We start from the raw sequence: 230,686 nt of genomic DNA on the forward strand, positions 1-230,686 counted from the left end.
AGTACCCCGCTCGCCCCGGTGACCGCTATTCTCAACGACTTCCCTTACTGATCTCATCTCGGCACTTTGCGTCGTCGCTGGGACTCATGGCTACTCGTCGTCGTTCAGCAACGCGGCGTTGACCAAGTCATCGAGGTCCATGTCCGCGATGTCCTTCCCGGCGGGGAGCTCGCCGGCTACCGGCTGCCCGTCAACACCGCTGTCGCCGGCCTCGTTCGCCAACGCCAGTAACAGCTCCAGCACACCCGCCTGGCGCAGACGCTTGACCGGGATCGAGCCCACCACACGCTGGATTTCGGCTTCTCCAGGTACCGCGGCCGCAGCGACCGGCTCGGACATGCCGGCGAGTTCGCGTTGGATGTAACCCGCCAGTGCGGTGGCATTGGGGTAGTCGAAGATCAGCGTCGGCGAAAGCGCTAGTCCGGTTGCGGTTTTGAGGCGGTTGCGCATTTCGACTGCCGTCAACGAGTCGAAGCCCAGTTCCTGGAACGCCTGGTCGGGATCGATCGACTCGGGGGTGGCGCTTCCCAGCACGGTAGCGATGCTGGAACGCACCAGGTCCAAGAGTAGCGCCTGTTGCTCGTCCTCGGGCAGGCCTTCGAGGCGTTGCAGCAGAGCAGATTTCGATCGCGCCGCCGCCAGCGAGTCGTCGACTTGACGCCGGGTCGGCGCGTTGATCAGTTCAACGAACATCGGCGGCAATGTGCCTCCGTCGAACTTAGCCTGCAGTGCCGCGAGGTCGATGTGGGCCGGCATTACGAACGGTTCGTCGACGATGAGTGCGGTATCGAACAACTGCAGCGCCTCGTCCGACGACATCGCCAGCACCCCGTCACGGGCGAAGCGGGCGAAGCCGACCGTCGCCAATCTTCCGGTCATGGCGCTGGCCTGCTCCCACAGGCCCCAGCCCAACGAGATCGCGGGCAGGCCATGGGCCCGCCGGTGCACGGCGAGTCCGTCCAAGAAGGAGTTGGCCGCCCCGTAATTGCCCTGCCCAGTGGAACCTACCAACCCGGCCATCGACGAGAACATCACGAACGCCGACACATCCAGGTCGCGGGTCAACTCGTGCAGGTTCCATGCCGCGTCCACCTTGGCGCGCATCACCACACCCATCCGCTCGGGTGTCAGGGAAGTCACGAGCGCGTCGTCAAGCACCCCGGCAGCATGAATGACCCCCGACAGCGGATACTGCGGCGGGATATCGGCGATTACCTTGGCCAGCGCCGCACGATCAGCGACGTCACAGGCCACCACCTGCACCTTGGCCCCCGAGACGCTCAACTCGGCCACCAACTCCGATGCCCCCGGCGCCTCGGGCCCACGCCGGCTGACCAACACCAGGTTGCGCGCTCCGTGCCGCGACACCACGTGCCGTGCCAGCGCCGACCCCGCCATGCCGGTACCACCGGTGATCAGCACCGTGCCGGCGGTCCAGGCGTCGGGCATATCCATTACGACCTTGCCGACGTGGCGCGCCTGGCTCAGATAGCGCAGCGCGGCGGGCGCGCGCCGCACGTCAAACCTGGTGACCGGCAACGGTCGTAGTACGGCGTCGCCGAATAACGCGACCAATTCATCGAGCATCTGCTGAAGCCGCTCCGGACCCGCTTCGAAGAGGTCGAAGGCGCGGTAGCGCACCCCGGGATACTCGTCGGCAATCGCCCCTGGATCGCGGATGTCGGTCTTGCCCATCTCCAGGAAAGTCCCGCCCGGCGCCACCAGTCTTAAGGACGCGTCCACGAACTCACCAGCCAGCGAGTCGAGCACCACATCAAAACCGCGCCCAGCGGTGACCGCGCGGAACTTGTCCTCGAAATCGAGGCTACGCGAATCCGAGATATGATCCTCGTCAAAACCCATGGACCGCAACGTGTCCCACTTGCCCTTGCTGGCCGTTGCGAACACCTCCAAACCCAGATGCCGGCCCAATTGCACCGCAGCCATCCCCACTCCACCCGCGGCGGAATGCACGAGTATGCGTTGCCCCGGCCTGACGGCGGCCAGATCCGTCAGCGCGAAGTAGGCGGTGGCGAAAACGACCGAGACGGTGGCCGCGGCGGTGTGCGACCAGCCCGCCGGCACCTTTACCAGCAGCCGCTGATCGGTCACCGCGATCGTTCCGGTGCCCTGGGGGAACAGCCCCATGACTCGGTCTCCCACCGCGAAACGTCCATCTTCCGTGGCGGTCTCGACCACGACGCCGGATGCTTCGACGCCCATCACCGCATCGGGATCGGGATAGAGGCCCAGCGCGATCATGACGTCGCGGAAGTTGGCGGCTATGGCCGACAACGCGACACGAACCCCCCCGGGCGGCAACGGTGCGTCGGCGTCGGGGATCGGCTCCAGCCGAACATCGTCGAACGTGCCGTGAGTGCCCATCGCCAGGCGCCACGGGCCATCAGCGGGCGGCACCAGTAGAGCCCCGACCGTGGGGCTGCCGTGGACACGCGCGGTGTAGACCGTTCCGCCGCGAAGCACCACCTGCGGCTCGCCCACCGCCAAAACGGCTGCCACCGCCGAATCATCCAGCGGCGCATCACAATCAACAAGTACCACTCGGCCGGGATGCTCGGTCTGCGCGGCTCGGACCAAACCCCACACCGCCGCGCCCGCCAGATCGGTGACGTCCTCCCCTGCCAACGCCACCGCTCCCCGGGTCGCCATCACCAGCGTCGCCGACCGCTCGCGGGACAGACAGGTTTGCAGCACAGCCAATGCCGCACGGGTGGCCCCGTACACGTGTCCCAAAAAATCACCCACCACCGGCGCCGATTCAAATCGATACGCGGTGGGCTCAACTTCAAGGGTATCCGACACTGCTGTGTCCCAGTCGAATACCGATACGGGCTGTACGTCGCGTGACGGCTGCGCAGACCAGACGACCTCGAAGAGCCGGTCCGGTGCCGAGTTTGAAGCCGCGGCGAGCAGTTGCTGGTCGCTGACCGGGCGCGCCACCATCGACGAGACCGTCAGCACCGGCAGCCCCAGGCCGTCGGCAAGTTCGATCGACATCGACGTCGGACCCAGCCGCAGGATTCGCGCCCGCACCGCGGTCGCGCCCGCGGCGTGCAACGACACGCGCTGCCAGGAGAACGGCACCAACACCGAACCCTCGGCAATTTCGCCGTCTTCCGACGCCAGCACCACTGCGTGCAATGCTGCGTCCAGCAAGACTGGGTTGATCCCGAATCCGGCCGCCGACACCCCGGCATCCGCCGGCAGAGCCACCTCCGCGAACACTTCGTCGCCACGGCGCCACATCGAGGTCAAGCCGCGGAATGCGGGCCCGTAGCCGTAGCCACGCTGGGCTAGCCGCTCGTACGCGTCGCCGACGTCGATCGCGGCCGCACCTACCGGCGGCCACGCCGACAGGTCCGCGCTGGGCTGCACCGACCCCGCGGTCAGCACACCCTCGGCATGCAAGAGCCAGGACGAACTCGCATCGGCCCGCGAAAACACCGATACCGTCCGAGTGCCAGACTCGTCGGGACCACCGACCACCACCTGAACGGCGACCGACCCACCGGCCGGCAACACCAGCGGCGCGGCCAGATTCAGCTCGTCGACGACTCCGCAGCCCACCTCGTCGCCGGCACGGATCGCCAACTCCACGAATCCCGCAGCGGGTAACAACACGACTCCGCCCACGGCGTGATCGTTCAACCAGCCCTGCACGGCGGGCGACAATCGTCCGGTCAGCACCACCCCGCCCGAGGCCGGCAGTTCGACCACTGCGCCCAGCAACGCATGCTCACCGGCGGCCTGCCCCAGACCGGCGGCGTCGGTGGACCCACCGCCACCGGACAGCCAAAACCGCCGCCGGTCAAAGGCATAGGTGGGCAATTCGACGAAATTCGCTGCTCCGATCGCCCCGCGCCAGTCCACGTCCATGCCGGCGACAAACTGTTGCGCGACCCCGTTGGCCAGCATCTCGGGCTCGGAGCGATCCCTATGAATCAGTGACGTGGTCACGACGAGCGCGTCGGGCAGCGATTCTTCGATCGCTGCGGTCAGGCCGCCGCTGGGCCCGACTTCGAGGAAGTGGGTCGCGCCGACGGAGTGCGCGAAGCGGATGCTGTCGGCGAATCGCACCGCCTCGCGGATGTGACGCTTCCAGTAGGGTGCCGACGCGAAGTCGTCATCGGCCAGCTGGCCGGTCACGTTAGAAATGATCGGGATGGTGGGCCTCGCGGTGGCAAAGCCCCCTGCGACGGTTGCGAATTCGTCGATCATCGGGTCCATCAACGGGGAGTGGAAAGCGTGCGAGACGGCGAGTCGATGCACGCGGCGGCCGTCGGCGCGGAGCCGGTCCGCAATGGCGGTCACCGAGGCTTCGGCACCCGAAATCACCACCGAGTCGGGCCCGTTGATGGCGGCGATGCCGGCATCGGGGCCCAGCAGCGGTCGCACCTCGGATTCGGTGGCCGCAACCGCGACCATCCCGCCGCCCGCCGGCAGCGCCTGCATGAAACGGCCCCGCGCGGCCACCAGCACCGCGGCGTTCTCCAGCGGCAGGACGCCGGCGACGTGCGCGGCCGACAACTCGCCGATCGAGTGGCCCATCACGAAATCGGGCCGCACCCCCCAGGACTCGAGCAGCCGGAACAACGCCACCTCCACCGCGAACAACGCGGGCTGAGCGAATTCGGTGCTGTTCAGCAAGTCCTGCTCGTCGCCCCACATCACCTCGCACAAGGGGCGCAGCAGATGACGATCCAGTTCGGCCACCACAGCGTCAAACGCTTCGGCGAAGGCCGGGTATCCGGCGTGTAGCTCACGCCCCATGCCGAGCAGCTGAGAGCCTTGGCCGGGAAAGACGAAGACAGTCTTGCCCCTTGCCGTGGCCGTAGCGCGGATGACCGAGCCGGCCAGATCCTCACCGGCCAATTCATCGAGCCCGGCCAGCAACCGATCCCGATCGGCACCGACCACCACCGCACGGTGCTCGAACACCGACCGGCCCGCCAACGACCACCCCACGTCGGCAACATCAAGGTCGCTGTGGTTCCGCACATGAGCCGCCAAACGCTGGGCTTGCGCCCGCAACGCCGTCGCCGATTTCGCCGACACCACCCATGGCAGCACCGGCTGCCTGGGGCCCGGCACGGCCTCCACCGGAGGCGCAGGCGGCGCGGATTCAACGATCACATGTGCATTGGTGCCGCTGATCCCGAACGACGAGATGCCCGCGCGGCGTGGATGATCCGTCGGCCACGGTCGCGCCTCAGTGAGCAGCGACACCGACCCCGCCGTCCAATCCACATGCGGGCTGGGCTCATTGACATGCAACGTCGCCGGCAACATCTCATGGCGCATCGCCTGCACCATCTTGATCACCCCGGCCACACCCGCAGCGGCCTGCGTGTGACCCATATTCGACTTGATCGACCCCAACCACAACGGCTCACCGCGGCCTTGCCCATAGATGGCCAATAACGCCTGGGCCTCGATCGGGTCACCCAACATCGTGCCGGTGCCATGGCCCTCAACGACATCCACCTCGGCCGCGCTCAATCCCGCATTGGCCAGCGCGGCCCGCAGTACGCGCTGCTGCGACGGGCCGTTGGGTGCGGTCAACCCGTTGGACGCCCCGTCCTGATTGACCGCCGAACCCCGCACCACCGCCAACACCGGATGCCCCAACCGCTGCGCGTCGGAGAGCCGCTCCACCACGAGCATGCCGCCACCCTCAGCAAACCCGGTGCCATCAGCCGCACCCGCATACGCCTTGCACCGACCATCCGGAGACAACCCACGCATCCGGCTGAACTCCACAAAGATGTCTGGCGTGGCATTAACCGTGACACCGCCGACCAGCGCCAGATCACACTCCCCCGAACCCAGCGACTGCACCGCCATGTGCAACGCCACCAGCGACGACGAACACGCCGTATCCACCGACACCGCTGGGCCCTCCAGCCCCAACACATAAGAAACCCGACCCGAGGCGACACTCGCCGACTGCCCGGTCAGCCGGAAGCCCTCGACCGCATCCGATGAGCCCATGCCGTAGGCCTGGGCGTAGACCCCGGCGAACACCCCGGTGGCGCTGCCCCTCAGCCTGCCGGGCTCAATTCCCGCTCTTTCCAACGCTTCCCACGAAAGCTCGAGGAACATGCGTTGCTGGGGGTCCATCGCCAGCGCCTCGCTGGGTGACACCCCGAAGAACGCCGGATCGAAGCCCGCGACACCGTCGACGAAGCCACCGGCCTGGGTGACGCAGGTGCCCGGGACATCGGGATCCGGGTTGTAGAGATCGGCGAGGTTCCAGCCGCGATCGCGCGGGAATTCCGACACCAGGTCTCGACCTTCGATCAGCATGTCCCACAGGTCGTCCGGGTTATTCACTCCGCCCGGGAAACGACACGACATGCCGACGATCACGATCGGATCGTCACCGGTGACCCGAACGGTCGGGGTGTGAGCGACCTCCTGCGGCATGCCGGCAAGCTCGGTGCGGATGTAGGAGGTCAGAGCATTGGGCGTCGGATAGTCGAAGATGAGCGTGGGCGAAAGCGCCAGTCCCGTAGCGGTTTTAAGTCGGTTGCGCATCTCGACCGCGGTCAGCGAGTCGAAACCCAACTCCTGGAAGGCCTTGTCCGGGCCGATCGCTTCTGCACTGGTGTTACCGAGCACGGTCGCGATATGCGAGCGCACCAGATCGAGCAGCACAGCATGCTGCTCGGCTTCGGGGAGACCGTGCAGGCGCTGCGCCAGAGCTGATTTAGACTTCGCGGCAGCCAGCGAGTCGTCGACACGGCGCCGCGTCGGCGCGTTGAGCAGCTCGGCGAACATCGGGGGAACCGCGCCCGCGTGCGCACGCAGCGCGGTCAGGTCGATGCGGGCGGGCGCGATGAACGGCTCGTCGATGATCAGCGCGGCGTCGAACAGTTCCATCGCCTCGCCCGACGAGAGCGCGAGGATACCGTCGCGGCTCAGCCGCGCCAGCTCGGCGCTTCCCAGTCCGCCAGTCATGGTGCTGGCCTGCTCCCACAACCCCCAGCCCAGCGAAACGGCCGGCAGGCCGTACGCACGTCGGTGCGCCGCCAACGCGTCGAGGAACGAGTTGGCCGCCCCGTAATTGCCCTGCCCGGACGACCCCACCAACCCGGCCATCGAGGAGAACAACACGAACGCAGACAGATCCAGATCACGCGTCAACTCGTGCAAGTTCCACGCCGCATCGACCTTGGCTCGCAGCACCGCGTCCACACGCTCTGGGGTCAGCGACGTCACCACTGCGTCGTCCAGCACGCCGGCGGCGTGCACGACACCCGACAGTGGCCATTCCGGCGGCATATTAGCGATCACCCGGGCCAGTGCCGAACGGTCCGATGCATCACAAGCGACCACACGCACCCGGGCACCGGCGGCATCCAGCGCAGCAACCAATTCGTCGCAGCCCGGCGCGTCCGGGCCGCGGCGGCTGACCAAGACCAGGCTCCGAACGCCATGATGCGCCACTAGGTGTCGGGCCAGCACCGACCCTGCCATGCCGGTCCCTCCGGTGATCAGCACGGTGCCAGAGGCGAGCCCGCCTGGGCCGCCCGGCAGGGTCATCACGACCTTGCCGGTGTGACGCGCCTGGCTCAGGTACCGCAGCGCAGCGGGTGCCCGCCGCATGTCGAAGGTGGTGACCGGCAACGGATGCAGGACACCGGCGTCAAACATCGCGGCGAGAGCCAGCATGTACTGCTGCATCCGGGGCCGTCCCGGCTCGAAAAGGTCGAACGCGCGGTAGCGCACGCCCGGGTAGTCCCGTGCGACCAGACCTGGGTCGCGGATGTCGGTCTTGCCCATCTCCAGGAACACACCATCGGGAGCAACCAACCGCAGTGAGGCATCGACGAATTCGCCGGCTAGCGAGTCCAGAACGACATCCATGCCCGCACCGCCGGTGACTGCTCGGAACTTCTCCTCGAACTCCAGGCTGCGCGAATCCGAGATATGGTCGTCGTCGAAACCCATGGCCCGCAACGTGTCCCACTTACCGCGACTGGCGGTGGCGAACACCTCCAGCCCCAAATGCCTGCCCAGCTGTACCGCAGCCATCCCGACCCCACCCGCGGCGGCGTGCACCAGCACCCGCTGGCCGGGCTTGACCTGGGCCAGGTCCACGAACGCCATATAGGCGGTGGCGAAAACGACTGAAATGGCGGCGGCTTCGGTGTAGGACCAGTCCGCGGGCTTCGGCACCAGCAGACGCACATCGGCCGCAACCAAGGTTCCGCTGCCCTCGGGGAAGAACCCGTACACCGAGTCACCCACCGAGAACTCCGTAACTCCCGGCCCGACCTCGACCACCAACCCGGAACCCTCGCCACCGAGCAGCGCATCATGGGTGAACATGCCGAGCGCGACCATGACATCGCGGAAGTTCGCCGCGACAGCACGCAGGGCCACCCGAACTTGACCAGGCTCCAGTGGAGCGTCCGCATTGGGAACCGGCTCCAACCGCAGGTTCTCAAACGTGCCAGCGCTGCCGATGCCAAGCCGCCACGGCCCGTCCGCCGGAGGCGTCATGATGCCGTCGACAGCGCGGCTACCCCGCACCCGGGGGGCGTACACGGTTTCGCCCCTCACCAAGGCCTGCGGCTCGCCCGTAGCCAGCACGGTCGCGATCGCACTATCGTCAAGCGGCACATCGGAATCCACCAGCACGATGCGGCCTGGATGCTCGGTCTGCGCCGACCGCACCAGCCCCCACACCGCCGCACCCGCCAGATCCGTGGCACCCTCTCGGGCCAGCCCCATCGCGCCCCTGGTCGCGACCACCAACACACCGGAGTCGCGCTCGGTCAACCACGACTGCACGGCCACCAGCGCAAGGCGTGTGCGCTCATAACTGTCCGCTACCGGATCACTCACGCCCACAACGGATTCGAACACCTCGTAAGGCGAATCGGGTGCGGCCGCGGAACCGCCGGATACCCGTATCCAGGCCAACTCGAAGAGGCGGTCGGCGCCGTGGCCAGCGCGGGACATTACTGAGGTCCGCAGCTGTTCCTCGCTCACCGGGCGTACCATCATCGCGCGCACCGACAGCACCGGCAATCCCAGCCCATCGGCAAGCTCGATCGCGAGGGCGGAATCACCCGCGGGGGCAATCCGCACCCGCACTGCCGAAGCGCCCGCGGCGTGCAACGACACACCTTGCCACGAGAACGGCACCGCCAGCTGCGACACGTCCGAGTCATGTGCCACCACCACCAGGGCATGCATCGCGGCGTCCAAAAGCGCCGGGTGAATCCCGAAGCCGCCGGCGCCGCCGGCCGCGTCCGGCAGGGTCACTTCGGCGAAAACCTCGTCACCGCGGACCCAGGCCGCGGTCAATCCCTGGAATGCCGGCCCATAACCGTACCCGCGCGCGGCGAGCCGTTCGTATCCGTCGGCCGCGTCCACCGCGACCGAGCCCGCCGGCGGCCACACCGACAGATCTGCCGCGGGATCAACTGGCTCGGAGCTCAGTGTGCCGTCGGCATGGCAGACCCAAGCGGAGCCGGCGTCCGCCCGTGAGTACACCGAGACATCACGCTGACCCGATTCGTTCGCGGCGCCCACGACCACTTGCACCGCAACCGATCCCGAATCCGGCAGCAACAACGGCGCCTGCAACGTCAACTCATCCACCACTGGACAGCCGACCTCGTCACCCGCGCGAATCGCCAACTCCACCAGGCCCGCGCCCGGGAAGATCGCCATACCCGACACCGCGTGATCGCGCAGCCAGCTTTGGGTGCTAGGCGATAGTCGGCCCGTCATGGCCAACGCGCCCGATGCCGGCATATCGACCACCGCGCCTAACAAGGGGTGGTCGCTGGTCACCTGTCCCAAACTGGCGGCATCGACCACTACGGCTTCGGACAGCCAGAAGCGGTGCCGCTCAAAGGCGTACGTCGGGAGATCGACGAATCCGGCACCGTCCAGCAATGCGCGCCAGTCCACTCCCACACCTGCGACGAACGCGGTGGCGGCCGAAGTCAGGAACCTGTCAAGACCGCCGTCATCGCGGCCCAGCGTGGGTACGACAATGGGCGCGACCTCACTCCCGTCGCTGCCTTTGGCGCAATCGCTGGCAGTGTCCTCGATCCCGGCTATCAACGCCGGATGCGGACTGGATTCGATGAACGTGCGATACCCCTGGTCGCAGGCGCTGCGCACGGCCTGGTCGAACTGCACAGTCTGACGAATGTTGCGATACCAGTAACGCGGATCCAAACCTGCTGTGTCCAAACGATTTCCGGTCACGGTCGAGAAGAACACGGTACGTGAGGACTGCGGCGCGATGTCGGCCAGTCCTTCGACGAGCTCACGTTGTATCGCCTCGACCTCGATCGAGTGCGAGGCATAGTCGACATCGACCCGCCGGGCGCGCAGGTCCAGATCGGCGCAAAAGGCGATGAGTTCCTCCAGCGCGGCGACCTCACCCGACACCACGACCGCCGAGCGGCCGTTGACGGCGGCGATGCCAAGCCGATTTCCGTAGGCCGCCAACAGCTCCCGCACCCGGTCGACGCCGCATGCGATCGACACCATGCCGCCCGGAGCGGCCAAGGAGCGCAACAACTTGCTGCGCAGCGTCACCACCTTCGCGGCGTCCCGCAATGACAGGGCGCCTGCAACGTAGGCGGCGGCGATCTCACCCTGCGAGTGACCGATCACGGCGTCGGGACGCACACCGACCGACTTCCACAGCTCGGCCAGCGACACCATGACCGCGAACAACACCGGCTGCACCACATCGACGCGATCTACACGCGGGGCGCCGGGCTCCCCCCGTAGGACGTCGGTCAGCGACCAGTCGACCAATCCTGCGAATGCCTGAGCGCATGACTCGATATGCTGAGCGAAAACCGGTGCGGTATCTAGCAATTCAATGGCCATACCCAGCCATTGCGAGCCTTGCCCGGGGAACACGAAGACGGTCTTGCCGGCTGGTGTGGCGGTACCGCGGATGACCGAGCCGACCAGATCGTCACCGGCCAATTCATCGAGCCCGGCCAGCAACCGATCCCGATCGGCACCGACCACCACCGCACGATGCTTCAACACCGCCCGGCCCGCCAACGACCACCCCACGTCGGCAACATCAAGGTCGCTGTGGTTCCGCACATGAGCCGCCAAACGCTGGGCTTGCGCCCGCAACGCCGTCGCCGATTTCGCCGAAATCACCCACGGCACCATGGCAGGCCGGGGACTCGTCTCGCGCGGTGGCGGTGCCGGGGCGGATTCGACGACCACGTGTACGTTGGTGCCGCTGATCCCGAACGACGAAATCCCCGCGCGGCGTGCGCGATTCGCCGGCCAGGGCCGCGCCTCGGTCAACAACGACACCGAACCCGCCGACCAATCCACGTGCGGGCTGGGCTGATCGACGTGCAGCGTCGCCGGCAGCATCTCGTGGCGCATCGCCTGCACCATCTTGATCACCCCGGCCACTCCGGCGGCCGTCTGGGTGTGGCCCATGTTGGACTTGATCGACCCCAACCAGAGCGGCTCGCTGCGATCCTGCCCGTAGGTTGCCAACAATGCCTGGGCCTCGATGGGATCGCCCAAGGTGGTGCCGGTGCCGTGGCCCTCGACCGCGTCGACTTCGGCCGGTGACAGCCCGGCATTGGCCAGCGCCGCGCGCATTACTCGTTGTTGCGACGGTCCATTGGGAGCGGTCAACCCGTTGGAAGCCCCATCCTGATTGACCGCCGAACCCCGCACCACGGCCAACACCGGATGCCCCAACCGCTGCGCATCCGACAAACGCTCCACCACCAGCATCCCGCCGCCCTCGGACCAGCCGACCCCGTCGGCCGCCCCGGCGTACGGCTTGCACCGCCCGTCCGGTGCCAGGCCGCGATGCCTGCTGAATTCGATGAAAATCGTCGGCGTCGCGTTGACGGTGGCACCGCCGGCCAGGGCCAGGTCGCACTCACCGGATCGCAGCGACTGCACCGCCATGTGCAATGTCACCAACGACGACGAACACGCCGTGTCCACCGACACCGCCGGGCCCTCCAGCCCCAACACATACGACACTCGCCCCGACGCAACACTCGTCGTCATGCCGGTCAGGCGATATCCCTCGATCTCCTCGGCCAACATGCCGTAGCCCTGAACGATCAGCCCAGCGAACACCCCGGTGGCGCTGCCCCGCAACCCGGTGGGATCGATGCCTGCCCGCTCCAGTGCCTCCCAGGACAGCTCCAACAACATCCGCTGCTGGGGGTCCATGGCGAGCGCCTCCGTGGGCGCGATGCCGAAGAACGCGGGGTCGAAGTCCGCGACGTTGTCAACGAAGCCGCCGGCGCGGGTGTACGTCTTGTGGCGCACGTCGGGATCGGCGTCGAACAGCCCGGCCAGATCCCAGCCACGATCGGTTGGGAACCCCGAAATCACGTCGCGGCCGTCGGCCACCATTTCCCACAGCGCCTCCGGGCTGTCGACGCCACCCGGGAAGCGACAGGACATACCGACAATTGCGATCGGTTCGTTGGATCGCTCTAGCAACGCACGGTTAGTGCGCTTCAGGCGCTCAACCTGGACCAGCGACTTACGCAGCGCCTCGGTCGCATGCTGGAGTTGATCCACCTCAATACCCTTCGCCTACCATTGGCCGTTGCGCACCGCCGGATGCGGTTTCCCCGATTCACGAAAATTTGCTGAACACCGCGACACCGTGATTCTTCGGTCCGCGTCGTATTGCCCTGCAACCCAAGAATGTCGCTAGTGAGTATGCCAATTCCGAGAGGAATTCAAAACGCCGGATCCCCCGGTTGCCAAAGGAGGAGCGGGTCGGCGTATCGAATGCCGCGTCGATCCAGATGCGACGCTGCGCTCCCAACCCGACTGCTACACACCGGTTTCGCACGCACGTAGATACGCCCGGCCTGTCGTCCATGCGGCGACCCTACACGACCGGTCATCGATGTCAGGGTCGTTTGCCTATCGGGGCGAAGGTCGTGGGGGAAGGGGCGTGTCGCCCCGTGTTATTGATGTTTTTGGCGCACACAACGAGCCATTGGTCGGTGACACTTTTACGTCGGCCGATTTAGCGCACGCCCGTTTACACCTGCTATGAGTTCGTCACCGACGGCCCAGGTCCGACGGCGCAAGAACCACCTGGCCGGCAAGTTCTGGTTACTTTCTCGCGCAACCGCATTCGCGGCATATCGCGACGTGCATGAGCAATTTACGTGGCTCGCTACTTCGAGTCGTTACGAGAATTCGCCTCCGCACGTAGGCTGGAGGACGGCCAATGAACCGACCGAACAGCTTTCTCCGACGAAGGGCGACGCGTAGTTTTCGTGACCGCCGCGAAGCCGGTCGTGCGCTGGCACGGGAGTTGGCGGCCTACCGCGGCCGGGACGATGTGTTGGTGTTCGGGCTGGCCCGCGGCGGAGTGCCGGTGGCCCGGGAGATCGCCGCGGCCCTAGGGGCGCCACTCGACGTCTTCCTGGTACGCAAGCTGGGCGTGCCGCAACAGCCGGAACTGGCGATGGGCGCACTGGCAAGCGGCGGCTGGGTAGTGATGAACGACGACGTAGTGGCGCACCTGCACATCAGCGACGAGCAGGTGCGCGCGGTCATCGACGCCGAGTCGGCCGAACTGAAGCGGCGCGAAATCGCTTATCGGGCCGGGCGGCCGGTCGCCGATCTGCGCGGCAGGATCGTGATCCTGGTCGACGACGGCATCGCCACCGGCGCCAGCATGTCGGTCGCGGTCCGGGCGGTGCGCGCCAGCGGGGCACAACAGGTAGTGGTCGCGGTGCCCGTCGGACCGCTATCGGCCTGCCGAGTCCTCGCACGTGAGGCAGACGACATGGTGTGCGTCACTATGCCGGCCGATTTCGACGCGGTCGGTCAGGTCTACGCCGACTTTCATCAGGTCGGCGATGATGAATTACGCGATCTGCTGACCGCGCCACGCTGATCTGCGTTACTTAGCGGTCTCGTCGGCGCCGCTGTCCTTGACGGCCTGAGCCTCACGAGTTTCTGGTGCCTCGTCGGCTTCTTCGGCCACTTCGGCCTCTTCGGCCTCTTCGGGATAGTCGACCGGCTCGTCGTCGATCTCTTCGGCATCGTCGTCGGCATCGTCGGCCTCAGCTTGGGCACCCGAATCACGCTGCTGACGTTCCCGGATGGCGTCGACGATGAGCAATATCACGCCCAGCACGCTGGCACCGATGCACACCCACGCGACCAGCTGGTTGCTGGTCACCACCGCGAACACCAACGCGACGAGCCCGATCAGGGCCAAGACAAGCGCAATGATCAGCATGGGTCATCCCTCCAGGCGGCGAGGTGCGACTGCCCAACCTACCAGGACCGATAGCACCTGACGGCAAGCCGTGCGCGTGTCCCGAACGCTATCGCCGCGGGGATCCGTGTCTTGCGGGTCAGTTACCGCGGTTGAACTGGTCGAACCCGCCGGAATCGGCGCTGGAGTCAACCGGCGCGGCCGACCCGCGCTGGCCCAGCTCCTCGAGCTGGGATTCCAGATAGGTCTTCAGACGGGTGCGGTACTCACGTTCGAATGTCCGTAGCTGCTCGAGGCGGCCTTCCAGCACGGTGCGCTGCTGGTTGATCGTGCCCATGATCTCGGAATGCTTACGCTCAGCGTCGGCCTGCAGAGCATCGGCCTTCTCCTGCGCCTGGCGCAACTGGGTCTCGGAACGGGACGTGGCGTCAGCGAGCATTGCGTCGGCACGCTGACGGGCCTCGGCGACCGTGGTCTCGGCGGTGTGCCGAGCCTCGCTGAGGATTTGGTCGGCGTTGGCGCGGGCGTCGGCCAGCATCTTGTCCGACTCGGCCTTGGCCGTGCTGGTCAGCCGGTCGGCGGTGTCCTGGGCCAGGCTGAGCACCCGGGCCGCCTTCATGGCCTGTTCCTCGTTGGACGCCGATGACGGCGCCGCGACGGGAGCAGCCTTGACTGGCTCGGGTTCAGGTTCGAAAGCCGGAATCGGCTGAGCAACGGTCGGAGCAGCGGCACCGGCGCCGCCCCCCGCGGCCAGTTCCTCGTCCAACTCCGCGATCCGCTGCCGCAGATCCGCGTTCTCCTCGATCAGCCGGGTCAGCTCGTTCTCCACCAGGTCAAGGAAGGCGTCAACCTCATCTTCGTTGTACCCGCGTTTGCCGATAGGCGGCTTACTGAACGCCACATTGTGGACGTCGGCAGGTGTAAGCGGCATTCTTTGTCCCCTCGAGTTCCTGGACGGTCAAACGATCTGGAAAGTGTAGAACGGAGTGCTAGCCGTCGCGCAACTGCCGTCCATCCTGTCACACCAGACTCGGCGGTTGCCGATTGGACTAATAAAAAGGGCTGGATATATTTCCCTTTCGAGCTCTGCAGCCAAATTAATCACATTCTGAGATTTTTAAAGAATACGTGCGTCAAACCTGACGCCTAATCGTGGCCGAATCGTCGCTTAGCTACATTGCTGCTAAGGCAAAGCGGCGTTAGCCGCGGCACCCAGCGCCAGTTGCATGCCGATGAACGCGACCAGCAGCAGCACCAGGATCGACAGGTCGAGGCGGACGGCGCCGATGGCGATCGGCGGGATGAGCCGGCGCAGCAGCTTCACCGGTGGGTCGGTGATCGACATGATGCCCTCGAGGATCACCACGGTGACGCCCGTCGGGCGCCAGTCGCGGCTGAAGGCGCGGATCCACTCGATGACGACCCGGAACACCAGCAGCAACCAGAAGGCGAGGAGCGCGTACCCGACGATCTGAAGCAACACAACCAACGAAAGCCCGACCTTAACGATGTCAAAGAATCAACGACTATGTCCGCGCCGCTGCGGCGGCGGCAAGGCAAGCCTACCGACCCGACCCAACGGCACACATCTGCCGTTGGCCCAACATTGCGCGCAGCCCGGCTGGCCTGATGCTGGCCGTCCGGGCTGTGCGGCGATGCGGTTTGGGCGACTGCGGCCTATTGGTAAGCGTAGAAGCCGGTTTCGGCGATCCGGCGACGCTCCTCCGGGGACACGTCGACGTCGGCGGGTGAGAGTAGGAACACCTTGGTGGCGACCTTGTCGAAGGAGCCACGCAACGCAAATGCCAGGCCTGCGGCGAAGTCGACCAACCGCTTGGCGTCGGCGTTGTCCATCGACACCAGATCCATGATGACCGGAGTGCCGTCGCGGAAGCGTTCGCCGATGGTGCGCGCCTCGCTGTAGTCCTTGGGCCGCAGCGTGGTGATCTTCGACAGCGGGTGGCCTTCTTCGAACATCATCGCCATCCGGCGCGGATCCATCGCGAGCGCGCCGCGCGTGCCGCCACCGCGTCCTAGCCAGGACCCCAGTCGCGGCCGACCCAGGTCGGGACGGTCGAACCCGCCGGTTGCAAAGCGGCCCTCGTCGGGGTAGCCGCCGCGGTAGCTGCTTGGCGGCGGATAGTCGGCGGGCTCACCACGCATCTCCACGCGCGGGTCGCGGCGGAGATCGTCGTATTCGCGCCCTTCGTAACGCCCATATTCGTCCTCGAAACGAGGCCGCGAATATCCGCGGGACGGCGCGCGGTCGTCGTAATACTCGTCGTCGTATTCCTCCATCGGAGCCATACCGAAGTAGGCCTTGACCTTGTGCAGTGTGCTCATCGTGCGACCCCTTCTAGCCTGGGATATCTGTTGTCTGTGATGAAGGTGTGACTCGAGTGACTATTCACGGTGACCGTAACCGCCGTTGACCCAATAGCGCGGTACCGACACGCACACACGTCGAACCATGTTTGACGGCGATTTCCAGGTCGCCGGACATACCGGCGGACAACCCAACCGCTTCGGGGAAACCCTCAAGCACCCGGCGGTGTTCGGATTGCAGCCGGTCAAAGGCCTGTTCGGGCTCCCAGCCCAGCGGCGGGATACCCATCAAACCGACCAGTTCCAAGCCCTGGGCGTCCTGCACCTGGGCGCAAATCCGATCCACCGCGCCGGGATCGCCGACGTCCACACCTCCGCGCGAAGGGTCGCCGTCCAAACTCACCTGGACATAGACCCGCAGCGGACGATCACGCCGACATTCGGCCAGGGCGCCGGTCGCTGCTCGGTCGAGCGCGGTCACCAGCTGTGACCCGTCGATCGAGTGGGCGGTGTGCGCCCAGCGCGCCACCGATCGGGCTTTCTTACGCTGGATCTGGCCAACCATGTGCCACTGCAGGTCCCGCGGGCGGCCGTCGTGCGCGGCCGCGGCCAGTAACCGCGTCACTTCGGTGATCTTCGCCACGGCTTCCTGATCCCGCGACTCCCCCACGGCCCGACAACCCAGCCGGGACAGAATCGCCACATCGCTGGCTGGGAAGAATTTGGTGATCGGCAGCAGCTCGATTTCTCCCACATTGCGGCCGGCTGCCGCGGCCGCCGCCGCGAGCCGCGACCGCACGGCGGCTAATGCCCGCGTCAACTCGGTCTGCCGGTCGCCGCTATCTCCCCACCCGGGGGCATCCACTGCCATCGCGGTCATTCCATCCACACCAACGAGGCCAGCCGACCGGTAGGCGCGCCGCGCCGGTGGCTGAACAGCGTTTGATCGGCAATGGTGCATCGGGGATCGACCTCGATAGAGGTGACGCCCAATTCGCGAAGCTGGCAAGCAATTCCGGCCCGCAGGTCGAGTCCGGGAGTACCCGCGGCGGTGGTTGTGCGGCTGCCGGGCAGCGTCGCTTCCACCTCGTCGGCCATCGCGGCCGGCACTTCGTAGCGAGCACCGCTAGCAGCCGGGCCCAACAGCGCGGAAACGTCACCGGGGTGTGCGCCCAGGCCCTGCATCGCCTCGACAGCGCGCGCCACCACCCCGTGCTGGGCACCGACCCGACCGGCGTGGACCGCGCCGACCACGCCGGCCCGTGCGTCGGCCAGCAACACTGGCACGCAGTCGGCGGTCAGCACCACCAGCGCCAGGCCCGGCATAGCGGTCACCACGCCGTCGGCGTCTTCGACAGCGGTGTCCCGCGGCCCGTCGACCGCCTCGACGCGGACACCGTGCACCTGGTTCATCCAAACCAGCCGCTGGTCTGGCAAGCCGATGGCCGCGGCCAGCCGGGCACGGTTGGCCGCAACCGCAGCCGCGTCGTCCCCGACGTGGTCGCCGAGATTGAAGCTGTCGAACGGCGGTTTGGACACACCGCCCGCCCGGGTGGTGGTCACCCTGCGGATGCGAACACTCACCCCGCCAGTATCCGGACGTGCATGCCGGCCCGTGGGCAGTGACGTCCGGCCGCGGCCGGTTTGTCGCGGACTGGCAAGCAAATCGAGACCCTCAGCGGCGCATGAATGGCGGCACGTCGACGTCATCGTCATCGCCGCCGATACTCAAGGTCGCCCCATTGGTGTGCACCGGGACGCTGACGGCGTCGACCGGCTCGAACAACGTGGAGGTGAGCTTGCCGGCCTTGGCCGTCTCGATGCGGTGAGCGCCACCAGTTTCGGTGCCGGTGACCGGTTTTCGGCCGGGGCCGGCGTCGAATCCGGCCGCGATCACAGTGACCCTCACCTCGTCCCCGAGTGAGTCGTCGATCACGGTACCGAAGATGATGTTGGCGTCTTGATGGGCGGCGTCCTGCACCAGCGAGGCTGCCTCGTTGATCTCGAACAGACCCAGGTCACTGCCGCCCGCGATAGACATCAGCACACCCTGCGCGCCCTCCATCGAGGCTTCCAGCAGCGGGGAGTTGATGGCGATCTCGGCCGCCTTGAGCGAACGACCCTCGCCGCGCGCCGAGCCAATGCCCATCAGCGCGGTACCCGCGCCCGACATGATGCCCTTGACGTCGGCAAAGTCGACGTTGATCAGGCCCGGGGTGGTGATCAGGTCGGTGATGCCCTGGACACCGTTGAGCAGCACCTCGTCCGCGCTGCGGAATGCATCCATCAGCGACACCGCGGCGTCGCCCATCTGCAGCAGCCGGTCGTTGGGGATCACGATCAGCGTGTCGCAGCTTTCCCGCAGTGCCGCGATACCGTTCTCGGCCTGGTTGCTGCGCCGCTTGCCTTCGAAGGAGAACGGACGCGTGACGACGCCGACGGTCAACGCGCCGAGTTTGCGTGCGATGTTGGCCACGACAGGAGCGCCGCCGGTGCCGGTGCCGCCGCCCTCGCCGGCGGTGACGAACACCATGTCGGCGCCGCGCAGCAGCTCCTCGATCTCCTCCTTGGCATCCTCGGCGGCCTTCTTGCCGACCTCGGGGTCGGCGCCGGCACCCAGTCCGCGCGTGGAGTCGCGGCCGACGTCGAGCTTGACGTCGGCGTCGCTCATCAGCAAAGCCTGCGCATCGGTGTTGATCGCGATGAACTCCACGCCCTTGAGGCCCTGTTCGATCATCCGGTTGACGGCGTTGACGCCGCCACCACCAATGCCCACGACCTTGATGACGGCCAGATAGTTATGTGGGGGGGTCATCATTCGTCTTCCTCCCTGATGGGCTCAAGTTCCCCTGGGTCTCTTTGCGGTGTGTCTGCTTGCAAAACCCTCAACCTCAACCATAGAGTTAGAGTTATGTCAAGTAGTTCCGCGTAACCAGAACGGTATGGGTACGAGGGGCACTAACCGTGCAGGCGCGCCGACGCGCCGCGCGTGAATTTTCTCGTCGGCCAACCGTTTCTGCCGTCAGGCGGCGAACTGACGTGACGCTCGACACCGGCCGCCACCCTAACGCTAAGTTCGGCGAAAAGCATGGTGTCACTTGACCGTCGGCAGGTCCGGACTGGACACGTCGTAGGTGCGCCCGGGTTGGGTGAGCAGCGCACCCAACTTCTCGGCTTTCTCGTCGGCGCGGTCGGTGGTCCCCCAGATCACCACCCGCCCGTCGGACAGCGTGAGCGTGATCGAGGACACCGAAGGCGCCGCGATGCGCCCCACCTGGCTGGCAACCTCGGGCCGCAGCGCCAGCAACACCTTGAGTGCGGCCAGCGTGGCCGGATCGGTCGGCCCGGGATTGTCGACCTCTATATACGGCAGCGCCGGCGGCGGCGGGCCCGTCGCGAAATCGACGCCGTCCCGGTCGAACAGGTGCGGGCCGTCCGGAAAATCCTTCACCACCACGGGAACCCGTTCGACGATGGTGATGCGCAGGGCAGACGGATACTCGCGCTGCACCCGAGCGCTGGCAACCCGGCGGATAGCGGCCACCCGGTCAGCGACCTGGTTGGTGTTGATCTGCAGCAGCGGCGTCCCAATCCGCACCTGCGCGGCGTCCAGAACGTCCTCCCGGGTCACCGAACCGGTCCCGGTGACCACGATGGTGCGGGCAGACATCGCCGGCGTGAAGTACAGGACCAGCCCCAGACCGATTCCGATCACCACCAGCGCCACGGTGGCAAGCAGCATCTTGAGGCCCCGAACCACGCCTCGCCCAACAGGTTTGGGCTCGGGCAGCACAGCGCCGCGGGCCTGGCGTTTGGCTTCGCGGCGGGCATGCTCGATCGCCATGGCGCGAGCCTGAGCCGCGCGGCGCTCGGCGCGTTCCCGACGGGCGCGCCGGCGGGGGCCCTCGAAATCCTCTTCTTCGGGCTCTGGCGGCGCGCCTTCGGTGGGTGCAGTGGCGATCGGTTCGGTGGCCGCCGCGGCCGGATCGGCGGATTCTGCGTGGTCCGCCGGCTCGGCGGGGTGGCCCTCGTCGGGCTCGCTCACTGCAACACCTCGGGATGGCCGGGCGCGCTGCGGTTGGATCGCGCCCGCAGCGCGGTGACGATCTCGGGTCCGAGCATGGTCACGTCGCCGGCGCCCATGGTGACGATGACGTCGCCGGGGCCTGCCGCGGCGGCCACCTGCTGGGCGACAGCCGAGAAATCCGGCAGGTAGTGCACCGGCACGCTGACGTGCTCGGCGACGCTGGCGCCGCTCACACCGGCCAGCGGTTGCTCCCGCGCCCCATAGACATCGAGCACGAATACCTGGTCCGCGCCATCCAGCGCGCGCCCGAATTCACGAGCAAAAGCCTTTGTGCGCGAATACAAATGGGGCTGAAACACGACTACTGAACGCCCGCTCCCACTTTGTTTGACCACTGACCGCACCGCCGCCAGCGTCGCCGAGATCTCCGTCGGATGGTGGGCATAGTCGTCATACACCCGCACCGAATCGGCACTGCCAACCAGCTCGAACCGGCGGCGCACACCCTCGAAACCGGCCAGCCCGTCGAGCACCTCGTCGACCGACGCGCCCACCTCGACCGCGGCGAGCAACGCACCCAGCGCATTGAGTGCCATGTGGCGGCCCGGCACCGACAACCGCATCACGCGCTGCTGGGCCGCTGGGTCCAGGTCGGGCGACAATTGGATGTGCGCGACAGCCTCGGTGCCCGATTGCTCCCACGACACCAACGCCGCGGCCAGGTCGGGACCGGCCGAGCCGAACCGCAGCACCCGGATGCCCAGCTCGGCACTGCGCTCGGCCAGGGCCGCCGCCCCCGGGTCGTCGGTGCAGACCACCAGCGCTCCGCCGGGCGCCAGCCGCTCCACGAAGGAGTCGAACACCCCGACATACGCCTCGGTGCTGCCGTAGAAGTCCAAATGATCAGATTCGATGTTGGTGACCACGGCGACGTTAGGCGTGTACTCCAGCAGGGTGCCATCGCTTTCGTCGGCTTCCGCTACGAAGAAATCCCCGCTGCCGTGGTGCGCGTTGGTGCCGGCCTCGCCCAGCTCGCCGCCGACCGCGAAGGACGGGTCACGGCCGCAGTGCTGCAGCACCACGATCAACATCGACGTGGTCGTCGTTTTGCCGTGGGTGCCGGTGACCATCAACGTGGTGCGTCCGGTCATCAGCTTGGCCAGTACCACCGGGCGCAAGAGCACCGGGATGCCGCGGCGCCGGGCTTCGACCAGCTCGGGGTTGGTCTTCGGGATCGCCGCGTGGGTGGTGATGACGGCCGTCACGCCACCATCCAGCAGATCCAGCGACGACGCATCGTGACCGATCCGGATCTTCGCGCCGCGGGCCCGCAGCGCATGCAGGCCGCGCGACTCCTTAGCGTCCGAGCCCGACACCTGCCCGCCGCGGTCCAGCAGGATGCGCGCGATGCCCGACATCCCGGCACCGCCGATGCCGACCATGTGCACCCGCGCCAGCTCGGGCGGCAGCTGCCCGGCGGTCATCGTCGGCCCGCCCGAAGTGCGAGGTCGACCGCTGCCTGCGCCACCTGACGGGCCGCGTCGCGGTGTCCGACCTGCGCGGCTGCCGCGGTCATCGCCGCCAACCGGGCAGGGTCGGTAAGCAACCCGGCAACCTCCCGGGCCACCAGTTCCGGTGTCAGGGCAGCGTCGGTGACGATCAGGCCGCCGCCGGCGTCGACCACCGGCAGCGCGTTGAGCCGCTGCTCACCGTTGCCGATCGGCAGTGGTACATAGATGGCCGGCAGGCCCACGGCCGACACTTCGGCGACTGTCATCGCCCCCGAACGGCAGATCGCCAGATCGGCGGCGGCGTACGCCAGATCCATCCGATCCAGGTAGGGCACCGCGACGTAGGGCGGATCGCCGGGGTTGGGCGCGCGCAGGTCCAGGCTGTTCTTCGGGCCGTGCGCGTGCAGCACCGAGATTCCAGCGGCGGCCAACTCGGCGGCAGCCGCCGACACCGCGCGGTTGAGCGACACCGCGCCCTGCGAGCCGCCGAACACCAGCAGCACGCGCGCGTTGTCGGCGAATCCGAAGTGCGCCCGCGCTTGGGCGCGCAACGCGGTGCGGTCCAGCGCGGTAATCGCCGCCCGCACTGGCACTCCCACCACCTCGGCGCGCCGCAGACCGGAGTGCGGTACCGCGGACAGGATGCGATCGGCCGAGCGCGCACCCACCCGGTTGGCCAGCCCTGCCCTGGCGTTGGCTTCGTGGATCACCACCGGTATCCGGCGACGTCCCGGCCGCCCGCGGGCGGCGAGGTAGGCCGGAAGCGCGACATAGCCGCCGAAGCCGATCACCACGTCGGCGCGGACGGCCTCGAGTACGGCCCGGGTCTCGCGCACTGCGCGCCAAACGCGCGGTGGCAGCCGGGCCAGGTCGCCGCTCGGTTTGCGCGGTAGCGGGACTGGGGTGATCAGCTCGAGGTGATAGCCGCGCTCGGGCACCAACCGGGTCTCTAAGCCGCGCGCGGTGCCTAGCGCCGTGATCCGGATCGACGCGTCCAGGGCGATCAGTGCGTCAGCAACGGCCATCGCGGGTTCCACGTGCCCGGCGGTGCCACCACCGGCCAGAACTACCGACAACGTCCCCGAGGACCCGGAAACCCCAAAGGACGACGACGCGGGACCGGCGGGCGAGGGATGTGCCCCCAACCCGCCGGCTGACTCATTGACCTTGTCGTTCACCCGTAACGCTGACCTTCCAATGCGCGAGCGCGCCGTGTCTGACGCTGGCCGGCGTACCGCTGGCCAGATCCATGATGCCTGGCCCGTGCGTGGCCGGTGCCCGCAGATCGGCGAGCGGACCGTTCCGCGGTGCGGGGTTGCGCCTCGGGCGCCGGGCGGGGGGCACGCCGCGGCGCCGGGCGGGCGGGCTGCTTGGCCGGTTTGGCCCGTTGCGCCCCCTTGCGGTCGCGGAACGACTCGAGGCGGGGCGGGACGTAGGGTTCGGGCACCGGTAACCGCAGGAAACGATTGACCTTGTCGTCGCGCCCCGCGCGCAGCGCGGCGACGGCCTCGGGCTCGTTGCGCGCCGCGTTGGCCATAATCCCGATCATGAAAAGGGTTGCAGCCGTTGATGTTCCACCAGCAGATATCAATGGTAGCTGCAATCCGGTGACCGGCAGCAGGCCGATCACGTAGCCGATATTGATGAACGCCTGACCCAGCACCCACAGTGTCGTAGTGGCAGTCAGCAGCCGCAGGAACGGATCGGCCGAGCGGCGGGCTATCCGCATCCCGGTGTAAGCGAAGAGCCCGAACAGCCCGAGCAGGCCAACCGCCCCGATCAGGCCGAGTTCCTCACCGACGATTGCGAAGATGAAGTCGTTGTGGGCGTTAGGCAGATAGTTCCACTTGGCTACGCCCTGGCCCAACCCGTCGCCAAAGATGCCGCCGTGCGCCAGGGCATATTTCGCCTGGCGGGCCTGGTAACCGGTGTCCATCGGGTCGTTCTCGGGGTCTAGCCAGGATCGCACCCGGTCGGAGCGATACCCGGCCGACATGGCCAAGACCGCGCCGGCCGCCACCACCATGCCCAGGGAGCTGACAAACAACCGCAGGTCCAGGCCCGAGTACCACAGCAGGCCCAGCAAGATGATGCCGAACGACACGGTCTGCCCGAGGTCGGGCTGCGCCATGATCAGGCCCAGTGAGATCAGCGCGGCCGGCACGAGCGGAACGAGCATCTCGCGCAGCGAGGCCCGCTCGCCGCGCCGGGCCGCCAGCAGGTGTGCCCCCCAGATGGCGAAGGCGATCTTGGACAGCTCCGAGGGCTGCATCGAGAATCCTGCGACCACAAACCATTTACGGGATCCGTTAGCCAAGTTGCCGATTCCGGGAATGAGGACCAGCACCAGTAGCACGCAGGTAACCGCGTAACTCATGAACGCGATCCGCCGGATGAACCGCACCGACATCCGCAGTCCGGCATAGCAGGCGATGAGCCCCACGATGGTCCACAGCACCTGCTTGCCGAAGATCACCCACGCCGATCCGTCGTTGCCGTATGAGTGCACGCCCGACGCCGAGAGAACCATGATGAGACCGAGCGACGTGAGTAGCGCGGTGACCGCGATGATCAGGTGAAACGAGGTCATCGGCCGGCCCAGCCAGGCGCCGAAGCGGCTGCGCGGACCGGACGGATCGGTTTTGGGTCTGCCCGCTGCGCTCGCCCTAGGTGCCTTGGAGGGGTCGGTTTCCGGTGCTGTCGCGTCGGCGTCGTCGGTGTCTTGGGGGTCGTCGAGGCTGGCGGTCTCCGCGGAGCCCCTGCCCCGACCCCACAGCCGGGTCAGCGCGATTCCCATCCCGCCTACCGGACCGAGGCGTGAACGGCGGCAGCGAAGGCGTCGCCGCGCGCCGCGTAGCCGGAGAATTGGTCGAACGACGCGCCGGCCGGGGCCAGCAGCACAGTATCGCCAGGTTTGGCGAGATCGCGGGCCGAGGTCACCGCCGCGGTCATTACGCGCGCACCGATGGCGTCGTCGGAGTGCTCCACAAGTTTCACTCTGGTAACAGAAACCCCAGTAGTCTCATGCATCACAACATCCTCGCCTGTAACGACGTGTACGACGGGGACATTGGGCGCGTGTCGCGATAACGCCTCGGCAACCTCGGCACGATCACGACCGAACAGCACCGCGCCGACCAGTCGTGACGCGATGCGAGCCACTTCGGCATCCACAGAGGCGCCTTTGAGCAGGCCGCCGGCCAGCCACACCACCCGCGGGTATGCCAGCACGGACGCTTCCGCCGCGTGCGGGTTCGTGGCCTTGGAGTCGTCCACGTAGGTGATGCCGTCGGCGACGGCGACAACTTCGGAGCGATGCCGGCCCGGACGGAAAGATTCGATCGCCGCCGCGATCGCCGCCGCGGGCACATCGACGGCGCGCGCCAGCGCGGCAGCCGCTAACGCGTCGAGCATGCCCACCGGCCCGGGCACCCGTATCGAGGACACCGGCAGCAGCGGCAAATCATCGGCGAACGCGCGGTCTACCAGCAATCCGTCCCGCACGCCGAGTTCCCCAGCTGCCGGTTCGCCGAGCCGAAAGCCGACCCGAACCGGCGCGGGCACGCTGTTACGCAGCGCCGCCGCGCGGGCGTCGTCGAGCCCGACGACGGCCACCCGCCCGGTGAGCACCCGCGCCTTGGCCGCGGTGTAGTCGGCCATCGTGCCGTGCCAGTCCAGGTGGTCTTCGGCGATGTTGATCACCGCACCGGCCTCGGGCCGCAATGACGGTGCCCAGAACAGCTGGAAACTGGACAATTCCACAGCCAGCACGTCGGACGGCGTCTCGAGCACATCGAGCACGGGATCGCCGATGTTGCCGCACAGCGCGCTGCGCAGCCCCCCGGCGATCAACATGTCGTGCAGCATCGAGGTGGTGGTCGTTTTGCCGTTGGTGCCGGTCACCACCAGCCAGCGCCGCGGCGGCCCGTAGTGGCCGGCCGCGTCCAGGCGCCAGGCCAGCTCCACGTCGCCCCAGATGGGCACGCCCGCGGCCGCCGCGGCGGCCAGCACCGGCGTGCTCGGCTGAAACCCCGGACTGGTCACCACCAGCGCAAATTGCCCGATTCGCTGGATCGCAGTCGACGGGTCCACTGTCGAAACACCCGGGAACCCGGCCAGCATCGCGGGGTCGTCGTCACACAGGGTGGAGATGGCGCCGAACCGGGTCAACGCGGCCAGGACGGCACGGCCAGTCACCCGCGCACCGGCAATCAGAACGGGCGCACCGGGTGTCAGTGGGTCCAGCACCTCAGGCGCCGATCGTGGACAGCCACTCACCGTAGAACAGGGCCACGCCCAGGCCGCAGGTAATCGCGGTGAGCAGCCAGAACCGGATGATCACCGTGGTCTCGGCCCAACCCACCAGCTCGAAGTGATGATGGAACGGCGCCATCCGGAACACCCGTCGCCCGGTGGTCCGGAATGCCAGGATCTGCAGCACCACCGAGGTGACCTCGGCGACGAACAGCGACCCCAGGACGACCGCCAGCACCTCGGTGCGGCTGGTGACAGACAGTCCCGCGATGATGCCGCCCAGCGCCAGCGACCCGGTGTCGCCCATGAAGATCTTGGCCGGCGCGGCATTCCACCAGAGGAACCCGATACAGGCCCCGGCAGTAGCGGCGGCGATGATCGCAAGGTCCAGTGGGTCGCGCACGTTGTAGCAGCCCAGCCCCGGCGCGGTGACACAGGCATTGCGGTACTGCCAGAAGGTAATCAACACGTAGGCACCGGTGACCATCGCCATGCAGCCGGCCGCCAGCCCGTCCAGCCCGTCGGTGAAGTTGACGGCGTTGGACCAGGCGCTGACCACCACCACGCAGAACAGCACAAATAGGGCCGGGGCGAAAGTGACGGTGGCGATCTCCCGCACGTAGGACAGGTCCGCGCTGGCCGGGGTCAACCCGGCGGGATTGCGGAATTGCAGCACCAGCACCGCGAACAGCACGGCGCTGGTGATCTGCCCGACCGTCTTCGCTGTCTTGTTCAGCCCCAGGTTGCGCGACCGGCGGATTTTGATCAGGTCGTCGAGGAACCCGACACCGCCCAGCGCGGTGGCCAGACCCAGGACCAGCAATCCGGACGCGGTTATGCCCTCGCCGTCGAAGAACAAGCCGAGCAGATGAGTGCCCAGATAGCCGGCCCAGATGCCGGCCAGTATCGCCACTCCACCCATCGACGGCGTGCCGCGCTTGGTGTGGTGGCTCGGTGGGCCGTCCTCGCGGATCTGGTGACCGAATCCCTGCCTGGTGAACAGGCGGATCAGCGCCGGGGTCAGCAGGATGGATACGGCCACCGCGATCGCGACGGCGATCAGGATCTGCCTCACCGGGGTGCGCTCCCGCCCTCGGCGACAAGCGTGTCGGCCAACACACCCAGTCCGGCCGAATTGGACGCCTTGACCAGCACCACATCCCCGGGTTGCAGCTCGGCACGCAAGAGTTCCAGGGCGTCCTCCCGGTTAGCCACGCTGATTACCTCCGACCCCCATGAGCCCTCCATGACCGCTCCGTGGTGCATGGCGCTCATCGACCTCCCAGTTCCCACGACAACGAGTCGAGACACATCTAATCGCACCGCGAGCCGGCCGATGCGATCATGCTCGGTTATCGCGTCCGCGCCGAGTTCGGCCATCTCTCCCAGCACCGCCCAACTGCGGCGTGAAGTGCCGCGGCGATCCTCCCCGCCATGCGCCATCCAAGCCAGCGCCTGCAGGCCGGCGCGCATCGAATCGGGATTCGCGTTGTAGGCGTCGTCGATCACCGTCACCCCGTCGGCGCGACTGCTCACCTGCATCCGGTGCCGCGACACCGGCCCGGCCGCGGCGAGCGCGGTCGCCACCTGCTGGACGTCGGCGCCGCACTCCAGCGCGACGGCCGCGGCGCACAGCGCGTTGCTCACCTGGTGGTCGCCGGACACGGCCAGCTGAACCTCGGCCTGCACAGCCCCGGCGTACAGGGTAAATTTCGGCCGCGCCCGGTCGTCCAGGGTTACCGGGCCGGCCCAGACGTCGGCGGCGTCGCCGCGGCCGACCCGGACCACGCGGGCGGCGGTAACCTCCGCCATCGCGGCGACCAGCGGGTCGTCGGCGTTGAGGATGACCACCCCGGATGACGGAACCGCTTGCGGCAATTCGGATTTGGTCTGCGCTATTACTTGTTGGGAACCGAACTCGCCAAGGTGCGCGGTGCCGACGTTAAGGACGACCCCGATCGAGGGCGGCGCAATGCGAGCCAGCGCCGCGATATTGCCGGGATGGCGCGCCGACATCTCCAGCACCAGGAAATCAGTGTCGCGGGTTGCGCGCAGCACGGTCCAGGGGTGGCCGAGTTCATTGTTGAACGAGCCGGGCGGAGCGACCACCTCCCCCAGCGGCGTCAAGACCGCGGCCACCAGGTCCTTGGTAGACGTCTTGCCCGAAGATCCGGTGATCCCGATGATCCGCAGGCCGCCCGACACCAATTCGGCTGCCACCGTACCGGCCAGTTTGGCCAGCGCGGCCAGCACCGCGGCACCGGAACCGTCGGTGTCGTGCTCGAGCACCCCAGCCCGGCCGTCTTGCGCGGTGACCGGTTCGACGACGATGGCGGGCACCCCAACCGGGCGGGCGGCCAGCACTACCGCCGCGCCCGCGGCCACGGCCGCCGCGGCGTGGTCGTGCCCGTCCGCGTGCGCACCCGGCAGCGCGAGGAACAATCCACCCGGCCCGACGGCGCGCGAGTCGAATTCGACGGTGCCGGTCACGCGTGTGGTCGCGGCTTGTTCCGCCGAGATGTCGGCCAGCGTGCCGCCGACGATCTCGGCGATCGCGGCGACGGTCAGGTCGATCACGCCCGGTCCTCCAGCGCGCGGGCGAGTTCGACCCGGTCGTCGAAGGGGCGGATTTCGGTGGCCCCGCGCTGGCCGGTCTCGTGGCCCTTCCCGGCAATCAGCACCACGTCGCCCGGGCCGGCCCAGGCCACCGCACGCCGGATGGCCTCGCGCCGATCGGCGATCTCGACCACCTCGGCGTGCCTGCCGACTTGAACTGCACCGGAAAGGATCTCGTGCCGGATGACCGCGGGATCTTCGCTACGCGGGTTGTCGTCGGTGATGACAACAAGGTCGGCCAGTTCGGCAGCGATACCGCCCATCGGGGCACGCTTGCCCGGGTCGCGGTCGCCACCGGCGCCGAACACCACCGCCAGCCGGCGATCCGGGCGCAGCAGCGTGCTCAGCACCGCGCGCAGCGCGCCGGGTTTGTGGGCATAGTCGACCAGCGCCAGAAAGTCCTGGCCGCGGTCGACTCGTTCCAGCCGACCCGGCACCCGGATCTCCCGCAGCCCCGGCGAAGCCTGCTCCGGGGAAACCCCTACTAGATCCAGAATCGCCAGCGCAAGAAGGCAATTCGAGATGTTGTAGTGACCCGGCAGATCGATCCCCACCCGGTGGTGCACACCGGCGGGGTCAATGGCGGTGAATTCCTGTCCGGCCGGCCCGTGCGGGGAGATGTCGATGGCGCGCCAGTGCGCCGGCTGGTCAGCGACGCTCACGGTGATCGCGTCGCCAGCCAGTGCGGCCATGGTGCGGCCGGCGTCGTCGTCGACGCACACAACGACGCGGCGGGCGCGCAACGCGGAGGCCGGATCGAACAGCAACGCCTTAGCCTCGAAGTAGTCCTGCATAGTCGGATGGAAGTCGAGGTGGTCGCGCGAGAGGTTGGTGAAGGCACCGACGGAGAATTCGGTGCCGTCCACCCGACCCAGGGTCAGCGCGTGACTAGACACCTCCATCACCACGGTGTCGACACCGCCTTCGGCCATGGCGGCAAACAGCGCCTGCAGTGCCGGCGCCTCCGGCGTGGTCAGCGCACTGGGGACGTCGACGCCGTCGATGCGGATACCGATGGTGCCGATCAGCCCGGCGACCCGGCCGGCGGCCCGCAGACCGGCCTCAACCAGGTAGGTGGTGGTCGTCTTGCCCGACGTGCCGGTGATGCCGATGACCGTCACCTGGTCGGACGGTCGTCCGTACACGGTGGCGGCGAGGTCGCCGAGCACGCTGCGCGGCACGGGATGCACCAGTATCGGCACGGTGGCGTTAGCCAGTTCGGCGGCCCCGGCGGCATCGGTGAGCACCGCGGCGGCACCACGCTCGAGTGCCTGGCCTGCGTATCGGGCACCGTGCGTAGTGGAGCCGGGCAGCGCTGCGAACAGGTCGCCCGGGCACACGTCCTGGGCGCGCAGGGTCACGCCGGCAATCGGCACATCCGGGACGACGGCCGCGCCATCGGCCAATACCGCCCCGATCTGCGTCGCCAGCGCCGGCAACCGCGCTCCGGCGACGGCGCTGGGACGCCGCGCAGTAGGCACCTGTGTTCACCTCCGTAAGCCACGACCAGCGATGACACCCTACCTACTACCAATCCGGCGGTTCAGCGACGCGAAGCTGGGACCGCTCCATAAAGCCGTTGGTTTGGTCTTCGCTCTGCAGGTCGGTCGAAGAAGGGGGCGGCGTGGATCGCTACATCGCCTGCAGAGTGAGCGGCGGCCCGGGGTCGGGCGACAGCGGCACGTTCTCCCGTTGCATGAGCCAGCCGGCGATGTTGTGGAACAGCGGCGCGGCCGAGTGTCCCGGTGTGCCGTCGGCGTTGCTGTGGGGGTTGTCCATCATGATGCCGATGACGTAGCGCGGGTTGTCGACGGTGGCCATGCCGGCGAAGGTGATCCAATAAACGTCCTCGAAGTAGCACCCACAGCCCGGGTTGATCTGCTGCGCGGTGCCGGTCTTCCCGGCCATCTGGTAGCCGGGTACCGCGGCGGCCGGCCCGGTGCCCTGCTGGTAGCCCATCGGATCGTGCTGGACGACGGCGCGCAGCATCTGCCGCACGGTCTGGGCCGTCTGCGCCGAGACCACCCGCACCCCCTCCGGACGCGGCTCCTCAGTGCGGGTGCCGTCGGGTGCGATGGTGGCCTTCAGGATGCGCGGTGGGATTCGCACGCCGTCGTTGGCGATCGCCTGGTACATCCCGGTCATCTGCAGCAGCGTCATCGAAAGGCCTTGGCCGATCGGCAGGTTGGAGAACGTGCTGCCCGACCACTGATCGATGGGCGGCACCAGCCCAGCGCTCTCACCGGGAAGCCCTACGCCGGTGCGCTGCCCCAGCCCGAACTTGCGGACCATGTCGTAGAAACGTTCGGGCCCGACCCGCTGGGCGAGCATCAGGGTGCCGACGTTGGACGACTTCCCGAACACACCGGTCGTGGTGTAGGGCATCACGCCGTGATCCCAGGCGTCGTGCACGTTGACCCCGCCCATGTTGATCGAACCGGGTACCTGTAGCACCTCGTCGGGGTTGGACAGGCCGTATTCGATGACCGAGGACGCAGTGATGATCTTGTTCACCGAGCCTGGCTCGAAGGGCGAGGACACCGGCAGGTTGCCGAGTTGCCGGTCGGCTTGACGTCCGATGTCCTGCGACGGGTCGAAGGTGTTGTCGTTGGCCATGGCCAGCACCTCGCCGGTGTGGGCGTCGAGCACGACGGCCGAGACGGTGTGGGCGCCGGACAGGTCTTTAGCCTGCTGCACCTGCTGCTGGACGTAGAACTGGATATCGTCGTCGAGGGTCAGCTGGACGGTCGACCCGTAGACCGCCCGGTGTCGGTTGCGGTAGCTGCCGGGGATGACGACGCCGTCGGAGCCGCGGTCGTAGGTGACCGAGCCGTCGGTTCCGGCGAGCATGGCGTCCAGGGCGTCTTCCAGGCCGAGCAGACCGTGTCCGTCCCAGTCGATGCCGCCGACGATGTTGGCCGCCAGCGAGCCACCGGGGTATTGACGCAGGTCTTGGCGCTCGGAGCCGACCTCCGGGTACTTGGCGGAGATTGCGTTCGCAATGGCGGGGTCGACGGCCCGGGCCAGGTATACGAACGACTCGTTGCTCTGCAGCTTCTTAAGCAGGGTCGGTGCGTCCGGCTTGTTGTTCAGCTTGCCGGCGATTTCCTTGGCGATGGCGTTGAGCCGCTCCTGCGGGTCGGGTGCCTGCGACGCCTTCTTCTTCGCCTCCTCCAGCTGCTGACGGACCCGCTTGGGCTGGAAAGTCAGTGCACGCGCCTCGATGGTGAAGGCGAGGCGGTCGTTGTGGCGGTCGATGATGGAGCCGCGGACCGCGCGTTCGATGTCGGTTACCTTGAGCTGACCTGCCGCCTGGGCGTTGAGCTGGGAGGCGTTGGACACCTGCAGGTAGAACAGCTGGCTGATGGCGACCACCATCAACACGGCGATGATGATGTTGCCGGTCCGGTGCCGGAAGACGAACGAACCGCCCCGGTTAGCCACCTGGACCGCCTGGCGGGTACGCCGCAACTTCGTCGAGCGGCCTCCGCCCGGAGGCGGTATGGGCCTGGCTTCCTTAGCTTTTTTGGCTTTCCGGAAGCGTCGGGGTTCCCTGATCTCTGCGCGGTCACCCTGTCGGGCCCGGGAGGTTTGGCGGGCCTTCTTTGCCTCGTGCGGCTGCCGCGAACCCCGTTCCGCGCGTCGGGGGTCGCCGCGGCTCATCGTGCTGCTCCGGGCGCGACCGGAGCGGGTTGTTCAGGGTTGGCGGGTGTGGGTGCTGGCAGCGCCGGGGCGGGCGGCGTCAGCACCAACAGGGGCGGCGAAGGGGCTGGGGTCGGCGCCGGTGCAGGGACCGGGGCGGGTGCTATCGGCTGTGCTGGAACCGGGGCCGTGGCCACGGGGGCCGGCAGCAGCCCAGCATGCACCGAGTTGGGCGCCGGGGTCTGGGCGGGCAGCGCGCCAGGTGTCTGTCCGGGCACGGTGGGTAGCGTGCCAGGCGTCTGTTCCGGCGCCTGGGCACTAGGCATCTGTCCCGGCACGGTAGGCAGCGCGCCAGGCGTCTGTCCCGGCACCTGGGCGCCAGGCGTCTGTCCCGGCGGCGCCGGCACCTGGCCGGGAACTGCGGGCACCTGACCCGGCACCGCGGGCGCCTGGCCCGGAACTACGGGAAGCTGGCCTTGCAGTGTCGACGCGCCGTCCGGCCCGCGCAGCAGCACCTGCGGCCCCATCCGGGGCGGGGCGGCCGGATCGTTGCCACCCGGCACCCGCACCGCAACCTCCGGCGGCGGGGCCTGCGGCTTCGGCGGCTGCGGCGTCTCCTCCGGCAGCTTGACGTTCAGCGGGGGCGGCGGCACCCCCTCCGCCGGCTTGGGCGTACCGACCACCACCCAGTTGCCGTCGGGGGCCTGAACCAGATGTGCGGTGTCGCGGCTGGGAATCATGCCCTGCTTGCGCGCCGCCTCCGACAGCGCCGGCGCCGACTCCGCGTCTCGCACGTCACGCTCCAGCGATTCCTTCTGCTGTTGCAGCATCCGGGTTCGCTCGCGAGCGTCGCTGAGCTGATAGGAGCGCTCCGCGGCGTCGGTGGACAGCCAGAGCGTCAGACCAAGGCCCATGCCCAGCGAACCGATGATCAAGACGACGAACGGGACTCTGCTGATCAGGGCGTGCGGCCGCAGGTCGACCTCGGCCAGCCGCGCGGCCAGCCGTTCGGTCAACTTGGGCCGAACAACCTTTGGCGCCTTGGCTTTCCGCGCCTTCGCCCGCGCCTTGGCCTGGCTGGTGTTCTTCGGCCGGGCCGGCCGGTCCACCGGCCGGGTGATCGGCGAGGTCTGGGGTCCCGACCTGGGCATCCGAGGCTCACGGTTGGGCGCCGCCGGGGTGCGGGACCGACCGCGCCGCGCAGACGGGTCCGCCGCGGTGGAACTGCCGGCACGCCGGCCGCGACGCTCGCTGTCGCGGCGCTTGGTCGCCTCGCGCTGTCTGCTCATGGCCGTGCCTTCCCCCTCGCGTGGTCCACTCGTTGCAGTGCCCGCAGCCGCACCGGGGTGCTGCGCGGATTGTGTTCCATTTCGGTCGCGTCGGGCCGTTCTGCGCCGTGCGTCAACGATCGGAACCGCGGTTCGTGGCCGGGAAGCTCGACGGGGAGTCCCGGAGGTGTGCGGGAGGCGGTCGCGTCGGCGAACGTGCGCTTGACGATCCGGTCCTCCAGCGATTGGTAGGCCAGCACGACGATGCGTCCGTCCACCCTCAGCGCGTCCAGCGCCGCCGGAACCGCACTGCGCAACGAGTCGAGCTCGTCGTTGACCGCGATGCGCAGCGCCTGGAAGGTGCGCTTGGCCGGGTGACCGCCGGTGCGCCGCGCCGGCGCCGGAATCGCCTCGTAGAGCAGGGCAACCAGCTCGGCTGTTGTGGTGAACGGGGCGCGGGCGCGTCGACGCACGATTTGCGCGGCGATACGACGGGCGAACCGTTCCTCGCCGTAGCGATGCAGGATGCGGGCCAGCTCGGCCTCGTCGTACGTGTTGAGGATGTCGGCAGCGGTCAGCGGCGATGTGGGATCCATCCGCATGTCCAGCGGTGCGTCCTTGGCGTAGGCGAAACCCCGCTCGGCACGGTCGAGTTGCATCGACGAGACGCCCAGGTCGAACAGCACTCCGTCAACCGATTCCGCTGCGCTGTAACCGGATTCGGCCAGAGCCTCGGAGATGCCGTCGTAGCGGGTGTGCACCAGCGTGATCCGGTCGGCGAATGGGGCCAACCGGCCAGCGGCGATGTCGAGGGCCGTCGAGTCGCGGTCGAGTCCGATCAGGCGCACGCCCGGCAATTCGGTGAGGAACCGTTCGGCGTGCCCGCCGGCGCCGAGCGTGGCGTCGACCAGGACAGCGCCGGAACCGTCGGAGTGGTGGCGGGTCAGCGCCGGGGCGAGCAGCTCGAAGCAGCGTTGCGCCAGCACCGGGACATGCCCGAAATCGCTTGCGCCGGAGGCCGGCTGGTCAACCACAGCGAGTCCTCCCAGGCTGCGTCGGCCTACTTGCAGTGCCGCCCGTGCACCGAGGCCTCTGTCCGAAAGCACGCACCTGGCGTTGGGGAAGTACGCCAGGGTCGGTTCGGGCAGAGACCACGGTGCACAGGCATGCACCTCAGAAGATGTCGCCGAGTGCTTCATCGCTGGCCGCGGAGAAGTTCTCTTCATGGATTTGCTGATAGTTGTGCCAGGCCTGTGCATCCCAGATCTCGAGATACTCGATTGCCCCGATCACCACACAGTCCTTGGACAGTCCGGCGTAACGCCGATGGTCCGCCGACAGCGTGATCCGCCCTTGCCCGTCGGGGTGCTGTTCGTCGGTACCGGCGGCCAGGTTGCGCATGAACGCTCGAGCTTCCGGGTTGTTGCGCGGCGCCTTGCTCGCCTTGCGGGCCATCTGCTCGAACTCTGCCCGCGGGTAGACGGCAAGGCTGTGATCTTGACTCTTGGTGACCATCAACCCCCCTGCCAGTGCGTCGCGGAACTTGGCCGGCAGCGTGAGCCGCCCCTTGTCGTCGAGCTTGGGCGTGTAGGTGCCGAGAAACATTGGGGCACCTCCAACTTGCTTCTCACCCAAACACTTCGGCCACCATACCCCACAACTCCCCACTTCTCCCCATAAATCTCCCCTCCGCGCGTCCCGGAGTGGCATTTCACCCACTCGATCCGCGTTCACCGTGAATTCGAGACCGCTAAGCACCCCGGAAATCGGTGCAAATGCCCAGTTCAGAGGCACCAACCCGGTGCCCTGGGGCAGGGTGGGGCGTGGTGGGGCGAGAAGGGCACAAGTGCGCTACGAACCAGACACGAGACGGATTCGCACGGCCTGTCGGACCGATGCGGCACACCTTGATCTGGGATCGTGGCTGCCGACCGCGCACCAACAGAAAAGCGGGGCAGCCGATCGGCTACCCCGTCATCTGTTGCCCCGCTTGACTACTCGTCGAACCGGCGGCGGAAACGCTCCTCCATGCGGTTGGTGAACGAGCTGCCCGCGCCCTTGGAACGACGCGGACGTGAAATGGGCGTAACGCCCCCCCGCTCCGGCTTCCCGGCCAACCGCCGGCCCGTGACGGCGTACACCACACCGCCGAACATGACGACGAATCCCACCACGCTCAGGATCGGGAAGGTTCCGATCATCGTGGCCTTGAACGCCACCCCGGACACCAGCATCGCCAAACCGACGACGAACAGCGCGGTACCCTGCAGCCGCCGGCGCGCGGTCGGGGCGCGGAAACCACCGCCGCGAACACTGGATGCGAACTTCGGATCCTCGGCATAGAGAGCGCTCTCGATCTGGTCGAGCATTCGCTGCTCATGATCGGAGAGTGGCATTCGTCCCTCCTTGCCGAAACACTTTTACATAGCAACCGATAGCACACGCACGCCCGTTGCGGGGCAATTAACTCCGATGATACGAGGTCAATCTGCGTGGTACCACTGATTCGCTGGCGATTCTATCCCCCGACGCCCACTGCCACGACATGGCCCGGCTGGGTCATGTCAACGCAACGAGTCACAATCGACCACTCGCCGACGCCTGAACACCGCGTCCGATACTGGAACCACTGAGCGAACCGGTTTACTGCCGATCGACCGACAGACTGAGGAGGGCACCGCGAATTGGCGACATTCCTCATCGATCTGCCGCCGCAAGCCATGGAACGCCGCCTCGGCGACGCGCTGCGCGTCTACGTCGACGCGATGCGTTATCCCAAGGGAACCGAAAGTCAGCGCGCCGCCATGTGGCTCGAACACACCCGACGCAGCGGCTGGCAGGCAGCCGCCGCCGTCGAGCTGCCCAACACCGACGCCATCGGTGAACCCTCGGCGGCCGAGCTGAGCAAGGCGCCGCTGGTCGGTATCGCCTACGGCTACCCCGGGGCGCCCGGCCAGTGGTGGCAACAGCAGGTCATCCTGGGCTTGCAGCACAGCGGTTTCTCACCGCAGGCGATCGAACGGCTGATGAACAGCTATTTCGAGCTGACCGAGCTGCACATCCATCCGCGCGCCCAGGGCCGCGGCGTCGGCGAGGCGCTGGCCCGCCGGTTGCTAGCCGGGCGCTGCGAAGCCAACGTCTTGCTGTCCACTCCGGAGACCAACGGGGAGGCCAACCGGGCTTGGCGGTTGTATCGCCGGCTGGGTTTCACCGACGTCATCCGCAGCTACCACTTCGTCGGTGATCCACGGGCCTTCGCGATCCTCGGCCGCCCGCTGCCGCTGTAACGGCGGTCTAACCGGGCGGCTCACCGAACCGGCGCACCGGGTCTGGCACGATGACCTGGTGCGCGTCAGCTCTCCCTCGCCATTCACCCGACCCTTGCGGGTGCCCCGAGTGCTTCACGACCGGCGCCGCGCGGTGGCCATCTTGATGCTGCTGATGCTGGTACCGCTGGCCACCGGGTGCCTGCGGGTCCGCGCCTCGATAACCATCTCACCCGACGACCTGGTGTCCGGGGAGATCATTGCCGCCGCCAAGCCCAAGAACAATAAGGACACCGGCCCACAGCTGGACACGAACCTGCCGTTCAGCCAAAAGGTCGCCGTGTCCAACTACGACAGCGACGGCTACGTCGGGTCGCAGGCGGTGTTCTCGGACCTGACCTTCGCCGAGTTGCCACAGCTGGCCCACCTCAACTCCGATGCCGCCGGCGTGAACCTGTCGCTGCGCCGCAACGGCAACCTGGTGATGCTGGAAGGCCGCGCCGACCTGACCTCACTGACCGACCCCGAGGCCGACGTCCAGTTGACCGTCGCATTCCCGGGAACCATCACCTCCACCAACGGCGACCGGATCGAGCCCGAGGTGGTGCAGTGGAAGCTCAAGCCGGGAGTGGTGAGCACCATGACTGCGACTGCCCGCTACACCGACCCCAACACCCGCTCCTTCACCGGGGCCGGGATCTGGCTGGGCATCGCCTCGTTCGCCGCCGCGGGCGTGGTCGCGCTGCTGGCCTGGGTCAGCCGGGACCGTTCCCCCCGGTTCAGCACACCGGGCGACCAGTCCTCAAGCTAACCGTGCGTTAATCGCCCGGCGCCCAGTACGCCAACATCTCGGCGAATGTGTCAAAGGCGGGCCCGGAAACTCCGTACGTCGCCTCAAGATGGATACTCAGCGGAAATCCGAGACCGGCCGGGCCACTCAGCACACCATCGATGACCCGCTTGTACAGGTCGATCAGCAGCGTGCGCTTGCGCGCCGGCTCGCTGGCTGCCAGCGTCTGGACGAACTCCTGCTCGCGGGCCACCGCCGCGTTGCCGGGGTCCTGGATCAGCCAGTTGATCAGGCCGACGCGTGACTCCACCTTGGGGACGAAGCCGAACGACAGCAGAATCTCGGGCCGATGGTCCGTCTCTTTGGCAAAATCGGTCAGGAAACCCACGATGGCGTCGGAGTACAGCAGCTGCGTCATGCCGTACGTCGCACCCTGGTTGCACTTGAAATTGAGCCGGCCGTGTTCGCCCTCGCGGGTGGGGATCACGATCACACCGCGATTGGGCACCGCGTCTCGGTAGATCGACAGCGCGTCGGTGGGGGCCACGCCGGAGCCTTCGCCGTCGTTCATGGTGCGGGGCACGCCGACGAACACCACGCCCTCCATGCCGGCATCGGTCAGCGCGCGCAGCCGCTCCCCCAGGTCCGACTCGTCCATGAACGCGGTGACCTGCGTGCATAAGCCGCGCAGGCCGGGAAGCTCCGGCTTGATAATCGACCAGAAGTCCAGCACGTCCAGCTTGGGCTTCATCGGCACCGGGCGATCGTCGTCCTCGGCGATCATCCCCGGGATCATGACGTGCCGGATACGTCCGTCCAGACCAGACTGCCCCGAATACCGCACCACTTTGCGCGCGTCTTCCAAGGCCCGCTCGCGGCCGTCTTCGACGTTGGGCGGCACCAACTCCAGCGCGATGGTGTTGAGCGTCACACGGCTCCTCATTCTCGATCGATGACTCATACTCGCGCTGCGCCGCGCAAACCGTTCCAGACCCCACGACAGCATAGGGGCGTGCGCTTACCGCTGTTGAGGCACGCCGCCAGCATCGGCGCGGCATACACTGTCGGGCCATAGGCATGCCGAGTGAGAAAGGGGCGCGCGCTGAGCCTGAAAGCATCGGAAGCATCGACAACCGACCAGGTGGCCGACGCCGTGACCGACCAATTGCGGCAGTACTTGCGCGGCCGTCGCAGCCAATCCAGTTATCTCGGCGCCGACTACAACGAATTGACCGGCTGGCTCGAAGAATTCGCGCTCACCGGCGGTAAACGGTTGCGTCCGGTGTTCGCTTACTGGGGCTGGGAGGCCGCGAGCAGTTCGCCGCCGGGTCCTGATGTGCTGCTGCTGTTTTCCGCATTGGAATTACTGCATGCCTTCGCTCTGGTGCACGACGACGTCATCGACGGATCCGCCACCCGCCGCGGCAGGCCGACCACCCATGTGCATTTCGCGAACCTGCACCGGGAACGCCGGTGGCGCGGACCGGCGGACCAGTTCGGCATCTCGGCGGCGATCCTGCTCGGCGACATCGCACATGCCTGGGCCAACGACATCGTGGCCGGCACACGTCTGCACCCCGACGCCCGGGACCGCGTCGAACGGGTGTGGTCGCACATCCGCACCGAGGTACTGGGCGGTCAGTACCTTGACATCATTGCCGAGACGTCGCCGCGGGCGTCAGCCGAGGAGTCGGTCGCCGCCGCTATGAAGGTAGCCACCTATAAGACCGCCTGCTACACCGTCACGCGGCCACTGCAGCTCGGCGCGGCCGCCGCCGCCGATCGGCCCGACATCGCCGCTGCCTTCCAGCAATTCGGCAGTGACCTCGGGGTGGCCTTTCAGCTGCGCGACGACGTCCTCGGCGTGTTCGGTGACCCCGCGGTAACGGGCAAGCCGTCCGGGGACGACCTGCGGTCCGGCAAACGCACCGTGCTGCTGGCCGAGGCAACCCGGCTCGCCGAGAAGTCGGATCCGTTGGCGGCCAACCTGTTACGTTCCTCGATCGGCACCGACCTGACCGATGCGCAGGTGCGCGAACTGCGCGAGGTGATCGACGCGGTGGGCGCGCTGGCCGCGGCCGAGGACCGGATCGCCGAGCTGACCGAGCGTGCGCTGACCACACTGGCGTCGGCGCCGATCAACCTCACCGCCAAGGCCGGATTGTCCGAACTGGCTCAGCTGGCCACAGACCGGTCGGCCTGATCCGAATGACCATCGCGGCCGCGACCGACGAGCCCCACCGCCTTTCGGAGTTCCGCAGCTTCGCGACGAGCCCGGAGGCCGGGCCGGCGAGACTGGGCTTCCTGGCCGCGGTGCTGATCACGCTGGGCGGGCTGGGAGCGGGCAGCACCCGCCAACACGACCCGCTGCTGGAGTCGCTCCACCTGTCCTGGCTGCGCTTCGGGCACGGCCTGGTGCTGTCGTCGGTCCTGCTGTGGGCGGGTGTGGTGTTGATGCTCGTCGCGTGGTTGCGCCTGGGCCGCCAGGCGCTCGCCGGCGCGGCCACAGAGTTCACGATGCGGGCAACGACCGCGTTCTGGCTGTTGCCATTGCTGATCTCGGTGCCGGTGTTCAGCCGGGACACCTACTCGTATCTGGCCCAGGGCGCACTTTTGCGCGACGGTCTGGACCCCTATGCGGTGGGCCCGGTCGGTAATCCGAATTCGCTGCTGGACGACGTGAGCCCGATCTGGTCGATCACCACCGCGCCCTACGGGCCGGCGTTCATCCTGGTCGCCAAGATGGTCACGATACTCGTCGGCAACAACGTGGTGGCCGGGACGATGTTGCTGCGACTGTGCATGCTGCCCGGGTTGGCCCTGCTGATCTGGGCCGCGCCCCGGCTGGCCCATCACGTCGGCAGCGACGGCGCCAAGGCCCTGTGGATCTGTGTGCTCAACCCCCTGGTGCTCATCCACCTGATGGGTGGGGTGCACAACGAGATGCTGATGGTCGGCCTGATGGCCGCCGGTATCGCCCTGACCCTGCAGCGGCGCCACGTTGCTGGCATCACGCTGCTCACGGTGGCGATCGCGGTCAAAGCCACCGCCGGGCTGGCGTTGCCGTTCCTGTGCTGGGTGTGGATGCGGCATCTGCGCGAAGACCGGGGCTGGCGGGCATGCAAGGCATTCGGCGTTGCCGCGCTGGCTTCGCTGCTGATCTGTGTTGTGGTGTTCGGGGCGCTGTCCGCGATGGCCGGGGTAGGTCTGGGGTGGATGACGGCGCTGGCCGGGTCGGTGAAGATCATCAACTGGCTGACGGTTCCGACCGCGGCGGCGAACGTGATCCACGCCTTCAGCAGCAGTTTCTTCCCGGTGCAGTTCTACGCTGTGCTGCGCATCGCCCGGCTTGTCGGCATCGTCGTCATCGCGGTCTCGCTACCCATCTTGTGGTGGCGGTTCCGGCGTGACGACCGCGCCGCGCTCACCGGGATCTTCGGCGTGATGCTGATCGTGGTGCTGTTCGTGCCGGCCGCACTGCCCTGGTACTACTCCTGGCCGCTGGCGGTGCTCGCCCCGCTGGCGCAGTCGCGCCGGGCGATGGCGGCCATCGCGGGCTTTTCGACGTGGGTGATGGTGATATTCAAGCCCGACGGGTCGCACGGCATGTATTCCTGGCTGCATGTCGGGCTGGCGACAGCGTTCGCGCTGGCGGCCTGGTATTGGCTGTACCGCGAGCCGCAGTCTGCCGAGGATCCGGAGCCGGCTGAGGTCAGTACGCCATAGCCTGGGCGCGCCGCACCACTTCGCGGGCCTGATGCGCGTGCAGCGCATCCACCGGGCGCGCGTTGTTCAGGGCGTCCCGCGAGCCGTCGCGGGTGACGGTGAGCGATGGGTCCGGGGTGAACAGCCAGCGCACGATCTCGGTGTCGCGGTAGCCGCCGTCGTGCAGGATCGTCAGCAGGCCCGGCAGGCTCTTGACGACCTGGCCGGTGGTAGTGAAGAAGACCTGCGGCACCACCAGGCTGCCGTCGCGGCGCACCGCCACCAGGTGGCCTTCCCTGAGCTGCTGCTGGACCTTGCTCACTGGGATGCCGAGCAGTTCGGCGACCCGGGACAGGTCGTAGGTTGGCTCGTCGGGATCCAGGACATCGTCGCCGGCCGGAATGCTGCCCACGAACGTCAGTCTAGAACCTGCCGACCCGGCAAGTGTGCGCGTTAGACACAGGTTCTGCGACCGGATTCCGCGTCCACCCTACGATCGGGTGCGTGGCTGGACCTGCGGACCCGTTGACCGGAGCGTTGCTCGACGGCCGCTACCTAGTGCAGGAGACGATCGCCAGCGGTGGGACATCCACGGTGTACCGAGGGGTGGACACCCGTCTGGACCGCCCGGTAGCGCTGAAGGTGATGGACCCGCGCTACGCCGCTGACCGGCAGTTTTTGACCCGCTTCCAGCTAGAGGCCCGGACCGTGGCGCGGTTGAAGAACCCGGGCCTGGTCGCGGTGTACGACCAAGGCCAGGACGGCAGGCATCCGTTTCTGGTGATGGAGCTGATCGAGGGCGGCACCCTGCGCGAGCTACTCAACGAGCGCGGCCCGATGCCGCCGCACGCCGTGGTGGCGGTGTTGCGGCCGGTGCTGGGCGGGCTATCGGCGGCGCACCGGGCCGGGCTGGTGCATCGCGACATCAAACCCGAGAACGTCCTGATCTCTGACGACGGCGAGGTGAAGATCGCCGATTTCGGGTTGGTCCGTGCCGTCGCCGCCGCGGGCATCACCTCCACCAGCGTCATCCTGGGCACCGCGGCATACCTGTCGCCGGAGCAGGTGCGCGACGGCAACGCTGGCCCCCGCAGCGACGTCTACTCGGTGGGGATCCTGACCTACGAGCTGCTGACCGGGCGCACTCCGTTCGCCGGCGACACCGCGCTGTCGGTTGCCTACCAGCGGCTGGAACAAGACGTACCGTCGCCCAGCACCGTGATCGACGGGGTGCCGACGCAGTTCGACGATTTCGTGGCGTGCGCGACTGCCCGCGACCCCGCCCAGCGCTATGCCGACTCGATCGAGATGGCCGCCGACGTGGACGCGATCGCCGAGGAGCTGGGGCTACCGGACTTCCAGGTGCCCGCGCCACGCAACTCCGCCCAACACCGTTCCGCCGCACTGCATCACAGCCGTATGGCGCAGCGCGCGACGGCGGCGCCCCCGGTGCACCACTCGACGCGTCAGTTGCCCCGGGAATCCGGCGCCGAACCCGAAGCGGCACCTGCCGCCGCTGCGGAGATCGACGAATACCCGGCCGACTCAACGCAGTTCGCCGGCATCCCAATCGATGAGTTCACCTATGCCCGACAACACAACCGCCGCATGGTGCTGGTCTGGCTGGCTGTGGTGATCACGCTCACCGGCCTGGTTGCCAGCGCCTGCTGGCGGCTCGGAATCCACCTCGCTAGCCTGCTTTGACCCGCCGCGGCAGCTCTAGGGCCGAGCGCAACCCCAACCGCGAAGCAGCGTGGAATTTCGCAACGCGGTTACCCTCGCCAGCCCGCTAGGTCAGTCGCGCAGCATCTCCGCGACCAGGAAGGCCAACTCCAGCGACTGCTGGGTGTTCAGCCGGGGGTCGCACGCTGTCTCATAGCGGCCGGCCAGGTCGCTGTCGGAGATGTCCTGCGCCCCGCCAAGACACTCGGTGACGTTCTCCCCGGTGATCTCCACGTGGATGCCGCCGGGGTGGGTGCCTAGCGCCCGGTGCACCTCGAAGAAGCCCTGCACCTCGTCGACGATCCGGTCGAAGTGCCGCGTCTTGTACCCGGTCGAGGACTCGTGGGTGTTGCCGTGCATCGGGTCGCACTGCCAGATCACCTGATGACCGGCGGCCTGCACCTTCTCGATGATCGGCGGCAGCACGTCGCGCACCTTGTGGTTGCCCAGCCGGCTCACCAAGGTCAGCCGGCCCGGTTTGTTGTGCGGGTCGAGTCGCTCGACGTATTCGACGGCCAGCTCCGGTGTCATCGTCGGACCGATCTTGACGCCGATCGGATTGGCGATCACCTCGGCGAACGCGACATGCGCGCCGTCGAGTTGGCGGGTACGTTCGCCGATCCACACGGTGTGCGCCGACAGGTCGTAGAGTTGCGGCTCACCGTCTTCCACATCGGACAACCTCAGCATGGAACGCTCGTAATCCAGCACCAGCGCCTCGTGGCTGGCGTAGATCTCGGCTGTCTGCAGATTACGGTCGGCTACCCCGCAGGCGCTCATGAACCGCAGTGCCCGGTCGATCTCAGCAGCCAGCGCCTCGTAGCGGGCGCCGGCCGGGGAGGTGCGGACGAACTCGCGGTTCCAGTCGTGCGCCAGGTGCAGCGAGGAGAAGCCCGACGATGTCAGCGCACGCACCAGGTTCATCGCCGCACTGGCGTTGGCGTAGGCCCGCACCAATCGCGACGGGTCGTGTGCGCGCACCGCGGCGTCGGGGGCGAAACCGTTGATCATGTCGCCGCGGTAGGACTTCAGCCCGAGCGCGTCGATGTCGGCCGACCGCGGTTTGGCGTACTGCCCGGCGATGCGGGCCACTTTGACCACCGGCATGCTGGCGCCGTAGGTCAACACCACCGCCATCTGCAGCAGGGTGCGGATGTTGCCCCGGATGTGCGGTTCGGTGTTGTCGGTGAATGTCTCGGCGCAGTCGCCGCCCTGCAGCAGGAAGGCCTCGCCGCGAGCGACCTGCGCAAGCTGTTCGTGCAGCCGGACGATCTCGGAAGCCACCGTCACCGGTGGGACGCTCTCGAGCACCGTGCGCATCGCCGCCGCCTGGTCGGCGTCCCAACTGGGCTGCTGGGCGGCCGGCTTGGCCAGTGCCGTGTCCAGCTGGGCTCGCAGGTCAGCAGGCAACGGCGGCAGCGCCGGTAGCTGGTCGATCGGAATGTCGACGGTCCAGTTCATCGGTCTATCGTAGCGGTGGCCGCTCGCACCGGCTGATCAGGAGGAACGCCGCTCCGCGGTGATTATCTGGAAGCGGCGCAAGTGATCCCGCGCGTCGACCAGCGCGTCGTGCGCATCGCGCGACCGTGGGGGCAGTCGCGGGCTGCCCCGGTCCTCCCAGAGTTGCCGAAGCTCCCGGGTGAATCGGGGGATGGCGCGGGGCAACGCGGGCATCGCGCCCCACAGCTGACACAGCGCCACGTGGTCGTAGGCGGCTATCCAGGCCCACAGCTCGATGGGGTCCGAGCCGTCGACCCGAAAGAAGTCTTCCAGGTCGGCGCGGATCCGGCTGCGGGATCGCCACAGCGTCGAGGCCGGCGGCGGCAGCTTGGGCAACACGTTGGCCCGTACCCAGTTGCCGGCCCGCTCGGGATCGAATTCGGTGGACACTGCGTAGTATTCGCGGCCGTCCTCGGCGGCTACGCCAATGGAGATCAGCTCGATGGTGCGGCCGTCCTCGATGAACTCGGTGTCGTAGAAATACCGCACGTCGCAGCTTATCGAGTTCTCGAAAGCCGCGGGTCTCGGGGCTGCTCAGCTGGACCCGGCGATCAGGACGGGTTCGGTGCCGTCGGGCGCCGCAGCGGGATGCACATCCAGGTCGAGCTGGGCGTCGACCTCCCGCTCGTTGGGCAGATGCGGCGTACCGGCGATGGCGCCCTGCAGCAGCAGCTTGACCCGCACCACTGGGCGGCGTAGTCGACGTTCGCGCTGCAGCGCGCGGCGCATCTTGTTGGGTCGGCTGGTGTAACGCCAGCGCGCCCACGGCGCATGCGGCCGCGACAACCGGACCGCACCAACCACCAGCAGGATCACCAGGAACATGCCGAGCAGACCCGTCCACACCTTGCCTTTGAGCACCACCACCACCGCCAACGGCAGAGTGAATACCAAGGCGCCGGCCAGCGTGCTACGCAACACCACCCATTCGCCGTCGTAGCGGATTGGCAGCAGGAACATCAAGGGATGCAGCCCGAGGATCAGCAGTCCGGCGACCGCTACGGCGGCGAACACCGCGTCCACGGACGTACGCCCATCCTCTTCCCAGTACACGTCGGACAGGTGCAGGATCAGCGCGTACTCGTCAAGCACCAGCGCAGCGCCGATCCCGAACAGGATCGCCGCCAAACTGACTTCGGGTTCCTGACCGTTGACGGCGAGGGTCACCAGCGTCAGACCGGACAACATCACCAGCACTACCCCGAAGGTCACGTGGTGGATGTGCACCGATCCGACGTAAATGTTGCGCGGCTGCCACCACCGCACCGGGCCGCCGCGGTCGGCGCGATGGCGGATGACCCGCACGAAGGTCCGGGTGACGAAGAAGGTCAGGATGAATGCGACCAGGCAGCAGAGCAAGGGCAGGTGGCCGCGGTCGATGATGTCGTGCTGCAGCCAACGATGCACCCTAAAAAGCTACGCCCGCCGACACGCCCGACGTCGAAGGCCGCGCTGAGCGGGAAAAGCACCACACGGTAACGATTAGGCTGACATGGACATGACAAGATCGCGGTCGCCCGAGCTGGGCAGTCGACTCGGGCAGGTCGCATTGTGGTGCCTGCTCTGGCTGATTGCCGCCTCGGCGCTGGGCTACACGTGCTGGGAACTGTTCGGGCACATTCCCTACCGGATCGATATCGACGTCTACCAGATGGGCGGCCAAGCCTGGCTGGACGGGCGCCCGCTGTACCACGGCAATGTGTTGTTCCACACACCCATCGTCGATCTGCCGTTCACCTATCCCCCGCTGGCGGCCGTGGTGTTCAGCCCGTTCGCGTGGCTGGGGATGCCGACCGCCAGCGTTGTGATCACCGCGCTGACACTGGTGATGCTGCTGGTGTCGACGACGATCGTGCTGGCCCGCCTCGACGTATGGGACACCTCGGCGCTGCTGCCCGGCCCGGCGTCGCTACGGCGCGCTTGGTTGGCGGTGATGGTGGTCGCGCCCGCCGCAATCTGGGCGGAGCCGATCAGCTCGAACTTCGCGTTCGGTCAGATCAACGCCGTGCTGATGACTCTCGTGGTCGCCGACTGTTTTCCCCGCCGCACCCCGTGGCCGCGCGGGCTGCTGCTGGGACTGGGCATCGCCCTCAAACTCACTCCGGCGGTGTTCTTGCTGTACTTCCTGCTGCGCCGGGACAACCGGGCCGCGTGCGTGGCGTTGGCGAGCTTCGCAGGCGCGACATTGATCGGGTTCACGCTGGCGTGGCGCGACTCGCTGGAGTACTGGACGCATACGCTGCGCCACACCGATCGCATCGGCGAGGCGGCGCTGAACACCGACCAGAACATCGCCGGGGCACTGGCCCGGCTCGGGCTCGACGAACACGCCCGCATGCCGTTGTGGATGCTGGCGTGCCTGGCCGTGCTGGCGGTGACCGTGTGGACGATGCGTCGCGTACTGCGAGCCGACGAGCCGACGCTGGCGATCGTCTGCGTCGCACTGTTCGGGCTGGTGGTGTCGCCGGTTTCGTGGTCGCATCACTGGGTTTGGATGCTGCCGACGGTGCTGGTGACGGGTTTGCTGGCCTGGCGCCGCCGCAACGTCGCGCTGGCCGTGGTCACGGTGGCGGGCGTGGCGCTGATGAGGTGGACACCGATCGACCTGCTGCCCAAGCATCACGAGACCACCGCCTCCTGGTGGCGGCAGTTACTAGGGATGTCCTACGTGTGGTGGGCGCTGGCGGTGATCGTGGTCGCCGGTGTCACCGTCACGGCCCGGCTGGGCGCGGCACGTACGCCGGAAGAACAGCAGCCCATGCCCGTCCCGGCTGCCTGACGAGGCGGCCGCGACTACGACTAAGGGGCGGGACCCGGTTAGCCGGCCCGGCTAGCCGGCCTGGGTCTCGGGGATCCGCGTGGCATCCGAGGACTTCGATTCGGAAGCGTCTGCATCGTCATCGGCGGCACTGCCGTCTTTGACGCTGGCGGCGTAGATATCGACATACTCCTGCTCGGAGAGCCCCATCAACTCGTACATCACCTCGTCGATGACCGCACGCTCGATGAAGTGGTTGCCGGCCAGCCCGTCGAACCGGGAAAAGTCCATCGGCTTGCCAAACCGGACGGTGACCCGGCCGAAGCGCAGCATCGAGGTGCCTGGCGGGTTGACGACGTTAGTACCGATCATCGCGACCGGGATCACCGGGACGCCAGTCTGCAGCGCCAGCCGGGCCAGCCCGGTCTTGCCCTTGTAGAGCCGACCATCGGGCGAGCGGGTGCCCTCGGGGTACATGCCCAGCAGCTTGCCCTGCGCCAGCACCTGCTTGGCGGTCTCCAGTGCGGCCTGCGCCGCCTCTGAGTCGGCACGGTCGATGGGCACCTGCCCTACAGCCGTGTAGAACCACCGGTTGAACCAGCCTTTGAGGCCGGTACCGGTGAAGTATTCGGACTTGGCCAGGAAAGTGATTCGCCGACGCACCACCAGCGGCAAGAAGAAGCTGTCCATCACTGCCAGATGGTTGCTGGCTAGGATCACCGGACCCGAACTCGGAACGTGTTCCAGCCCTTCAACTTTGGGACGACCGAGTACGGTCAGCAAGGGCCCCAGAAGTACATACTTAAACAGGTAGTACCACATGGCCCTCCCTCTCACCCCGCACCGAACGGTGTCTGCGCCAACTGTACCCACCGACGATGTGTGGGACCACCTCGCAACCGGCGGGTTAGTCCTGCAACGCCACCGGGATGGCCTGGTAGCGGGTCTTCGCGGCGCCGCCGCCATTTCCGTCAGAGTGCCCGGTGACCGGGCCGGTGGCCGCCTGGGCGCCCTCACCGCCGCCGGGGGAAGCGTCGTCCGGCGCTGCCGAAGCCGCGGCGTCGCCGATGTCATCGACGATGGCGCGGACCACCTCCAGCAGTGCGACGCTGTGGCTGGCGATGACCGTCACCAGCGGATGCTGCTCGCCGCTGACCACCGCGGCCAGCGCGCACACCGGACACCACACCTGCTGACACTTTCCGGGTCCAGTACTAGAGGCCAGCGTTGCCGCGGCCCGTACCCCGGGGTCGATGCCGTCCAGAATGGCCTGTGCCAGCCGACGCAGTTCGGAGCCGACGTCGGCATGCGACCTGCTCACTTCGGCCACACCTCCGGATCTGGTCTGAATCGCACGGTCAGCTCGCTGCCCCGTAACTGTGCGTCCAGCACCGTACACCGCCGCAGCACCGAGGCCAACCGAACCCGACGCCGCACACCACCTGCGCTGATGATCAGGTCATCGTCCGACCGGCCCAGCGTCAGCGAGGCGGGCTCGAGCTGGGGCAACGCTAGCCGCAGCCGGTACACCGATTCCAGTCCCGACCCCGATTCCAGGTCGACGACGGGGCGCAGGGGGCCGGGTGGGTCCCCGCCGCGACGACGACGTGCACCGTCGAGCAGCCCGGCGAGCGCTTTGGGTCCGATCGGCTCGCCCGCCTGGTGCGGCACCAGGACCAGGGCCACGTCGCCGATGGTGGCGTCGAGTTCCTCCAGCACGGCACGCTGCTCGGAAATGCGTTCGGCGTACCAGTAAAACGCGGGATGGTCGGGCAGGCTGCGATATTCGTATGTCTCGTCCCGAACCAGAACCTGGTTGACGAGCAGTTCTTCCACCCGGACGCCCATCAGTGCCAGCGAGCCCAGGGTGCGGGCGGCCTCCGCGGCGACCACGCGTTCGGGGGTGAGGACCAGGTGCGCGCTGACCGAATTACCGTCGCCCAACAACGAATTGAGCTGGTCGACGCTGGCGCTGATGCGTTCCAGTAGGTCCACCACCGCGCCGGAGCGGCCGTCGTCGGAGCCGGCGGACAGCCGGCGATGCCGCGGCCACGCACGTTCGACGTACAACCCGAACGTTGCGGGCAGGGTCAGCATGCGCAGCGCATCAGCGGTCGAGGCGCAGTCGACCACCACGCGGTCCCACCGACCGGACGCGGCGAGTTCGCCGACAGCGTGCAAGCCCAGAACTTCCTGAATACCGGGCAATGCCGACAGCTCTTCGGGGGCAATGCTGCTTAACTCGGAGTTGGGAAACTGCGCGTCGACCGCGTCGACGACCTCACGCCACCTGTTCTCCAGCAGCGCCAGGGTGTCCAGGGCCAGGGCGTCGAGAATTCCGCCACTGGCCTGTTCCTCGCCGGTTTCCAGATCAGTCAGCACCCGCACCGGTTCGCCGCAACCGGTGGGCGGGACGGGAACTCCGAGTACATCGCCAAGCGAATGCGCCTGGTCGGTTGATACGACGAGCACGCGCTGTCCAGCGCTGGCATCGCCTACCGCGGTGGCCGACGCCAGGGTGGATTTTCCCACCCCGCCCTTGCCGACGAAAAGACTGATCCGGGCCGGGGTGGGCGCGGCGGAATCGCTCAGCCCTCGACTCGTTTCTTGAGATCCTTCAGCGCGCCGTCGATAATCCTGCGCTCGGCCTTGCGCTTGAGCATCCCGATCATCGGGACGGCCAGGTCCACTGCGAGCTGATAGGTCACGTCAGTGCCAGAACCCTTGGGCGCCAAGATATATGAGCCCTCCAACGACTTGAGCAGCGAGCTGGACTCCAGGGTCCAGCTCAGCGACTTGCGGTCGGCCGGCCACTCGTAGTTCATGATCAACGTGTCTCTGAAGATGGTCGCGTCCATCAGCATGCGGGCCTTCTTCGCGTAGCCGTCGGAGTCGGCCTCGAGGACCTCGACCTCCTTGTACTCGTTGATCCATTCCGGGTAGGACTCGAGGTCGGCGATCGCCTTCATCACCTCCGCCGGATCCGCGTCGATGTGGATCGTCTGCTCCGTCTTGTCCGCCACCTGGCTATTTCCCTTTCCCCGTACCCGGGTCGACCCCAATCAAGCGCGGGAGTGCCCCGGGCTCCCGGCAAAAACGGTACTCTGCAACGCCGGATATTGACCCGGTTAAACTACCGGAGATACCCCGACCGGACGTGACTGTTCCAGGGTCGTCTTCACCTCGAACGCCATTTTTTTGCCCGCTACCCGACGGCGGTGCGTCATCTTGGCCAGATTCAGCTTGGCCAACTCCGCAGCCGAGACGCCAGTCGGCTCGGCGTGCAAGAAATAGTGCAGCACCACGCCGTCCAGCGACGGTTCCAGCCATATTTCCATTGTGCCGGTCAAGGCACCGGCAACCGACCATCGGATGCCTTTCTCGGCGCGGTCCTCGGTGACCTGCAGCCGCAGGTCGGGCCACCAGCGGCGCCACTTCAATTCATCCGCAATCGCGGACCCGACCAGTGCGCCGTCGGCGGCGACGTACGTTTCGTCGGCGATCTGGATACTGTTCACTGCCTCAGCTTCACATACCCGGCTACGGGATGGCCCCGGGGCCCGTTCGGCAATCAGCCAAACTGCCCGACCTTGGTCGGACTTAGCCACGCTGCGACAATGACCGCATTAGGCTGGTTGACAGCAAGAGGCGCCGCCCTAGGTCAAGCGAGGTAATGAGAGTGCGTCAGTACAGTATCCCGGCCCGCTTTTCTGTCGGCGAGCGCGACAACGTCGCCGCCGTGGTGTTCGAACACGAACGCAACGATCCCGACTACGTGATCTACCAACGTCAGATTGACGGCGAGTGGACCGACGTCACATGCGCTGAGGCTGCTAGCCAAATCCGGGCCGTGGCACTGGGTTTGATCGGGCTGGGCGTGCAGGCGGGCGACCGGGTCTGCATATTTTCGGCGACGCGCTACGAGTGGACGATCCTGGATCTGGCGATCCTGGCCATCGGCGCGGTCACCGTACCGATCTACGAAACCTCGTCGGCCGAGCAGGTGCGCTGGGTGCTGGAGAACTCCGAGGCGGTGCTGGCCTTCGCCGAGACCGACGCGCACGCAGCGATCGTCACCCAACTCACCGGCGAGTTGCCGGCGCTGCGCCGGTTGCTGCACATCGACGGGTCGGGACCCAAGGCGATCGACGTGGTCGTAGAGGCCGGCGAATCGGTCGATGCCAGCGAACTCGCCGCGCGCCAGGAGGCGCTGCGGTCCGATCACCCCGCGACGATGATCTACACCTCGGGGACCACCGGGCGACCCAAGGGATGCCAGCTGACCCATTCGAACCTGCTGCACGAGATCCGCGGCACCCATGAGTGCCTGCCGACGCTGCTGTGCGAGGGACAAAAGCTGCTGGTCTTCTTACCGCTGGCCCACGTGCTCGCCCGAGCGTTGACCTTGTCGGCGTTCACCAGCAAAGTGACAGTTGGATTCACTAGCGATATCAAGAACCTGCTGCCGATTTTGGCGGTGTTCAAACCGACTGTGGTGGTGTCGGTTCCACGTGTCTTCGAGAAGGTGTACAACACCGCCGCGCAAAACGCCTCCAACGATGGCAAAGGCCCGATCTTCAAAGCCGCGGCCAAGACCGCAGTCGACTGGAGTCGGGCGCACGACGACGGCAAACCCGGTCCGGTGTTGCGGGCCAAGCACGCCCTGTTCGACCGGCTCGTCTACCACAAGCTGCGGTCGGCGCTGGGCGGCGAATGCAGCGCCGCGGTGTCCGGTGGGGCGCCACTGGGCGCGCGGCTGGGCCACTTCTACCGCGGCGTGGGGCTGACCATCTACGAGGGCTACGGCCTGACCGAGACCAGTGCCGCGATCACCGTGAACCAGATCAACGGTCTCAAGATCGGGACCGTGGGAAAGCTGGTGCCCGGCAACAGCCTCAAAATCGCCGAAGACAAAGAACTACTGGTGCGCGGCGGCGTGGTGTTCGACGGCTACTGGAAGAACGAGAAGGCCACCGACGAAGCGTTCACCGACGGCTGGTTCCACACCGGCGACTTGGGCTCGGTCGATGAGGACGGCTTTGTCAGCATCGTCGGCCGCAAAAAGGAACTGATCGTGACCGCGGGCGGCAAGAACGTCGCACCCGCGGTGCTCGAGGACCAGCTTCGCGCGCACCCGCTGATCAGCCAGGCGATGGTGGTCGGGGACAACAAACCGTTCATCGGCGCGTTGATCACCATCGACCCGGAGGCGTTCGACGGCTGGAAGAGCCGGCACGGCAAGGCCGACGGCGCCTCGGTGGGAGAGTTAGCCACCGACCCCGACCTGGTCGCCGAGGTGGACCTGGCCGTCAAGCAGGCCAACCAGCAGGTGTCCAATGCCGAGTCGATCCGCAAGTTCCGGATTCTGCCCGTCGACTTCACCGAGGAGTCCGGCGAGCTGACCCCGACGATGAAGGTCAAGCGCAACGTGGTGGCCGAGAAGTTCGCCTCCGACATCGAGGCGATCTACCAGAAGGACTGAGCGACTACAGCAGTTCGGCGAGCCGGGCCGCCAAGGTGTCCCAGCGCCACTGCGTCCGCACCCAGTCCCGGCCGGCGACACCCATCGCTGCCGCACGGTCGCGATCGGTCAGCAACTCGGTGACCGCGTCAGCGACCTGATCGACCGAGTTGCCGTTCACCACCAAACCAGTCTTGTTGTGCTGCACCGCTTCCGGAGCCCCGCCGGAGTCGCCGGCGATCACCGGTACGCCGGTAGCCGACGCCTCTAGAAAGACGATTCCCAGGCCCTCGACATCCATGCCGGCGCCGCGAGTGCGGCACGGCATGGCGAACACGTCGGCCATCGCGTGGTGGGCGGGCAGCTCGTCTCCGGGCACGCCGCCGGTGAACGTCACGTGGTCGGCGACCCCGCTGGTGTGGGCCAGCTTCCGCAGCGTGTCGAGGTAGGGTCCACCGCCGACGATCACCAGCGCGGCGCCGTCAACCCGGCGCCTAATCGACGGGAGCGCCTTGATCAGCATGTCTTGACCCTTGCGCGGCACCAGACGCGATAGACACACCACCGTCGGCCGTTCACCGAGCCCATACCGGGCGCGCAGCTCGGCACGCGCGGCGGGGTCGGGCCGGAACCGGTCGCTGTCTACGCCGGGCGGAAGGTATTCCAGCGACGCGCCCGGACCGAATGCGGGCGCGAACCGGGACCGGGTGTAGCGGCTCACGAACGTCACCACATCGGTTCCGTCGCCAATTCGGCGCAGTACCGACCGTGCGACCGGCAGCATCGACCAGCCCACTTCGTGCCCATGGGTACTGGCCAGCACCCTAGTCGCACCGGCTTGCCGGGCACGCGGCGCCAGCAGAGCGAGCGGCGCGGCAGCCCCGAACCAGACCGTATCGATGCGGTGCTCTTCGATCAGCCTGCGCATCCGGACATCGACCGACGGGACCGGCAACATCAGCGTGCTGGGATGGCGTACCACCCGGTAGCCCGATTCCTGCGCTGATTCGTCGAAAGCCCCGTCGCCCTTCCACTTTGGCGCGTACACGGTGAGGGCGTGCGCCCCGGACCCGATGAGTCGGCCGACGAACTCTCCCAGATAGGACTGGATGCCGCCACGCCGCGGGGGAAAGTCGTTGGTTACCAGCAGGACCCGGCTCACCCGGCTACGTTAGCGCGCAATCAGTCCCGCTCTGGACACCTAGGCGCGCTCGGCGGCCCACTGCTGCCAGCGGGTCAGCAGTCTGGCCGAGTCGATGCCCAGCACGTCGCGGACCGCGGTGGCCACTTCGGCGTGCCGGACGCCGCAGGCGCTCACATAGAGTTCGTGCAGTTTGGCGGCCCCGTAGGTATCCGCGACAAAACGCGCGAACCACCACGCCCGGTCGTACGCCAGCGACAGCTCTGGCTCGTCACTGTCCAACTCGGCGTCCGAGGGTAAAAACAGCAGCGTTGACCGCGCCGCTGCAGGCACCGCGCGCTGCGGCCGCGCAACGAAGTCGGCCACCCCTTCGGTCAGCCAGCGTGGAGCGTCGGCCGCGGTGTCCGCGCGAGCCGCATAATGAAAAAGCTCATGCGTCAACACAATTCGTAATGCGCCTGGGCTCATTGCGTCCGCGCCGGGCGCCAACACGATGCGGGCACCGACCACCGTCCGCCGCCCGAAGTCGACCCGCTGGGCCACTGTCACGGCCGCGATGTCGGCCCGCTGCGAGGCGGGGTCGTCGGCGGCCGCAGCCCGAAACTGCTCGTCGGAGTCGGTGGCCGCGATGATGACCTCGCGTGACCAGTCGGTCCCCCAGAACCCGACGACCGCGCTGATCGCCGCGGGCAGGTTTGCCGCCACCCGTGACAGCAGTCCGTCGGTGCTTGACCCGCCCCGGTTGATCAGCCGCACGGCGCGATCGCCGACGATCAACATGGTCTCCGCGCCGCGAGTCTGGGCAGCAGTTTCCCCTCGTCGCTGCGGCGCCGGATGGGCCGAGATCGCGAGTGCCGTGATCAACTCAGCGATCAGTACACACGCCAGCAGATGTGAAGGCCGGCGCCTCGAACTGCAGCGGTGCGAGGAGTCCGTCAGTAGCGGCGGGCGTCGTAGATTGGCCCGGACGAGTCCATCGGTACCACGCGAACCGGCTGGCCGTAGGTCGAGGAGTGGATCATCATTCCGTCACCGACGTAGATACCGGCGTGCGACGCGTCGGAGTAGAAGGTCAGCACGTCGCCGGGCTGCAGGTCGCCGAGGGACACCGGTTGACCGCCGTGGGCCAGCGCCTGGCTGGAGTGTGGCAGCGAGATGCCGGCCTGCTGGAACGCCCACATCACCAATCCGGAGCAGTCGAAGCCGCCGGGTGCGGCGCCACCCCACACGTAGGGCGAGCCAATTTGCGTCAACGCGGCCTGCACCACCATCGCACGATCACCGCCGCCGCCCTCGGGTGCGGTGAACGGAGCTCCGCTCACTCCGCCGGCGCCACCAGGTACAGGAGCCTCGGGTGCCGGTGCGCCTTCCGGTGCGGGCGGCGCGCCTGGGGGCAGCGCCTCGGGAGCCCCGGGAGCCCCTTGCGGAACCGGCCCGGGCTGGGCCATGGCGGTGCGCTGGTCTGGCGTGAGCGCCGCGTACTGAGACTTGACCACGGCGATCTGCACCTGCAGCTGGCTTTGCTTGTGCTGCAGGTTGGCACGCACCGCCGCGGCTTGTTCAGCGGCGGCCTTGGCGTCCGCGGCCGACTTGGCAGCGGCCTGCTCGGCCTTAGTAGCTTCAGCGTCCGCAGCCTTGAAACTGGCCATTTGCGCCGACATCTGACCTGCCATCACCCGCTGCACGGCCAGCCCGTCGATCAGCAGCTGCGGCGACTCCGCGGTCAGCATGGCGTCCAAACCATTGGTACGGCCACCCATGTAGACCGCGGCGGCAACCTTGTTGACCGTGTTCTGCAAGGTGGCCAACCGGGCCTTCGACGCTTGCACGGCGGCCTGGGCTTCGTTCAGTTTGTTCTCCGCGGCCCGCTGGGCGGCCAGCTTCTCGTTCAGGTCGAGCTGCGCGCTGTGCATCGCCTCGGTGGTTTGCTCGGCCTGCCGGGACAGCTCGTTCAGCTTCGCCACGGCGTCCTGGGCGGGATCGGCCATCGCAGTTGCCGTAGTGATGCCGCACAACACGACGAAGCTCGCTAACGAACCGACGGCGGACCGCTTGATTGCGCGCGCGATCGAATGCCTACAGTCGAGCCTCAAGATTGCATCCTTAAACTGCCATCGACGTTTATCCGCCGAGCTGGTTTAGGTCTCAAACAGGTTACGAAACGATATCGACGTTTGTCCAAAGCGGGGCGTTAAGAAAATAGGAAGATTTCTGTCATTTCTATGTGATTCAGGGATCTTGCCGTCGTCGACCCTACACGATCCATCACGCGACGCCCTTAGGTGACACCGGGCGGTCGCGTCGGATCGGTACCAGCCGCAACCGCGGGGCCAAGCCCGCCTCGGCCAGCACTTCCAGCGCGACTTGCTCGTCGTACGAAAGGGTTTCGGGCACGCCGAGCAAAACGCTCACCACGCACTCACGGCATCCAGGCCCGCGCACGGCGCAATCGTCACAGTCGATGACCACCGGCTCCCCCGGCTTGGGCGCCGCACTACCGTCACTTCCGGCTCCATTGCTGAGTGCCATCTGAGTCGGTCCTCTCCGTAGGGCTATCCATCACAAAATCAAGCTGCACCGCACGGTAACGGTGTGCACCGACATCCCCTTTCGTCGGACAATTCTGGGCTTCGTCGAAGCTTCCGGCGCGGGAGCCCAGGGTTGTCGGTGCGGATGCCTAACGTCACCGCCATGGGTGCGACCGGTGCGACTCAGCTCAGCTTCACCGGCCTCTTCGACGAACTCGAGCCATCGCAGCAGCCCCACGAGCAGTCACTGCGCGAAACCACCTTCGTTGTGGTCGATCTGGAGACCACCGGCGGGCGCGCCGTCTCCAATAGCGGAGCCGCCCCGGACGCCATCACCGAGATCGGTGCGGTCAAAGTGTGCGGCGGCGCCGTCCTGGGCGAATTCGCCACCCTGGTCGACCCTGGACGCAGCATCCCACCCCAAATAGTCCAACTGACCGGAATCACTACGGCAATGGTCTGCGACGCCCCCACCATCGATGCCGTACTACCGATGTTCTTCGAGTTCGCCGGTGACGCGGTGCTGGTCGCCCACAACGCGGGCTTCGATATTGGCTTCCTGCGCGCCGCGGCCGAACGTTGCCAGCTGCACTGGCCGCGCCCGAAGGTGCTGTGCACCGTCCGGCTTGCAAGGCGGGTGCTCAGCCGGGAAGAAGCGCCCAGCGTGCGACTGGCCGAGTTAGCACGGCTGTTCGCCGTGACGACGCAACCGACGCACCGCGCTCTCGACGACGCCCGGGCCACCGTTGACGTGCTGCACGCACTGATCGAGCGGGTGGGCAACCAGGGCATTCATACCTACACCGACCTGCGGTCCTATCTGCCGGACGTCACCCCCGCCCAGCGCCGCAAACGGGTGCTGGCCGACGGCCTGCCCCACCGGCCGGGTGTCTACCTGTTCCGTGGTCCCTCGGGCGAGGTGCTCTATATCGGTACCGGTGTCGACCTGCGGCGCCGCGTCAGCCAGTACTTCACCGGCGCCGATCCGCGCGGCCGGATGAAAGAGATGGTCGGCCTCGCCGAAAGCGTCGACCACGTCGAATGCGCGCACTCCCTCGAGGCGGGGGTTCGGGAATTGCGACTGCTGGCCTCCCACGCCCCGCCGTATAACCGCCGGTCGCGGTTTCCGCACCGGTGGTGGTGGGTGGCGCTCACCGACGAGGCGTTCCCGCGACTCTCGGTGGTGCGCAACCCGCGTCACGACCGTGCCATCGGCCCGTTCCGGTCCCGCACGGACGCCGCGGACACCGCGGCCCTGCTCGCTCGATTCGCCGGCGTGCGAACCTGCACCAGGCGGCTGGCCCGATCAGCGCGGCACGGACCGGCCTGTCCCGAACTCGAGGTGTCACCCTGTCCGGCGGCCCGGGACGTGACGCCCCAGCAGTACGCGGCGGTGGCGGTCCGGGTCGAAGCGCTGATCGACGGCACCGACAACGCCGCGCTCGCCGCAGCCGCCGACCAGGTTTCAGCACTGGCTGAGCGCCATCACTACGAGAGCGCGGCTAGGCTGCGCGACCACCTCTGCACCACGGTCGAGGTGTTGTGGCGCGGCCAGCGGCTGCGGGCCCTGACCGCGCTGCCCGAGCTGATCGCCGCGGCGCCGGACGGCGACAAAGGGTACGAACTCGTCGTCATCCGCCACGGCCAACTCGCCGCCGCGGGCGTGGCCCGGCGCGGGGTACCGCCGATGCCGGTGATCGAGTCCATCGCCGCCGGCGCCCAGACGATCCTGCCGTCTGCGGCCCCGCTCGGCGGGGCGCTGGTTGAGGAGACCGCGCTGATCGCCCGCTGGCTAACGGCGCCAGGGGTACGGATCGTGCGTGTCACCTCCGAGAACACCGGTTGGGCGTCACCGCTGCGGTCGGCCGGCGCGTGGGCGGGCTGGGCGGCCGCGGCCCGTTCGGCGAAACTGGCCGCGGAGCAGTTGGATTCACACCCGCTGACTGAACCGCACCCAACGCGCGAGCAGCTGTTCGGCCGCCCCGCTGTCGATCGCGGCGACGGCGCGGCACAACCCGTCTTCCCAAGCCGGCAACCATTCAGCGCGACTGGATAACCCGGCATGCGCCACCAGCGCACCGGCGGCGTTGAGCACCACGGCGTCGCGCACCGGACCTTGGCCCCCGGCGAGCACCGCGCGCACTTCGGCGGCGTTGGCCTCAGCGTCACCGCCGCGTAGCTCGTCGAGTTCGGCGCGGGCGAACCCGAATCCCGCCGGATCGAACTTCAACCTGTCCACGGTGCCCGCCTGCACCCGCCAGATCGTGCTCGTGGTGGTTGTCGTCAGCTCGTCGAGCCCGTCGTCACCGTGCACCACCAGCACACTGGAGCGACGGGCGGCGAACACCCCGGCCATCACCTCGGCGAGATCGGCGAAGGCGCAGCCGATCAATCCGGCCCGCGGTTGGGCCGGATTGGTAAGCGGCCCAAGGAGATTGAATACCGTCGGCACCCCGATGTCGCGGCGCACCGGCGTGGCGTGCCGATACGACGGATGAAACTGCGGCGCGAAACAAAACCCAATCCCGAGCTCACGCAGACTGCGCGCGACCTGCTCGGGCCCCAGATCGATGCGCACCCCGAGAGCCTCCAGCGTGTCGGCCCCGCCGGACAGCGAGGAGGCCGCGCGGTTGCCGTGCTTGACCACCGGCACACCCGCCGCCGCAACCACGATCGACGCCATCGTGGACAGGTTGACGGTGTTGACTCCGTCGCCACCGGTCCCGACGACGTCCACGGCGTCGTCGGGCAGCGTCTCGGCAGGCATCGGCCGGGCGTGGTCGAGCATCACCCCGGCCAGTTCGCTGACCTCTTCGGCCGTCGGGCCCTTCATCGTCAGCGCCACCGCGAACGCCGCGATCTGGGCGGGTTGCGCGGCGCCAGCCATGATCTGGTCCATCGCCCAGGCCGCCTGCCGGCGCGTCAGGTTCTGCCGGTCGGTCAGGCACCCGAGGACCTGTGGCCACGACGGCGACACGCCCAGGGAACCCCCTCGCGACGCAGCTTCAGATGACGCAACCACGCGCCGATGGTCCCACGCCGACCGGGTCCGCCGGCCAGGTGGCCGGAAAAGAGGCGCGACACGTTTTACCGGAAATTTCTGACCCGGGTAGTGCTCGACAACTACAAAGCGTCATACTTGCGGATGTGACGAGTGCTGTAGGGACCTCGGGTACTGCGATTACGTCGCGAGTCCATTCGCTGAACCGCCCCAACATGGTCAGTGTTGGCACCATAGTGTGGCTTTCCAGCGAACTGATGTTCTTTGCTGGCCTGTTCGCGTTCTACTTCACGGCGCGAGCGCAGGCCGGCGGGAACTGGCCGCCGCCGCCAACCGAGCTGAACCTGTACCAGGCTGTGCCGGTGACGCTGGTGTTGATCGCCTCGTCGTTCACCTGCCAGATGGGGGTGTTCGCGGCCGAACGCGGCGACGTCTTCGGGCTGCGCCGCTGGTACATCGTCACGTTCCTGATGGGCCTGTTCTTCATCCTGGGCCAGGCCTACGAGTACTACCACCTGGCCACCCACGGCACGACGATCCCCGGCAGCGCCTACGGCAGCGTCTTCTACCTGGCGACCGGGTTTCACGGTCTGCACGTCACCGGCGGTTTGATCGCTTTCATCTTCCTGCTGGTGCGCACCACCATGAGCAAGTTCACCCCGGCGCAAGCCACCGCGAGCATCGTTGTGTCCTACTACTGGCACTTCGTCGACATCGTGTGGATCGCGCTGTTCACCGTGATCTATTTCATCCGTTAGCCCGACCCAGCCCACCCTCCCAACAGGCCCGAGAACAGGAGTGCTCAGTTGAAGAGACTGGGATTCACCCGATCCGGCCGGCGGCCCAGCCAGCCGGAAAAGCGGCGCACCGATCGCTCGCGGCGGCGTCTTCGCCGTCGGCTGTCAGGTGCGCTGCTGCTGCTGATCGCGTTGACCATCGCTGGCGGGTTGGCGGCGGTACTGACCCCGACGCCGCAGGTGGCGGTGGCCGATGAGTCCGGCCTGGCCCAATTGCGAAGCGGCCAGCAGCTTTACGAGACCTCGTGCGTGTCCTGCCACGGCGCCAACCTGCAGGGTGTTCCCGACCACGGGCCCAGCCTGATCGGCGTCGGCGACGCCGCCGTCTACTTCCAGGTGTCGACCGGTCGGATGCCGGCCATGCGCGGTGAGGCTCAGGCGCAGCGCAAGGAACCGATCTTCGACGAGCACCAGATCGACGCGATCGGCGCCTACGTGCAGGCCTACGGCGGCGGCGGTCCGAGCGTTCTGCGCAACCCCGACGGCAGCCTGCAGATGCAGTCGCTGCGCGGCACCGACCTAGGCCGTGGTGGCGACCTGTTCCGGCTCAACTGCGCCTCGTGCCACAACTTCACCGGCAAGGGCGGCGCGCTGTCCTCCGGCAAATTCGCGCCCGACCTGGGTCCTGCCAACGAGCAACAGATCCTCACTGCGATGCTGACCGGCCCGCAGAACATGCCGAAGTTCTCCGACCGTCAGCTCTCCCTGGAGTCGAAGAAGGACATCATCGCCTACGTGCGCACCGCCGCCGAGGAGCGCACCCCGGGTGGCTACGGGTTGGGTGGATTCGGACCCGCACCCGAGGGGATGGCGATGTGGATCATCGGCATGGTCGCCGCCATCGGGCTGGCACTGTGGATTGGGGCGCGCACATGAGCGACGAAGCTGACCCGAAGCTCGGTTCGGATACCGACACCGACACGCACCTGGGCGCCAAGGAGCCCACCGACGCGGCGCTGGCCGCGATGTCGAACAAGGAACTGCTCGACCTGGGCAGCAAGATCGACGGCGTCGAGATCGTCTACAAGGAGCCGCGCTGGCCGGTCCCGGGCACCAAAGCCGAGAAGCGCGCCGCGCGCTCGGTGGCAACCTGGCTTTTGCTGGGCGGTGGTTTCGGGCTCGCGCTGCTGCTGGTCTTTCTGTTCTGGCCATGGGAGTACAAGCCCAAGGGCACCGACGGCAGCCTGCTCTACTCGCTGGCCACTCCGCTATACGGATTCACCTTCGGAATGTCGGTGCTGTCCATCGCGATCGGCGCGGTGCTCTTCCAGAAACGCTTTATCCCCGAAGAGATCACGATCCAGGACCGGCACGACGGCGCATCCCGTGAGATCGACCGTAAGACGGTCGTGGCCAACCTCACCGACGCCTACGAAGGGTCCACTATCGGTCGTCGCAAGCTGATCGGAGCGTCTTTCGGACTGGGGTTGGGCGCATTCGGCCTGGGCACCCTGGTCGCGTTTGCCGGCGGTCTGATCAAGAACCCGTGGAAGCCGGTCGTTCCCACCGCCGAAGGCATGCAAGCCACACTGTGGACGTCCGGATGGACCCCGCGGTTCAAGGGCGAAACGATCTATCTGGCACGGGCCACCGGCGCCCACGACGGGCCGCCATACACCAAGATGCGTCCGGAGGACATGGACGCCGGCGGCATGGAGACGGTTTTCCCGTGGCGGGAGTCCGACGGCGATGGCACCACGGTGGAATCTCACGAGAAGCTCTCGGCGATCTCGCTGGGTATCCGTAACCCGGTGATGCTCATCCGGATCAAGCCCAGCGACATGGACCGCGTGGTCAAGCGCAAAGGGCAGGAAAGCTTCAACTGGGGCGAGTTCTTCGCCTTCACCAAGGTCTGTTCGCACCTGGGCTGCCCGTCGTCGCTGTACGAGCAGCAGTCCTACCGAATCCTGTGCCCTTGCCACCAATCGCAGTTCGACGCGCTTCATTTCGCTAAGCCGATCTTCGGCCCGGCGGCCCGAGCACTGGCGCAGCTGCCGATCACAATCGACAAGAACGGGTACCTGGTTGCCAACGGCAACTTCATCGAGCCCGTCGGTCCGGCATTCTGGGAGCGCACTACAACATGAGTCCTAAATTGAGTCCCCCGAAAATCGGCGACGTCCTGGCCGCGCAAGGTGAAGCCGTCGACACCCGCTATCACCCGTCGGCGGCGGTGCGTCGTCAGCTCAACAAGGTGTTCCCGACGCATTGGTCGTTCCTGCTCGGTGAGATCGCCCTGTACAGCTTCCTGGTACTGCTGATCACCGGCGTCTATTTGACGCTGTTCTTCGATCCGTCGATGGCCGAGGTCACCTACAACGGCGTGTATCAGCCGTTGCGCGGCGTAGAGATGTCCCGGGCCTACGAGACGGCACTCAACATCTCCTTCGAGGTCCGCGGCGGGCTCTTCGTGCGTCAGGTTCACCACTGGGCCGCGCTGATGTTCTCCGCCTCGATCATGGTGCACCTGGCCCGGGTGTTCTTCACTGGTGCGTTTCGCCGCCCGCGGGAGGCCAACTGGGTGATCGGCGCCCTGCTGTTGATCCTGTCGATGTTCGAGGGCTACTTCGGCTACTCGCTGCCCGACGACCTGCTTTCCGGCATCGGCCTGCGCGCGGCGCTGTCCTCGATCACGCTGGGCATGCCGATCATCGGCACCTGGCTGCACTGGGCACTTTTCGGCGGCGACTTCCCCGGCACCATCCTGATCCCCCGCCTCTACGCGCTGCACATCCTGCTGATCCCCGGCATCATCTTGGCGCTGATCGGCGTGCACATGGCGTTGGTGTGGTTCCAGAAGCACACCCAGTTCCCCGGCCCTGGCCGCACCGAGCACAACGTCATCGGTGTGCGGGTGATGCCGGGATTCGCGGTGAAGTCGGGTGCGTACTTCGCCTGCATCGTGGGCGTGCTGGGCCTGATGGGTGGACTGCTGCAGATCAACCCGATCTGGAACCTGGGCCCCTACAAGCCATCTCAGGTCTCGGCCGGCTCCCAGCCCGACTTCTACATGATGTGGACCGAGGGCCTGGCACGTATCTGGCCGGCGTGGGAGTTCTACTTCTGGCACCACACGATTCCGGCGGTGGTCTGGGTCGGCGTGATCATGGGTTTGGTCTTCATCCTGTTGATCATTTACCCCTTCCTGGAGAAGCGGTTCACCGGTGACTACGCACATCACAACCTGCTGCAGCGGCCGCGAGATGTCCCGGTACGCACCGCAATTGGTGCAATGGCCATCAGCTTCTACATGGTCCTGACGCTGGCCGCGATGAACGACATCATCGCGTTCAAATTCCACATCTCGCTCAACGCCACCACCTGGATCGGACGCATCGGCATGGTGATCCTGCCGCCGCTGGTCTACTTCATCACCTACCGGTGGGCCGTCGGACTGCAGCGCAGCGACCGCGCGGTACTCGAGCACGGCGTGGAGACCGGCATCATCAAGCGCCTGCCCCACGGCGCCTACATCGAACTGCACCAGCCTCTGGGGCCCGTCGACGACCACGGCCACCCCATCCCGCTGGAATACCAAGGCGCCCCGCTACCCAAGAAGATGAACAAACTGGGCTCGGCCGGCTCACCAGGCAGCGGCAGTTTCCTGTACGCCGACCCGGCATCCGAGGATGCGGCGCTGCGTGAGGCAAGCCATGTGGCAGAACACCGCGCCCTCACGGCACTGCGGGAACGCCAGGAGAACGGCAACGGCTCCTCCAACGGAGACCATCACTAACCGGTCGGGCGGGTCGCCAGCACTCGCAAGACGGGTCCTCAGCCAGCACTAATCCGTCGGGCGGGTCGCCAAACACTCGCAAGGCGGGCCTCAGCCAGCGCAACGCGGGCCTCAGCCGGGCGGTTGGCCCGGGGCCGGCATGGCTCGCGCGCGGGTGGCGCGAGCGCGACCCGCCTGGGCCCGGCTTGGCCCGGCCCCGGCAGGTTCGGCCCGCAAACCGTGCATCTACTCCACTGCTCGGCTGGCCGCACAAGCGGCAATGCGCGGCGCTGGGCTAGCGGGCAGCCGGGCCGCGCCGCAGCTGCCGCACGTAGTACCACTCAGCTGCCGGGGCGCCGGCGATGATCAGCCCAGCAAACGCGTAGCTCACCCATGAGCCGCCCTCGTGGCCTGCGGCCATAAGGTAGGTCGCCAACGCGACACCGACCAGCGACCCACCGATGACGGTGGTCAGCGCGACAGCTCCCCGCAGCCAGATCCGGTCCACCGCCTCGCCTGACCATTCGTCAAGTGCCCCATAGGCTTTCGCCTGCTCTCGCAGTGCCGACGCGGCCGGTGTGCGCCCTGCTGGGCGACCCGCCGGACGGGCCGACTGCCGGGTTGGTACCCCTCCCTGCAGGGCCTTGGACCGCACGACCGGTTCGATCTGCGTCATCCTGCGGGCGCGCAGCAAAACCGGGATGGCAGCGGCAATGACCAGGGCCGAGACACCAATGATCGCGTACAACACCCATGTCGTGTGCGGACTGTGTGCCGCCGTGTGGTAGCCCCGGCCCAGGTCGGCCAGGGCGACGAAAGCGGCCACGCTGACGCCGACCAGAATCAGCCACACCGCGGCGCAGGCCCCGAGCATGATGCGATCGACGACGTCGGGATTAACCACGGGGTCGGGACCGCGCCGGTACGCGGAATATCTGCCTACCATCAGCAGCTCGTCTGGGGCGAGTCGTTGGTGTTCGAGGACAAGACCGTCCCATCGCTAGTGATGATCGAGCAGTTGAGTTTGCTGACGCGGAACAGGCTGGACGCTTCCACCGACCCGACGTCGGATTGCGAGATCGGGGTGACGGTCATCGACCAGGGGATGTACACGTTGTGTTGGGTCCGTCGCCGACCGGACGCGTCGACGTAGGTGACCGAGATGATGTCGCCCGGCGCCTTGGTACCGGTCACCGAATAGGTGACCTGCCGGGGCCCGGCTGGTGTTGTGGTGGTCGCCGGAGGAGGTGCTGCCGCGGTGGACGGCGCAGCCGGCGGCGCCGTCGTGGTAACGGGCGGTGGGGCCGGCGGCGGCGCCGGCGGAGGCGTCACGGTGACCGTCTGCGTCTCCGTTGCAGTGGGGATCTCGCTGGGCGGCGGCGGCACAGCGGAAGAAGGCGGCGGCGGTGGCGGCTCGGAGGACGGGGGTGGTTTGGTGGTGGTGATCTGGTCCTGCACCGGCGTTGTCGAAGTAGTGGAGGTAGCCGGGTTGGCAAGTTTGCTGGTGTCGGTGCGCGTCACGAGCACCGAGACCGCGGCCACCAGCGTGATCGCGGCCACGATCGCGGCGACGCCGACCACCCACGGCCAGCGCGGCGCGGAGTGCTCGTCGTCGTCGAAGTCGTCGTAACCGTCGTAGTCGTAGAGCACCAGATCGGCGGGCACGTACCGGCCACTGAGGAACTGCTCCGACTCCGGAGCCGAGTACGCCTGCGAGTAAGCATCGGTCGCGTCGGCGTGCGCGTCGTCGCCGAAACCGTCATCGAGATCGTCGACCGGATTCAGCTCGTCGTCCAGCTCGCCATCCAGCTCGTCACCCGCGCGTTCGGGTTCGGAGGGCTCGGCGGCAGGGTCGGGCTTCTCGGGTTCTCGTTCCGGCGGATTCGGCCCGCTCATATCTGCCTACCCTGTCCAACTGCCCGACCGGCGCGTGTGACTCCGCGGCTGCACCCGTGTACGCGCGCTCGGTGAATTCTCATGGTGCCTCGAAAACCCTACCCAACCGGTCGGGACACAGGCGCTGCGGCAAACTGGCCGCGGATCAACTGATGCCCTGATTGTGACCTTTTGGGATCCGACTAGTGCTTCTCGGGACCAACGTAGTACTCGAAGACCAATCCGCCCACCGACGCCAGGATGAACACCACGCCCGCGACGATTAGCCAGGGCAGCCACAGCGCCATACCCACAGCCGTCACCGACCCGGACAGGGCGATCATGATCGGCCACCAGCTATGCGGGCTGAAGAAACCCAATTCTCCTGCACCGTCGCTGATCTCGGCGCCCTCATAATCCTCCGGCCGAGTGTCGAGCCGGCGGGCGACGAACCGGAAAAAGGTGGCGACGATCAACGCCAGGCCGCCGGTCAACGCCAGCGCAGTGGTACCGGCCCACTCGACGCCGCCGGTAGCGAACAGCCCCGTCAGCACCCCGTACAGCACCGTTACCACCACGAAGAACGCGGCGACGAACTCGAACAGCCTGGCTTCGATGTGCATGAGTTGTCCTAACCTCTTGGGCTCGGGGCCAATTCGCCGCGGCGGGTCTCGAACGGATGAGTGGTTGTCGCCAGCGGCGCCTGGTTGATCGCGCTCAGGGCCTCGGCGTTGGTCTTGCCGGCCATTCGCTGCTGCAGGAAGGCGACGAACTCGTTGGGCTCCACCACGCGGACCTCGAAGTTCATCATCGAGTGATAGGTACCGCACATTTCGGCGCAGTGCCCGACGAAGGCCCCGGTCCGGACGATCTCCTCGACCTGGAACCTGTTGACGGAGTTGTTCGCCGCCGGGTTGGGCATCACGTCGCGCTTGAACAGGAACTCGGGCACCCACCACGCGTGGATCACGTCGGCGGAGGCCATCTGGAACTCGATGCGCTTGTGGGCGGGAAGCACCAGGACAGGGATCTCGGTGCTGGTGCCCAGGATTTCGATCTTGTCCCAGTGCAGGTACTGCCGGTCCTGGGGGTTGAATCCGTGCAACGCGCCGACGAGTTCTTCACCGTGCGCGTCCCTGCCCTCGGGCTTGGACGTCATCTCCTTGCGCGGCTGGTCGGCCCCGTCGTAGTTGAACGTTCCGTCCTTGAAGGCGACCCGCTGGTATCCGAACTTCCAGTTCCACTGGAACGCGGTGATGTCGATCACCACCTCAGGGTCCTTCGCCAGATGCAGCATCTTCTCCTGCACCACAACCGTGAAGTAGAACAGCACCGAGATGATCAGGAACGGTGTGACGGTCAGCACCAGCTCCAGCGGCATGTTGTAGCCGAACTGACGGGGCAGCTCGGTGTCGGTCTTCTTCTTCCGGTGGAAGGCGGCGGCCCAGAAGATCAGACCCCACACGATGGCGCCGACGACGAACGAGGCGATCACCGCGCCGATCCACAGCTGCCGGTTGGCGTGGGCTTCGGGGGTGATGCCCTTGGGCCAACCCAGGGCCAGCGCGTCCTCCCAGCTGCATCCGCTGAGGGTGACCGCCAGCACGCCCAACGTCGCGACCAGCAATACCGGGCGAAGGCGGCGGGCGAAAACGCGTACGCCACCAGAACTGCTCTGCGACAAGCTGTGCGAACGATCCAGCCCGCGACGTGTCACGTTGGCGCCTCCTGTATCACAAGCTGGGCCGACTGGCCTGCGGCTGATTCGGCTCACTCGGATGTCGAATACTACGCAGCGTAGACCACGCCGCACCAGCAGGCGACCGCCTGGTCACCCCGACCCGCCGAGCGTCGCCTCACCAACCATCGTGAAGTGCGGCATACTGGGGCGCCGTGTGTGGACTGCTGGCTTTTGTCGCCGATCCGGGCGGCCCGGAATGCGCTCAAAGCGCGACCGCGGCCGCCGCTGCGCACGCGGCACTGGCCGACGGCAAGATCGCCCGCGCCTCGCATCTGATGCGTCACCGCGGGCCGGACGAGCCGGGCACCTGGACCGACCCGGAGTATGCGAACGGATCCCCGGACGGCGCCGTGTTCGGGTTCAACCGGCTTTCCATCATCGACATCGCCCACTCCCACCAGCCGCTGCGCTGGGGTCCGCCGGAGCAGCCGGACCGCTACGTGCTGGTGTTCAACGGCGAGATCTACAACTACCTGGAGCTGCGCGAGGAGCTGCGCAGTGACCACGGCGCCGTCTTCGCCACCGACGGCGACGGGGAAGCCATCGTCGCCGGATACCACTATTGGGGCGCTGAGGTTCTGAAGCGGCTGCGCGGCATGTTCGCCTTCGCGCTGTGGGACACGATCAACCGCGAATTGTTCTGCGCCCGCGACCCGTTCGGCATCAAGCCGCTGTTCATGGCGACCGGCCCCGGCGGGACCGCGGTGGCCAGCGAGAAGAAGTGCCTGCTGGACCTGGCCGATCTGGTCGGATTCGAGACCGGGGACGGCGGCCTTGACCGGCGCGCTATTCAGCACTACGTGGTGTTGCAGTATGTGCCGGAGCCCGAGACGCTGCACCGCGGCGTGCGCCGTCTGGAGTCGGGTTGCTATGCCTGGATCCGGCCGGGCGGACAACCCGAGGTCACCCGCTACTTCCGGCCGCGATTCGCGGCGGTACCGATCGCCCCGGGCACCGAGCAGGCCCGCTACGACGAGATCACCGCGGTGTTGGAGGACTCGGTCGCCAAGCACATGCGCGCCGACGTCACCGTCGGTTCGTTTCTGTCCGGCGGTATCGACTCCACTGCCATCGCCGCGCTGGCAATCCGGCACAACCCGCGGCTGATCACGTTCACCACCGGTTTCGAGCGCGAGGGTTTCTCCGAGCTCGACGTGGCGGTGGCCTCTGCGGAGGCGATCGGCGCCCGGCACGTCGCCAAGGTGGTCAGCGCCGAGGAATTCGTGGCCGCGCTGCCCGAGATCGTCTGGTACCTCGACGAGCCGGTCGCCGACCCGGCGCTGGTGCCGTTGTTCTTCGTGGCCCGAGAGGCCCGTAAACACGTCAAAGTCGTGCTGTCCGGTGAGGGCGCCGACGAGTTGTTCGGCGGCTACACGATCTACCGGGAGCCGCTGTCGCTCAAGCCGTTCGACTACCTGCCGCGGTCGCTGCGGCGGTCGATGGGCAAGGTGTCGCGGCCGCTGCCGGACGGCCTGCGCGGCAAAAGCCTGCTGCACCGCGGCTCGCTGACGCTCGAGGAGCGCTACTACGGCAACGCGCGCAGCTTCTCCGACGAGCAGCTGCGCGACGTGCTGCCCCGGTTCCGGGCGGACTGGACGCACACCGACGTCACCGCCTCGACCTACGCCGACTCCGCCGGCTGGGATCCAGTGGCGCGCATGCAGCACCTCGACCTGTTCACCTGGCTGCGCGGCGACATCCTGGTCAAGGCCGACAAGATGACGATGGCCAATTCACTGGAACTCCGGGTGCCGTTCCTGGACCCTGAGGTGTTCGCAGTTGCGTCCCGGCTGCCCTACCAGGCCAAGATCACCCGCGCCACCACCAAGTACGCGCTACGGCGCGCGCTCGAGCCGATCGTGCCCGCCCACGTCCTGAACCGGCCCAAGCTCGGCTTTCCGGTGCCGATCCGGCACTGGCTACGCGCCGGCGAATTGCTGGAGTGGGCCTATGAGATGCTCGACTCGTCGCAAGCCGGTCACCTGATCGACCTCGCCGCGGTGCGCCGGATGCTCGACGAGCACCGGGTGGGCACCAGCGACCACAGCCGTCGGCTGTGGACGGTGCTGATCTTCATGCTGTGGCACGCGATCTTCGTCGAGCACAGCGTGGTGCCGCAGATCAGCGAGCCCGTGTACCCCGTCGAACTCTGACGCCCAGCAGACGCAAAAGCTCCCAAAAACCCTGGTTTTTGGGAGCTTTTGCGTCTGCTCGCGGGACGTAGGTCTGTTCCCGGGACTTAGGCGAGCACGCGGGCGGCTACGGTGAGCCGTTGAGACCGTCCTGCCCCAGCGCTCCGCCATCGCCACCGACGCCATGGTCGCCTGGTGTCGCACCGGTACCGCCGTTGCCACCGTTACCGCCATCACCGACCAGTACAGCATTCCCGCCGTTCCCGCCCATCCCACCGACGGTGTCGCCCGAACCACCAGCACCACCCGCGCCACCAGTACCGAACAATTGACCTGCCCGACCGCCGTTTCCGCCGTTACCGCCGTTACCGCCGTTACCCAACCCACTGGCCCCGCCGGCGCCGCCCGCGCCACCAAAGCCGATCAGACTGGCGTTGCCGCCGGCACCGCCGTTGCCACCCGCCAAACCGCTCTGCGCGCCAGCACCACCGGCACCACCGGTCGAAAACAGCAGACCGGCGTTGCCGCCGGCACCGCCGTCGCCGCCTTCGACACCCCCGGTGCTGAATCCTCCAGTCCCGCCCAAGCCTCCGGCGCCGAATAGCAGGCCCGCATTGCCGCCCACCCCGCCAGCGCCGCCGCGAATCAGACCACCGCTGGACCCACCGAGGCCACCGGCGCCACCGCTACCCGCGAAGAGGCCCCCGTCGCCGCCCGCTCCGCCGGCACCCGCGGCAGCGCCCGAACTACCGCCGGACCCGCCGTTTCCGCCACCGGCGCCGACGAGACCACCGAACAACCCGCCGGTACCGCCGGCCCCGCCGGTGCCGCCGCTGACACCGGCGGCCTGGCTGGCGTACCCGCCGGCCCCACCATTGCCTCCGGCGCCTAGCAACCCGCCAGCGCCTCCCGCGCCGCCGGCCCCACCACTGCCGGACAGGAACCCGGCCCCGCCGGTGCCGCCGGGCCCACCGCTGCCGAAGAGCAGCCCGCCGGTCCCGCCGGCCCCGCCGGTTCCCGCATTACCGACGGAGGTGGCGCCGCCAGTTCCGCCGGCGCCGCCAGCCCCGACTAAGCCAGCGGCTCCTCCAACTCCGCCGTTTTGGCCGGCTGCACCGGAACCACCGGCGCCGCCGTTACCGAGCAGGATCCCGCCTGGTGCGCCGCTCTGGCCCGTCCCAGGGGCCCCGTTGGCTCCGTTGCCGATCAACGGACGCCCGAACAATGTCTCGGAGGGGCCATTGACTACATCGAATGCACCCTGCAACGGACCGGTGGCTCCGTTGGCGCCCGCGGCGCCAGTGGTTTGCCCCAACCCGCCATTTCCGCCGTTGCCAGCGGTGCCAAAGAACACGGCGTCACCGCCGGTACCGCCGACCCCGCCGATCGTTGCACCGCGACCGCCTTCCCCACCGGTGCCGCCGTTGCCGAATAGCAAGCCAGCTTTGCCACCCATTCCACCTGCCCCGCCAGCACCGGTATTGCCGCTGCCGCCAATCCCCCCGATCCCGCCAGTCCCCACGAGCCCGGCGTTGCCCCCGCTGCCACCGGCCCCACCGCCAGCCCCGCCGGCGCCGCCGGTTCCACCGGCCCCACCGCTGGAGAACAGCATGCCCGCGTTGCCACCAGCCCCGGCCGCCCCGCCACTGCCGTGGTCGTTGTATCCCCCGTCGCCGCCTGAGCCGCCGGTACCGAATAACCAGCCAGCGTTGCCGCCATTGCCGCCGGCGGCGCCGATACTGGCGTTGGTGCTGGACCCGCCGACCCCTCCGCTACCACCCGGCCCGGCGAGGAGGCCGGAGTTGCCACCGTTTCCTCCGGCGCCTCCGACGTCGCCGCCGTATCCGCCGGCGCCGCCATTACCGCCGCCGGCACCGACCAGCCCGCCGAGCAACCCACCGGTACCGCCCGCGCCGCCTTGACCGCCGGTGCCTAGCGCGCTGCCCCCGCCGATCCCACCGTTACCTCCGGAACCCAACAGTCCGGCGGCCCCGCCAGCCCCACCCACCCCGCCGTTACCGCCCAGGAAATTGGCGTCTGACGTGTACCCGCCGGCGCCGCCGGCGCCGCCATTGCCAAACAGCCAGCCGCCGGCTCCGCCGGCTCCGCCGTTCCCGGCCTTGCCCGCCGCGACGTTGCCGCCCGCACCGCCTGCCCCACCGGTGCCAAACAGTCCCGCAGCACCCCCGGCTCCACCGTTTTGGCCCGGTGCACCGGACCCGCCTGCTCCGCCGTCGCCGAGCAACCATCCGCCTGGCGCCCCGTTCTGTCCCGTTCCCGCAACGCCATTGGCGCCGTTGCCGATCAGCGGACGACCGGTGGCCGCCTGGACGGGCGTGTTGATCACGTTGAGCAGTTGTTGCAACGGCGAAGTGTTGGCGGCCTCGGCACTGGCGTATGAGGCCGCACCATTGCTCAAAGCCTGCACAAAATTCTGATGGAAGGTAGCCGCCTGCGCGCTCAAAGCTTGATAGGCCTGTCCATGCCCCGAGAACAACGCCGTTATCGCCGCCGAAACCTCGTCTTCGGCCGCGGCCAGCAGCTGTGTGGTGGAGGCTGCCGCAGCCACGTTGGCCGCCTCAAGCTCCGAGGCTAATCTGGCTAAATCGCTTGCCACTGAATCTAATTCGGCCGGCGCGGCGACGACAAACGACATGTGTTACATCTCCCTACGGCCGACAACTTGAATATGGTGTCCAAGCGCGAACGATGCGCCGGGCAACAGGGACCGTAGCTCGTTTTGCCGTCTTCCGTTCCGGATTGGCCGAAGGTTGCGGTAATTGACGCCGAGCAGACGCAAAGGCACCCAAAAACCAGGGTTTTTGGGTGCCTTTGCGTCTGCTCGCGGGGCTTAGGCGAGCACCGCGGCGATCTCGGTGGCCGCTTCGTCGCCGTAGGCGCTCGCCAACCGGGCCGCGGCGATCGAGCGGTCCCACTCCCACTCCTGGGTTCCGGTCGACTCCAGCACCAGCACCGCCACCAGCGAACCGAGCTGCGCCGAGCGCTCCAGGCTCAGCCCGGCGCTGCGGCCGGTCAGGAAACCGGCGCGGAAGGCGTCGCCGACGCCGGTGGGGTCGGTCTGGCTGGTCTCGGGCACCACGCCGACATGCTGAGTGGTGCCGTCGGGCTGGACGATGTCGACGCCTTTAGCGCCGAGCGTGGTGACCCGCAGCCCGATCTGCGCCATCACGTCGGCGTCCGACCAGCCCGTCTTGGACAGCAGCAGATCCCACTCGTAGTCGTTGGTGAACAGGATCGCAGCGCCGTCGATAAGCCTCTTGATCTCGTCGCCCGAGAGCCGCGCCAGCTGCTGGGACGGGTCGGCGGCGAACGCCAACCCCAGCTTGCGGCATTCGTCGGTGTGCAGAACCATTGCTTCAGGGTCGTTGGCTCCGATGATCACCAACTCCGGTGTGCCGATGTTCGCCACCACCTCGGCCAGAGAGATGTCGCGGGCCTGCGACATAGCCCCGGGATAGAAGGACGCGATCTGCGCCATCTCGGTGTCGGTGGTGCAGGTGAACCGCGCAGTGTGCGCGGTGCTCGAGATCAGCACGTTGTCGCAGTTGACGCCGTGCGACTGCAGCCAGTCCCGGTAGTCAGCGAAGTCTTCGCCCGCCGCGCCGATCAGCGCGGCGTCACCGCCGAGCACGCCGATGGCGAAAGCGATGTTGCCGGCCACTCCCCCTCGGTGCACCACCAGGTCGTCGACCAGGAAGCTCAGCGACACCTTGTGCAGGTGTTCCGGCAGCAGCTGTTCGGAAAATCTGCCGGGAAACCGCATCAGATGGTCGGTGGCAATGGAACCGGTTACCGCGATGGTCACTAAATCTCCGCCCTTCGTTACTCAGGTCGTCTAGCCTCTCATGGACGTCGGCCAGGCAATCACGCTGTCGCAGCGAGGCTGACATCCACAGTGGTCTCCAGTCGTTGCGCTAGCCTGCCTAGAAGCACTCACCCGGTTGCCGGATCTCAGACTCGCGCGGCAACCCACTCGTCGCCTCGTCCACCAGCGTAGGAGAACATTGATGGCCGGTCCGTACCCGCCGAACCCTGCGCCGGGCCCTGAGGGACCTCAACAAGGGCAGGCGTACCCCGAGGCCGGACCCCAGCAACCCCAGACGCTGGACTTTCCGCACGACCCGCACGACCCGCACGACCGTGCCGACCCGCAGCCGCCTGGCATGCCCCGTCCCGGTCCGCCACCAGGCCCACCAGGGCCCTACCCGAAGCCCCGGCGGCCCAAGCGGTTGCTGATTGGCGTCCTGCTCGCCATCGCACTGGTAGCTGCCCTCACCACGGCGATCGTCTACGGGGTCCGCACTAACGGCGCCAACACCGGTAGCACCTTCTCGGAGGCTTCGGCCAAGACGGCAATCCAGACCTACCTGGATGCCTTGGCGCACAAAGACACCGATGTCATCGTGCGCAACGCACTGTGCGGCATCTACGACGCCGTCAAGGACAAGCGCTCCGACCAGGCCCTCGCCAAACTCAGCAGCGACGCGTTCCGCAAGCAGTTCTCCGAGGTGAAGGTCACCTCGATCGACAAGATCGTTTACCTGTCCCCATACCAGGCCCAGGTGCTGTTCTCCATGAACGCGACATCGGCCATCGGCGGACCACAACGCAAAGACATTCAAGGCATAGCTCAGCTGTTATTCCAGCGCGGCCAGATCATGGTGTGTTCCTACGTGCTGCGCACCGCAGGACAGTACTGACGGGTTAGACCCGGATCAGTCGAAGCTCAGTTGAACGAGTCCCCGCACGCGCACGACCCGCTCGCGTTGGGGTTATCGATGGTGAAACCCTGCTTCTCAATGGTGTCGACGAAGTCGATCGACGCGCCTTCCACGTAGGGCGCGCTCATCCGGTCCACGGTCAGCGTCACGCCGCCGAAATCCGCGGTCAGGTCGCCGTCCAGGGTCCGGTCGTCGAAAAACAGGTTGTAGCGCAGACCCGCGCACCCGCCGGGCTGGACCGCGATCCGCAGGGCGAGGTCGTCGCGACCCTCCTGCTCCAGCAGCGACTTCGCCTTGCCGGCCGCGGCCTCGGTCAGGACCACACCGTGCGTCTTGGCGGTCGACTCGTTCTGCACCGTCATCGCTTCTCCTACTGCCTGATTGTCGGGTGGGCCGCCCGGTTCTGATTATCAGCCCAGGCCGGCGCCTGCTACAGGAAAACCCACTGAGTCAACGGTACCCCGACGGGCCGCTATTCCCGAGTCGCGCGGCCACCTCGGATGCCAATCCCATCAGCTGGTTGGCCGCGTCGGCCAGTGCCAACCGCACCGAACCAGCGTATTCGGACATGGCGAGCGCCGACATGATGCCCGACACGCGGGTGGTGGACTTGTCCACCGACACCTGCCCGGCCAGCACGATCACCGGAATACCGAGTGGTCGGGCGGCGGCCGCGATTTCGCCGACAACCTTGCCGTGCAGGGACTGCTCGTCGAAGTGGCCCTCGCCGGTGACGATCAGGTCCGCCTCCGCGAGGTCGTCGGCGAGGTGGGTGAGTTCGGCCACAATGGCCGCGCCGGATTCACAGCGGCCGCCCAGGGCCAGCAGCGCCGCCCCGATACCCCCAGCGGCGCCCGCGCCGGGCTCGGCGCTGACGTCGCGGCCGGCGACCGTGTCCAGCACCAGCGCCCAGGCTTCCAGCCGAACCTCCAGTTTGGCGACGGTGGCCGTGTCGGCGCCCTTCTGCGGCCCGAACACCCGTGCCGCCCCCCACGGTCCCAGCAGTGGGTATAGGACGTCCGAAGCGGCGATCAGCTCGACCCCGCCCAACCATTTGCGGGCCGTGTCCAGCCCGCCCAACTGATCGACCATCCCCTGCCCACCGTCGGTGCAGGCGCTGCCGCCCAACCCAACCACCACCCGCCGGGCCCCCGCTTCCAGCGCGGCGCTGATCAGCTGACCCACTCCCCGGCTGTGAGCTGCCATCGCCGTCTCCGGGGTCGGCGGACCACCCAGTAGGTCAAGGCCGCATGCTTGCGCACATTCGAGGTAGGCGGTGCGGGTGGGCTCCTCGTAGACCCAACGGGCGGTCACGTCGGTGTCCAGCGGACCGCGCACCCGCAGCTGGCGGATTCCGCCTATCCGACTGGCCAGCACGTTGACGAACCCCGGGCCGCCGTCGGATTGCGGAGCGACGATGAACGAGTCGCCCGGTCGGGAGCGGGTCCACCCGGTGGCGATGGCCGCGGCGGCCTCCACCGCGGACAGGCTGTCGCCGTAGCAGTCGGGAGCGACCAGTACCCGCATCGCAGGCAGCTGTAGTCTGCCGGGCCCGAAGTCACCGGCAGCATCATCCGACGCCTGCGAGCCGTTCATCACAGGCCAGAGTAGGTCCAACCGGCCGGGATTACCGGCGCAATTAAATTCTGCGGCGCGGGGCGAAGTAACCTGGCGACTGTGAAGTTGCTGGGCCGTAAGAACGGCGTACCGACAAGTCGCGCCGAGGGCTCGGACGCACCGGACGCTTCCGACCCGGATGCTGGGGCGCAGCCGGGATCGCGTGTGGCACGTACCGGTCCCAAAGGCCGACCGACACCCAAGCGGGACGAGGCCCGTCGACAGGGCCGTAAGGGCCCGGTCGCGCCCGCTCCGATGACGGCCGCCGAGGCGCGGGCCCGGCGCAAGTCGCTGGCCGGCCCCAAGCTGAGCCGCGAGGAGCGCCGCGCCGAGAAGCTCGCCCGCCGCGCCCGGATGACCGACCGGCAGGAGCGGATGAAAGCCGGCGAAGAGGCTTATCTGCTGCCCCGTGACCAGGGTCCGGTGCGCCGCTACGTCCGCGACGTGGTGGACTCCCGGCGCAACCTGCTCGGCCTGTTCATGCCGTCGGCGCTGTTTCTGCTGGCCGTCATGTTCATGCTGCCGCCGCAGCTGCAGGTCTACACGTCGCCGGCGATGCTGGTGCTGATGGCGTTGATGATGGTCGACGGGCTCATCCTGGGCCGCAAAGTCGGCAGACTGGTGGACGAGAAATTCCCGAACAACACCGAAAGCCATTGGAAGCTCGGCATTTACGCTGCCGGCCGGGCTTCGCAGATGCGCCGGACACGGATGCCCCGGCCTCAGGTGAAGCGCGGCAGCAGTGTCGATTGACAGCCGGCTGAAAGCCGCCTGACCGCACGTGCGCACGCTGGTGGTCGGCGGCATCAGGTCGGGCAAGTCCCGGTGGGCGGAGGAGACGATCGCTACGTCATTGGCAGCTGCAACGCCGGTCCGCTATGTGGCGGCCGGGCCTGCCGCCGACTCAGACCCGCAGTGGGCGGGCCGCGTCGCCAAACATCGCGCTCGTCGCCCTGGGCATTGGGCGACGGTGGAGACCGCCGACGTGGCCGCCGAGTTGCTCCGCTGCCCCGACTTTCCGACGCTGGTCGACGATCTGGGCACCTGGCTGACCGCCACGCTGGACCGCCACCGCGGCTGGGATGGTGGATCGGTGGATGCTCCCGTCGACGAGCTGCTGTCCGCGGTACAGACGTTCTCCTCGACGCTGGTGCTGGTGAGTCCCGAGGTGGGCCTGACGGTGATGCCGGCCAGCTCGGCGGGGCGCCGGTTCGCCGACGAGCTGGGCAGCCTCAACCAGCGGGTGGCCCAGCTTTGCGAGCGGGTGGTTCTGGTGGTGGCCGGGCAGGCGCTGACCATCAAGGCTCCCGCATGATCGGGTTTGCGCCGGTGCCGCCGCCGGACCAGTCCGCCGAGGTCGCCGCCCGCGCTCGCCAAGACACCTTGACCAAGCCGCGGGGTGCGCTGGGGCGTCTCGAGGACCTGTCGGTATGGATCGCGTCCTGCCAGGCGCAGTGCCCGCCGCGGCAGTTCGAGCGGGCCCGGGTTGTGGTGTTCGCCGGCGACCACGGCGTCGCCCGCTCCGGGGTATCGGCCTATCCGCCGGAGGTGACCGCCCAGATGGTCGCGACCATCGGCGCTGGCAGGGCCGCGATCAACGTGCTGGCGCAGATCGCGGGCGCGTCGGTGCGGGTCGCGGACCTGGCGGTGGATTCCGGTGCGGCAACCGGCGCCGAGCACGACGCTGGCGACAAGGTGCGCCGCGGCAGCGGCGATATCGCCGTCGAGGACGCGCTGACCCAGGAGGAGACGGCGCGCGCGATCGCGACCGGACAGCGGATCGCCGACAGCGAGGTCGACGCCGGCGCGGACCTGCTGATCGCGGGCGACATGGGCATCGGCAACACCACCCCGGCCGCGGTGCTGGTAGCGGCGCTGACCAACACCGAGCCGGTCGCCGTGGTCGGTTTCGGCACCGGGATCGACGACAGCGCGTGGTCGCGCAAGACGGCCGCGGTGCGCGACGCACTGTTCCGGGCCCGGCCAGTGCTCGAGGACCCGGTCGGACTGCTGCGCAGCTGCGGCGGCGCCGACTTCGCGGCGATGGCCGGCTTCTGCGCCCAGGCCGCGGTCCGGCGCACCCCGCTGCTGCTGGACGGTATGGCAGTGACGGCGGCCGCGCTGGTCGCCGAGCGTTTGGCGCCCGGAGCGCGACGGTGGTGGCAGGCCGGACACCGCTCCACCGAGCCGGGCCACACGCTGGCTCTGGCCGCGCTCGAGCTGGAACCCATCCTCGATCTGCGGATGCGCCTGGGCGAGGGCAGCGGTGCCGTGCTGGCGTTGCCGGTGCTGCGCGCCGCGGTGGCCACGCTGTCGTCGATGTCGACGTTCACCGAGGCCGGGGTTTGTGGCCCCGCCAACGATCCGATCCCGTGATTCGTTCGCTGGCAACGGCTTTCGCGTTCGGGACGGTGATTCCTGTGCCGGGTTCCTGGTCGGGGCCGGTAGGCCGAGGTGCGCTGACCGCTCTACCGGTAGTCGGTGCGGCGTTGGGCGCCCTGGCCGCGGCGGTCACGTGGGGCGGGTCGGCGGCGTTCGGCCCAGGCAGCCCCTTGTCGGGGCTGCTGGCAGTGACGGCACTGCTGCTGGCGACCCGCGGACTGCACATCGACGGTGTCGCCGACACCGCCGACGGGTTGGGCTGCTACGGGCCGCCGGACAAAGCGTTGACGGTGATGCGCGACGGGTCCAGTGGGCCGTTCGGTGTTGCCGCGGTGGTTTTGGTGATCACCCTGCAGGCAACGGCGTTCTCGAGGCTGGCGCCCGGTGCCGTGGTCGTGGCTGTGTTGGCCGGGCGGGTGAGTGCGGTGTGGGCCGCTCGGCGTTCGGTGCCGGCGGCAGCGGGCAGCGCGCTGGGGGTCCGAGTAGCCGGCACCCAGCCCGTCTGGGTGGCACTGGCGTGGCTGGTCGTGCTGTTGGTGGCCGCGGCGCCGACTGGTCCGCGGCTGTGGCAAGGGCCGGTGGCCGCGCTGGTGGGTGTGGCGTGCGGGGCGGGGCTGGTCGCGCACTGCGTGCGGCGGTTCCGCGGCATCAACGGCGACGTGCTGGGCGCCGCGATCGAGCTGACCACGACGGTGTGCGCGGTGCTGTCGGCTGCGTGGGCCGGCTAGCCCAGCCGAGACATCCAGCCGTGGGTGTCGGCGAAGGTGCCGCGCTGGATGCCGGTTAGCGTGTCGCGCAAGGCCATCGTCACCTCGCCGGGCTTGCCGTCTGCGATGGTGAAGTCCCGGTCGCCGTGCTTGACCTGCGCGACCGGGGTTATCACCGCGGCGGTGCCGCAGGCGAACACCTCGGTGATCTCACCGGAAGCGGCCTTCTTCTCCCACTCCTCAATGTCGATCTTGCGTTCCTCGACGCTGAACCCGGCGTCAAGAGCCAACTGCAGCAACGAATCTCGCGTGATGCCGGGCAGCAGCGAGCCGGACAGTTCCGGGGTGACCAGTCGCGCCGAGCCGCCGCTGCCGAGCACGAAGAACAGGTTCATCCCGCCCATCTCTTCGACGTAGCGGCGTTCGACACCGTCCAGCCACACCACCTGGTCGCATCCGTGCTCGGCGGCTTGGGCCTGCGCGAGCAGCGAGGCGGCGTAGTTGCCGCCGAACTTGGCCGCACCCGTGCCGCCCGGGCTGGCCCGCACGTATTCCGTGGAGATCCAGACCGTGACGGGGTTGATGCCGCCCTTGAAGTACGCGCCGGCCGGCGACGCGATCAGCAGGTAGCGGTACTCCTTGGCGGGCCGCACCCCTAGCCCCGGTTCGGTGGCGATGATGAACGGCCGCAGGTACAGCGCCTCTTCGCCACCGGCCTTGGGCACCCATGCGTTGTCGACGGCGATCAGCTGGCACAGGGATTCGATGAACACGGAGTCGGGAAGTTCCGGGATGGCCAGCCGCCGCGCCGACGAGCGCAACCGTGCGGCGTTGGCGTCGGCGCGGAAAGACACCACCGACCCGTCGGACCAGCGGTAGGCCTTGAGGCCCTCGAACACTTCCTGCGCGTAGTGCAGGACGATCGCCGACGGGTCCAGTTCAATCGGGCCATAGCCGAGGACCCGCGCGTTGTGCCAGCCCTGGCCCTCTTTGTAGTCGATGGAGACCATATGGTCGGTGTGGTACTTGCCGAAGCCGGGGTCGGCCAGGATCGCTACCCGCTCGGCCTCGCTGGCGGGGTTTTCCGCGCGCGAGACTGTGAACTCAAGAGGGCTGGCCATGGCGCCGATTCTATAACCGGGCGCGAACGGGTTTTTCCATGCGCGTAGATCGCTACCGCGTCTTCGGTTCGACGAACGGCGGACGCACCACCTCGCACTCGACGCTGCGGCCGCGGACGTCAACGGTGACTATCTGGCCGTCCTCGATGCCCGCCGCAGAGTCGATCAGTGCCAGCGCGATACCCACCTGCAGGGTCGGCGAGAACGTTCCAGACGTGGTGATGCCAACGGTGCCGTCTCCTTCGGCGCCCGCTTTGCGCACCGTCAATCCCGACCGCAGCACACCGCGACCGACCATCCGCAGCCCCCGTAGCAGCCGTCGCGGTCCGGCTTCCTTCTCGGCCAGCAGCGCCTCGCGACCGAAGAATGCGTCCTTCTTCCAACCGATCGCCCAGCCGCAGCGCGCCTGCACCGGCGAGATGTCCAGGGAGAGCTCGTGCCCGTGCAGCGGGTATCCCATCTCGGTGCGCAGCGTGTCGCGGGCACCCAGGCCGGCGGGCTGGCCGCCGGCGTCAGCGACCGCGGTCACCAGCGCGTCGAACAGGACACCGGCGGAGTCCCACGGCGGCAGCAGTTCGTAGCCGTGCTCACCCGTGTATCCGGTGCGGCAAACCCGAACCGGCACACCGGAATACACCGTATCCGCGTAGCCCATGTAGTCCATCTCGGTAGGCAGCCCCAATGCGGCCAGCACGTCGGTCGACTTCGGTCCCTGCACCGCCAGCACCGCGTAGTCGCGGTGCTGGTTGGTGATGGTTAGCTCGGTGGGCGCCGCGGCCTGTAGCGCCGCCACCACTGCGGCGGTATTGGCAGCATTGGGCACCAAGAAGATCTCGTCGTCGTCGACGTAGTAGGCGATCAGGTCGTCGATGACGCCGCCGGATTCGGTGCAGCACAACGTGTATTGGGCTTTGCCGGGACCGATGCGGTTCAGGTCGTTGGTGAGCGCGGAGTTGACGAACCGGGCCGCGCCGGGGCCGCGTACCAGCGCCTTGCCGAGGTGGCTGACGTCGAACAGGCCGACCGTGTTGCGGGTGGCGTTGTGCTCGCCGACGGTTCCGGCGTAGGACACCGGCATCGACCAGCCGCCAAACTCGGCGAAGCTCGCGCCTAACGTCCGATGGCGGTCTTCCAGTGGTCCTTGGAGCGGCTCGTCAGTCACGGCGTCCAACCCTATCTGAGCGTCGCGCCGCGGCCCGGTGTGCTGGCACACTGAGCCAGATGCTCGACTTCGAAGCGCTGGAAGCTGCGGGAATAGCGAACCCGCGCGAGCGCGCCGATCTGATCAAGTACCTGGCTGACCTCGGCTTCACCCTCGATGAGATGGCGGAGGCCGAACAGCGCGGGAGGCTGTTCGGGCTGGCCGGCGATGTCCTGCAATGGTCGGGGCGCCCGATCTACACAGTGGCAGCGGCGGCGGAGCAACTCGGGTTGCCACCGGATGAGGTCGCGCGCGCCTGGGCGCTGCTCGGCCTGACCATCGCCGGTCCCGACGTTCCGGTGCTGAGCCAGGCCGACGTCGAGGGGCTGGCGACCTGGGTCGCGCTCAAGACGGTGGTGGGCCGCGACGGCGCGTTCGGCTTGCTGCGGGTGCTGGGCGCGACGATGGCGCGGCTGGCCGAAGCCGAGTCGACGCTGATCCGCACTGGGATACCGGACATTCAGATGACGCACACCCGCGACGAGCTCGCCACTGCACAGGCCTACCGCGCGGTCGCCGAATTCGTGCCCCGGATCGGGGCATTGATCGATGTGGTGCACCGCCACCACCTGACCAGCGCGCGCACCCACTTCGAGGGTGTCATCCGAGATACAACAGCAAGTGTGTTGTGCGGCATCGGTTTTGCCGATCTGTCCAGTTTCACCGCGCTCACTCAGGCGCTCACGCCAGCGCAGTTGTCGGAGCTGCTCAACGAGTTCGCCGGAGCAGTGTCAGACGTCGTCCATGCCGACGGCGGCCGGGTGGTGAAGTTCATCGGCGACGAGGTGATGTGGGTTAGCGCGTCGCCGGAGCAGCTGGCCCGAGCGGCGGTCGACCTGGTCAACCATCCCGCGGCGCGGGAGGAGGGACTGCAGGTCCGCGCCGGTCTCGCGTTCGGCACCGCTCTGGCCATCAACGGCGACTACTTCGGCACCCCGGTGAACCTGGCTGCCCGCCTGGTGTCCGCCGCGGCACCTGGTGAGATTCTCTGCGATTCGGCGCTGCGTGAGCGGCTACCCAGCTGGCCGGCCGCCCCTTGTGGCCCGTTGGTGCTCAAGGGCTTTGCGGTCCCGGTTCCGGTGTTCGAGTTATCCGGCGGACGGAAATGCCTGCCGCAGCGCTGAGGTGGCGCCTGGCCGGCGCGCTCGCCCCACCGTCCCTGGATCGCGCCAACTCCACGTGGCGTGCATAGGGTTTTCGTCGCTGGTTGGCGAATAGCCCGCACCGCTGGACGCACGGGGTTGGTATCGGTGGCTGGTAATTCTCGGTGGCAATCCCTATTGACAGTGAATGGTCTTTGGCATTTCCTGCACGGGTGAGGATACGGGTTACCCAATAAGGGGGTTCATAGGGTTTGGAAAATTGGCGGTGGGCAGGTCCCGGAACGGTGTTTTCGGGGGTAGGCCGTACGTTAACACCCCACCCCGCATAGTTTCCGAGGATTGGCCAGAACGTTGGCGAAATGTCCAAACCCGGACATGCGCAGCGCACCTTCTCAGCCCGTAATAATCTGCGCAACAGCACAGTTCACCCGGTGAGCCTAGGCAGCTCAGGTCCCGCCGCATAACACCGACGACCATTCCTCATACGGAATTCATATATTTGGTAGGGCCTCGGCTGACTTGACCAGAATGCCCCGGCGCTGTTGCCCCGGTTTTCGAGTGGTGCTGTTTTGTGTGTAAAAGCGGGGACAGTGCGGGCCTTTTGTTTTATCGTGCATTCACTCTGATTCGGTGACGGAGGTCTGTCGTGTCTTTTGTGGTTACCACTCCTCGTGGCGCCAGGGGTGCCGGCGGCATTGGCGGCAGCGAAGATGGCGGCACCGGCGGCAAAGGCGGCACCGGCGGCGTAGGCGGAGACTCGACCGTCGCCTCGTTTGGTAAAGCTGGCGGCGGCGGTGGCGGTGGTGGCGGTGGCGGCGGCGGCGTGGGTAGCGGCGGCAGCGGTGGCAACGGCGGCAACGGCGGCGACGGCGGCGACGGCGGCGGCTCTCTTAGCCCTTATACAGGCGGTGCGGGTGGCACCGGTGGTACCGGCGGGGCGGGAATCGGCACGGGCAGCGCCGGCGGCCAAGGCGGCACCGGCGGCCAAGGCGGAGTCGTCGGCGGTAACGGCGACGGCATCGGCGGTGACGGCGGCCCCGGCGGTAACGGCAGCAATGGCTACACCGGCGGACCCGGCGGCACCGGCGGCAACGGCAGCAACGACGGCACACCGGGCAGCCCCGGCGCCCCCGGCCAGAACAACCCCTAAAGCCAACACCGACCCCTAAAGCCAACACCGACCAACATCGCCAAGCGCCGACACCCTGTGACTGGGTACACCCCTACCGGTCAATGTGAAAGCGCGCTGCGGTTGGCGTGGCCGCGCCGCGAGCCGTTCTCTGTTCGATCGTTCAATCCGCTATCGATGGTGCGGGCGTCCGAGATCAATCATCAGTGCATCCGCGGACAACAGCACCGCTTGAAGACGTCGCCCTTCATCGCCGCACAGTCCACCACGGTGACCACGACGCTGCCGAGGCGCACGTTTCCCGCGAGGTTTAGGGTTGGAGCGCGTGACGACTGAACCCGGATACCAAGCCCCTTCCGTCAACGTGGCGACCTCGCTGCCCAAACGCGGGGCCGGTTCGTCGGTGCTGCTTGTGCCAGTAGTCTCCGTCGGCGAGGACGAGCGCCCCGGTGCCACCGTCGCCGCTGCCGGTGAGTTGCCCGCAGAGGCCGTCGCGGAGATCGAGGCAGGCCTGCAGGCACTGGGTGCTACCGGCGGCACCGACCAGGTTCACCGGTTGGTGATCTCGTCGCTGCCGGTGGCCAGCGTGTTGACGGTCGGGTTGGGCAAGTCGCGGGCGGAGTGGCCCGCCGAGGTGGTCCGTCGCGCGGCCGGTGTGGCGGCGCGCTCGCTAGGCAAGGCCGAGGCGGTGATCACCACGATGGCCGAGCTGCCCGGCGAGGACATCGGATCGGCGGTGGTGGAGGGCCTGATCCTGGGCAGCTACCGGTTCAGCGCCTTCCGCAGTACCAAGACCGCGCCGAAGGACCCCGGGTTACGAAAGATCACCGTGTTGGCCGCCACCGCAAACGCCAACGCCGCCAAGAAGCAGAGCGCACACGGCGCTGCCGTCGCTGCGGCGGTGGCCACCGCGCGCGACTTCGTGAACACCCCGCCCAATGCCCTCTTCCCCGCGGAATTCGCCAAGCGCGCAAAGGAATTGGGTGAATCCGTGGGGCTCGAGGTGGAGGTCCTCGACGACAAGGCGCTGAAGAAGGCCGGCTACGGTGGTGTGATCGGCGTCGGCCAGGGTTCCTCGCGGCTGCCCCGGTTGGTGCGCCTGATCCATCGCGGGTCGCGGTTGGCTAAAAACGCCAAGCGGGCCAAGAAAGTCGCACTCGTCGGAAAGGGTGTCACGTTCGACACCGGCGGCATTTCGATCAAGCCGGCGGCCGGCATGCATCACATGACCTCCGACATGGGCGGGGCGGCCGCGGTGATCGCCACCGTGGCGCTGGCCGCGCAGCAGGGCTTGCCGATCGACGTGATCGCCACCGTTCCGATGGCAGAGAACATGCCGTCGGCCACCGCGCAACGCCCCGGCGACGTGCTGACCCAGTACGGCGGCATCACCGTCGAGGTACAGAACACCGACGCCGAGGGCCGGCTGATCCTGGCCGACGCCATCGTGCGGGCCTGCGAGGACAACCCCGACTACCTAATCGAGACTTCCACGCTGACCGGTGCCCAGACCGTCGCGCTGGGGGCCCGCATCCCCGGCGTGATGGGCAGCGAGGACTTCCGCGACCGGGTGGCCTCTATCTCGCAGCGAGTCGGTGAGAACGGTTGGCCGATGCCGCTGCCCGACGAGCTCAAGGACGACCTGAAGTCGCAGGTGGCCGACCTGTCGAACATCAGCGGGCAGCGCTTCGCCGGGATGCTGGTGGCCGGGGTGTTCCTACGGGAGTTCGTCGCCGACGGCGTGGCCTGGGCGCACATCGACGTGGCAGGCCCGGCGTACAACACCGGAAGTGCCTGGGGCTACTCCCCCAAGGGGGCCACCGGCGTGCCGACCCGCACCATGTACGCGGTGCTCGAAGATATCGCCGCGCAAGGGTAAGACAACTCAGCTGACTTCGATGGGTTGCTGTCCCTTCGCGAGTGCCTCCAACCGCCACAGGCACTCCCGGTTTCGCGGGTAGACCGCGGCCAGGGCCAAGGTGTCGGGCAGCAGGCTCATCGGGCCGCTGACCGGCACCTCGATCATGTCGATCCGGCATCCGTCGGGAGTCTTGTACAGCCGCAGTGTGATTCGCGCTGAGCCCAGCCGGCCCAAGTGTGCACGCAGCACGAGTTCTTCGCCGGGTCGGCAACTTTCGACCACGGTCTTGTCGTTGATCACCAGCGGCCATACCCCGACCGAGTGCCGAATCTCGGCGCCCGGCTCCGGCCAGTCCGCGTCCACGGCGCGGGTCCGGCTGTTGCCGACCACCCACTGTGCGTAAGTCCAGCCGTTGGCCATCACGTCCCATACCTCTTGGCGGGACGACGACACGTCCCTGGTTGCGGTCAACGTCTCGTTGTCCGTCATGTCGCGCATCCTTTCGCTTCACGAGCCTTGACGACGGGTACCCGCGGAGCAGGAAAGTACCGTGCAACCGGGGCGGCGAATCCGATCCGACGCCCCAAGGTTGATGTGCCTGCGTTTAGCTCGCCACGGCCGGGGCTACTAGATCGACAATGGATTACCAACCAAAGAGTCTCTGCGGGAGGGCCGAACAATGACAGTGCGACGGTTACTTGTAGTGCTGGGTGCTGCGCTGTTGCTGGCCGGCGTGATCGGCCTGCTGGTGCCGGTGTCGTTGTCCAACAGCAACGGCGGCACGGTTAGCTGCGGGAATGGGATAGCCTCCGATCTGTCAAGCGCCAGAAGCGCCAACGACAGAAACGGGGCCAACATCCCGGTCCTTAACCAGATCATTCCGCACACCGATTTCGTGGCGGCCTGCGAGTCGTCGCTGTCCAGCCGGCGCGCCTGGACCATCCCGCTCGCACTGGTGGGGCTGGTCGGGCTAGTCGGCCCGCTGGTGGTGCGGCGCACCGACAGGGCTCAGGTTTAGATCACCCGCATCCGCGCGGTGCTGCGCAGCGCCTGCGGTAGCACCCGTGAGACGCCATAGAGCGCGTAGGCCTCGAAGGTGACCGGTCGGATCGGCTTGTTCTTCTTGACCGCCGAGATGATCGCGTTGGCTACCTTGTCCGGCCCGTAACTGCGCAGGTCGAACATCTTGTCCAGCTGGCCGCGGCGATCGTCGACGTGCTCGTCGTCCTTGTCGCCGCCAGCGTCGAAGCGGGTGGTCGCGACAATATTGGTGTCGATGACCCCGGGGCAGATCGTGGTCAGTCCAACGTCTGCGGCGTCCAGTTCTGCCCGCAGACAGTCGGAAAACATGAACGTGGCGGCCTTGGAAGTGCAGTAGGCGTTCAGCGACTGCAGCGGCGCATAGGCGGCCATCGAAGACACATTGACGATGTGCCCACCGGTTCCCCGTTCGGCCAGCCGCCGACCGAACGCCCGGCAGCCGTTGACCACGCCGCCGAGGTTGACGTCGAGAACCCGGTCGAACTCTTCGGCCGGGGTGTCCAGGAAACGGCCCGCCTGACCGATCCCCGCATTGTTGACGACGATGTCGGGAAGTCCGTGTTCGGCGCAAACCCGCTCGGCGAACGCCTCGACGGCGTCGCCGTCGGACACGTCGAGTACATACGCGTGTGCGACTCCCCCGCGAGCGGCGATCTGGGCGGCGGTCTCCTTCACGGTGGCCTCGTCGATGTCGCTGATGACCACCTCGGCGCCCTCCCGCGCGAATGCGAGCGCCGTCTCACGTCCGATGCCGCTACCCGCGCCGGTGACCGACACCAGCGTGTCGCCGAAGTCGCCCCGCGGACGGCCAACCTGCGCGCGCAGCAACGCCCGGCTGGCCGGCTTGCCTTCGGCCAGGTCGGCGAAGTCGTGCACGGCGGCGGCCATCACCTGCGGGTGCGACATCGGCGAGAAGTGGCCAGCCCGGATATCGCGTCGCCACAACCTCGGCACCCAGCGAGCGGTCTCGTCGTATCCGTGTGGGCGCACGAACTTGTCGTTGGTGTTGACGATGAGCTGGACCGGTACGTCGACAATGTGGACGCCTCGGCGCCGGAATTCGCTGGAATACGAGCGCCAGTAGTTGGCTGGATACACCTTCACCGAGTTGGCGGCGTCGTTGGCGATGTTGTCGGAGTGGCGGATCTGCTCGTCAGGAATGTTGTCCACGATCTGACGTCGCACCGCCGCACTGCGCAACGCCAGCCGCAACAGCAGCGGCGCCAGCACCGGGATGGAGAAGAACGCCATGTAGGTCAGCCGCAGTGCCTGGCTGAGCGAGCGCGCGAAGCCACGCGGGCGCCACGGCCGGCGCAGCCCGCCGAAGATGAAGCTGACCAGCTGATCGTGTGCCGGGCCGGACACCGAGGTGAACGTCGCGACCCGATCACTGGCGCCCGGGCGGGAAAGGTACTCCCACACCCCCACCGATCCCCAGTCGTGGGCCAGCACGTGCACGGGCTGGCCGGGGCTCAGTTCGCCAATCACCGCGGCGAAGTCGTCGGCGTAGCGCGCCATCGCGTAGGCGGACACCGGCTTGGGCGCCGAGGACAGGCCGACGCCGCGGTTGTCGTAGCGGATAATCCGGAACCGTTGTGCAAGTAGCGGAACGACGCCGTCCCACAACGTGTGCGAATCGGGCCAGCCGTGTACCAGCACGACGGTCGGGCCCTCCCGGTTGCCTTCTTCGTAGACGGCGATCCGCGCGCCGTCGCCGCTGTCGACGAAGCGCTGGGGTGCGCTCTGTGTTGCCCGCATCGAACCTCCGCCACCTGCGAGTTGCTGCCTTTGCTAGTGGCCCACCGTAGCAAGCCGAGGTCGGCGCGCCCTGGATGCGCGGCGCTGGTGGCAGAGTGACAGGATAGGTTTCCTAGATCTACGTGGGTTTCGGGCCCGGTTCACGACTGTGTGGTAAGCCAGAGGTCGACCTGCGCCGACCGACGACCGTTCGAGGAGTCAACAAAGATGGCCTTCTCAGTCCAGATGCCGGCACTCGGTGAAAGCGTCACCGAGGGGACGGTCACCCGCTGGCTCAAGCAGGAAGGCGACACGGTCGAAATCGATGAGCCGCTCGTCGAAGTCTCGACCGACAAGGTCGACACCGAGATCCCGTCGCCGGCTGCCGGGGTGCTGACCAAGATCGTCGCCCAAGAGGACGACGTCGTCGAAGTCGGCGGGGAGCTGGCCGTCATCGGCGATTCCAAGGACGACGGTGGCGCCGGCGACGGCGGCGGATCCGCCCAGGCCGCGCCCGCCGAACAGGAATCCGCAGCAGCCGAGGAGCCGGCGCAGCAGGACCGCGCCCCAGAGCCCAAACCCGAGACGGAGCCCGAGAAATCGGGAGAGTCTTCCAGCGGCGGCGATTCGACGCCGGTGCTGATGCCCGAGCTGGGCGAGTCGGTCACCGAGGGCACCGTGACGCGCTGGCTGAAGAAGGTCGGCGATTCGGTGCAGGTGGACGATCCGCTGGTGGAGGTGTCCACCGACAAGGTCGACACCGAGATCCCGTCCCCGGTGGCGGGTGTCCTGGTCAGCATCACCGCCGACGAGGACGACGTTGTGCAGGTCGGCGGCGAGCTGGCGCGCGTCGGCAGCTCGGAATCAGCGGCCAAGTCCGAGCCCAAGCAGGAGGCTAAGCCGCAACCAGAGCCCGAGCCAGAACCGGAGCCCCAACCCGAGGCCAAGGAAGAACCCAAGCCGCAGCCGAAGCAGGAAGTAAGGCCCGAACCCAAGCCGGAGCCGACGGAGGAGCCAAAGCCCGAGCCCGCGGCTGCGGCCACCCACGAGCCCACCGACGGCGCCCCCTACGTCACTCCCCTGGTGCGAAAGCTGGCCTCGGAGAACAACATCGACCTGTCCGACGTCACCGGCACCGGCGTGGGCGGACGCATTCGCAAGCAAGACGTGCTCGCGGCGGCAGAGAAGAAGAAGCAGCCCGCCAAGGAGCCGGCCGCCGAGCCAGCGCCCGCCAAAGAGGCCACCAGGCCCGCTGCCGCGGCCAGCCCGGCCCCTGCGCTGGCGCATCTGCGCGGCACCACCCAGAAGGCCAGCCGGATTCGTCAGATCACCGCCAAGAAGACCCGCGAATCGCTGCAGCTCACCGCGCAACTCACCCAGACCCATGAGGTCGACATGAGCAGGATCGTGGCGTTGCGGGCACGGGCGAAAACCGCGTTCGCCGAACGCGAGGGCGTGAACCTGACCTATCTGCCTTTTATCGCGCGGGCGGTCATTGACGCGCTCAAGATCCATCCGAACATCAACGCCAGCTACAACGAGGACAGTAAGGAGATCACCTACTACGACGCCGAACACCTGGGGTTCGCCGTCGACACCGAGCAAGGTCTGCTGTCGCCCGTCATTCACAACGCCGGTGACCTGTCACTGGCGGGGCTGGCCCGGGCCATCGCCGATATCGCCGCCCGCGCTCGTTCGAACAAGCTCAAGCCCGATGAGTTGTCCGGCGGCACCTTCACCATCACCAACATCGGCAGCCAGGGCGCCCTATTCGACACGCCGATCCTGGTGCCACCCCAGGCCGCCATGCTGGGCACCGGGGCCATCGTCAAGCGGCCACGGGTGATCGTCGACGACCTGGGCAACGAGTCGATCGGGGTCCGTTCGATCTGCTATCTGCCGCTGACCTACGACCACCGACTCATCGACGGAGCTGACGCCGGACGATTCCTCACCACGGTCAAGAACCGCCTCGAAGAAGGGGCCTTCGAGGCCGATCTAGGGCTGTGAGACCGTGGCTCACGCCGACCCCCAAGTGGTCGCCATAGCGGGTTCGTCTGGACTCATCGGTTCAGCGTTGACTGCGGCGTTGCGCGCCGCCGACCATGAGGTGCTGCGCATCGTGCGCCGCACCCCGGCGAATTCCGAAGAGCTGCACTGGAATCCCGAGAGCGGCGAGTTCGATCCCGACGCGCTGACCGACGTCGACGTGGTGGTGAACCTGTGCGGGGTCAACATCGGATCGCGCCGCTGGTCGGGAGCGTTCAAGCAGAGCCTGCGCGACAGCCGGATCACCCCGACCGAGGTGCTCTCCGCCGCCGTCGCCGACGCCGGGGTGAGCACGCTGATCAATGCCAGCGCAGTGGGCTACTACGGCAACACCCGAGACCGTGTCGTCGACGAAAACGACGCTGCGGGAAGGGGTTTCCTGTCTCAACTGTGCGTGGACTGGGAGGCTGCGACACTACCGGCCCAGTACGACGGCACCCGGGTTGTGTTGGCCCGCACCGGGGTGGTCCTGGCGCCCACGGGCGGTGCGCTGCGGATGATGCGGCCGGTGTTCTCGGTCGGATTGGGCGCCCGACTGGGCAATGGCCGTCAGTACATGTCGTGGATCAGCCTGGAGGACGAGGTGCGGGCCCTGCTCTTCGCAATCTCCCATCCCACGCTGTCCGGGCCGGTGAACATGACCGGACCGGCGCCGGTCACCAACGCCGAGTTCACCACCGCTTTCGGCCGCGCGATCAACCGCCCGACCCCTTTTGTGCTACCGGGTTTCGCGGTGCGCGCGGCGTTGGGCGAATTCGCCGACGAAGGGTTGCTCGCCGGACAGCGAGTCATCCCGACCGCGTTGGAACAAGCGGGCTTTCAATTCCATCACAACACCATCGGCGAGGCATTGGACTACGTCACCGCCCGGCGCGACCGGGACTAAGAACTCGTAGCAGGCTGGGCACCTCGACCGCGCCCACGCGACGGGTAACGTCACTGTGGTGACGGAATCCATCCGGTCCAGCTCTGCCCCGGTCGACGTACGCCACCTCGACACCGTCGACTACCGCGCGGCCTGGCAGCTGCAGCGTGAGCTGGCCGACGCTCGCATCGCCGGGGGCCCCGACACGCTGCTGTTGCTGGAGCACCCGGCCGTCTACACCGCCGGACGGCGCACCGAACCGCACGAGCGCCCGCTGGACGGGACACCGGTGGTCGACACCGACCGCGGCGGCAAGATCACCTGGCACGGTCCGGGACAGCTGGTCGGCTATCCGATTTTTGGGCTCGCCCAACCACTCGATGTGGTCAATTACGTGCGTCGGCTCGAGGAGGCCCTGATCAAGGTGTGCGCCGAGGTGGGTGTGGATGCCGGCCGGATCGACGGACGTTCCGGCGTGTGGGTTCCGGGCCGACCGGCTCGCAAGGTCGCGGCCATCGGGGTGCGGGTGGCGCACGCGACGGCGCTGCACGGGTTCGCGCTCAATTGCGACTGTGACCTGGGCGCGTTCACCGCGATCGTGCCTTGTGGGATCGGCGACGCGGGGGTGACGTCGTTGTCGGCCGAACTGCGCCGCCCGGTCACCGTCGGTGAGGTTCGCGCGGCCGTCGCCGAGGCGGTCTGCGATGCACTGGACGGTTTGCTGCCGGTCCGAGAGCATCGCGCCGCGCGCGTAACATCGTCGGGGTGACTGTCGCTCCCGAAGGCCGGAAGTTGCTGCGCCTCGAAGTGCGCAACGCTCAAACCCCCATCGAGCGCAAACCGTCGTGGATCAAGACGCGGGTCAGGATGGGACCGGAGTACACCGAACTGAAGAACCTGGTCCGCCGCGAAGGCCTGCACACGGTATGTGAAGAAGCCGGCTGCCCCAACATCTTCGAATGCTGGGAGGACCGCGAGGCCACGTTTCTGATTGGCGGCGACCAGTGCACCCGCCGCTGCGACTTCTGCCAGATCGACACCGGCAAGCCTGCCGACCTGGATCGCGACGAGCCCCGCCGCGTCGCGCAGAGCGTGCAGACGATGGGTCTGCGCTACGCCACGGTGACCGGCGTCGCCCGTGACGACCTGCCCGACGGTGGCGCATGGCTGTACGCCGAAACGGTGCGTGCCATCAAGGAGCTGAACCCGAACACCGGCGTCGAGTTGTTGGTTCCCGACTTCAACGGCGAGCCCGCGCGCCTTGCCGAGGTGTTCGAGTCGCATCCGGAAGTGTTGGCGCACAATGTCGAAACGGTGCCGCGTATTTTCAAGCGGATCCGTCCGGCGTTCACCTATCAGCGCAGCCTCGGTGTGCTGACCGCGGCCCGCGACTTCGGCCTGGTCACCAAGAGCAATCTGATCCTGGGCTTGGGCGAAACGCCCGAGGAGGTGCGTACCGCGCTGGTGGACCTGCACGCCGCCGGTTGCGACATCGTCACCATCACCCAGTACCTGCGGCCCACGGCGCGCCATCACCCGGTGGAACGGTGGGTCACGCCCGACGAGTTCGTCGAGTTCGCGAGCTTCGCCGAAGGGGTGGGTTTCGCCGGGGTGTTGGCCGGGCCGCTGGTGCGCTCGTCGTATCGGGCCGGCCGGCTGTACGAGCAGGCACGTACGTCCCGGTTTGGCGAGCCCACCTCGTCGCGAACATAAACCGGGTCGCGCTGGCCGGGCCCGCGCTGCCCGCGATAACACCCGCGACGGCATACGTATCCTTGGTGACTATGGCTAAATCCCGATCCGCTGCCGAGAACAAGGCCGCCAAGGCCGAGGCGACGGCTGCTCGCAAGGCGGCGGCCAAAGAGCGTCGCAGTCAGTTGTGGCAGGCGTTCAACATGCAGCGCAAGCAGGACAAGCGGCTGCTGCCGTACATGATTGGCGCCTTCGTGCTGATCGTGGCCGCCGCCGTGGCGATCGGCGTCTGGGCTGATGCGTTGATCCTGGCGATCCCGTTCGGCCTGGCGCTGGGCGCGCTGGTGGCGTTCATCATCTTCGGCCGACGTGCCCAGCGCAGCATCTACCGCCAAGCCGAGGGCCAGGCCGGCGCCGCGGGGTGGGTGCTGGACAATCTGCGTGGCAAGTGGCGGGTGACCGCGGGCGTTGCCCAGACCGGGAACTTCGACCTGATCCACCGGGTGATTGGCCGGCCGGGTGTGATCCTGGTGGGCGAAGGGTCGGCCAGCCGGGTCAAGCCGCTGCTGGCGCAGGAGAAGAAGCGCACGGCGCGTCTGGTCGGTGACGTCCCGATCTACGACATCGTGGTCGGCAACGGTGACGGCGAGATTCCGCTGGCCAAACTGGAACGTCACCTGACCCGTCTGCCTGCCAACATCACGGTCAAGCAGATGGACTCGCTGGAGTCGCGGTTAGCCGCGCTGGGTTCGCGGGCCGGTGCGGGCGTGCTGCCGAAAGGCCCGCTGCCCAACGCCGGTAAGACGCGCGGCATTCAGCGCACGGTGCGCCGCAAGTAGCCCGGTGGTCGCGGCGTTTCCGTCGAGCCACAGTCTCCCCCGCCGCGACCGGCCCCGAAATGCCGGTAGCGCCCGCCATTTCACCGCGCATTAGAGGCCGCTCGCCGAACACATCTACGTTTCCACCTGCGTGGGCAAAGCGATGCCACTGCAGGCGGCATGACGGTCGGGCGGCGTTGTAAAACCGCTTTACAGAAGCAATTTGACGGGCGATTTAGGGCAGCGGCGTAAACGCAATTCACAATTATCGGAATAGCCGAAGGGGCTTCTATAACGATTTGGCAAATTGCCATGAGATTCGGCGTCATCTCCCGTACTTTGACGCGAGTTACCAGCAGGCTCGACGGTGGGAGAAAAACATGTCGCACGTGAGCGTGACACCGGAAACCGTGGCGAGCGCGGCGTCGACTCTGGCCGACCTCGGGTCGGCCGTCCACGCCGCCAACGCAGCGGCGGCAAGCCCGACGACGGCGCTGTCGGCCGCGGGCGCCGACGAGGTGTCGGCCGCCGTCGTAGCGGTGTTCAACGGGCACGGCCAGCGGTACTGCTCACTGAGTACCGAGGCGACGGCCTTCCACGAGCAGTTCGTGCGCCTGCTGAACAGCGGCGCCACCAGCTATGGCGGCGCCGAGGCGGCCAATGCCTCCCTGGTGGGGACGCTGGATCTATTGGGCGGCCCGGGCAACCCCTAGCGGCGCCGCAACACAGCCGTCTTGGTCACCAGATCCTGCAGCCCGCGCCCGTCGGGATCGGTGAACAGCGGTGGCACCACCAGGAAGATCAATATGCCGCGCACCAGTGCCCGCCCGATGCCGATTGGCAGTCGGCCGTCCACCGCGCCCACCTGAAGCCCCAATGCCAACTGGCCCGGCGTGAAGCCGAACAAGCGCACCGAGACCGCGCCCAGCACCAGCCACAGCAGCGGAATGGCCGACGCCAGCGCAGCCTCGGAAATGCCACCGAACCGGAATGCCAGCGCCACCAGCCCATAGGCGATCAGCCAGTCGATCAACAGCGCCGACAGCCTGCCGCCCATCGGGGCCAGTGACCCCGGCCCGGTCTGCGGGAGGCCCAGCTTTTCCCCCGGATAATCCGGACTTGATTCCCGCGTCATTGGCACGACCGGGCACCAGTTACGATCTTGCGGGCCATGGCCTCACAATAGAGCCCGGCATCGCACCGGGTTCCCTTGCCGCCGCCGTGGTACGTAACGTCGGCGCAACACGGGCTTGACCGCCTGGCAACATCAGCTCCCTAGCGTCGGCCGCGAATCACCGAGTAAAGGAGCCTTCTGTGACGGAAAAGACGCCCGACGACGTCTTCAAACTTGCCAAAGACGAAAACGTCGAGTTTGTCGACGTCCGTTTCTGCGACCTGCCTGGAGTGATGCAGCACTTCACCATCCCGATCTCTTTCTTCGACGAAAGCGTCTTCGAGGACGGCCTGGCCTTCGACGGCTCGTCAATCCGCGGGTTCCAGTCGATCCACGAGTCCGACATGCTGCTGCTGCCGGACACCGAGACCGCGCAGATCGACCTGTTCCGGGAAGCAAAGACGCTGAACCTGAACTTCTTCGTGCACGACCCGTTCACCCTCGAGCCCTACTCGCGCGACCCGCGCAACGTGGCCCGTAAGGCGGAGAACTACCTGATCAGCACCGGGATCGCGGACACCGCGTACTTTGGGGCCGAGGCCGAGTTCTACATCTTCGACTCGGTGAGCTTCGACTCCACCACCAACGGCTCCTTCTACGAGGTCGATGCGATCTCGGGTTGGTGGAACACTGGCTCGCCGAACGAGGCCGACGGCAGCCCCAACCGCGGCTACAAAGTGCGTCCCAAAGGCGGTTACTTCCCGGTGGCGCCGGTCGACCACTACGTCGACCTGCGCGACAAGATGCTGCAGAACCTGATCAAGGCCGGGTTCAGCCTGGAGAAAGGCCACCACGAGGTCGGTACCGGCGGTCAGGCCGAGATCAACTACAAGTTCAACACGCTGCTGCATGCGGCCGACGACATGATGCTCTACAAGTACATCGTCAAGAACACCGCGTGGGCCGAGGGCAAGACCGTCACGTTCATGCCCAAGCCGCTGTTCGGCGACAACGGGTCCGGCATGCACACACACCAGTCGCTGTGGAAAGACGGCAGCCCGCTGATGTACGACGAGACCGGCTACGCCGGCCTGTCGGACACCGCGCGCTACTACATCGGCGGCCTGCTGCACCACGCTCCGTCGCTGCTGGCATTCACCAACCCCACGGTGAACTCCTACAAGCGGCTGGTGCCCGGCTACGAGGCCCCGATCAACCTGGTCTACAGCCAGCGCAACCGGTCGGCGTGCGTGCGTATCCCGATCACCGGCAGCAACCCGAAGGCCAAGCGGCTGGAGTTCCGGTGCCCCGACTCGTCGGGCAATCCCTACCTCGCGTTTGCGGCGATGCTGATGGCCGGCCTGGACGGCATCAAGAACAAGATCGAGCCGCAGGCCCCGGTGGACAAGGACCTCTACGAGCTGCCGCCCGAGGAGGCCGCTAACATCCCGCAGGCGCCGGTCCAGCTGTCCGCGGTGATCGACAAGCTCGAAGAGGACCACGAGTACCTCACTGAGGGCGGTGTCTTCACGCCTGACCTGATCGAGACGTGGATCAGCTTCAAGCGGGAGAACGAGATCCTGCCGGTTCAGATCCGGCCTCACCCCTACGAATTCGCGCTGTACTACGACGTCTAAGGGCGTCTAGGGCGTCCTGGGGGCGTCTAAGCAAGCACGCAACGGCCCGCCCGGGGTCAGCCGGGCGGGCTGTTTGCTGCTATCCGGCCATCGCTGGCTGTGCAGCCTGGGACGTGCCGTGGCTCCTCTTGACCGCAGGCTCAGCCGTCGAGCGCGAGGTCGTCACGGAAACGACGCATACCTTCGATCTTCTCCGCCAGCGAAGCTTTCGGCCCGGCGTAGAACATCCATGGCATGGTGATGATGCCGGTGATGCCGCCGTCCTCAGCACGCCGGTAGTGGTCCTTGGTATAGGCATCGGTCAGCGGCGTCAGGATGGTGAAATCGTGCATGGACAAACCGTTTTGGGCGCGCAGCTGACGCAGCCGACCGATGCGTTCGATGGCATCCTCGGTCTTGATAAAGTCCCCGATCCAGCCGTCGTAGCGGGCGGCGCGATCCAGCGCGATGTCACTGAGCCCTCCCACGTACACCGGTATCGGCGGAGGTGTCGGCTGCATCTCCAGCCGAGGCGCCTGGTAGAACTGCCCGTCGAATTCGGTCCAGCCCGGCGACCATAGCTCGCGCATCAACGCGATCATCTCGTCGGTGCGTTTTCCTCGGGCGGCGAACTGCTCGCCCATCAGCTCGAACTCTTCGCGGCACCAGCCCACGCCAATGCCCAGCTCCACCCGACCGGCCGCCAGAACCGCTGCCGTGCCAATCGCTTTGGCGGCTGAGTAGGGATTGCGCATCGCCGGGATGTAGACCGTATTGACGAACTTCAGCCGGGTGGTGACCTGGGCAAGCGCGCCGACGAGCACCCACGGGTCGGGCCAGTCGGTGAAGGGCTGCCACCGGCGCTGGCCGTCCTTTGTGTACGGGTATGGCGTCTGCAGCGTTTCCAGGTTGATAACGTGATCCGGGATCCCGACGCCGTCGTAGCCGAGTTCGTCTGCGGCCTTGGCGATCTCGATGATCTCCGGAGTGTCCAGGAAGGCGATGCTGACGTAGAACTTCATTGCCCGTCCCGCGCCCACGCCGGCTCGATGAAGACGCCCTCAGACTCCACGGTTACGCCGTTAGCATCCGAGATATTGCCGCGCGCAAACACTTTGACGCCCTCCTTGCGATCGATCCAGGCTTCACAGCGCAGTGATCCCAGCGGCGTGCCGCGCAGGTATCTCACCGTGATGGTTCCGGTGAAACGCGGTTTGGACAGTCCCTCGCTGGCAGCCTCCCCGAGCATGTGGTCGAGTATCAGAGCGCTGACACCTCCGTGCACCAGCGACGGCGGACCTTCGTACGCTGAACCGAGCTCGAATTCTGCCCAGCACCGGCCGTCACCCTCGTGGCGGACCACCAGCGGCGGCGCGATCGGATTACATGCACCGACAACGGCATTACCCAGCGGCAGCGGCCGTCCGTCTACCCGGTAGCTCACCCCGACGGGCCGGGTACGCTGCCGCAACATCTCGGTAACCGCCTCAATGGTTGTGCGCGCCTGCGTGACGACGTCGTCGTCGACCTCGGTACGAATGGTGGCGTCGAGGAGTTCCCGGACGGCTTCGGCCAGCGGCGCGTACAGTCCCGTCACTCGATCGGCCTCGGCAGCACTCAACACCTCGAACAACGCGGCGAGCGCGCCCGGATCCTGCGTCAACTGCCGAACACCTTGCGTACCACGGTTTTCGCCCGTCGCGTCACCCGTAGATAGTTGTCCAGGAATTCTCCGCCGTCGTCGTTATGCCAGCCGGCAGCAACCGCGACCGCGTTGAGCTGACGGCCTCCGCCGGGCAGCTGATCGGTGGGCTTGCCGCGCACCAGCACCAGCGCATTGCGCGCCCGGGTGGCCGTCAGCCACGCTTGCCGCAGCAGGTCCACCTCGTCCTCGGCGACCAGCCCGTGCTCGGCGATCACGTCCAGGGACTGCAGCGTCGACGTGTTGTGCAGGGCCGGGATCTCGTGCGCGTGCCGCAACTGCAGCAGCTGCACGGTCCACTCGATGTCGGCCAGTCCACCGCGACCCAGCTTGGTGTGGGTATTGGGGTCGGCGCCACGCGGCAGCCGCTCGGATTCGATGCGGGCCTTGATCCGGCGAATCTCCTGCACCGCCTCGGCCGACACCCCGTTGGGCGGATAGCGAGTCTTGTCGATCATCAGCAGAAAACGCTGACCCAGCTCCTGGTCACCGGCGACCGCGTGCGCCCGCAACAGCGCTTGGATCTCCCATGGCTGCGCCCACTGCGCGTAGTAGGCCTCGTAGGACGCCAGAGTGCGGACCAAGGGCCCGTTGCGCCCCTCGGGCCGCAGGTTGGCATCGACCTCCAGCGGCGGATCGACGCTGGGTGTCCCCAGCTGCGTGCGCACCTGTTCGGCGATCGTCGTCGCCCATTTCACCGCCGCCGAATCCTCGACGCCCTCGGCGGGCTGACACACGAACATCACGTCGGCGTCCGAGCCGTAGCCCAGCTCGGCGCCGCCCAACCGGCCCATCCCGATCACCGCGATCGCCGCCGGTGCCCTGCCGTCGGCGGGCAAACCGGCCCGCACCACCGCATCGAGCGCGGCCTGCAGCACCGCCACCCACACGGAGGTCAATGCGGCGCACACCTCGGTGACCTCGAGCATGCCGAGCAGATCCGCCGATCCGATGCGGGCCAGTTCCCGGCGGCGCAGGGTGCGCGCGGAGGCGATCGCCCGGGCCGGGTCGCTCTGCCGGCTCGCCGAAGCGACCAGCGCACGAGCGACCGTCGCGGGGTCGGACTCAAGCAGCTTGGGACCGGACGTCCCGTCGCCGTAGGACTGGATGACCTCCGGCGCGCGCATCAGCAGGTCCGGCACGTATGTCGAGGTGCCAAGTACGTGCATCAGCCGCCGGCCCACCGTCGGTTTGTCGCGCAGCGTAGCCAGATACCAGGTTTGGGCGGCCAGCGCCTCGCTGAGTTTGCGGTACGCGAGCAGGCCGCCGTCCGGGTCCGGGGCATAGGACAGCCAGTCCAGCAGCCGCGGCAGCAGCACCGACTGCACCCGGCCGCGCCGGCCGCTCAGATTCACCAACGCCGACATGTGCTTCAGCGCGATCTGCGGGGCCTCATAACCCAGCGCGGCGAGCTGACGTTCGGCGGCCTCCGACGTCATGCCGCGTCCGGCGATTTCCAATCCCGCCGGCGCGATCGACTCCAGCAGCGGCTGATAGAAGAGCTTGGCGTGCAGCCGCGACACCCGCACGTTCTGGTGCTTGAGTTCTTCGCGCAGCACACCGGCGGCGTCGTGACGGCCGTCGGGGCGGATATGGGCAGCGCGGGCCAGCCAACGCACCCCCTCCTCGTCGTCGGTCTCGGGCAGCAGGTGGGTGCGCTTGAGCCGCTGCAGCTGCAGCCGGTGCTCGAGCAGGCGCAGGAACTCATACGAGGCGATCATGTTCGCGGCGTCCTCGCGCCCGATGTAGCCGCCCTCGCCCAGCGCGCTAAGCGCGTCGACCGTGGATGCCACGTGCAGCGACTCGTCGCTGCGGCCGTGCACAAGCTGCAGGAGCTGCGCGGCGAACTCCACGTCGCGCAGCCCACCGCTGCCGAGCTTGAGTTCGCGGCCACGGACCTCGGCGGGTACCAGCTGCTCGACTCGGCGGCGCATGGCCTGCACCTCGGGCACGAAATCCTCACGCTCGCAGGCGGTCCACACCATGGGCGTCAGCGCCTCGAGGTATCGCTGGGCGAGCTCTGCGTCGCCGGCGGCAGCCCTGGCTTTCATCAGCGCCTGGAATTCCCAGGTTTTGGCCCAGCGCTGGTAGTAGGCGACGTGGGATTCCACGGTACGGACCAGCTCGCCGTGCCGGCCCTCCGGGCGCAAGCCCGCGTCCACCTCGAAGAACGCCGCGGACGCCACTCGCATCATCTCGCCGGCGACGCGGGTGGTGACCGGGTCGGCATTCTCGCCGACGAAGATCACGTCGACGTCGCTGACGTAGTTCAGTTCTCGCGCACCGCATTTGCCCATCGCGATGACCGCCAGGCGCGGCGGGGTCCGCTGGGCGCAGACGGTGTCCTCGGCCACTCGCAGCGCCGCCGCCAGCGCGGCGTCGGCAAGATCGGACAGGTGGGCGCCGACGGTGACGAACGGCAACACCGGCTCGTCCTCGACGGTGGGGGCCAGGTCAAGTGCGGCCAGTACCAGTAACTGGTCTCGATACACCACCTGCAATCGGTGCACGATCGTGCCCGGCGCTCCGGAGGATTCCTCGACACAGCGCTCGAAGCTACGGTTCAGCTGCTCACAGCTCGGCAGTTTGACGTTGCCCCGCAATAGTTTCCAGGACTGCGGGTTGGCGACTAGATGATCGCCAAGCGCCAATGACGAACCCAGCACCGCGAAGAGCCGCCCCCGTAGGCTGCGTTCGCTAAGCAGCGCCGCGTTCAATTCGTCCCATCCGGTGTCCGGGTTCTCCGACAGGCGGATCAGCGCGCGCAGCGCCGCGTCGGCGTCGGGGGCACGCGACAGCGACCACAGCAGGTCGACGTGCGCCTGGTCGTCGTGTTGATCCCACCCCAGTTGGGTGAGCTGGTCGCCCGCACGACGGTCCATCAGGCCGAGCCGGCCGACGCTGGGCAACTTCGGTCGCTGCGTCGCGGGCTTAGTCACGACGCGGGCCCCCCGGCGATGCAGAGCGAAGCGTTGAGGAAGCGAAGCCATGCAGAGCGAAGCGATGAGAAGGAGTGGCGCCCACGACTCTGACGGTAGCGCAACCCGCTAGAGCGACAGATACGAGCGCAACTCGAAGGGAGTCACGTGGCTGCGGTAGTTCGCCCACTCCGTGCGCTTGTTGCGCAAGAAGAAGTCAAAGACGTGCTCCCCCAACGCTTCTGCGACCAGCTCGGAGGACTCCATGGCGCGCAGCGCGTTGTCCAGGCTGGTCGGCAGCTCGCGGTAGCCCATGGTGCGGCGTTCCTCGGGGGTAAGGTCCCAGACGTTGTCCTCGGCTTGCGGGCCCAGCACATAGCCCTTCTCTACCCCACGTAGTCCGGCGGCCAGCAACACCGCGAACGCCAAGTAGGGGTTGCACGCCGAGTCTGGACTGCGCACCTCGACTCGTCGCGACGAGGTCTTGTGTGGCGTGTACATCGGCACCCGCACCAGCGCCGAACGGTTGGCGGCGCCCCAGGAGGCCGCGGTGGGCGCCTCGCCGCCATGCACCAGCCGCTTGTAGGAATTCACCCATTGGTTGGTAACCGCGCTGATCTCCGAGGCGTGCTCGAGAATCCCGGCAATGAAGGACTTGCCTACCTCGGAGAGCTGCAGTGGGTCGTCGTCGCTGTGGAAGGCGTTGACGTCACCCTCGAACAGGCTCATGTGGGTGTGCATCGCCGAACCGGCGTGCTGGCCGAACGGCTTGGGCATGAACGTCGCCCGCACCCCCTCTTCCAGCGCGACCTCTTTCATGATGTAGCGGAAGGTCATCACGTTGTCGGCCATCGAGAGCGCGTCGGCGAACCGCAGGTCGATCTCCTGCTGGCCGGGCGCGCCCTCGTGGTGGCTGAACTCCACCGAGATGCCCATAAATTCCAGCGCCTCGATCGCATGCCGGCGAAATTTCGACGCCGACTCGTGCACCGCCTGGTCGAAGTAACCGGCGTTGTCGATCGGAGTGGGCTCGGTGCCGTCTTCGGCGCCGGGCTGCAGCAAGAAGAACTCGATCTCGGGGTGCACGTAGCAGGAGAAGCCGAGGTCGTTGGCCTTCTGCAGCTGACGGCGCAGCACGTGCCGCGGGTCGGCCCACGACGGCGATCCGTCGGGCATGGTGATGTCGCAGAACATCCGCGCGGAGTGGTACTGGCCGGACTTGGTCGCCCATGGCAACACCTGGAAGGTGGACGGGTCGGGATGTGCCACAGTGTCGGATTCCGAGACCCTGGCGAAACCCTCGATCGAGGATCCGTCGAAGCCGATACCCTCCTCGAAGGCGCCCTCGAGTTCGGCCGGGGCGATCGCGACCGATTTGAGAAACCCCAGCACGTCAGTGAACCAGAGGCGAACGAAGCGGATGTCGCGCTCTTCCAGGGTGCGGAGGACAAACTCCTTCTGCCGATCCATACCCGCACACTAGGCACGGTCTGTTAAATCGGTGTTACAGACGCCACGCCAGGGACGTTGCGAAGGCGCTAAGCCCGGCACCGCAGGTTGGGCGGCGGCGGCGTCAGATCCATGAAGTAACGCATCACCGCGGCATCGACGCAATTGTTGCCGTCGAAGACGACAGTGTGCTGCGTTCCGTCGAAGGAGATCAGCGAGCCGCCCAATTGGCGGGCCAGGTCCACGCCCGCCTGGTAGGGAGTCGCCGGGTCGTGGGTAGTGGAGACCACCACGACCCTGCCTGCGGGAGCGGGTGCGGCGGCATGTGGCGTCGAGGTCGGCGGCACCGGCCACAGTGCGCAGATGTCGCGGGGGGCCGATCCGGTGAACTGCCCGAAGCTGGTGAAGGGGGCCACTTCGCGCAGGCGCCGGTCTGCCGCGACCCAGGCCGCGGGGTCGGTGGGCGTCGGCGCGTCGACGCATCGAATCGCGTTGAACGCATCCTGGCCGTTGTCGTAGTGCCCTTGCTTGTCGCGGCCGTTGTAATCGTCGGCCAGCACCAGTAGGTCCCCGGCGTCGGTGCCGCGCTGCAGGCCCAGCAGGCCGCTGGTCAAATACTTCCAGTGCTGCGGGGTGTAGAGCGCGTTGATGGTGCCGGTGGTGGCGTCGGCATAGCTCAGGCCGCGCGGGTCCGACGTCTTGCCCGGCTTTGTCACCAGCGGGTCGACCAAGGCGTGGTAGCGGTTGACCCATTGCGCCGGATCGGTGCCCAGCGGGCAGGCCGTCGACCTGGCGCAGTCGGCGGCGTAGTCGTTGAACGCGGTCTGAAAGCCCGCCATCTGGTTGATGGTCTGGTCGATCGGCCCGATCATCGGGTCGATGGCGCCGTCGAGCACCATTGCCCGCACGTGCGGGGCGAACCGTTCGATGTACGCGGTGCCCAGTTCGGTGCCGTAGCTGTAGCCGAGATAGTTGATCTGCTCGTCGCCCAGCGCTTGACGCACCATGTCCATGTCGCGGGCCGCCGACGCGGTGCCGATGTTGGCTAGAAACGCCTGTCCCATCCGGTCTGCGCAGTGCTGGGCAAGCTGGCGGTACACCTGCTCGATTTGGGCCACCCCGGCCGGGCTGTAGTCCACCATCGGGTCGCGCCGGTAGGCGTCGAATTCCGCGTCGCTGCGGCAGCGCAACTCGGGAGTCGAGTGGCCGACGCCCCGGGGGTCGAAGCCAACCAGATCGAAGTGGCGGGCGATGTCGGTGTCCCTGAGGTTGGCTGCCATCCCGGCGACCAGATCGACCGCCGACGCCCCGGGACCGCCCGGGTTGAACAACAGCGACCCGAGCCGCTGTCCGCTGGCCGGGACCCGGATGACCGCCAACTTCGCTTGTGCCCCAGTCGGTTTGTCGTAATCGACGGGTACCGCCACGGTTGCGCATTGCGCGGACGGCAGGTCGGTCAGGTCTCCAACGAATTCACGGCACGATCCCCAGCCCTGCTGCGCCGTCGCGGCCGGAGCCGCGGGGATCTGGTTCTGCCCGGTTCCGGGATCGGGTTCGGGAGTCGCGGCGGCAAGCGGCGATGCCTGCCCGCAGATAACCAGTCCGAACGACAACAGCGCCGAGCTCACCGTTCTCAGGCGCAACATGGCCGAAATCGTCTCACTTTCCGGCGGTGCGGTTGGACGCGAAACGATTACTCCTTGGTCTCGAATCCGCTGCTCCAAACCCCGCCCAGCACAACGCCCTAAACCAGGCCGCGACGCCGGCCCGGGACCCACCCAGCCGATGCCGCAGGCCCCCGGCGAAAGTGAAATCCACGACGCGACGCGCCGGTAGAGCGTCGCGCGATTCACACTCGGCGCGGGCGCGGTGCCGCGCCGTGCGACGGGGATTCAGCCGATCAGCATGTCGCGCCGCTGGGCGGCGCGGTGCCGTTGATCAGGTAGGCGGTGATGTGTTCGTCGATGCAGTTGTTGCCCTGGAACACCACGGTGTGCTGGGTTCCATTGAAGGTCAGCAGCGAACCGTGCAGCTGGCTGGCGAGGTCCACGCCGGCTTGGTACGGCGTCGCGGGGTCGTGAGTGGTCGAGACGACGATGGTCGGCGGCAACCCGGGCGCGTTGACCAGATGCGGGCGGCTGGTCGGCGGCACCGGCCAGAACGCGCAGGTTCCCAGCGGCGCGAATCCGGTGAACTTGCCATAACTCATGAACGGTGCGAGCTCACGCGAGCGGCGATCCTCGTCGACGACCTTCGCGCGGTCAGTGATTGGCGGCTGGTCCACGCAATTGATGGCGACCCGCGAGTCGGTGGAGTTGTTGTAGTGACCGTGCGAATCGCGGCGCATGTACATGTCGGCTAGCGCCAGCATGGTGTCACCGCGGTGTTCGTCGGCCAGTTCCTTGAGGCCGTCGGTCAGGTGGTGCCACAAGTTCGGTGAGTACAACGCCATGATGGTGCCGACGATCGCGTCGCTGTAGCTCAGCCCGCGCGGATCCTTGGTCTTCGCTGGCCGGCCCACCTGCAGGTTGTCCGGGTCGACCAGCGGGTCGACCAGATCGTGGTAGACCTCGACGGCTTTTGTCGGATCGTTGCCCAGCGGGCAACTCGCGTCCTTGGCGCAATCGGCGGCATAGTCGTTGAACGCGTCCTGAAATCCCTTGGCCTGGCGCAGATCTGCTTCGATCGGATCGGCGTTGGGGTCCACCGCACCGTCCAGGATCATCGACCGCACGTTCTGTGGGAAAGCCTCCGCGTACGCCGAGCCGATGCGGGTGCCGTACGAGTAGCCCAGGAAGGTCAGTTTGGCGTCGCCCAACGCCTTGCGGATCTCGTCAAGATCCTTGGCGACGTTGACCGTCCCGACATTGGCCAGGAAATCTTTGCCCATTTTGTCGACGCAACGCTGCACGAACTGCTTGGTCTCGTTCTCCATGCGTTCCACGCCGGCCTGGCTGTAGTCGACGTTCGGTTCGGTCCGCAGCCGGTCGTTGTCGGCGTCGGAGTTGCACCAGATCGCCGGGCGGGAATTCGCAACGCCGCGCGGGTCGAAGCCCACCAGGTCGAACCGTTCGTGGACGCGTTTGGGCAGCGAGGAGAAGATGCCCAGTGCCGCTTCGATCCCAGACTCGCCGGGGCCCCCGGGATTGATCACCAGCGAACCGATTTTGTCCCCGCTGGCCGGGAACCTGATCAGAGCTAGTGAGGCCACACCGGTATCGGGGTGGGAATAGTCAACAGGCACGGCGAGCTTGCCGCACATGGCGTTGCCCGGAATCTTCGCGTTCGGATTCGAGCTGCGGCACGGCGTCCACACCACCGGCTGACCCAGCCTCGGCTCGGCCATGTGCGCCCGCCCGGCGACTACGCGGACGCAGCCCGCCAACGCCGGCACCACGGCGGCCAGCGCGGTCCAGACCAGCAGAAAGCGCGCGATCCTGTCGCGGCGAGTCAGGCACATGGCTCCCAATCGTGCCAGAGAGCATCCAGAATCCTGGTCAGCGGCCGAGTCGGCGATCAACGACCGCGATCCCATGGCGTTTCTCACACCTCGATGCGTCCGCAAAGAGCGGGTGGCAGAATGACGGGGTCAGACGAACCCGGGGACCCGTCAGGGCCACGAGGATCGACCCGACCAACAAATTAGGACAATGATGTCTGAGAACGTCTATGGTTCGAATTCTGCCGCTGTTTCGGCTCCGCGACCGAAGGTGCGCACCCATCACCTGCAGAAATGGAAGGCCGAAGGCCACAAGTGGGGGATGCTGACGGCTTATGACTATTCGACCGCGCGGGTCTTCGAGGAAGCCGGCATCCCGGTGCTGCTGGTGGGCGACTCCGCCGCCAACGTCGTGTATGGCTACGACACCACGGTGCCAATCTCGATCGACGAGCTGATCCCGCTGGTCCGCGGTGTGGTGCGGGGCGCACCGCACGCGCTGGTGGTCGCCGACCTGCCGTTCGGCAGCTACGAAGGCGGGCCCGCGGTCGCGCTGGCTTCCGCTACCCGGTTCATGAAGGAAGGCGGCGCGCACGCCGTCAAACTGGAGGGCGGCGAGCGGGTCGCCGAGCAGATCGCGTGTCTGACCGCGTCGGGCATTCCCGTCATGGCCCACATCGGCTTCACGCCGCAGAGCGTGAACTCACTCGGCGGGTTCAAAGTGCAGGGCCGGGGCGACGCCGCCGAACAGACCATCCATGACGCCATCGCGGTCGCCGAAGCCGGTGCGTTCGCCGTGGTGATGGAGATGGTGCCGGCCGAGCTGGCCACCCAGATCACCGGAAAGCTGACCATCCCGACAGTGGGCATCGGAGCTGGACCCAACTGCGACGGCCAGGTGCTGGTCTGGCAGGACATGGCCGGGATGAGCAGCGGCAAGGCTGCCCGGTTCGTCAAGCGGTTCGCCGACGTGGGAGGTGAATTGCGCCGCGCCGCGACGCAATACGCTGAGGAAGTGGCCAGCGGGGTATTCCCGGCTGACGAGCACTGCTTCTAAGCGCTCGGCGCCGTACAGTCCTGGGCCGGGTCGGTAATTTTGGTGTGGCACGCTATGGGCGACCCCTGATCCGCGCGCTCTCCCGGAGAAAAGATGCCCACAAAGGCGCCAAAGCCGGCGCGACATCTGGAGGTCGAGCGCAAGTTCGACGTGGTGGAGTCGACGGTGTCGCCGTCATTCGATGGCATCGCAGCGGTGGCCCGAGTCGAGAAGTCGCCTACCCAGGAGCTGGACGCGGTGTACTTCGACACCCCCGGGCAGGATCTGGCCCGCAACCGGATCACGTTGCGCCGCCGGACCGGCGGTTCGGACGCCGGCTGGCATCTGAAGTTGCCATCCGGTCCCGACACCCGCACCGAGATCCACGCTGCCCTCGACGCGTCGGACTCCGGTACCGTGCCGCCCGAGTTGCTGGACGTGGTGCTGGCGATCGTTCGCGACCGCCCGATTGAGCCCGTCGCGCGCATCACCACCCGACGTGAGGTCCAGGTTCTGTATGGCGCGGACGGCGCGGCGGTGGCCGAGTTCTGCAACGACCACGTGACGGCCTGGTCAGCCGCAGACGCCGACGACGATTCGGTGCCCGCCGAGCAACAGTGGCGCGAGTGGGAACTCGAGTTGCGCGAAGCCGATTCGAACAGCAACGGCAGTACCGAGTTGCTCGACCGGCTCAGCAACCGGCTGTTGGATGCCGGTGCGGCACCGGCCGCGCACGGCTCGAAGCTGGCCAAGGTGCTGGGTTCAACGGCCCGGCCCGCGCCGACCCCTAAGCCGACGAACCCGGTTCATCGTGCGGTAGCTCAGCACGTCGAGGAACTGCTGGTGTGGGATCGCGCTGTGCGCGCCGACGTCTACGATTCGGTGCACCAAATGCGGGTGACCACGCGCAAGATCCGCAGCCTGCTCAAGGAATCTCGGGAATCATTCGGATTGGTCGACGACGACGGGCTGCTCGACGAGCTGCGTGAGCTCGCCGGTGTGCTGGGGATGGCCCGCGACGCCGAGGTGCTCGGCGAGCGCTACGAGCGAGCCTTGAAGGATCTGGACGCCGCGTTGGTGCGCGGACCGGTGTGGGAACGCCTGGTCGACGGCGCCCAGCGCCGCTACCAAGCGGGGCTGCGGCGCTCGCTGGCTGCCATGCGGTCCAAGCGCTACTTCCGGCTGCTCGACGCGCTCGACGCGATGGTGGCGGCGCAGGCCGTCGCCGTGTCGGGTGCGGAACCGGCGCCGGTGACGATCGACGCGGCGTACCGGGGGCTCCGCAAAGCAGCGAAGAAGGCACTGGCTGCTGAGAAGGCCGCCGCCTACGCTGGCGACGGCACGGGCACGGGCACGGGCACAGGCACAGGCACAGGCACAGGCACAGGCACAGGCACAGGCGAGATTCCCGATGCCGACGAAGCCCTGCACGCAATCCGTAAGCGTGCCAAGCGATTGCGTTACACCGCAGCCGCCACCGGCGCGAACCGGGTCGCGCAACAGGCCAAAGCCATTCAAACGTTGCTCGGTGACCATCAGGACAGCGCGGTCAGCCGCGAACATCTGCTGTCCCAAACCGACGTCGCGCACGCCGCCGGCGAAGACACCTTCACCTACGGATTGCTCTACCAACAGGAGAGCGATCTGGCCGACAGCAGCCGTTTACAGCTCGACTCGGCACTGCGCAAACTCGACAAGGCGGTGCGCGCCGACCGGCACTGAGGATGGCCGAAGGGCGGGCGAGTTGGCCTGTAAGCCGGATTCTGTTCCCCACCGCCGCGGCGTTAACCAGCGGCGGCACGGCGGCGACCATCCATCTGGACACACCGTTGCCGGGTGCCTCGAGCGGCCTACCCGCAGACTCGGGCGAGCAACCCTCAAGCGTCTGCGCGACCGCACTTGTAGTGCGGCCTTCTTGGCCTTGCTTCGGGTGGGGTTTGCCTAGCCACCCCGGTCACCCGGGATGCTGGTGCGCTCTTACCGCACCGTTTCACCCTTACCACCACGAGGGTGGCGGTCTGTTTTCTGTGGCACTTTCCCGCGAGTCACCTCGGATTGCCGTTAGCAATCACCCTGCTCTGTGAAGTCCGGACTTTCCTCGACTCAAGGTTGAGCCGCGGCCGCCCAGCCAACTCGTCCGCGTCGAACACGGTACCCGCACGGGGAAATGGGGGCCAGCCTGGATTCGCACTGGTCAGTCGGTAGCGGCCGCTGGGGTCGATCCGGATACTGAGATCCGTGAGGTCGCCTCTATTGGTTGGGCTGTTGGTCGCCGCCGCGCTGCCGACTTTCGCTGCCCCCGCAACCGCGGATCCAGACCAGTTTCCGAGTCTCAGCTTCTATAGCGCGGTCGACGCGGCCGATTACCGGAACTATCAGGCCTACATGACGTCGGGAGTGCAATTCGCAACTCCGGCCGGCTACCGGTGCCGAATGGCATTCGTGCACAAACAAAACGGGGCGTATCTGGATTGCTGGGGAGCTCTGCCCGGCACCGAGTACAACCACGTCGGATTGAGTTATCTCCCCGGTGTCAGCACAGACGGCGCCTCCTTTACGAATGTCAATCCGTCCGCAATGGACGCCATCCCCGCTGGCCCCGGCGTGACCGGGCGGCCACTAAGTGCCCAGGATTACAAGTTGTTGCCCCCGCACAGCAAGTTGATCTATACGGACGGGCCGGTACAGACGTGCGGCGTGGACGCAACGATGACGGCGTGTGAGCTGGTCGACGGCGACCAACGGCACGGCTTCGTTATCTCCTCCCAGGGCAGCTGGGTCTTCTAGTCGTAGCCCGCGCCTAGTTTCCGCCCCCCGCGATCGGCTCAGAGATACGCCGTCTGGTTGACCAGACGCACCGAGGACGCTCCGTCGGGGTAGAACTCGGCGATACTCAGCGAGGCCAGGTCCAGATGGAGCCGGTACAGCATTCCCGAGCCCGCATCCAGCGCCATCCGCAGCAGCAACTTGATCGGTGTGACATGCGAGACCACCAGCACGTTTTCGCCGCCGTGCGCGGCGATGATGCGATCGCGCCCACGACGGACCCGGCGTAGCACGTCGTCGAAGCTCTCTCCGCCCGGCGGGAGTGTGCCGGTGTCGTAGAGCCAGCGGCGGTGCAGTTCGGGGTCGCGCGCGGCGGCCTCGGCGAAGGTCAACCCTTCCCACGCCCCAAAGTCCGTCTCGATGAGGTCTTCGTCGACCGTCACCTCAAGGCCGAGCGCCCGGGCCGCCGTCGTCGCGGTGTCGTGAGCGCGCTGCAACGGAGAGGAGATCACCGCGGCAATCCCGCGGCGTTGGTTCAGGTAGCGTGCCGCCAAACCCGCTTGGCGCCAACCGACTTCGTTCAGCGGCGGGTCACCTCGACCGGAGTAGCGGCGCTGCGCCGAGAACTCGGTCTGCCCGTGTCGCAACAGCAACAGCCTGGTCGGGGTGCCGCGCGCGCCGGTCCAACCCGGCCCGGTGGTGGTGTCGGCCGGAGTCTGCGCCGCCGCCTTACGGGCGGATTCGTTGAGCGGCACCGAGACCTTGTCGATCCGGCGGTCGGTCTGGGCCGCCGCGTCCATGGCCTCGTTGGCCAGCCGGTCGGCGAACGCGTTCTGCTCGCGGGGAATCCATGAATAGCTGATCCGGCGAAACCGCGATGCCAGTGCTTGCGCCTGAGCGTGCAGCTCGACCAGATCGGGGTGTTTGACCTTCCAGCGCCCCGACATCTGCTCGATCACCAGCTTGGAGTCCATCAGGACCGACACCTCGGTGGCGCCTATCTTCACGGCGTCGTCCAGCCCGGCGATTAGACCCCGGTACTCGGCGACGTTGTTCGTGGCTCGGCCGATGGCCTGCTTGGACTCGGCCAGCACCGTCAGGTGATCCGCGCTGAACACCACCGCGCCGTAGCCGGCGGGCCCGGGGTTACCCCGCGAGCCACCGTCGGCTTCGATGACGACTTTCACCGCTCAAAGTCCTTGACTCGCAATAGGATCGCACCACATTCCGGGCAGCGCAGCACCTCGTCTTCGGCTGCCGAGGTGATCTGGGCCAGTTCGCTGCGACCAATCTCGATCCGGCAAGCCCCGCACCGATGCCCCTGTAGCTGCCCGGCACCCGGCCCACCCCCGGCGCGCAGCCGTTCGTAGAGGGCCGCGAGGTCTGGGTTCAGCGTCGCGACTAGTGCGTCGCGGCGGGAGCTGTGGTCGGCGCGGGTCTGGTCGATCTCGGCCATGGCCGCGTCGAGGGCCTGTTGGGCGTCGGCCAGGTCGGCTTGCAGAGCTGCTACGGCTGTGTCTTCAATGGCTTGCTGCGCCTGCAATTCCTCCCGGCGTTCCATGACCTCCAGTAACGAGTCCTCCAGGTTTGCCTGCCGCCGCTGCAGGGTCTCCAACTCGTGCTGCAGGTCGGCCTGCTGTTTGGCGTCGGCGGCGCCAGCGGCCAGCAGCGACCGGTCGCGGTCCTCACGCTTGCGCACCGCCTCGACCTCGGACTCCAGACGCGACACCTCGGCGTCCATGTCGTCCACCGCGATCCGCACGGCCCCGAGCCGATCACTGGCGGCATTGTGCTCGCCCTGCACCCGCTCGTAGGCCTCCCGCGCCGGCAGATGGTTGGCCCGATGCGCGATCCGAGACAGCTCGGCATCCAACGTCGCCAGTTCCAGGAGCGAACGCTGCTGCGCCACTTCGGCTTTCATCAATTATCTCCAGGTCTCTTGCTCAGCACTGGTGCCCCGTACCCAGATTCCACGGGTCGGTGCGCAGGGTGGATATCCCCACCCGCAGCGACCCACCAAACCGCGATCTCAGCATCCCCGCCGCCTGAGCGCACCACGGGAATTCACTAGCCCAATGTGCCACGTCGACCAAGGCCACCTGGGAGGCCCGGACATGCTCGTCGGCCGGATGGTGTCGCAGGTCGGACGTGACGTATGCCTGCACCCCGGCGGTGGCGACCGCGTCCAGGAGCGAGTCGCCGGCTCCCCCGCATACCGCGACCCGCGACACCGACTGGTCGGGGTCACCCGCGGCGCGTACCCCCCATGACGTCGGCGGCAACGCGGCGCCCACGCGCGCGACGAACTCGCGCAGGGTTTCGGGTTGGCTCAGCGTGCCGATGCGGCCGAGCCCGGTGTCAGCGGGCAGCGCCGCCATGGTGAAGACGTCGAAGGCCGGCTCTTCGTAGTGATGTGCGCGGCGCATTGCGGCCAGCACCGCTGCCCGCGAGTGCGCGGGTGCGACGACCTCGACGCGGTCCTCGGTCACCCTTTCGACAGTGCCGATGCTGCCGATCGCCGGGTTGGCCCCATCGAGCGCAAGGAACTGTCCGATTCCCGTCACGCTCCAACTGCAGTGCGAATAGTCACCGATCTGACCGGCACCCGCGGCGAAGACCGCCTCGCGCACGGCGTCGGCGTTCTGCTGCGGCACGTAGATGACCCACTTGTCCAGGTCGGTGGTGGCCGGCGAACGGTTCAAGACGGCTTCCACGGTAAGCCCGAGCGCGTGGGCCAGCGCGTCGGACACCCCCGGCACCGCCGAGTCGGCGTTGGTGTGCGCAGTGAACAGGGATCGGCCCGAACGGATGAGCCGGTGGATCAGTGCCCCCTTGGGCGTGCTCGCCGCCACCGTGTCCACGCCGCGCAGCAGCAGCGGATGGTGCGCCAGCAAGAGGCCGCCGCCGGGCACCTGGTCGACGACGGCCGGTGTCGCGTCGACCGCGACCGTCACCGACTCGATCGCGTCGTCCGGGTCCCCGCACACCAGTCCGACCGAGTCCCACGCCTCGGCCAGTTGCGGCGGATACGCCTCGTCCAGCACACTGATGACATCGGCCAGCCGCACGCTCATCGGCAACTCCCGCTGGGCACCGATACCCCGGTTTTGGCGATCGCCTCGACCAACCGCGGCCATTCATGGCGTACCGCCGCGCGCAGGTACCCGTCCTGCAGCCCGACGAAGGTATCGCAGCGGCGTACCGCAATCCCGTTGTCCCGCAATTGATTTCGTGTTGATTCGGCAGCACGGAACAGTACGAACGGCGCCCGTCCGTCGACCACCCTCAAACCGATGGTACGTAGACCGGCCACCATCTCCGCGCGCAACGCCAGCAATCGCTCTGCATCGGCGGCCGCCTCGGCGACGGCCTGCGGCGCGCAGCACGCCGCGATGGCGGCCAGTTGCAGCGTGCCTACCGGCCAGTGCGGGCGGGCGCAGGTCAACCGGGCCAGCAAGTCTGGGGCGCCCAGCGCGTAGCCCACCCGCAGCCCGGCCAAGGCCCACGTCTTGGTCAGGCTGCGCAGCACCAGCACGTCGGGCAGCGCGTCGCCGGCCAGCGACTCCGGTTCGCCGGGAACCGAGTCCGCGAATGCTTCGTCGACCACGAGGACGCGTCCGGGCCGCCGCAGCGCCAGCAACTGCTCGCGGGTGTGCAGCACCGACGTCGGGTTGGTCGGATTCCCCACCACCACCAGGTCGGCGTCCTCTGGCACCCGCGCCCCGTCCAGGGTGAACGGCGGGGGCAGTACCACCTGGCGCACCGGGATACCGGCCGCGCTCAACGCGACCTCGGGCTCGGTGAATCCGGGTGCGATCAGCGCCGCGCGTCGCGGACGCAAATTGGCCAGCAACGCGAACCCCTCCGCGGCACCGGCCAGCGGCAGCACTTCGTCGCAGGTCCGTGCGTGTCGCGCGGCGGCCGCCTGCTGGGCGGCCCGCACGTCGGCGGCGCTGGGATAGCGGGCCAGGTCGGGCAGTCGAGCCGCCAGCCGTTCGAGCAGCCACGACGGCGGCTGTGCGTGTCGAACGTTGACGGCGAAATTCAGCATGCCGGGCACGACGTCTTGATCGCCGTGATAGCGCGCCAGCGCAAGGCGAGTCGACGCGTGCTGATCCGGACTTGCCATCACTGGAACATTAGTGCGCCCGCAGGCACACCAGGAATCCGGCGCACCGCGAGCGGTACCACGACGCAGACGGCGGGCCTGCGTCGACGACAATAGGAGCGTGACGGGCTCAATCGCGGACGAGATGCCGCAGCTGGTGATCTTCGACCTCGACGGCACGCTGACGGATTCGGCGGCCGGGATCGTGGCCAGTTTTCGGCATGCGCTCACCCACATCGGCGCCACGATCCCAGACGGCGACCTGGCCACCATGATCGTCGGCCCCCCGATGGACGAGACGTTGCGCGCGATGGAGCTCAACGGCCGGGTGGACGAGGCGGTGGCGGCCTACCGGGCCGAATACGGCAGCCGCGGCTGGGCGATGAACACGCTGTTCGACGGCATCGCGCCGCTGCTGGCTGACCTGCAAGGCGCCGGTGTGCGACTGGCGGTGGCGACCTCCAAATTGGAGCCGACCGCGCGGCGGATCCTTGCCCACTTCGGGCTGGACCAGCACTTCGAGGTCATCGCGGGTGCATGTCCCGACGGCTCGCGCGCGTCCAAGGCTGAGGTACTCGGCCATGCGCTAACGCAGCTGGAGCCGCTGCCCGAGCGGGTGCTGATGATCGGCGACCGCAGCCACGATGTCGACGGCGCGGCCGCGCACGGTATCGACACGGTGGTGGTCGGCTGGGGCTACGGCCGCGCCGACTTTCCCGACACCGACGGCAGTGGCGTGCGCCACGTCGCGACGATCGACGAGCTGCGGAGGACTTTAGGTGTCTGAGCCAAATCCGCCGCTCCTCGGCGGGCCGCCAAACGGCGGTCACCAGCGACAGCTGCACGTGACCTTCGTCTGCTCGGGGAACATCTGCCGGTCGCCGATGGCAGAGAAGATGTTCGCCCATCAGATTCAGCAGCGTGGCCTTGGCGACGTCGTCCGGGTCACCAGCGCCGGCACCGGCAACTGGCACGCGGGAGAGGGGGCTGATCGGCGCGCCACGCAGGTGCTGCGTGAGCGCGGCTACCCCACCGAGCACCGCGCTACCCAACTCGATGACGACCACCTGACCGCGGATCTGGTGGTGGCACTGGGACGCAACCATGCCCGGATGCTGCGCGAGCTGGGAGTCGAGGAGGGCCGGGTGCGGATGCTGCGCTCGTTCGATCCGCGCTCGGGGGCATTCGCCCCGGATGTCGAGGACCCTTACTACGGCGACGACGCGGACTTCGTGGAGACCTTCGTGGTCATCGAGGCCGCGCTGCCCGGCCTGCACGACTGGGTCGACCTGCAACTCGCACAGAACGGCTCGGGTTGATGGCGCGCAGGGTTCCGCGTCTGGGATTCCTGCTGCGGCCGGGGTGGATCGCCCTGTGGCTGGTGTGCATCGCGTTCACCTACCTGTGCTTCACCGTGCTCGCTCCGTGGCAGCTGGGCAAGAACACCAGGACGTCCCGGGAGAATCAGCAGATCACGGACTCGCTGAACACCCCACCCGTCCCGCTGAAAACATTTTTGCCGCAACAGAATTCATCCGCTCCCGACGCCCAGTGGCGCCGGGTGACGGCCACCGGGCACTACCTTCCGGACGTACACGTGCTGGCCCGGCTGCGGGTGGTCGAGGGCGAGCAGGCTTTCGAGGTGCTGGCACCGTTCGCCGTGGACGACGGGCCGACCGTGCTCGTCGACCGCGGATACGTACGGCCCGAGCCGGGTTCGCACGTTCCCCAGATCTCGCCGCCGCCGAGTCAGACCGTGACCATTACCGCGCACCTGCGCGACTCCGAGCCAGCGGTGTCGGGCAAGGAGCCGTTCACTAGAGACGGCTACCAACAGGTGTATTCGGTCAGCACCGAACAGGTTTCGGCATTGACCAGGGTGCCGCTAGCGAGTTCATATCTGCAGTTGGTCGAGGACCAACCCGGCGGGCTGGGCTTGATCGGGCTGCCGCATCTGGATGCCGGGCCGTTCCTGTCCTACGGCATCCAGTGGATTCTGTTCGGCGTGGTGGCACCCAGCGCGTTGGGGTATTTCGTCTACGCCGAGCTGCGGGCGCGGCGCAAGGAGAAGCAACAGCCACCGGCCAGCGCACCCGGCGAGCGGCCAGCTCCGCCGCCTGCGGAGAAATCTGTCGAGGACAAATTGGCCGACCGGTACGGTCGCCGTCGCTAGCGCCGCGGGATCGCACCCGCAACGACCAAGACAGCGGCGCCCTGCACCGCCCGCGACAACCGCACCGCACGACGCAGGTCGTTGACCGTGGGCTGCCTGCCGGCACCCAGCGTCGGCCGGATCTGCAGCTCATGCCGATACTGGGTCGGGCCACCTAGGCGTACGCCCAGGGCCCCGGCGAATGCCGCCTCGACGACGCCCGCGTTGGGACTGGGATGCCGCGCGGCATCGCGGCGCCAGGCCGTTGTCGCGCCCAACGCAGAACCGCCGACCAGCGGCGCACACCCGACCACCAGCAACGCCGCGAACCGGGCGCCGGTGAAATTCACCAAATCGTCCAATCGTGCTGCGGCCCAACCGAATTTCAGGTATCGCGGCGATCGGTACCCCACCATTGCGTCCAGGGTGTTCACCGCGCGGTAGGCCAGCACCGCGGGCGCCCCGCCGATCGCCGCCCACAGCAGCGGCGCGACCTCCGCATCGGAGGTGTTCTCGGCCACCGACTCTAGTGCCGCTCGGTTCAGCCCGGTTTCGTCCAGAACCGCCGGATCACGCCCACACAGTGACGGCAGCAGCCGTCGGGCGCCCACGAGGTCTCCGACGTCGAGCAGATCGGCCATCCGAGAACCGGTGCGCGCCAGCGTGGTTCCGCCCAGCGCAACCCAGGTGGCGATGGCCGTTGCCGGCCCACGACCGGCCGTGCGCTGCAGCATCGCGCCGAGCAGACCCGCCGCGCCCGCCAGCAGACCCACATGCAGCACGCCGGCCACCTTAGCGTCGCGATAGGTGAACCGTTCCAGCCGTGCCGCCGCCGCACCGAACACCGCCACCGGGTGGCCACGTTGCGGGTCGGCGAAGATGAGATCGGCCAGATATCCGACCACGACCCCGACGATCGCGGACTGCCGTGCCGACAACACCTCGGCAGCCTCTCATATCGGTGGCATATTCTCTGGCCGACTCATCCGTGATCTACTCGGTGAATGGGAAAGGATCCGCAATGAAGCGGCCTGCGTCCAGAGTCGCCGACCTGTTGAACCCGTTGGCCCTGCTGATGCCGGCGGCAAACGTCATCATGCAGCTGTCTCTGCCGGGGGTCGGTTATGGCGTGCTGGAGAGCCCGGTGGACAGCGGCAACGTCTACAAGCACCCGTTCAAGCGGGCCCGCACCACCGGGACATACCTGGCGGTGGCGACCGTCGGAACCGAGTCCGATCGCAAACTCATCCGCGGTGCCGTCGACACCGTACACCGGCAGGTGCGGTCCACGGCGTCAAGCCCGTTGTCCTACAACGCCTTCGACCCGAAGTTGCAGCTGTGGGTGGCGGCGTGCTTGTACCGCTACTTCGTGGAGCAACACGAGTTCCTGCACGGCCCGCTCGACGACGCCAGCGCCGATGCCGTGTATCAGGACGCCAAGAAGCTGGGCACCACGCTGCAGGTGCCTGACCGCATGTGGCCGCCGGACCGGATCGCCTTCGACGAGTATTGGAAGCGGTCCCTCGACGAACTGAATATCGATCCGCCGGTGCGGGAGCATCTGCGCGGGGTGGCGTCCATGGCATTCCTGCCGTGGCCGGTGCGCGCGTCGGCAGGGCGCTTCAATCTCTTTGCGACGGCAGGGTTTCTGGCCCCGGAGTTCCGGGCGATGATGAACCTGGAGTGGTCGGAGTCCCAGCAGCGCCGGTTTGAGCTGCTCTTGACGGCGATGCGGCTGGCCGACCGGGTGATCCCCAATGGCTTCTGGATCTTCCTGTATCAGCTTTACCTGTGGGACATGAGGTTTCGTGCGCGGCGCGGCTGGCGCATCGTCTAAGCCTCTCCCCCTTCCGTTGCCTTTCTTTTGCGCCCGAGCGTGACATTCCCGACGCAAACTCGGCGTGTCGCGCCGCCTCGTTCACAGTCGGCGCGAGCTTTTCAGCGCATCGCGTTGAAGAACTTTCGCACATCCTCAACGAACAGATCCGGCTGCTCCCACGCGGCGAAATGCCCGCCCCGCGGCATCGTGGTCCAGTGCGTGATGTTGTAGTTCGGCTCGCACCAGGACCGCGGGGCAGGGAGTACCTCTTTCGGGAAAGACGCGACGCCGGTCGGTAATTCGACGCGGGAGGTATCACCCCACACTTTGAAGCTCTCCCAGTACAGCCGGGCCGATGACGCTGCCGTCTCGGTCACCCAATACAGCATCACGTTGTCCAGCAACTCGTCTCGCGTCACCACGTTTTCCGGGTGGCCGTCGCAGTCCATCCACGCCCAGAACTTCTCCACTATCCAGGCCAGCTGCCCGACCGGCGAATCGACCAGGCCGTAGCCCAGCGTCTGCGGTCGCGTCGACTGCTGCTTGGAGTACCCGGTGCCGCTCTTGCGGTGCTCAGCTAACGCGGCCAGCGCCACCTGTTCCTCCGGGGTGGGGTTGGCCAGCGTTTCGGGGGTCGGCCTGCCCAGCGGCATGTTCAGGTGGATCGCCGCGCAGTTTCCGCCGTTGCGCCCGATCTGGGTCGTGACGGCCGCACCCCAGTCGCCTCCCTGGGCGCCGTAGCGCTCGTAGCCCAGCCGTCCCATCAGCTCCTCCCACACCAGGGCGATCTTCTGCACGCCCCAGCCGGTGCGGCCCGGCTTTCCGGAGAAGCCATAGCCGGGCAGCGACGGGCACACCACGTGGAAGGCGTCCTCGGCGCGACCGCCATAGGCGGTGGGGTTGGTCAGCGGCTCGATCACCTTGTGGAACTCCACGATCGAGCCGGGCCAACCGTGGGTGATCAGCAGCGGGAAGGCGCCCTGGTGTGGGGATCGCTGGTGGATGAAATGGATGTCCAAGCCGTCGAATTGGTCGATGAAGTGGTCGAACCGGTTTAGCGCGGATTCCCTTGCGCGCCAGTTGTACTCGTTAGCCCAGTAAGCAGCCAGGTCGCGGGTGTAGCGCAATGGGATGCCCTGGCTCCAGTCGTCCACGCATTCGGCTTCGGGCCAGCGGGTCCGGGCCAGCCGGGAGCGCAGGTCGTCGAGGACTTCGTCGGGGACGTCGATGCGAAACGGCTTCACCCGCTCGACCCTACTTCTGGGCGTCCTTGATCAGGGTGCTGATCTGTTCAAGCAGTTGGCGCATGTCAGCGCGCATCGCGTCCACCGCGGCGTACAGGTCGGCCTTGGTCGCCGGTTGCTGATCCGACGACAACGGCCGCACCGGCGGTCCCGACGTCTGGCGTGCGCTGCTGCTCGACGAGCTAGGTAGGTCGCTCACGCCCACGAGCGTGCCATACCCGCTCGAACTCGTCCAAGAGACCAGCGCGTGGGCGGTGCGGTGGAAGGCGCGCCGCCGGAGTCGGTCGCGTCGCTGCTCAGCTAACAGTGCCCTATGGACGCTGTTCGCCTCGGGCAGATTCACGCTCGATCTCAGCCTGCTCACGTCGGGCGTGGGCGTGGAACCGCTCATCGCGCTGATGGGCGCGTGCGAGGCGTTCACGTTCCCGCGCTGCGGCGCTACCTTCGCGTTCGTCAGCGGCCGTCTCGCGATCATCCGCGTCTCGCTCACGGTCGTCGGCGATCCGATCTCGATTGTCAGCGACGCGATCTCGTTCGTCAGCAAGGCGCTCGCGGCGCATGACCGTGTCCTCACGGTGCGCGACCTCCACCTCACGGTCGCTAAGCGCAGCCTGGGCGTCCTGCTCACAGTCTCTAGCCGCAGCCGCCGAATCCTTCGCGAGATCTCGCCTGATCACTTCGCTTACCCTCTGACCGAATCCACCTGGATGTGGGAGTTCAGCCTACGCCGTGGCGGCTTTCTGTACGCTGGCCGCTTCGCGCCGCGACCCCATTGGGACACGGGGCACCTGACGGGCACCCGACGTCGGCGCCGCGGCCTAAAACGCTCTCCTGACCTGTGCCAGTGCTGGTGGGCGCGGACGGTATCGAACCGCCGACCGCTGGTGTGTAAATTTATATTGATATGTCTAGCTGGTAACTTCTCGTGGCTCACATTTTGCGAAATCGCCTATGCCAGAGGACTTTTCATATCCCTCCGTATCACCTCGTATCGGCCCGTTATTTCCTGTCTTGACCCGTTCTCGGCCCGGCGGGGGGTTGGCTCGCTCAAGCGTTCGACTCCGGACTCACGTTTCGCCTGTCAATCGCCGATTTCGGCATCGAGGAAGTTGTCAATCGTCCAAGTCCCCGCGCCGACTGTGACGCTGGTCTTCCATGATTTGGTGCACCGATGACTCAGCGAACTCGCGGTCAGCTCTATGTCCAGGGCGCTCGGCGCGTCAGGACCGGCCACAATTGTCAGCGTCAGCGGGTCTGACCACTCCCTGGGGCGCAGGTCGCCAATGTCCCAGGTGGCTTCGAATAGGGTGTCCTTCTCGACAACCGACGGCTCACGCGGATCGAAGACGTAGTTGTTTGTCTCCCTGGCGAGCGCCGCCATTTGGATCTCGGTCAAGTAGTCGGTGCCCCGGTCAGGCCACTTTGGTAATCGACGCGGCAATGGTTCCACAGCTGGGGGTGACCCACGCACCACCAGGCTGGTGCGGGGAATTTTCGCGGTGAGCTTGACCCCGGTCACTGAATCATCGGTTTCGTTGCCGACGGTAAACACGACCTTGTTCTCATCGGATTCGACGACCCCCCGCACCATGTGATCGACCACCCCGTTGCGGATCCGAGCCAGGTAATCCTCGACACGTCGGTTGAACTCCTTCCCGTCCTCAGCGGTGGCGGATTGCGGCCCGAACATTCCGCCGAGAGAACTCGGGACGACGAAGCTCGTAAGATTTGCGAGGCTGCCGATGGACGGATTTGGGGACCTCGGGGGTGGCGGAGGAGGCGGAGGTTCACCGCTATTGGCTCGGACATAGACCTCGTGCCGGTTCAGCCAGTCATTGATCTCATCGATGTCAGCACTCAACCGGGTGAGCGGCTCGGCCTGGGCCTCAAATTCGAGGTCGAGGCCAGGATTGCGCCGTCCATCCAACAGGCGCTCTTCCAACATCGCGAGCTCTTTGGGACCCGCTGGCTGAGTCTGCGCCGTTCCCCGGTGGAAGACCGTGCCCGCCTGATGGCGGGTTCTGTCGTTGCTGAACTCCTTCTGCAAGGTGTGAATGTGGTCCCCGGCTCGGGGAGCCTCGACCACAATCACCAGCACGGTCACATCCGCCAGTTCGACGTAATGAGCCATCCAACGAGGTCCGTCGGCGTAGGTCTTGACTCGCTGCCCGAGGGTCGCGTGGTCGAAGGTAGGCACTCCGGGTGCGTTCCCGGGTTCGACACCGACAACCATGTACGCCACGCCTTCGCACGACCGCTGAGCCTCCGAGACTGATCGGTTGGCGAACCCAAGGATGGCCTTCGCTACTGAAAACCGACCCTCAGCAACGCTGAGGTTCAGTGCGCTCTTCCACTCAAGCCAGTTCGTTTCCTGCGTGGTAGTCGGCGAGTTGTAAATGGCCGTCACTAGGTCCCGTAGCTCGTCCTCGGTGCGAAGCGCCCTGGTCTTGTCGAGATGGCCCAAGGTCAGGCGAATCGACCCTGCGTCCGTCGGCGGCCATGTCCCAGCTGTCCTGCGTGCTTCCGCCGTGGGTTGACCGGTGCTAATGACCTGATCATCGCCGTGCAGACCACCCTCGAAGAAGTGCTTCAATGCTTCCAAGGATCGCTGAACGGCTTCTTCGTCCATGCCGAGATGCGCGGCAACCGCGCTCGGCGCAACTCCCCCGCCACCGGTTTCGTCGTAGAGGTCGACGGCTGCCTTCAACACGGGCAGATCCCGCGTAGTCCAGGTGTCTGTCATGTCGGCGAGTATGACCGAGCACACCGACAAGCAAAGGATATTTTTACAAGCTACCCGCCGATTCGCCGGGTCATCCATTCCGGCGGCGACCCCAACCGGCCCTCCCGGGCGCGGCGGGCGGTGTCGATTGGGCTCACGAATCCCCACTGCTGGCCGATGCTGTGAGCCAGCACGTCGTAGGCCACCACCGCCGCCGCCACCCGGTCGGGCTGGTGTTGCCCGGCTTCCCAGGTGACCGCCTGGGCCTCGAAATCGGGCAGGTACCCAGCGATCCGGCACCGGCCCGTTTCCAGCGCCGCCAGCAGGCCCGTGGACCGTGCCACCGCATCACCTTTGCCCCGGTCGGTGCCTTTCGGCGGCCAGCCGGTCACCCTGACGGGTCGGTTGAGCCGGTACTTGGGCAGCGCCTCGGTGACCAGGCGGGTGTAGGTGGTTCTGGCGCTGAATGCCTCAATCGCGATCTCGGATGCGCCGACATCGCGGGCCAATTCGACGGCGCGGCGGCTCCACTGGTCCGAGGTGAAATGGCCGGACACGTCCGCGATCAGCGCGATGGTGCCGTCAGCACCCAGGCTAGCCGCCACGATGCCCGTCTCGTCGCCTTCGCCGGAGTCGGCGGGGTCCACACCGACAATCACCTTGACGGCTCCTGGCGGAGCGGCGGGCAGCCGCCAATCGTCCAGCCAATGCCGTTTGATCAGGCCACCTTCGGGCGTGCCGGGCGTGCCCAGATACATCGCCGCCCAGGCGCGGGAGCCGACCTCGGCCTCGATCTCGCGGAACTGGGCGGCGGTCCTCCCGACGGCGGATGTCATGGCCACGCCGCTGCGTTCCCGCGTGAGGGCATCGGGCACCCCGGCGGTGCTGATGGCCGGAATGTTCACACAGCGCCACCGGCTGCCGGGTTCGGCCAGCAGCGCCCCGGCCAGGTCGTCGGGGTGCCAGCGGGTGAGCACGATGGTGGCGCTGGCTCCCGGCATCAGCCGGGTTATCAGCGAGGCTCTGAACTCGGCGATCAACCGCCGCCGGTAGGCATCAGAGTCGGCCTCCTGCGCGCCCCTCACCGGGTCGTCCACCACCAGCACGTTGGCGCCGAAACCGGTAGTGCTCGACAGGATTCCGCCCGCCAGCATGCCGCCCCGGTGCCCGGCCACCCGCCATCGACCCACTGCCTGCTTGTCGGCGGCCAGCTCGATACCGACGACGCCGGGATGTTCGGTGATCAGCCGCCGGGCCGCCGCGCTGTGCTCCTCGGCCAGGGCATCGCCGTAGCTCTTGACGATGATCTCGGCGTCAGGATCGCGGGACAGCACGTACACCGGGAACACCTGAGAGGTGAGCACGGACTTGCCGGTACGCGGCGGCATCGTCACGATCAGCCGCGAGTCCGGTTCTTCCACGGCACGCACCAGTTCGTCGGAGAGCAACTTGATGGCCGGGGTCACCACATAGCCCGGGATCAACCGGCTTGCCAGCTCAGCGGGCGACTCAGGCCGCCGCCGCCCCCGTGCCGTACGGATGGCCCGGGCGGCGGCCAGCGCGGCGATAGGATAGGCGCTCACAGAATCGTCAACTCGCGAACGCGGCCCTCAGCTTTGGCCTTCGCGGCCATCTGCGCATCGAGCTCATCGCCCAATCCGACGTAATTTCGGCCACGCACCCGCACCACGTAGACCTTCCCGTCAATCCAAAGCCGGTCGAGCGCACCGGCCTTGGCCCAGTAGCTGCCGGGCAGGTGCCGCCGAAGCGCAGCCCAGGACACCAGCTCCTCGTTGGTCGCGGCGAGCGCATTCAGAATGGCGTGCTCGATGTCGTCGTCAGTCAGGACGGCGGTGGTGGTGATGGTCATGGTGGTGCTCCTCGGTGGTGGTGTGTCGTTGGATTCGTTGATCTCCTGATCAGGCCGCCGAGGCACGGCCTGACCGGGGAGCTATCAGGCGGGCACAGCCCGCTTCGGTGCTAGCGGCGGAACCATCCGGCATCCCGACCTGATGGCGGCCAGCTGCACGCTGCCTAGACCGCCGCCGTCATCGACGCCCAGCGCGGCCAGCACATCTTCATGGTGCACTTCGGCGACCCGGTGCAGCTGCTGGGCTACACGGATGATGGCGGGCCAGCACCGGTCGATCAGAGGTTGCGCCGCCATGCCGGTGTGCGTGCCCCCGGCGGCGGTCAAGACGGCGGCGTCCTTGCGCCCGCAGCCCTCCAAAGCGGCGAACATCGCCCGCTGGGTAGGGCGGCGGCCCCCCGCCTGAAACCTCGCCTCTCCGTAGGGACCGGAGTAGGCGATCAGCGCATCGGAGCCGTGGGGCAGCTCGGCGAACGTGGTCAGGCCCTCGACGCCGGTCACCTTGCTGCGGGTGACCACGGCGTTCCGCAACTGCGCACCCAGCACCGCGCCGACGGTGGCATGAGCGCTTTCGTGAACGCACATCGCCATGTAGGCGCGTTCGCGCGGTGTGATGTCCGCCAGTGTCAAAGGCATTGCAGCACTCGTCCTTTCAGTTCAGTGTGGCGAGCGACGCCGGGGCGGGATGCGGCACATAGCGCGGAGCCACCCCGTCCCGGCGTCGACTTTTCTTCTTCGTCGTGATCGAAGTTCGGATTGTCGTTGCCGTGCAACAGGTTGCGGGATATCCGATCCCGGGCGTTGGGTGACTTGGCCTGCCAGGCACGCTCGCCGTCATCGAGGTACCGCTCGATGCACGCGGTACAGGTGTAGCCCCAGACCGAGCCCTTCCACCGCCAGCACGGCCCACCGCAGGACTGGCAGACCGGCCCGGCGTAGGTCGCGGGTTCGGTGGGCGCGGTGGTGGAGATGTCGGCGGTCATTACGATCGCGTGTTCACCCGCGTCACTGGCACCTCACCAGCCGCTTTGAGCGCCTCGGAGAAGCCGCTGTCGTTGCGACCAGGCTCACCCGTGGCGACCGGCGAGCCATAGGCCGGGGTGTAGGCATTCACATCGGGGTTTCCGTGTACGTCCATGCTGATTTCCTCCTCTAACCGGTAATTTCGACGGCGGCCACCACGGCCTCGTAGCCCACCAGGACGGTGCGCTCGGCGATGGCCGCAAAGGTGTTGCGGCGCTCGTCAATCGTGGTGCGCAGTTGCACTCGGTCCCTCCACCCGAAGGGCTGCGAGGTGGCCACCAGGGTGTTCTGCAGGCCGTCGACGTAGCCGCCGCCGAATACGAGCGTGTGGCCGAGCGGGGTGACCATCTTGGTGCCTGATCGGTTCAAGATCTGGCTGCTCGCGGCCACCGCCGCCCACTGCGCCCCCAGGTGGATAAACCCCACGGTGTTGGTGAGGGCCAAGTGGGCTTCCAGGTAACCGATGGCCAGCACCAGATCGGCCAGAGTGTCGATGGTGCCGGGAAGGTCGTTGGCGTCGAACTTCAGGCGCTCAGCGAACTCCCGCTCCACCGCCACCTGTTCCTCCAGGCGCATCACCTGGACGGCGCGCTGTTCGACCTCAGCTCGCGATGGCGCGGTCAAGTCGCACTCGTCGTAGGCCCAGACGGTCATCGGCTCGAAAGGGTCCAGACCGGTGGGTCGGTCGCCTTCTTTACGGGGAGTGGTGTTCAGTGGCGGTACCGCGCACCAGTCGGCGTGCCAGACGCCGAAAGCATCGCTGCCGCTGTAGTTTCCGGCGGGCCGGACCTGCACCCCGGTCAGATGCCGGCTCGGCTCATCGGCGGCGACCTCGGTCCAGAAGGTCGCGGCGTACAGGCCGCCGGGCGCCGGGTTGACCGGCGGCACTTCGAAGTCGACCGGCAGCATGTCGTCGTAGGTCTCGACAGGGAAATCCGGCAAGACGGTCATAGGTTCACTCCCAGGGATTCGAGTTCGGCACGGGTGTCGGGCGCAGGCTGCACTGAAGGTCGCTGCTTCTCGGCGAAGGCGATACGGCGTTCAAGGTCGCCAGCAGCCCGGTCGATGGTGTTGAGCAACAGCCGTTCGAGGCGGTAGCTATGGGCCGCCGCCACCCGCAGCCCGTCGGCAGCGGTCGCTATCTCGGTCAGCGCCGCCGCCCACGATCCGTCCGTGATCATCTGGTCGGTGATCGAGGGCAACACCGGACGTTGTGCGGTGTCCTTCAGCAGGGTCAGGGCGTGCCGCCGCTTGCCGGGCTCGGCAGCCAGGTGCGCCGTCTTGGCCATGCCGTCCTGTTCGGCCTGCCACCCGGTCACGCCGCTGACGAGTTCGTGCACGGCGTCGGCGAAGGCGGCGATCGGCGATCTGAACCGCAGGGAGACTGGCGGACCCGACGACACGGGCGGGCGCGCAGCCAGGGCGGCGATGCGCTCGGCCAAGGGTACTGCGGCCTCGGCGATTTCGCGGGAAGGACTGAATGAGCGGACGCGCCGGGTGATCAACAGCTTCCGGCGGCGTTCGCGCCACTGCTCCTGGGTAAAGGTCGGCACGGGCTCCGGCTTCCCGCGCCGCTGCCCGGCTGGTGTTCGGTTGGCCGCAGTGATGGCCGACAGGTAGCCGGTCATCGGGCCACCGCCGGGTGTGCGTGCCGCAGCATGTCGGCCAGCGCCGGGACGTGCGCCGGATTGAGGTGCTGCCGATCAGCGTCAAGTACCCGCCGCACCCGCCAATACGCCAGGGCGGCCAGGCATTCGGCGACGCGGGGATCGGCATTGGTGGCACCCCGGGAGCGCAGCGCGGCCAGCTTGCCCGACCATTGCGCCGGGTTGAGCGCGCCGGGATCGGTCGCGTACTTGCACGGAATCGTGGTGGTCACACCACCCATGAGAGCACACGACGGTGCAGCGCTGCTGCCACGCTGGAACGGTGAAATGCGTTGTGGGTTAGTAAGATAACCGGCTCCGCCCGACCCGACCTCGAATCGCCTCGCCGCCGCCGCAATCTTGGCAACGAGCACTACCGCCAGGTGGCCATGCGCCTCAAGTGGGGGCGCGAGATCGGTTTACCAGCGCGGGAGTTCGCCGCCGAGCAATTCGGCGTGACGCTGCCCACCCTTGACCGCTGGATCGCCGAGGCCAAAAAGCGCGGATTTCTGCGCCGCGACTGGGCCACCGCCACCGACGCCACGGAGGCTGACAAGTGACCAGCGACCCCCAGCCCAAGCGCACCCGCCGGGCCGAGCCCATCACCAAGCACGTCGCCGCCAACGGCAAGGTCAGCTACGGGTTCCGGGTCGATATTGACATCCGGCCCGACGGCAGCCGTGAACGGCAGCGGTTCACCTATTCCACCTTGGCGGAGGCTAAACGGGAGTTCCGGCGGATCACGACCGAGGTGGCGGCGGGCACCTTCGTCAGGCGCGACAAGACCACCTTGGGCGTGTTCCTTTCGGAGTGGCTGGCCGGACGCCGCGACGTGCGTCCGGCAACCCTGGAGGGGTACCGATTCGCGTTGAAGCCGGTAATCGACCACCTCGGTGAGACCCCCTTGCAGCAGTTGCGAACCGCCGACCTGGATGCCCTGGTCACGGTGCGGATGGCGGGTGCGCCGGTTGCTCAGCGGGACAAGCGCGGGCGGCGCTCCGCCGAGGTGCTGACGTGGCTGCGGGCGCGTCAAGGCGGTGCCAGCTACAGCGAGCTGTTCGCGGAGTTCGGCAACGCCGGGGAGAAGGCGCTCGCCCGGCTGATTGCCGCCGGTGAAGTGATCCGGCCCGCGCGCGGGCGATATGCCGCCGCCGTGGCCGCCGATCCAGAGCGGCAGAAGGTTGCCGGTGGCGTCAGCGCGCGCACGGTCGTCTCCATGCTGGTGGTGCTGTCGTCCGCGCTGGACGATGCGATGGCCCAAGGGCTCGTTGCCCGCAACGTGGCCCGGCTGGTGAAGCGCCCCAAGGTCACCGCCACCGAGATGTCCACCTGGACGCCGGAGCAGGCCGCCGCTTTTCGCGCTCACGTCGCCGACGACCGGCTGGCGGCGTGCTGGCTGCTGACGCTGGCCGGGCTGCGCCGGTCGGAGGTTCTGGGTCTGCGGTGGGCCGACGTGGACCAGGACGCCGGAACCATCACCGTGGCTCAGGGCCGGGTCGTCGTCGGCGGCGGCACCGTGACGGGCGCGCCGAAGTCAGCTCGGTCGGCGCGGACGCTGCCGATGCCGCGTGATGTGATGGCTGCGTTGCGCACGTTCAAGACTCGGCAAGCCGAGGAGCATCTGGCGCTGGGCGCGGGCTGGCCCGACACCGGCCTTGTGGCGGTCAACACTGACGGCTCCCCCATCCGCCCCGAGACGTACTCCAAGGCCTTCGCCGCCCACTGCGTAGCGGCGGGGGTACCGGTGATCCGGCTGCACGATGTTCGGCACACGGCGGCCACGATGCTGCTCGACGGTGGCACCACGCCGTCGGCGACGGCAAAGTGGCTGGGGCACGATCCGGCGATCACGTTGCGGGTGTACGGGCATGTCTACGATGACGCGCTGGCCTCGGCGGGCGATGCCCTTCTCGGTCGCTCGCGCGGCAACAGCTAATTCAGTTTCTCCTCGGGCGAAAATGGTCGCAGCTATGCGGTGCGCGTCGGGGCCGTTGACTACTGTCACCTTCATGTCCAAGAAGTCCACCGATGTCTTCGGTGTATCGACTGAGATCCTGAAGGACTCATACGTCGACCGTGGAGACCTCGACTCGAAAATTGCGTCATACCTGGAGCGCGATAATCACATCGCGATCCGCGGGGCGTCGAAGAGCGGCAAGTCGTGGCTGCGTCAACGAATCCTCGACAATCCCATCAAGATCCAGTGTCGTCTTGAGAAGACCGTCACCGACATTTACCGCGAGGCGCTTGGCCAGCTCGGGGTGAAGCTCGTAACGAGTGCGAAGTCGACCAGGTCGTTGGAGGGAAGCGTTGAGGGCGAGAGTGAGTTCGGCATCAGCCTGATCGGCAAAGTGATGGCGAGGCTCGGCATGAAGGGCAGTACGACCAGCGAGACCGCTACCGAACAGCTGCGCCAGAACATCAACGATCTCGACTTCATCTGCGAGCTCATCAAGGAGTCCGGTCGCCGGCTCGTAATCGAGGATTTTCACTACCTTACGGAGACCGAGCGCAAGAAGTTCGCCTTCGACTTGAAGTCAATGTGGGACCTCCGCCTGTACGTCGTAGTGGTCGGAGTGTGGAGCGACAACAACCTTATGCTTCACCTGAACCCAGACCTGACAGGGCGTGTCCGCGAGGTTCCAGTCATCTGGACGACACCCGACTTACGCAAAATCCTCTCGCGCGGGTGCGAGGCGCTGAACGTCGTTATGTCGCATGAGGTGCGCGAGAAGCTGGTCGACGTCAGCTATGGCAACGCCGGAATCCTGCAGCGAATCGCCATCGACACGCTGGACCACGCTGGGATCTACGAGAAGAAATTCTCGGTACAGTCAGTGACTGACGTGGCGCATGTCGAGGCCGCAGCGATGTTCTACGCCGAAGAGTTGAACACCGTCTACCAGAAGTTCGCCAAGGACGTGTCGAACGGCATCCGCCGTAGGAACAACGCTACCGGCATCTACGCGCACGCCATGGCGGCGGTGCTCGACGCGCCGGACGACAAGCTCATCGGCGGCATCCCGCATCAGGAGATCTTCGCCGTGGCCCACACCCGTGAGGCGCGTATCCAAAAGGGCAACCTGATCACCGCGCTCGGGAATATTGAACGGCTGCAGGTGGATTCCGACGGGCGTGGTTTGGTGCTGTCGTACGCCGAGGGTCGCGTTCGGGTAGTCGATCACCAGCTGCTTCTGTACCGCCGCTTCGCTACGGTCCGGTGGCCGTGGGAGGACATGATCGCAGAGGCCGATGCCTCGGGTGACGCGGGGCGCTACGCAGCCACCGATGACGCCGTCACGGGCAGCCGAAACGGGAGTTAAGCACCGACTCGTTGGCCCATTCCTGGCCCGGCGGGGGGTCGGCGGAGATGCCCTCCCGGACCGAAAACCGGTGTCTAGCTGGCGATTGAACGGTGGGCGCGGACGGTATCGAACCGCCGACCGCTGGTGTGTAAAACCAGAGCTCTACCACTGAGCTACGCGCCCTATGTCCCGGCGCAGCAGGCTACACGCCCAACCGCCCGCCGCCCAAAACGCTCACGACTGCACTGCTGCCAGCGCCTCCGTCCACAGCGCCCGATCGCGTGCCTCGCCGGGCTGCTTCATCTCCGCGAACCGGATGATCCCCGCCTTGTCCACCACGAACGTGCCGCGGTTGGAGATGCCTGCCACGTCGTTAAACACGCCGTAGGCCTGGCTGACCGCGCCATGCGGCCAAAAATCCGACAGCACGGGAAATAGGAACCCGCTCTGCACAGCCCAGATCTTGTGGGTGGGCGGTGGTCCCACCGAGATGGCCAGCACCGCGGTGTCGTCATTCTCGAATTCCGGCAGGTTATCGCGCACCGCGTCTAGTTCCCCCTGGCAGATCCCGGTGAACGCGAGCGGGAAGAAGACCAGCAACACGTTCTTGGCGCCCCGGAAGGCCGCGAGCGAGACGGGCTGGTTGTTCTGGTCGCGCAGGGTGAAGTCGGGGGCGGTGGCTCCGACGTCAAGCATCAGCGCTTCCCGGTCCGCGACTTCGGCTGAACCAGGCGGCTGGCGCTCCAGTTGCCCAGGTTCACCGAGGACGTCGGCATCAGGCCCGCGGTGGGCGCGGCCTCGGCGATGTCGGCGGGCTGCACGTGGCCGGGCCGGCCGGTCTTGGGTGTCAGCACCCAGATCACGCCGTCTTCGGCCAGTGGGCTGATGGCGTCCATCAGGATGTCCACCAGGTCGCCGTCGTTGTCGCGGTACCAGAGCAGGACGACGTCGACGACCTCGTCAGTGTCCTCATCGAGCAGTTCGCTGCCACAGGCGTCCTCGATGTCGGCACGGATGTCGTCGTCGGTGTCCTCGTCCCAACCCCACTCCTGGACGACTTGGTCCCGTTGGATGCCCAATTTGCGAGCGTGATCCGCCGCGACCACCGTGGAACCTCCCTTTACCAATCACACGAGAAGCAATCGACGCTATCGTCGCACAGGCACCGTCGAGTTCATACGGCTAGCCCACGCACAGTTTCTGCACCTTAGTCGCGCCCTATCCGGCCACCTGGCTCAGATGAAGCCCTTGCAGGAATCGACCGCCCGTGACTTCGCCTTGTTGAAGGCGTCCACCCGGCGGTTGAACTCCGCTGGTCCGGCATGACTGGAGATGGCGTTGGCCACCGCCCGGGCGGCGTCGCTGTAGGCATTGAACGCATCGCGCTGCTGTGGCGAGAGCGCGTTGTTGACGCTGCTGGACACGGTGTTGGCGCCGTTGTTGAGCGCCTCGATGGCGGGCCCCTCGGTCGGGCCGGTGTTCTTCCCGGCGTTCAGCGCGGCCACGTAAGCGTTGACCTTGTCGATCGTGTCCGACACCGCATTGGCAAGCGTGCCGCAGGAGGTGCGGATCATGCTGGTCGTCACGGATTGCTGTCGCTGGGATTCCCGGACGCTCGACGTCACCGACGACGCTGACACCGACGCGGACACCGAGGACCGGTAGGCCGGGGCGACATTGGTGTCGGCCACACCGTTGCCGTCGGCGATCTTCGTGCAGCCGACGACGCCGATCGCCATTACCGCAATACATCCCAGAGCCAGGGCGCCTCGCCTGGGGAACTCCCCCACGTGCCTGCGAGGGACGGCACGCCATCCAGTGAGCACGGAATGGACGTTACAGCCTCCCGATCCCAACTGCCCCACTAACACCTACTTACGGGTCTGCCCAGGGGGTCACCGACGGCGAGTACCCACCCCCGGGCCCGGTGCGGCACGATAGAGGGGCGGCCACCCCAGCCGATGCCCCGCCGACTACAGGAGCGGAAGTTGACCACCGAGTTCGCGCGCAACGATCTGGCCAAAACCTCAAGCAGCACAAGCGAACCCGACCGCGTTCGGGTGATCCGCGAGGGTGTGGCCTCCTATCTTCCCGACATCGACCCCGAGGAGACCTCGGAGTGGCTTGAGTCCTTCGACGAGCTGTTGGAGCGGTCCGGGCCGGCGCGGGCGCGCTACCTGATGCTCCGGATGCTGGAACGGGCCGGCGAGCAGCGGGTGTCCATTCCGGCGCTGACCTCGACCGATTACGTCAACACCATCCCGACCGAGTTGGAGCCTTGGTTCCCTGGCGACGAAGACGTCGAGCGTCGCTACCGGACCTGGATCAGGTGGAATGCGGCGATCATGGTGCACCGTGCGCAGCGGCCCGGCGTGGGCGTCGGGGGCCATATCTCCACGTATGCCTCGTCGGCGGCGCTCTACGAGGTCGGTTTCAATCACTTCTTCCGCGGCAAGTCGCATCCGGGCGGCGGCGACCAGATATTCATCCAGGGTCACGCCTCGCCGGGCATCTACGCGCGGGCGTTTCTCGAGGGCCGACTTTCCGAGGATCGGCTCGACGGGTTCCGCCAGGAACACAGCCATCCCGGCGGGGGCCTGCCGTCCTATCCGCACCCGCGGTTGATGAGCGACTTCTGGGAATTCCCGACGGTATCCATGGGCCTCGGGCCGCTCAACGCGATCTATCAGGCACGGTTCAACCATTACCTGCATGACCGCGGCATCAAAGACACCTCCAACCAGCATGTCTGGGCATTCCTGGGCGATGGGGAGATGGATGAGCCGGAAAGCCGCGGCCTGATCCAGGTGGCGGCCAACGAGGCCCTGGACAACCTGACCTTCGTAGTCAACTGCAACTTGCAGCGCCTGGACGGCCCGGTGCGCGGCAACGGCAAGATCATTCAGGAGCTGGAGTCGTTCTTCCGCGGTGCGGGCTGGAACGTCATCAAGGTGGTGTGGGGGCGCGAATGGGACGCCCTGCTCCACGCCGACCGTGACGGCGCGCTGGTGAACCTAATGAACAGCACCCCCGACGGCGACTACCAGACCTACAAGGCCAACGACGGTGCCTACGTGCGCGATCACTTCTTCGGACGCGACCCGCGCACCAAGGCGCTGGTGAAGGATATGACCGACTCCGAGATCTGGAACCTCAAGCGCGGTGGCCACGACTACCGCAAGGTCTACGCCGCCTACCACGCCGCGCTCGCTCACAAGGGCCAGCCGACGGTGATCCTGGCCAAGACCATCAAGGGCTATTCGCTGGGCGCGCACTTCCAGGGCCGCAACGCCACGCATCAGATGAAAAAGCTTGCGCTGGAAGACCTCAAACGGTTCCGGGACTCGATGCGAATCCCGATCAGCGACGCGCAGCTGGAGAAAGACCCCTATCTGCCGCCCTACTACCACCCTGGCGCGGACGCCCCGGAGATCCGCTATCTGCTCGACCGTCGCCGTACCCTGGGCGGCTTCGTGCCCGAGCGCCGCACCAAGGCCAAGGCCCTCAAGTTGCCCGGTCGCGACACCTACAAGGCGTTAAAGAAGGGCTCGGGCAACCAGGAGGTCGCCACCACCATGGCGTTGGTGCGGACCTTCAAAGAACTGTTGCGGGACAAAGAGGTTGGACCGCGAATTGTGCCGATCATTCCCGACGAGGCCCGCACGTTCGGGATGGACTCCTGGTTCCCGTCGCTGAAGATCTACAACCGCAACGGCCAGCTGTACACCGCCGTCGACGCCGAATTGATGCTGGCTTACAAGGAGAGTGAAGTCGGCCAGATCCTGCACGAGGGCATCAACGAAGCCGGCTCGGTGGGCTCGTTCACTGCGGCCGGCACGTCGTACGCCACGCACAACGAGCCGATGATCCCGCTCTACATCTTCTATTCGATGTTCGGATTCCAGCGCACCGGCGACGGCCTGTGGGCAGCGGCCGACCAGATGGCCCGTGGTTTCGTGCTGGGCGCGACGGCTGGACGCACGACGCTGGTCGGCGAAGGCCTGCAGCACGCCGACGGGCATTCGTTGCTGTTGGCGTCCACCAACCCGGCCGTGGTTGCCTACGATCCGGCGTTCGCTTACGAAATCGCCTACATCGTCGAGAGCGGGCTGGAGCGGATGTTCGGGGAGAACCCGGAGAACGTGTACTTCTACATCACGCTGTACAACGAGCCGTATCTACAGCCGCCCGAGCCGGAGAATTTCGACCCCGAAGGTGCGCTGCGCGGCATCTACCGCTTCCGCGCGGCCACGGAGAAGCGTTCGAGCACCGCGCAAATCCTGGTGTCCGGCGTCGCGATGCCCTCGGCGCTCAAGGCCGCCGAGATGCTGGCCGAGGAATGGGACGTGGCCGCCGACGTGTGGTCGGTGACTAGCTGGGGCGAGCTGAACCGCGACGGCGTGGCGGTGGAGAAGCATCGCCTGCGGCACCCCGACGAAGAGGCCGGCGTGCCCTACATCACCAAGGCGCTGGAGAACACTCGCGGGCCCGTGGTCGCGGTCTCGGACTGGATGCGTGCGGTGCCCGAGCAGATTCGACCGTGGGTGCCCGGCACCTACGTCACGCTGGGCACTGACGGGTTCGGGTTCTCCGACACCCGGCCCGCGGCGCGGCGCTACTTCAACACCGACGCCGAATCCACGGTGGTCGCGGTGCTCGAGGCGCTGGCCCGGGACGGGGAGATCGACTTGTCGGTGGCGGTCGAGGCCGCACGCCAGTACAAGATCGACGACGTCAAGGCTGCCCCCGAGCAGACATCGGATCCGGGCGTGGCCTAAGGACTGCGTTCCTTTTCGCGCGCCGTACGTCACGCTCGCACAGCGCTCGGGCGCCCGACGTCGCGCTACCGCACTGCTGACGGCGGGCGAATGGCGGTTCGTCCGCTGAATAAGTGGCCCCGGCACTTAGCGGAACCTTCCATAAAACAGGCGTAGCTTTTAGGTGTGAATGACAATGCCTTCGCGGGGCCGTTTGCGAACCTGACTAAACCCAGGTCCCCGCTGGAGCTGCTGGACACCGTCCCGGACTCACTGCTGCGTCGGCTGAAGCAATATTCGGGTCGGCTAGCCACCGAGGCGGTCTCGGCAATGCAGGAGCGGTTGCCGTTCTTCGCCGATCTGGAAGCATCCCAGCGGGCCAGCGTCGCGCTGGTGGTACAGACCGCGGTGGTCAACTTCGTGGAGTGGATGCAGGATCCACACAGCAATGTCAGCTACACCGCGCAGGCCTTCGAGCTGGTGCCTCAGGATCTGACCCGGCGCATCGCGCTGCGCCACACGGTCGACATGGTGCGGGTGACGATGGAGTTCTTCGAGGAAGTGGTGCCACTGCTCGCGCGATCGGAAGAGCAGCTGACCGCGCTGACGGTCGGGATTCTTAAGTACAGCCGCGACCTGGCGTTCACCGCGGCTACCGCCTACGCCGACGCCGCCGAGGCGCGCGGAGCCTGGGACAGCCGAATGGAGGCCAGCGTCGTGGATGCCGTGGTGCGCGGCGATACCGGCCCCGAACTGCTGTCCCGAGCGGCCGCGCTGAACTGGGACACCACCGCACCGGCCACGGTGGTGGTGGGGACCCCGGCGCCGGGCCGCGACGGCGCAGCAGAAGCCGGCCCCAGCCGCGCCAGTCAGGACGTGCGCGACGCCGCCATCCGGCATGGCCGAGCCGCCCTGACCGACGTGCACGGCACCTGGCTGGTGGCGATCGTGTCGGGCCATCTATCTCCGACGGACAAGTTCTTTAAAGAATTGATGGATGCATTTTCGGATGGGCCGGTGGTAATCGGCCCGACGGCGCCGATGCTGACGGCGGCCTATCACAGTGCCAGCGAGGCGATCTCGGGAATGAATGCGGTCGCCGGGTGGCGGGGTGCACCGCGACCGGTGCTGGCCCGCGAGCTGCTGCCAGAGCGTGCCTTGATGGGCGATGCGTCGGCCATCGTGGCGTTGCACACCGACGTGATGCGGCCGCTGGCCGATGCCGGGCCGACACTTGTTGAAACCCTGGATGCTTTCTTAGATTCTGGCGGCGCGATTGAGGCCTGCGCCAGGAAGTTGTTCGTTCATCCAAACACGGTGCGCTACCGGCTCAAGCGGATCACCGACTTCACCGGACGCGATCCCACCCAGCCGCGCGATGCTTATGTGCTGCGTGTGGCGGCCACGGTGGGACAGTTGAACTACCCGACGACTCCTTCGGCTGCCGCCAACATTCCGGTTCCCCCGCTTCCGTCCCCGGTCAGAGGGGGTATTGGCGGCGGATCCGGCAGTTAGTGATTTAGATGACAGGTCGCGGCTGTATCTCAAACATGTAGCTTACGATGCTATTTTGTGGGATGTATACAAAAACCTAAGACGAGGTTCATAATCTGTTACACCCCGCAAAACCGTCTTCACAGTGTTCTCTTAGACACGTGATTGCGTTGCTTGCACCCGGACAGGGTTCTCAGACCGAGGGGATGCTGTCGCCGTGGCTGGAACTGCCCGGCGCTGCAGACCAGATCGCCGCATGGTCGCAGGCCAGTGGCCTAGACCTGGCCCGGCTGGGTACCACGGCGTCGACTGAGGAGATCACCGACACCGCGATCGCCCAGCCGTTGATCGTGGCTGCCACGCTGCTCGCTTACCAGGAGCTGACCAGGCGCGGCAGCCTCGCCGGCCGGGAAACGGTAGTGGCCGGCCATTCCGTCGGCGAGATCGCGGCCTACGCGATCGCCGGGGTGTTGGCCCCCGACGACGCGGTCATGCTGGCAGCCACCCGTGGCGCCGAGATGGCCAAGGCGTGTTCCGCCGAGCCCACTGGCATGTCCGCCGTGCTCGGCGGCGACGAGGCCGAGGTGCTCACCCGCCTTGAGCAGCTCGACCTGGTTCCGGCCAACCGCAACGCTGCCGGCCAGATCGTGGCCGCCGGCCGGTTGACCGCCCTGGAGAAGCTTGCCGAGGACCCGCCCGCCAAGGCCCGCGTGCGCGCGCTGGGTGTGGCCGGCGCGTTCCACACCGAGTTCATGGCCCCGGCCCTGGACGGCTACGCTGCGGCCGCGGCCAGCATCGCGACCGCCGAGCCCACCGCCACGCTGCTGTCCAACTTCGACGGCAAGCCGGTCGCCAGCGCCGCCGCGGCGATGCAGGCCCTGGTTTCCCAGCTGACCCGGCCGGTGCGCTGGGATCTGTGCACCGCATACATGCGCGAGAACAATGTCACGGCGATCGTGGAGTTCCCCCCCGCGGGCACTCTGACCGGCATCGCCAAACGCGAACTTCGGGGGGTTCCGACGCGTGCCGTCAAGTCACCCGCAGATCTGGACGAACTGGCAGATCTTTAAGCTCCGGCTCCCGTCCAGAAGCAAAGAAGCACGTCAAATCGGTTTACACACAACATATTACGAAGGGAACTAACTGTGGCCGTCAGTCAGGAAGAAATCATCGCCGGTATCGCCGAGATCATCGAAGAGGTCACCGGCATCGAGCCCTCCGAGGTCACCCCGGAGAAGTCGTTCGTCGACGACCTGGACATCGACTCGCTGTCGATGGTCGAGATCGCCGTGCAGACCGAGGACAAGTACGGCGTGAAGATCCCGGACGAGGACCTCGCCGGTCTGCGCACCGTCGGTGACGTCGTCGCCTACATCCAGAAGCTCGAGGAAGAGAACCCCGAGGCTGCCGAGGCGCTGCGCGCAAAGCTCGAGACCGAGAACCCCGAGGCCGTCGCGAACGTCAAGTCGAGGCTGGAAGCAGAAAGCAAGTGACCAAGCCTTCCACTGCTAATGGCGGTTACCCCAGCGTTGTGGTAACCGCCGTCGCGGCGACGACGTCGATCGCGCCGGACATCGAGAGCACGTGGAAGGGATTGTTGGCCGGCGAGAGCGGCATCCACGTCCTCGAAGACGAATTTGTCACCAAGTGGGACCTACCAGCCAAGATCGGTGGGCACCTCAAGGAACCCGTCGACGTCCACATGGGCCGCCTCGACTTGCGGCGCATGTCCTACGTCCAGCGGCTGGCCAAACTGCTGAGCGGGCAACTGTGGGAGACCGCGGGCGCCCCGGAGGTCGATCCCGACCGCTTCAGCGTTGTGGTCGGCACTGGGCTGGGCGGGGCCGAGCGGATCGTGGAGAGCTACGACCTGATGAACGAGGGCGGCCCCCGCAAGGTATCGCCGCTTGCCGTTCAGATGATCATGCCCAACGGCGCCGCCGCGGTGGTGGGCCTGCAGCTCGGGGCACGTGCCGGGGTCATCACCCCGGTGTCGGCGTGTTCGTCGGGCTCGGAGGCCATCGCCCACGCGTGGCGTCAGATCGTGATGGGCGACGCGGACTTCGCGGTCTGCGGCGGGGTCGAAGGTCCGATCGAGGCGCTGCCCATCGCGGCATTCTCGATGATGCGGGCGATGTCGACGCGTAACGACGAGCCGGAGCGCGCGTCGCGACCGTTCGACAAGGACCGGGACGGGTTCGTGTTCGGCGAGGCCGGAGCGCTGATGATCATCGAGACCGAGGAGCACGCCAAGGCTCGCGGCGCAAAGCCGCTGGCCCGGCTGATGGGCGCCGGCATCACGTCGGACGCCTTCCACATGGTGGCCCCCGCCGCCGACGGTGTGCGAGCGGGTCGGGCGATGCAGCGCTCTATGGAACTGGCCGGGTTGTCCCCCAGCGACATCGACCACGTCAATGCGCACGGAACGGCGACGCCGATCGGCGATGCGGCTGAAGCAAACGCAATCAGAGTGGCGGGCTGTGAAAACGCCGCTGTCTACGCGCCAAAGTCGGCGCTTGGACACTCGATCGGTGCCGTCGGCGCTCTCGAGTCTGCTCTTACGGTGCTGACCCTTCGGGACGGAGTCATCCCACCGACACTGAATTACGAGACCCCGGACCCTGAGATCGGACTTGACGTGGTCGCAGGCGAGCCTCGCTACGGCGAGTACCGCTACGCGATCAACAACTCGTTCGGGTTCGGCGGCCACAATGTGGCGCTCGCGTTTGGGCGCTACTGAGGCCGTATGCACGGAAGGAACGTTCTTTAGAGCCATGACAGAGCTGGTCACCGGGAAGGCTTTCCCGAATGTGGTCGTCACCGGCATTGCCATGACGACGGCGTTGGCAACTGACGCCGAAAACACCTGGAAGTTATTGCTCGACGGCCAAAGTGGGATTCGTACCCTCGACGACCCGTTTGTCGAGGAATTCGACCTGCCGGTCCGTATCGGTGGGCATCTGTTGGAGGAGTTCGACAGCCAGCTGACGCGGGTCGAGCTGCGCCGCACGGCATACCTGCAGCGGATGTCGACCATCATCGGCCGACGGGTGTGGGAGAACGCCGGCAACCCCGAGGTCGACACCAACCGGTTGACGGTGTCCATCGGCACTGGTTTGGGGTCGGCCGAGGAGCTGGTCTTCGGTTACGACGACATGCGGGCGCGCGGCTTCCGGGCGATTTCGCCGCTGGCAGTGCAGAAGTACATGCCCAACGGCGCCGCGGCGGCCGTCGGGCTGGAGCGCCACGCCAAGGCCGGCGTGATGACGCCGGTCTCCGCGTGCGCGTCCGGGTCCGAGGGCATTGCCCGGGCCTGGCAGCAGATCGTGCTCGGCGAGGCCGACATGGCGATCTGCGGCGGTGTGGAGACCAGGATCGAGGCGGTGCCGATCGCCGGATTCGCCAACATGCGCATCGTGATGTCCACCAACAACGACGACCCGGCCGGTGCTTGTCGCCCCTTCGACAAGGACCGCGACGGCTTCGTATTCGGCGAGGCCGGAGCATTGATGGTGATCGAGACCGAGGAGCACGCCAAGGCTCGCGGGGCCAACATCCTGGCCCGCATCATGGGTGCCAGCATCACCTCGGACGGTTTCCACATGGTGGCGCCCGACCCCAACGGTGAGCGGGCCGGGCACGCGATGTCGCGCGCGATTCAACTCGCAGGTCTGACTCCGAAAGACATCGACCACATCAACGCCCACGCCACCGGCACCCAGGTAGGTGACGTGGCCGAAGGCAAGGCCATCAACAACGCGCTGGGCAGCAACAAGCCGGCGGTTTATGCGCCGAAGTCTGCGCTGGGTCACTCGGTGGGTGCGGTCGGCGCGGTGGAGTCGATCCTGACCGTGCTCGCGTTGCGCGACCAGGTCATTCCGCCGACGTTGAACCTGGTCAACCTGGATCCCGAGATCGACCTCGACGTGGTGGCCGGCAAGCCTCGGCCGGGCGACTACCGCTACGCGATCAACAACTCGTTCGGATTCGGCGGTCACAACGTCGCGATCGCGTTTGGACGCTATTAGGCGGCGCACCAAGAAAAAGCCAAGCTTCATCGGCTAAACCCGGAACATACCTGGCGAACTAGGAGACCTGCGATGACAATCATGGCCCCTGAGGCAGTTGGCGAGTCGCTCGACCCTCGCGACCCGCTGTTGCGTCTGAGCAACTTCTTCGACGACGGCAGCGTGGAACTGCTGCACGAGCGTGACCGTTCCGGGCTGCTGGCCGCCGCCGGCACCGTTAACGGGGTGCGCACCATCGCGTTCTGCACGGATGGCACCGTGATGGGTGGCGCCATGGGGACCGAAGGCTGCCAGCACATCGTCGACGCCTATGACACCGCCATCGAGGAGCAGAGCCCGATCGTGGGGATCTGGCACTCCGGCGGTGCCCGGTTGGCCGAGGGTGTGCGTGCGCTGCACGCCGTCGGCACGGTGTTCGAGGCGATGATCCGGGCGTCGGGCTACATTCCGCAGATCTCGGTGGTCGTCGGCTTCGCCGCCGGTGGCGCCGCCTACGGACCGGCGTTGACCGATGTCATCGTGATGGCCCCCGAGAGCCGGGTGTTCGTCACCGGGCCCGACGTGGTCCGCAGCGTCACCGGCGAGGACGTCGATATGGCCTCCCTCGGCGGTCCGGAGACTCACCACAAGAAGTCCGGTGTGTGCCACATCGTCGCCGACGACGAACTCGACGCCTACGCGCGAGGCCGCGAGTTGGTCGGATTGTTCTGCCAGCAAGGGCATTTCGACCGCAGCAAGGCCGAGGCCGGTGACACCGACATTAAGGCGCTGCTGCCCGAGTCTGCTCGCCGGGCCTACGACGTGCACCCCATCGTGACCGCAATCTTGGACTCCGACAGCCCGTTCGCCGAATTCCAGGCCAAGTGGGCACCGTCGATGGTGGTCGGATTGGGCCGGCTCTCGGGCCGCACGGTCGGTGTGCTGGCCAACAACCCGCTGCGGCTGGGTGGCTGTTTGAACTCCGAAAGTGCCGAGAAGGCAGCGCGTTTCGTGCGGCTGTGCGACGCGTTCGGCATCCCGCTGGTGGTGATCGTCGACGTGCCCGGCTACCTGCCCGGGGTCGACCAGGAATGGGGCGGCGTGGTGCGACGCGGCGCCAAGCTGCTGCACGCCTTCGGCGAGTGCACCGTCCCACGGGTCACCCTGGTCACCCGAAAGATTTACGGTGGCGCATACATTGCGATGAATTCCCGTTCGCTCAACGCGACCAAGGTATTCGCCTGGCCGGACGCCGAGGTCGCCGTGATGGGCGCCAAGGCCGCGGTCGGTATCCTGCACAAGCGCAAGCTGGCCGCCGCGCCCGAGCACGAACGGGAGGCGCTGCACGACGAGCTGGCCGCCGAGCACGAGCGGATCGCCGGCGGGGTGGATAGCGCCATCGACATCGGTGTGGTCGACGAGAAGATCGACCCGTCGCACACCCGCAGCAAGCTCACCGAAGCGCTGGCACAGGCGCCCGCTCGCCGCGGCCGCCACAAGAACATCCCGCTGTAATTCATTGCCGCGGGCGTAACCACACCGCGAAATGCTAACCGCTAGTTCGCAGTAGCGCTTTCCTCCGGATCTCTTTGGGCACCGGCCAGCGCGTCGGCCTCCTCCTCGGTTTCCACCGACGGACCCGATCCGGGCAGCGGCTTGCGCGCGACTTCCGGCATGAACCGCAGCGTGACGAGGCCGACCAGGCCCGCCGCGATCAGCATATAGGCCGGCACCATCGGGTTGCCGGTACTCGAAATCAGCGCCTGGGCGATCAACGGGGTGGTGCCGCCGACCGCGGAGATCGCGACGTTGTAGGAAATGGCCAACGCGCCGTAGCGAACACGGGTGGGAAATAGCGCCGGCAACGCCGAGGGCGTGGTGCTGTCGAAGCACAGTTCCATCAGACCGATGAGGAGCACACCGAGGAACACCACCGGGTAGATGCCGCCGGAGCGGATCAGCAGGAACGCGGGGATCGACGCCGCAACAAGCAGGCCGCAGCCCGTCCACATGATCGGTTTGACCCCGATGCGGTCGGACAGTTTTGCGACGAATACCACTGCGGCCATCAGGATCGCCAACACGATGACGATCATCGCAAGTCCGACGTTCTGCACTCCCACAACCACTTTCAGGTAGGTCGGCAGGTATCCGGTCATCATGAAGTCGGCGACCTGGGAGGTCAGCACCAGTGCGGCGCAGATCAGCATCGGCCGCCACTGCTCCGCGATGGTATGCCAAAACTGTTGTGGGACATCATCTTCGGAGGCGCCGTGATCCAGATGGGTGAAGGCCGGCGACTCTTCCAGCCGCAGCCGCATGTACAGCGCAATTAGCCCGAGGGGCGCCCCGAGCAGCAGCGGCACCCGCCAGCCCCACGCCAGCCAATCGTCGTCGGGCAGCCAGGCCTGCAGTCCGGTGACCAGGAATCCGGCCAATACGAAGCCGACCAGATTGCCCAGCGGCAGGAATCCGACCATCATCCCGCGTTTGCGGTCGGGTGCCTGCTCCACCAGATAGGTCATCGCTCCGGTGAACTCGCCGCCGGTGGATAGGCCTTGGAAGACGCGAGCGATGACAAGCAGGACCGGCGCCCAAATCCCGATCGCGCTGTAGCCGGGCAGCAGGCCACTCAACGTGGTGCCGGCGGTCATCATCAGGATCGTGATCACCAGCACCCGCTTGCGTCCGATCCGGTCGCCGAGCGGGCCAAAGATGAATCCGCCCAGCGGTCTCACCACGAACGCGGCCGCTAGCGTGCCGAAGGTGGCGATCAGGTGTACCGCGCTGACGCTGTGCCCCGGATAGAACACCTGCGCGATGGTGGTGGCGATATAGCCGTAGACACCGAAGTCGTACCACTCCATGAAGTTGCCGATCGCGGTGCCCGCGATGGTCCGCGAGACCGTTTCCGGATTGGTGACCCTGATCTCGTCGCGGGCCCAGCGCTGCGGCGGGCTCTCGGTGTCCACCGGTGGTTTCTTACCCCAACTGCGCCCGGCCGAACCCACCGCCCCGCTCAGCCGGCCTCGGCCAGGAACTCTTCGGCGACCGCGACGACCTTATCGCGGTCCCGCGGCACTAGGCCGATGCGCGTCCGGCGGTCCAGGATGTCAGCGGCGTCCAGGGCACCCTCGTGGGTGACGGCGTACTCGAATTCGGCCCGGGTGACATCGATGCCGTCGGCGACGGGTTCGGTGGGTCGCGCGCAGGTGGCGGCGGTCACCACGCTGACCGCCTCGGCGCCGTAGCGGGCCACCAGGGACGGCGGCAAGCCTGCCGCGGGTCCACCCACAGGTTTGGCGGGACCCGGGTTGGCCGGCGCGCCGATCAGCGGCAGGTTCCGGGTCCGGCACGCCGCGGCGTGCAGGTGGCGCAGGCTGATCGCCCGGTTCAGCACGTCCTCGGCCATGTAGCGGTATTCGGTCAGCTTGCCGCCGACCACGCTGATCACCCCGGTTGGCGACTCGAAGACGGCGTGGTCGCGCGACACGTCGGCGGTGCGGCCAGCTCCGGTGTCGATCAGCGGTCGCAGACCCGCATAGGAGCCGATCACGTCGACGGCGGTGACGGCGCTGCCCAGCGCGGTGTTCACGGTGTCCAGCAGGAAGTTGACCTCCTCCTCCGAGGGTTCGGGCACATCGGGAATGGGGCCCGGCGCATCCTCGTCGGTCAACCCGAGATAGATCCGGCCGAGCTGTTCGGGCATCGCGAACACGAACCGGTTGAGTTCGCCGGGAATCGGAATAGTCAGTGCCGCAGTCGGATTGCCGAACGCGGCGGCGTCGAACACCAGATGTGTTCCGCGGCTTGGCCGTAGCTTCAGCTCTTGGTCGATATCGCCGGCCCACACTCCCGCGGCGTTGATCACCGCTGCGGCCGCCACATCGAACGATTGCCCGGTGCGCTGGTCGGTGAGCGTGACCGAGGTGCCGGTGGCCGCCGAGGCGGCGACGTAGGTCAGGATTCGGGCGCCGTGCTGGGCCGCGGTCCGCGCAACCGCCGTCACCAACCTGGCGTCATCGATCAGTTGTCCGTCGTAGTTGAGCAATCCGCCGGCCAGACCGTCGCGCTGGACCGTCGGCGCCATCTCGATCACGCGCCGTGCCGAGATCCGCCGCGACCGCGGCAATGTCGCCGACGACGTACCGGCCAGCACCCGCAACGCATCGCCAGCCAGGAAGCCGAAACGCACCAGCGCACGGCTGGCGTGGCTCATCGACGGCAGCAGCGGAACCAGCTGTGGCATCGCGTGGACCAGGTGAGGGGCGTTGCGCGACATCAGGATTCCGCGTTCGATGGCGCTACGCCGCGCAATGCCGACGTTACCGGTGGCCAGGTAGCGCAGGCCGCCGTGCACCAGTTTCGAACTCCAGCGGCTGGTGCCGAACGCCAGGTCGTGCTTTTCCACCAATACGGTCCGCAACCCGCGCGACGCCGCATCCAGGGCGATGCCCGCGCCAGTGATGCCCCCGCCGATCACCACCACATCCACCGGAGCGCCGTCGGCCAGCGCAGTCAGGTCGGCGGTGCGGCGCGCCGCGTTCAGCGCAGTCGAGTGTTCCATCAGGACAGGTATCCGTTCAGCGTGTAGGTGAGTTGGGCGGCTAGCGCCTCGTCGTCGAGGATCGGTTTGACGATTTCGGCGGATTGGATGGTCGATTGGGCGATCAGCAGGATCATGGTGGCCAGTTGGCGGGGATCGCCGTCGCGAACGCTGCCGTCGCGCTGGGCGAGCTCGAGCCGGGCGGATAGGCCCTCGATTAGGAACTGCTGGCTGGTGCCCAGCCGCTCGGTGATGTACACGCGGGCTAGCTCCGAGTGCATCACTGACTTGATCAACTCGTCGCGGCGCAGCCGATCGGTGACTGCCACCACCTGCTTGACCAGGGCCGCGCGGTCGGTGCCGTCGAACGGCGCTTCCTGGACAACGGCCTGGATGTGGTTGGTCAGCAGAGTCGACATGATCGACTGGGTGTCAGACCAGCGGCGATAGACCGTCGGGCGGCTGACGCCGGCGCGACGGGCGATCTCGGCGAGGGTGACGCGATCGGCGCCGTAGTCGACCACGCAGCTGGCCGCGGCGGCCAGGATCCGATTCCCGGTGTCCGGATGTGCATCGTTACTGATTGACACCATGTGTAATACTGTAACGCATGACGCACAGCGAGGACCTTCTTCCGCCGATGAAATGGAACGCCTGGGGAGATCCCGCTGCGGCCAAACCGCTCTCCGAAGCCATTCGCGGCATGCTGAAGCAGGTTGTCGGCCTCGAGGATTCCGACGAGGTGGAGCTAGAAGCCGACCAGGTGCGGCTGCGCCCGAGTGCCCTGTCACCGGCCGATCAGGACGCCCTGGCCAAGATCGTCGGCGCCGAGTTCTTCCGTACCGACGATCGCGACCGGCTGCTGCGGGCCGGCGGAAAGTCCACTCCGGATATGTTGCGCCGCAAGGAAACCGGTGTCCAGAACGCGCCGGATGCGGTCCTGATCCCCGGCGACGACCAGGCGGTGCTGGAGGTCCTGCGTTACTGCTCCGAGCACGGCATCGCGATCGTGCCGTTCGGCGGCGGCACCAACGTAACGGGCGGTCTGGATCCCGTCCGCGGCCGCTTCGACGCCGTGATCTCACTGGACCTGCGCCGCTTCGACGAATTGCATTCACTCGACGAGGTGTCCGGGATCGCCGAACTGGGCGCCGGGGTCACCGGCCCGGACGCCGAGCGCCTGCTCGGCGAGCACGGCTTCTCGCTAGGCCACTTCCCGCAGAGCTTCGAGTACGCAACCATCGGCGGCTTCGCGGCGACCCGCTCCTCAGGCCAGGATTCCGCTGGCTACGGCCGGTTCAACGACATGATCATCGGGCTGTGCATGGTCACCCCGGCCGGAGTGTGGGACCTGGGCCGGGTGGCGGCGTCGGCAGCCGGCCCCGACTTGCGACAGCTGGCGATCGGGTCGGAGGGCGTGCTCGGCGTCATCACCAAGGTGCGACTGCGCGTGCATCGCAAGCCCGAGACCACGCGCTACGAGGCGTGGTCGTTCCCGGACTTCGCGACCGGCGTCGCGGCGCTGCGCGCGGTCACCCAGGCCGGTACCGGGCCTACCGTGGTGCGCCTTTCCGACGAGGCCGAAACCGGGGTCAACTTGGCCACCCACGAATCGATCGGCGAAGAACAGGCCGCCGGCGGGTGTTTGGGGCTGACGCTGTTCGAGGGCACCCCGGAGCACGCCGAGAGCAGGCATGCGGAGACGCGGGCGGTGCTGGAGGCCCACGGCGGAAAGTCGTTGGGCGAGGAGCCTGCCCGGACATGGGAGCATGGCAGGTTCAGCGCCCCTTACCTGCGCGACTCGCTGCTGGCCGCCGGTGCGCTGTGCGAAACGCTGGAAACCGCCACCGATTGGTCCAACATCGCGGCACTTAAGGCTGCGGTCACCGAGGCGCTGACCAGCTCGCTGGGCGAATCCGGCACACCCGCGCTGGTGATGTGCCATGTATCGCACGTCTACCCGACCGGGGCGTCGCTGTATTTCACCGTTGTGGCGGGGCAGCGCGGAAACCCGATCGAGCAGTGGTTCGCGGCCAAGCGGGCCGCATGCGATGCCATCATGGCCGCCGGGGGAACGATCACCCACCATCACGCGGTCGGCGCCGATCACCGGGCCTGGATGCAAGACGAGGTCGGCGAGCTTGGTGTGCAGGTACTGCGGGCGGTCAAAGCGACACTGGACCCAGCCGGAATCCTCAACCCCGGCAAGCTGATTCCGTGACCCGAAAGGATCCTGCCACCGGTCCGATGGGCCGACGCGAGATCGGCAGGGTGACCGCGCTGACCAATCCGATGTCCGGACATGGGGCCGCGATCGAGGCGGCACAACGGGCGATCGCCCGGCTGCATCACCGCGGTGTCGAGGTCGTCGAGATCATCGGCGACGACGCCCAGGATGCCCGTCATCTGGTTGCCGCCGCGCTGGACAAGGGCACCGACGCCGTCATGGTCACCGGCGGCGACGGCGTCATCTCTAACGCACTGCAGGTGCTGGCGGGCACCGACGTTCCGCTCGGCATCATCCCGGCGGGCACGGGCAACGACCACGCCCGCGAATTCGGCATTCCCACCAAGGATCCCGTGGCCGCCGCGGACATCGTGGTGGACGGCTGTACGGAAACCATTGACCTGGGCCGGATCACCGGCCAGGACGGCTTCCAGAAGTGGTTCGGCACCGTGGCGGCGACCGGATTCGATTCGCTGGTCACCGACCGGGCCAACCGAATGACCTGGCCGCACGGCCGGCTGCGGTACTACATCGCGATGATGGCCGAGCTGTCGCAGTTGCGCCTGCTGCCGTTCCGGTTGGTGCTCGACGGCAAACAGCAGATCGAGGCCGATCTAACGATGACGGCGTTCGGCAACACCCGCAGTTACGGCGGCGGAATGCTGATCTGCCCCAACGCAGACCGCGCCGACGGCCTGCTCGACCTCACCATGGTCAAATCGGAATCGCGCACGAAGCTGATCCGCTTCTTCCCCACCGCCATCAGGGGCACCCATATCGAACTCGACGAGGTGACCACCGCGCGGGCCAGCACGGTCGAAGTCGAGTGCCCCGGGATCAACGTCTACGCCGACGGCGACTTCGCCTGTCCGTTGCCGGCTGAGATCTCGGCGATCCCGGCCGCACTTCAGGTGCTACGCCCGAACCACACCTAGAGGCGTCGGCAAGGCAACCCAAATCCGGGTAGGCGGGTCTGGCACGACTTACGCATATCTCACACATGTTTCAAGCGGAAGTCTTAGAGTCGGCTGAATGTCCTATGTCAATGCAGCACCCCAGATCGTGGGTGCAATCGCCGGGGATTTGGCCAACATCGGATCGCAGATCGGCGCCGCCAATGCAGCTGCGCAGGGCGCGACGACCGCCATCGCGGCGGCCGGCGCCGACCAAGTCTCAGCGGCCATCGCAGCAGTGTTCAGTGGGCACGCTCAGGCCTATCAAGCCGTGGCAGCACAGGCCACGGCGTTTCATGACCAGTTCGTGCAGTTGTTGTCGACCAGTGCCCGGTCATATGCGAACGCCGAGGCCGTAAACGTCCAACAAATTGTGCTGTCCGCGATCAACGCACCCACCGAGACACTGCTGGGCCGCCCACTGATCGGCAACGGTGCGAACGCCGCGGCCGGCAGCGGCGCCGCTGGTGGTGCCGGCGGAATATTGATCGGTAACGGCGGTAACGGCGGATCCGGCGGGGTCGGACTGGCCGGCGGGCCCGGCGGGGCCGCGGGGCTTTTCGGCACCGGCGGAGCCGGCGGTCAAGGCGGGCCGGGCATGGCTGGTGGCACTGGTGGCGCCGGCGGGATGCTTTACGGGAACGGCGGGGCGGGTGGCGCCGGTGGCATCGCCGGGCCGGCCGGGGCCGGTGGCATCGGCGGCAACGGCGGCAACGCCGGCTGTTGGGGCAATGGTGGAGCGGCAGGCGCCGGAGGGCTCGGCGCGGCCGGCGGTATTGGCGGCACCGGTGGCCAGCTGGTCGGTGATGGCGGAGCCGGCGGAGCGGGTGGTGCCGGGGCGGCCGGTGGCGGCACCGGCGGGGCGGGTGGCGCCGGCGGCAACGCGGTGGGCGTCTGGGGCAACGGCGGAGCCGGCGGATCCGGCGGTACCGGCGGCACCGGTGCCGCAGGCACCAACCCGACTCTGCAGCCCCCGGTGACCTCTGCGGCCAACGGCACCGACAACAGCGGCAATACCACTGGCCAAGCCGGCGGCGACGCCGCCAGCGGAACCTTGGCCGGACAGGCCGGTGGAGTCGGCGGCAATGGCGGCCTTATTTCCTCTGACCAAAGCGTGACGGGCGGCAACGCAGGCAAGGGCGGTGATGGCGGTCTCGGCGCGCCAGGCGGTGCCGGCGGGGTCGGCGGCAGCGCCACCTCCCGTTTCGACACAGCCATTGGTGGTACCGGGGGCAACGGCGGCGACGGCGGTGTCGGCGCGCCAGGCGGCCCCGGAGGTGCGGGTGGCACCGCCAACTGTTTTTCGTCGGCCGGCAAAGCCGGGACCGGCGGCCACGGCGGCGACGGCGGCACCGGCGCGCCGGGCGGTGCGGGGGGCGGGGGCGGCGCCGGAATCTCAAATGCGGCCGGCGGTCTCGGCGGTAACGGCGGAAATGGCGGCGGCGGCGTGGCGGGCAGCACCGGCGGCCACGGTGGAGTGGGCGGAGTCGGCGGACGCGGCGGCTTCCTGGTCGGCGACGGTGGTGCCGGTGGTATCGGAGGCGCCGGGGGCACCGGAGGCGCAGGTGCGGCCGGCGCGGTGGGCGGTGCCGGCGGCAACGGTGGTAGTGCGGTCCAGTCGAACATTAACGGCGGCAACGGAGGCACGGGTGGGGACGGCGGCACCGGCGGCGACGGCGGCATGGGTGGTGACGGTGCGGACGGCGGCGCCGGCGGCGCGGGCGGGCTGTTTGGCCACACCGGTAGCACCGGAGCCGGCGGAATGGGCGGCACCGGCGGGGCCGGGGGCACCGGCGGAAACGGTGGCGCCGGTGGCAATGGCGGCCCGTCCCACGGCCCCGGGGCGCCCGGCGGCGTAGGCGGCGTCGGCGGCGACGGCGCAGCCGGCGGAAACGGCGGTGTCGGGGGCTCCGGTGCCGCCGGCAGCGCTGGCACCGGGGCGACCGGTCTTGGCGGCGCACACGGTGACAGCGGCGCACACGGCATGCACGGCTGATCGTGTAGCCGGTGCGCGGGACGCGTCGCGTTCAGCATGTCGAGTTCTCGCGAGACACCGATATCGCGAGCGGTGTATGCAAAGGCAACGTCGATATGCCGGTGTCAGCCAAGCCCGTTGGGTGACGCCGAGCAGACGTAAAAGCACCGTGGAACAGCTGTTCCACGGTGCTTTTACGTCTGCTCGCGGGACCCGGGCTAGCCGACGCCGCGGCTGAGCCAGGTCAACTCGCCGGCGTCGCCGCCGTCGCGATACGGCTCCAGCGCCTCGTCCCACGCAGTGCCCAGCACCGAATCCAGCTCGGCGGCAAGGGTATCGGCTCCCTGGGCCATCATCGTGCGCAGCCGCATCTCCCCGACCATGATGTCGCCGTTGGCGCTCATCGCGCCGCTCCACAGACCAAGCTGCGGGGTATGGCAGAACCGGTGGCCGTCGACGCCGGGACTGGGGTCCTCGGTGACTTCGAACCGCAGAACCGACCATGAGCGCAACGCGTTCGCCAATCGGGAGCCAGTCCCCACGGGACCCACCCAGTTGGTGACCGCGCGCAACTGCCCGGGCATGGCCGGCTGCGGAGTCCACACCAAATTCGCCTTGGCTTGCAAGGTCGACGACAACGCCCACTCGACATGCGGGCACACCGCCGCTGGCGAGGCGTGGACGTACACCACGCCGGCCGTCACGTCGGCAAACTGATTCGACGCACGCATCTTCTTGCTCCTTCGGTTCCACGAGGGACGTCTTCCCCAACGACCTGGTGAACCCGAGCAAGCAACGTGCCTGAGATGCCTACGCAACTATTTGTGTGTCGTGCGTGTCTATTGTGCCCTGTGAGACCCGTGTTGCGCTAGTGTGCGTTTTCCCTTTTGAGCCCTAACTCGATTTTCTGGGACCCTAAGCCGCGAATTCTGCCAGCACCGCGTCGGAAAGCGCAGGCCAGGGCGCCAGCGCCCACTCACCGAAATCTCGGTCGGTGAGCACCACCAACGCCAGGTCCGCCTGGGGATCCGCCCATACGAAACCACCCGACTGGCCGAAGTGACCAAACGTGCGCACCGAGTTGCGCGCTCCCGTCCAGTGCGGCGACTTGGAGTCGCGCAGCTCGAAGCCCAGGGCCCAATCGTTGGGCCGCTGTACGCCGTAGCCGGGCAGTACCCCGTTGAGGCCGGGGAATTGGACGTCGATGGCCTGCGCGTGCATCTGGGCCGACACCGTGACCGGACGCAGCAGATCGCCGGCGAACGACGCTAGGTCGTCGACCGTCGAGGTGGCTCCGTAACCGGCCTCGGGGGCGCCGCCGTCGAGGCGGGTGGTCGTCATGCCCAGTGGCGCGCATACCGCTTCGGTGAAGTAGCGGCCGAACTCGATCCCCGATTCGCGCTCGATGGTTTCGGCCAGCACGGCGAACCCGTAGTTGGAATACATTCGGCGGGTACCGGGCTTCGCGAGCACATCGCCGGTCAGCATGGCCAGTCCCGATGCGTGCGCCAACAGGTGACGGACGGTGGACCCAGGCGGTCCGGCTTCGGTGTCGAGATCGACGACGCCCTCCTCGACGGCGATCTGCGCGGCGCGCGCCACCAACGGCTTGGTCACCGATGCGAGCGCGAACACCCGCGCGGTGTCGCCGTGTCTGGCCAGCACCCCGTCCGGGCCGACGACCGCCGCGGCGGCGTTCGGGACCGGCCAGTCCTCGAGGGCATCGAGGGGCGCCGTCATTTGCGGGCGATGTAGAAGTAGTTGAACGGGTCCGATTCGATCTCAGCCACCTCCACGTCCTCGAAGCCCGCGTCCGCGAGCATCGACGTGGCCAACTGCCGCCCCCACACCGCGCCGAGTCCGGCCCCGTCCAGCGCCAGTGACACCGTCATGCAGTGCATCAGCGACGTCGTGTAGAGGTAGCTGCCCATCGGGTGGCCGATGTTCTCCTCCACTCGGCTGGACGCCTTGACGTCCGCCATCAACAGCACGCCGCCAGGTCGCAGCGAGCGGTGGATGTTCTCCAGCACGCGTGCGGGCTGCGCCTGGTCGTGGATGGTGTCGAAGGCGGTGATCACGTCATAGGCATCAACTTTGTCCAGCCGGGTCAGATCGTGACTCTCGAAGCTCGAATTGTTCAGACCCAGGCGTGCGGCCTCGGCGACGCCGGCGGCGATGGCCTCGTCGGAGAAGTCGATTCCGGTGAAGCGGCTCGCCGGAAATGCCTCGGCCATGAGGTTGCTCGCGTGTCCGCTGCCGCAGCCCACATCTGCCACGTCCACTCCCGAGCGCAGCCGTTCGACAAGCCCGTCGACGATGGGCAGCACGTTGTCAATCAGGCTCCCGTCGAAAACCATGCCACTCATCTCGGCCATCAGCGCGTGGAAGCGTGGATATTCGCGGTAGTGCAGCCCGCCGCCGACGCGGAAGCAGTCGATGATCTTCTGCTCGACCTCGCTGAGCAACGGGACGAACTGGGCCACCACCGCCAGATTGTGGGGTCCCGCCGCCCGCGTCAACACAGCGGCGCGATGCGCGGGCAGCGAATAGGTCGCAGCGGCGGCGTCATAGTCCACGATGCATCCGGTTGTCATGCCGCCCAACCACTCCCGGACGTAGCGCTCGTTGAGTCCAGCCGCATCGGCGATCTGGGCGCTGGTCGAGGGCGGCAGCTCGGCCATCGTCTCCAGCAGACCGGTCTGGTGTCCAACGCTCACCAGGATCGCCAAGCTGGCGCCGTCGATGGCCGCGACCATGCGCTCGGTGAACGCCTCGGTAGTTTCGGGTGCCGTCATGATCAGCGACGCTACACCGGCTGGCTGCACGGTAAACGGCGGCGAACAGTAGGTTGATTAACCATGAGTCAGACAGTGCGCGGCGTGATTTCACGGTCCAAGGGCCAGCCGGTCGAGGTGGTCGACATCGTTATCCCGGACCCCGGGCCTGGCGAGGTCGTCGTCGACATCACTGCCTGCGGCGTGTGCCATACCGACCTGACCTACCGCGAAGGTGGCATCAACGACGAGTACCCGTTCCTGCTCGGCCACGAGGCGGCGGGCACGGTCGAGGCCGTCGGACCGGGCGTCACCAGCGTCGAACCGGGTGACTTCGTGATCCTGAACTGGCGCGCGGTGTGCGGCCAGTGCCGGGCCTGCAAGCGCGGCCGGCCACACCTGTGTTTCGACACGTTCAACGCCGAGCAGAAGATGACGCTGACCGACGGCACCGAACTCACACCCGCGCTGGGCATCGGGGCGTTCGCCGACAAGACGCTGGTCGCGGCCGGGCAGTGCACCAAGGTCAACCCTGAGGCCGACCCCGCCGTCGCCGGCCTACTGGGCTGCGGCCTGATGGCCGGGCTGGGTGCGGCGATCAACACCGGCAGGGTGACCCGCGACGACACCGTCGCGGTGATCGGCTGCGGCGGCGTGGGCGATGCCGCCATCGCCGGGGCTGCGCTGGTCGGCGCGAAGAAGATCATCGCCGTGGACACCGACAACACGAAGTTGCAGTGGGCCCGCAAGTTCGGCGCCACTCACACCGTCAATGCTCGGGAATTCGATGTCGTCAAAACTATCCAAGACCTCACCGACGGCTTCGGGGTGGACGTGGTGATCGACGCTGTCGGGCGCCCGGAAACCTGGAAGCAGGCGTTCTACGCCCGCGACCTGGCCGGGACGGTGGTGTTGGTGGGCGTGCCCACGCCCGATATGCGACTGGACATGCCACTGGTGGACTTCTTCTCCCACGGCGGATCGCTGAAGTCGTCGTGGTACGGCGATTGCCTGCCCGAGCGCGACTTCCCCACCTTGATCGATCTCTATCTGCAAGGCCGCCTGCCGCTGGAAAAGTTTGTCTCCGAGCAGATCGGGCTAGACGACATCGAGGAGGCCTTTCACAAGATGCATGACGGTAAAGTGCTGCGTTCGGTAGTGATGCTGTAATGGTGGACATCGACCGCCTGGTAACTCACGGCACGTTCGAACTCGACGGCGGCAGTTGGGAAGTCGACAACAACATCTGGCTGGTCGGCGACAACTCCAACGTGGTGGTATTCGACGCTGCCCACTCCGCGGAGCCCATCATCGAGGCCGTCGGCGGCCGGCATGTCGTCGCAGTGGTGTGCACGCATGGGCACAACGACCACGTGACGGTGGCACCCGAGCTCGGCAAGGCGCTCGATGCCCCAGTGTTGCTGCATCCCGCCGACGAGGTGCTGTGGCGAATGACGCACCCCGACAGCGATTTTCGCGCTATCGCAGATGACGAGACGGTAACAGTGGGCGGCACCGAGCTGCGCGCACTGCACACCCCGGGGCATTCCCCCGGCTCGGTGTGCTGGTACGCCCACGACCTGGGTGTGGTATTCAGCGGCGACACGCTTTTCTCCGGCGGTCCCGGTGCCACCGGGCGTTCCTACTCCGATTTCCCGACGATCCTGCAGTCGATCTCCGGGCGGCTCGGCAAGCTGCCCGGCGAGACCATCGTGCATACCGGTCACGGCGATAGCACCACCATCGGCGAGGAGATCGTGCACTACGAGGAGTGGGCGGCTCGGGGCCACTGACTCCCCCTGCCCTACTGCCGCGAGCGTCCCCCAAATGCCGGCTGCGCGCGGCGTGTCGACGTACATTCGAGGACCTTCGGCGAGCAGGACCGGGCAGGGCCGGCCCAAGCAGGGCCGAGCAGGGCCGGGCAAGGCCGGGCCGGCGCAAAGCACAGGCCTACAGCTCGTCGAGGATGCGACGCTTTTCGGCCTGAAACTCCGCTTCCGTTAACGCACCCGAATCCCGCAGCGCGGCAAGTGTTTTCAGACGCTCTAACCTGACTCCCTCGCCGGTCGGCTCATACGCCGTCGGCGCAACAGCAGGGGTGGTGTAAATCGGTGCCGAGTATGTGGCGGAGCCCAATGGCACCGGTTTGCGTCGAGCACGGCCCAGCCAGATGGACGACAACACCAGATCGACCAGCGCGACGACGAACAATGCGACGAACACCCCGACCAGGTAGCCGTAGGAACTCTGGTAACCGAAGGCCAGCCGTGGATTGATGTATCCGCCCACCTGCCCGTCGGCGGTCACCTGGTAGGTGCCTTCGGTATGCACCCGGATATTCCATACCCGCACATGCGCATCATTGTTGACTGTCGTTGTGCTGCCGATACTTTCGGCCACGTCAGGCTGCGCGACACCCTCAGGCGGCTGGAACGTGATACTCAGCGGCGGCACCGGCAGACCTACCCCGTTGGTGCCGCCGGCGACCAAGACGTGCAGGCTGATGTTGGCATCACCTGCGGGTAGGTGCACGCTGCCGGTTCCCGGGATAGGCACCTCTCCATAAGCGTTGTATTTGTCCAGAAAGAACGCGTTGAGCACCAGGGTGATGATGAATCCGGCCACCGATGCGATCAACACGACGATGGCCAGGGCCAGCGAAACTTTTGCGACCCGTCTGCCGTTCATCCACGCAGTTTGACACGCTAGGGGCCCACACAAGGGCCGACGAGCGAAAACCCACGGCGACGGGGGACACTAATGGCGGCCGCAGCCGAAAAGGGAGAAGGAGCGTTCCAGATGGCCAACGATCTCGTCGCCACGGTGCCCGACCTGTCCGGCAAGCTCGCCGTCGTCACCGGCGCCAACAGCGGACTGGGGTTCGGACTGGCGAAGCGGCTTTCAGCGGCCGGCGCCGATGTGATGATGGCCATCCGCAACCAGTCCAAGGGCGAGGCGGCCATCGAGCAAATTCGTGAAGTGGTGCCCGACGCCAAGCTGACCATCAAGCCGCTGGACCTGTCGTCGCTGGCGTCGGTCGCGGCCCTGGGCGAGCACCTGAATTCGCTGGGCCGCCCGATCGACATTCTGATCAACAACGCGGGCGTAATGACCCCGCCGGAGCGCGATACCACCACCGATGGTTACGAATTGCAGTTCGGCAGTAACCATTTGGGACATTTCGCGCTGACCGGGCATCTACTGCCGCTGTTGCGCGCCGCCGCCAAACCGAGGGTGGTCTCGCTGAGCAGTATCGCTGCCCGCCGTGGCCGCATCCACTTCGACGATCTGCAATTCGAGAAGTCCTACGCGCCGATGGCCGCGTACGGCCAGTCGAAGCTGGCGGTGCTGATGTTCGCCCTTGAACTGGACCGTCGCAGCCGGGCCGCCGGCTGGGGCATCGATTCCAACGCCGCACACCCGGGGTTGACCAAGACCAACCTGCAGATCAGCGGTCCGTCGCACGGCCGCGAAGAGCCAACATTGATGCAGCGGTTCTACACGGCGTCGTGGCGCGTTACCCCATTTTTCTGGCAGGAGATCGACGAGGGCATCCTGCCGGCGCTGTACGCCGCCGCCACCCCGGGCGCCGAGGGCGGCGCGTTCTATGGGCCTCGCGGATTGTACGAGACCTCCGGGGGCGGCGTGGCCGAAGCCAAGATTCCCGCCCGTGCCGCCAATGACAAAGATCGTCAACGCCTTTGGGAGGTCTCCGAGCGGCTCACCGGCGCTAGTTTCCCCACCGGGAGTTGATGTGAAGCCAGTCCGACTCCCGGAGTCGAGCATCGTAGTTCGGCCGGAGCCGATGGAGAGCGCCACCTACTCACAGGCGTCGCGCCTGCAGGCTGCCGGGTTACTGCCCGCCGTCACGCTGTTCGAGCAAGCCGCCCACCAGGTGCCGCTACCCCGGCCACCGCAACCAGTGGTCATCGCCGACTACGGCGCTGCCACCGGCTATAACTCGCTGAAGCCGATGGCCGCCGCGCTCGATGTGCTACGCAGCCGCACCCGCCACGACCACGCAATCATGGTGGCGCACACCGACGTACCGGACAACGACTTCTCCGCGTTGTTCCGCACCATGGCCGACGACCCCGACAGCTACCTGCAGCGCGACCCGGCGAGCTTCACCTCGGCCATCGGCCGCTCCTTCTACGGCCAGATCCTGCCGACCGGCACGGTCAATCTGGGCTGGACGTCGTGGGCCATCCAGTGGCTGAGCCGCGTACCGGCGGGCGCCCCAGATTTTGGCGACCATGTACAGGTCGCGTTTAGTAAGAACACCGAAGCCCGCAAGGCATTCGAACATCAGTCGGCGGTGGACTGGAACGACTTCGTGGCGTACCGCGGGCGCGAGCTGTGTCCCGGCGGCCGGTTGGTGGTGCTGACCATGGCCCTGGATGAGGATGGTGACTTCGGCTACCGGCCACTTAACGATGCCCTTATCGCGGGTCTGCACGAATTGGCCGCCGACGGTCTGCTGCGTTTCGACGAGGTACGGCGCATGGTGATTCCCGTTGTCGCCCGCAGCGAGAAGGACTTTCGCGCCCCGTTTGCTCCGCGCGGCTGGTTCGAGGGTTTGACGATCGACCACCTGGCGATATTCAATGCCGAGGACCGGTTCTGGGCTAGATACCAAACCGACTCCGACGCAATGGTTTTCGGTCGGCAGTGGGCCGCCTTTGCGCGCGCGGCGCTGTTTCCGACGCTGACGGCCGGACTCGATGGCGGCACCGCCGACCCGCGCGCGAGCGAATTCGTCGCCCGCCTCGAGGACACCGTCGCCGACCGGTTGGCGCGCGCACCCGAACCCATGCGCATTCCGCTGGCCTCGATCGTGCTGGTCAAGCGCTCGTCACGGTAATAGTTTCGGCCCGCCGCCAGTGTGGGTAACCCCTGCGGATACACACGCAACTGCCTAGGGGGCAACAGCATGAGCGAGAACGACGACGAGGTCGCCGACCAGGCCAAGACCGACGACGAATCCTCCGATCAGGCAGAGTCCCGCGACGATAGCGAAGACCGGGCGACCGACAAGCCCGAACCGGACGAAGAAGACAAAGAAGAAGCCGCCAAGATGATGACGGCCTACGAGGATCGTCCCACGCTGGTCATGCCGGGTTCCGGGGGGACCATCACCGGCACCGCGGTCAATGACTGGCTCGACGACGACGGCAATCCCAAGTACGCCGACGATGATGATTCCCCGGCGGCGAAAGCGGAGGCGCAGCGGGGCAAGGACGACGGCGCCGACCCCAAAGACGAGGTGCCCAAAAAGCCTACCGATGAAGCGCCCAAGGACGACTCACCGAAGGGCGATAGCGGATCCAAGGAGAAGGACCTCAACGCCACCAGCGACCGCGGCGCCAACGCCGACCAAACGGCCGAGGACAAGTCGGAAGAAGAGCTGCAGCGCGAAGCCCGGGAGACCGCGGAGGAAAACCTGGAAAAGGACAAGGCCTTCAACGAAGAGATCATCAAGGCCACCAAGGAAGACCGGGCGCAGCAGGAAGACCAAGCAGAAGACCAGTCACTCCAGGAAGACAAATCAGACCGGCAAGACCGGGCTGAGCAGGACGACCGGGAGACCGCAAAGACGTAGCGCGGTCAGCCGATCCTGATTCCCGGTACAGCTCCCCCGCCGGGGATCTTGATCCCTGGAATCTGCGGCAGGCCCGGAATCTGCGGCGCGGGAATCTGAGGTATTTGCGGAACCTGCGGCGCCGCAGGAGGATTCGGCACTTGTGGTGCCTGAGGCTGGTTGGCTGGCGGTGGGGCCTGGACGGTGGGCTGCGTCGGCGCGGGAGCCTCCGTGGTGGGTGCCGGAGCCTCGGTGGTGGGCGCGGGAGCCTCAGTGGGAGCCGGTGTGGAAGGCGGCGGGGCCTGCGTCGACTGTGGCGCTTGTTCTGGCGTCGTGTCCTGTGCGGACGGTTGCGGGCTCACGCTGCCCGAGGACGGAGCAGGCACTGAACTGCGCGGCGTCGCCGGCACGGTGCTTACCCCCGGCGACGGCGTGTTCGGGTCCTGATTGGACAGCCCGATCGCCACGGCGGTGCCCACCAGCAGCACCGCCACCACAGTGCCGACGATGATTACCGCGGGAAGTCGGTACCAGGGCAGTACGGGCTTCTTGCGCTCCGGCTCGGGGCGGTCGTCGTGCTCGAACGACATCTGCGGCCGGGCCGCGGTGAACCCCGAACCACTGCGCTCGCCAGGGGATGCTCCAGATGCCGAAGCGGCCGGCATGGCCTGGGACTCGGGGTCAGCCTCCGACCAGGCCAGCGCGGGCTGCATCACCGAAACCGGCGCATCAGCGTGAACATCGGGGCCAGCGTGGTCGAAGGGCTCGGAAGGCAGCGACGACGCAGCCGCGGCCGCCCCGGCCATGGCGCCAGCGGCCGCGGCCGGCGTCAATGCCGTCGCGCTGGTCTCGCCTGGTTCCCGGGCGGCGCGCAACGCCGCTCCGATGGCTGCGGTCAGCTGCGGACGGGGTGTCGTGACCACCGGCACACCGAACCGCCCGGACAGCGAGGTGGTTACCGCCGGGACGCCGGCCCCACCGCCCACCGTGGCGATCGCGACCAAGTTCGTGGCAGGAACTCCGTTGCGCTCCAACAAATCTTCAACAGCCTGTAGGAATCCGTCCAGCGGGCCGCGAATGGTCTCCTCAAGCTCGGTGCGCGTCAGCCGCACGTCCCCGCGCAGCCCGGGCACCTCGTCGGACAGGCTGGTCACCGTGGTCGCTGAGAGTCGTTCCTTGGCGCGGCGGCATTCCGAGCGCAACCGACTCAGGGAGCCAATCGCGGCGGTGGCGGTCGGATCGAATGACCCCGTAGCGGGCATCTCGGACATGATGTAGGTCAGCAGCGACTGGTCCACTAGATCGCCCGAAAAGTCGTGGTATCGCAAGGTCGGGGCCACCGGCTGGTAGTCGCCGCTGGCGTCGACCAGCGTGACGCTGGTCCCGCTGCCCCCAAAGTCGCACACGGCGACAAGCCCGCGAGCCGGGATGCCCGGGTTGGCGCGAACCGCGAACAGGGCCGCGGCCGCGTCGGGAATCAGCACCAGCGGCTTTCCCGTACTCGACCATTCCGACACCCGGCTCAGCGCGGCACCCAGGGCGTCTACGGCCGGCGCACCCCAGTGAGCCGGATATGTCACGGCGGCATGGTCGGGCAGCGCACGGCCCCCTGTGGCCGCGTACGCGAGCGCCCGCAACCCATCGGCGACCAGGGCTTCGCTGCGGTGCATGGAGCCATCGGCGGCGACGATCCCGACCCGATCGCCGACCCGATCCACGAAGTCGCTGATCACCAATCCAGGCTGGTCAAGCCGGGGATTCTCGGTGGGAACCCCGACCTCGGGCGGGCGCTGCCGAAACAAGGTCAGCACAGGTTTGCGGGTGATGGAGTGGTCGGGCGTGACGGCAGCCAGATTTGTGGCACCGATCGACAGGCCCAACGCTGGCCTAGCTCCGTCTGCCATGTGGTCCAATCCCCGTGTTCGGCCGAATCTTCAGCATCGCCTCCCCCTGACAATGCTTTCGCTAAAACATATAGCCAATCTGTGCATCGGCTATGCGTGCGCTGTGCAGGACTCTTTAAGTCCAGCTGATCAGCGAATAGTACCGGCGCCGGGGATCAGCGGCAGATCCAGCGCGGTCACCCAGCCCGGCGACAGGTCGTTTACCGCTGGCACGGCGTTGAGGGCCCGCAGCCCGGTCGCCAGGCAGCCGGCCGCGGCCGCGTCGCGGCCCGAGCCGTCGGTGAACCGGAACGCGGTCTCCTGGAAAATGCTCGGGGTCCCCTCGATCTCCACGCGGTAGACGTCGTTGTCGTGGCCCGTCGGCCAGTCTGGGGCGGCGTCAAGTCCGATGCGGTTGACGTGCTCGAGTTGGATGCGCGTCTCGCCCTGGTAAAGCCCGTTGATGGTGAACCGGACGGCGGCCACCTGACCTGCTTTGATGACGCCCTTGGCGGACTTGCGGTCGTTGGGAGTGACCCACTTGTCCCAGGTGGTCGTCATCTCGTCGAGCATGATCCCCGCGGCGTGAGCGATCATCGGCACGGTGGCGCCCCACGCGAAGATCAGCACGTCGCGGTTCTCCAGCATCGGGCTGTACTCGGGTTCGCGCCCGATGCCCATCTCCCGCTCGTAGTCGCCTTCGTAGTTGGTGTAGTCCAGCAGTTCCGACGCACGCACCTTCTTCACTTCGGAGCACAGCCCCATCAGGGTCATCGGGAACAGGTCGTTGGCGAATCCGGGGTCGATTCCGGTGGTGAAGCAGGACGCCTCGCCCAGCTCGCAGGCTTGGGTGATCGGCTCGATCCAGTTCGGCGGGTTCAGGTGCATGGTTGGCCAGATCCAGGGCGTCATAGCCGTCGAGCACACGTCAATCCCGGCCCGCAGGAAGCGAGTGATCAGCGAAATATTGTCCTTGGCGTGCATGGCTGTCGGGCCGTAGTGCACCAGGGCGTCGGGTTTGAGGGCGATCAAGGCGTCGATGTCGTCGGTGGCGGTTACGCCGAGCGGTTCGGACAGCCCGCAGATGTCACCGACGTCGCGGCCGACCTTGTCTGAATTGCTGACGCCGACACCCACCAACTCGAACAGGGGATGCTTGACGATCTCGGGGATCACCATCCTGCCCACAAACCCGGTGCCCCATACGACGACTCTTTTTGCGCTTTGCGACATCAGACCTCCAGGTTTTGCCCCACCCGGGTTCACCATAAGTTGCTTGTCGAAAGGGTCTCGTAATCACCCCTGGGTGGTGACAACATGAACACTCATGAACAGTCGTCGCGTAGCCACGTTTCTGTTGATCACCGGTACCGCATTCGCGGCCGCCACGGGAGTCGCGCAAGCTGTCCCCAACCCCGGCGAGTTCCCGCAGGTGCGCTACGAGGTCAGCGGACCCGGTGTCGCCGAATCCATTTCATGGCAGGACGAAAAGGGCCAACAGCACGCGGTGAACGTGCCGCTGCCGTGGTCAACTCAGTTCCAGGCGTTTGGCGGGCAGGTCTTCGTCCTCAGCGCGCAGGGGCAGGGCACCATCGCCTGCAAGATCGTGGTCGACGGCAACGTCGTCAACGACGCGCATTCGACCGGGACTCCTGGCCGGACGGTCTGTTCGCACTGACGGGGACCCGCGGCGGAGGAGTAACACGCATGGACCTCAAGATCGGGTCGAGCCTGACGCCGCGGACGAACGGTACGCAACCACCCGAGGTCGCGTTGGCCGACATCCAGCTGGGGTCCTTGGATTTCTGGGCCCGCGATGACGACTATCGCGACGGCGCCTTCGCCACCTTGCGGCGGGAGGCGCCGATCTCGTTCTGGCCCGCGGTGCAGATGGACGGGTTTGAGTCCGGCGCCGGGCATTGGGCGCTGACGCGGCTGGACGACGTGTTCTTTGCCAGTCGCCATCCTGAGTTGTTCAGCTCGACTCCCAGCATCACGATCAACGACCAGACACCGGAATTGGCCGAGTATTTCGGCTCGATGATCGTGCTGGACGATCCGCGTCATCAGCGGCTGCGCTCGATCGTCAGCCGGGCGTTCACGCCCCGGGTGGTAGCCCGCATCGAGGCCTCGGTGCGGGATCGAGCACACCGGTTAGTGACATCGATGATCGCCGAGCATCCCGCCGGGCGCGCCGATCTGGTCAGCGAACTCGCCGGACCGCTGCCGCTGCAGATCATCTGCGACATGATGGGCATCCCCGAAGAGGACCATCAGCGGATATTCCATTGGACCAACGTGATTCTCGGGTTCGGCGACCCGGACCTGACTGCCGATTACGCGGAGTTCATCCAGGTTTCGATGGACATCGGCGCGTACGCCATCGCGTTGGCCGACGACCGCCGAGTAAATCCCCATGACGACTTGACCACGGCGCTGGTCGAATCCGAGCTGAATGGCGAGCGGCTGTCGTCTTCAGAGATTGCCATGTTTTTCATCCTGCTGGTGGTGGCCGGCAACGAAACCACCCGCAATGCCATCAGTCACGGCGTGCTGGCACTGTCCCGCTACCCCGCCGAGCGGGAGAAGTGGTGGGCCGAGTACGACGGGCTGGCGCACAGCGCGGTCGAGGAGATCGTGCGCTGGGCCTCGCCGGTGATCTACATGCGCCGCACCCTGACCCAGGATTTCGAACTCTCCGGCACGAAAATGGCGGCCGGTGACAAGGTTTCGATGTGGTATTGCTCGGCCAACCGGGACGAGTCGACCTTCGCCGACCCGTGGACCTTCGATGTGGCCCGCGATCCCAACCCGCATGTCGGGTTCGGTGGCGGGGGCGCGCACTTCTGTCTCGGGGCGAACCTGGCCCGCCGCGAGATCCGGGTGGTGTTCGACGAATTGCGCCGGGAGATCCCCGACATCAGGGCCACCGCGGAGCCCGCGCGGCTGCTGTCGCAGTTCATCCACGGCATCAAGAGTCTGCCCGTCGCCTGGGGCTAAGGCGTGGTCCGCGGGGCGGTGTGCCGCCACCTGGTGAGCGACCGTTGCCGGCTAGTCGACCAATTGTGCTTTGCGGCAAGCATCGACGGTCGCGCGACCACGCGGCTCAGCCGGCAAGCCACCCACAGATGCGCTCGTTGATTGCATCTGGCTTTTCCAGATGCAGAAAATGCCCAACGCCGTCGATCATTTCGAATGTCGACCCGGGCGCCGGCAGATGTTGAGCCGCGCTGGCGACAACTTCGGCACCGAGCCCGCCGTCCTGCGTGCCGTGGAGATACAGGGTGGGGATCGGTGGCGGTGTGAACGTGGCTACCGCTTCGGTTTCGGCGTCGGGGTCCGCGAAGGCCGGGTTGAAGGTGGCGCGATACGGGGCGATGACGTCCGCGATGTTCTCGGCGGTGACGTGTTGGCGGAGCCACGAAATATCCTGTTGCGGGTCGTATCCGGGCGACCAGTCGGCCCACAGCTGCTCCCAGAAGCCCGGTTGGGTCAGCGCTGTCTCGGCCAGCCCGACCTGCTGGATCAACCAGATGTAGAACGATCGCTTGAGTTGCCGGTAGTTGAATATCGTGTCGCCCAGCGCCGCACTCGGCGGTACGGCCAGGGTCACCAGCGCGCGGAATGCGCCGGGGTCGCTGACGACCGTGCCATACCCGGTGTGGGCTCCCCAGTCGTGCCCGATGAGCACGGCGCGCTCGTCGGCGCCGTACTTGCCGCGAACCGAAAGGACTTGGCGCACATAGGTTCCCACGCTGATCGGCCCGCTGGCCGGGGAGTCGTAGCCCGGCAGCCATGGCGCCACCACCCGGTAGCCGCGGTCGGCCAGCACCGGCCCTAAATGTCGCCACGTGTGCGGGGTATCGGGAAATCCGTGCACAGCGATGGCCAAGGGTTTCGTCGTGTCGTCGATGTCGCCGAAGATCAGCGGCTGGGGTCTGGCCACCATCGCGTGCGCTCCTCTACATTCGGTATCGGGATGTGAGCATCAACTCAGGTCGTGAGGTCGTAGACGAACAAGACCCGCGGATAGACGCTCAGCCATTCCGGCGGTTGCGGTATGCGCGCGACGTTCGCGGCGGTGGTAGCCAGCCAGGCCAGCGCCTGGCGGTACTCGTCGAAACGTGCAGGCGGATAAGGATAGCGGCGGTAGAACGCGAATGCGTGTACGTGGGCATACAGCGCGGCCTTGCCGATGACCCCGTCGGGCATGTCCTCGAAGACGAAGATGCGCCGGCGTGCGACCCGACGGCACTGTGCGGCCAGCGCGACGGGGTCGTGGCTGTGGTGCAGCACTTCGCTGAGCACGACATGGTCGAATGACTTGTCCGGGAACGGGATTGAGGTGCCATCAAAGTCGGAGTACTCGGTGAGCGTAATCTCGCTCGCGCGTGAGTCCGTCAGGTCGATGCCGGTCGGCTTAACCCCGTACATGTCGCGTAGGTAGACCGATAGATGCCCGGTGCCGCACCCGACGTCCAGCACGGTATCGCCGTGATCGACGTATTCGGCGAGCGCCTCGGCCTGGTCGCGCAGGCGCAGGGCGGGCTGCATGACGTGTTGCGCTTCAGAGAGTCGGCGACCAAACATCTCTGCCGAAGCTAGCACGGGTGGACCAGAACTTGCCCGAATCAGCCTCCTGCCGATCGTGCAGGTTTCCGCGCTCGACACGGCAGCATGGCCTACAAACAATTACGCTTCCCGAGGCTGCAGTTGATCGGTCAGTGCCCGGATCTCCTCGCGAAGCTCGTCGATCTGTGCGGCCGTCGCCGCCTGATTGGCGGTGTCGGTCTCCTCGACGCGCTGGACGATCCAGGAGGCGAGCGAAGCGGTCACCACACTGACCAGCCCGATACCACCGATCATCAGGATGACGGCGATAATCCGGCCGGTCACTGTGACCGGCGTCAGGTTTCCGTAGCCGACGGTCGTCATGGTGGTGATCGACCACCACACCGCCTTGCCAAACGAGTCGATGGTGGCTTGGGGTACGCCTCGCTCGGCGTTGAGGACTGCAAGTGAACCCGCGTAGGTCAGCAGCACGACACCGGAGATGGTGTAGAGCAGGATCCGGCCACGCACCGCCTCGCTCATGGCTCGCTGCAGCGCTTCCACCAGCACCACCAAGCGCAGTAAGTGCAGGGGGCGGATGAACGGCAGCAGCACCAGTAGCAGGTCAAACCAATGCTGGACGAACCATCTCCAACGGTCGGTCGCCAACAGCAGGCGGGCAACATAGTCGCCGACGAAAAGCCCCCACGCGATCCAGCAGGCCAGCCACAGCGCGTACGACAGCTCACCGACGGGCCGGGCCAGCACCTGGATGGAATACATAACGAGAAAGGCGAGGGCGATCAGGGCGAGCGGCCACTCAGTGCGCTGCGTCCACAGCTGTTCCTTCGAGAGGTCAGACATGGGGCACAGCGTATCGGCAGCAAAGGCAAGACTTTTCGAGAATGCCTAAGCGGGCAGCTTGGAGGTGATCGCCGGAACTAGGATCTGGCGTATGACCGACCTCGTGCTCGACGGCAACATCCTGGAGGGGGTTTCGGCTACCTGCTTGTGGACCCTGTACTACCGCAGCACCGAGGCCCAGCGCTCCGGCGGGGTGATCCACGACCCGTGGGCGGTCGAACTGCGCCGCGCAATTTCCTACGACTACTCGAAGTTCGGCAAGCCGAGCCAGGTGCACGCACTGCGCGCGCGTTCGTTCGACGCGGTGACCGCGGATTATCTGACGGCGAATCCGAAGTCGGCGGTGGTGGCGTTGGCAGAAGGGCTGCAGACCAGCCTGTGGCGTCTCGATCGGGCCGGGGTGGCCGACGAATTGACTTGGTATTCAATCGATCTGCCGCCGGTAATCACGCTGCGCGAACGCCTGCTGCCTCCGGACCGGCGAATCGTCGCGCTGGCGCAGTCCGCACTCGACCGCGGCTGGATGGACCGGGTCGATGCCACCAATGGGGTGTTCATCACCGCGGAGGGTTTGCTGATGTACCTCGACCCCGATGACGCGTTGGCGTTGATCAGGGACTGCGCGGCACGGTTTCCCGGTGGCCAGATGATGTTCGACTCGATACCGCACTGGTTCAGCCGGCGCACCTTGAAGGGGTTGAGACTGTCCGAGCGCTACACGGCACCGCCGATGCCGTTCGCCATGACCGCCGACGAAGGTAGTGCGCTGGCCGAACGCATCACCGGCGTGCGGGCGGCGCAGGACATACTGCTACACCCGGGCCGCGGCGCCTACAAGGTCGCACCCTCGCCACTGCTGAATCGAATCGGCGTCATCCGGCGCATCCGTCCGAGCATGACGCTACTGACGTTCGGCTGACCGGTCGCTTCAAGACGGCCCGCACCGCTGCCTCTGGGCCGCCAGTCTGACCCGCAACGGAAACGTAAGCCTCCCCACTTAAGCCGCAGGACGAGCACCGGCCGACTACCAGAGGTAGACCACCGCGTCCTTCCCGCCGGTGCATCTGATCCAGGGGTTCGCGCCGTCGCCGGCGCAGCGCATCACGAAGTTGGGGCCGTTGCACTCCGCGCCCGGAATCGTCGGGCACGCAACCGAACCCGGCGCCGACACCGTCCGCGCATCGTTGGTGGCGTTGCCGTAGGCAGTCCAGTACGAATCCAATACCGACTGCGCGAAGAAGCAGGATGTCTGGGGCGAGCCCCGCCCGCTGCGGGATCCGAACGCGGTGCTGTCGTTGCGATGGTAGCCGAGATCGCAACTTCGGTGGTCGGCACTTTGGTCTGGTCCGGTCACCAGCGGCGGCGTGACGTTGGCGGGGCGCGATGAGCTCGTCGACGATGAATTCGACGTACTGGCGGGCTCGCCCGAGTACGGGGGAATCGTGGCCGGGACGGTCGCCGAGCTCGCAGCCGAGCCCCGCGACGGGTCCGACTTGGCCAGCAGGCCGATGACCACCCCGATCACACCGAGCACCAACACCGCGCAGGCCCCGATCACGGCGGGCAGCACCCAGCGCCGATCACGTTGCACCGCAACCTGATTAGGGCTCACTGGTTGCGGCCCCGATGGCGGGAACGTCTGCGCATACACCTGTTGATACGGCGCCGGCTGCGACGCTTGAGGCGACGGCTGCGACGGCTGATATGGGCGCGGCTGGGTCGGCGGTGCGGGCGGCCAGGACACTGGCCGGGTCGGCGAGTCGTCGACCGGATCAACGACGGTGCGCACACCGCTGCGCAGTGCCCGTTCGGCGGCGCGACCCAGCGCCCCGGCGCTGCCGTACCGGTCGTCCGGTTCCTTGGCCATGCCGCGCGCAATGACGTCGTCCAGGGCAGGCGGGACGCGCGGATTGGTCTGACTTGGCCGCGGCGGCGGCGTTGACATGTGTGCTGCGATTAGCCCGCCCTGCGTGTTGGAGGGAAATGGCAGCTGCCCGGTCAGCGCTTCGTAGAGCACGCAAGCCAGCGAGTACACATCCGCGGCGGGTGTGATCTCGGTGCCGGCGAATCGTTCCGGCGCCATGTAAGCCCACGAGCCGACCCGCATGTCGGTCGCGGTGAGACGGGTGTTCTCCCCCACCACCTCGGCGATCCCGAAGTCGACCAGGTAGGCGAAGTCGGCCGGGGTCACCAGGACGTTCTGGGGCTTGACGTCGCGGTGGACCAGCCCCTCGCCGTGCGCGGCGTCCAGCGCCGCGGCGATCTGGTTGATGATTGCGACCGCGCGCGGTGGGTCCAGCGGGCCTCTTGCCAGCAGACCTTCCAGGTCTTTGCCGCGGACCAGCCGCATGTCGATGAACAGCGAACCGTCGATCTCGCCGAAGCCGTGAATCGGAATGACGTGCGGTTCCTGCAGTGTCGCCGCGGCGTGCGACTCTCGTTCGAATCGGGTGCGGAATTTGCGGTCGTGGGCGTATTGGCTCTTGATGATCTTGAGAGCGACGGACCGGCCGATCTGGTTGTCGTGGGCCTCGTAGACCTCGCCCATGCCGCCCTTGCCAAGGACGCCGGTGATCGTGTATTTGCCGAATGTCGTGCCGACTCGCTGATCTGCCGCTGACACCGTGATCGCCTCCCGTAGGGATTATGCGGCACAGTCCCGGGTTGTCTAGCGTTTGCCCGGACACTGCCCGGCGGGCAGCTGGGCGAGGTGGCCGGCCAGCCAGCTGGCGGCTTCGTCGAGGGCGCGCCTGCCGTCGTCGAACGATCCCGACATCGGTTGCGCGGCAATGGCGATGGCGGTTTTCCCGGACGCGGTGTCGATGACGCCGAGTTGGCGGACCAGGTACTTTCCGGATTCGGACGGGCCCCAGCCGCCTTTGAATCGGGCACCGGCCATGGCGCCGATTCCCCAGGTCTGCTGCGCTTCGATTTCTGCCATCAGATTGAAGATCGGGTCATTCTGCTTGTTACAGAATGCGTTCGCGATGAAATGCGCCTGATTCGCCAGCGACCAGATCGTCTGGCCGAATGCGGTGAATTCGGGCCGCACTTTCCGCGACTGAACCGTGGTCGGGTCGCCGGTTTCCTGCAGTATTTGCTGCACTTTGCGCGCGGCGGTGGCCGGATCGCCCAGTTGCTGCCAGAGCGCTTCGGCGGCGGCGTTGTCGGATTGGGTGATCGCGGCCCGCATCTGGTCGGTGAGATGGCCCTGCTCGCGATAGGCAGCGATCACCAGGGGCACCTTGCTGGTGGACCAGGCCGGTCCCTGCTTCCAGTCGCCCCAGGTCGTGGGCGGTTCCGCGCTGCCGACGGCTGCTACGGCCAGGCCCATGGTGGCGTTGCGTCGCGTGGCCAATTGGGCAAATTCCGTTGGCAGATCGGGATAGGCGGCGGCTGGGGAGCCGCGGGTTGTGGACGAAGCCGGCGGGGCGATGGCGGGGTGTCGGGCCGGGGGTCTGCGATTGGTGTAGCGGGCGGTGAGCGTCACGATCGCGGCTGCCACCACCAATGTGGCCGCAACCGCGATGACGCGCCGGGTGCTACCCCGCTCTGGCTTGGAGATAGGCAACGATCCCCTTCGTGACGGCGGTGGCGTAGCGGGCGCGGCCGTCGGCGCTTTCCATGGTGGCGGCGTCCTCGGCGTTCTTCATGTTGCCGAGCTCCACCAGGACGGCCGGGTACTGCGCCAGGTTCAGGCCGGCCAGGTCGGCGCGACCGTACAGGCCATCGGATCCGATGTAGTTAGACGGCGGGAATCCCTCGGCGATGAGCGCGGACCGCATCGCGTTGGCCAGTTGCATGGTCGGCCCTTGCTGGGCGTCGTTGAGCGGTGGGCTGGAGTAGTTGACGTGGAAGCCGTGTCCGGACGGGGGGCCGCCATCGGCATGGATGCTGACGATCGCGTCGGGGTGGGCCGCGTTGGCGCGGGCGGCGCGGTCGTCGATGCACGGTCCGACGGAGTTGTCGTCGCTTCGGGTGAGGTCGACGTTGACGTTCATCCCGCGCAGATTGTCCGCGACCAGGTTGGTGACGGCCCAGGTGAACGCGTGCTCGGGGTAGCCGTTGCCCGCCGCGGTCCCCGAGGTGTTGCATGGCTTGGTGCCGCCTCTTCCATTGGGGACCTGCTGGTTGATCGAAGCGTCGGCAATGGCATTGTGGCCCGGGTCGAGGACGACGGTCATCCCCGCGATTCCGGCCGCCTTCGAGTGCGGCGCGCTGAGGGCGGCGGCGAGGACTACCGGTGCTGCGGCGACACATTTCAACACGCCGCGCCTGGAAACTCGGCTCACCGCGCGATGGTAACAACCTGGCCGGGTCGCGCGCCCTTCACCATTCTTTGTCCGCGAGCGCTGCCGCACGGCCATTCCGCACCAGATTTCTCGCAGTGCCGTTACGCTCACCGTCATGCGCGTCATCATGCCCGGGCTGGTCGCGGCCGCGGTCGCGGGCGCGGTAGCTGTTCCGGCCGTCGCCCACGCTGATTCGAAGTACTTTCAGTCGCCGTCGGGAAACATCGTCTGCATGCTCGACAGCACCGGCGCCGCCTGTGACATACAGGAATACACCTACACCCCGCCGCCGCCACCGGAGTGCGCTCAGCACATCAAGTGGGGCAACCGTTTCACGTTGACCGCGGGCAAACCCGGCCAGATTGAGTGCCACGGCGACACGCTGGCTATGTCCGGCGAAGCGTCGCTGAATTACGGGCAGACGATCAGCGCTGGCAGTATCACCTGTGCCAGCAGTGAGCAGGCGGGCATCAAGTGCACCGACTCCAGCAGCGGGCACTTCTTCCGGGTTTCGCGGGACTCTTTTCAGCTGGGATAGCGTTCCCCTTTGCCATCCAAGGTGCGGGTGCGCCGCTCTTGCGGCTTGCGCGCACCACGTCGCGCCTTTGCGGCGAGCAGGAGCGCCACGCCCGCGGATCCTTCCCCGAGCGTCGGCAAACACCCGGTAAACAGCGTCTTTCGCGGACGTAGCCTAGCGGCCCGGCCTGGCATGGGAGCATGATGGTCTGGCAGTTGCTGGCGAAGATCGATGGAGGGCTTGTTGGAGGGAACTTCGTTCGGGAAGTACCGGCTGATCGAGTTGCTGGGTCGCGGCGGAATGGGCGAGGTGTGGCGGGCGTTTGACACCGCCACCGACCGCGTCGTCGCGCTCAAAATTCTGCCTTCCGAGATTTCCAACGACGAGGTTTTCCAACAGCGGTTCCGCCGCGAGGCCCACTCCGCCGCGAGATTGAGCAACCCGCACCTGATCCCAATCCACACCTATGGCGAGATCGACGGACGGCTGTTCGTGGACATGCAATTGATCCACGGGCGCGACCTGCAGGCGGAGTTGAACAACGGGCCGTTGAAGCCCGAGCGTGCGGTGTCCATCATCGACCAGGTCGCCAAGGCGCTGCATGCCGCACATCGTGGTGGGCTGCTGCACCGCGACGTCAAGCCGTCCAACATCCTGCTGGACACCGACGACTTTGCTTATCTGTTCGACTTCGGAATCGCCCGCGCGACAGACGATCTGGCGCTTACGGCGGCGGGAGATTTTGTGGGGACATGGCACTACATGGCTCCCGAGAGGTTCAGCACCTCCCCCATCGACTCGCGTTCGGACATCTACGCACTGTCCTGCGTTCTCTACGAGTGTTTGACCGCCCAGCACCCATTTCCGGGTAATACGTTGGAACGACAGATCACCGGGCACCTCACCAGTCCGCCGCCGCGGCCGTCCACTACCAATCCGGGTTTGCCGCCCGGGCTGGATACGGTGATCGCCAAGGGAATGGCCAAGCATCCGGGCGACCGGTATGACACCGCGGTGGACTTGGCCAGGGCTGCCCGCAATGCGCTCACGACGCCGCCGACCGCCCCGCAGGAGCCCCCGACCCTGATGCGGCCGGCCATCCCCGAGCACGTCCACTACGGCGCCCGCCTCGGTAATCGACCACCGATCCCCATGCCGCAGGCTCCGTCACGGCAGACCGGTCCACTCCACACCGGGTCGCCGCAGTCCGGACCGCAGCACACTGCACCGCATTCGACCGGACCACAACAGACCGCACCCCACCCGACCGGACCACAACAGACCGCACCCCACCCGACCGGACCACAACAGACCGCACCCCACCCGACCGGACCACAACAGACCGCACCCCACCCGACCGGACCACAACAGACCGCACCCCACCCGACCGGACCACAACAGACCGCACCCCACCCGACCGGACCACAACAGACCGCACCCCACCCGACCGGACCACAGCACACCTCACCGCAGCACGTCCACGGCCCACGCACGGTGGCTCGACCCCTACCGACCCCGCCCCCCACTCCCGCGCGAGAACCCACGCCTCCCCGGGCGGCCCCGCCGCGTCCATCGCAGCCGTGGTGGCGCCGCAAACCCGTCGCGATCTCGGCGGTGGCGGTGATCGCAGTCGCCGCAGCCGTGGTAGGCGTGGTGGTCCTCGGCAAGTCGGATTCCGGCCGCGACGAGTTCCAGCAAGTAACGCTGCCCTTTACTGGCCTGCGCGACCCGCAAGGTCTCTCGGTGGACTACGGCGGCACGGTGTACGTCGCCGACACCCAGCACAATCGGATCCTGGCACTACACCCTGGCTCGAAGACACCAGACGTGCTGCCGTTCGAAGGGCTGAGCTTCCCCACCGGGGTGACGGCCGACCCCGTCGGCTCGATTTACGTCAACGACGCAGGCAACAAGCGGGTGCTGCTGCTCCGTACCGGCGCGACGGCTCCGATCACCCTGCCCTTCACCGACCTCAGCAACCCCACCGGCCTGACGGTGGATATCAGTCATACCGTCTATGTCACCGACACCGCCCGCAATCGCGTGGTTGCGCTGGCCGACGGCTCGAGCACACAGACGGAGGTGCCGTTTACCGGACTCAACGGTCCGACCGGTCTGGTCGTCAGCGGCGACGGAACGATCTATGTATCCGACGGTGGGAACAATAGGATCCTGATGTTGCCGACGACCACGAAAAAGCAAGTGCCGGTGCCGTTCAAGGGCCTCAAGCAGCCTGGCGGTGTCACCTTGGACAACCAAGGGGCGGTGTACGTCACCGACTGCGGCAACAATCGTGCGCTCAAGCTTCCCGTGGGCTCGTCGGAGCAGATCGAGCTGCCGTTCACCGGTCTCAACTATCCCTGGGGTTTGTCGGTCGACAACCGTGGCAACATCTACGTCGGCGGCCGCAACGACCAAATCGTGGAGCTGCAGCGCAAGTAGGACCACATTCCTCGACCGCACCGAGTCGTTTTACGGTGCAACAGATTCGATGTCGGCGGACTGGTAGCCAATGGGACTCGCGAGGCACCGACTTGCGTGGCTCCTCGGGAACCGCCTAGAGACTAGCCAGAGTTTGAGTTGCAGGGTTTCGGGACAAGGAGATGTGTGGATGGGCGCCAAGCAGTGACCTGCGACGAGCAGTCCGAGCACGCGTGAGGGGCGCTCGCGATGTCCCATGGATACGCCCCAGCGGTGGCAGCCCGCGGGCGCCGCGTCTACCCAGACCGGCCCGGTAGGGGCGAGCCGTGGCATTGCGCATTTTCTGGCCGTCGATCGCGGTCACGATCGGTTCGCTGATCGCCGCGTTCCTATACCGCGGATTCCACGCGCTCATCCTGTGCGCGATCCTGGGAGTGCTGGAGGTGTCCCTGTCGTTCGACAACGCGGTGATCAACGCGACCGTGCTGCGCCGGATGGACGAGTTCTGGCAGCGGATCTTCATGACAATCGGGATCCTGGTCGCGGTGTTTGGCATGCGGATCTTTTTCCCGCTGCTGGTGGTGTGGGTCACGGCCGGGCTGGCACCGCGCCAAGCTTTGCAACTCGCGTTCAATCCCCCACCTAACGACGCTGCGTACTTCCCCGACGGCAGTCCCAGCTACGAGACCGCGCTCACCACAGCGCATCCTCAGATCGCCGCGTTTGGCGGCACCTTTCTGCTGATGTTGTTCCTGAACTTCATCTTCGGCGAACGCGAAATCACTTGGCTCTCGTGGCTGGAGCGACCGCTAGGAAATACCGGCATGCGCGCCCACCTGTCCATATTGGCCGCGGGAGCATCACTCATCCTCACGTCGCACTTCCTCGCTAGCAGCGAACAGCGCTACACGGTGCTGCTGTCCGGGTTGCTCGGCCTCGTCGTCTACGTGGTGGTGGATGGCCTGGGCTCGATCTTCGCCGTGGGCGAGGATGTCACCGATACACAACCACCGGGCTCCGACGGCCCTTCGGAACTCGCCAAAGCCTCCGGCAAGGCTGGCTTCTTCCTATTCCTCCAGCTCGAGGTCCTAGACGCGTCGTTCTCCTTCGACGGGGTGATCGGCGCGTTCGCTATCACGGCCGACCCCATTCTGATTGCGTTGGGCCTCGGTTTCATCGGGGCGATGTTCGTCCGGTCGATCACCATTTTCCTTGTGCGGAAAGGCACTTTGTCGGAATACGTGTATCTAGAACACGGCGCACACTGGGCGATCGGCGCGCTGGCGGTGATCTTGTTGATTTCCATCCGGTTCCACGTCAACGAGATCCTCACCGGCCTGATCGGCGTGGTGCTTATCGGTGCAGCGCTGCTCAGCAGTGTGGTGCGCAATCGCCGGAATGGGCCTGAGGCAACAGACGCTGGTTAGGGCTTGCGGACCGGGACAGCAAACCCATAATCCTCTGACTCAGTTGACACATTAGCCTCATCAGGCCCATCAGCCTCGACCGCTAAAGGGTATTCCATGCCTATTTTGCAGCAATTTGTCCGGGTTTGCCGCCGCGGCTGCGGACTCAGTACAACGCCAAGCTGCTTTGGTCCGGTGACTGGTCGACGTTCTCCGAGCCGAACTACTGGGTGACGATCGCGGGCTTCACTTTCGGTGATGCCCGCGATGCCTTGAATTGGTGCAGCAGCAGCAGAGGGTTCGATCGGGATCACTGCTTTGCGAAGCTGATCAGCACGACGCATCCGGTCGCGGGTAGCACGGCGTACAACTGAGGTGACCTGTTCCCGTGGAACACCGAAGCCCTTGATATTGCCGGACGGGCCCAGGTCGGTACGACGCAGTAGACCTTCTGGTTAGCTACCGCGGAATCCTTCGACGTGTTGAGGGATGCCAGCGGGCAAAGTCGGTGCCGCGAACAACGGCTTACGTGCGCTTCACGCTCTTGATTGTGATGTCCTGCGCCGAGCACAACCGGCAGGTCAGCGGTCGTACCTTCAGCCGGATCCTGGAGATCTGTAACGCCCTCTTGCAGAACGGGTATCGGCACCCGCATGACAGTGTGATCCACCAGTCCGCTCGGTGCTCCGCTTCATCGCAGAACTTCTGGCAGATGCATGGAATCTCGGTGTCGAAATCCAGCGCCGTCAGAATCTCGAGCTCTGGCAGTAGCGAGCTCCCCCGGACCATCATGGTTCGAAAGGGTAAAGCTCTAGTTGAGAGTTATGGGTGAGGCGCGCGCATCAAAATCCAGATTGTCGAGGACTGGTCAAGATCGCGGCGAATGCAGCCAGGTCAACAACCTGCCTGCGGTGAGATATAGCTCGCGGATTGTCTCTCACCTGCGACGGTGAGAGACGACCGCCGTAATCTTTCTCCACCGTGCGGGCGGTAGTACGCCCGAAGTCAACGGTGCAGGCGCTGATGCGTCTAACTTTGGATGCGGCGGACGCGGTCGACCGCGGGTCTTCAACGAAGGATGTTGACATGAAACAGAGGTCTGGATCGGCTATGACGACGCTGGTTGCCTCGGCGCTGGCGATGTTGTCTGCAGGCACGCTTGCGGCGTGTGGCCACGGCGGTCGGGTGCGTCCGGACCCGTCGCGCACAGCCCAGGCCCGTCTGCGCGAAAAGGCCAAGGACGCTTATATTTTCACCTATGGACTGGTGATGAACTACCGGACCATGTACAAGCAAGCCATCGAAGGCGACCGCGAGTTCGGCAGATGGCTAAATCTGGGCACCTCGACGCCAACTGACAAGGACATCGTCACACCCAACAACGACACCCCGTATTCCTATGCGTGGGCGGACCTGCGGGCTGAACCGTGGGTACTGACCCTGCCCAAGGTGGACTCCACGCGCTATATCGTCAGCCAGTGGGACGACCTATGGGGCTTCGTACTTGACAACCCCGGCTCGGTGCTGGACGGCAACAACGGAATCTCGGTGCTGATCGCGCCTCCGGATTGGAACGGCCAACTCCCACAAGGGGTTTCGCGAGCAATCAGAGGTGAAAGTCAGTTCCTGGGTACCTTGACCCGCACCGAGTTGACGGGTACCGACGACGGGACCGAACAGGTCAAGGCGATCCAGCGCGAGTACAAATTGGAACCGCTCAGCGCGTTCCAGCACACAACCGCCCCCGCCCCGGCGCCGAGCCTGAATTGGCCGGCGTGGACCGAGGGCGACGAGATGACGACGAAATACTGGGACTACGTCTCGCTGCTGCTGCCGTTCACCACCGACAACCCAGTCGATCAGCCGATGTACGACAACCTGGCGGCTTTGGGAATCACGCGTGGGCGGCCGTTTGCCCAGGACACGTTGTCCCAGGAGGTCAAGGATGCACTCAAGGGTGGAATCCAGGACGCACAAGCTGCGCTGAAGAAATGCAGCCAGCAGAAGGACCTGCGCTCCGGGGACTTGTTCGGCGACCGCGCCAAGCTCGGCACCCACTACTTCGACCGGGCGCTCGGTGTGTATATGGGCATTTTCGGCAACGTTCCCCAGCAATCCATGTACTACACCCTCCCGTTGGACCAAACCGGTGTACCGCTGGACGGCAGCAAGGGCAACTATTCGATCACCTTCCCACCGGGCCAGACTCCGGCGGTGGACTATTTCTGGTCGCTCACCATGTACAGCGTCCCGGACCGGCTCCTGGTGGCCAATCCGCTCAACAGATACTCGATCGGCAGCAGTACGCCGGGTTTGCAGGCCAATCCCGATGGCTCGTTGACCGTGTACTTCACGGCCAGGGACCCCGGTGGCGACAAAACCAGTAACTGGTTGCCGGCGCCGGAGGGTCCGTTCTGGGTGGTGCTACGGACCTATGGGCCCAAACCAGCCATGGTGGACGGATCCTGGCAGCCGCCGACGACTAAAAAGATCAGTTGAGCAGAGATTTCATACTGAAAGGCCTTGTCCAACAATGACTGACATTTCGCGGCCTCGGGTACCACGGCGTCGGCCGCACCTCCGCGGTTCGACGCCACAGGTGGCGCAACCGGCTTCCGGTGTGCTGATGACACCCGGCTACGCGAGGACCATCGGCCAGTTCGCGTACGTGTGGGGATGGCCGATGGTCAACATGATCAGCCGCAGCGACTCCATCACCAAAGCACCGCACCCAGGACTGTTGGGCGGCATCATTCCGGTGGCCCCGCAGGGTCGGCTGGCGATGCTATCCAACTACGTCGATCCCAGCGAGACCTTCGTCACCTGCCCAAACCAGGATGTGGTCTACGGACTGGCGTACCTGTCACTTGATGAACAACCGGTGATCATTCAAGTACCGGATTTCGGTGACCGGTTTTGGGTGTATGCCCTCAGCGACGCCCGTACCGACCAATTTGGGCGGTTGGGCAAGCAATATGGAACCAAACCCGGGTTCTATCTAGTGGCCGGTCCCAATTGGACGGGCGACAAGCCCGATGGCGTCCACGACGTCATCCGGTCGTCAACGGCACTGGCGATCGGACTGCCCCGAATCTTCATGGACACCACACCGCGGGATCACCAGGCCATCCAGTCGGTGATCAAGCAGGTCGACATCTACCCGCTCACCGAGTTCGACGGGACGATGAAGACGGTGGATTGGGCCAAGTTACCCAGCTTTCCCGCCCCGCCGTCGAATGCCGGTGAAGGTGAAGCGAAATGGGTCGTACCGGAGAAATTTTTCGATCAGCTCGGGCACGTGCTCGAAACCGTGCCGCCGCTGCCCGGTGAAGAGGCCATGTACGCACAGTTCCGGGCGCTTCTCGACGCGGCCGAACACAACCCGAACATCCACCAAGCTCTGATCGATACGGCTGTGGCCACCGAGAGGGATGTCATCGATCCATTCTTCGAGTGGTCACACAACGGCCGTCCGACCGGCAACGGCTGGAACCGCTCGACCAACAACGCACAATGGGGCGTCGACTATTTCAATCGCACCGGAACCGCGAAGTCGAACATGTTCGACAACCGGCCCACCGAAACCCAGTACTTCTACGCCGACAAGGACTCCGCCGGAACTTCGCTAGAAGGTGGGCGCGATTACACGGTGACATTTCCTGCCGGACAAGAACCTCCGGTGGACGGCTTCTGGTCGCTTACCCTCTACAACGACAAGCACCTCTTCCATCCCAACACGTTGAACCGGTACTCGGTGGGCACCAAAAATCAGAACCTGGCCCGTGGCGCCGACGGATCACTCACCGTCTATGCGGGATCGAAATCGCCTGGGCCAGAAAAAGAGTCGAACTGGCTGCCGGCCCCGGACGGGCACTTCTCCTTGTACATTCGGGCGTACTGGGGCCGCCAGAGCATCCTCGATGGCAGCTGGAAACCACCGCCCATCATCACGGTGTGAACCCCTCTGCGGCAACCCCAGGACTCATCGTGACCACTCCGGGAAGCGTGTGGGTTCGGGTCACCGGCCGTGCCCGTCTGCCGGCCGCCCATGTACCAAGTGAGAAGGCGGCCCCTCCCTAGCCGAACATTCCTTTGCAGCGTTGGAGCATGTCGTAGGCCTCACCGTAGGTGGTCGGGGCTTCGGAGGCGGGCAGCCCGAACTTCGCCGCCAGCATGCCCATCAGCGACAACCCCGGGGGCGTCAACGGTGCCCGTGCTTGATCCGGGGTGAAGGGGCCGTTCGCCTCGGGGTTCGGCGGGACGTATTGCGGTGTTGTCTCCGGCCAGTCCACGAGCTGGCGTGGCTCGGTGAGATTGAGAGCGTTGGTCAGATCGTTGGCTGCGGCATCGCGCTGCGTCAGCGGCGCGAGTCCGTACTTACGGCACAGGGTGGCGATCGCCGAGCCGTGATGCATCTGGTCGTGGATGATCGTGCCGGCCTTGGTCCAGGCGGAGATGGCGATTGCCGGGATGCGGACACCGAGGCGGTCAAAGCCGAAACCCATCTCGGGTTCGTCACCCGAATGTGGCGCCACCGGGTCCACGGGGTCCGGCGGGACCGCGGCCGGCGGCGGCACATGGTCATAGCAGCCACCGTGTTCATCGAAGGTCACGAGCAGCAGGGTGTTCTGATTGTTCGAGCCGTTCGGCGTGGCGCTGGTGCGGATCGCCGAATAGACCTCGTGTAGCAACTTCTCGCCGGCGCGCACGTCGTTGACGACGCCGATCGGTTCCTTCGTGCCATCGGGCATCGTGACGTCGATCAGCGGGCACGAGGGGTGCATATCGTTGTGGTTGAACAGGATTCGCGGCTCGATGAAGGAATAGGCCGGAAGCTTTCCGTTGGCGACGTCTTCGTAGAAGCGGTCCATCCCGAAAAATCGGGTCTTCCAGTAGCGCTCCAGGGATGGAGCGTTGACGAAGCCGGTGATCGGCACGATCTGGCTTTCGTCGTAGTAGATCGCCCAGGGAATGCCGGCTTCCTCGAGCCGGTCGAAGATCGTCGTCGCCTTGTTGCGCAACCACTTCTTGTAGCCATCTCCGCACTTGTTGGTCACGAATCCCGACGAGGTGGAGGCGTTGAAGAACGAGCGGTTGCACAGGGTCTGCGAAGGCACCCCGCAGAACCAGGCGTCGTACACCGCGAAGTTGCGGGCGAGCGTGCTCACTACCGGGAGCATGTCCGGGCTGAAGCCGCCCATGATGACCGAGTATTCCTCCGGAGTCGGCTGACGTCCTTCGCTGACGCAGAAGGCGTTGATGTAATCGGTGACGAAGCCGTCCATCGTCGGGGTCATCCCGGCCCCAGGAGTGTTCCAGGGTGCCACCATGTCTTCCGCATCCCGTTCCGCGTTGGTCGGCGGGTCGACGACGCCGAACAGCTGGGTATTTATGTGCGGATACTCCTCACCAGGATCTGGGTTCGGGCTGCGGAAGATCCGATCGGTAGGGCCCTGATAGACGTGAGCCGCGATCGGGCCAGAGGGTGAGGAGTTGCAGTACTGCCCGTTCGCCACCCCGTCGAAGTGCTCGCCGTCCGGCAGGCTCCCGGGCGGATAGAGGTGGCCAAGCAGGTTGTCGAACGAACGGTTCTCGAACATCAACACCACCAGATGCTCGAACCCCGGGCCCGTCGGCTCCTGCTGCAGCGATGCCACCATTGCGTCCTTCCACCGGTTTTCGTCGAGACTGGGACTATATCTGAGCGTCAAACCGACGACGCGGCGCGAACACGTACCGGCAGCTTCGACCGCGGCCGCGCCTCAACTGACCGGGTTGTCAGCCGGCAAACACGGTATTCCAGTCGTCGCGAATGCTGGCCACGGTCCAACCTCGTTGCGCCGCTTCGTCGATCACCTTCTCTGCGCCTGCGGTGTAGTCGAACTCGCGATCGGCGTCGTCGTGGCGGACCAGCAAGCACATCGACGGGTGGCGCCCCGCGGTGGCGTACTGCATCATCTCGATATCGCCGTTGGAGTTGCCCGCCGCGAAGATCGGCCGACGACCGACCCGATCCCAGATCTGGACCGCCTTGGTCGGCCCGTCGTCGAGAATCTCCAGCGTCGAGTTCATCCGGAGCTGGCCATCGGCGAAATCCAGCCCCACCGCGGTGCCTACCACCCGCTCCGGCGGCACACCGTACATCGCCGTGGTGACCGGGCGCATGAAGTCCCGCCCGCCGCCGGAGACGATGTAGTTGGTGAATCCGTTGTCCTGCAGGTAGCGCAGCAGCTCCACCATCGGCCGGTAGCCGCACGCGGTGTACGGCCGGTTCAGGGTCGGGTGGGTAGCCTGGTCGAAGAACGTGCCGATGCGCGCCGCGTGCTCATCGACCGTCGACCCGAGGTAGGCCGAAAGGATCCCGCCGGCAACTACTTTGATCGCGGAGTCGTCGCCGTTGTAGTGCTTGGTGACGGCGTCGCCGAACCACCCGAGGTCACCGGCGGCCGCCGCCCGATAAGGTTGCCTGTCGGCCAGCGAGGGATCGGCGGCGGCCTGCTCGGCCAGGCGGCGCACCAGAAAGTCCAGCTGGACATAGGCCGGCTTCTCCACCCACAGTGTGCCGTCGTTGTCGAACACCGCTACGCGCTCCTCGGACGCTACCTCGTTGTTGACCCGGTCCACGAAGTCCACGATGGCCGACTTTGTGGGTCCGTCGTTCCACGACTCAAGCACCTAAATCCTCCGTTTCAGTATTCCTACAGCTACTCGACTGCCTGATCGACGTTGCAGCATGCCGATGGTATTGGGCCCAACCTACGTCGGCGGTGCCGGCAAAACCTTCAACCATCCATCCGAAAGCAACTCCAACAACTGCCCATCCGGATCCTTCACCATCGCAGATCCCTCCGAAACGGTGCCGGCAACGACAGCTCCCCCATACTCCTCAACGCGCCTCAACACCCCCGCCAGATTCGGTACCGAGAACGAAATATGAGTCAGCCCAACCTGATCCATTACCCGTTCGCCGCCCCTTAACGCGACCCGCGCTGAATAATCAAGTAGCTCAAGCACCAGCCCGTCCCTCACCAGATACGTCGCGTGCAGCCCCACCGGGCCGTCCAGTTGCAGTAGCTGAGCGGTCCCGTCCTCCGGCGCATCCAACTCCCACCAGAACTGGAACCCCAGCAGCCCCTCATAGAACCGCCGCGATACCGCGCGATCCCGAACGCAAAGTCCCACATGGTTGAAAACGGCCCGCTGCGAACCCATTACGGCCTCCCATACCCCACTACCCGGCCACCGTCAAAGCGCGAAACAACCGCCTTCCGCATCACCGGCACCGATACCCCCGAAGCCAGAGCGCCCATGCGATCACAATCGCCCATACCGCGTCAGCACCTCAGCGCCGCCCGCAGTCACCAGCACCGTCGCCCGCTCCAAACATCCCCCTACCCCTGCCTGCGTAACCCACGACTGCACGCTCAACACCATCCCCTCCTCCAGCGCAGCATCCCGACCGCGCCCCAAACCGATCACCGGCGGCTCGGCCCCGAGCCCCAACCCATGCGCTAACAACACTGAGGATTCCCCGAAACCCAAACGTTCCCAAGCCCTATACAGATCTGTCCCAACCGCCCCCGGTCGGCACGCCGCCAGCAAGGCATCCATCCCCGACGCACAGCGCCCGGCCAGCGCGGTAGACCGCACCGACCTCGACCCACCCACCATCCGGGTACAAGCCAGCCCCGCCTCGTACCCGGCGTACAGGGCCCCCGGCGCCAACACCATCAGTTCGCCCTCACGGACTCCCCGATCCCGAGGGACATGGCGAAACGGCACTGAGCCCCGCAACGGCGTTGCGAAGCACACACTTTCAGTAGGAGCTACCGGCACGCCGAGCCCTGCCACAGCCGAGTAATATCTCGCCAGCAGCTCCCGCTCGGTGATCCCGGGCTGCAACGCCGACTCCATGACACTGAGCGCCGACTCCGAGATCGCGGCCGCCACAGTAAGACACGTGATCTCCTCGGCCGTCTTCACCCGCCGCGCCACATCTAATACCGGGCCGGCGTCCACGAATTCCGATACGCCCAGGACCGCGGCCAACAACGCGAACGACGGCGTCATCCCGTCAGTGCCAATCCGGTGCGCCTCGCGCAATCCCGGAATCGCAGCCAACGACGCCATCAGGTTCATCGGGTTCCAGCTCAGTGGGTACAAGTCCTCGCGCTCGATCTCCGGCGGGACCCCCTCGTCCCACGTCGAGAGCAGATGCACCCGGCCCGAAGAGCGCACCACCACCGCGTACGGCCCGAACGGTAACACACCAGCCCGACCCAACAAGCGACCACCCGAGACGTAGTGCACATTGCCGACACCACCCAGTATCAGGGCATCTAGCCCCTGAGTTTCCATGCTGGACAACACTTTTAGTCGCCGTTCACCGCGCAGCCAAGCGAAGTCGACGCGTGCGCCGTCCTCGAGGCTCATCATCCCCAAACGCACTCCCGGATCGCGCGGGGCCGGACTCATGAGAAACTCCCAAATGGATCGTAATTGGATCCACTCAGCTTCACCCAGCCCCGGTCGGTCACCGCCACAATGTCTTCGGCGCGATACCCGCCCTCGCCGTCGTCCCAGATCACCGGCTCCAATACCAGCACCGTCCCCGGCTGCATCACCAACTGCGCGTCGAAGTCGTCACCGAGATCGGTCCCGATCAGTGGCATCTCGGCGCTGTCGACACCTACCCCGTGCGCCAGATAGAAGTGCGTCATCCAGGGCCGCACCCCGCCATTGGTGTCGACGGCCACCCGAGTCAGCTCTGCACCGGTGACACCAGGTGCCAAGATCTCCAGACACGCGTCGACTACTGCACGCCATCGCCGAAACTGCTTACGCTCCACGGCGTTCGGCCCCCGACCGACCAGCCAGGTACGTCCGTAATCAGAGGCGTAGCCCTCCCACATGATCCCGGAATCCACCCAGATCACGTCCCCGTACCGCAGAAACCGATCCGTGGTCACCGTCGGATACGCCAGGTCACCGTGCGAGGTCCACGGGCCGGCAGCCTGGGAAGGCGCCATCACCTGCCAGATCGGGTCAATCCCCCCCGCCGACGCCCCAAGTTCGAAAACTCGCCGCAGGAACACCGCACTCAGGTCGGTCTGGCGCACCCCCACCCGCAGGGCCCGCAACGCATCTTCCATCGCCAGCTCGTTGAGCAGCTGCGCCTGACGGATGCAAGCGACCTCGTCCACCGTCTTGAGCAGCTTCACCGCGCCCAACACGCTGGAGGCGTCTGCCCACGAAACACCCTGCAGGCCACGGATCATCGGGTGCGAGAAGTGGTCGACCCCCACCCGGGCGCCCGGCGAGAAATGCTCGGCAAGCGCCGACGCAAACTCGGAGATCCCGTCATCGAGGTCCGGGAAGAGCGGCGGATGCAGATGCACTCCCAGCGGCACCGCGTCGGCGACCATCGTGTACAGGTGCGCCATCGGCTCACCCTTAACAACGATCGCCACCGCCCGGAACAACGCCGCACGGTCGCCGTCCATCGCCGGCATTGGGACGCCGGTGGCATACGTCACCGCACTCGACGTCACCAACACCAGGCCGTCCAGACCCTGCCCCACCATCTCGCTCTGCAACCGCGCGAAGCGCTCCCGGCGCATCCGGGTCAGGTCAGGCTTGTCCGGAATCGCCGCGCCGCCGATGGTGGCACCCGCCGCCCAGTCCTTGATGTCACCCACCTACTTTTCCGCGCGGCCCAGAGCGTAATAGTGCAAAGATAGCCCAGGACGCCGACGCGCTGCGGCCTTTGACAGCCGACCAACAGGACGCGGTGCGGAAGCGACGCAGACGATCCCAGCGGCGGAAAACATTCGATGAGCCAAACCCCACACCGACGTGAGATCACCGTCGACTTCGACCACCACTCCGACGAGTTCAACCTCAACGAACTCGCCGTCAACGCCGACCTGCGACGCCGATGCCCGGTCGCCTGGAACCAGCGCTACGGCGGGTTCTGGTATCTGTCCAGCTACGACGCGGTCAGCCAAGCGGCGCGTGACGGGGAGACCTTCGCCCACAAATACCAACCGGACGCCCCAGACGGCGTCGACTACCAGGGTGAGATGGGGGTCCCGCGGCCCGACGGCCAGCCCGCCCTGGGCATCGGCGAGGTGGACGGTCCCTACCACCTGGCCCTGCGCCAAGCCCTGGCCCCGTTCTTCTCCCCTGGCGCCTGCCAGAAACTCAGACCGTTCATGGCGGAGCAGACACGCCATTTCCTCGACCGGCACCTGGACGAGGGCTATCTGGATCTCGTCCTGGACTACGCCAGCCCGGTTCCTGCCATCCTCACCATGAGGCTGATGGGTCTGCCCTACGACAACTGGCACGCCTACGCCAACCTCTTCCACTCCGTGATGGCCGCCCCACAGGACAGCCCGCAATACACCGCGGCCATCGCGCAGGTGCCGGCCATGATGCAAGAGGTCGTCGAGTTTGCCACCGCCCGGCGCGCCGACCCCAAAGAAGACCTGACCAGCTTCCTCATCCAGTTCGAGTTCGCGGGGCAACGCCTCACCGATGAACAGCTGCTGAACATCCTGTGGAACCTGATCGCCGGCGGCGTCGACACCACTACCTCGCATACCGCGCTGACCCTGCTGCACCTCGGCACCCACCCCGACCTGCGCCGCCACCTGAGAGAAAACCCCACGCTCTACCGCACCGCCACCGACGAATTTCTGCGCTACTTCTCGGTCAACCAAACACTGAGCCGCACCGTCACCAAGGACGTCACCCTCGCCGGCCAACACCTCAAACGCAACGACAAACTCGTCCTGAGCTGGCTGTCCGCCAACCACGACGAAGCCGCATTCGACCGCCCCGACGAGATCATCCTGGACCGCAACCCCAACCGGCATGTCGCGTTCGGCCTCGGGCCGCACCGCTGTATCGGATCGCACCTGGCCAGAACTATGGCCGAGGTGATGGTCAAGGCCGTCTTGGACCGCATCCCCGACTACAAAGTCGACGAGAGCGGTGTCGACCAATATCTGGGCAACCCGAGCATGACCGGGCTGGCCATGCTGCCGGTGACTTTCACACCGCGGCGCGGGGTTTGATGCCGCGCTTGACACGCAGTCCGTGGGTAATCGCGACAAGCCGCGCCACACCTTCCTCAATTCCCGACGCCAGCGCCGCAACGTCGGGCGCGTTCTCGTAGTCGCCGGTGATGCCGAAGACAAAGCTGTCGGCGTAGCTGACCATCGCGACGCCGGTGCGCAGGTGCAGCGCGATCGGCGGGATAGGCAGCATCTCCAGCACCCGGCGACCCAGCAACTTCTGTTCGGTGCGCGGGCCGGGGACGTTGGTTGCCAGCGCGACCACCGCCCGCTGCGGCAGCCGGCTGAGCAGACGCACCATCCACGCCGACAAGGCAAATGGGATGTTCTTGGCCAGCGAGATGACCGCGTTGCCGCCTTCGCGCTGACCGCTGCCTTTGGCCGCGGTGAGCCGGTCGTGCACCAGCTCCAGTTGGGTCACCGGGTCGTCCTCGTCGACGGGCAGCAACGGCAGCATCGCCGAGACCTGGTTGTCGGTCATGTTGAAGTGGTTCATCCCGCGCACCGACACCGGGACCAGTGTGCGCAGCGAGTTGCGGCTGGGCTTTTCCCCGCGTTCGAGCAGGATGCGCCGGTAGCTGGACGTGATCGCGGCCAGAGCGACGTCGTTAAGCGTGACGTCGAATGCGTCGGCGACCTCATGCAGGTCAGACAGCCGCACCCGCGCCGCGGCGAAGCGGCGCATCTTGGTGACGGGTCCGCTCAAAGAGGTCGTTGGCGCCGGGCTGAACAGGCTGGCCGTCAGGCCGGCCGCACCCCAGGCCGCGTGTTCGACGGCAAGACCGGCATTGACGGCGCTACGGGCCCAGCTCAGTGGGTTGAGGTTCACGTTGATTCGCCAGCGCTGCTCCGGTTCGGTGGCGGCTTGGATGTGAGTGGCGAACGATTCGCCGGCACCGTCGTCGCTGAATTGCGCCAGCATCTGGGTGGTAGCAATGCCGTCGGCGATGCAGTGGTGCAGCTTGGTCAGCACGGCCCAGCGGTCCTCACTGAGTCCTTCGATGACGAAGCAGTCCCACAGCGGGCGTTCCCGGTCCAGCCGGCGTTCCATAATGGTGGCGACCATCTCGAACAGCTCGGCATCCCCGCCGGGCGCCGGCACCGCCATGTGGTGCAGGTGCCGCGTGATGTCGAAATGTGGATCTTCCACCCACTCCGGCGATCCGAGGTCCAGCGAATGTGTATGCAGCTTCTGCATGCACCGCGAAATGCGTTGTACCCGTTCGGCGAACGCAGCGACAAACTCGTCGTAACTCGGTGCTGGTCCTTCCATGATCGAGACGCCGCCGATCGCCAGGCTCACGTGCGGATCGGAGTCTTCGACCTCTAGGAAAGCTGCGTCCAATGCTGACAAACGCTCCATGGCGCTCACTATTCGCCGCGACGTGCTTGGCCGTGAGAGTCGGAAGTCCCCAACTTCGCGGGACGAATGAGGGATAGATTAAGTCACTGTGAGCGACGTAGCGGCGCGGCTGGCGCAGATCGTCGGGGACCACCATCTGCTAACCGGCGACGCGATCCCCGAGGACTACTCCCATGACGAGGAACTGACGCTGGCACCGGTCAAACCGGACTACGTCGCCAGGCCCTCGTGCGCCGAGGAAGTTGCGGCGTTGCTGGTGGCCGCGAGCGAGCACGGCGTGCCGGTGACCGCGCGTGGGTCCGGGTCCGGATTGTCAGGTGCCGCCCGGCCACAGTCCGGCGGGCTGCTGATCTCGTTCGAGCGGATGAACGCCGTAGTGGAGGTCGACACCACCAACCAGGTCGCCGTCGTGCAGCCCGGGGTGACGCTGACCGAACTCGACGCCGCGACGGGTCCGCACGGGTTGAGTTACATGGTGCACCCGGGTGAACTGTCCTCCAGTGTCGGTGGCAACGTCGGGACCAACGCCGGCGGGATGAGGGCGGTCAAGTACGGGGTGGCCCGACACAACATCCTCGGGTTGCAGGCGGTGTTGCCGACGGGCGAGATCATCCGTACCGGGGGCCGGATCGCCAAGGTTTCGACGGGCTACGACCTGACTCAGCTGATCGTCGGTTCCGAAGGGACGCTGGCTTTGGCGACGGAGGTGATCGTCAAGCTGCATCCGCGGCTTGACCACAGTGCCACCGTGCTGGCGCCGTTCGGCAATTTGGACCAGGTAATGACGGCAGTGCCGGCCGTTCTGGCTCAGGGGCTTTCGCCCTACATCCTGGAGTACGTCGACAACATGACAATGGCCGCAATCGTGCACACCCAGAATCTGGAGCTCGGCATTCCAGATCAGGTCCGCGACAGTTGTCAGGCATACCTTGTTGTGGCCCTGGATAATCGGCTAGTTCAGCGGCTGGACGAGGATGTCGAGCGCACTGCCGAGCTGCTGGCCGAGCTGGGCGCGGTAGATTGCTACGTGCTAGAAGGCGGCGCGGCACGCCGACTGATCGAGGCCCGCGAGCGGGCGTTCTGGACGGCGAAGGCGATCGGCGCCGACGACATCGTCGACACCGTGGTACCGCGTTCAGCAATGCCGAAGTTCCTTGCCGCCGTTCAGGAAATGGCTTTGGCGGCGGGCGGCGGGGTAGCCGGCTGCGGACACGCCGGTGACGGTAACGTGCACCTTGCCGTGTTGTGCAAGGATCCGGTGGCACGCAAGAAGTTGATGACCGACATATTCTCGCTGGCAATGGAATTGGGCGGGGCGATCTCCGGCGAGCATGGGCTGGGGCGCGCCAAGGCGTCGTACTTTATGGAGCTGGAAGATCCGACCAAGATCGCGTTGCTGCGTCGCATCAAGGAGAGCTTCGACCCAGCGGGGATCCTCAACCCGGGCGTGGTGTTCGGCCAGGGGTGATTGTCAGGCCGCCGACGCGTACTGCAACACCGGCTCGGCCGAGTCGACGTGCTGGCCGCTGAGAATGGTTAGCTGATGCGGGCGCACCTCGTAGCGAACACCGTTGGCCGGATTGATCACATCGAATCCACCGGCCGTACGCACGGCATTGGAGATCTCTATGTTCGCGCCGTCCCGAATTCGTTCGCCGCGGTAGTAATAGCCAGCCTTGCTTTGACATACCACCGCGAGCGACTTGGCGGTACGCACTACCGCGGCGGGCGGGTTTCCGGGATCGCAACGCGCCGGATGCCCGATGAACCCCAGCGCGTCGGCACCTTGCACGGGGTGCGATAGCGATGGCGTCGCCTCAGTTGTCGGCGTGACCGGTGGCGCTGCCGAAGGTGCCGACGCGGCGACCGCCGGCGTATGACGGTGATCGGTCAGTGCCAGCACCCCCGCCAAGGTCACGGCAATGACAAACAGCGCCGCCGTCACCCCGCTCAACACGACACGACTGACGGCTGGAGGCTTCGACGCACTCTCGTGGACCACCTGGAACGGACGAGTCTTCGGCGGCTCACTCTTCGGGCTCTTGGGGCGTTCGCTCTTCGAGCGCTCATGCAGCGGTGGCCCGCTAGCCAACAACGGCTGGTCCCACAGGGCAGCTTCCCCCGCTGCACTGGCCAGCTCGGCCGCGGAAACAAACCGCGCCGCAGGCTGTTTGGCCATTCCTCGTGCGATGATGCCGTCGAAGTCGCGGTTGACCGCCCGGCGCATAATGCTCGGCCGCGGCGGGGCACCGAAGATGTGTGCATTGAGCACCTCGCGCTCCTCGTCGTGCTCGAACGGCGGCCTGCCGGTCAGGCACTCATACAGCACGCACGTGAGCGAGTAGATGTCACTCGGCGGTCCAATCCGGCTGCCGCCCAACCGTTCTGGCGCAAGATACGACGTGGACCCGGCTGCGCCCCCGCCGAAGTCGAGATAGGCGAAGTCATCCGGTGTGAGCAAGACGTTCTCCGGTTTGACATCACCGTGCACTAAACCCTTGGCATGCGCGGCATCCAGCGCGGCGGCCACCTGCGCGATGATGCGCGCCGCACGCGGTGGTTCCAACGTGCCCTGCTCGAGCAGCAAGTCCCGCAGTGTACCGCCATCGACCAAGCGTGTGTCGAGATAAGGCACGCCAGAGATTTCGCCGAAGTGATAGACCGGCAGCACGTGCGGATCTGACATCGCCGCAACACGGGACAATCGTTGTTGTAAGCCAGGATTTGCCGCGAAATCGGTGGGCAAAAACCTGATCGCCACCGCCTGGTCCTTGCGGGTGTCGTAGGCTTCGTAGACCTCGCCCCTGCCGATCAGCGAGCGCAGTTCGTACGGCCCGAACTGGGTTCCGGTACGCGAGCCGTGATCCGGTGAGGACAAGACCAAAATCCTTTCCTAGCGACCGAAAATAGATTCTTGGCGCCTCCCAGTGTGCCCAAAAGCAGCGCATGCGTAACGTGCTGAACGACACATCCCGGCGCCGTCCCAGGTCAGGCCGTAAGAAGTTACGAACCCCCGCCGGCAAGTCGCTCGACGTCGATAACCTCACCGCGGTTGATGCTCACCCAGTCACGGCCGTCCAGATACGGCCGCAGACTGCGGCCGATCAACTGGGCATCCGCGGCCGACTTGGGCCGCTGCAACTCGTACACGTGCGGCAGTTCGGCCATTCCAGATACCACAGTCCACAACTTCACGGCGTCGGCACCTGTGGGGGGGTCTATGAGCACCGGCCCAAATAGGCACTGCCCGTCGAGAAACAGCGTCGGCACCCCGAAGCCGCCCGCATCGACGACCCGCTGGTGCTCGGCACGCACCTCGTCGTGGGTGGACGAATCGGCAAGTGCAGCATCCAGAGTCGACTCGTCTGCGCCAATCGAGGCCAACAAGGTACGCGCCACCGCGGGGTCGTGCGGTTTGCCACCGAGGGTGTGCAACTCGTGGCCGATCGCGGCATACCAGCGGTCGAGTAGGTCCATGTCGGTGCGCCGCAGCAACGCACCGATCCGCATCAGCGACCAACCGTAGGACCAGTCGCGCTCCCATGGGTGCTTCTTGCCCTCGATCCGGTTGACCTCCTCGAGGCTGAAGAACCGCCAGCCGATCGTGACATCCAATTGCGCACGGACCTCACGGATCCACAGCGAAGTCTGGTACGCGAACGGGCACATCGGGTCGAAGTGGAAATCCACGGTCGTCATCCGCGACTCCCTACCCGACCTAATGGACCGTCACGTTTGCGGTGAACGTGCACGACGGCGCTGCGTCTCCAACGATCGGGCCGTAGCTGGCGACGATCGTCGTCTCACCCGGCCGCAAAGCGGTGAACGTCCACACCTCGGTACCGGGTGCACCCACCCGGTCGGTGTCGCCGTGGAAGTACTCGTGACTGCCCTGCCGCAGGATCGTGCCGTCGCCGATCTTCGGGTCAGCTGTCCAGCGGTACGGGGTGCTGTGGTTGGCGCCCAGGGTCAGCTTGAGCGTGTCGCTGACCGCCAGCGTGATGTCCCGGGTGATGACGTTCTGCTGCAGCACCTCGTCGATCGAGACGTTGATGGTCTTGGTCGACGACTTGCTCGGGCTAGAGCACGCCACCAGCATCAGCAGCGCGGTGGCCAACGCCAGGAGTCGGATCCGCATAGCATCGACCCTATGCCGCGAATGCGAAGCAGCCGAGGCTTTCGGTGCGGCGAATCGCAGTAAAGTTCTGCTCACACCAAGACGAACTTCGGCAATCCGCGCAAAACCGCAGTTGGTCGGGTAACTTCAGTCCGTGTTTGGCATCATTCGGCCCTGCCGTCACCGGCTCGGTAGCGAACTCACTGCAGCCTGGCGTGCCCAACTTTGCGGTCTATGCCTGGCGCTGCGGGACGACTATGGTCAGGCTGCGCGAGTCGCGACCAATTACGACGGTCTGATCGTCTCGCTGCTTGTCGAAGCGCAGTCACAGGCGAAGCCGACCCGCCGCACCGCCGGCCCGTGCCCGCTGCGTGGCATGAAGCGCGCGGAGGTAGCGACCGGCGAATGCGTGAAGCTAGCCGCCGTCGTCTCTCTGGCGCTTGCGGCGGCCAATGTGCGCGACCACGTCGACGACCGCGACGGCCTGGTCGGCGCGGCGGCTATCCGACCGGCGGCGCGTCGTATGGCCGAAAGCTGGGTGCGCCGCGGCACCGACACCGGCCACACGCTGGGTTTCGACGCCGACGTGCTGGTGGCCGCGATGGATCGGCAGATTCACCTGGAGGCGACGGCCGGGCCGGGCAGCTCGCTGCTTACCGTGACCGAGCCGACCGAGACCGCGGTCGCCGCCGCGTTTGCGCACACCGCGGTGCTGGCCGGTTGCCCGGCCAACGAAGCACCGCTGCGTGAGATCGGCCAGCTGTTCGGGCGGGTGGCACATCTGCTCGATGCGGTCGAGGACTACCGCGACGATCTGGCCCGCGGAAAGTGGAACCCGTTGGCCGTCACCGCAACGTCACTGCCCGAAGTCCGCACGCTTTGCGAGGACGCGGTGCTGGGCATCGAACTGGCCCTTTCCGAGGTGGACTTCTCCGATGGGCGCCTGCCACGGCGGCTGCTGACCAAGGAACTGCGCCGTGCTGTCTCACGCACCTTCGGCCAGCCAAGCCCAAGAGCCAAGTACCCGTCGGGAACGCCGCATGGCGAGCAGGAGGGCATCAACTTCGGCGACCAGCCATACGGCAACTTTCCGCCCGGCGAGATGCCGCCCGGCCAGTTGCCGCCCCAACAGCGCAAGGAAAGCTGGTGGAACACCTGCACCGATGCCTGCTGCTGCGACTGCGAGTGCGACTGTTGCTGCGACTCCTGCTGCGGGGAAGGCGACTCGTGCTGCTGTGACTGCGGGGACTGCTGCGACTGCAACTAAGCCGTCCGCCGAGCGTGGGCGTAATGGACGCCCGCCGGCCGGATTTCGTGTCTAGGCCAGACTCTCGGCGATCGATCTGTGCTTGGCGCCCACCACGCGTCGTGCATTCGGATACGGCACGATGGGCTGGTGTTCGGCCTCGTCGTCATCGTCGCGCTAGTCACCGCCGTGGTCGTGGGAACGGTCCTGGGGCGGCGCTATCGGGTGGGTCCGCCCGTTTTGCTGATCGCGCTGGGCACGCTGCTAGGACTGATTCCGCATTTCGGCAACGTCGAGATCGACGGCGAGATCGTCCTGCTGCTGTTCCTGCCGGCGATCCTGTACTGGGAGAGCTTGAACACCAGCTTCCGGGAGATGCGCACCAACCTGCGCGTCATCATCATGTCCAGCATCGGCCTGGTGATCGCGACCGCGTTCGCCGTCTCGTGGACGGCTCGTGCGCTTGGCATGGAGCCCCACACCGCCGCGGTATTGGGCGCCGTACTGTCACCCACTGACGCTGCCGCCGTCGCCGGGCTGGCCAAACGCCTGCCGCGGCGCGCGCTCACTGTGCTGCGAGGCGAGAGCCTGATCAACGACGGCACTGCCCTGGTGTTGTTTGCGGTGACCGTCGCAGTCGCCGAAGGCGCCCACGAGATCGGTCCCGGCGCACTTGTCGTGCGATTCGTGCTTTCTTATCTCGGCGGGATCATGGCCGGGCTCCTCGTCGGCGGGCTCGTCACGCTGCTGCGTCGACGCATCGACGAACCGCTCGAGGAAGGGGCGCTGAGCCTGCTCACCCCGTTTGCGGCATTCCTGCTCGCCCAAGCGCTGGATTGCAGCGGTGTCGTGGCGGTGCTGGTATCGGCGTTGGTGCTCACCTACACCGGGCCGAAGGTAATTCGGGCACGTTCGCGTCTGCAGTCCTACGCCTTCTGGGACATCACCACATTCCTGATCAACGGCTCGCTGTGGGTGTTCATCGGCGTACAAATCCCCGGTGCGATACGCCATATCACCGATGCCGATAACGGCGGCCTACCGCGTGCCACCTACCTTGCCCTAGCCGTCACCGGAGTTGTGGTGGCGACCCGAATCGCCTGGGTGGAGTTCGCCACGTTGCTCGGCCGCGTCGCCGATGCGATCACCAAGCGGCCGCCGCGACATGTCCCGTTCCGGCAGCGCTGCGTCACCAGCTGGGCCGGGTTCCGCGGGGCGGTGTCGCTGGCTGCAGCGCTAGCGGTGCCCCTGACCGTGCACCAGGGTGCGCCGTTTCCGGACCGCAACCTACTGATCTATGTCGTGGTCGTCGTCATCCTGGTAACGGTTCTGGTGCAGGGCAGCACGCTGCCGGCCGTGGTGCGATGGGCGCGGTTGCCCGAGGACGTTGCCCGGGCCGACGAATTGCAGCTCGCCCGAACCCGCAGCGTCGAAACCGCCCGCGAAGCCTTACCCCAGGTGGCCGACGAATTGGGGGTCGGGCCGGAGCTGTACAAACGCCTCAACAAGGAGTACGAGGAGCGGGCCGCGATCGTGCTGGCCGACCCCGACGACGACCGCGCCAACCACTTGGCCGAAGGCTCCGACCTGGCCCGAAAGGTACGGCTGGCCGTGCTGGATCGCCAGCGCCAGGCCGTCACCGCGCTGCGCAACCAGAACCTGATTGACGACATCGTGCTGCGCGAAGTGCAGTCCGCGATGGACTTGGAGGAAGTTCAGCTGCTCGACCCCGCCGACCCGGAATAGCAATTCTTGCCTATTAGGCATTTTTGCCCAATAGGCAATATTTGAGTATGCTCGCCCCCATGGCGAATGTGGGATTGCGAGAACGCAAGAAGGCTGACACGCGGCGCGCACTCAGCGATGCCGCCCTGCGCCTGGCTTTTGAACACGGTCTGGACAACGTGACCCGCGAGGACATCGCCGCCGCGGCGGGGGTATCCCTGCGCACCTTCACCAATTACTTCAACGGCAAGTACGACGCGATCGCCTACCGCCAGACCGAACGGCTGCGCCGCAGCGTCGCCGAGCTGCGACAGCGGCCCGCAAAAGAACCATTGTGGTCGGCCATCACGCACGCCGTGCTGGCGCCGCTGGAAGAGGATTTCGACGACGCCGGCGCGCCGGAGAACCAGGCTCCGAGTCGCCATGAGCTCGCCGAAGTCCGCAAGCTGCTGATGAGCTCACCGATTCGTAACGCCATGTCGGATAACCTGTTCGACGCGTGGCTTGCGGTGGTCGCGGAGCGCACCGGCACTGATCCCCAGCGCGACATGTATCCGCGCCTGGTCGTCGCCGTGGTGCGCGCCGTCGGTGATGCGGCCATGGATGCTTACGCCAGCGCCGAGCCGCCCGTCGCGATCACCACACTCATCCGCCAAGGTTTCGCCGCGGTCGCGGCCGGCCTGCCCGAGCCCGGAGAACACGCATGAGCGCAGAACTCGCACCAGTCGTCATCTCCGGTGCCGGACCCAATGGATTGCTGCTCGCGTACGAGCTAGCGCTTGCCGGCATCCGGCCGATCGTGCTTGATTGCCTCCCCGGCCCCAGCTCCGAGCCCAAGGCCAACGGCCTTGTCGGACAAGTGGTTCGGACATTGGATCTACGCGGCTTGTACGGGATATTCAGCGGTGACCAGGATCCGCCCCGACCCAGCCCCGGCTGGATGTTTTCGGCGATGCCGCTGGACTTCTCGGGCCTAGCCGACAATCCGATGTACGCCATGCTCATGCCTCAACCTCGCCTGGTGCGTCTCCTAGAGAAGCAGGTGCGCGACCTCGGCGTCGACCTGCGCTGGGGACATGGACTTGTCGGTTTACAGTGTGGACCAGACTCGGTTGCGCTCACCGTCGCCGCACCGGAAGGCGAATACCGCCTCACCGCAGACTATTTGGTGGGTGCCGACGGCGGACACAGCCTGGTGCGCAAGACCATGGGCATCGCCTTCCCCGGCAGCACGTCCGATACCGTGGGCCGCATTGCCCACGTGCACATCCCCGACCACCTTCGCGGTGCCGACGGTGCACTCGATATTCCCGGCTTCGGGCGTCTCAGCTTCGGCCACACGCGAGTCGACCGCGGCGGACTTATCTTCGCCGAATTCGAACAGGGCAGGACGCTGTTCGGAACCCTGGAAACAGGAACCGCGGTTGAGGACACTCCGATGAGCGTAGCCGAGCTGCGCCAGAGCGTGCGCCGCCTGATCGATGTTGACATTCCCTTCGAGGAAGCCAAAGGTACTGGGCCACATGCGCTGCGGCGGATCAACGGATGGAATACCCGACAAGCGGAACGATATCGCGACGGAAAGGTGCTATTGCTGGGCGATGCCGCACACATTCATAGCGCCATGGGTGGTCCGGGCTTGAATCTGGGGCTGCAGGACACCGTGAATCTCGGCTGGAAACTTGCGGCCCAGATCAATGGATGGGCTCCAGCGGATCTGCTCGACACTTACCAATCCGAGCGGTATCCGGTCGGTCAGCGCGTCATGATGCACTCGTTGGCGCAAACTGCGCTGATGGCGCCCGGGCCGGAAGTCGGTGCGCTAAGGACGCTCGTGGGCGAGCTGTTCGCCATGGAAGACGTTGTGGCGCACATGGCGGGGTTGCTGTCCGGCGCGGATGTGCGCTACGACGTGGGCAACGACCACCCACTGTCCGGAAGGTTGGTGCCCGAGCTGCAACTGGACGACGGGCAGCGGGTCGCCGAGCTACTACACACGGCACGTCCGGTGCTGCTTGATCTTCACGACGGCACCGCCGCGGAGGCGGCCCGGGGCTGGCGCCATCGCGTCGACATCGTTTCTGCCACCGCCGCCGAGAATCCAGCCGCGGCGATGCTGATTCGGCCAGACGGCTACATTGCCTGGGCCACAGACGCAGTCGAGCCCTTCCCCGAGCCGGACCTAAACGCCGCGCTGCTGCGCTGGTTCGGCGCGCCCGCCCCCCAGCGCCGAGGCTGAATCCTGCTCGGCGCGCCCGCCCCCAGCGCCGAGTGTGAATCCTCCGACTCAACACGCGGGTACGGCGTCGGGAGATTCACATTGGGCGTGGGTTGGTGTGCGGCTTGCAGTCAATCCCCCATGCTGCACGGAAGCCGCTTTATCCCATGGAAGAACGACGAGCGCAGCCGGTCGGGCTGGCCGGTGACGGTGAGCCCGGGCACCTTCGGGTACAGCTCTTCGAGCATCACCCGAAGCTCCAGACGGGCGAGTTGAGCACCGAGGCAGAAGTGCACCCCCCCACCGCCGAAGGCCGCGTGTCCGGCGTCCACCCGGGTGACGTCGAACTCGTCGGCCCGCTCGAAGACGTCCTCGTCGCGGTTGGCCGAAAGGTAGTGCATCAGCACCCAGTCACCTTTCGGGATCTGCTGCCCGCGGATCTCGACGTCTCGGGTGACGGTGCGGCGGAAATGCATCACCGGCGTGGCCCAGCGCAGCAGTTCTTCCACCGCAGGTTTGACGGCTCCAGGATCGCGCGCGAGCAAGGCCTGCTGATCGGGATGCTGAGAGAGCGCCAAAATACCGTGACTCAAGGTATTTCGGGTGGTCTCGTTGCCGGCGATCGCCAGCAGCAGGAAGAATTCGTTGAGCTGGTCGCGGTTGAGCTTTTCGCCGTCGACCTCGGCGGATAGCAGAGCCGAAAGAATGTCGTCGGTGAGCCCGTGCTGGCGCCGATGCTTCACCAATTCACCGCAGTAGCGGAACATCTCGGCTGCGGCCTGCCCGAGCGCCTCGGGAGTCGGCGCGTAGTCGGGGTCCTCGATGCCCAGGGTGCCGATAGCATTGCTCCAGCGGAAAACCTCCATGCGGTCTTCGGCCGGAACACCGAGCACGTCGGCGATCACCTGAAGCGACATCTCGGCGGAAATGTCTGGCACAGCATCGAATTCACCCTTCTCCAGGATGTCCGCGACGATGTTGCGGGCGACCTGGCGCATGTGCGGTTCCAGCCGCAGCACGTTGCGGGCGGTGAACCCCTGGTTGATCAGCTTGCGGTAGTGGACGTGCCGGGGCGGGTCGATTCCCGGTAGCATCGCCGAGGTGGGACCGGCCTCGACCTCGACCAGCGTGTTACCTCTCGAGGACGTGAAGGTATCGGTATCACGACTGACGGTGCGGACATCGGCGTGCTTGGTCAACAGCCACGCTCGAGGCAGACCCGACAACTGAACCGGGTGCACCGGATTGTCGGCGCGCAACCTTTTCAACGCATCCAACGGTGCGCCGACAACAAAGGTATCCGGGTCTAGCACTGCCGCGGCGTCACGGTCAGCGGGCGTTTCCTGGTTCTCGACGGTCAACGAACCCAGATTCGGAACAGTCATGAATTCTCCATTGCCTTGACACCGGCGATGATCACGTCCAGGCCCGCGCGGAAGCGCTTAGCGGGCTGACGACGGCCGCGCAACTCCTCCAAGCTGACCGAGCCCAGCAGATAGGTGTAGAGCACCGTGTGAGCCGCCGCGACCACGGCTTTGGACACGCCGGCTTCGGTCAGCAGCGAGCGGCTCAGCCGGTCCAGCCGGCGGGCCCGCTCGCCGCCTCCGCTGGTCTGTAGCAGGCCAGCAACCCCCGGGACGTCGAGCATCACCTCGCGGGCCGAACAGAAGAGTTCGGCCAGTCGCGTCTCCCAAGGACCATCTTCGGGCACCGGGATGTCGGCCAGCACGGACTCGGCGAGCAGATCCAGGGCGGCCTGTTTTCCCGGAACGTGGTAATAGACCGACGGCACCGCCGCGCCGAGTTCGGCGGCCAGCGACCGCATCGTCACCTGTTGCACACCCACCCGACGGGCCAGCGCATGCAGGCAGGACACCACCTGTGCGCGGTCCAGTTCACCGTACGGACGCCGCACCGCCGACGTCATTCGAGCCCTGTTCGAATCAATTCGAGCACTGTTAGAATCTAGCGCGATGAGCACCGCCGCCGCAAAGTTGTCCGTCGCCACGCCGGTGGTGACGATGTTTCCCGGCGCCAGCTCCGACTGGGAGATCAAGGCTTCCATCGAAGACGTCACCCGCGTCGCCGAAGCCGCCGACCGACTCGGGTATCACCACCTGACCTGTAGCGAACACATTGCACTGCCCACCGCCGAGCCGGCCCGCCGCGGTGCCCGGTACTGGGATCCACTGGCCACGTTCGGCTACCTGGCCGCGCGTACTCAGCGAATCAAATTGGCCACCAACGTTTTAGTGCTCGGCTACCACCACCCGTTGGAAATCGCCAAGCGCTACGGCACCCTGGACGTCGTCAGCAACGGGCGGCTCATCCTAGGTGTTGGCGTCGGCTCTCTCAAAGAGGAGTTCGACCTGCTCGGCGCGGCGTTCGAGGACCGCGGATCCCGCGGCGACGACGCGCTGCGAGCCTTACGCGCATCATTGTCGACCTCCCAGCCCGAATACCAGGGCGAGTTCTACTCGTTCGGGGGCATGATCGTCGACCCGTGTGCCGTACAAGATCGCGTCCCGCTCTGGGTCGGCGGGCGAACATTGCGCTCGCTGCGGCGCGCGGTCACCCTGGCCGACGGATGGGCGCCGTTCGCCGTACCGAACGCTCAGGCCCGAGACTGGTTGAACCGCTTTGAACTTCCAGCATCGTTCGACGTCGTGCTGCCGCCGCCGATCCGGCTAGATCCTCTCGGAGAACCCGATCGGGCGCGGGAGCTGATCGCCGAGACCCTCGCGGACGGTGCCACCATCGTAAGCGCCAACTTCGCGCACACCTCGCTATCGCACTACCTGGAGAATCTGCAGTCACTGGCGGAGTTGAACGCCTCGTGAATCGAGTCAAGGCAGGCATTTTCAGCCTCACTGCCACGTCGACGGACGATGACGGCAGTTATCTGCGTTGGCACCTGCTCGACCACATGCCCGAGCAGTATCAGCTACCCGGAATAGTCTCCGGGTTGCGCTGGATCGCCGACGGCGAGTACCCGGCGGCCCGGCTGGCGTCGAACGGACCGCTCGGCGAGATCGCCAATGTCGTGCATTACCTCGTCGGCGATCCGGTTCAGCAGACCTTCGACGACTTCGTCGAGCTGGGCCGGAAGCTACGCGAGAACGGCCGCATGCCGAACATGCGGCCGTTGTTGCAGATTAGTGGGCTGCGTCTGCTGCAGTGGCAGGCCGCGCCGCGGGCCCTGGTGTCCGCGCAGGTGGTTCCGTTCCGCCCGCACCGCGGTGTGCTGCTGATCGTGGAAGAAGCGACGGGCGATCGTCCGGACGCTTGGCTGGAATGGCTTGCTACCGAGCACTATCCAGAGCTCTTAGCCGGCCGCGGGGTGGCCGGGATGTGGATGTTCGGCTCGACCTGGGCCCCGGTACCGCGGGGCTGGCGCGCCGACCCGCAGTACATCACCGCCGTCTACCTCGACGACGACCCGCTGGCCGTCACCGCTGCGCTGGCATCCATCGTCGAGCAGCGGTGGCAATCGCGCGCAGTACGGCCTGTCTTCGCTGGGCCGCTGCGCAGCATGATCACGTGGGACGCCTGGGTGTGAGCTTGGCTCACTGCGCGCCGATGTCCACGTCACTCAGCATCCCGGTTGCGCGGAGCACACCATCGTGATCGCCTGGATAGGGTGGAGCGGTGAACGAGCGCGGACGAGTACTGGTCACCGCAGCCGAGCTGGCGCGGCTTATCGATGCCGGGGAATTGGTGAGCATCCTGGACGTGCGCTGGCGACTCGATGCTCCGGATGGTCGGACGAGTCATTTGGAAGGCCACATCCCCGGCGCGGTGTACGTGTCGCTCGAAGACGACCTCAGCGACCACACAGTCGCCGGGCGTGGACGTCATCCGCTGCCGTCCGGCGCTAGTCTGCAGGAATCGTTACGGCGGTGGGGTGTACGTGACGGCGTACCGGTCGTCGTCTACGACGACTGGAATCGAGCCGGCTCCGGGCGCGCCTGGTGGGTGCTCACCGCGGCGGGGCTCACCGATGTGCGTATTCTCGACGGCGGCCTCCCGGCGTGGTGTGGCGCCGGGGGCCATTTGGAGACCGGCCCTGTCACGCCGCCCACCGGCAATGTGACTGTGCCGCACGATGATTTGTATGCAGGTGCCCAGCCCACCTTGACTGCCGAGGAGGCCGGCACGGCGAACATGCCGCTGTTCGATGCGCGTGCACCCGAACGCTTCCGCGGCGACGTCGAGCCCGTCGACGCGGTCGCCGGGCACATCCCCGGCGCGAAAAACCTCCCGTTCGGGAGTTTGCTGACCGCCGACGCCGCGTTCCTGGGTGCGAAGGAGCTGCAAACCCTGTTGTCGGAGAACGGTATTAAGCAGGGTGAACCGGTGGGAACGTACTGCGGTTCGGGAATCACTGCCGCCGTCGTGGTCGCCGCACTTGCCGCGGCGGGTCAACGGGCTGCGCTGTTTCCCGGGTCCTGGTCGGAATGGAGTTCAGACCCACAGCGCCCCGTCGAGCGCGGCTAATCCGCAGCCGTTACATCGGCCTCCGGAAAAAAGTCGGCGCGCTTCTTGCCAGTGCGACAATATGCCGCTCGAAGTCAGGCGGTCGCGGTACAGAGCGTTCAGGCCCCGGCCCACGCGCCCAAGAACGCTGCAACCACCCGGGCGGCATTCTCGGCGGCAATCTGCTTGTAGAAGAAGAACTGGAAAGGAAATCCCGGCAGCCGCAGCGGATCACCGGGACCGTCCGACATACCGCGAACGCCCAGAAACGGGACGCCGTGCGCCGCCGCGACGGCCTGCGCAGCCGCGGTCTCCTGATCCATCGCGTCATAGGCCGGATTCTGCGCGGTCGAGATGTTCAAGTTGCTCAGCAGCCCCTTGGCCAGGAACGGCCCGATCGCCTGAAAGAAATTGCCGGTGTAAAACAACGACCGGCCGGGCGCGCTGCACGGCTGGCAACCGAAAACGTCACCGCTGTTGGGTACACAGGGGAACGCCTGACCATTGTTGGAGTCGGTGCTGTATCCGTCGCCGCCGACGAATAGTCGCGGTACCCGCCGAAGATCGATCAGCTTGACGGTGGGCACCTTGCGGCACAGGCAGATCGGATTACCAAGATTGTTGACGCCACTGAGGTTCACCTCGAGCGCGTGAGCAACCGCCAGCATGCTGAGGTCGACCGCCGTGAACGTCGCGCCGTTGTCCAGGGTCCACCGGGCCGGCACCGCGACGTCGCCCACGCTCGTGCGCCCAGCCCCGCCCGCGACCCCTGAAAACACCACTGCCCCAACTGCGGTGCCCGATGCACAGGTGAAGTGGTTCAACGCCGTCTCGGTCACACGTGTTGCGTTGACCAGACCGATGCCGGTCATCGCGACGATCACCTGCTTGCCCGAGATCGAACCCCGGTAGAAGTACTGTCTGTCAACCACTTCGACAGCGTTTGCTTCCAGCTGTGTGTGCGCCAGCACCGCGTCGGCCTCAGCGGGGAACGCCGTCAGCACCAACGTGCGCTGTTCGCAGACAGACGCCGTCACCTCCGCAACCCCCTCGGGTGAAGCACCCGGCAAACATAGCGCGACCACCACCGCAAGCGCAGCTTGGAGTCGCTTGAGCACGGTCCCCCTTCTTTGCCGAAGCTTCGTCGGTAGGTTGCTGCGCACGATTTTCCCGCGACATGGCAGGTAGCTGGGAAATCGTTATCGTTTTTCTTGACAAACGAGGTCGAGTCGTGACCCGCACTCCGGCGTCGGACTGGGCACCCTGAGCGCGGGGTAGCACATCCGACCTGCCAAGCTGGCAACATGGACCTCTTCGTTGAATGGCACAGCAGCGGGACGGAACTGACCTGGCGATCGACCACCGACGCCAACGCCGGGCAAGCGGTCTCGATTTTCCTGCGCCGCTTCGGCAAACCGGGGGCGCCCGCGCTGGTGTGTGTGCACGGCTTTCCGACGTCGAGCATCGACTACTTCGCGATGGCCCGCGAACTGGGTGATGACTTCGAGGTCTTCGCCCTGGACTTTCCCGGCTACGGCGCCTCCGACAAACCGCCCGAACCCTACGTCTACTCCCTTTACGACGACGCGCGTCTGCTCGTGCACGCCATCACTAAGGTGTGGAAGTTGACTGAGTACCGGATGATTACTCACGATCGCGGCAGCAGCGTCGGGATGATCGCGCTCGGACTGCTCACCGAAAGTGGCCAGTTGCCAGTCGATGTTATCGTCACCAACGCCAATATCTACCTGCCGTTGTCGAATCTCACTCCGTTTCAGATCGCGCTTCTCGACAGCGCGACTGGCCGGGCCACGGCAGCGGAGACGACGCCGGAGCTGCTGGCCGCCGGACTAGGGGTCACCACGTTCATGCCGCGCCGCCGGCCCCATGACCCCGAGATAGCGGCTTTGGCAAAATGTTTCGCCTACAACAACGGTATCCGGGTGCTGCCGGACACCATTCAGTACTTGCACGAGCGGGCCGCTGACGAAAAGCGTTGGCTGGAAGAACTTTCCAAACTTCCAGTCAATACCACGCTGGTCTGGGGCCTGCACGACACGGTCGCGCCGTTGCGCGTAGCCAACCATGTGTGGCAGAAGTACCTGCGCGCCAAGCCCGGCCAGAGCCGCTATTGGGTGGTCCCGACCGCCGATCACTACGTGCAATGCGACGCACCCGGCGAGTTGGCACAGATCATCCGACTCACCGCGCAGGGCAAGGACATCGCGCTACAGCTGCAGACTCTCGGGGACAAACCCGAAGGCCCGGTGCTGGTGGATCAGCTGAACAGCGACTGACCGATGTAGTGGCCCGGGCTCGGCGACGGCGGTATCGCGAAGATCGCCGACCCGACGTGCCGGATGTACTCGTTGAGCAGATCGTCGGCGCCCAATTTGTTCTGCAGCCTGATGAAATTGCGCGGGTCGTTCTGATAGGAGATGAACAACAGGCCGGCGTTGAGTTGACCTGCGCTGTCCAACCCGTCGGTGTAGTTGTAGGAGCGCCGGCGGATCATCACACCGTCGTTGTTTTCCCTTGCCGCCAAACCGACGTGGGACAGCGGATCGATGACCGGTTTACCGTCACGGCCTTTGGCGCCGAAGTCCGGTGTGTCGAATTCGTCCTTGCCCCCCAGCGGTGCACCGCTCTGCTTGTTGCGGCCGAAAGTCTGTTGCTGGTCGCCGATCCGGTCGGTATCCCAGGTTTCGAGCAGCATCCTGATCTTGCGGACGACCTGATAGGTGCCGCCGTTCATCCAGCCCTGGTCGCTGTTGTCGACCCACACGAATTGGCGGTACTGCTCGTCGGTGATGACGTTGCGAGTTCCGTCCTTGAATCCCATCAGGTTTCGTGGCGTGGCCTGGCCGGGTCCGGCCGATGCTCGACCAAAACCCAGAACCTGCCACGACGGCGCGACGATGTCACGTCCGAGCCGGGTCAGGTTGCGCGTGGCGTGATAGCACACCTGCGGATCGTCAGCGCAAGCCTGCACCGACAGGTCTCCGCCGCGCAGGAGCGGATCGAGGTTGTCGCCGTTGAGGACAGGCAGGTCGGTAAACAAAGCGGGTTTGCGACTGGCGAGTCCGAAGCGGTCGCCGAACACCGACGGCCCCAAGCCAATGGTCACGGTGAGTGCGGCCGGACTCAGACCGTGCGCTTCACCGGTGTCTGACGGCGGCTGCACCTCCACCGCCGGCTGCACCGCACCCACCGGATTGCCTTGGTGCAGAACCGCGGCCGCCGCCGACCACCGCGCGAGCAGGGCCTGCAGGTCGGTCCGCCCGGCCCTGTCGGCCAGCGAGTATGACATGAACACGCAGTACCGCTGGGGCGGTGTCGCGATTCCGCTTTGATGACTGCCTTCGCGCGATTGTCCGTAGAATTGGTGGCTGCGGCGCAGGTCGACCGTGTCGTTGTCGTCGCCCTTTCCCGGCTCTGCCGCGACCGCGTATCCGGCCAGTCCGCCGGTAGCTGCGCCGGCCAGCCCGGCCAACATGGTGCCGCCGAGCAGTCGGCGGCGCGAAACCGGTGCACTGTCAACCGGGTTTGCGATTTCGGCGGCTTCGTCGTCGGTCATGTCATCCCGCTGCGACGACTTTCCGGGCGACCAGGGACAGGCTCTGATGCAGTGGTTGAATGACCGCGGTCAGCTTCGACGCATCCCGGGCCCGTAGTGCCGGCGTGTAAGGCTGATAGCCGCCCAGCGCCGCCGGATCGCGATAGCCATTCAGCACCGACAGCACGTCTTGAAACTGTTGGTCGATCTGCCTGACGAGGTTGCTGTCAATCTTTTCCAGGCCGGGCCGCAGCGCTGCGTACGCTTGCTGCGCGCCTTCCACGTTGGCGGCGAAGTCGAGGAGGTCTAGGTGGCTGAACGACTCCTCTTCGCCGGTGATCTTGTTGTTCTGCACTTCTTCGATAAGGTCGGCGGCGCCATTGGCCAGGTCTTCAGGTCGGTATTGCAGGCTGGCGACGGTGTCCTTCAATTTCCCCACATTGTCGACCAGTTCGGCACTTAGCGCCTTCGTGGCCGTGGTGATCGACCCGGCCTGCCACAGATCGCGCTCGATAGCGTGGAAGCCCTTCCAGCCAACCTTGGCGTCGACCGGAGTCGACTCGCGCATGTCGATCAAGTAGTCGAGGTTACCCTCGTTGTCGCCGACCGCAAAGCCCGGCAGCACAAAGCCTTCGACGTTGGCTTCAGCGCGCTCATAGAACGGCCGCGCTCTCGCGTAGGCCTGTTTGGCCGCCTCCACATTGCCCGATTGCACGGCACCGTCGAGCACCTTGACCGCATCGTAAAGCTGCCCGATCTGGTTGACGATATAGGTCGCGTAATCTTTGGTGCCCTGGCTGAGAATGGTTGCCACCGTGCCGGTAGCCGGAGCGGGCGCCCTTCCGGTCACCGTCAGAACTTGGTATTCGATCTCCGCACCGGGGCAATAGATCTGGTAGGCACCGCCGTCGAGGGTAACGGTGAACGATACGGGATCCAGGCCCGGCGCGAGGTTTTCCTTCTCACCGAGGATTCGCTGATCTTTGAGCAACTCGACTTCGTTGATGCCAGGGGCATTCGCGTTCGATGCGGTGAAAGTTACCGGCCCAGCCGGTACCGTCGTGGTGCTCAGGACGCAGCGGTCCTTGCCGCCGTCGTTGCTCATCGTCACCTTGACCATGTTGGTCCCGGATTTCGGCGCATCGCTCTCGGCGTGGCCGCAGCCAGCGACGGCCAACCCGGCGGCGGAGAGCGCGGTCAATTGCTTAAACCGATTGACGCGCTTCGACATTAGCTGCTCTCCCCCTCTCCGGACCGGTGGGGCGCCCGGCGTGTATTGCGGCGACGTCGCAGACCAGGGCAAACCCGGCCACTATCAACGGCAGCCAGAGCCGCCAGAGTTCACGTTCGGCGCGCTGTCGGGCGTTCTCGCGGAGTTGGGCGGCGATTGCCTGGTCGTTGACGGTGAACCAGTCGGAGGGTAGTCCGCCGAGGCTGACCGTTTTCGGGGTGGTCAACCCACCGCCGCTCAAGACAGCGGTACGACTGCTCACGGACTGCGCGCTCACCAGGGAGTTACCGTGCACGCGAATGGTGTACACCGTACTGGTCGTCCGGTGCGCTTCAAACGGGCCAGGGGTGCGTGCCGCCGAGAGACCCACCGGTAGCCGTCCACCCGTTGTTGCCGCCAGTTCGGTCAGGGTGACTGTTGGCTCGCTGTCTGTCGCGCCCGCCAGCGTCGCCTGCCAGACCCGCACCGGAACGCCGTCCACAGATTCGTCACCCGCGGCGGCAAGCGGGACCGAGCTCGGCGCGCCGGCGGTCGGGGCGATCGACAGCGCGCGACCGCTGGGTGCAGCCGCGAGCGACACGGCGATGGCGCGGCCCAGGTGGTCGACGGCGGTCCGCGCGTTCGCGACGGATTCCGCGCCGCCGGCCGGCACCGCGAGGGCAAGCACCGCCGCGCCAATTATCGAGGCAGCCGCAGTGGCCACCAGTCGCCGGCGCAGTGCGCGCGGTTGCAGGGCGCGCTTGGTCGGCCACAGGAACACGACCAGCACCGGCAGCGCATACAGCAACCAGCCGAGCACCTCAACCAGCCGCGGATCGGGCGGGATGCCGAACAGGCCGGTGACCAGCGCTCCGCGCACTGATCTGCCAGGAAGCCAGGGTGAGAGGTCGAACACCTGGTGTTGCCCGATGGTGATCCAGCCTGCTTCGTGTGCGGTGCGCAGGGAGCCCAGCACCAGTCCTGCGGCGATAAGCACCAGGAAGGCGCCCGTGACGCGGAAGAATCGGGCAAGGTTTAGCTTCAACCCACCCACATAGATACCTGCGCCCAGCGCGATCGCAGCAGCGATGCCCGCCACCCCACCGAGGACGGCCAGCCAGCGGCTGCCGTGGGATGTCTGCGCAGCGGCCAGCAGGAAGACGGCCGTTTCGAAGCCCTCCTTGAGCACGGCGAGGAAGGCCATAGCGGTCAGCGCCAGCGATCCGCCGCGACTGATGGCTTCCTGGGCCTCGCGTTCGAGGTCTCCTTTAAGGCGGCCGGCGTTGCGGTTCATCCAGATGATCATCGAGGTCACGAAGACGACGGCGATAGCACCGATGACCGTTTCCATCATTTCTTGCTGGCGTTGCGGCAACGTCGTGGTCAGCAGATCCAGGCCAACGCCCACGCCTACGCTGATCGCGACGGCGAGGGCCACCCCGGTAAACATTGGTTGCACCGACCGGCCGTTGCGCTTTAAGAAGGCGGCAACGATGCTGACGATCAGCGTTGCTTCCAGGCCCTCTCGGAGGCCGATCAGGAAGGTCCCGATGAATACGCCCTGCATATATGCCCGATTCCCGTCTCCCCGGAACGGGGATTCATTAACTCAGACTAACTAATACGAGCTAATACGAGGTTCGGAGCTTGCCAACCCGTCGGCGAGACCCTCAGGTCACATGCGTCCACTGTCACCGGCGGGAGACGCTAGGTGACGCAATTGGGCCGTGGTCGGCCGAGCGACGGTATACAGCCGCCACCACACGGACTATCCGGTGATGACGGGAAGTTTCGCCCACCCGCGCACACTGCTGGTGTGCGCTTTCTCGGCCGCCGCGTAATCGACTTCCCAGGACGGCCACCGCTTGATGACCTCCTCGAGCGCCACCCTCGCCTGCATCCGCGCCAGCGCCGAACCCAGGCAGAAGTGCAGACCGTGCCCGAAGCTGAGATGAGCCGCGCCGCGATGAATATCAAAACGCTCTCCGTCGACGAACTTGCGCTCATCGCGGTTAGCAGACCCGTTGAGAAGCAACATGATCGAGCCCTCGGGGACCAACGCGCCGTGGCAGGAGACGTCGTGGGCGACGTAGCGCGCCTGGACCGGCGAGGGAGCCTCGAAGCGCAGCACCTCCTCGATCGCCATCGGAATCAGCGACGGATCGGCCACGACCTCCGCCAACTGGTCGGGATGCTCGGCAAGCAGCTGCCCGATGAAACCGATCAGCCGCGTCGTCGTCTCGTTGCCGGCCCCGGCGATCATGCTGGTGTACATCAGCACCTCGGTCCGCTCCAGGCGCCGCACCACACCGTTTTCTTCGATCTCCGCGTTGAGCAACTGTGTCATCAGGTCATCGGACGGATGCTCGATCCGCCAATCGATGTAGTCGGAGAACACCTCGTAGCTCTTCTCGAACAGGTCCCCGTCGACCGCCTGAAAGGTGCCCTCACGCAGGTTGATCGCGCGCCCCCCGCGGTCGCGGATGTTGGCCTGATTCTCCTCCGGAATACCCAGCAGATAGCCGATGGTGCGCATCGGGACCATCGCCCCGAGATTCTCGATGAAATCGAATCGGCCCGACCCCACCAATGGATCCAGCGCACGGACACAGAAGTCCCGCGTCAGCGGCTCGATCGCTTCCATCCGTCGAGGTGTGAAAACCCTTGACAGCAGCCGGCGATGCAGATCGTGTAGCGGGGGATCCTCGAACAAGATGACCCCGGGCGGCACATCGATGCCGCTCATGATGATGTCCATCGTGGTGCCGCGACCCGACCGGTAGGTCTCCCAGTTCGTCAGCTCCGGAGCGACGTCCTCGTACCGACTCAGCGCGTAAAAGTTGTATTTCTCGTTGTGGTACAACGGGATTTCCTCGCGCATCCGCTTCCAGATCGGATACGGATTGTCATCGATGTCGAAATCGAAAGGGTCATAGTAAATCTCGGTCGCAGTCATGCGGTCTCCACCGCAACAGAACGAACCGAGGCCGCCTCGGGCAGCACTACATCTCCCACCCGTTTGAGATAGGGCCACGCCAACTCGGGCGGCACTCCGCCGCACAGCGGCGACAGGGCCAGCATCTGGCCGGCGCGCACCCGCGAAATCGCTTCCTCCACCGTAATGATCACGTGCGACTTTCCGGTCTCACGCAATTCCTCGACCGTGTCGACATGCGAGAAACCTGCCGTCGTCTCATCGCCCGGGTTCCACGACGCATACGTTCGCGCGTCGTGCAGCAGGTGCTCACCGAGCTCCGCCCACGCCTGCTCGACATCCTCGGCGACGAAAACCACCGAGGGATTGTTGCGGTCCGGGAAGAACGCCACGCCCGGTTCGTAGCCATGCTTGCGGGCCGAGTTCTCATACGCCTCCCGCATACCGGGGATATTGGCGTTGGCCAACATTCCTAGCCCATAACGCCCCGCCCGTCGAGCCGCGGCCAGACTCCCGCCGCCCCACATCAACCCCGGGCCACCAGGGTTCAACGGCTGGGGAGTCACGAAGACCCGCCGGTCGCCGTCGACCACGGTCTCACCGGCTAGCAGCTTGCGCAGCAACGCCAACTTCTCGTCGGCCAACCGCCCGCGATCGGCCAGGTCCAGCCCATAGATGTCGAATTCCTCCGGCCGGTATCCCAGCGCGAAGATGTAAGACGCCCGACCCTTGCTGATGACGTCTAGCACCGCGATGTCCTCGGCCAGTCGAACGGGGTTGTAGAACGGCAGTATCAGGATCAAGCTCAGCGGTAGCCGCTCGGTGCGCGACGCGACCGCGGAGGCCAACAGCAGTGGAGAAGGCAGGTACCCGTCCTCGGACCCGTGATGCTCGCAGAGGACGGCGGCCAGACCTCCGTGGTTCTCTGCCCACGCGCACATCTGCGGAACGGCGGAATACAGTGTCGCCGGATCGGCGCCGAAGCCCGGCGCGCGCATATCGAAGCGCAGCGTGTACACGCCTTCTCCTATGTAACCTAATATTTGTGCCACGTACGCTACGTGGGACCCGTGATCGTGGTCAACCACCCGCAGGGGCCAGGTTTGTAACTTACATCTTGTCCGGATATTGTAACGTCGGCGGACCGAACCACCAGGGAAAAAGGGGAAGCGATGACGACGGCGTCAGAGTTACTAGGTTATGAGGGCAAGAACGTTCTGGTGGTCGGCGGTGCGACCGGTATGGGCGCGGCCGCGGCGCAGATCGCTAAGGACCTCGGTGCACACGTCACGGTGATGGACTACGCACCGGTCGAGTTCGACGTCGACCGCGTGATCTCGCTGGACCTCAGCGACCAGGATTCGATCGACCGGGCGGTCGACGAGCTCGATGGTCCGGTGCACTCGCTGTTCTCGGCCGCCGGCGTCGCCGACGGGCCAAAACTCATGCAAGTCAACTTCATCGGGCACCGCCACCTCATCGAGCGGCTCTTCGAGAAAGACCTGCTGCCGCGCGGCGCAGCCATCTGCTTCATCTCCTCGGTTGCCGGCATGGGCTGGGAGAACGACCTGGAACTAGTGCAAGACTTCCTGGCCACCCCCGACTTCAAGTCGGCCCTGGACTGGTCGCAGGAGCGCGAGCCGCAGGGCATCATCCACTACGGCTTCAGCAAGAAGGCGATCAACGGGTACGTTGCCTGGCAGGGCTACCCCTTCCAGAAGAAGGGGGTCCGGATCAACGCGGTCTGCCCCGGTCCCACCGACACCCCGCTGGCCCGGGCGAACGCCGACCTGTGGCTGACGTTCGCGCAGGACTACCGCGACGACACCGGAAGCGCCACGCTGACACCAGAAGACATCGGCAAGGCAATGATCATGCTCAACAGCGCCGCGGCGGCATCGATCAACGGAATCACGCTCAACGTGGACCAGGGCCATGCCATGGCTTCGATCACCGGTTCGTTCGCTCCCGGCAAGCCGATCATGGACCTAATCACCGGCCGGGTTCAGCTGGCCTAGGGTTAGTCAAATACGTGCCGGGGCAAGGTCATCGGCATATCCAGTGAGCTCAACAGACCGGGTTCCGCGTCGACGACAAACGGGATGGCATTAACCACCCGCATTGCCGTCGCCGCCATCGCCGCATGTCCTGCACCGTGGCCTTCGGCCTCGCCGAGGGTCAGCGTGCAGTGGATGTCGGGGTCGCCCTCGATCTCGACACGGTAGGTGGCGTCGAAGTCCGATGCCGGCCAGTCGGGTGCGACGTCGCGCGCCATTCGGATGACGTGTTCGAGGATGATGGCCTCCCGTCCGTTCACCACTCCGGCAGCTCGGGTGCGCACGGCGCCGCAGGTGCCCGCCGCGATCGTGCCGAATGCCACGTCGATATCGCGGTCGGTCAGTTGACGGTCCAGCGTGCCGTGCACCTCCTGCAACTCGACGCCCAACCCGGCGGCGATCAGGTTTAGCGGTGCCTGCCAAGCCATTTCGATGAATCCGGGTGTCTTCATCATCGGCTCGAAATCGAGCGGCCGGCCAAATCCCAAGCCGTCCATCATTACATCGGCCACCGGATAGTGATCGTTGAGCGCAACCTCGCTCACCGTGATGGTGCGGATGCTCTTGGACTGGGTAGTCATCAGTAGCGCCATCTGGTCAGAGGCGAAACCCGGGAAGATGCCCGAGGCGTAGAACGACGCCCCGCCCGCTGCGGCGGCTTCCTGAAGTTGATTCCGCCAGTCGGGCGCGTAGTAGGAAGGTGGATAGATCAACCCGGTCGAGGTCGTCGAGACTACATTGATGCCGGCGTGCAGCAAGCGCAGGTAATCTGGCACGGCGCCGCCGTCGCGTTCCGGCCCGCTGGCCGCATAGACGACGCAGTCGGGCTGCAGGGCGATGAGCGCTTCGGCGTCATCGGTGGCCGTCACCCCGGACGGTCGGATGCCGGCCAGCTCGCCTGCGTCTTTTCCGATCTTGTCGGGCGAATGTACCCACACGCCAGCCAGATCCAGATCTGGCCGACGAACAATCGCGTCGATCGCGATTGACCCGACTCCCCCGGTAGACCACACGACAACACGCATGTACTACCCGCGCACCATCGGATCGAGCACCGCGACAATCTCCTCTGCAGTCCGGCCACGCGTGGTATACACCCCAGTACTCTAACCTAACGTTTGTTCCGGCCATCGCCCCGGCGGGCCCAGCCCAACCCTGGCTAGAATCCGTGCGTGTCGCGTAACCCCCTCGAGGAGCTCTCTCTCGAGCAGCTGCGTACCCGGACCAGCATGAAGTGGCGGGCTCATCCGGCCGACGTGTTGCCGTTATGGGTGGCGGAGATGGACGTCCACCTTGCCCCTACCGTCGCGGAGGCCATCCATCGCGCCGTCGACGCCGGCGACACCGGCTATCCGCACGGCAAAGGTTACGCGCAGGCGGTCAGCGAATTCGCAGCGCAGCGTTGGCAATGGGACGGCCTCTCCGTCGGTCGCACCCGCGTGGTACCGGATGTGATGCTCGGGGTGGTCGAGATGCTGCGGTTGCTCACCAATCACGGCGATACGGTGATCGTCAATTCGCCTGTCTACGCGCCGTTTTACGCATTTGTTTCGCATGACGGGCGGCGTGTGATCGAGGCGCCGCTGGGCCCCGATGGCCGAATCGACCTAGGCGCACTGGAAGAAACGTTCGCACAAGCCCGCGGGCAAGCCGGTCGCACCGGCAAGGTGGCCTACCTATTGTGCAACCCGCACAACCCGACCGGCGCGGTGCACACCAGAGACGAATTGCGCGTAGTCGCCGAACTTGCCCGCCACCAAGGCATCCGGGTGGTATCTGACGAGATCCACGCCCCATTGGTGCTGGCCGGTGCACGCTTCACGCCTTATCTCAGCGTGCCCGGCGGTGAGGATGCACTGGCCTTGACTTCGGCGTCGAAGGCCTGGAATCTGGCCGGGCTCAAGGCGGCTCTGGCGATCGCGGGGCCCGAGGCCGCCGCAGACCTTCGCCGGATGCCCGAGGAGGTCGGCCACGGCGCCAGCCACCTGGGCCTGATCGCGCACACCGCCGCCTTCCGCACCGGCGGCGACTGGCTCGACGCCCTGCTGCGGGGTCTCCACGAAAATCGAACGCTGCTCACCGATCTCGTCAGCAACCACCTGCCTGGGGTGCGGTTGCTGAGGCCGCAGGGCACCTATCTGGCTTGGCTGGACTGCCGGGAGCTGGGTTTCGACGACCCGTGCACCGAGGGAATCAAGGTGGTCTCCGAGCTGTCGGGGCCGGCCCGGTGGTTCCTCGATCACGCCCAGGTCGCGCTCAGCTCTGGGCATGTCTTTGGGACCGGCGGAGGGGGCCATGTGCGCGTGAATTTCGCGACATCGCAAGCGATTCTGACCGAGGCGATCACCCGCATGGGGCAAGCGCTCAAAACGCTATCCTGACGGCTTTACCAAGCCGTCGAGCCGTCTAACTCGCTTCTGCGTCAACGTTTCTCGATGGCGTTGGTCAGGCCTGCTGGGTGACGGCCAGCACGGACTCGGCGAACTCGGGACGACACACCACCAGGTCGGGCAGCTTGGGATCCGGCCGGTTGTAGGCCAGCGCGGACCCGTCGATGCGAGAGGTGTGCAGGCCTGCGGCGCGAGCCACCGCGACAGGAGCGGCCGAGTCCCATTCGAATTGGCCGCCAGCATGGACGTAGATGTCGGACAGTCCCTGCATGATCGAGGCTACTTTGGCTCCTGCAGAACCCATTTCGACCAGGGTGCCGTCCAGCGCGTCGCGCACCGCGAGTGCGATCGCCGGAGGGCGGGTCCGCGACACCACAATCCGCGGTTTGTCCGCGGCGGCGGACGGCGCTTCCACGTTCGGGGTGGACAGGGTAATCCCCTGCGCGGGCAGCGCTACCGCGCCGGCGACGAGTTCACCGGCCTGCCAGAGCGCGACGTGCACCGCCCAGTCGGTGCGCTCGAGCTCGGAGAACTCGCGGGTGCCGTCCAGCGGGTCGACGATCCACACCCGTGCGGAGCGCAGCCGCACCGGGTCGTCGGCGCCCTCTTCGGACAGCACGGCGTCGTCGGGGCGCTCACGGCCCAGAGCTTCCATCAGGAAATCGTGGGATCGCTGGTCGCCCGCTGCTTTTCGCTCGCTCCCCGCGGCGTCTGCGAACTCCTCACGGACTTGCAGGAGCAGCTGGCCCGCTTCGGTGGCCAACTGAGCGGCCAGTGCGTGGTCATCCATTGAGCGTCCTTAATACACGGTAATCTTGGTAAGGTTAGCCGACTTTATCTGACTATGTTGGCCTCCCCGTGACCGCCCCGCGACGTCGCTGGCGTGCCCGGGCACAACGGTGCGAATGTCGCCGGCGATTCGCCGTGACTACGCACCCGCCGCCCGCAGTCCGACGGATCTCAGAGCCCGAACTGGTCGTCGATGATGCCCAGCCAGATCTGAGCGCAGTCCATCGCAACCTTTTCGCTGATAAACGCGTGCTGCGTACCGGTATAGATGTCGCGGAACGAGCGTTCGAGCCGGCTGCCCTCGCGGATCGAGCTGGTCCCGGCCGCTAAGTGCGCCCACTGTGCGCACTCACGAGAAACGTCCGTGGCGTAGACCGCGGCCGCACGCATATCCGCCCGCAGCGTCGGGCTCAGATCCGAACCTTCGGCCACGGCAGCTTCCGCAGCCCCGAACGCGTCCAATATCAGCAGCCGCGCCGCCCGCCACGCCGAAACGTGTTGTGCCAACCCCTTTTGGAAGGTGGGACGACTGGCCAACGACGCCATGTCGCTCATCCGGAACTTCGTCGCGGCCAGTTCGGCGACGTCGTCAAGCATGCTCTTGGCGACCCCCAGCGCCCACGACGCATGCCCCGCCGCGGTGACCGGCATCAGTCCCATCCGGGCGGCCGGTGAGGTGCCGCGGAACGGCACTCGGTCGAAGAGCCCGAACGTCCGGCGCGCGGGCACGAAAACGTCCGCGGCGCTGTAGTCGTAGGATCCCGTCCCCTTTAGACCCTGCACGTGCCAGCCGTCGTTGAACTGAATCTCTTCCCGCGGCACCACGGCCACCCGCATGTCGGGAATGCCTTCGCTGATCCAGCGCATCTCACCGTTGTCCATCGGGAAGAACCCGGCCGCGACGTACTGCGAGTGGCCGGTGCCTGATCCGAAGCTCCACGATCCGCTGAGCTGATATCCGCCGTCCACGACGGTCCCCTGCCCGTTGGGAAAGAACTGGCCACCCATGGTGACGTGGTTGTCGTGGGCAGTGAACACTTCGGCGAAACCGTCGTCGGGCAGATAGGTGGCCGCGGCGAACCGCGACGGCAGGTTGGCGATCCCGATCCAGCCGAAAGAGCCGTCCTGCCAAGCCATCTCGATCCAAGTATCGATCATCTCGGCCAGCGACGGCTCGATACCGCCGGCCTCGACGGGGCTCAGCGCCGTCATCAACCCGCTGGCCCACATCTCGTCGACAATTGCGTCGGTCAGGGTGCGGGCCGCCTCGCATCTGGCGGCCTCGGCGCGTACCAGCTCACGCATTCCATGGGCCTGGCCAAGCATGCTGATCGTTGCAGTCATCGCTATTTCCTCACTCTGGGAAGCCGAACATCTGCACTACGCCGTGGTCGCGACCGGCGGTGTACCCGCCGTCGACCGCGATCGCCTGACCCGTCACGAATGACGCTTCCAGCGACACCAGGAACGCGGCCATGGCCGCGACCTCGCCGGGCCTACCCAAGCGCTGCAGCGCATGCTCCTCAGTGATCGACTCGCGCGGCCCCTCCATTCCCGGCATGCCGAATACACTTTCAGCCAGCGGTGTTTCAATGAAGCCCGGACAGATCGCGTTCGCACGGATGCCACTGGGCCCGTAGTCGAGCGCAATGTTCTTGGTCAGCAGGACCACACCGGCCTTGGCAGCGTTGTACGAGCTGCCTCCTGCCGTTCCTTCGAGCCCCTCGACGCTGGCCAGTGTCACGATCGACCCGCGTTCGCCGTCGACGCGGGGTTGGTCGATCATCCGCGCCAGCGCCGCCTTGGCCACCAGGAACGTTCCGGTGAGGTTGACGCCGATCACCCGGTCCCATTCGGACCGGGGAAGCAAATGCACGGGCCCGCCGCCGGCCACGCCGGCGGAATGCACGACACCATCCAGCCGGTCGGGCACCGCAGCGAACACTGCGTCGACAGCGGTTTCGTCGCTGATGTCAGCGGTCACGAAGTGGAACGCGGGACCAAGGTCGGGCGGCGAGGCGAGGTCGGCACCGATCACGGTTCCACCCTCGTCCAGCAGACGCTGCGCGGTGGCCAGGCCAATGCCAGAGGCAGCGCCGGTCACCACGAAGCAGCGCGAGCGTGCCCGGTCAGAATGCATGCTCAGTTTTCCAGCGCTTCGGCGCAGGAGTTCAGGATCGCGACGAAGCTGGACCTCAACAGCGGCCGACTGATTTTCTCCATCAGCTTGCCGCCGGCGTACCACGGATGGGTGTAGTTCGTCACCCAGTCGACGTGGGTGCCCGTCCCGGACGGGGTGAAGGTCAGGGTGCCGCCGTCGTGCGTGAGCGCGGGAAATGATCGCAGGATCAGGTAGGAGTAGCTATTCGGTGGGTCATAGGCGGTAATCTCCTCCCGAAACCAGGTGCCGGCGCCCAGCACCTCCCGCAGGGCGCCCGCGCCGGTGCCCGGAGATTCCTTGGCCCATCCGGCCTTGATGGCCAACGGAGCCGTCGCCAGGTTCGCGGGGTCGGCCAGCCAGTCGAAGACCTGGTCCACGGGCGCGGCAATAGTTCGTTCCAAGTGAATCTCGACCATGAGATCTCCTGCCTAGCGGGAGGCGCGTACCAGCTCATGCTAAACGCCACGACCTTCAGAGCATCTCGGGTGCGGGTCTCTCGCGACGACTGGCCTGGCGGGTTGGGCGGTGGATCCTCAATCTGTTTCCAGTGAACTGCTTTTCGACCGCTTCGCCGCATGCCGGACTGCGCGCGCGCCTTCTCGAACAACTAGTCGACGGTCGGCCTGCCGCCGACGATAGCCGGGCAGGTAACAATGGGACGATGACTTCCACCGAGATAGCTCAGCGTGACTCCACCGAAAAGATCGCGACCCGGATGGGGGCGGGACTAGTTGGCATGGGTGTCCTACACTTCGCGGCGCCCAAACCATTCGACGAGATCATCCCCGTCGAGCTGCCTGGTCCCGCCCGGTTCTACACCCACGCCTCGGGGGTCGCGGAGGTCGGAGTCGGTGCGTTGCTCCTCACGCCTGGCACCCGCAAGCTCGGTGCCCTGGCCGCGGTCGCGCTGTTTCTCGGGGTATTCCCCGGCAATCTCAACATGGTTCGGCTGTGGTGGGACAAGCCGTGGTACCTGCGCGCCTTCGCGATCGCTCGGCTACCGCTGCAGGTTCCCATGATCACCACCGCACTAAAGGTCTACCGCAACAGCTAGCCACCCAGTGGCGACCCGATGCGGTGCAGCGTCCCGTCCGGGTCGACGTAAGCGAACTCCCGCAGCCCGTAGGGAGTGTCGCGCGGCCCATGCAGGCGGCCACCGAGGTTATCCAGCGCCTTCCATTCGCCATACAGAGCGTCGGCGTCGCTGACGTAGATATAGACGCTGGAAGCGGTGCTCAACGGATCATGCTCGGCCCATTCGGTCAGGTGCATGGACACCGATCCACGGTCGACGTATCCGTAGCGGTCGGGGCCGTCGTAGGCGCGAGCATGGAACCCGAGCCGGCGGTATCGGTCCAACGCGGCGTCGAGGTCGAGGACGGGCACGATCGGTGCCACTGAGGTGAAGTCGATTGCAGACACATTCGCAGTCTGTCACCGCTGCTAAGTGGACCCCGATCCGCCGGGGTGGCTCCGCCGGGAAATGCCGAGCCGGGGGTCCCAGCCACTTGCAGCCGGGTTGCGAATATCCGGACTGGGATTGACAGCCCGGTTACATTCGCAGGCAAAAGAATTCGCGGGCGAGAGGCCGACCGGCAACAGATTCGGGTAAACCTGTTAGATATGCACGACCACCCGTCCCAACGACGTCGCCTGCCCATGTCTCCCCGCATCCTTGCGGTGCTGGCTGCGCTACTGATCGGTGCCGTTGTCTTCACCGTGGTGCAACTGACCCGGTCGGCACCCGACAAGCCCGCGCCGCCCACCTCGACAACACCCCCAGCGCCGCCCTACCTTGCCATCCCCGGCTGCTATAACCACACCGTCCCGCCCGCCGGACGTCCCGACAAGCTCAACGTGGTGGGCTGCGCGAGCGTCGCCGTCGCGTTGCAAAACATGTCCTGGCGAAACTGGGGTCCAAAGGAGGCCGACGGGACCGGTACCGCGGTCTTCAAGATCTGCGATCCGAATTGCGCTGCGGGCTACCAGGTCACCAACCGGGTAGTGGTGCACGCCTGGAATCCGCAACCGGCCCGGCCTGACGCCACCTGCCCGGACGGGTTACAGATTTTCGCCGACATGATCCTGGCGTTCCCCGAACAGGTTCCGCCGCCCACCGCCCAGAAGATGAACACCCAGTACCAGGGCATGCCGGCGGTGCACCTGGCCAACTACTCCGGCGACGCCCCCGACCGGCAGTTCATCGGCTACACCTTCTGCAACTGACCGTCGCTCCAAGAATCCTCCAAGAATCCGTCAAGAATCCGTCAAGGATTTGTAGAGGCCCCGGCGCGAGCGTTGCCAGCACAACAAACCGGCAACGAAACCATCACGGCGGCCACCCTGCGCCGCCCAAGGGGATCTCAACATGACCCACATCGCGCACCACCCGCAAACGAGCACGCATGAGCAACTGAACCAGGTGTCGGCACTGCTCGACGCGCTGGCCGCGGTCGCCGCGCGCCGCGAAACTCCTGGGCCCAGCTTGCTGGCGCGCACGGCAGCGGCGCGGCCGCTGCTGGCGGCTCTGGCGAAAGAGCCCAACGACGGAGAACCATACTCGCGGTCGATTCTGCGCGTCGACGGCGAGGTCGAGATCATGCTGGCCCGTTGGCGCCCGGGACACGGCTGCGCTCCGCACGACCACGGGGGCTCGGGGGGCTTCGTAGTGCCATTGGCGGGACGATTCCATGAACGCCGATTCGGCTGGCGGGCAACGAAACTCGCGGTGACCGAGCAGATCGTCCGCGACGAGGGCATCCCGATCCCGATTTCGCCTAACGACATCCACGACATGACCGCCGAAGCGGACGGCCTCACCTTGCACCTGTACAGCCCACCGGCGGGCGGGATGCGGGTGTTCGACCTGGACCGCTCGGAGGCGCTCGAGCTCGTCGGCGACTACGGTGCCTGGATCCCGCAGGGCAGGCACTCGCGGGTGCCCTTCGCCGACGTCGCACCCAGAAGCCAGGGAAAACCGGTGATTTGGGTTGGCCACACCACCAACTACCGGGGAGGATCGGCCGAGTTCGCGGTGGCCGCCGCGACCATGGGCCGCGAGCTGGCCGCTGCGCACCCAGACGCCGAGGTGATTGTCTCCGGGCTGCACCACAAGGCTGACTTCGAATCCGAGCTGGCCTGGCTGAGTGTGGCCGGACGAGCTATCAGCGAACTGCACCTGATCAGTCATTCGGGCATGTACGGCCCGATGTTCGGTTCCACCGAATGGCCCGAACAATTCTCGCCGCACGAGTGGCGGGCCATGACGATTCCGTTCGCCCCCAACGCACGGGCGTACTTCCACGCATGCCGGACGGCGCGGTGGTTCGCACCCTTCTTCGCCGACGTGTTCGGCGTAGCGACGTTCGGCAACCACAACTACACGACCGTGTCCGCTCGCAAGGACCGGTTTGCGTGGGCGGGCCGTCAGCCGGCGGCTCGCCCCAAGCTTTATCTCATTGCGGCACCGGGCAAGAAGTCGCACGGATGGGCCGGCAGCGCGCGCAAGTACCTGGGTGCCGCCGCCGAACCGATGACGGAAAGCCGACCCGCCGCACGGCAACCCGAGCGCTCCTACGATCGGGTCGCCGACCTGTACGACCGCGCCTACGCGGACATCCGCGTACGCGAGGACGAGTGGCGGTGGGTGGCCAACCGACTGGCCGCCACACACGCCGACCTTGGCCGCCGGGTGAGAGTGCTGGAAATCGGTTGCGGTAATGGCGCTTTACTACGTGCCCTGGACGACAACGGCGACATCGACTTCGCCGTCGGCGTGGATAGTTCGGCCGCCATGCTGGCTCGGGCACGCGAACGCAGCCACGGCCGGACGCGGTTGCGCTTCGGCCAGGTCAGCGGACCCAAGTTGGACGTACCCGACAATCACGTCGACGTGGTGATCTCGTTTTTGTCTTTCCGCTACCTGGATTGGGATCCGGTGATGGCCGAGATACGTCGGGTGCTGAGCCCGGGCGGACGCTTGTGGGTGGTCGACATGGTCGAACAACCGGTGCGGCCACGAGAGTTGCCACTGCTGGTCCATTCGGCGCGGGCACACCTACGCACCCGGCGCCGCAGGCCGCAATTCGCCGCCGACCTGAACGCCCTGACAACACATCCGGAATGGCAAAATATGTTGCGGCACAACCCGATCCGAGCCGAACACGAATACCGCTGGTATTTCGGCAGCCGCTTCCCCGGCACCCGGTTGCAGACGCTGACCACGACGTTGCAGGCGCGGGTACTGGCCTTTGACTCCGGGCCCCTGGACAAGGGCCGGACCGCCCCGCTGTCCTACCCGTGACTGCCATGCCCGCGAAACCGTGCCTGGGCATCGTCGACTGGGGCATCGGTGGTGTCGGCCTGCTAAATGACCTGGACCGGCTGGTGCCCGGGCTGCCGGTGCTGTACTGGTCGGATGCCGGCGTCACGCCATACGGCCGGATGAGCGCCGACGAGCTGGCCGGTCGCCTGACGACGGTGGTCGCTGCCCTCGCCCGGCGCGGGGCCACCGAGGTGGTGCTGGCGTGCAACGCGGCCAGCACGGTGGCGGGCCGGCTGCATACCCCTATTCCCGTTGAGGGCATCATCGCCCACGGCATCGCGTCGGTTCCCGGCGACGCTGCCCGTGTCGGAGTGGTCGGTGGGCGTCGCACCATCGCTGCCGGTCTCTACCGGCGCGGGCTGGACCGGCCGGGCCGGACGATGGTCTGCCGGGTCGCGCAGCCGCTGTCGGCGCATATCGAGGCCGGCCGCACCGGCTCGCCCCGGTTCCAGGCCGACCTGGCCCGCATCGTCGCACCGCTGCGAAACGTCGACGCGCTAGTGCTGGCATGCACCCACTACCCGGCCGCCGCGCGCTGGTTCGCGGCGGCGCTGCCGCACTCCCGGCTGATCGACCCAGCCGCGCAGCTGGCCGCGGCCGTCGCGGCGCGGTATCCGCATCTGCGTCAGACCGACCCGGCTATCCGCCGATTTCACACCACCGGCGACCCCGACGCGATGCGGCGGGGCGCCGCCCGGGCCTGGGGCACGGTGCTGACCGCCACCGCCGTCGAGCATCGGCCGCCCGCGGCATGGGCATCCTGACCGGCAGAACTACGACGGCCGCGCCACGATGATCGGCGTGTGCACGGAGTGCACGACGGCATTGCTGACCGAGCCCAGCAGTTTGCCAATCGCCCCGCGGCCGTGACTGCCGACCACCAGCAATTGAGCCGACTTCGCCTGCTCGATCAGCTCGCGCGCCGGCCGGTCCCGCACCACGATTCGATGCACGGTGACATCGGGGTAGCGTTCCTGCCACCCGGCCAGCCGCTCGGCCAGGATCTGTTCCGCTTCGGTTTGCAGTGCGTCCCAGTCGATGCCGGTGAAATCAAGCACCTCAGCATCACTCCATGCGTGCACCGCCTTCAGATCGACGCCGTGGCGCGAAGCTTCGTCGAACGCGATCGCGGTGGCCAGCTCAGAAGCTTCGGACCCGTCGATGCCCACCACCACCGGCGCGTCCTGGCCGACTGCGGGGGCGTCGTCGCGCACAACCGCGACAGGACAACGCGCGCTTCGCAATACACCCGAACTCACTGAACCCAGCAAAACCCTGCCGACCAAGCCGCGCCCGTTACTGCCGACAACCACCAGATCCGCGTCGTCGGACAGTTCCACCAGAGTCGGGACCGGCGGTGAGACCTTGACCGCGTGAGTGATCTCAATCGGGCTGGCCGCCGACTCTTTGGCCAGCTTGACAGCGTCCTCGAGGATCAGACGTCCGTCGTCCTCCTGCCAGATCGCCGCTCCACCGGCCATGGGTATTTGCGGGAAGGTCGCCACGTAGCTCTTGAACATGTGGACCAGCCGCAACGGCACGTTACGCAAAGACGCCTCCCGCGCCGCCCAAGCGACTGCAGCGTTCGACGGAGCGGAGCCGTCGACTCCAACCACCAGACCGCGACCCTGCACAGATGTGTTCATCATCGATCCTTTCTGGATCACCCTTGACACCGAAAACGCTATTGCGCGAGCGAACCTCGGTCGTGGGGCTTTGGTCCTCAACTCGATGAATATGAGCCGCACGTTAGGTGAACGTCAGCCACGTCTGCGACATCCGGCGGCCGGCGGTAAAGGGCGGCGCCCGCGGTCACGCCCGCGCCGGCGGCGACGAACAGGACCCGCGCTCCGGGCCAAAGATGTGGCAGCAGTTCGTCGTAGGCCGCTGCCAGGGCAGCGGTGTGCATGCGGTGATCCCCGGCCACGGCGATCATGTCCACCGGGACCGCGAGGTGTTTGGCCAGCGCCGTGCGGAAGCCGGGCCGCGCGGGCGCAGCGACAATCCGGTCCAGTTCAGTGAGCCCCAGCGACTCGGCGGTAAGGCAGTCCCGCGCCGCCTGCGCGGCGGCCCCGGCGAAATGCTCGTCCATCTCCGGTGATTGCCCAAAGCGCAGCACATTGCGGCCGTCGGCAAATCCGACTGTGGCAGCAAATGATTCGGCCTGATCGGGCACGTCGTCCGCATTCACCCAGGAGGCCGGGCCCAAGCCGTATACGTCGTCTCGCCAGCCGCACAACAGGGCGGCGCCGGTCGGCGAGAACGGAAAACGCTCACTCATCCCGTGACCGGGGTCGGCGTCGCTGGCCACCACCAGGGCACGCTCGATGGCCCGGCTGCGCAGGAAACCATCCACGATCTGTAGCGCGGTCAGCACTCCGCAGGAACCGTTGGCGATGTCGAAGGAGAAGGTTCCGTGGGCGCCGGCGTGCGGGTCTTCCGGGTTGGCGCCGATGTCGTCCTGGATCAGCGCGGCAAGCGCGGGTTCGCCCAGGTTGCGGTCGCGGTAGATCCCGGCGTTGACCACCAGGTCCAGCTCGGCGGGATCGCATCCGGCATGGCGCAGGCAACTGTTGGCCGCCGCCACGGCGAGATGCAACGAGCTGTGCCGACCGCGCAGTCGGGGCCGGGCGATGTCGACGCGATCAATCACTGTGCCCATAGCGCTTCACCAGATCCTCGTCCAAAGTCACCAACACCACACCGATCTCCAGTCCGGAAGCCAACGACAGCAATGCGATCCGCTCCCCCGGGGCGATGTGCCCCGCTTCGAGTTCCTCCACGAGGGCCACTGTGTGCGTCGTCGACGCCGTGTTGCCGTACCGGTCGACAGTAATCACAGCGTCGTGTCGTGGGCTCTCGCCGAATTCCTCGGTTAAGCGCGTCATCCCTTTGCGGATCGCCCGGGCCGAAGTCTGATGCGTGATCACGTGGTCGATGTCATGAACCGAAATACCGACGGCATCAAGAACTTCGTGCAGCAACAGCGGCGTGTTGGAGATCGCGGCCTTCTGGATTCCGCGGGAGTTGGTGAACATGCGCGCACCCGGATCGCGGCCTTGCGGATAGGCCAGGCACAGTCGGCTGTAGTCGGCGACGGTGGTGAATCCGGCGAGCGCGATTCCCGCCGAACCGGCCGGTGCCCGTTCCAGCAGCAGCGCGGCGCCGGCATCGCCTAGAGTCAGGCAAGCTAACTCCTTGCTCATGATGTTGCGAATATGGCGCGCGGCGTTATCGCTAAGTTGCGAGATGTACTCGCCACTGACTACCAGCCCCCGCTCGACGAAGCCCTGGCGGATCCAGTTGTTCAGAATCGTTACGCCGGTAAGCATTCCGGCGCACGCGTTGGATACGTCGAAGGTCATCGCGCAGTGCGCGCCGATCCCGCGGGCGATCGCGCCACTCATCGTCGGTTCCAGCCACTGGGTGAGGCCGCCCTGGAACTTCGTGATACTGCAACTGATTACCACGTCGAGAGAAGCCGGGTCCTGTTGCGCCGTGCCCAGGCAGTTCAGGGCGGCCGACAGCGCCAAGTTGTAAGAGTCCTCGTCGCCGGTTGCGACTCGGCGTTCGCGGATGCCGGTCAGCCGCTCAAGATCGATGTGAGTGTGATGGCTGGTCCTGGCCATCAAATCGGCAGTGGTGAGCCGGGTTTCGGGAAGATACCGGCCGGCGCCGGCCACTCGGGCGACGTGGGGTGCCGGTGCGCCCCGCCCGTCGGGTTCCATCACCAGCCAGTGTTTAGTCATCGGAGGTACCTCCTGCCCGCGATTTCTGCGAGGTTTCATTCGGCGAATTCGAGGATGTCGGCGACCGGGCGGCGGGCGGTGGCTTCGGCGTGTTGTTCGTGCGCCGGCGACTTGCCCACGCGGATCAGCAATTGCGGCCGGGCGTGGCTGCCGGTCATCTCGGCGATGATGTCGCGGCTTTGCTCCAGTTCGGTCAGATGCGTCAGTGTGCAGGTTGCCAGGCCGGACGCGGTGCATTCGAGCAACACCGCCGAAAGCGCTTCCCCGCAACGCAACACGTCCATGGTGTCATCCCCGGCCGTCGACAGCGCCAGGATCTTGGAGTGGTCGTGGTCGATCCCGGAACGACGGTGGCCGCCACCGGCCGGCGGGAACGCGCGCGCGATGTCGACCCGGGCGGCCTCCGCCGTGGACACCAGCGAACTGTCCGGCACCCGGGTGCTGTCGGAGTCGAACGGAGATGTCCACCAACGTAATTCGGTTAGATAGGTGGTGTCGTAGCGACGCAGGGTTTCAGTGAGACGGGAGACCTCGGCCAACCGGGGGCGCTGGTCGTCGGCGATCACATCCAAGCACACCTGGTATGGCACCACCAGGTCGCACAGGGCTGCGGCCAGTGGCCGCCAAGGAGTGGGCGCGGCATAGGGCAACCGGTCGGTGCGACGCCGCCCGATGGCCTCCGCCAGGCGCTGAGCGGGTAGTGAGGGCGACGCCGCAGGATCGAACGTCAGGGTCGCCAGCAGCTCGGGCTCATGCGGGTCGGCCAGCCGCTCGGTGCGGGTGTGCCAGCCGACGGCCGCCAGGGCGACCCGAAGGTGGTCGAGGGCCGCCCCGCAGCTCAATGTCAGTTCGCGCCCGCTGTGATCGGTTCCGGGCATCGCCATCCGCGGATCGGCCCATAACTCCAACGTCTCAGCACGGCCCACCCAACGCCAGGGCTGGCTGTTGTGCAGCGAGGGTGCCCGGCTGGCCAGCCCTACCGCATACTCGATGACCCCACGATCGGGTACTGCCGCAGACATGTCAGCCGCCTGCCCGCGCCGATTCCAGCAGTAGCCGGCGCTCGGCGGCAGCAACTGTGTGCCGCGTCGCCGCGGCCGCGTCCGGGTTGACCGACACCGACGTGATTCCCATTCGAACCAGGTGCTCGGCAAACGCGGGGTTGGTCGAGGGTGCCTGACCGCACAGCGACGATGTGATGCCGTGCTTACGCGCGGTGGCCACCACACGACCAATGGCGTCGAGGACGGCGCCGTCGGATTCGTCGAACAGCTCAGCGCAGATGTCCGAGTCACGGTCGACGCCGAGCACCAACTGCGTCAGGTCGTTGCTTCCGATGGAAACCCCGTCGACACCCAGGCCGATGTATTCCGGCAGCCAGAAGGTCACCGACGGCACCTCGGCCATCACCCACCGGTGCAGTCCCCGTTGCGCACCCAGCGGGCTGGCGTCCACCAACGCCAGGCACGCTTCCAGCTCCCATTTGGTCCGCACGAACGGGATCATCAGGTGCACGTTGGGATGCTGCTCGCGGACCCGTGCCAGCGCCTGGAGCTCCAGTGCGAACAGGTCGGGGTCCTTGACGTAGCGGTAACACCCGCGGTATCCGATCATCGGATTGTGTTCCACCGGTTCGTATTCCTCGCCGCCGCGCAGCCCGCGAAACTCATTGCTGCGGAAATCGGTGGCGCGGTAGACAACCGGGCGATGCCCGAACGCTGCCGCGATGCGGCCAATGGATGCGACCATTGCATCGACGAGCTGGGCCTGCTCGCCGTGGGCGATCAGATCGCGCGGATGCCGCCCGGAAAGCGCCTGGGTCAGCAGGAATTCGGCCCGCAGCAGGCCGACGCCATCGACGTCCTGGGCGGCAACGGCTTCGGCGGTGTCCGGGATGGCCAGGTTGACGTAGATCTTCGTTCCGGTGGTTTCGGTGCTGGCCACCGACACCGGGGGCTGTTCAGCCCTCACCGCGTGCGCCTGAGGTGTAGCGGCGGCCCCGGCGCTAACGTCACCGCTGCTGCCGTCGACGGTGACCGTCTGGCCGTCGTGCAGCACCGTAGTCGCCTTACGGGCGCCGACCACGCAAGGCACTCTGAGTTCACGCGCCACGATGGCGGCGTGACAGGTCATGCCGCCGGTCTCGGTCACCAGGGCGGCAGCGCGACGGATGGCCGGCAACCAGTCGGGGTTGGTCATCGGCGCGACCAGGATCTCGTTGTCGAGCAGCCGGTTTCCCTCCTGTGGGGTACGCAGTACCCGGACCTTGCCTGATGCGGAGCCGGGCGCCGCGGCCAGTCCACGCACCAGCACACCGGTTTTCGGGTCATTCTCGTCACCCAGTGTGGTGATGGGCCGGCACTGCACCAGCCAGGTCTTGCCGTCCGCGATCGCCCATTCGACATCCTGCGGGCAACCGTGATGCTTCTCGGTGGCGATGGCCAACTTCGCGACGCCGCGCAACTCGTCGTCGTCCAGGACACGCGCGTCGGCCTGCGCATCGCCCAATTGCACGATCGCATCGTTGCCGTCGGGGCCACGTTCAATCTTGAAGTCCTGGTGGCCGATCTTGACGTCGAGAACCTCCAAGGTCTCCTTGTCGACGACGTAGGTGTCCGGCTGCACCTTGCCGGACACCACTACCTCGCCGAGCCCCAGGGCGCCCTCGATCACCACGTGGCCCCGCTCCCCGGTGCTGGGGTCGCTGGTGAACCCGACACCAGACTTTTCCGAGGCCACCATCTGCTGAACGACGACCGCCATCGCGGGGTCGGCGAGGAAGCCCCGACTGGCGCGGTAGCTGATCACCCGGGGGCTGAATAGCGAAGCCCAGCAGCGGATGACGGCATCGACCAGCGCCTCCTCGCCGGTCACATTCGTCAAGGTCTTGTTCATGCCGGCGAACGAAGCGTCCTTACCGTCTTCACCGGTTGCCGAAGACCGCACGGCGACAACGCAATTAGATCCGAGCGCGCGGTAGGCGGCGACTAGCCGTTCCCGCACCTCATCGGTGACACCCGCCTTGGTGACCAGACTCTGCATCCGCTGGCACAGCTCGGCTAGGCGGGTGCCGTTGTCCACCTGGTCCAGCGCCTCGCGGTGCAGCGCGCCAAGTTCCGCGTCCACCCCGCCGGCCCGCATCGAGGCCTGATAGCTGTCGCGCAACAGCACGAAACCGGGTGGGACCGGCAGGCCAGCGGCTACCAGCTCGCCCATGTTGGCGCCCTTGCCGCCGGCCTCCTCGGCGTTGTCCAAGGACAGCGCCGCGATGTCGGCGACGTAGCTGGCCAAACCGGTGCTTGTTGACATTTTCCTCTCCTCCTGAACCCGGATCACCGCGATCTCTAGACCGCTTGGTGCCAAACTTCTTGAGCCGCCTGGCGTGCCCGCTCCACCGTTCCCGAGGTGTCCACGATGTGCGCCGTGCCCCAACCGTTGCGGCGTGCCGCCATCGCACCCGCGATCGGCGCGGTCACTTCCGATGTGCCCGGCTGCCTGGTCTGGATGCGTTCGGCGGCAACGTCCACCGCTGCGCTGCAAACGATTTCGACCAATACCGAATGCGTCTGCCTGGCGAGTGCATTGGCGGCGGCCCGATACTGTGGGTTGCCCCAGGTGCCGTCCAGGATCACCGACTGCCCGTGGCTCAGCAGGTTGTGCGCGCGGCGCATCGCCTCGGTGTAGACGACCGCAATATTGTCCGGGCTGTACAGGCCTTCGTTCAGAATCCCCGACTCGCCGGTGATCGCACCCGACTCGCGCAGCTCGCGGCGCACGTCGTCGGTGGAGATGACCCGCGCTCCGACGCCCTGGGCAAGGTTGCGTGCCACCGTCGACTTCCCGGTGCCCGGGTTCCCGCCCACCAGGGCCAACCGGACCGCGCCGTCACGCAGGTGTTCCGCTGCTATCGCGAGGTGGCGGGCCGCGTCGGCGCCGGATGCCCGGTGGCCCTGCGTGAGACGCACGCAGTCGACCTTGGCGCGAACCCCGGCACGGTAGGCGATGTAGAAATCCCGCAGCGACGGCGGCGCGGTGTCTGCGGCATAAGACCGGTAGCAGTTCAAGAAATAATCCCCAAGATCTTTACGGCCCAAGAACTCCAGGTCCATCGCCAGAAATGCGGCGTCGTCGATTCTGTCGACGTAGCGCAGTTGGTCGTCGAACTCCAGGCAGTCCAAGATCTCCGGTTGGCCGCCGGTCCAGAAGATGTCGGCGGCCAGCAGATCGCCGTGCCCGTCGATTATGGCGGCTTCGTCGACCCGGCGGTCGATCAGCGCGGTGCGGCCGGCGAGGTATTGTTCGGCCAGCTGCCCCACCCGATCCACTGACTCAGGCAGTATTGGTGAATCATGCTCGGAGGCAAAGCGTTTAAGTTCGGTGATGTTGTCGGACCAACGCCGGTCGATCGCCGCGACTCCCCCTTGAGCACTGATCGCCGGCCCGCGCTCGGCACGCTCGTGGAAGCGGGCCAGCACCCGGGCGATCGTGTCGAGTATCGATTCGATGTTTTCTCCGCGCGTGACCTTGGTCGCCAAGCGGTCGTCGTCGCCGTATCGCCGCATGACGATGACCGGTTCGTCGGGACCGCCGGCCGGATCGGACAGCCGCGCGATCCCGAGGTAGCTGTGCGGGGACAGGCGACTGTTCAGTTCGACTTCCCGCCGGCAAGCATGCTCACGCTGCTCGGTGGTCCGGAAATCCAGGAAGTCGGTCAGCACCGGCTTCTTGGCCTTGTACGCTCGGTCGCCGGCCAGAACCACCACACCCGTGTGGGTTTCGTGGAGTTCGATGAAGGGCAGTGCAGCCATCTTTGCCGACTCTGCCAGTCTCTCGCCGGTGATCGCAACCGTCATGGCGTACTACGTCCTAGGCCGGCCGCGCGACGATGGTCGGCGTGCGGATAGAGTGGACGACGGCGTTGCTGACCGAACCTAGCAGCATTCGTTTCAGACCCCCTCTGCCGTGGCTGCCCAACACCACCAGCTGGGCGGTGTGGGCCCGGTCGATCAGCGCCTGGGCCGGCCGGCCGCCACTAATGACGCGATGGACGCTGACGTCGGGATATCGTTCCTGCCAGCCCGCCAGGCGCTCGGCCAGCACTTCTTCCACCGCAGAGCTCATCACGGGCCAGTCCAGCCCTGGCAAGTCGGCCGCGTCCACGTCGCTCCACGCGTGTAGCGCCACCAGATCGACTCCGCGGTACGACGCCTCGTCGAAGGCGATCTCCGTCGCCAGCTCTGATACCGGTGACCCGTCGATACCTACCAGCACCGGCGCTGCGACGTGTTGTAACTCATGAGCCGCCTGCTGGTCGTAGTCGCGGATGACGGCGACGGGACAGGCCGCGCCGTGTAGCACACCGGAGCTGACCGAACCGAGCACGGTTCGTCCGACAGCGCCCCGGCCGTGACTCCCGACCACCATCATTTCCGCGTCCTGGGACATGTCGATCAGTGTCGGCATCGGCGGCGCGCACCTCAAATCCATTGCAATGGAGATGTCGCGGTCACCGTCCACCTCTTCCTGTGCGAGCTTGACGGCGTCCTCGAGGACCCGCGTGGCGTCTTCCTCCTGCCACACGGCGACTCCGGTGGGCAGCGGTACCTGCGGGAACGTCGGCACGAAGGCATTGAGCATGTGCACCACGGTCAGCGGGAGGTTCCGCATCGCGGCCTCGCGCGCTGCCCACCTAACAGCAGCACACGACTCGGCAGACCCGTCCACCCCGACGACGATGCCGTGTTGCTTGGGTGAGGTTGACATCTGCTTCTCCTTCGACATCCATGACGCTATTGACCGAACCGCCAGGGGTCGTGGGGCTTTAGTCCTCAACCGGATGGACGTGAGGCCTTGGTTGGATCCGATGGCTTGATCGGGACTGGTGATGTTGGAATCGTTTCCGGCGTGAGCGAATGGCCGGCAGTCATCGACAGGCGCTACCACGACGCGGTGCTTCTGGAACTCGACGCGGTCCTCACCGAGGACGGCTTGGTCCGTGCCTGGGATTCCACGGTCGCGCTGCTGCGGCGGCTGCGCGAGGTGGGCATCACCACGCTCGCCTACTCTGGTAGAGCCGACTACGCACGCGCGCTGGACGCGGTGGGCCTACGCGAGCTGTTCGATGATGCTCTCACGACAGACCAATCCGGCGCCCGGCCGCTGTTTACCGCGTTGACCGAATCGGTTCTGCGCCTGGGCATTCCGCCGCGGCGATGTGTGGTCGTCGCGTGGAACCTGGAAACGGCCTCCATCGGCGCCGCAGCCACCTTCGCACTGCTGGTCGGAATCGACGGCGACCGGCCGGGCACGGTTCTGGTGCCGCCGGACGGTGCGGATGCGATGGTTGCCGACCTCGCCGAGATCTCGGTGCAGGCGGGCGGCGTCGCCGTGTCTGCGTTACCGGATGCGTTGCTGTCCTACAGCCAGCTAAAGGAACTCATCACCTGCCGGCGCCCGACGGTGTTCGTCGACTTCGACACGACTCTGGATACCGGGATAGGGAAATCCCGTGCGGGTTCTCCGACCGAAGATGAGTCCGGCGCCGCGCTGGCAGAACTGGCTAGCCAATGTCAAGTCGTCGTCCTTTGCGACCGTGACCTTGACGAGGTTCGCGAGCACCTCAAAGGCGAAGGTTTGTGGTTCGTCGACGGTCGGGGCCAGCGAGTGATCGTCCCGGACAATGCCTGCCGTGGTCTCGCACGCACAGATCTCGACGATGAGCCGGCGCAGCTCCGCCGAAATACACGATGGCACAGGGGAAAAACAGTGCAATGGGTGCTCGACCTGGCCGCGCTGGGGTCCGGCGCCGGCGATGCTGAGACCGTGTTGCCCATCTTCATCGGGCGCGGCCTGCCCGACGAGGACGCTTTCGACGCCGTCCGGTTCGGCGGCTTGGCCATCGTCGTTCGAGGGGACGGCGATGGCCAAGCCATGACTTCCGCAGCCTCGTTTCGGCTCGACGGCACCGCCTCGGTGGTCGAACTGCTGCGCCGGCTGGCCGCCGATTTGCACGGTG

199 protein-coding genes, 1 tRNA gene, 1 other RNA gene and 3 pseudogenes (2 of these 204 running past the window's edge) are annotated in these 230,686 nt (G+C 66.6%); 82 read left to right on the plus strand and 122 right to left on the minus strand.

Going from position 1 to position 230,686, the window contains the following annotated elements:
- Together H0P51_RS16755 and H0P51_RS16760 are read right to left on the minus strand one after the other, a co-directional pair.
- A protein-coding gene (locus H0P51_RS16755) for an NAD-dependent epimerase/dehydratase family protein (protein ID WP_180913914.1) crosses the window boundary here: on the minus strand, positions 1 to 35 show its beginning. Its footprint begins 2,659 nt before the window's first position; the window shows 35 of its 2,694 coding nt (coding positions 1-35); it begins with the start codon at positions 33 to 35; the stop codon falls past the left edge of the window.
- Between the two features lie 55 nt (positions 36 to 90).
- Entirely contained in the window at positions 91 to 12,594 is a 12,504-nt protein-coding gene (locus tag H0P51_RS16760; RefSeq protein ID WP_180919025.1) for a type I polyketide synthase, read from the minus strand.
- A 661-nt stretch (positions 12,595 to 13,255) separates the two neighbouring features.
- On the opposite strand from H0P51_RS16760, the gene H0P51_RS16765 reads away from it, so the two are divergent.
- On the plus strand, positions 13,256 to 13,930 hold the full coding sequence (locus H0P51_RS16765; RefSeq protein WP_180913915.1) for a phosphoribosyltransferase: 675 nt from the start codon (positions 13,256 to 13,258) through the stop codon (positions 13,928 to 13,930).
- 6 nt (positions 13,931 to 13,936) lie between these two features.
- Here H0P51_RS16765 and H0P51_RS16770 read toward each other — a convergent pair whose 3' ends face one another.
- The 20 genes from H0P51_RS16770 to H0P51_RS16865 all read right to left on the minus strand — a co-directional run bounded on the left by H0P51_RS16770 (position 13,937) and on the right by H0P51_RS16865 (position 36,296).
- Complete coding sequence (locus tag H0P51_RS16770) at positions 13,937 to 14,278, minus strand: hypothetical protein (RefSeq protein ID WP_180913916.1); 342 nt, start codon at positions 14,276 to 14,278, stop codon at positions 13,937 to 13,939.
- Between the two features lie 118 nt (positions 14,279 to 14,396).
- Complete coding sequence (wag31, locus tag H0P51_RS16775) at positions 14,397 to 15,188, minus strand: DivIVA-like cell division protein Wag31 (protein WP_180913917.1); 792 nt, start codon at positions 15,186 to 15,188, stop codon at positions 14,397 to 14,399.
- A 252-nt stretch (positions 15,189 to 15,440) separates the two neighbouring features.
- Positions 15,441 to 15,746, minus strand: a complete 306-nt coding sequence (locus H0P51_RS16780; protein WP_180913918.1) for a YggT family protein — start codon at positions 15,744 to 15,746, stop codon at positions 15,441 to 15,443.
- A 188-nt stretch (positions 15,747 to 15,934) separates the two neighbouring features.
- Entirely contained in the window at positions 15,935 to 16,600 is a 666-nt protein-coding gene (locus H0P51_RS16785) for a cell division protein SepF (protein WP_180913919.1), read from the minus strand.
- A 64-nt stretch (positions 16,601 to 16,664) separates the two neighbouring features.
- Entirely contained in the window at positions 16,665 to 17,462 is a 798-nt protein-coding gene (locus tag H0P51_RS16790; protein ID WP_425488872.1) for a YggS family pyridoxal phosphate-dependent enzyme, read from the minus strand.
- Positions 17,459 to 18,166 carry a peptidoglycan editing factor PgeF gene (gene pgeF / locus H0P51_RS16795; protein ID WP_180913921.1) on the minus strand — a complete coding sequence of 236 codons (708 nt, stop codon included), beginning with the start codon at positions 18,164 to 18,166 and terminating at the stop codon, positions 17,459 to 17,461. Before pgeF ends, H0P51_RS16790 begins: the two co-directional genes overlap by 4 nt.
- 91 nt (positions 18,167 to 18,257) lie before the next feature.
- Positions 18,258 to 19,397, minus strand: a complete 1,140-nt coding sequence (gene ftsZ, locus H0P51_RS16800) for a cell division protein FtsZ (RefSeq protein ID WP_180919026.1) — start codon at positions 19,395 to 19,397, stop codon at positions 18,258 to 18,260.
- A 279-nt stretch (positions 19,398 to 19,676) separates the two neighbouring features.
- Positions 19,677 to 20,543 carry a cell division protein FtsQ gene (gene ftsQ, locus H0P51_RS16805; RefSeq protein ID WP_180919027.1) on the minus strand — a complete coding sequence of 289 codons (867 nt, stop codon included), beginning with the start codon at positions 20,541 to 20,543 and terminating at the stop codon, positions 19,677 to 19,679.
- 80 nt (positions 20,544 to 20,623) lie between these two features.
- Positions 20,624 to 22,093 carry a UDP-N-acetylmuramate--L-alanine ligase gene (gene murC / locus H0P51_RS16810; protein WP_180913922.1) on the minus strand — a complete coding sequence of 490 codons (1,470 nt, stop codon included), beginning with the start codon at positions 22,091 to 22,093 and terminating at the stop codon, positions 20,624 to 20,626.
- Positions 22,090 to 23,298 carry an undecaprenyldiphospho-muramoylpentapeptide beta-N-acetylglucosaminyltransferase gene (gene murG / locus H0P51_RS16815; protein ID WP_180913923.1) on the minus strand — a complete coding sequence of 403 codons (1,209 nt, stop codon included), beginning with the start codon at positions 23,296 to 23,298 and terminating at the stop codon, positions 22,090 to 22,092. The genes murC and murG overlap by 4 nt, the downstream gene beginning before the upstream one ends.
- The gene (ftsW, locus tag H0P51_RS16820; RefSeq protein ID WP_180913924.1) at positions 23,295 to 24,917 is read right to left on the minus strand and encodes a putative lipid II flippase FtsW; all 1,623 of its coding nucleotides are present in this window, start codon (positions 24,915 to 24,917) and stop codon (positions 23,295 to 23,297) included. Before ftsW ends, murG begins: the two co-directional genes overlap by 4 nt.
- Before the next feature lie 5 nt (positions 24,918 to 24,922).
- Positions 24,923 to 26,368, minus strand: coding sequence for a UDP-N-acetylmuramoyl-L-alanine--D-glutamate ligase (gene murD / locus H0P51_RS16825; RefSeq protein ID WP_180913925.1), 1,446 nt, complete (start codon positions 26,366 to 26,368; stop codon positions 24,923 to 24,925).
- Between the two features lies 1 nt (position 26,369).
- Positions 26,370 to 27,449, minus strand: coding sequence for a phospho-N-acetylmuramoyl-pentapeptide-transferase (gene mraY / locus H0P51_RS16830; RefSeq protein ID WP_180913926.1), 1,080 nt, complete (start codon positions 27,447 to 27,449; stop codon positions 26,370 to 26,372).
- The gene (locus H0P51_RS16835; protein WP_180913927.1) at positions 27,446 to 28,951 is read right to left on the minus strand and encodes a UDP-N-acetylmuramoyl-tripeptide--D-alanyl-D-alanine ligase; all 1,506 of its coding nucleotides are present in this window, start codon (positions 28,949 to 28,951) and stop codon (positions 27,446 to 27,448) included. Before H0P51_RS16835 ends, mraY begins: the two co-directional genes overlap by 4 nt.
- Entirely contained in the window at positions 28,948 to 30,471 is a 1,524-nt protein-coding gene (locus H0P51_RS16840) for a UDP-N-acetylmuramoyl-L-alanyl-D-glutamate--2,6-diaminopimelate ligase (protein ID WP_180913928.1), read from the minus strand. The genes H0P51_RS16835 and H0P51_RS16840 overlap by 4 nt, the downstream gene beginning before the upstream one ends.
- Positions 30,472 to 30,622: 151 nt before the next feature.
- A complete protein-coding gene (locus H0P51_RS16845; RefSeq protein ID WP_180913929.1) occupies positions 30,623 to 32,653 on the minus strand; it encodes a peptidoglycan D,D-transpeptidase FtsI family protein in 2,031 nt (676 codons plus the stop codon).
- Complete coding sequence (gene ftsL / locus H0P51_RS16850) at positions 32,650 to 33,921, minus strand: cell division protein FtsL (protein ID WP_180913930.1); 1,272 nt, start codon at positions 33,919 to 33,921, stop codon at positions 32,650 to 32,652. Before ftsL ends, H0P51_RS16845 begins: the two co-directional genes overlap by 4 nt.
- Entirely contained in the window at positions 33,918 to 35,072 is a 1,155-nt protein-coding gene (gene rsmH, locus H0P51_RS16855; RefSeq protein ID WP_180919028.1) for a 16S rRNA (cytosine(1402)-N(4))-methyltransferase RsmH, read from the minus strand. Before rsmH ends, ftsL begins: the two co-directional genes overlap by 4 nt.
- Position 35,073: 1 nt before the next feature.
- Positions 35,074 to 35,505 (minus strand): division/cell wall cluster transcriptional repressor MraZ, encoded by a 432-nt coding sequence (mraZ, locus tag H0P51_RS16860; RefSeq protein WP_180913931.1) that lies wholly within the window; start codon positions 35,503 to 35,505, stop codon positions 35,074 to 35,076.
- A 389-nt stretch (positions 35,506 to 35,894) separates the two neighbouring features.
- On the minus strand, positions 35,895 to 36,296 hold the full coding sequence (locus tag H0P51_RS16865; protein ID WP_180913932.1) for a DUF3040 domain-containing protein: 402 nt from the start codon (positions 36,294 to 36,296) through the stop codon (positions 35,895 to 35,897).
- 288 nt (positions 36,297 to 36,584) lie between these two features.
- On the opposite strand from H0P51_RS16865, the gene H0P51_RS16870 reads away from it, so the two are divergent.
- Both H0P51_RS16870 and lppM read left to right on the plus strand, forming a co-directional pair.
- Positions 36,585 to 37,187, plus strand: coding sequence for a GNAT family N-acetyltransferase (locus H0P51_RS16870; protein ID WP_180913933.1), 603 nt, complete (start codon positions 36,585 to 36,587; stop codon positions 37,185 to 37,187).
- A gap of 145 nt (positions 37,188 to 37,332) precedes the next feature.
- Positions 37,333 to 37,977: a lipoprotein LppM gene (gene lppM, locus H0P51_RS16875; RefSeq protein WP_425489062.1), complete on the plus strand. Its 645-nt coding sequence runs from the start codon at positions 37,333 to 37,335 to the stop codon at positions 37,975 to 37,977.
- Positions 37,978 to 37,984: 7 nt separating this feature from the next.
- Here lppM and H0P51_RS16880 read toward each other — a convergent pair whose 3' ends face one another.
- Entirely contained in the window at positions 37,985 to 38,887 is a 903-nt protein-coding gene (locus tag H0P51_RS16880; RefSeq protein ID WP_180913934.1) for a mycobacterial-type methylenetetrahydrofolate reductase, read from the minus strand.
- Positions 38,888 to 39,097: 210 nt separating this feature from the next.
- Here H0P51_RS16880 and idsA2 point away from each other — a divergent pair, with 210 nt between their 5' ends.
- Together idsA2 and H0P51_RS16890 are read left to right on the plus strand one after the other, a co-directional pair.
- Complete coding sequence (idsA2, locus tag H0P51_RS16885) at positions 39,098 to 40,159, plus strand: bifunctional (2E,6E)-farnesyl/geranyl diphosphate synthase (RefSeq protein WP_180919030.1); 1,062 nt, start codon at positions 39,098 to 39,100, stop codon at positions 40,157 to 40,159.
- A 5-nt stretch (positions 40,160 to 40,164) separates the two neighbouring features.
- On the plus strand, positions 40,165 to 41,682 hold the full coding sequence (locus H0P51_RS16890; RefSeq protein ID WP_180913935.1) for an alpha-(1->6)-mannopyranosyltransferase A: 1,518 nt from the start codon (positions 40,165 to 40,167) through the stop codon (positions 41,680 to 41,682).
- Here H0P51_RS16890 and H0P51_RS16895 read toward each other — a convergent pair.
- Positions 41,669 to 42,073, minus strand: a complete 405-nt coding sequence (locus tag H0P51_RS16895) for an Rv2175c family DNA-binding protein (RefSeq protein ID WP_180913936.1) — start codon at positions 42,071 to 42,073, stop codon at positions 41,669 to 41,671. The two genes, H0P51_RS16890 and H0P51_RS16895, sit on opposite strands and share 14 nt — an antisense overlap.
- 92 nt (positions 42,074 to 42,165) lie before the next feature.
- Here H0P51_RS16895 and H0P51_RS16900 point away from each other — a divergent pair, with 92 nt between their 5' ends.
- Entirely contained in the window at positions 42,166 to 43,365 is a 1,200-nt protein-coding gene (locus H0P51_RS16900) for a protein kinase domain-containing protein (RefSeq protein WP_246398020.1), read from the plus strand.
- Positions 43,366 to 43,455: 90 nt separating this feature from the next.
- Here the strand turns inward: H0P51_RS16900 and H0P51_RS16905 are convergent, their stop codons facing one another.
- The 3 genes from H0P51_RS16905 to H0P51_RS16915 are packed head-to-tail and all read right to left on the minus strand — an operon-like array spanning position 43,456 to position 46,290.
- The gene (locus H0P51_RS16905; RefSeq protein WP_180913937.1) at positions 43,456 to 44,844 is read right to left on the minus strand and encodes a class II 3-deoxy-7-phosphoheptulonate synthase; all 1,389 of its coding nucleotides are present in this window, start codon (positions 44,842 to 44,844) and stop codon (positions 43,456 to 43,458) included.
- 36 nt (positions 44,845 to 44,880) lie between these two features.
- Entirely contained in the window at positions 44,881 to 45,372 is a 492-nt protein-coding gene (locus H0P51_RS16910; RefSeq protein WP_180913938.1) for a polyadenylate-specific 3'-exoribonuclease AS, read from the minus strand.
- A gap of 45 nt (positions 45,373 to 45,417) precedes the next feature.
- Positions 45,418 to 46,290 (minus strand): hypothetical protein, encoded by an 873-nt coding sequence (locus H0P51_RS16915; protein WP_180913939.1) that lies wholly within the window; start codon positions 46,288 to 46,290, stop codon positions 45,418 to 45,420.
- 91 nt (positions 46,291 to 46,381) lie between these two features.
- Here H0P51_RS16915 and H0P51_RS16920 point away from each other — a divergent pair, with 91 nt between their 5' ends.
- Positions 46,382 to 47,662, plus strand: a complete 1,281-nt coding sequence (locus H0P51_RS16920) for a glycosyltransferase 87 family protein (RefSeq protein WP_180913940.1) — start codon at positions 46,382 to 46,384, stop codon at positions 47,660 to 47,662.
- Positions 47,663 to 47,713: 51 nt separating this feature from the next.
- Here H0P51_RS16920 and H0P51_RS16925 read toward each other — a convergent pair whose 3' ends face one another.
- The 5 genes from H0P51_RS16925 to H0P51_RS16945 all read right to left on the minus strand — a co-directional run bounded on the left by H0P51_RS16925 (position 47,714) and on the right by H0P51_RS16945 (position 51,159).
- Complete coding sequence (locus H0P51_RS16925) at positions 47,714 to 48,463, minus strand: lysophospholipid acyltransferase family protein (RefSeq protein ID WP_180913941.1); 750 nt, start codon at positions 48,461 to 48,463, stop codon at positions 47,714 to 47,716.
- Between the two features lie 85 nt (positions 48,464 to 48,548).
- Positions 48,549 to 48,962, minus strand: a complete 414-nt coding sequence (locus H0P51_RS16930; RefSeq protein WP_180913942.1) for a hypothetical protein — start codon at positions 48,960 to 48,962, stop codon at positions 48,549 to 48,551.
- Positions 48,959 to 50,233, minus strand: coding sequence for an ArsA family ATPase (locus H0P51_RS16935; protein WP_180919032.1), 1,275 nt, complete (start codon positions 50,231 to 50,233; stop codon positions 48,959 to 48,961). Before H0P51_RS16935 ends, H0P51_RS16930 begins: the two co-directional genes overlap by 4 nt.
- Positions 50,230 to 50,664: an SRPBCC family protein gene (locus H0P51_RS16940; protein ID WP_180913943.1), complete on the minus strand. Its 435-nt coding sequence runs from the start codon at positions 50,662 to 50,664 to the stop codon at positions 50,230 to 50,232. The genes H0P51_RS16935 and H0P51_RS16940 overlap by 4 nt, the downstream gene beginning before the upstream one ends.
- Before the next feature lie 105 nt (positions 50,665 to 50,769).
- Positions 50,770 to 51,159 (minus strand): polyketide cyclase / dehydrase and lipid transport, encoded by a 390-nt coding sequence (locus H0P51_RS16945; RefSeq protein ID WP_180913944.1) that lies wholly within the window; start codon positions 51,157 to 51,159, stop codon positions 50,770 to 50,772.
- Positions 51,160 to 51,320: 161 nt separating this feature from the next.
- Between H0P51_RS16945 and H0P51_RS16950 the strand changes: the two genes are divergently transcribed.
- Positions 51,321 to 53,123, plus strand: a complete 1,803-nt coding sequence (locus H0P51_RS16950; RefSeq protein WP_180913945.1) for an AMP-dependent synthetase/ligase — start codon at positions 51,321 to 51,323, stop codon at positions 53,121 to 53,123.
- A 4-nt stretch (positions 53,124 to 53,127) separates the two neighbouring features.
- On the opposite strand, the gene pimB is transcribed toward H0P51_RS16950, so the two are convergent.
- The 4 genes from pimB to H0P51_RS16970 all read right to left on the minus strand — a co-directional run bounded on the left by pimB (position 53,128) and on the right by H0P51_RS16970 (position 56,772).
- Complete coding sequence (gene pimB, locus H0P51_RS16955) at positions 53,128 to 54,264, minus strand: GDP-mannose-dependent alpha-(1-6)-phosphatidylinositol monomannoside mannosyltransferase (protein ID WP_180913946.1); 1,137 nt, start codon at positions 54,262 to 54,264, stop codon at positions 53,128 to 53,130.
- Between the two features lie 39 nt (positions 54,265 to 54,303).
- A complete protein-coding gene (locus H0P51_RS16960; RefSeq protein WP_246398836.1) occupies positions 54,304 to 55,023 on the minus strand; it encodes a hypothetical protein in 720 nt (239 codons plus the stop codon).
- A gap of 155 nt (positions 55,024 to 55,178) precedes the next feature.
- Entirely contained in the window at positions 55,179 to 56,336 is a 1,158-nt protein-coding gene (ripC, locus tag H0P51_RS16965) for a peptidoglycan hydrolase RipC (protein WP_180913947.1), read from the minus strand.
- Positions 56,337 to 56,508: 172 nt separating this feature from the next.
- Positions 56,509 to 56,772 (minus strand): hypothetical protein, encoded by a 264-nt coding sequence (locus H0P51_RS16970; protein WP_180913948.1) that lies wholly within the window; start codon positions 56,770 to 56,772, stop codon positions 56,509 to 56,511.
- Between the two features lie 162 nt (positions 56,773 to 56,934).
- Here H0P51_RS16970 and H0P51_RS16975 point away from each other — a divergent pair.
- A pseudogene (locus H0P51_RS16975) lies at positions 56,935 to 58,764 on the plus strand (DEDD exonuclease domain-containing protein); the annotation flags it as partial.
- Here the strand turns inward: H0P51_RS16975 and trpD are convergent.
- The gene (gene trpD / locus H0P51_RS28580) at positions 58,702 to 59,793 is read right to left on the minus strand and encodes an anthranilate phosphoribosyltransferase (protein WP_246398023.1); all 1,092 of its coding nucleotides are present in this window, start codon (positions 59,791 to 59,793) and stop codon (positions 58,702 to 58,704) included. The pseudogene H0P51_RS16975 and the gene trpD overlap by 63 nt on opposite strands.
- 125 nt (positions 59,794 to 59,918) lie before the next feature.
- Between trpD and ctaE the strand changes: the two genes are divergently transcribed.
- The 4 genes from ctaE to qcrB are packed head-to-tail and all read left to right on the plus strand — an operon-like array spanning position 59,919 to position 64,305.
- Entirely contained in the window at positions 59,919 to 60,530 is a 612-nt protein-coding gene (ctaE, locus tag H0P51_RS16980; RefSeq protein ID WP_180913950.1) for an aa3-type cytochrome oxidase subunit III, read from the plus strand.
- A gap of 48 nt (positions 60,531 to 60,578) precedes the next feature.
- Positions 60,579 to 61,445 (plus strand): cytochrome bc1 complex diheme cytochrome c subunit, encoded by an 867-nt coding sequence (gene qcrC, locus H0P51_RS16985; RefSeq protein ID WP_180913951.1) that lies wholly within the window; start codon positions 60,579 to 60,581, stop codon positions 61,443 to 61,445.
- On the plus strand, positions 61,442 to 62,656 hold the full coding sequence (qcrA, locus tag H0P51_RS16990) for a cytochrome bc1 complex Rieske iron-sulfur subunit (protein WP_180913952.1): 1,215 nt from the start codon (positions 61,442 to 61,444) through the stop codon (positions 62,654 to 62,656). The genes qcrC and qcrA overlap by 4 nt, the downstream gene beginning before the upstream one ends.
- Positions 62,653 to 64,305: a cytochrome bc1 complex cytochrome b subunit gene (gene qcrB, locus H0P51_RS16995; RefSeq protein ID WP_180913953.1), complete on the plus strand. Its 1,653-nt coding sequence runs from the start codon at positions 62,653 to 62,655 to the stop codon at positions 64,303 to 64,305. Before qcrA ends, qcrB begins: the two co-directional genes overlap by 4 nt.
- 274 nt (positions 64,306 to 64,579) lie before the next feature.
- On the opposite strand, the gene H0P51_RS17000 is transcribed toward qcrB, so the two are convergent.
- The 4 genes from H0P51_RS17000 to ctaC all read right to left on the minus strand — a co-directional run bounded on the left by H0P51_RS17000 (position 64,580) and on the right by ctaC (position 67,876).
- Positions 64,580 to 65,230, minus strand: coding sequence for a DUF2561 family protein (locus H0P51_RS17000; protein WP_180913954.1), 651 nt, complete (start codon positions 65,228 to 65,230; stop codon positions 64,580 to 64,582).
- Positions 65,230 to 66,180 carry an MmpS family transport accessory protein gene (locus H0P51_RS17005; RefSeq protein WP_180913955.1) on the minus strand — a complete coding sequence of 317 codons (951 nt, stop codon included), beginning with the start codon at positions 66,178 to 66,180 and terminating at the stop codon, positions 65,230 to 65,232. Before H0P51_RS17005 ends, H0P51_RS17000 begins: the two co-directional genes overlap by 1 nt.
- A gap of 182 nt (positions 66,181 to 66,362) precedes the next feature.
- Entirely contained in the window at positions 66,363 to 66,782 is a 420-nt protein-coding gene (locus tag H0P51_RS17010) for a cytochrome c oxidase subunit 4 (protein ID WP_180913956.1), read from the minus strand.
- An 8-nt stretch (positions 66,783 to 66,790) separates the two neighbouring features.
- Entirely contained in the window at positions 66,791 to 67,876 is a 1,086-nt protein-coding gene (gene ctaC / locus H0P51_RS17015) for an aa3-type cytochrome oxidase subunit II (protein ID WP_180913957.1), read from the minus strand.
- Between the two features lie 176 nt (positions 67,877 to 68,052).
- Between ctaC and asnB the strand changes: the two genes are divergently transcribed.
- Entirely contained in the window at positions 68,053 to 70,053 is a 2,001-nt protein-coding gene (gene asnB / locus H0P51_RS17020) for an asparagine synthase (glutamine-hydrolyzing) (RefSeq protein WP_180913958.1), read from the plus strand.
- Positions 70,054 to 70,159: 106 nt separating this feature from the next.
- Here asnB and H0P51_RS17025 read toward each other — a convergent pair whose 3' ends face one another.
- Both H0P51_RS17025 and H0P51_RS17030 read right to left on the minus strand, forming a co-directional pair.
- Positions 70,160 to 72,688 carry a PE family protein gene (locus H0P51_RS17025; RefSeq protein ID WP_180913959.1) on the minus strand — a complete coding sequence of 843 codons (2,529 nt, stop codon included), beginning with the start codon at positions 72,686 to 72,688 and terminating at the stop codon, positions 70,160 to 70,162.
- A gap of 195 nt (positions 72,689 to 72,883) precedes the next feature.
- Positions 72,884 to 73,858, minus strand: a complete 975-nt coding sequence (locus tag H0P51_RS17030) for a carbohydrate kinase family protein (protein ID WP_180913960.1) — start codon at positions 73,856 to 73,858, stop codon at positions 72,884 to 72,886.
- Between the two features lie 202 nt (positions 73,859 to 74,060).
- Between H0P51_RS17030 and H0P51_RS17035 the strand changes: the two genes are divergently transcribed.
- Positions 74,061 to 74,753 carry an Rv0361 family membrane protein gene (locus H0P51_RS17035; RefSeq protein ID WP_180913961.1) on the plus strand — a complete coding sequence of 231 codons (693 nt, stop codon included), beginning with the start codon at positions 74,061 to 74,063 and terminating at the stop codon, positions 74,751 to 74,753.
- Positions 74,754 to 74,779: 26 nt separating this feature from the next.
- Here H0P51_RS17035 and H0P51_RS17040 read toward each other — a convergent pair whose 3' ends face one another.
- On the minus strand, positions 74,780 to 75,136 hold the full coding sequence (locus H0P51_RS17040; RefSeq protein WP_180913962.1) for a HesB/IscA family protein: 357 nt from the start codon (positions 75,134 to 75,136) through the stop codon (positions 74,780 to 74,782).
- An 88-nt stretch (positions 75,137 to 75,224) separates the two neighbouring features.
- On the minus strand, positions 75,225 to 76,301 hold the full coding sequence (locus H0P51_RS17045; protein ID WP_180919034.1) for a glycerate kinase family protein: 1,077 nt from the start codon (positions 76,299 to 76,301) through the stop codon (positions 75,225 to 75,227).
- Between the two features lie 150 nt (positions 76,302 to 76,451).
- On the opposite strand from H0P51_RS17045, the gene H0P51_RS17050 reads away from it, so the two are divergent.
- The 4 genes from H0P51_RS17050 to H0P51_RS17065 are packed head-to-tail and all read left to right on the plus strand — an operon-like array spanning position 76,452 to position 79,501.
- Positions 76,452 to 77,144, plus strand: coding sequence for a DUF3043 domain-containing protein (locus tag H0P51_RS17050; protein ID WP_425488875.1), 693 nt, complete (start codon positions 76,452 to 76,454; stop codon positions 77,142 to 77,144).
- A 28-nt stretch (positions 77,145 to 77,172) separates the two neighbouring features.
- A complete protein-coding gene (locus H0P51_RS17055) occupies positions 77,173 to 77,706 on the plus strand; it encodes a bifunctional adenosylcobinamide kinase/adenosylcobinamide-phosphate guanylyltransferase (RefSeq protein WP_180913963.1) in 534 nt (177 codons plus the stop codon).
- Entirely contained in the window at positions 77,703 to 78,767 is a 1,065-nt protein-coding gene (gene cobT, locus H0P51_RS17060; protein WP_180913964.1) for a nicotinate-nucleotide--dimethylbenzimidazole phosphoribosyltransferase, read from the plus strand. Before H0P51_RS17055 ends, cobT begins: the two co-directional genes overlap by 4 nt.
- Positions 78,764 to 79,501 carry an adenosylcobinamide-GDP ribazoletransferase gene (locus H0P51_RS17065; RefSeq protein ID WP_180913965.1) on the plus strand — a complete coding sequence of 246 codons (738 nt, stop codon included), beginning with the start codon at positions 78,764 to 78,766 and terminating at the stop codon, positions 79,499 to 79,501. Before cobT ends, H0P51_RS17065 begins: the two co-directional genes overlap by 4 nt.
- Here the strand turns inward: H0P51_RS17065 and H0P51_RS17070 are convergent.
- Both H0P51_RS17070 and gcvT read right to left on the minus strand, forming a co-directional pair.
- A complete protein-coding gene (locus H0P51_RS17070; RefSeq protein ID WP_180913966.1) occupies positions 79,498 to 80,601 on the minus strand; it encodes a branched-chain amino acid aminotransferase in 1,104 nt (367 codons plus the stop codon). The two genes, H0P51_RS17065 and H0P51_RS17070, sit on opposite strands and share 4 nt — an antisense overlap.
- A 52-nt stretch (positions 80,602 to 80,653) precedes the next feature.
- Complete coding sequence (gene gcvT / locus H0P51_RS17075; protein WP_180913967.1) at positions 80,654 to 81,763, minus strand: glycine cleavage system aminomethyltransferase GcvT; 1,110 nt, start codon at positions 81,761 to 81,763, stop codon at positions 80,654 to 80,656.
- A gap of 50 nt (positions 81,764 to 81,813) precedes the next feature.
- Here gcvT and H0P51_RS17080 point away from each other — a divergent pair, with 50 nt between their 5' ends.
- From H0P51_RS17080 to H0P51_RS17090, 3 genes are all read left to right on the plus strand, one after another.
- Entirely contained in the window at positions 81,814 to 82,926 is a 1,113-nt protein-coding gene (locus tag H0P51_RS17080; protein WP_180919036.1) for an adenylate/guanylate cyclase domain-containing protein, read from the plus strand.
- Positions 82,927 to 83,551: 625 nt separating this feature from the next.
- Positions 83,552 to 84,055: a hypothetical protein gene (locus H0P51_RS17085; protein ID WP_180913968.1), complete on the plus strand. Its 504-nt coding sequence runs from the start codon at positions 83,552 to 83,554 to the stop codon at positions 84,053 to 84,055.
- Between the two features lie 304 nt (positions 84,056 to 84,359).
- Complete coding sequence (locus H0P51_RS17090) at positions 84,360 to 85,913, plus strand: leucyl aminopeptidase (RefSeq protein WP_180913969.1); 1,554 nt, start codon at positions 84,360 to 84,362, stop codon at positions 85,911 to 85,913.
- Positions 85,914 to 85,919: 6 nt separating this feature from the next.
- Here the strand turns inward: H0P51_RS17090 and H0P51_RS17095 are convergent, their stop codons facing one another.
- Positions 85,920 to 86,384, minus strand: coding sequence for an SRPBCC family protein (locus H0P51_RS17095; RefSeq protein ID WP_180913970.1), 465 nt, complete (start codon positions 86,382 to 86,384; stop codon positions 85,920 to 85,922).
- Between the two features lie 190 nt (positions 86,385 to 86,574).
- Between H0P51_RS17095 and H0P51_RS17100 the strand changes: the two genes are divergently transcribed.
- Entirely contained in the window at positions 86,575 to 86,913 is a 339-nt protein-coding gene (locus H0P51_RS17100; protein ID WP_180913971.1) for an aminopeptidase, read from the plus strand.
- On the opposite strand, the gene H0P51_RS17105 is transcribed toward H0P51_RS17100, so the two are convergent.
- Complete coding sequence (locus H0P51_RS17105; RefSeq protein WP_180913972.1) at positions 86,910 to 88,694, minus strand: SDR family oxidoreductase; 1,785 nt, start codon at positions 88,692 to 88,694, stop codon at positions 86,910 to 86,912. The two genes, H0P51_RS17100 and H0P51_RS17105, sit on opposite strands and share 4 nt — an antisense overlap.
- 207 nt (positions 88,695 to 88,901) lie before the next feature.
- On the opposite strand from H0P51_RS17105, the gene sucB reads away from it, so the two are divergent.
- The 6 genes from sucB (at position 88,902) to H0P51_RS17135 (ending at position 94,810) form a co-directional block, all read left to right on the plus strand.
- Entirely contained in the window at positions 88,902 to 90,683 is a 1,782-nt protein-coding gene (sucB, locus tag H0P51_RS17110; protein WP_180913973.1) for a 2-oxoglutarate dehydrogenase, E2 component, dihydrolipoamide succinyltransferase, read from the plus strand.
- Positions 90,684 to 90,708: 25 nt separating this feature from the next.
- Positions 90,709 to 91,608: a TIGR01777 family oxidoreductase gene (locus tag H0P51_RS17115; protein WP_425489063.1), complete on the plus strand. Its 900-nt coding sequence runs from the start codon at positions 90,709 to 90,711 to the stop codon at positions 91,606 to 91,608.
- A gap of 58 nt (positions 91,609 to 91,666) precedes the next feature.
- A complete protein-coding gene (lipB, locus tag H0P51_RS17120) occupies positions 91,667 to 92,356 on the plus strand; it encodes a lipoyl(octanoyl) transferase LipB (protein WP_180913975.1) in 690 nt (229 codons plus the stop codon).
- On the plus strand, positions 92,353 to 93,300 hold the full coding sequence (gene lipA / locus H0P51_RS17125) for a lipoyl synthase (protein WP_180913976.1): 948 nt from the start codon (positions 92,353 to 92,355) through the stop codon (positions 93,298 to 93,300). The genes lipB and lipA overlap by 4 nt, the downstream gene beginning before the upstream one ends.
- Positions 93,301 to 93,371: 71 nt before the next feature.
- The gene (locus tag H0P51_RS17130) at positions 93,372 to 94,118 is read left to right on the plus strand and encodes a DUF4191 domain-containing protein (RefSeq protein ID WP_180913977.1); all 747 of its coding nucleotides are present in this window, start codon (positions 93,372 to 93,374) and stop codon (positions 94,116 to 94,118) included.
- Positions 94,119 to 94,477: 359 nt separating this feature from the next.
- Positions 94,478 to 94,810: a PE family protein gene (locus H0P51_RS17135; protein ID WP_180913978.1), complete on the plus strand. Its 333-nt coding sequence runs from the start codon at positions 94,478 to 94,480 to the stop codon at positions 94,808 to 94,810.
- Here the strand turns inward: H0P51_RS17135 and H0P51_RS17140 are convergent.
- A complete protein-coding gene (locus tag H0P51_RS17140; RefSeq protein WP_180913979.1) occupies positions 94,807 to 95,232 on the minus strand; it encodes an RDD family protein in 426 nt (141 codons plus the stop codon). The two genes, H0P51_RS17135 and H0P51_RS17140, sit on opposite strands and share 4 nt — an antisense overlap.
- Before the next feature lie 179 nt (positions 95,233 to 95,411).
- Here H0P51_RS17140 and glnA point away from each other — a divergent pair, with 179 nt between their 5' ends.
- The gene (gene glnA / locus H0P51_RS17145) at positions 95,412 to 96,848 is read left to right on the plus strand and encodes a type I glutamate--ammonia ligase (RefSeq protein ID WP_180913980.1); all 1,437 of its coding nucleotides are present in this window, start codon (positions 95,412 to 95,414) and stop codon (positions 96,846 to 96,848) included.
- A 140-nt stretch (positions 96,849 to 96,988) separates the two neighbouring features.
- Here the strand turns inward: glnA and H0P51_RS17150 are convergent, their stop codons facing one another.
- The 6 genes from H0P51_RS17150 to H0P51_RS17175 form a co-directional block, all read right to left on the minus strand.
- Positions 96,989 to 97,849, minus strand: a complete 861-nt coding sequence (locus H0P51_RS17150) for a TIGR03619 family F420-dependent LLM class oxidoreductase (RefSeq protein WP_180913981.1) — start codon at positions 97,847 to 97,849, stop codon at positions 96,989 to 96,991.
- On the minus strand, positions 97,846 to 98,490 hold the full coding sequence (locus H0P51_RS17155) for a PaaI family thioesterase (protein WP_180913982.1): 645 nt from the start codon (positions 98,488 to 98,490) through the stop codon (positions 97,846 to 97,848). The genes H0P51_RS17150 and H0P51_RS17155 overlap by 4 nt, the downstream gene beginning before the upstream one ends.
- A complete protein-coding gene (locus H0P51_RS17160) occupies positions 98,487 to 101,519 on the minus strand; it encodes a bifunctional [glutamine synthetase] adenylyltransferase/[glutamine synthetase]-adenylyl-L-tyrosine phosphorylase (RefSeq protein WP_180913983.1) in 3,033 nt (1,010 codons plus the stop codon). Before H0P51_RS17160 ends, H0P51_RS17155 begins: the two co-directional genes overlap by 4 nt.
- A gap of 57 nt (positions 101,520 to 101,576) precedes the next feature.
- Entirely contained in the window at positions 101,577 to 102,917 is a 1,341-nt protein-coding gene (locus H0P51_RS17165; RefSeq protein ID WP_180913984.1) for a glutamine synthetase family protein, read from the minus strand.
- Positions 102,918 to 102,985: 68 nt separating this feature from the next.
- Positions 102,986 to 104,551, minus strand: coding sequence for an alpha/beta hydrolase (locus tag H0P51_RS17170; RefSeq protein ID WP_180919037.1), 1,566 nt, complete (start codon positions 104,549 to 104,551; stop codon positions 102,986 to 102,988).
- A 245-nt stretch (positions 104,552 to 104,796) separates the two neighbouring features.
- Positions 104,797 to 106,356: an alpha/beta hydrolase gene (locus H0P51_RS17175; protein WP_180919038.1), complete on the minus strand. Its 1,560-nt coding sequence runs from the start codon at positions 106,354 to 106,356 to the stop codon at positions 104,797 to 104,799.
- A 190-nt stretch (positions 106,357 to 106,546) separates the two neighbouring features.
- Between H0P51_RS17175 and panB the strand changes: the two genes are divergently transcribed.
- A complete protein-coding gene (panB, locus tag H0P51_RS17180; RefSeq protein WP_180913985.1) occupies positions 106,547 to 107,392 on the plus strand; it encodes a 3-methyl-2-oxobutanoate hydroxymethyltransferase in 846 nt (281 codons plus the stop codon).
- Between the two features lie 93 nt (positions 107,393 to 107,485).
- Positions 107,486 to 109,093 (plus strand): CYTH and CHAD domain-containing protein, encoded by a 1,608-nt coding sequence (locus tag H0P51_RS17185; RefSeq protein WP_180913986.1) that lies wholly within the window; start codon positions 107,486 to 107,488, stop codon positions 109,091 to 109,093.
- A gap of 14 nt (positions 109,094 to 109,107) precedes the next feature.
- Here the strand turns inward: H0P51_RS17185 and rnpB are convergent.
- An RNA gene (rnpB, locus tag H0P51_RS17190) (RNase P RNA component class A) lies at positions 109,108 to 109,507 on the minus strand.
- Between the two features lie 102 nt (positions 109,508 to 109,609).
- On the opposite strand from rnpB, the gene H0P51_RS17195 reads away from it, so the two are divergent.
- On the plus strand, positions 109,610 to 110,158 hold the full coding sequence (locus H0P51_RS17195) for a hypothetical protein (protein ID WP_180913987.1): 549 nt from the start codon (positions 109,610 to 109,612) through the stop codon (positions 110,156 to 110,158).
- A 38-nt stretch (positions 110,159 to 110,196) separates the two neighbouring features.
- On the opposite strand, the gene H0P51_RS17200 is transcribed toward H0P51_RS17195, so the two are convergent.
- The 4 genes from H0P51_RS17200 to cobC are packed head-to-tail and all read right to left on the minus strand — an operon-like array spanning position 110,197 to position 114,266.
- Complete coding sequence (locus H0P51_RS17200; RefSeq protein ID WP_180913988.1) at positions 110,197 to 111,324, minus strand: bifunctional RNase H/acid phosphatase; 1,128 nt, start codon at positions 111,322 to 111,324, stop codon at positions 110,197 to 110,199.
- Positions 111,321 to 112,058: a zinc ribbon domain-containing protein gene (locus tag H0P51_RS17205; protein ID WP_180913989.1), complete on the minus strand. Its 738-nt coding sequence runs from the start codon at positions 112,056 to 112,058 to the stop codon at positions 111,321 to 111,323. The genes H0P51_RS17200 and H0P51_RS17205 overlap by 4 nt, the downstream gene beginning before the upstream one ends.
- A gap of 22 nt (positions 112,059 to 112,080) precedes the next feature.
- Positions 112,081 to 113,211, minus strand: coding sequence for a Nif3-like dinuclear metal center hexameric protein (locus tag H0P51_RS17210; protein WP_180913990.1), 1,131 nt, complete (start codon positions 113,209 to 113,211; stop codon positions 112,081 to 112,083).
- Positions 113,208 to 114,266, minus strand: coding sequence for an Rv2231c family histidinol phosphate aminotransferase CobC (gene cobC / locus H0P51_RS17215; protein ID WP_180913991.1), 1,059 nt, complete (start codon positions 114,264 to 114,266; stop codon positions 113,208 to 113,210). The genes H0P51_RS17210 and cobC overlap by 4 nt, the downstream gene beginning before the upstream one ends.
- Positions 114,267 to 114,390: 124 nt before the next feature.
- On the opposite strand from cobC, the gene H0P51_RS17220 reads away from it, so the two are divergent.
- From H0P51_RS17220 to H0P51_RS17230, 3 genes are all read left to right on the plus strand, one after another.
- A complete protein-coding gene (locus H0P51_RS17220; RefSeq protein ID WP_180919039.1) occupies positions 114,391 to 115,032 on the plus strand; it encodes an HAD hydrolase-like protein in 642 nt (213 codons plus the stop codon).
- Between the two features lie 97 nt (positions 115,033 to 115,129).
- The gene (locus H0P51_RS17225; protein WP_180919040.1) at positions 115,130 to 115,564 is read left to right on the plus strand and encodes a low molecular weight protein-tyrosine-phosphatase; all 435 of its coding nucleotides are present in this window, start codon (positions 115,130 to 115,132) and stop codon (positions 115,562 to 115,564) included.
- Positions 115,564 to 116,418: an SURF1 family cytochrome oxidase biogenesis protein gene (locus H0P51_RS17230; RefSeq protein WP_180913992.1), complete on the plus strand. Its 855-nt coding sequence runs from the start codon at positions 115,564 to 115,566 to the stop codon at positions 116,416 to 116,418. Before H0P51_RS17225 ends, H0P51_RS17230 begins: the two co-directional genes overlap by 1 nt.
- Here H0P51_RS17230 and H0P51_RS17235 read toward each other — a convergent pair.
- Positions 116,415 to 117,335, minus strand: coding sequence for a cobalamin biosynthesis protein (locus H0P51_RS17235; RefSeq protein WP_425489065.1), 921 nt, complete (start codon positions 117,333 to 117,335; stop codon positions 116,415 to 116,417). The genes H0P51_RS17230 and H0P51_RS17235 overlap by 4 nt on opposite strands.
- 83 nt (positions 117,336 to 117,418) lie before the next feature.
- Here H0P51_RS17235 and H0P51_RS17240 point away from each other — a divergent pair, with 83 nt between their 5' ends.
- A complete protein-coding gene (locus H0P51_RS17240) occupies positions 117,419 to 118,234 on the plus strand; it encodes an oxygenase MpaB family protein (RefSeq protein ID WP_180913994.1) in 816 nt (271 codons plus the stop codon).
- 101 nt (positions 118,235 to 118,335) lie between these two features.
- Here H0P51_RS17240 and H0P51_RS17245 read toward each other — a convergent pair whose 3' ends face one another.
- Both H0P51_RS17245 and H0P51_RS17250 read right to left on the minus strand, forming a co-directional pair.
- The gene (locus tag H0P51_RS17245; RefSeq protein WP_180913995.1) at positions 118,336 to 119,460 is read right to left on the minus strand and encodes an epoxide hydrolase family protein; all 1,125 of its coding nucleotides are present in this window, start codon (positions 119,458 to 119,460) and stop codon (positions 118,336 to 118,338) included.
- A 10-nt stretch (positions 119,461 to 119,470) separates the two neighbouring features.
- Entirely contained in the window at positions 119,471 to 119,659 is a 189-nt protein-coding gene (locus H0P51_RS17250; RefSeq protein ID WP_180919285.1) for a hypothetical protein, read from the minus strand.
- A 10-nt stretch (positions 119,660 to 119,669) separates the two neighbouring features.
- Here H0P51_RS17250 and H0P51_RS17255 point away from each other — a divergent pair, with 10 nt between their 5' ends.
- Positions 119,670 to 120,635 carry a hypothetical protein gene (locus H0P51_RS17255; protein WP_180913996.1) on the plus strand — a complete coding sequence of 322 codons (966 nt, stop codon included), beginning with the start codon at positions 119,670 to 119,672 and terminating at the stop codon, positions 120,633 to 120,635.
- Here the strand turns inward: H0P51_RS17255 and H0P51_RS17260 are convergent.
- The 9 genes from H0P51_RS17260 to H0P51_RS17300 form a co-directional block, all read right to left on the minus strand.
- Complete coding sequence (locus tag H0P51_RS17260) at positions 120,542 to 122,203, minus strand: hypothetical protein (RefSeq protein WP_246398025.1); 1,662 nt, start codon at positions 122,201 to 122,203, stop codon at positions 120,542 to 120,544. The genes H0P51_RS17255 and H0P51_RS17260 overlap by 94 nt on opposite strands.
- A 50-nt stretch (positions 122,204 to 122,253) precedes the next feature.
- A complete protein-coding gene (locus tag H0P51_RS17265; RefSeq protein ID WP_246398026.1) occupies positions 122,254 to 123,765 on the minus strand; it encodes a terminase large subunit domain-containing protein in 1,512 nt (503 codons plus the stop codon).
- On the minus strand, positions 123,762 to 124,052 hold the full coding sequence (locus H0P51_RS17270) for a hypothetical protein (RefSeq protein WP_180913997.1): 291 nt from the start codon (positions 124,050 to 124,052) through the stop codon (positions 123,762 to 123,764). The genes H0P51_RS17265 and H0P51_RS17270 overlap by 4 nt, the downstream gene beginning before the upstream one ends.
- 84 nt (positions 124,053 to 124,136) lie before the next feature.
- Positions 124,137 to 124,688, minus strand: a complete 552-nt coding sequence (locus tag H0P51_RS17275; RefSeq protein WP_180913998.1) for a hypothetical protein — start codon at positions 124,686 to 124,688, stop codon at positions 124,137 to 124,139.
- Complete coding sequence (locus H0P51_RS17280) at positions 124,679 to 125,035, minus strand: hypothetical protein (RefSeq protein WP_180913999.1); 357 nt, start codon at positions 125,033 to 125,035, stop codon at positions 124,679 to 124,681. The genes H0P51_RS17275 and H0P51_RS17280 overlap by 10 nt, the downstream gene beginning before the upstream one ends.
- A complete protein-coding gene (locus tag H0P51_RS17285) occupies positions 125,035 to 125,190 on the minus strand; it encodes a hypothetical protein (protein WP_180914000.1) in 156 nt (51 codons plus the stop codon). Before H0P51_RS17285 ends, H0P51_RS17280 begins: the two co-directional genes overlap by 1 nt.
- Before the next feature lie 14 nt (positions 125,191 to 125,204).
- Complete coding sequence (locus H0P51_RS17290) at positions 125,205 to 126,026, minus strand: hypothetical protein (protein ID WP_180914001.1); 822 nt, start codon at positions 126,024 to 126,026, stop codon at positions 125,205 to 125,207.
- Positions 126,023 to 126,703: a hypothetical protein gene (locus tag H0P51_RS17295; protein ID WP_180914002.1), complete on the minus strand. Its 681-nt coding sequence runs from the start codon at positions 126,701 to 126,703 to the stop codon at positions 126,023 to 126,025. Before H0P51_RS17295 ends, H0P51_RS17290 begins: the two co-directional genes overlap by 4 nt.
- A complete protein-coding gene (locus H0P51_RS17300) occupies positions 126,700 to 126,954 on the minus strand; it encodes a hypothetical protein (protein WP_246398028.1) in 255 nt (84 codons plus the stop codon). Before H0P51_RS17300 ends, H0P51_RS17295 begins: the two co-directional genes overlap by 4 nt.
- 60 nt (positions 126,955 to 127,014) lie before the next feature.
- Between H0P51_RS17300 and H0P51_RS17305 the strand changes: the two genes are divergently transcribed.
- The 3 genes from H0P51_RS17305 to H0P51_RS17315 all read left to right on the plus strand — a co-directional run bounded on the left by H0P51_RS17305 (position 127,015) and on the right by H0P51_RS17315 (position 130,044).
- Complete coding sequence (locus H0P51_RS17305) at positions 127,015 to 127,281, plus strand: hypothetical protein (protein WP_180914004.1); 267 nt, start codon at positions 127,015 to 127,017, stop codon at positions 127,279 to 127,281.
- On the plus strand, positions 127,278 to 128,657 hold the full coding sequence (locus H0P51_RS17310; RefSeq protein ID WP_180914005.1) for a site-specific integrase: 1,380 nt from the start codon (positions 127,278 to 127,280) through the stop codon (positions 128,655 to 128,657). The genes H0P51_RS17305 and H0P51_RS17310 overlap by 4 nt, the downstream gene beginning before the upstream one ends.
- A gap of 73 nt (positions 128,658 to 128,730) precedes the next feature.
- Positions 128,731 to 130,044 (plus strand): hypothetical protein, encoded by a 1,314-nt coding sequence (locus H0P51_RS17315; RefSeq protein ID WP_180914006.1) that lies wholly within the window; start codon positions 128,731 to 128,733, stop codon positions 130,042 to 130,044.
- Positions 130,045 to 130,137: 93 nt separating this feature from the next.
- On the opposite strand, the gene H0P51_RS17320 is transcribed toward H0P51_RS17315, so the two are convergent.
- The 4 genes from H0P51_RS17320 to H0P51_RS17335 form a co-directional block, all read right to left on the minus strand.
- Positions 130,138 to 130,209, minus strand: a tRNA-Val gene (locus tag H0P51_RS17320).
- 51 nt (positions 130,210 to 130,260) lie between these two features.
- Complete coding sequence (locus tag H0P51_RS17325) at positions 130,261 to 130,722, minus strand: peroxiredoxin (protein ID WP_180914007.1); 462 nt, start codon at positions 130,720 to 130,722, stop codon at positions 130,261 to 130,263.
- Positions 130,722 to 131,132, minus strand: coding sequence for a DUF3052 domain-containing protein (locus H0P51_RS17330; RefSeq protein ID WP_180914008.1), 411 nt, complete (start codon positions 131,130 to 131,132; stop codon positions 130,722 to 130,724). The genes H0P51_RS17325 and H0P51_RS17330 overlap by 1 nt, the downstream gene beginning before the upstream one ends.
- 129 nt (positions 131,133 to 131,261) lie before the next feature.
- Positions 131,262 to 131,852, minus strand: coding sequence for a hypothetical protein (locus H0P51_RS17335; protein WP_180914009.1), 591 nt, complete (start codon positions 131,850 to 131,852; stop codon positions 131,262 to 131,264).
- A gap of 162 nt (positions 131,853 to 132,014) precedes the next feature.
- Here H0P51_RS17335 and aceE point away from each other — a divergent pair, with 162 nt between their 5' ends.
- From aceE to H0P51_RS17370, 7 genes are all read left to right on the plus strand, one after another.
- Positions 132,015 to 134,804 carry a pyruvate dehydrogenase (acetyl-transferring), homodimeric type gene (gene aceE, locus H0P51_RS17340; protein WP_180914010.1) on the plus strand — a complete coding sequence of 930 codons (2,790 nt, stop codon included), beginning with the start codon at positions 132,015 to 132,017 and terminating at the stop codon, positions 134,802 to 134,804.
- A gap of 165 nt (positions 134,805 to 134,969) precedes the next feature.
- A complete protein-coding gene (locus H0P51_RS17345) occupies positions 134,970 to 136,298 on the plus strand; it encodes a PucR family transcriptional regulator (RefSeq protein WP_180914011.1) in 1,329 nt (442 codons plus the stop codon).
- 140 nt (positions 136,299 to 136,438) lie between these two features.
- Complete coding sequence (locus tag H0P51_RS17350; protein WP_180914012.1) at positions 136,439 to 137,347, plus strand: ACP S-malonyltransferase; 909 nt, start codon at positions 136,439 to 136,441, stop codon at positions 137,345 to 137,347.
- A 75-nt stretch (positions 137,348 to 137,422) separates the two neighbouring features.
- Positions 137,423 to 137,770, plus strand: coding sequence for a meromycolate extension acyl carrier protein AcpM (acpM, locus tag H0P51_RS17355; RefSeq protein WP_036359271.1), 348 nt, complete (start codon positions 137,423 to 137,425; stop codon positions 137,768 to 137,770).
- Entirely contained in the window at positions 137,767 to 139,017 is a 1,251-nt protein-coding gene (gene kasA, locus H0P51_RS17360; RefSeq protein WP_180914013.1) for a 3-oxoacyl-ACP synthase KasA, read from the plus strand. Before acpM ends, kasA begins: the two co-directional genes overlap by 4 nt.
- A gap of 34 nt (positions 139,018 to 139,051) precedes the next feature.
- Positions 139,052 to 140,305 carry a 3-oxoacyl-ACP synthase KasB gene (gene kasB / locus H0P51_RS17365; protein ID WP_180914014.1) on the plus strand — a complete coding sequence of 418 codons (1,254 nt, stop codon included), beginning with the start codon at positions 139,052 to 139,054 and terminating at the stop codon, positions 140,303 to 140,305.
- Between the two features lie 72 nt (positions 140,306 to 140,377).
- Entirely contained in the window at positions 140,378 to 141,799 is a 1,422-nt protein-coding gene (locus H0P51_RS17370) for an acyl-CoA carboxylase subunit beta (protein WP_180914015.1), read from the plus strand.
- Positions 141,800 to 141,840: 41 nt separating this feature from the next.
- Here the strand turns inward: H0P51_RS17370 and H0P51_RS17375 are convergent, their stop codons facing one another.
- The 3 genes from H0P51_RS17375 to H0P51_RS17385 form a co-directional block, all read right to left on the minus strand.
- The gene (locus H0P51_RS17375; protein ID WP_246398842.1) at positions 141,841 to 143,151 is read right to left on the minus strand and encodes an MFS transporter; all 1,311 of its coding nucleotides are present in this window, start codon (positions 143,149 to 143,151) and stop codon (positions 141,841 to 141,843) included.
- 152 nt (positions 143,152 to 143,303) lie between these two features.
- Positions 143,304 to 144,851, minus strand: coding sequence for a glycerol-3-phosphate dehydrogenase/oxidase (locus H0P51_RS17380; RefSeq protein WP_180914017.1), 1,548 nt, complete (start codon positions 144,849 to 144,851; stop codon positions 143,304 to 143,306).
- On the minus strand, positions 144,851 to 145,423 hold the full coding sequence (locus H0P51_RS17385) for a TetR/AcrR family transcriptional regulator (protein ID WP_180914018.1): 573 nt from the start codon (positions 145,421 to 145,423) through the stop codon (positions 144,851 to 144,853). Before H0P51_RS17385 ends, H0P51_RS17380 begins: the two co-directional genes overlap by 1 nt.
- A 47-nt stretch (positions 145,424 to 145,470) precedes the next feature.
- Here H0P51_RS17385 and H0P51_RS17390 point away from each other — a divergent pair, with 47 nt between their 5' ends.
- The 3 genes from H0P51_RS17390 to H0P51_RS28985 all read left to right on the plus strand — a co-directional run bounded on the left by H0P51_RS17390 (position 145,471) and on the right by H0P51_RS28985 (position 150,006).
- Positions 145,471 to 147,051 carry an FAD-binding oxidoreductase gene (locus H0P51_RS17390; protein ID WP_180919043.1) on the plus strand — a complete coding sequence of 527 codons (1,581 nt, stop codon included), beginning with the start codon at positions 145,471 to 145,473 and terminating at the stop codon, positions 147,049 to 147,051.
- A 26-nt stretch (positions 147,052 to 147,077) separates the two neighbouring features.
- Positions 147,078 to 147,992, plus strand: coding sequence for a diacylglycerol kinase (locus tag H0P51_RS17395; protein ID WP_180919044.1), 915 nt, complete (start codon positions 147,078 to 147,080; stop codon positions 147,990 to 147,992).
- A gap of 97 nt (positions 147,993 to 148,089) precedes the next feature.
- Complete coding sequence (locus H0P51_RS28985; protein ID WP_180914019.1) at positions 148,090 to 150,006, plus strand: PE family protein; 1,917 nt, start codon at positions 148,090 to 148,092, stop codon at positions 150,004 to 150,006.
- 197 nt (positions 150,007 to 150,203) lie between these two features.
- Here the strand turns inward: H0P51_RS28985 and H0P51_RS17405 are convergent, their stop codons facing one another.
- From H0P51_RS17405 to H0P51_RS17415, 3 genes are all read right to left on the minus strand, one after another.
- Positions 150,204 to 150,716, minus strand: a complete 513-nt coding sequence (locus tag H0P51_RS17405; protein ID WP_180914020.1) for a DUF3145 domain-containing protein — start codon at positions 150,714 to 150,716, stop codon at positions 150,204 to 150,206.
- 184 nt (positions 150,717 to 150,900) lie between these two features.
- Positions 150,901 to 151,725 (minus strand): serine hydrolase domain-containing protein, encoded by an 825-nt coding sequence (locus H0P51_RS17410; RefSeq protein ID WP_180914021.1) that lies wholly within the window; start codon positions 151,723 to 151,725, stop codon positions 150,901 to 150,903.
- Positions 151,722 to 152,783: a class I SAM-dependent methyltransferase gene (locus H0P51_RS17415; protein ID WP_180919045.1), complete on the minus strand. Its 1,062-nt coding sequence runs from the start codon at positions 152,781 to 152,783 to the stop codon at positions 151,722 to 151,724. Before H0P51_RS17415 ends, H0P51_RS17410 begins: the two co-directional genes overlap by 4 nt.
- Positions 152,784 to 152,843: 60 nt before the next feature.
- Between H0P51_RS17415 and H0P51_RS17420 the strand changes: the two genes are divergently transcribed.
- Entirely contained in the window at positions 152,844 to 153,929 is a 1,086-nt protein-coding gene (locus H0P51_RS17420) for an S-(hydroxymethyl)mycothiol dehydrogenase (protein WP_180914022.1), read from the plus strand.
- Positions 153,929 to 154,552, plus strand: coding sequence for an MBL fold metallo-hydrolase (locus tag H0P51_RS17425; protein WP_180914023.1), 624 nt, complete (start codon positions 153,929 to 153,931; stop codon positions 154,550 to 154,552). The genes H0P51_RS17420 and H0P51_RS17425 overlap by 1 nt, the downstream gene beginning before the upstream one ends.
- Before the next feature lie 157 nt (positions 154,553 to 154,709).
- Here the strand turns inward: H0P51_RS17425 and H0P51_RS17430 are convergent, their stop codons facing one another.
- Positions 154,710 to 155,447, minus strand: a complete 738-nt coding sequence (locus H0P51_RS17430; RefSeq protein ID WP_180914024.1) for an SHOCT domain-containing protein — start codon at positions 155,445 to 155,447, stop codon at positions 154,710 to 154,712.
- 111 nt (positions 155,448 to 155,558) lie between these two features.
- Between H0P51_RS17430 and H0P51_RS17435 the strand changes: the two genes are divergently transcribed.
- From H0P51_RS17435 to H0P51_RS17445, 3 genes and pseudogenes are all read left to right on the plus strand, one after another.
- Positions 155,559 to 156,512, plus strand: a complete 954-nt coding sequence (locus H0P51_RS17435) for an SDR family oxidoreductase (RefSeq protein ID WP_180914025.1) — start codon at positions 155,559 to 155,561, stop codon at positions 156,510 to 156,512.
- Positions 156,513 to 156,564: 52 nt separating this feature from the next.
- The gene (locus H0P51_RS17440; protein WP_246398844.1) at positions 156,565 to 157,623 is read left to right on the plus strand and encodes a class I SAM-dependent methyltransferase; all 1,059 of its coding nucleotides are present in this window, start codon (positions 156,565 to 156,567) and stop codon (positions 157,621 to 157,623) included.
- 69 nt (positions 157,624 to 157,692) lie between these two features.
- A pseudogene (locus tag H0P51_RS17445) lies at positions 157,693 to 157,947 on the plus strand (hypothetical protein); the annotation flags it as partial.
- Between the two features lie 419 nt (positions 157,948 to 158,366).
- On the opposite strand, the gene H0P51_RS17450 reads toward H0P51_RS17445, so the two are convergent.
- Together H0P51_RS17450 and H0P51_RS17455 are read right to left on the minus strand one after the other, a co-directional pair.
- Complete coding sequence (locus H0P51_RS17450; RefSeq protein ID WP_180914027.1) at positions 158,367 to 160,244, minus strand: Hsp70 family protein; 1,878 nt, start codon at positions 160,242 to 160,244, stop codon at positions 158,367 to 158,369.
- Between the two features lie 129 nt (positions 160,245 to 160,373).
- Positions 160,374 to 161,456, minus strand: a complete 1,083-nt coding sequence (locus H0P51_RS17455) for an NAD(P)H-dependent amine dehydrogenase family protein (RefSeq protein ID WP_180914028.1) — start codon at positions 161,454 to 161,456, stop codon at positions 160,374 to 160,376.
- A gap of 94 nt (positions 161,457 to 161,550) precedes the next feature.
- Here H0P51_RS17455 and H0P51_RS17460 point away from each other — a divergent pair, with 94 nt between their 5' ends.
- Together H0P51_RS17460 and H0P51_RS17465 are read left to right on the plus strand one after the other, a co-directional pair.
- Positions 161,551 to 161,901, plus strand: a complete 351-nt coding sequence (locus H0P51_RS17460; protein WP_180914029.1) for an MmpS family transport accessory protein — start codon at positions 161,551 to 161,553, stop codon at positions 161,899 to 161,901.
- A 29-nt stretch (positions 161,902 to 161,930) separates the two neighbouring features.
- Positions 161,931 to 163,223 (plus strand): cytochrome P450, encoded by a 1,293-nt coding sequence (locus tag H0P51_RS17465; protein WP_180914030.1) that lies wholly within the window; start codon positions 161,931 to 161,933, stop codon positions 163,221 to 163,223.
- Between the two features lie 106 nt (positions 163,224 to 163,329).
- Here H0P51_RS17465 and H0P51_RS17470 read toward each other — a convergent pair whose 3' ends face one another.
- The 3 genes from H0P51_RS17470 to H0P51_RS17480 form a co-directional block, all read right to left on the minus strand.
- Positions 163,330 to 164,172: an alpha/beta fold hydrolase gene (locus H0P51_RS17470; RefSeq protein ID WP_180914031.1), complete on the minus strand. Its 843-nt coding sequence runs from the start codon at positions 164,170 to 164,172 to the stop codon at positions 163,330 to 163,332.
- Positions 164,173 to 164,216: 44 nt separating this feature from the next.
- Positions 164,217 to 164,831: a class I SAM-dependent methyltransferase gene (locus H0P51_RS17475; RefSeq protein WP_246398030.1), complete on the minus strand. Its 615-nt coding sequence runs from the start codon at positions 164,829 to 164,831 to the stop codon at positions 164,217 to 164,219.
- Between the two features lie 84 nt (positions 164,832 to 164,915).
- Positions 164,916 to 165,638 carry a potassium channel family protein gene (locus H0P51_RS17480; protein WP_180914032.1) on the minus strand — a complete coding sequence of 241 codons (723 nt, stop codon included), beginning with the start codon at positions 165,636 to 165,638 and terminating at the stop codon, positions 164,916 to 164,918.
- Positions 165,639 to 165,729: 91 nt separating this feature from the next.
- Between H0P51_RS17480 and H0P51_RS17485 the strand changes: the two genes are divergently transcribed.
- Positions 165,730 to 166,557: a class I SAM-dependent methyltransferase gene (locus tag H0P51_RS17485; RefSeq protein ID WP_180914033.1), complete on the plus strand. Its 828-nt coding sequence runs from the start codon at positions 165,730 to 165,732 to the stop codon at positions 166,555 to 166,557.
- Positions 166,558 to 166,662: 105 nt separating this feature from the next.
- Here H0P51_RS17485 and H0P51_RS17490 read toward each other — a convergent pair whose 3' ends face one another.
- The 3 genes from H0P51_RS17490 to H0P51_RS17500 are packed head-to-tail and all read right to left on the minus strand — an operon-like array spanning position 166,663 to position 169,930.
- Positions 166,663 to 168,261, minus strand: coding sequence for a serine/threonine-protein kinase (locus H0P51_RS17490; RefSeq protein WP_180914034.1), 1,599 nt, complete (start codon positions 168,259 to 168,261; stop codon positions 166,663 to 166,665).
- Positions 168,262 to 168,306: 45 nt separating this feature from the next.
- Complete coding sequence (locus H0P51_RS17495) at positions 168,307 to 169,209, minus strand: serine hydrolase (protein ID WP_180914035.1); 903 nt, start codon at positions 169,207 to 169,209, stop codon at positions 168,307 to 168,309.
- Entirely contained in the window at positions 169,181 to 169,930 is a 750-nt protein-coding gene (locus tag H0P51_RS17500) for an Rv3717 family N-acetylmuramoyl-L-alanine amidase (protein WP_246398031.1), read from the minus strand. The genes H0P51_RS17495 and H0P51_RS17500 overlap by 29 nt, the downstream gene beginning before the upstream one ends.
- 115 nt (positions 169,931 to 170,045) lie before the next feature.
- Here H0P51_RS17500 and H0P51_RS17505 point away from each other — a divergent pair, with 115 nt between their 5' ends.
- The 6 genes and pseudogenes from H0P51_RS17505 (at position 170,046) to H0P51_RS17525 (ending at position 178,232) form a co-directional block, all read left to right on the plus strand.
- Entirely contained in the window at positions 170,046 to 170,468 is a 423-nt protein-coding gene (locus H0P51_RS17505; RefSeq protein ID WP_180914036.1) for a DUF6636 domain-containing protein, read from the plus strand.
- Positions 170,469 to 170,690: 222 nt separating this feature from the next.
- Complete coding sequence (locus tag H0P51_RS17510; protein WP_246398033.1) at positions 170,691 to 172,889, plus strand: serine/threonine-protein kinase PknD; 2,199 nt, start codon at positions 170,691 to 170,693, stop codon at positions 172,887 to 172,889.
- Positions 172,890 to 173,194: 305 nt separating this feature from the next.
- Positions 173,195 to 174,295 carry a DUF475 domain-containing protein gene (locus H0P51_RS17515; RefSeq protein WP_180914038.1) on the plus strand — a complete coding sequence of 367 codons (1,101 nt, stop codon included), beginning with the start codon at positions 173,195 to 173,197 and terminating at the stop codon, positions 174,293 to 174,295.
- A gap of 134 nt (positions 174,296 to 174,429) precedes the next feature.
- Positions 174,430 to 174,648, plus strand: a pseudogene (locus H0P51_RS29115) (serine/threonine-protein kinase); the annotation flags it as partial.
- 712 nt (positions 174,649 to 175,360) lie between these two features.
- Complete coding sequence (locus tag H0P51_RS17520; RefSeq protein ID WP_246398035.1) at positions 175,361 to 176,773, plus strand: DUF1254 domain-containing protein; 1,413 nt, start codon at positions 175,361 to 175,363, stop codon at positions 176,771 to 176,773.
- A gap of 100 nt (positions 176,774 to 176,873) precedes the next feature.
- The gene (locus H0P51_RS17525; protein WP_246398037.1) at positions 176,874 to 178,232 is read left to right on the plus strand and encodes a DUF1254 domain-containing protein; all 1,359 of its coding nucleotides are present in this window, start codon (positions 176,874 to 176,876) and stop codon (positions 178,230 to 178,232) included.
- Positions 178,233 to 178,350: 118 nt separating this feature from the next.
- On the opposite strand, the gene H0P51_RS17530 is transcribed toward H0P51_RS17525, so the two are convergent.
- The 5 genes from H0P51_RS17530 to H0P51_RS17550 all read right to left on the minus strand — a co-directional run bounded on the left by H0P51_RS17530 (position 178,351) and on the right by H0P51_RS17550 (position 183,972).
- The gene (locus H0P51_RS17530) at positions 178,351 to 179,931 is read right to left on the minus strand and encodes an alkaline phosphatase family protein (RefSeq protein WP_213016703.1); all 1,581 of its coding nucleotides are present in this window, start codon (positions 179,929 to 179,931) and stop codon (positions 178,351 to 178,353) included.
- A 121-nt stretch (positions 179,932 to 180,052) separates the two neighbouring features.
- Positions 180,053 to 180,949, minus strand: coding sequence for an HAD family hydrolase (locus H0P51_RS17535; protein ID WP_180914040.1), 897 nt, complete (start codon positions 180,947 to 180,949; stop codon positions 180,053 to 180,055).
- Positions 180,950 to 181,030: 81 nt separating this feature from the next.
- A complete protein-coding gene (locus H0P51_RS17540; protein WP_180914041.1) occupies positions 181,031 to 181,486 on the minus strand; it encodes a VOC family protein in 456 nt (151 codons plus the stop codon).
- Between the two features lie 102 nt (positions 181,487 to 181,588).
- A complete protein-coding gene (locus H0P51_RS17545; RefSeq protein WP_180914042.1) occupies positions 181,589 to 182,749 on the minus strand; it encodes a M24 family metallopeptidase in 1,161 nt (386 codons plus the stop codon).
- Positions 182,746 to 183,972: a M24 family metallopeptidase gene (locus tag H0P51_RS17550; protein ID WP_246398038.1), complete on the minus strand. Its 1,227-nt coding sequence runs from the start codon at positions 183,970 to 183,972 to the stop codon at positions 182,746 to 182,748. Before H0P51_RS17550 ends, H0P51_RS17545 begins: the two co-directional genes overlap by 4 nt.
- A 135-nt stretch (positions 183,973 to 184,107) precedes the next feature.
- On the opposite strand from H0P51_RS17550, the gene H0P51_RS17555 reads away from it, so the two are divergent.
- Positions 184,108 to 185,355 carry a cytochrome P450 gene (locus tag H0P51_RS17555; RefSeq protein WP_180914043.1) on the plus strand — a complete coding sequence of 416 codons (1,248 nt, stop codon included), beginning with the start codon at positions 184,108 to 184,110 and terminating at the stop codon, positions 185,353 to 185,355.
- Here H0P51_RS17555 and H0P51_RS17560 read toward each other — a convergent pair.
- Positions 185,333 to 186,718 (minus strand): WS/DGAT/MGAT family O-acyltransferase, encoded by a 1,386-nt coding sequence (locus H0P51_RS17560; RefSeq protein WP_180914044.1) that lies wholly within the window; start codon positions 186,716 to 186,718, stop codon positions 185,333 to 185,335. The two genes, H0P51_RS17555 and H0P51_RS17560, sit on opposite strands and share 23 nt — an antisense overlap.
- Before the next feature lie 88 nt (positions 186,719 to 186,806).
- Between H0P51_RS17560 and H0P51_RS17565 the strand changes: the two genes are divergently transcribed.
- Positions 186,807 to 188,186, plus strand: coding sequence for an FAD-binding oxidoreductase (locus tag H0P51_RS17565; RefSeq protein ID WP_180914045.1), 1,380 nt, complete (start codon positions 186,807 to 186,809; stop codon positions 188,184 to 188,186).
- A 3-nt stretch (positions 188,187 to 188,189) separates the two neighbouring features.
- Here H0P51_RS17565 and H0P51_RS17570 read toward each other — a convergent pair whose 3' ends face one another.
- The 3 genes from H0P51_RS17570 to H0P51_RS17580 form a co-directional block, all read right to left on the minus strand.
- Positions 188,190 to 189,596 (minus strand): serine/threonine-protein kinase, encoded by a 1,407-nt coding sequence (locus H0P51_RS17570; protein WP_180914046.1) that lies wholly within the window; start codon positions 189,594 to 189,596, stop codon positions 188,190 to 188,192.
- 125 nt (positions 189,597 to 189,721) lie between these two features.
- The gene (locus H0P51_RS17575) at positions 189,722 to 190,417 is read right to left on the minus strand and encodes a mycothiol-dependent nitroreductase Rv2466c family protein (RefSeq protein WP_180914047.1); all 696 of its coding nucleotides are present in this window, start codon (positions 190,415 to 190,417) and stop codon (positions 189,722 to 189,724) included.
- A 19-nt stretch (positions 190,418 to 190,436) separates the two neighbouring features.
- On the minus strand, positions 190,437 to 190,856 hold the full coding sequence (locus H0P51_RS17580; protein ID WP_180914048.1) for a protease inhibitor I42 family protein: 420 nt from the start codon (positions 190,854 to 190,856) through the stop codon (positions 190,437 to 190,439).
- A gap of 133 nt (positions 190,857 to 190,989) precedes the next feature.
- Here H0P51_RS17580 and H0P51_RS17585 point away from each other — a divergent pair, with 133 nt between their 5' ends.
- From H0P51_RS17585 to H0P51_RS17600, 4 genes are all read left to right on the plus strand, one after another.
- Positions 190,990 to 192,102 carry a DUF5685 family protein gene (locus H0P51_RS17585; RefSeq protein ID WP_180914049.1) on the plus strand — a complete coding sequence of 371 codons (1,113 nt, stop codon included), beginning with the start codon at positions 190,990 to 190,992 and terminating at the stop codon, positions 192,100 to 192,102.
- Between the two features lie 129 nt (positions 192,103 to 192,231).
- On the plus strand, positions 192,232 to 193,827 hold the full coding sequence (locus tag H0P51_RS17590; RefSeq protein ID WP_180914050.1) for a Na+/H+ antiporter: 1,596 nt from the start codon (positions 192,232 to 192,234) through the stop codon (positions 193,825 to 193,827).
- Positions 193,828 to 193,886: 59 nt separating this feature from the next.
- Positions 193,887 to 194,513 carry a TetR/AcrR family transcriptional regulator gene (locus H0P51_RS17595; protein ID WP_180914051.1) on the plus strand — a complete coding sequence of 209 codons (627 nt, stop codon included), beginning with the start codon at positions 193,887 to 193,889 and terminating at the stop codon, positions 194,511 to 194,513.
- On the plus strand, positions 194,510 to 196,045 hold the full coding sequence (locus H0P51_RS17600; RefSeq protein WP_180914052.1) for an FAD-dependent monooxygenase: 1,536 nt from the start codon (positions 194,510 to 194,512) through the stop codon (positions 196,043 to 196,045). The genes H0P51_RS17595 and H0P51_RS17600 overlap by 4 nt, the downstream gene beginning before the upstream one ends.
- A 110-nt stretch (positions 196,046 to 196,155) precedes the next feature.
- On the opposite strand, the gene H0P51_RS17605 is transcribed toward H0P51_RS17600, so the two are convergent.
- Positions 196,156 to 197,409 carry a cytochrome P450 gene (locus H0P51_RS17605; RefSeq protein ID WP_180914053.1) on the minus strand — a complete coding sequence of 418 codons (1,254 nt, stop codon included), beginning with the start codon at positions 197,407 to 197,409 and terminating at the stop codon, positions 196,156 to 196,158.
- Positions 197,406 to 197,951 carry a TetR/AcrR family transcriptional regulator gene (locus H0P51_RS17610; RefSeq protein ID WP_180914054.1) on the minus strand — a complete coding sequence of 182 codons (546 nt, stop codon included), beginning with the start codon at positions 197,949 to 197,951 and terminating at the stop codon, positions 197,406 to 197,408. The genes H0P51_RS17605 and H0P51_RS17610 overlap by 4 nt, the downstream gene beginning before the upstream one ends.
- 46 nt (positions 197,952 to 197,997) lie before the next feature.
- On the opposite strand from H0P51_RS17610, the gene H0P51_RS17615 reads away from it, so the two are divergent.
- The 3 genes from H0P51_RS17615 to H0P51_RS17625 all read left to right on the plus strand — a co-directional run bounded on the left by H0P51_RS17615 (position 197,998) and on the right by H0P51_RS17625 (position 200,521).
- The gene (locus tag H0P51_RS17615; protein ID WP_180914055.1) at positions 197,998 to 198,864 is read left to right on the plus strand and encodes an LLM class F420-dependent oxidoreductase; all 867 of its coding nucleotides are present in this window, start codon (positions 197,998 to 198,000) and stop codon (positions 198,862 to 198,864) included.
- Positions 198,861 to 199,583 (plus strand): hypothetical protein, encoded by a 723-nt coding sequence (locus H0P51_RS17620; protein WP_180914056.1) that lies wholly within the window; start codon positions 198,861 to 198,863, stop codon positions 199,581 to 199,583. The genes H0P51_RS17615 and H0P51_RS17620 overlap by 4 nt, the downstream gene beginning before the upstream one ends.
- 89 nt (positions 199,584 to 199,672) lie before the next feature.
- Positions 199,673 to 200,521 (plus strand): sulfurtransferase, encoded by an 849-nt coding sequence (locus tag H0P51_RS17625; RefSeq protein ID WP_180914057.1) that lies wholly within the window; start codon positions 199,673 to 199,675, stop codon positions 200,519 to 200,521.
- 98 nt (positions 200,522 to 200,619) lie between these two features.
- Here H0P51_RS17625 and H0P51_RS17630 read toward each other — a convergent pair whose 3' ends face one another.
- The gene (locus H0P51_RS17630; protein WP_246398040.1) at positions 200,620 to 201,618 is read right to left on the minus strand and encodes a phosphorylase family protein; all 999 of its coding nucleotides are present in this window, start codon (positions 201,616 to 201,618) and stop codon (positions 200,620 to 200,622) included.
- A 186-nt stretch (positions 201,619 to 201,804) separates the two neighbouring features.
- Here H0P51_RS17630 and H0P51_RS17635 point away from each other — a divergent pair, with 186 nt between their 5' ends.
- Complete coding sequence (locus tag H0P51_RS17635) at positions 201,805 to 202,797, plus strand: alpha/beta fold hydrolase (RefSeq protein ID WP_180914058.1); 993 nt, start codon at positions 201,805 to 201,807, stop codon at positions 202,795 to 202,797.
- Here H0P51_RS17635 and efeB read toward each other — a convergent pair.
- The 5 genes from efeB to H0P51_RS17660 form a co-directional block, all read right to left on the minus strand.
- Positions 202,779 to 204,077, minus strand: coding sequence for an iron uptake transporter deferrochelatase/peroxidase subunit (gene efeB, locus H0P51_RS17640; RefSeq protein WP_180914059.1), 1,299 nt, complete (start codon positions 204,075 to 204,077; stop codon positions 202,779 to 202,781). The genes H0P51_RS17635 and efeB overlap by 19 nt on opposite strands.
- A 1-nt stretch (position 204,078) precedes the next feature.
- Positions 204,079 to 205,287 carry an iron uptake system protein EfeO gene (gene efeO / locus H0P51_RS17645; protein WP_246398042.1) on the minus strand — a complete coding sequence of 403 codons (1,209 nt, stop codon included), beginning with the start codon at positions 205,285 to 205,287 and terminating at the stop codon, positions 204,079 to 204,081.
- Positions 205,262 to 206,833: an iron uptake transporter permease EfeU gene (gene efeU / locus H0P51_RS17650; RefSeq protein ID WP_180914060.1), complete on the minus strand. Its 1,572-nt coding sequence runs from the start codon at positions 206,831 to 206,833 to the stop codon at positions 205,262 to 205,264. The genes efeO and efeU overlap by 26 nt, the downstream gene beginning before the upstream one ends.
- A gap of 201 nt (positions 206,834 to 207,034) precedes the next feature.
- On the minus strand, positions 207,035 to 208,222 hold the full coding sequence (locus tag H0P51_RS17655; protein WP_180914061.1) for a cytochrome P450: 1,188 nt from the start codon (positions 208,220 to 208,222) through the stop codon (positions 207,035 to 207,037).
- Positions 208,219 to 209,220: an LLM class flavin-dependent oxidoreductase gene (locus tag H0P51_RS17660; protein WP_180914062.1), complete on the minus strand. Its 1,002-nt coding sequence runs from the start codon at positions 209,218 to 209,220 to the stop codon at positions 208,219 to 208,221. The genes H0P51_RS17655 and H0P51_RS17660 overlap by 4 nt, the downstream gene beginning before the upstream one ends.
- A 153-nt stretch (positions 209,221 to 209,373) precedes the next feature.
- On the opposite strand from H0P51_RS17660, the gene H0P51_RS17665 reads away from it, so the two are divergent.
- Positions 209,374 to 210,219, plus strand: coding sequence for an SDR family oxidoreductase (locus tag H0P51_RS17665; RefSeq protein WP_180914063.1), 846 nt, complete (start codon positions 209,374 to 209,376; stop codon positions 210,217 to 210,219).
- A gap of 2 nt (positions 210,220 to 210,221) precedes the next feature.
- Here H0P51_RS17665 and H0P51_RS17670 read toward each other — a convergent pair whose 3' ends face one another.
- A complete protein-coding gene (locus H0P51_RS17670) occupies positions 210,222 to 211,283 on the minus strand; it encodes an NAD(P)H-dependent amine dehydrogenase family protein (RefSeq protein WP_180914064.1) in 1,062 nt (353 codons plus the stop codon).
- A gap of 147 nt (positions 211,284 to 211,430) precedes the next feature.
- Between H0P51_RS17670 and H0P51_RS17675 the strand changes: the two genes are divergently transcribed.
- Positions 211,431 to 212,639 carry a MalY/PatB family protein gene (locus tag H0P51_RS17675; protein ID WP_180914065.1) on the plus strand — a complete coding sequence of 403 codons (1,209 nt, stop codon included), beginning with the start codon at positions 211,431 to 211,433 and terminating at the stop codon, positions 212,637 to 212,639.
- A 64-nt stretch (positions 212,640 to 212,703) separates the two neighbouring features.
- Here the strand turns inward: H0P51_RS17675 and H0P51_RS17680 are convergent, their stop codons facing one another.
- From H0P51_RS17680 to H0P51_RS17695, 4 genes are all read right to left on the minus strand, one after another.
- Entirely contained in the window at positions 212,704 to 213,438 is a 735-nt protein-coding gene (locus tag H0P51_RS17680) for a 3'(2'),5'-bisphosphate nucleotidase CysQ (RefSeq protein ID WP_180914066.1), read from the minus strand.
- A 170-nt stretch (positions 213,439 to 213,608) separates the two neighbouring features.
- Positions 213,609 to 214,781 (minus strand): acyl-CoA dehydrogenase family protein, encoded by a 1,173-nt coding sequence (locus H0P51_RS17685; RefSeq protein WP_180914067.1) that lies wholly within the window; start codon positions 214,779 to 214,781, stop codon positions 213,609 to 213,611.
- 10 nt (positions 214,782 to 214,791) lie between these two features.
- Entirely contained in the window at positions 214,792 to 215,577 is a 786-nt protein-coding gene (locus H0P51_RS17690) for an SDR family NAD(P)-dependent oxidoreductase (protein ID WP_180914069.1), read from the minus strand.
- Between the two features lie 2 nt (positions 215,578 to 215,579).
- Positions 215,580 to 216,014, minus strand: coding sequence for an SRPBCC family protein (locus tag H0P51_RS17695; RefSeq protein WP_180914071.1), 435 nt, complete (start codon positions 216,012 to 216,014; stop codon positions 215,580 to 215,582).
- A gap of 245 nt (positions 216,015 to 216,259) precedes the next feature.
- Between H0P51_RS17695 and H0P51_RS17700 the strand changes: the two genes are divergently transcribed.
- The gene (locus H0P51_RS17700; RefSeq protein ID WP_180914073.1) at positions 216,260 to 216,652 is read left to right on the plus strand and encodes a DoxX family protein; all 393 of its coding nucleotides are present in this window, start codon (positions 216,260 to 216,262) and stop codon (positions 216,650 to 216,652) included.
- On the opposite strand, the gene H0P51_RS17705 is transcribed toward H0P51_RS17700, so the two are convergent.
- Positions 216,649 to 217,011, minus strand: coding sequence for a bleomycin resistance protein (locus H0P51_RS17705; RefSeq protein WP_180919053.1), 363 nt, complete (start codon positions 217,009 to 217,011; stop codon positions 216,649 to 216,651). The two genes, H0P51_RS17700 and H0P51_RS17705, sit on opposite strands and share 4 nt — an antisense overlap.
- 258 nt (positions 217,012 to 217,269) lie before the next feature.
- Here H0P51_RS17705 and H0P51_RS17710 point away from each other — a divergent pair, with 258 nt between their 5' ends.
- The 3 genes from H0P51_RS17710 (at position 217,270) to H0P51_RS17720 (ending at position 220,686) form a co-directional block, all read left to right on the plus strand.
- Entirely contained in the window at positions 217,270 to 217,824 is a 555-nt protein-coding gene (locus H0P51_RS17710) for a hypothetical protein (RefSeq protein WP_425489068.1), read from the plus strand.
- A 142-nt stretch (positions 217,825 to 217,966) separates the two neighbouring features.
- Positions 217,967 to 219,901: a methyltransferase domain-containing protein gene (locus H0P51_RS17715; RefSeq protein WP_180914076.1), complete on the plus strand. Its 1,935-nt coding sequence runs from the start codon at positions 217,967 to 217,969 to the stop codon at positions 219,899 to 219,901.
- A 5-nt stretch (positions 219,902 to 219,906) separates the two neighbouring features.
- The gene (locus tag H0P51_RS17720; protein ID WP_180914078.1) at positions 219,907 to 220,686 is read left to right on the plus strand and encodes a glutamate racemase; all 780 of its coding nucleotides are present in this window, start codon (positions 219,907 to 219,909) and stop codon (positions 220,684 to 220,686) included.
- 9 nt (positions 220,687 to 220,695) lie between these two features.
- On the opposite strand, the gene H0P51_RS17725 is transcribed toward H0P51_RS17720, so the two are convergent.
- The 7 genes from H0P51_RS17725 to H0P51_RS17755 form a co-directional block, all read right to left on the minus strand.
- The gene (locus H0P51_RS17725; RefSeq protein ID WP_180914080.1) at positions 220,696 to 221,568 is read right to left on the minus strand and encodes a universal stress protein; all 873 of its coding nucleotides are present in this window, start codon (positions 221,566 to 221,568) and stop codon (positions 220,696 to 220,698) included.
- 77 nt (positions 221,569 to 221,645) lie between these two features.
- Positions 221,646 to 222,584, minus strand: coding sequence for a beta-ketoacyl-[acyl-carrier-protein] synthase family protein (locus tag H0P51_RS17730; protein WP_180914082.1), 939 nt, complete (start codon positions 222,582 to 222,584; stop codon positions 221,646 to 221,648).
- Positions 222,568 to 223,671, minus strand: coding sequence for a 3-oxoacyl-ACP synthase III family protein (locus tag H0P51_RS17735; protein ID WP_180914083.1), 1,104 nt, complete (start codon positions 223,669 to 223,671; stop codon positions 222,568 to 222,570). The genes H0P51_RS17730 and H0P51_RS17735 overlap by 17 nt, the downstream gene beginning before the upstream one ends.
- 35 nt (positions 223,672 to 223,706) lie before the next feature.
- On the minus strand, positions 223,707 to 224,693 hold the full coding sequence (locus tag H0P51_RS17740) for an Acg family FMN-binding oxidoreductase (protein WP_180914085.1): 987 nt from the start codon (positions 224,691 to 224,693) through the stop codon (positions 223,707 to 223,709).
- Between the two features lies 1 nt (position 224,694).
- On the minus strand, positions 224,695 to 226,980 hold the full coding sequence (ppsA, locus tag H0P51_RS17745; RefSeq protein ID WP_180914087.1) for a phosphoenolpyruvate synthase: 2,286 nt from the start codon (positions 226,978 to 226,980) through the stop codon (positions 224,695 to 224,697).
- 35 nt (positions 226,981 to 227,015) lie between these two features.
- Positions 227,016 to 228,479, minus strand: coding sequence for a bifunctional aminoglycoside phosphotransferase/ATP-binding protein (locus tag H0P51_RS17750; protein WP_180919054.1), 1,464 nt, complete (start codon positions 228,477 to 228,479; stop codon positions 227,016 to 227,018).
- 58 nt (positions 228,480 to 228,537) lie between these two features.
- Positions 228,538 to 229,434 carry a universal stress protein gene (locus H0P51_RS17755; RefSeq protein WP_180914089.1) on the minus strand — a complete coding sequence of 299 codons (897 nt, stop codon included), beginning with the start codon at positions 229,432 to 229,434 and terminating at the stop codon, positions 228,538 to 228,540.
- A gap of 141 nt (positions 229,435 to 229,575) precedes the next feature.
- Between H0P51_RS17755 and H0P51_RS17760 the strand changes: the two genes are divergently transcribed.
- Positions 229,576 to 230,686, plus strand: partial view of a glycosyl hydrolase family 65 domain-containing protein gene (locus tag H0P51_RS17760; RefSeq protein WP_180914090.1) — the start only. Its footprint extends 2,399 nt past the window's final position; 1,111 of the gene's 3,510 nt are visible here — the first part of the coding sequence; the start codon lies at positions 229,576 to 229,578; its stop codon lies beyond the right edge, outside the window.

This window comes from Mycobacterium vicinigordonae, assembly GCF_013466425.1.
Classification (GTDB): Bacteria; Actinomycetota; Actinomycetes; order Mycobacteriales; family Mycobacteriaceae; genus Mycobacterium; species Mycobacterium vicinigordonae.

Coding starts and splice junctions, on each gene's coding strand:
- H0P51_RS16765 (WP_180913915.1), top strand. CDS start 13,256: ATGAACCGACCGAACAGCTTTCTCCGACGAAGGGCGACGCGTAGTTTT.
- H0P51_RS16770 (WP_180913916.1), bottom strand. CDS start 14,278: ATGCTGATCATTGCGCTTGTCTTGGCCCTGATCGGGCTCGTCGCGTTG.
- wag31 (WP_180913917.1), bottom strand. CDS start 15,188: ATGCCGCTTACACCTGCCGACGTCCACAATGTGGCGTTCAGTAAGCCG.
- H0P51_RS16785 (WP_180913919.1), bottom strand. CDS start 16,600: ATGAGCACACTGCACAAGGTCAAGGCCTACTTCGGTATGGCTCCGATG.
- H0P51_RS16790 (WP_425488872.1), bottom strand. CDS start 17,462: ATGACCGCGATGGCAGTGGATGCCCCCGGGTGGGGAGATAGCGGCGAC.
- ftsZ (WP_180919026.1), bottom strand. CDS start 19,397: ATGACCCCCCCACATAACTATCTGGCCGTCATCAAGGTCGTGGGCATT.
- murC (WP_180913922.1), bottom strand. CDS start 22,093: ATGACCGCCGGGCAGCTGCCGCCCGAGCTGGCGCGGGTGCACATGGTC.
- ftsW (WP_180913924.1), bottom strand. CDS start 24,917: ATGGGAATCGCGCTGACCCGGCTGTGGGGTCGGGGCAGGGGCTCCGCG.
- H0P51_RS16845 (WP_180913929.1), bottom strand. CDS start 32,653: ATGAGCCGCGGCGACCCCCGACGCGCGGAACGGGGTTCGCGGCAGCCG.
- ftsL (WP_180913930.1), bottom strand. CDS start 33,921: ATGAGCAGACAGCGCGAGGCGACCAAGCGCCGCGACAGCGAGCGTCGC.
- mraZ (WP_180913931.1), bottom strand. CDS start 35,505: ATGTTTCTCGGCACCTACACGCCCAAGCTCGACGACAAGGGGCGGCTC.
- H0P51_RS16865 (WP_180913932.1), bottom strand. CDS start 36,296: ATGCCACTCTCCGATCATGAGCAGCGAATGCTCGACCAGATCGAGAGC.
- lppM (WP_425489062.1), top strand. CDS start 37,333: ATGCTGCTGATGCTGGTACCGCTGGCCACCGGGTGCCTGCGGGTCCGC.
- H0P51_RS16890 (WP_180913935.1), top strand. CDS start 40,165: ATGACCATCGCGGCCGCGACCGACGAGCCCCACCGCCTTTCGGAGTTC.
- H0P51_RS16905 (WP_180913937.1), bottom strand. CDS start 44,844: ATGAACTGGACCGTCGACATTCCGATCGACCAGCTACCGGCGCTGCCG.
- H0P51_RS16920 (WP_180913940.1), top strand. CDS start 46,382: ATGACAAGATCGCGGTCGCCCGAGCTGGGCAGTCGACTCGGGCAGGTC.
- H0P51_RS16925 (WP_180913941.1), bottom strand. CDS start 48,463: ATGTGGTACTACCTGTTTAAGTATGTACTTCTGGGGCCCTTGCTGACC.
- H0P51_RS16960 (WP_246398836.1), bottom strand. CDS start 55,023: ATGTTGATCGTCGGCGATCGCGCCGTGCGGCTGATCAACCGGGGCGGG.
- H0P51_RS16970 (WP_180913948.1), bottom strand. CDS start 56,772: ATGGCACTCAGCAATGGAGCCGGAAGTGACGGTAGTGCGGCGCCCAAG.
- qcrA (WP_180913952.1), top strand. CDS start 61,442: ATGAGCGACGAAGCTGACCCGAAGCTCGGTTCGGATACCGACACCGAC.
- qcrB (WP_180913953.1), top strand. CDS start 62,653: ATGAGTCCTAAATTGAGTCCCCCGAAAATCGGCGACGTCCTGGCCGCG.
- H0P51_RS17000 (WP_180913954.1), bottom strand. CDS start 65,230: ATGGTAGGCAGATATTCCGCGTACCGGCGCGGTCCCGACCCCGTGGTT.
- H0P51_RS17005 (WP_180913955.1), bottom strand. CDS start 66,180: ATGAGCGGGCCGAATCCGCCGGAACGAGAACCCGAGAAGCCCGACCCT.
- H0P51_RS17010 (WP_180913956.1), bottom strand. CDS start 66,782: ATGCACATCGAAGCCAGGCTGTTCGAGTTCGTCGCCGCGTTCTTCGTG.
- H0P51_RS17025 (WP_180913959.1), bottom strand. CDS start 72,688: ATGTCGTTTGTCGTCGCCGCGCCGGCCGAATTAGATTCAGTGGCAAGC.
- H0P51_RS17035 (WP_180913961.1), top strand. CDS start 74,061: ATGGCCGGTCCGTACCCGCCGAACCCTGCGCCGGGCCCTGAGGGACCT.
- H0P51_RS17040 (WP_180913962.1), bottom strand. CDS start 75,136: ATGACGGTGCAGAACGAGTCGACCGCCAAGACGCACGGTGTGGTCCTG.
- H0P51_RS17045 (WP_180919034.1), bottom strand. CDS start 76,301: ATGCGGGTACTGGTCGCTCCCGACTGCTACGGCGACAGCCTGTCCGCG.
- cobT (WP_180913964.1), top strand. CDS start 77,703: ATGATCGGGTTTGCGCCGGTGCCGCCGCCGGACCAGTCCGCCGAGGTC.
- H0P51_RS17070 (WP_180913966.1), bottom strand. CDS start 80,601: ATGGCCAGCCCTCTTGAGTTCACAGTCTCGCGCGCGGAAAACCCCGCC.
- H0P51_RS17095 (WP_180913970.1), bottom strand. CDS start 86,384: ATGACGGACAACGAGACGTTGACCGCAACCAGGGACGTGTCGTCGTCC.
- H0P51_RS17100 (WP_180913971.1), top strand. CDS start 86,575: ATGACAGTGCGACGGTTACTTGTAGTGCTGGGTGCTGCGCTGTTGCTG.
- H0P51_RS17105 (WP_180913972.1), bottom strand. CDS start 88,694: ATGCGGGCAACACAGAGCGCACCCCAGCGCTTCGTCGACAGCGGCGAC.
- sucB (WP_180913973.1), top strand. CDS start 88,902: ATGGCCTTCTCAGTCCAGATGCCGGCACTCGGTGAAAGCGTCACCGAG.
- H0P51_RS17130 (WP_180913977.1), top strand. CDS start 93,372: ATGGCTAAATCCCGATCCGCTGCCGAGAACAAGGCCGCCAAGGCCGAG.
- H0P51_RS17135 (WP_180913978.1), top strand. CDS start 94,478: ATGTCGCACGTGAGCGTGACACCGGAAACCGTGGCGAGCGCGGCGTCG.
- H0P51_RS17140 (WP_180913979.1), bottom strand. CDS start 95,232: ATGACGCGGGAATCAAGTCCGGATTATCCGGGGGAAAAGCTGGGCCTC.
- H0P51_RS17150 (WP_180913981.1), bottom strand. CDS start 97,849: ATGAAGTTCTACGTCAGCATCGCCTTCCTGGACACTCCGGAGATCATC.
- H0P51_RS17160 (WP_180913983.1), bottom strand. CDS start 101,519: ATGGCTTCGCTTCCTCAACGCTTCGCTCTGCATCGCCGGGGGGCCCGC.
- H0P51_RS17165 (WP_180913984.1), bottom strand. CDS start 102,917: ATGGATCGGCAGAAGGAGTTTGTCCTCCGCACCCTGGAAGAGCGCGAC.
- H0P51_RS17175 (WP_180919038.1), bottom strand. CDS start 106,356: ATGTGCCTGACTCGCCGCGACAGGATCGCGCGCTTTCTGCTGGTCTGG.
- panB (WP_180913985.1), top strand. CDS start 106,547: ATGATGTCTGAGAACGTCTATGGTTCGAATTCTGCCGCTGTTTCGGCT.
- H0P51_RS17185 (WP_180913986.1), top strand. CDS start 107,486: ATGCCCACAAAGGCGCCAAAGCCGGCGCGACATCTGGAGGTCGAGCGC.
- H0P51_RS17205 (WP_180913989.1), bottom strand. CDS start 112,058: ATGAAAGCCGAAGTGGCGCAGCAGCGTTCGCTCCTGGAACTGGCGACG.
- H0P51_RS17210 (WP_180913990.1), bottom strand. CDS start 113,211: ATGAGCGTGCGGCTGGCCGATGTCATCAGTGTGCTGGACGAGGCGTAT.
- cobC (WP_180913991.1), bottom strand. CDS start 114,266: ATGGCAAGTCCGGATCAGCACGCGTCGACTCGCCTTGCGCTGGCGCGC.
- H0P51_RS17220 (WP_180919039.1), top strand. CDS start 114,391: ATGCCGCAGCTGGTGATCTTCGACCTCGACGGCACGCTGACGGATTCG.
- H0P51_RS17225 (WP_180919040.1), top strand. CDS start 115,130: ATGGCAGAGAAGATGTTCGCCCATCAGATTCAGCAGCGTGGCCTTGGC.
- H0P51_RS17230 (WP_180913992.1), top strand. CDS start 115,564: ATGGCGCGCAGGGTTCCGCGTCTGGGATTCCTGCTGCGGCCGGGGTGG.
- H0P51_RS17240 (WP_180913994.1), top strand. CDS start 117,419: ATGAAGCGGCCTGCGTCCAGAGTCGCCGACCTGTTGAACCCGTTGGCC.
- H0P51_RS17260 (WP_246398025.1), bottom strand. CDS start 122,203: ATGACAGACACCTGGACTACGCGGGATCTGCCCGTGTTGAAGGCAGCC.
- H0P51_RS17270 (WP_180913997.1), bottom strand. CDS start 124,052: ATGACCATCACCACCACCGCCGTCCTGACTGACGACGACATCGAGCAC.
- H0P51_RS17275 (WP_180913998.1), bottom strand. CDS start 124,688: ATGCCTTTGACACTGGCGGACATCACACCGCGCGAACGCGCCTACATG.
- H0P51_RS17280 (WP_180913999.1), bottom strand. CDS start 125,035: ATGACCGCCGACATCTCCACCACCGCGCCCACCGAACCCGCGACCTAC.
- H0P51_RS17285 (WP_180914000.1), bottom strand. CDS start 125,190: ATGGACGTACACGGAAACCCCGATGTGAATGCCTACACCCCGGCCTAT.
- H0P51_RS17290 (WP_180914001.1), bottom strand. CDS start 126,026: ATGACCGTCTTGCCGGATTTCCCTGTCGAGACCTACGACGACATGCTG.
- H0P51_RS17295 (WP_180914002.1), bottom strand. CDS start 126,703: ATGACCGGCTACCTGTCGGCCATCACTGCGGCCAACCGAACACCAGCC.
- H0P51_RS17315 (WP_180914006.1), top strand. CDS start 128,731: ATGTCCAAGAAGTCCACCGATGTCTTCGGTGTATCGACTGAGATCCTG.
- H0P51_RS17325 (WP_180914007.1), bottom strand. CDS start 130,722: ATGCTTGACGTCGGAGCCACCGCCCCCGACTTCACCCTGCGCGACCAG.
- kasB (WP_180914014.1), top strand. CDS start 139,052: ATGACAGAGCTGGTCACCGGGAAGGCTTTCCCGAATGTGGTCGTCACC.
- H0P51_RS17370 (WP_180914015.1), top strand. CDS start 140,378: ATGACAATCATGGCCCCTGAGGCAGTTGGCGAGTCGCTCGACCCTCGC.
- H0P51_RS17375 (WP_246398842.1), bottom strand. CDS start 143,151: ATGGAGTGGTACGACTTCGGTGTCTACGGCTATATCGCCACCACCATC.
- H0P51_RS17380 (WP_180914017.1), bottom strand. CDS start 144,851: ATGGAACACTCGACTGCGCTGAACGCGGCGCGCCGCACCGCCGACCTG.
- H0P51_RS17385 (WP_180914018.1), bottom strand. CDS start 145,423: ATGGTGTCAATCAGTAACGATGCACATCCGGACACCGGGAATCGGATC.
- H0P51_RS17390 (WP_180919043.1), top strand. CDS start 145,471: ATGAAATGGAACGCCTGGGGAGATCCCGCTGCGGCCAAACCGCTCTCC.
- H0P51_RS17395 (WP_180919044.1), top strand. CDS start 147,078: ATGGGCCGACGCGAGATCGGCAGGGTGACCGCGCTGACCAATCCGATG.
- H0P51_RS28985 (WP_180914019.1), top strand. CDS start 148,090: ATGTCCTATGTCAATGCAGCACCCCAGATCGTGGGTGCAATCGCCGGG.
- H0P51_RS17405 (WP_180914020.1), bottom strand. CDS start 150,716: ATGCGTGCGTCGAATCAGTTTGCCGACGTGACGGCCGGCGTGGTGTAC.
- H0P51_RS17410 (WP_180914021.1), bottom strand. CDS start 151,725: ATGACGGCGCCCCTCGATGCCCTCGAGGACTGGCCGGTCCCGAACGCC.
- H0P51_RS17420 (WP_180914022.1), top strand. CDS start 152,844: ATGAGTCAGACAGTGCGCGGCGTGATTTCACGGTCCAAGGGCCAGCCG.
- H0P51_RS17425 (WP_180914023.1), top strand. CDS start 153,929: ATGGTGGACATCGACCGCCTGGTAACTCACGGCACGTTCGAACTCGAC.
- H0P51_RS17430 (WP_180914024.1), bottom strand. CDS start 155,447: ATGAACGGCAGACGGGTCGCAAAAGTTTCGCTGGCCCTGGCCATCGTC.
- H0P51_RS17435 (WP_180914025.1), top strand. CDS start 155,559: ATGGCCAACGATCTCGTCGCCACGGTGCCCGACCTGTCCGGCAAGCTC.
- H0P51_RS17440 (WP_246398844.1), top strand. CDS start 156,565: ATGGAGAGCGCCACCTACTCACAGGCGTCGCGCCTGCAGGCTGCCGGG.
- H0P51_RS17450 (WP_180914027.1), bottom strand. CDS start 160,244: ATGGCAGACGGAGCTAGGCCAGCGTTGGGCCTGTCGATCGGTGCCACA.
- H0P51_RS17455 (WP_180914028.1), bottom strand. CDS start 161,456: ATGTCGCAAAGCGCAAAAAGAGTCGTCGTATGGGGCACCGGGTTTGTG.
- H0P51_RS17460 (WP_180914029.1), top strand. CDS start 161,551: ATGAACAGTCGTCGCGTAGCCACGTTTCTGTTGATCACCGGTACCGCA.
- H0P51_RS17465 (WP_180914030.1), top strand. CDS start 161,931: ATGGACCTCAAGATCGGGTCGAGCCTGACGCCGCGGACGAACGGTACG.
- H0P51_RS17470 (WP_180914031.1), bottom strand. CDS start 164,172: ATGGTGGCCAGACCCCAGCCGCTGATCTTCGGCGACATCGACGACACG.
- H0P51_RS17480 (WP_180914032.1), bottom strand. CDS start 165,638: ATGTCTGACCTCTCGAAGGAACAGCTGTGGACGCAGCGCACTGAGTGG.
- H0P51_RS17485 (WP_180914033.1), top strand. CDS start 165,730: ATGACCGACCTCGTGCTCGACGGCAACATCCTGGAGGGGGTTTCGGCT.
- H0P51_RS17505 (WP_180914036.1), top strand. CDS start 170,046: ATGCGCGTCATCATGCCCGGGCTGGTCGCGGCCGCGGTCGCGGGCGCG.
- H0P51_RS17520 (WP_246398035.1), top strand. CDS start 175,361: ATGAAACAGAGGTCTGGATCGGCTATGACGACGCTGGTTGCCTCGGCG.
- H0P51_RS17540 (WP_180914041.1), bottom strand. CDS start 181,486: ATGGGTTCGCAGCGGGCCGTTTTCAACCATGTGGGACTTTGCGTTCGG.
- H0P51_RS17545 (WP_180914042.1), bottom strand. CDS start 182,749: ATGAGTCCGGCCCCGCGCGATCCGGGAGTGCGTTTGGGGATGATGAGC.
- H0P51_RS17555 (WP_180914043.1), top strand. CDS start 184,108: ATGAGCCAAACCCCACACCGACGTGAGATCACCGTCGACTTCGACCAC.
- H0P51_RS17560 (WP_180914044.1), bottom strand. CDS start 186,718: ATGGAGCGTTTGTCAGCATTGGACGCAGCTTTCCTAGAGGTCGAAGAC.
- H0P51_RS17575 (WP_180914047.1), bottom strand. CDS start 190,417: ATGACGACCGTGGATTTCCACTTCGACCCGATGTGCCCGTTCGCGTAC.
- H0P51_RS17580 (WP_180914048.1), bottom strand. CDS start 190,856: ATGCGGATCCGACTCCTGGCGTTGGCCACCGCGCTGCTGATGCTGGTG.
- H0P51_RS17595 (WP_180914051.1), top strand. CDS start 193,887: ATGGCGAATGTGGGATTGCGAGAACGCAAGAAGGCTGACACGCGGCGC.
- H0P51_RS17600 (WP_180914052.1), top strand. CDS start 194,510: ATGAGCGCAGAACTCGCACCAGTCGTCATCTCCGGTGCCGGACCCAAT.
- H0P51_RS17605 (WP_180914053.1), bottom strand. CDS start 197,409: ATGACTGTTCCGAATCTGGGTTCGTTGACCGTCGAGAACCAGGAAACG.
- H0P51_RS17610 (WP_180914054.1), bottom strand. CDS start 197,951: ATGACGTCGGCGGTGCGGCGTCCGTACGGTGAACTGGACCGCGCACAG.
- H0P51_RS17615 (WP_180914055.1), top strand. CDS start 197,998: ATGAGCACCGCCGCCGCAAAGTTGTCCGTCGCCACGCCGGTGGTGACG.
- H0P51_RS17635 (WP_180914058.1), top strand. CDS start 201,805: ATGGACCTCTTCGTTGAATGGCACAGCAGCGGGACGGAACTGACCTGG.
- efeB (WP_180914059.1), bottom strand. CDS start 204,077: ATGACCGACGACGAAGCCGCCGAAATCGCAAACCCGGTTGACAGTGCA.
- efeO (WP_246398042.1), bottom strand. CDS start 205,287: ATGTCGAAGCGCGTCAATCGGTTTAAGCAATTGACCGCGCTCTCCGCC.
- efeU (WP_180914060.1), bottom strand. CDS start 206,833: ATGCAGGGCGTATTCATCGGGACCTTCCTGATCGGCCTCCGAGAGGGC.
- H0P51_RS17655 (WP_180914061.1), bottom strand. CDS start 208,222: ATGACTGCGACCGAGATTTACTATGACCCTTTCGATTTCGACATCGAT.
- H0P51_RS17665 (WP_180914063.1), top strand. CDS start 209,374: ATGACGACGGCGTCAGAGTTACTAGGTTATGAGGGCAAGAACGTTCTG.
- H0P51_RS17670 (WP_180914064.1), bottom strand. CDS start 211,283: ATGCGTGTTGTCGTGTGGTCTACCGGGGGAGTCGGGTCAATCGCGATC.
- H0P51_RS17680 (WP_180914066.1), bottom strand. CDS start 213,438: ATGGATGACCACGCACTGGCCGCTCAGTTGGCCACCGAAGCGGGCCAG.
- H0P51_RS17685 (WP_180914067.1), bottom strand. CDS start 214,781: ATGACTGCAACGATCAGCATGCTTGGCCAGGCCCATGGAATGCGTGAG.
- H0P51_RS17690 (WP_180914069.1), bottom strand. CDS start 215,577: ATGCATTCTGACCGGGCACGCTCGCGCTGCTTCGTGGTGACCGGCGCT.
- H0P51_RS17695 (WP_180914071.1), bottom strand. CDS start 216,014: ATGGTCGAGATTCACTTGGAACGAACTATTGCCGCGCCCGTGGACCAG.
- H0P51_RS17700 (WP_180914073.1), top strand. CDS start 216,260: ATGACTTCCACCGAGATAGCTCAGCGTGACTCCACCGAAAAGATCGCG.
- H0P51_RS17715 (WP_180914076.1), top strand. CDS start 217,967: ATGACCCACATCGCGCACCACCCGCAAACGAGCACGCATGAGCAACTG.
- H0P51_RS17720 (WP_180914078.1), top strand. CDS start 219,907: ATGCCCGCGAAACCGTGCCTGGGCATCGTCGACTGGGGCATCGGTGGT.
- H0P51_RS17725 (WP_180914080.1), bottom strand. CDS start 221,568: ATGAACACATCTGTGCAGGGTCGCGGTCTGGTGGTTGGAGTCGACGGC.
- H0P51_RS17730 (WP_180914082.1), bottom strand. CDS start 222,584: ATGGGCACAGTGATTGATCGCGTCGACATCGCCCGGCCCCGACTGCGC.
- H0P51_RS17735 (WP_180914083.1), bottom strand. CDS start 223,671: ATGACTAAACACTGGCTGGTGATGGAACCCGACGGGCGGGGCGCACCG.
- H0P51_RS17740 (WP_180914085.1), bottom strand. CDS start 224,693: ATGTCTGCGGCAGTACCCGATCGTGGGGTCATCGAGTATGCGGTAGGG.
- ppsA (WP_180914087.1), bottom strand. CDS start 226,980: ATGTCAACAAGCACCGGTTTGGCCAGCTACGTCGCCGACATCGCGGCG.
- H0P51_RS17750 (WP_180919054.1), bottom strand. CDS start 228,479: ATGGCTGCACTGCCCTTCATCGAACTCCACGAAACCCACACGGGTGTG.
- H0P51_RS17755 (WP_180914089.1), bottom strand. CDS start 229,434: ATGTCAACCTCACCCAAGCAACACGGCATCGTCGTCGGGGTGGACGGG.